At 40.7% G+C, this 230,686-nt stretch carries 196 protein-coding genes (1 of these 196 running past the window's edge); 82 read left to right on the forward strand and 114 right to left on the reverse strand.

What is annotated here, in order from left to right:
* Nucleotides 1-379 precede the first annotated feature (379 nt).
* Nucleotides 380-1,282 (reverse strand): metallophosphoesterase, encoded by a 903-nt coding sequence (locus tag EHW67_RS04380; protein ID WP_126161140.1) that lies wholly within the window; start codon nt 1,280-1,282, stop codon nt 380-382.
* Nucleotides 1,283-1,468: 186 nt separating this feature from the next.
* On the opposite strand from EHW67_RS04380, the gene EHW67_RS04385 reads away from it, so the two are divergent.
* The gene (locus tag EHW67_RS04385) at nt 1,469-3,841 is read left to right on the forward strand and encodes a GAF domain-containing protein (protein WP_126161141.1); all 2,373 of its coding nucleotides are present in this window, start codon (nt 1,469-1,471) and stop codon (nt 3,839-3,841) included.
* Here the strand turns inward: EHW67_RS04385 and EHW67_RS04390 are convergent.
* The gene (locus EHW67_RS04390; protein ID WP_126161142.1) at nt 3,838-5,040 is read right to left on the reverse strand and encodes a Pycsar system effector family protein; all 1,203 of its coding nucleotides are present in this window, start codon (nt 5,038-5,040) and stop codon (nt 3,838-3,840) included. The genes EHW67_RS04385 and EHW67_RS04390 overlap by 4 nt on opposite strands.
* Nucleotides 5,041-5,093: 53 nt before the next feature.
* Here EHW67_RS04390 and EHW67_RS04395 point away from each other — a divergent pair, with 53 nt between their 5' ends.
* On the forward strand, nt 5,094-8,801 hold the full coding sequence (locus EHW67_RS04395; protein WP_126161143.1) for a metallophosphoesterase: 3,708 nt from the start codon (nt 5,094-5,096) through the stop codon (nt 8,799-8,801).
* A 13-nt stretch (nt 8,802-8,814) separates the two neighbouring features.
* On the opposite strand, the gene EHW67_RS04400 is transcribed toward EHW67_RS04395, so the two are convergent.
* From EHW67_RS04400 to EHW67_RS04420, 5 genes are all read right to left on the reverse strand, one after another.
* Nucleotides 8,815-9,675, reverse strand: coding sequence for a hypothetical protein (locus EHW67_RS04400; RefSeq protein ID WP_126161144.1), 861 nt, complete (start codon nt 9,673-9,675; stop codon nt 8,815-8,817).
* Nucleotide 9,676: 1 nt separating this feature from the next.
* Entirely contained in the window at nt 9,677-10,573 is an 897-nt protein-coding gene (locus EHW67_RS04405) for an AraC family transcriptional regulator (protein ID WP_238389844.1), read from the reverse strand.
* A 70-nt stretch (nt 10,574-10,643) separates the two neighbouring features.
* Nucleotides 10,644-11,990 (reverse strand): vanadium-dependent haloperoxidase, encoded by a 1,347-nt coding sequence (locus tag EHW67_RS04410; RefSeq protein WP_126161146.1) that lies wholly within the window; start codon nt 11,988-11,990, stop codon nt 10,644-10,646.
* A 96-nt stretch (nt 11,991-12,086) separates the two neighbouring features.
* Complete coding sequence (locus EHW67_RS04415) at nt 12,087-15,335, reverse strand: VCBS repeat-containing protein (protein WP_126161147.1); 3,249 nt, start codon at nt 15,333-15,335, stop codon at nt 12,087-12,089.
* On the reverse strand, nt 15,328-18,681 hold the full coding sequence (locus EHW67_RS04420; protein WP_126161148.1) for a VCBS repeat-containing protein: 3,354 nt from the start codon (nt 18,679-18,681) through the stop codon (nt 15,328-15,330). The genes EHW67_RS04415 and EHW67_RS04420 overlap by 8 nt, the downstream gene beginning before the upstream one ends.
* Before the next feature lie 347 nt (nt 18,682-19,028).
* Between EHW67_RS04420 and EHW67_RS04425 the strand changes: the two genes are divergently transcribed.
* Entirely contained in the window at nt 19,029-20,681 is a 1,653-nt protein-coding gene (locus EHW67_RS04425; protein ID WP_126161149.1) for a solute:sodium symporter family transporter, read from the forward strand.
* 102 nt (nt 20,682-20,783) lie between these two features.
* Here EHW67_RS04425 and EHW67_RS04430 read toward each other — a convergent pair whose 3' ends face one another.
* Both EHW67_RS04430 and EHW67_RS04435 read right to left on the reverse strand, forming a co-directional pair.
* Complete coding sequence (locus EHW67_RS04430; protein WP_126161150.1) at nt 20,784-22,340, reverse strand: RagB/SusD family nutrient uptake outer membrane protein; 1,557 nt, start codon at nt 22,338-22,340, stop codon at nt 20,784-20,786.
* Between the two features lie 10 nt (nt 22,341-22,350).
* Nucleotides 22,351-25,473: a SusC/RagA family TonB-linked outer membrane protein gene (locus EHW67_RS04435; RefSeq protein WP_126161151.1), complete on the reverse strand. Its 3,123-nt coding sequence runs from the start codon at nt 25,471-25,473 to the stop codon at nt 22,351-22,353.
* Between the two features lie 420 nt (nt 25,474-25,893).
* Here EHW67_RS04435 and EHW67_RS04440 point away from each other — a divergent pair, with 420 nt between their 5' ends.
* The 6 genes from EHW67_RS04440 to EHW67_RS04465 all read left to right on the forward strand — a co-directional run bounded on the left by EHW67_RS04440 (nt 25,894) and on the right by EHW67_RS04465 (nt 34,188).
* Nucleotides 25,894-26,913 carry a LacI family DNA-binding transcriptional regulator gene (locus EHW67_RS04440; RefSeq protein WP_126161152.1) on the forward strand — a complete coding sequence of 340 codons (1,020 nt, stop codon included), beginning with the start codon at nt 25,894-25,896 and terminating at the stop codon, nt 26,911-26,913.
* Between the two features lie 156 nt (nt 26,914-27,069).
* Nucleotides 27,070-27,735 carry a beta-phosphoglucomutase gene (gene pgmB, locus EHW67_RS04445; RefSeq protein WP_126161153.1) on the forward strand — a complete coding sequence of 222 codons (666 nt, stop codon included), beginning with the start codon at nt 27,070-27,072 and terminating at the stop codon, nt 27,733-27,735.
* 101 nt (nt 27,736-27,836) lie between these two features.
* Nucleotides 27,837-30,152, forward strand: coding sequence for a glycoside hydrolase family 65 protein (locus tag EHW67_RS04450; RefSeq protein ID WP_126161154.1), 2,316 nt, complete (start codon nt 27,837-27,839; stop codon nt 30,150-30,152).
* A gap of 187 nt (nt 30,153-30,339) precedes the next feature.
* The gene (locus EHW67_RS04455; RefSeq protein ID WP_126161155.1) at nt 30,340-32,130 is read left to right on the forward strand and encodes an alpha-amylase family protein; all 1,791 of its coding nucleotides are present in this window, start codon (nt 30,340-30,342) and stop codon (nt 32,128-32,130) included.
* Between the two features lie 79 nt (nt 32,131-32,209).
* On the forward strand, nt 32,210-32,899 hold the full coding sequence (locus tag EHW67_RS04460) for a glycerophosphodiester phosphodiesterase (RefSeq protein ID WP_238389845.1): 690 nt from the start codon (nt 32,210-32,212) through the stop codon (nt 32,897-32,899).
* A complete protein-coding gene (locus EHW67_RS04465; protein WP_126161156.1) occupies nt 32,899-34,188 on the forward strand; it encodes a BaiN/RdsA family NAD(P)/FAD-dependent oxidoreductase in 1,290 nt (429 codons plus the stop codon). Before EHW67_RS04460 ends, EHW67_RS04465 begins: the two co-directional genes overlap by 1 nt.
* Before the next feature lie 203 nt (nt 34,189-34,391).
* Here the strand turns inward: EHW67_RS04465 and EHW67_RS04470 are convergent, their stop codons facing one another.
* The 3 genes from EHW67_RS04470 to EHW67_RS04480 form a co-directional block, all read right to left on the reverse strand.
* Complete coding sequence (locus tag EHW67_RS04470; RefSeq protein WP_126161157.1) at nt 34,392-35,120, reverse strand: MIP/aquaporin family protein; 729 nt, start codon at nt 35,118-35,120, stop codon at nt 34,392-34,394.
* An 18-nt stretch (nt 35,121-35,138) separates the two neighbouring features.
* Nucleotides 35,139-36,638 carry a glycerol kinase GlpK gene (gene glpK / locus EHW67_RS04475; protein ID WP_126161158.1) on the reverse strand — a complete coding sequence of 500 codons (1,500 nt, stop codon included), beginning with the start codon at nt 36,636-36,638 and terminating at the stop codon, nt 35,139-35,141.
* A gap of 279 nt (nt 36,639-36,917) precedes the next feature.
* On the reverse strand, nt 36,918-37,391 hold the full coding sequence (locus tag EHW67_RS04480) for a TspO/MBR family protein (protein ID WP_126161159.1): 474 nt from the start codon (nt 37,389-37,391) through the stop codon (nt 36,918-36,920).
* A 94-nt stretch (nt 37,392-37,485) separates the two neighbouring features.
* On the opposite strand from EHW67_RS04480, the gene EHW67_RS04485 reads away from it, so the two are divergent.
* The 9 genes from EHW67_RS04485 (at nt 37,486) to EHW67_RS04525 (ending at nt 47,995) form a co-directional block, all read left to right on the forward strand.
* Nucleotides 37,486-38,568, forward strand: a complete 1,083-nt coding sequence (locus EHW67_RS04485; RefSeq protein ID WP_126161160.1) for a diphosphomevalonate/mevalonate 3,5-bisphosphate decarboxylase family protein — start codon at nt 37,486-37,488, stop codon at nt 38,566-38,568.
* A 242-nt stretch (nt 38,569-38,810) separates the two neighbouring features.
* Complete coding sequence (locus EHW67_RS04490) at nt 38,811-39,749, forward strand: mevalonate kinase family protein (protein ID WP_126161161.1); 939 nt, start codon at nt 38,811-38,813, stop codon at nt 39,747-39,749.
* A 9-nt stretch (nt 39,750-39,758) separates the two neighbouring features.
* Nucleotides 39,759-40,664, forward strand: coding sequence for a geranylgeranylglycerol-phosphate geranylgeranyltransferase (locus tag EHW67_RS04495; RefSeq protein WP_126161162.1), 906 nt, complete (start codon nt 39,759-39,761; stop codon nt 40,662-40,664).
* A gap of 74 nt (nt 40,665-40,738) precedes the next feature.
* Nucleotides 40,739-41,581: a pseudouridine synthase gene (locus EHW67_RS04500; RefSeq protein ID WP_126161163.1), complete on the forward strand. Its 843-nt coding sequence runs from the start codon at nt 40,739-40,741 to the stop codon at nt 41,579-41,581.
* Between the two features lie 214 nt (nt 41,582-41,795).
* A complete protein-coding gene (locus EHW67_RS04505; protein WP_126161164.1) occupies nt 41,796-42,269 on the forward strand; it encodes a (2Fe-2S)-binding protein in 474 nt (157 codons plus the stop codon).
* Between the two features lie 33 nt (nt 42,270-42,302).
* Nucleotides 42,303-44,477: a xanthine dehydrogenase family protein molybdopterin-binding subunit gene (locus EHW67_RS04510; RefSeq protein WP_126161165.1), complete on the forward strand. Its 2,175-nt coding sequence runs from the start codon at nt 42,303-42,305 to the stop codon at nt 44,475-44,477.
* A gap of 384 nt (nt 44,478-44,861) precedes the next feature.
* A complete protein-coding gene (locus EHW67_RS04515; RefSeq protein ID WP_126161166.1) occupies nt 44,862-45,584 on the forward strand; it encodes a toxin-antitoxin system YwqK family antitoxin in 723 nt (240 codons plus the stop codon).
* A 456-nt stretch (nt 45,585-46,040) separates the two neighbouring features.
* Nucleotides 46,041-46,616: a DJ-1/PfpI family protein gene (locus EHW67_RS04520; protein ID WP_126161167.1), complete on the forward strand. Its 576-nt coding sequence runs from the start codon at nt 46,041-46,043 to the stop codon at nt 46,614-46,616.
* A 797-nt stretch (nt 46,617-47,413) separates the two neighbouring features.
* A complete protein-coding gene (locus EHW67_RS04525) occupies nt 47,414-47,995 on the forward strand; it encodes a Crp/Fnr family transcriptional regulator (RefSeq protein ID WP_126161168.1) in 582 nt (193 codons plus the stop codon).
* A 211-nt stretch (nt 47,996-48,206) separates the two neighbouring features.
* On the opposite strand, the gene argH is transcribed toward EHW67_RS04525, so the two are convergent.
* The 17 genes from argH to EHW67_RS04610 all read right to left on the reverse strand — a co-directional run bounded on the left by argH (nt 48,207) and on the right by EHW67_RS04610 (nt 67,293).
* Nucleotides 48,207-49,487, reverse strand: coding sequence for an argininosuccinate lyase (argH, locus tag EHW67_RS04530; RefSeq protein WP_126161169.1), 1,281 nt, complete (start codon nt 49,485-49,487; stop codon nt 48,207-48,209).
* A gap of 70 nt (nt 49,488-49,557) precedes the next feature.
* A complete protein-coding gene (locus EHW67_RS04535; protein ID WP_126161170.1) occupies nt 49,558-50,622 on the reverse strand; it encodes a M20 family metallo-hydrolase in 1,065 nt (354 codons plus the stop codon).
* A 2-nt stretch (nt 50,623-50,624) separates the two neighbouring features.
* Nucleotides 50,625-51,404 carry an acetylglutamate kinase gene (gene argB / locus EHW67_RS04540; RefSeq protein WP_126161171.1) on the reverse strand — a complete coding sequence of 260 codons (780 nt, stop codon included), beginning with the start codon at nt 51,402-51,404 and terminating at the stop codon, nt 50,625-50,627.
* 89 nt (nt 51,405-51,493) lie between these two features.
* Nucleotides 51,494-52,435 (reverse strand): Rossmann-fold NAD(P)-binding domain-containing protein, encoded by a 942-nt coding sequence (locus EHW67_RS04545; RefSeq protein WP_126161172.1) that lies wholly within the window; start codon nt 52,433-52,435, stop codon nt 51,494-51,496.
* Between the two features lie 4 nt (nt 52,436-52,439).
* Nucleotides 52,440-53,201: a glutamate 5-kinase gene (gene proB / locus EHW67_RS04550; RefSeq protein ID WP_126161173.1), complete on the reverse strand. Its 762-nt coding sequence runs from the start codon at nt 53,199-53,201 to the stop codon at nt 52,440-52,442.
* 113 nt (nt 53,202-53,314) lie between these two features.
* Entirely contained in the window at nt 53,315-54,442 is a 1,128-nt protein-coding gene (locus tag EHW67_RS04555) for an aspartate aminotransferase family protein (protein WP_126161174.1), read from the reverse strand.
* Between the two features lie 34 nt (nt 54,443-54,476).
* The gene (gene proC, locus EHW67_RS04560; protein ID WP_126161175.1) at nt 54,477-55,271 is read right to left on the reverse strand and encodes a pyrroline-5-carboxylate reductase; all 795 of its coding nucleotides are present in this window, start codon (nt 55,269-55,271) and stop codon (nt 54,477-54,479) included.
* Between the two features lie 102 nt (nt 55,272-55,373).
* Nucleotides 55,374-56,348 (reverse strand): N-acetyl-gamma-glutamyl-phosphate reductase, encoded by a 975-nt coding sequence (gene argC, locus EHW67_RS04565; RefSeq protein WP_126161176.1) that lies wholly within the window; start codon nt 56,346-56,348, stop codon nt 55,374-55,376.
* The gene (gene argG / locus EHW67_RS04570; protein ID WP_126161177.1) at nt 56,341-57,531 is read right to left on the reverse strand and encodes an argininosuccinate synthase; all 1,191 of its coding nucleotides are present in this window, start codon (nt 57,529-57,531) and stop codon (nt 56,341-56,343) included. Before argG ends, argC begins: the two co-directional genes overlap by 8 nt.
* 42 nt (nt 57,532-57,573) lie before the next feature.
* Nucleotides 57,574-58,203 (reverse strand): GNAT family N-acetyltransferase, encoded by a 630-nt coding sequence (locus tag EHW67_RS04575; RefSeq protein ID WP_126161178.1) that lies wholly within the window; start codon nt 58,201-58,203, stop codon nt 57,574-57,576.
* A gap of 226 nt (nt 58,204-58,429) precedes the next feature.
* The gene (locus EHW67_RS04580) at nt 58,430-59,791 is read right to left on the reverse strand and encodes a mannosyltransferase (protein ID WP_126161179.1); all 1,362 of its coding nucleotides are present in this window, start codon (nt 59,789-59,791) and stop codon (nt 58,430-58,432) included.
* A gap of 242 nt (nt 59,792-60,033) precedes the next feature.
* Nucleotides 60,034-61,518 carry a cellulose synthase family protein gene (locus EHW67_RS04585; protein ID WP_126161180.1) on the reverse strand — a complete coding sequence of 495 codons (1,485 nt, stop codon included), beginning with the start codon at nt 61,516-61,518 and terminating at the stop codon, nt 60,034-60,036.
* A gap of 1 nt (nt 61,519) precedes the next feature.
* On the reverse strand, nt 61,520-62,209 hold the full coding sequence (locus tag EHW67_RS04590) for a glycosyltransferase family 2 protein (RefSeq protein WP_126161181.1): 690 nt from the start codon (nt 62,207-62,209) through the stop codon (nt 61,520-61,522).
* 160 nt (nt 62,210-62,369) lie between these two features.
* On the reverse strand, nt 62,370-63,950 hold the full coding sequence (locus tag EHW67_RS04595; RefSeq protein ID WP_126161182.1) for a 4Fe-4S binding protein: 1,581 nt from the start codon (nt 63,948-63,950) through the stop codon (nt 62,370-62,372).
* Nucleotides 63,951-63,959: 9 nt separating this feature from the next.
* A complete protein-coding gene (locus EHW67_RS04600; RefSeq protein ID WP_126161183.1) occupies nt 63,960-65,306 on the reverse strand; it encodes an NAD(P)/FAD-dependent oxidoreductase in 1,347 nt (448 codons plus the stop codon).
* 239 nt (nt 65,307-65,545) lie between these two features.
* Nucleotides 65,546-66,607 (reverse strand): sensor histidine kinase, encoded by a 1,062-nt coding sequence (locus EHW67_RS04605; RefSeq protein ID WP_126161184.1) that lies wholly within the window; start codon nt 66,605-66,607, stop codon nt 65,546-65,548.
* Nucleotides 66,607-67,293, reverse strand: coding sequence for a response regulator transcription factor (locus EHW67_RS04610; protein WP_126161185.1), 687 nt, complete (start codon nt 67,291-67,293; stop codon nt 66,607-66,609). Before EHW67_RS04610 ends, EHW67_RS04605 begins: the two co-directional genes overlap by 1 nt.
* A gap of 323 nt (nt 67,294-67,616) precedes the next feature.
* Between EHW67_RS04610 and EHW67_RS04615 the strand changes: the two genes are divergently transcribed.
* From EHW67_RS04615 to EHW67_RS04635, 5 genes are all read left to right on the forward strand, one after another.
* The gene (locus tag EHW67_RS04615; protein ID WP_126161186.1) at nt 67,617-69,035 is read left to right on the forward strand and encodes a hypothetical protein; all 1,419 of its coding nucleotides are present in this window, start codon (nt 67,617-67,619) and stop codon (nt 69,033-69,035) included.
* Nucleotides 69,036-69,126: 91 nt separating this feature from the next.
* Entirely contained in the window at nt 69,127-71,955 is a 2,829-nt protein-coding gene (locus tag EHW67_RS04620) for a TonB-dependent receptor (protein WP_126161187.1), read from the forward strand.
* A gap of 169 nt (nt 71,956-72,124) precedes the next feature.
* Nucleotides 72,125-72,436, forward strand: a complete 312-nt coding sequence (locus EHW67_RS04625) for a T9SS type A sorting domain-containing protein (protein ID WP_126161188.1) — start codon at nt 72,125-72,127, stop codon at nt 72,434-72,436.
* 178 nt (nt 72,437-72,614) lie between these two features.
* Entirely contained in the window at nt 72,615-72,938 is a 324-nt protein-coding gene (locus EHW67_RS04630; protein ID WP_126161189.1) for a T9SS type A sorting domain-containing protein, read from the forward strand.
* Nucleotides 72,939-73,108: 170 nt separating this feature from the next.
* Complete coding sequence (locus EHW67_RS04635) at nt 73,109-74,086, forward strand: LuxE/PaaK family acyltransferase (protein WP_126161696.1); 978 nt, start codon at nt 73,109-73,111, stop codon at nt 74,084-74,086.
* Here the strand turns inward: EHW67_RS04635 and EHW67_RS04640 are convergent.
* Together EHW67_RS04640 and tyrS are read right to left on the reverse strand one after the other, a co-directional pair.
* Nucleotides 74,081-74,611, reverse strand: coding sequence for a hypothetical protein (locus EHW67_RS04640; protein ID WP_126161190.1), 531 nt, complete (start codon nt 74,609-74,611; stop codon nt 74,081-74,083). The two genes, EHW67_RS04635 and EHW67_RS04640, sit on opposite strands and share 6 nt — an antisense overlap.
* Before the next feature lie 72 nt (nt 74,612-74,683).
* Entirely contained in the window at nt 74,684-75,979 is a 1,296-nt protein-coding gene (tyrS, locus tag EHW67_RS04645) for a tyrosine--tRNA ligase (RefSeq protein WP_126161191.1), read from the reverse strand.
* Between the two features lie 105 nt (nt 75,980-76,084).
* Here tyrS and EHW67_RS04650 point away from each other — a divergent pair, with 105 nt between their 5' ends.
* Complete coding sequence (locus EHW67_RS04650) at nt 76,085-77,095, forward strand: NAD-dependent epimerase/dehydratase family protein (RefSeq protein WP_126161192.1); 1,011 nt, start codon at nt 76,085-76,087, stop codon at nt 77,093-77,095.
* Here EHW67_RS04650 and EHW67_RS04655 read toward each other — a convergent pair.
* From EHW67_RS04655 to EHW67_RS04665, 3 genes are read right to left on the reverse strand one after another with little or no spacing between them, the layout of a single operon-like run.
* Nucleotides 77,076-77,501 (reverse strand): DUF4296 domain-containing protein, encoded by a 426-nt coding sequence (locus EHW67_RS04655; RefSeq protein ID WP_126161193.1) that lies wholly within the window; start codon nt 77,499-77,501, stop codon nt 77,076-77,078. The genes EHW67_RS04650 and EHW67_RS04655 overlap by 20 nt on opposite strands.
* Nucleotides 77,502-77,503: 2 nt before the next feature.
* Nucleotides 77,504-78,841, reverse strand: coding sequence for a dihydroorotase (locus EHW67_RS04660; protein WP_126161194.1), 1,338 nt, complete (start codon nt 78,839-78,841; stop codon nt 77,504-77,506).
* Between the two features lies 1 nt (nt 78,842).
* A complete protein-coding gene (locus tag EHW67_RS04665) occupies nt 78,843-79,571 on the reverse strand; it encodes a polyprenol monophosphomannose synthase (protein ID WP_126161195.1) in 729 nt (242 codons plus the stop codon).
* Nucleotides 79,572-79,946: 375 nt separating this feature from the next.
* Here EHW67_RS04665 and EHW67_RS04670 point away from each other — a divergent pair, with 375 nt between their 5' ends.
* Together EHW67_RS04670 and EHW67_RS04675 are read left to right on the forward strand one after the other, a co-directional pair.
* The gene (locus EHW67_RS04670) at nt 79,947-80,612 is read left to right on the forward strand and encodes a DUF4271 domain-containing protein (protein WP_126161196.1); all 666 of its coding nucleotides are present in this window, start codon (nt 79,947-79,949) and stop codon (nt 80,610-80,612) included.
* Entirely contained in the window at nt 80,609-81,355 is a 747-nt protein-coding gene (locus EHW67_RS04675; RefSeq protein ID WP_126161197.1) for a uroporphyrinogen-III synthase, read from the forward strand. The genes EHW67_RS04670 and EHW67_RS04675 overlap by 4 nt, the downstream gene beginning before the upstream one ends.
* Before the next feature lie 81 nt (nt 81,356-81,436).
* Here EHW67_RS04675 and pckA read toward each other — a convergent pair whose 3' ends face one another.
* Both pckA and EHW67_RS04685 read right to left on the reverse strand, forming a co-directional pair.
* The gene (gene pckA / locus EHW67_RS04680) at nt 81,437-83,053 is read right to left on the reverse strand and encodes a phosphoenolpyruvate carboxykinase (ATP) (RefSeq protein WP_126161198.1); all 1,617 of its coding nucleotides are present in this window, start codon (nt 83,051-83,053) and stop codon (nt 81,437-81,439) included.
* Between the two features lie 61 nt (nt 83,054-83,114).
* Nucleotides 83,115-83,507 (reverse strand): DUF423 domain-containing protein, encoded by a 393-nt coding sequence (locus EHW67_RS04685; RefSeq protein ID WP_126161199.1) that lies wholly within the window; start codon nt 83,505-83,507, stop codon nt 83,115-83,117.
* A gap of 76 nt (nt 83,508-83,583) precedes the next feature.
* Here EHW67_RS04685 and EHW67_RS04690 point away from each other — a divergent pair, with 76 nt between their 5' ends.
* The 4 genes from EHW67_RS04690 to EHW67_RS04705 all read left to right on the forward strand — a co-directional run bounded on the left by EHW67_RS04690 (nt 83,584) and on the right by EHW67_RS04705 (nt 86,492).
* A complete protein-coding gene (locus EHW67_RS04690; protein ID WP_126161200.1) occupies nt 83,584-84,957 on the forward strand; it encodes a saccharopine dehydrogenase family protein in 1,374 nt (457 codons plus the stop codon).
* Nucleotides 84,958-85,005: 48 nt separating this feature from the next.
* Nucleotides 85,006-85,476 (forward strand): Lrp/AsnC ligand binding domain-containing protein, encoded by a 471-nt coding sequence (locus EHW67_RS04695; protein WP_126161201.1) that lies wholly within the window; start codon nt 85,006-85,008, stop codon nt 85,474-85,476.
* 40 nt (nt 85,477-85,516) lie between these two features.
* Entirely contained in the window at nt 85,517-85,837 is a 321-nt protein-coding gene (locus EHW67_RS04700) for a hypothetical protein (RefSeq protein ID WP_126161202.1), read from the forward strand.
* A gap of 142 nt (nt 85,838-85,979) precedes the next feature.
* The gene (locus tag EHW67_RS04705) at nt 85,980-86,492 is read left to right on the forward strand and encodes a ferritin (protein ID WP_126161203.1); all 513 of its coding nucleotides are present in this window, start codon (nt 85,980-85,982) and stop codon (nt 86,490-86,492) included.
* Between the two features lie 122 nt (nt 86,493-86,614).
* On the opposite strand, the gene EHW67_RS04710 is transcribed toward EHW67_RS04705, so the two are convergent.
* The 3 genes from EHW67_RS04710 to leuS all read right to left on the reverse strand — a co-directional run bounded on the left by EHW67_RS04710 (nt 86,615) and on the right by leuS (nt 90,880).
* Nucleotides 86,615-87,310: a zinc metallopeptidase gene (locus EHW67_RS04710; protein WP_126161204.1), complete on the reverse strand. Its 696-nt coding sequence runs from the start codon at nt 87,308-87,310 to the stop codon at nt 86,615-86,617.
* A 399-nt stretch (nt 87,311-87,709) separates the two neighbouring features.
* Nucleotides 87,710-87,964 carry a SemiSWEET family sugar transporter gene (locus tag EHW67_RS04715; RefSeq protein WP_126161205.1) on the reverse strand — a complete coding sequence of 85 codons (255 nt, stop codon included), beginning with the start codon at nt 87,962-87,964 and terminating at the stop codon, nt 87,710-87,712.
* A gap of 75 nt (nt 87,965-88,039) precedes the next feature.
* A complete protein-coding gene (gene leuS / locus EHW67_RS04720) occupies nt 88,040-90,880 on the reverse strand; it encodes a leucine--tRNA ligase (RefSeq protein ID WP_126161206.1) in 2,841 nt (946 codons plus the stop codon).
* A gap of 338 nt (nt 90,881-91,218) precedes the next feature.
* Between leuS and EHW67_RS04725 the strand changes: the two genes are divergently transcribed.
* The 5 genes from EHW67_RS04725 to EHW67_RS04745 all read left to right on the forward strand — a co-directional run bounded on the left by EHW67_RS04725 (nt 91,219) and on the right by EHW67_RS04745 (nt 94,670).
* Complete coding sequence (locus EHW67_RS04725; RefSeq protein WP_126161207.1) at nt 91,219-92,097, forward strand: cell division protein FtsX; 879 nt, start codon at nt 91,219-91,221, stop codon at nt 92,095-92,097.
* Nucleotides 92,098-92,106: 9 nt separating this feature from the next.
* Nucleotides 92,107-92,373, forward strand: coding sequence for a DUF3098 domain-containing protein (locus EHW67_RS04730; protein WP_126161208.1), 267 nt, complete (start codon nt 92,107-92,109; stop codon nt 92,371-92,373).
* 3 nt (nt 92,374-92,376) lie between these two features.
* On the forward strand, nt 92,377-93,162 hold the full coding sequence (locus EHW67_RS04735) for an undecaprenyl-diphosphate phosphatase (protein WP_126161209.1): 786 nt from the start codon (nt 92,377-92,379) through the stop codon (nt 93,160-93,162).
* Complete coding sequence (truB, locus tag EHW67_RS04740) at nt 93,159-93,857, forward strand: tRNA pseudouridine(55) synthase TruB (protein WP_126161210.1); 699 nt, start codon at nt 93,159-93,161, stop codon at nt 93,855-93,857. The genes EHW67_RS04735 and truB overlap by 4 nt, the downstream gene beginning before the upstream one ends.
* Nucleotides 93,858-93,935: 78 nt before the next feature.
* On the forward strand, nt 93,936-94,670 hold the full coding sequence (locus EHW67_RS04745; protein ID WP_126161211.1) for a hypothetical protein: 735 nt from the start codon (nt 93,936-93,938) through the stop codon (nt 94,668-94,670).
* Here the strand turns inward: EHW67_RS04745 and EHW67_RS04750 are convergent.
* Together EHW67_RS04750 and EHW67_RS04755 are read right to left on the reverse strand one after the other, a co-directional pair.
* Nucleotides 94,650-95,276, reverse strand: a complete 627-nt coding sequence (locus tag EHW67_RS04750; protein WP_126161212.1) for a thioredoxin family protein — start codon at nt 95,274-95,276, stop codon at nt 94,650-94,652. The genes EHW67_RS04745 and EHW67_RS04750 overlap by 21 nt on opposite strands.
* Nucleotides 95,277-95,398: 122 nt before the next feature.
* Nucleotides 95,399-96,334: a YitT family protein gene (locus EHW67_RS04755; protein ID WP_126161213.1), complete on the reverse strand. Its 936-nt coding sequence runs from the start codon at nt 96,332-96,334 to the stop codon at nt 95,399-95,401.
* Between the two features lie 501 nt (nt 96,335-96,835).
* Between EHW67_RS04755 and EHW67_RS04760 the strand changes: the two genes are divergently transcribed.
* Genes EHW67_RS04760 through EHW67_RS04780 form a run of 5 tightly spaced genes read left to right on the forward strand, consistent with a single transcriptional unit; the run spans nt 96,836 to nt 100,812 of the window.
* The gene (locus tag EHW67_RS04760; protein WP_126161214.1) at nt 96,836-97,459 is read left to right on the forward strand and encodes a TIGR04282 family arsenosugar biosynthesis glycosyltransferase; all 624 of its coding nucleotides are present in this window, start codon (nt 96,836-96,838) and stop codon (nt 97,457-97,459) included.
* The gene (locus EHW67_RS04765) at nt 97,456-98,271 is read left to right on the forward strand and encodes a purine-nucleoside phosphorylase (RefSeq protein WP_126161215.1); all 816 of its coding nucleotides are present in this window, start codon (nt 97,456-97,458) and stop codon (nt 98,269-98,271) included. The genes EHW67_RS04760 and EHW67_RS04765 overlap by 4 nt, the downstream gene beginning before the upstream one ends.
* A 56-nt stretch (nt 98,272-98,327) precedes the next feature.
* A complete protein-coding gene (gene arsM / locus EHW67_RS04770) occupies nt 98,328-99,293 on the forward strand; it encodes an arsenosugar biosynthesis arsenite methyltransferase ArsM (RefSeq protein WP_126161216.1) in 966 nt (321 codons plus the stop codon).
* A gap of 60 nt (nt 99,294-99,353) precedes the next feature.
* Nucleotides 99,354-100,109: a DUF547 domain-containing protein gene (locus EHW67_RS04775; protein WP_126161217.1), complete on the forward strand. Its 756-nt coding sequence runs from the start codon at nt 99,354-99,356 to the stop codon at nt 100,107-100,109.
* On the forward strand, nt 100,096-100,812 hold the full coding sequence (locus EHW67_RS04780; protein ID WP_126161218.1) for a TIGR04283 family arsenosugar biosynthesis glycosyltransferase: 717 nt from the start codon (nt 100,096-100,098) through the stop codon (nt 100,810-100,812). Before EHW67_RS04775 ends, EHW67_RS04780 begins: the two co-directional genes overlap by 14 nt.
* Here the strand turns inward: EHW67_RS04780 and EHW67_RS04785 are convergent.
* Both EHW67_RS04785 and EHW67_RS04790 read right to left on the reverse strand, forming a co-directional pair.
* Complete coding sequence (locus EHW67_RS04785) at nt 100,809-101,942, reverse strand: N-acetylmuramoyl-L-alanine amidase family protein (protein WP_317126848.1); 1,134 nt, start codon at nt 101,940-101,942, stop codon at nt 100,809-100,811. The two genes, EHW67_RS04780 and EHW67_RS04785, sit on opposite strands and share 4 nt — an antisense overlap.
* 122 nt (nt 101,943-102,064) lie before the next feature.
* Nucleotides 102,065-103,066, reverse strand: a complete 1,002-nt coding sequence (locus tag EHW67_RS04790; protein ID WP_126161219.1) for a glycoside hydrolase family 113 — start codon at nt 103,064-103,066, stop codon at nt 102,065-102,067.
* 199 nt (nt 103,067-103,265) lie between these two features.
* Here EHW67_RS04790 and trmB point away from each other — a divergent pair, with 199 nt between their 5' ends.
* From trmB to EHW67_RS04825, 7 genes are all read left to right on the forward strand, one after another.
* Nucleotides 103,266-103,937, forward strand: a complete 672-nt coding sequence (gene trmB, locus EHW67_RS04795; protein WP_126161220.1) for a tRNA (guanosine(46)-N7)-methyltransferase TrmB — start codon at nt 103,266-103,268, stop codon at nt 103,935-103,937.
* 3 nt (nt 103,938-103,940) lie between these two features.
* Complete coding sequence (locus tag EHW67_RS04800; RefSeq protein ID WP_126161221.1) at nt 103,941-104,570, forward strand: LysE family transporter; 630 nt, start codon at nt 103,941-103,943, stop codon at nt 104,568-104,570.
* A complete protein-coding gene (locus EHW67_RS04805) occupies nt 104,570-104,902 on the forward strand; it encodes an MGMT family protein (RefSeq protein ID WP_126161222.1) in 333 nt (110 codons plus the stop codon). Before EHW67_RS04800 ends, EHW67_RS04805 begins: the two co-directional genes overlap by 1 nt.
* 167 nt (nt 104,903-105,069) lie before the next feature.
* Entirely contained in the window at nt 105,070-106,215 is a 1,146-nt protein-coding gene (locus EHW67_RS04810) for an Mrp/NBP35 family ATP-binding protein (RefSeq protein WP_126161223.1), read from the forward strand.
* 2 nt (nt 106,216-106,217) lie between these two features.
* On the forward strand, nt 106,218-106,460 hold the full coding sequence (locus EHW67_RS04815) for a NifU family protein (RefSeq protein ID WP_126161224.1): 243 nt from the start codon (nt 106,218-106,220) through the stop codon (nt 106,458-106,460).
* A gap of 68 nt (nt 106,461-106,528) precedes the next feature.
* Complete coding sequence (locus EHW67_RS04820; protein WP_126161225.1) at nt 106,529-107,587, forward strand: NAD(P)/FAD-dependent oxidoreductase; 1,059 nt, start codon at nt 106,529-106,531, stop codon at nt 107,585-107,587.
* A gap of 82 nt (nt 107,588-107,669) precedes the next feature.
* A complete protein-coding gene (locus EHW67_RS04825; protein ID WP_126161226.1) occupies nt 107,670-107,999 on the forward strand; it encodes a 2Fe-2S iron-sulfur cluster-binding protein in 330 nt (109 codons plus the stop codon).
* Nucleotides 108,000-108,133: 134 nt separating this feature from the next.
* Here EHW67_RS04825 and EHW67_RS04830 read toward each other — a convergent pair whose 3' ends face one another.
* The 5 genes from EHW67_RS04830 to EHW67_RS04850 form a co-directional block, all read right to left on the reverse strand.
* On the reverse strand, nt 108,134-109,870 hold the full coding sequence (locus EHW67_RS04830) for an ABC transporter ATP-binding protein (protein ID WP_126161227.1): 1,737 nt from the start codon (nt 109,868-109,870) through the stop codon (nt 108,134-108,136).
* Between the two features lie 129 nt (nt 109,871-109,999).
* Nucleotides 110,000-110,764, reverse strand: coding sequence for an SGNH/GDSL hydrolase family protein (locus EHW67_RS04835; RefSeq protein WP_158285077.1), 765 nt, complete (start codon nt 110,762-110,764; stop codon nt 110,000-110,002).
* Nucleotides 110,765-111,042: 278 nt separating this feature from the next.
* On the reverse strand, nt 111,043-111,684 hold the full coding sequence (locus EHW67_RS04840) for a hypothetical protein (protein WP_126161229.1): 642 nt from the start codon (nt 111,682-111,684) through the stop codon (nt 111,043-111,045).
* Nucleotides 111,685-111,830: 146 nt separating this feature from the next.
* Nucleotides 111,831-112,205, reverse strand: coding sequence for a DUF779 domain-containing protein (locus EHW67_RS04845; RefSeq protein ID WP_126161230.1), 375 nt, complete (start codon nt 112,203-112,205; stop codon nt 111,831-111,833).
* Between the two features lie 11 nt (nt 112,206-112,216).
* Nucleotides 112,217-113,740, reverse strand: a complete 1,524-nt coding sequence (locus tag EHW67_RS04850) for an aldehyde dehydrogenase family protein (RefSeq protein WP_126161231.1) — start codon at nt 113,738-113,740, stop codon at nt 112,217-112,219.
* A 238-nt stretch (nt 113,741-113,978) separates the two neighbouring features.
* Here EHW67_RS04850 and EHW67_RS04855 point away from each other — a divergent pair, with 238 nt between their 5' ends.
* Entirely contained in the window at nt 113,979-114,896 is a 918-nt protein-coding gene (locus EHW67_RS04855; protein ID WP_126161232.1) for an AraC family transcriptional regulator, read from the forward strand.
* Between the two features lie 9 nt (nt 114,897-114,905).
* Here the strand turns inward: EHW67_RS04855 and EHW67_RS04860 are convergent, their stop codons facing one another.
* The 4 genes from EHW67_RS04860 to EHW67_RS04875 are packed head-to-tail and all read right to left on the reverse strand — an operon-like array spanning nt 114,906 to nt 118,953.
* Nucleotides 114,906-115,970 carry a dipeptidase gene (locus tag EHW67_RS04860; RefSeq protein WP_126161233.1) on the reverse strand — a complete coding sequence of 355 codons (1,065 nt, stop codon included), beginning with the start codon at nt 115,968-115,970 and terminating at the stop codon, nt 114,906-114,908.
* A gap of 60 nt (nt 115,971-116,030) precedes the next feature.
* Nucleotides 116,031-117,143 (reverse strand): D-TA family PLP-dependent enzyme, encoded by a 1,113-nt coding sequence (locus EHW67_RS04865; protein ID WP_126161234.1) that lies wholly within the window; start codon nt 117,141-117,143, stop codon nt 116,031-116,033.
* A gap of 16 nt (nt 117,144-117,159) precedes the next feature.
* Complete coding sequence (locus tag EHW67_RS04870; RefSeq protein ID WP_126161235.1) at nt 117,160-117,624, reverse strand: RidA family protein; 465 nt, start codon at nt 117,622-117,624, stop codon at nt 117,160-117,162.
* Nucleotides 117,625-117,636: 12 nt separating this feature from the next.
* Nucleotides 117,637-118,953, reverse strand: a complete 1,317-nt coding sequence (locus EHW67_RS04875) for a gluconate:H+ symporter (RefSeq protein ID WP_126161236.1) — start codon at nt 118,951-118,953, stop codon at nt 117,637-117,639.
* 498 nt (nt 118,954-119,451) lie between these two features.
* On the opposite strand from EHW67_RS04875, the gene EHW67_RS04880 reads away from it, so the two are divergent.
* The 3 genes from EHW67_RS04880 (at nt 119,452) to EHW67_RS04890 (ending at nt 121,521) form a co-directional block, all read left to right on the forward strand.
* Nucleotides 119,452-120,225 (forward strand): slipin family protein, encoded by a 774-nt coding sequence (locus tag EHW67_RS04880; protein WP_126161237.1) that lies wholly within the window; start codon nt 119,452-119,454, stop codon nt 120,223-120,225.
* Nucleotides 120,226-120,401: 176 nt separating this feature from the next.
* Nucleotides 120,402-120,965 (forward strand): DNA-3-methyladenine glycosylase I, encoded by a 564-nt coding sequence (locus EHW67_RS04885; RefSeq protein WP_126161238.1) that lies wholly within the window; start codon nt 120,402-120,404, stop codon nt 120,963-120,965.
* Complete coding sequence (locus EHW67_RS04890) at nt 120,955-121,521, forward strand: hypothetical protein (RefSeq protein ID WP_126161239.1); 567 nt, start codon at nt 120,955-120,957, stop codon at nt 121,519-121,521. The genes EHW67_RS04885 and EHW67_RS04890 overlap by 11 nt, the downstream gene beginning before the upstream one ends.
* Nucleotides 121,522-121,555: 34 nt before the next feature.
* Here the strand turns inward: EHW67_RS04890 and aat are convergent, their stop codons facing one another.
* The 3 genes from aat to EHW67_RS04905 form a co-directional block, all read right to left on the reverse strand.
* Nucleotides 121,556-122,191, reverse strand: coding sequence for a leucyl/phenylalanyl-tRNA--protein transferase (aat, locus tag EHW67_RS04895; RefSeq protein ID WP_126161240.1), 636 nt, complete (start codon nt 122,189-122,191; stop codon nt 121,556-121,558).
* 133 nt (nt 122,192-122,324) lie between these two features.
* The gene (locus EHW67_RS04900) at nt 122,325-122,702 is read right to left on the reverse strand and encodes a DUF3127 domain-containing protein (RefSeq protein ID WP_126161241.1); all 378 of its coding nucleotides are present in this window, start codon (nt 122,700-122,702) and stop codon (nt 122,325-122,327) included.
* A gap of 102 nt (nt 122,703-122,804) precedes the next feature.
* A complete protein-coding gene (locus tag EHW67_RS04905) occupies nt 122,805-123,695 on the reverse strand; it encodes a flavin reductase family protein (protein WP_126161242.1) in 891 nt (296 codons plus the stop codon).
* A gap of 112 nt (nt 123,696-123,807) precedes the next feature.
* Here EHW67_RS04905 and EHW67_RS04910 point away from each other — a divergent pair, with 112 nt between their 5' ends.
* Nucleotides 123,808-124,956 (forward strand): sensor histidine kinase, encoded by a 1,149-nt coding sequence (locus EHW67_RS04910; RefSeq protein WP_126161243.1) that lies wholly within the window; start codon nt 123,808-123,810, stop codon nt 124,954-124,956.
* Between the two features lie 4 nt (nt 124,957-124,960).
* Nucleotides 124,961-125,320, forward strand: a complete 360-nt coding sequence (locus tag EHW67_RS04915; RefSeq protein WP_126161244.1) for a hypothetical protein — start codon at nt 124,961-124,963, stop codon at nt 125,318-125,320.
* Here the strand turns inward: EHW67_RS04915 and EHW67_RS04920 are convergent.
* Both EHW67_RS04920 and greA read right to left on the reverse strand, forming a co-directional pair.
* Complete coding sequence (locus EHW67_RS04920) at nt 125,307-125,699, reverse strand: HIT family protein (protein WP_126161245.1); 393 nt, start codon at nt 125,697-125,699, stop codon at nt 125,307-125,309. The two genes, EHW67_RS04915 and EHW67_RS04920, sit on opposite strands and share 14 nt — an antisense overlap.
* 181 nt (nt 125,700-125,880) lie before the next feature.
* Nucleotides 125,881-126,354 (reverse strand): transcription elongation factor GreA, encoded by a 474-nt coding sequence (gene greA / locus EHW67_RS04925; RefSeq protein ID WP_126161246.1) that lies wholly within the window; start codon nt 126,352-126,354, stop codon nt 125,881-125,883.
* A 111-nt stretch (nt 126,355-126,465) separates the two neighbouring features.
* Here greA and EHW67_RS04930 point away from each other — a divergent pair, with 111 nt between their 5' ends.
* Complete coding sequence (locus EHW67_RS04930; RefSeq protein ID WP_126161247.1) at nt 126,466-126,903, forward strand: Rieske (2Fe-2S) protein; 438 nt, start codon at nt 126,466-126,468, stop codon at nt 126,901-126,903.
* 9 nt (nt 126,904-126,912) lie between these two features.
* Here EHW67_RS04930 and EHW67_RS04935 read toward each other — a convergent pair whose 3' ends face one another.
* A complete protein-coding gene (locus EHW67_RS04935) occupies nt 126,913-127,902 on the reverse strand; it encodes a Gfo/Idh/MocA family protein (RefSeq protein ID WP_126161248.1) in 990 nt (329 codons plus the stop codon).
* Between the two features lie 526 nt (nt 127,903-128,428).
* On the opposite strand from EHW67_RS04935, the gene EHW67_RS04940 reads away from it, so the two are divergent.
* Nucleotides 128,429-129,028, forward strand: a complete 600-nt coding sequence (locus EHW67_RS04940; RefSeq protein WP_126161249.1) for a 3-keto-disaccharide hydrolase — start codon at nt 128,429-128,431, stop codon at nt 129,026-129,028.
* 86 nt (nt 129,029-129,114) lie between these two features.
* Nucleotides 129,115-130,491 (forward strand): Gfo/Idh/MocA family protein, encoded by a 1,377-nt coding sequence (locus tag EHW67_RS04945; RefSeq protein WP_126161250.1) that lies wholly within the window; start codon nt 129,115-129,117, stop codon nt 130,489-130,491.
* Nucleotides 130,492-130,626: 135 nt separating this feature from the next.
* Here EHW67_RS04945 and EHW67_RS04950 read toward each other — a convergent pair whose 3' ends face one another.
* Nucleotides 130,627-132,798 (reverse strand): TonB-dependent receptor, encoded by a 2,172-nt coding sequence (locus EHW67_RS04950; RefSeq protein ID WP_126161251.1) that lies wholly within the window; start codon nt 132,796-132,798, stop codon nt 130,627-130,629.
* A 319-nt stretch (nt 132,799-133,117) separates the two neighbouring features.
* Here EHW67_RS04950 and EHW67_RS04955 point away from each other — a divergent pair, with 319 nt between their 5' ends.
* On the forward strand, nt 133,118-135,595 hold the full coding sequence (locus EHW67_RS04955) for an ATP-binding response regulator (protein WP_126161252.1): 2,478 nt from the start codon (nt 133,118-133,120) through the stop codon (nt 135,593-135,595).
* On the opposite strand, the gene EHW67_RS04960 is transcribed toward EHW67_RS04955, so the two are convergent.
* The 7 genes from EHW67_RS04960 to EHW67_RS04990 all read right to left on the reverse strand — a co-directional run bounded on the left by EHW67_RS04960 (nt 135,570) and on the right by EHW67_RS04990 (nt 142,046).
* Nucleotides 135,570-136,928, reverse strand: a complete 1,359-nt coding sequence (locus tag EHW67_RS04960) for a sigma-54-dependent transcriptional regulator (RefSeq protein ID WP_126161253.1) — start codon at nt 136,926-136,928, stop codon at nt 135,570-135,572. The two genes, EHW67_RS04955 and EHW67_RS04960, sit on opposite strands and share 26 nt — an antisense overlap.
* A gap of 149 nt (nt 136,929-137,077) precedes the next feature.
* Nucleotides 137,078-137,380 carry a hypothetical protein gene (locus tag EHW67_RS04965; RefSeq protein WP_126161254.1) on the reverse strand — a complete coding sequence of 101 codons (303 nt, stop codon included), beginning with the start codon at nt 137,378-137,380 and terminating at the stop codon, nt 137,078-137,080.
* A 412-nt stretch (nt 137,381-137,792) separates the two neighbouring features.
* Nucleotides 137,793-138,092, reverse strand: a complete 300-nt coding sequence (locus EHW67_RS04970; RefSeq protein ID WP_126161255.1) for a hypothetical protein — start codon at nt 138,090-138,092, stop codon at nt 137,793-137,795.
* 293 nt (nt 138,093-138,385) lie between these two features.
* The gene (locus EHW67_RS04975; protein WP_126161256.1) at nt 138,386-139,924 is read right to left on the reverse strand and encodes a DUF4301 family protein; all 1,539 of its coding nucleotides are present in this window, start codon (nt 139,922-139,924) and stop codon (nt 138,386-138,388) included.
* The gene (locus tag EHW67_RS04980) at nt 139,915-140,487 is read right to left on the reverse strand and encodes an AAA family ATPase (protein WP_126161257.1); all 573 of its coding nucleotides are present in this window, start codon (nt 140,485-140,487) and stop codon (nt 139,915-139,917) included. The genes EHW67_RS04975 and EHW67_RS04980 overlap by 10 nt, the downstream gene beginning before the upstream one ends.
* Nucleotides 140,442-141,080 carry a nicotinamide riboside transporter PnuC gene (pnuC, locus tag EHW67_RS04985; protein ID WP_126161258.1) on the reverse strand — a complete coding sequence of 213 codons (639 nt, stop codon included), beginning with the start codon at nt 141,078-141,080 and terminating at the stop codon, nt 140,442-140,444. Before pnuC ends, EHW67_RS04980 begins: the two co-directional genes overlap by 46 nt.
* A 333-nt stretch (nt 141,081-141,413) precedes the next feature.
* The gene (locus EHW67_RS04990; protein WP_126161259.1) at nt 141,414-142,046 is read right to left on the reverse strand and encodes a 4'-phosphopantetheinyl transferase family protein; all 633 of its coding nucleotides are present in this window, start codon (nt 142,044-142,046) and stop codon (nt 141,414-141,416) included.
* A gap of 189 nt (nt 142,047-142,235) precedes the next feature.
* Between EHW67_RS04990 and ahcY the strand changes: the two genes are divergently transcribed.
* Together ahcY and EHW67_RS05000 are read left to right on the forward strand one after the other, a co-directional pair.
* Nucleotides 142,236-143,552 (forward strand): adenosylhomocysteinase, encoded by a 1,317-nt coding sequence (gene ahcY / locus EHW67_RS04995; RefSeq protein WP_126161260.1) that lies wholly within the window; start codon nt 142,236-142,238, stop codon nt 143,550-143,552.
* Nucleotides 143,553-143,656: 104 nt separating this feature from the next.
* Nucleotides 143,657-144,760, forward strand: a complete 1,104-nt coding sequence (locus EHW67_RS05000) for an SDR family oxidoreductase (protein ID WP_126161261.1) — start codon at nt 143,657-143,659, stop codon at nt 144,758-144,760.
* 56 nt (nt 144,761-144,816) lie between these two features.
* Here the strand turns inward: EHW67_RS05000 and EHW67_RS05005 are convergent, their stop codons facing one another.
* The 4 genes from EHW67_RS05005 to EHW67_RS05020 all read right to left on the reverse strand — a co-directional run bounded on the left by EHW67_RS05005 (nt 144,817) and on the right by EHW67_RS05020 (nt 146,946).
* On the reverse strand, nt 144,817-145,401 hold the full coding sequence (locus EHW67_RS05005; protein ID WP_126161262.1) for a DUF3332 domain-containing protein: 585 nt from the start codon (nt 145,399-145,401) through the stop codon (nt 144,817-144,819).
* Nucleotides 145,402-145,584: 183 nt separating this feature from the next.
* Complete coding sequence (rpmA, locus tag EHW67_RS05010) at nt 145,585-145,845, reverse strand: 50S ribosomal protein L27 (protein ID WP_126161263.1); 261 nt, start codon at nt 145,843-145,845, stop codon at nt 145,585-145,587.
* Between the two features lie 24 nt (nt 145,846-145,869).
* Complete coding sequence (gene rplU, locus EHW67_RS05015) at nt 145,870-146,388, reverse strand: 50S ribosomal protein L21 (protein WP_126161264.1); 519 nt, start codon at nt 146,386-146,388, stop codon at nt 145,870-145,872.
* Between the two features lie 102 nt (nt 146,389-146,490).
* Nucleotides 146,491-146,946, reverse strand: a complete 456-nt coding sequence (locus tag EHW67_RS05020) for a DUF4199 domain-containing protein (RefSeq protein ID WP_126161265.1) — start codon at nt 146,944-146,946, stop codon at nt 146,491-146,493.
* Nucleotides 146,947-147,361: 415 nt separating this feature from the next.
* On the opposite strand from EHW67_RS05020, the gene EHW67_RS05025 reads away from it, so the two are divergent.
* Nucleotides 147,362-147,781, forward strand: a complete 420-nt coding sequence (locus tag EHW67_RS05025) for a hypothetical protein (RefSeq protein ID WP_126161266.1) — start codon at nt 147,362-147,364, stop codon at nt 147,779-147,781.
* Nucleotides 147,782-147,796: 15 nt separating this feature from the next.
* On the opposite strand, the gene gldD is transcribed toward EHW67_RS05025, so the two are convergent.
* Genes gldD through mutY form a run of 4 tightly spaced genes read right to left on the reverse strand, consistent with a single transcriptional unit; the run spans nt 147,797 to nt 151,221 of the window.
* Nucleotides 147,797-148,351 (reverse strand): gliding motility lipoprotein GldD, encoded by a 555-nt coding sequence (gene gldD / locus EHW67_RS05030; protein WP_126161267.1) that lies wholly within the window; start codon nt 148,349-148,351, stop codon nt 147,797-147,799.
* A complete protein-coding gene (locus EHW67_RS05035; RefSeq protein ID WP_126161268.1) occupies nt 148,341-149,669 on the reverse strand; it encodes a gliding motility-associated protein GldE in 1,329 nt (442 codons plus the stop codon). Before EHW67_RS05035 ends, gldD begins: the two co-directional genes overlap by 11 nt.
* Before the next feature lie 25 nt (nt 149,670-149,694).
* Nucleotides 149,695-150,159 carry a single-stranded DNA-binding protein gene (locus tag EHW67_RS05040; RefSeq protein WP_126161269.1) on the reverse strand — a complete coding sequence of 155 codons (465 nt, stop codon included), beginning with the start codon at nt 150,157-150,159 and terminating at the stop codon, nt 149,695-149,697.
* 24 nt (nt 150,160-150,183) lie between these two features.
* Nucleotides 150,184-151,221, reverse strand: a complete 1,038-nt coding sequence (mutY, locus tag EHW67_RS05045) for an A/G-specific adenine glycosylase (RefSeq protein ID WP_126161270.1) — start codon at nt 151,219-151,221, stop codon at nt 150,184-150,186.
* Between the two features lie 130 nt (nt 151,222-151,351).
* Here mutY and EHW67_RS05050 point away from each other — a divergent pair, with 130 nt between their 5' ends.
* On the forward strand, nt 151,352-151,642 hold the full coding sequence (locus tag EHW67_RS05050) for an HU family DNA-binding protein (RefSeq protein ID WP_126161271.1): 291 nt from the start codon (nt 151,352-151,354) through the stop codon (nt 151,640-151,642).
* Nucleotides 151,643-151,914: 272 nt separating this feature from the next.
* Entirely contained in the window at nt 151,915-153,462 is a 1,548-nt protein-coding gene (locus tag EHW67_RS05055) for an Rne/Rng family ribonuclease (protein WP_126161272.1), read from the forward strand.
* A 75-nt stretch (nt 153,463-153,537) separates the two neighbouring features.
* On the opposite strand, the gene EHW67_RS05060 is transcribed toward EHW67_RS05055, so the two are convergent.
* Complete coding sequence (locus tag EHW67_RS05060; protein WP_126161273.1) at nt 153,538-154,476, reverse strand: 3-keto-disaccharide hydrolase; 939 nt, start codon at nt 154,474-154,476, stop codon at nt 153,538-153,540.
* Nucleotides 154,477-154,871: 395 nt separating this feature from the next.
* Here EHW67_RS05060 and EHW67_RS05065 point away from each other — a divergent pair, with 395 nt between their 5' ends.
* Nucleotides 154,872-155,357, forward strand: a complete 486-nt coding sequence (locus EHW67_RS05065) for a regulatory protein RecX (RefSeq protein WP_126161274.1) — start codon at nt 154,872-154,874, stop codon at nt 155,355-155,357.
* Nucleotides 155,358-155,406: 49 nt separating this feature from the next.
* Here the strand turns inward: EHW67_RS05065 and EHW67_RS05070 are convergent, their stop codons facing one another.
* The 8 genes from EHW67_RS05070 to EHW67_RS05105 form a co-directional block, all read right to left on the reverse strand.
* Complete coding sequence (locus tag EHW67_RS05070) at nt 155,407-155,904, reverse strand: DUF6646 family protein (RefSeq protein WP_126161275.1); 498 nt, start codon at nt 155,902-155,904, stop codon at nt 155,407-155,409.
* 63 nt (nt 155,905-155,967) lie between these two features.
* Complete coding sequence (locus EHW67_RS05075; RefSeq protein WP_126161698.1) at nt 155,968-156,831, reverse strand: cupin-like domain-containing protein; 864 nt, start codon at nt 156,829-156,831, stop codon at nt 155,968-155,970.
* A gap of 239 nt (nt 156,832-157,070) precedes the next feature.
* Nucleotides 157,071-158,165, reverse strand: coding sequence for a biotin synthase BioB (bioB, locus tag EHW67_RS05080; protein ID WP_126161276.1), 1,095 nt, complete (start codon nt 158,163-158,165; stop codon nt 157,071-157,073).
* Between the two features lie 388 nt (nt 158,166-158,553).
* Nucleotides 158,554-159,720 (reverse strand): beta-ketoacyl synthase N-terminal-like domain-containing protein, encoded by a 1,167-nt coding sequence (locus EHW67_RS05085; RefSeq protein ID WP_126161277.1) that lies wholly within the window; start codon nt 159,718-159,720, stop codon nt 158,554-158,556.
* Between the two features lie 3 nt (nt 159,721-159,723).
* A complete protein-coding gene (gene bioA / locus EHW67_RS05090; RefSeq protein WP_126161278.1) occupies nt 159,724-160,992 on the reverse strand; it encodes an adenosylmethionine--8-amino-7-oxononanoate transaminase in 1,269 nt (422 codons plus the stop codon).
* Between the two features lie 138 nt (nt 160,993-161,130).
* Nucleotides 161,131-161,742: a dethiobiotin synthase gene (bioD, locus tag EHW67_RS05095; RefSeq protein WP_126161279.1), complete on the reverse strand. Its 612-nt coding sequence runs from the start codon at nt 161,740-161,742 to the stop codon at nt 161,131-161,133.
* A 1-nt stretch (nt 161,743) separates the two neighbouring features.
* Nucleotides 161,744-162,130: a putative signal transducing protein gene (locus EHW67_RS05100; RefSeq protein ID WP_126161280.1), complete on the reverse strand. Its 387-nt coding sequence runs from the start codon at nt 162,128-162,130 to the stop codon at nt 161,744-161,746.
* A 10-nt stretch (nt 162,131-162,140) separates the two neighbouring features.
* Nucleotides 162,141-163,289: an aminotransferase class I/II-fold pyridoxal phosphate-dependent enzyme gene (locus tag EHW67_RS05105; protein WP_126161281.1), complete on the reverse strand. Its 1,149-nt coding sequence runs from the start codon at nt 163,287-163,289 to the stop codon at nt 162,141-162,143.
* Nucleotides 163,290-163,407: 118 nt separating this feature from the next.
* Here EHW67_RS05105 and EHW67_RS05110 point away from each other — a divergent pair, with 118 nt between their 5' ends.
* On the forward strand, nt 163,408-165,216 hold the full coding sequence (locus EHW67_RS05110) for a M61 family metallopeptidase (RefSeq protein WP_126161282.1): 1,809 nt from the start codon (nt 163,408-163,410) through the stop codon (nt 165,214-165,216).
* Between the two features lies 1 nt (nt 165,217).
* The gene (locus EHW67_RS05115; RefSeq protein ID WP_126161283.1) at nt 165,218-165,751 is read left to right on the forward strand and encodes a GNAT family N-acetyltransferase; all 534 of its coding nucleotides are present in this window, start codon (nt 165,218-165,220) and stop codon (nt 165,749-165,751) included.
* Nucleotides 165,752-165,981: 230 nt separating this feature from the next.
* On the opposite strand, the gene EHW67_RS05120 is transcribed toward EHW67_RS05115, so the two are convergent.
* The 8 genes from EHW67_RS05120 to uvrC form a co-directional block, all read right to left on the reverse strand.
* Complete coding sequence (locus EHW67_RS05120) at nt 165,982-168,546, reverse strand: TonB-dependent receptor (RefSeq protein ID WP_126161284.1); 2,565 nt, start codon at nt 168,544-168,546, stop codon at nt 165,982-165,984.
* Between the two features lie 171 nt (nt 168,547-168,717).
* The gene (pgi, locus tag EHW67_RS05125; protein WP_126161285.1) at nt 168,718-170,355 is read right to left on the reverse strand and encodes a glucose-6-phosphate isomerase; all 1,638 of its coding nucleotides are present in this window, start codon (nt 170,353-170,355) and stop codon (nt 168,718-168,720) included.
* 4 nt (nt 170,356-170,359) lie between these two features.
* Complete coding sequence (locus EHW67_RS05130) at nt 170,360-171,625, reverse strand: peptidoglycan DD-metalloendopeptidase family protein (protein WP_126161286.1); 1,266 nt, start codon at nt 171,623-171,625, stop codon at nt 170,360-170,362.
* Between the two features lie 7 nt (nt 171,626-171,632).
* Nucleotides 171,633-172,592 (reverse strand): tryptophan 2,3-dioxygenase family protein, encoded by a 960-nt coding sequence (locus EHW67_RS05135; protein ID WP_126161287.1) that lies wholly within the window; start codon nt 172,590-172,592, stop codon nt 171,633-171,635.
* Nucleotides 172,593-172,594: 2 nt separating this feature from the next.
* The gene (locus EHW67_RS05140; RefSeq protein WP_126161288.1) at nt 172,595-173,422 is read right to left on the reverse strand and encodes a DUF3108 domain-containing protein; all 828 of its coding nucleotides are present in this window, start codon (nt 173,420-173,422) and stop codon (nt 172,595-172,597) included.
* A 419-nt stretch (nt 173,423-173,841) separates the two neighbouring features.
* Nucleotides 173,842-174,981 (reverse strand): 4-hydroxyphenylpyruvate dioxygenase, encoded by a 1,140-nt coding sequence (gene hppD / locus EHW67_RS05145; RefSeq protein ID WP_126161289.1) that lies wholly within the window; start codon nt 174,979-174,981, stop codon nt 173,842-173,844.
* A 252-nt stretch (nt 174,982-175,233) separates the two neighbouring features.
* Nucleotides 175,234-177,492 (reverse strand): patatin-like phospholipase family protein, encoded by a 2,259-nt coding sequence (locus EHW67_RS05150; protein WP_126161290.1) that lies wholly within the window; start codon nt 177,490-177,492, stop codon nt 175,234-175,236.
* A gap of 17 nt (nt 177,493-177,509) precedes the next feature.
* Nucleotides 177,510-179,297 (reverse strand): excinuclease ABC subunit UvrC, encoded by a 1,788-nt coding sequence (gene uvrC / locus EHW67_RS05155; RefSeq protein ID WP_126161291.1) that lies wholly within the window; start codon nt 179,295-179,297, stop codon nt 177,510-177,512.
* 574 nt (nt 179,298-179,871) lie between these two features.
* On the opposite strand from uvrC, the gene EHW67_RS05160 reads away from it, so the two are divergent.
* Complete coding sequence (locus tag EHW67_RS05160; RefSeq protein WP_126161292.1) at nt 179,872-180,432, forward strand: 5-formyltetrahydrofolate cyclo-ligase; 561 nt, start codon at nt 179,872-179,874, stop codon at nt 180,430-180,432.
* On the opposite strand, the gene EHW67_RS05165 is transcribed toward EHW67_RS05160, so the two are convergent.
* From EHW67_RS05165 to EHW67_RS05185, 5 genes are all read right to left on the reverse strand, one after another.
* Complete coding sequence (locus EHW67_RS05165) at nt 180,429-181,058, reverse strand: lipoprotein signal peptidase (protein ID WP_126161293.1); 630 nt, start codon at nt 181,056-181,058, stop codon at nt 180,429-180,431. The two genes, EHW67_RS05160 and EHW67_RS05165, sit on opposite strands and share 4 nt — an antisense overlap.
* A gap of 33 nt (nt 181,059-181,091) precedes the next feature.
* Nucleotides 181,092-181,712 carry a DUF4097 family beta strand repeat-containing protein gene (locus EHW67_RS05170; RefSeq protein WP_126161294.1) on the reverse strand — a complete coding sequence of 207 codons (621 nt, stop codon included), beginning with the start codon at nt 181,710-181,712 and terminating at the stop codon, nt 181,092-181,094.
* A 36-nt stretch (nt 181,713-181,748) separates the two neighbouring features.
* Nucleotides 181,749-182,132, reverse strand: coding sequence for a TraR/DksA family transcriptional regulator (locus EHW67_RS05175; protein WP_031445713.1), 384 nt, complete (start codon nt 182,130-182,132; stop codon nt 181,749-181,751).
* Between the two features lie 4 nt (nt 182,133-182,136).
* Entirely contained in the window at nt 182,137-185,538 is a 3,402-nt protein-coding gene (gene ileS / locus EHW67_RS05180) for an isoleucine--tRNA ligase (protein ID WP_126161295.1), read from the reverse strand.
* A 128-nt stretch (nt 185,539-185,666) separates the two neighbouring features.
* On the reverse strand, nt 185,667-186,614 hold the full coding sequence (locus tag EHW67_RS05185) for a DUF4382 domain-containing protein (RefSeq protein ID WP_126161296.1): 948 nt from the start codon (nt 186,612-186,614) through the stop codon (nt 185,667-185,669).
* A 292-nt stretch (nt 186,615-186,906) separates the two neighbouring features.
* On the opposite strand from EHW67_RS05185, the gene EHW67_RS05190 reads away from it, so the two are divergent.
* A complete protein-coding gene (locus tag EHW67_RS05190; protein WP_126161297.1) occupies nt 186,907-187,281 on the forward strand; it encodes a hypothetical protein in 375 nt (124 codons plus the stop codon).
* A 58-nt stretch (nt 187,282-187,339) separates the two neighbouring features.
* Here EHW67_RS05190 and EHW67_RS05195 read toward each other — a convergent pair whose 3' ends face one another.
* From EHW67_RS05195 to EHW67_RS05210, 4 genes are all read right to left on the reverse strand, one after another.
* Entirely contained in the window at nt 187,340-189,748 is a 2,409-nt protein-coding gene (locus EHW67_RS05195; RefSeq protein ID WP_126161298.1) for a TonB-dependent receptor plug domain-containing protein, read from the reverse strand.
* Between the two features lies 1 nt (nt 189,749).
* Entirely contained in the window at nt 189,750-190,469 is a 720-nt protein-coding gene (gene recO, locus EHW67_RS05200; RefSeq protein ID WP_126161299.1) for a DNA repair protein RecO, read from the reverse strand.
* 123 nt (nt 190,470-190,592) lie between these two features.
* Nucleotides 190,593-191,936 (reverse strand): NADP-specific glutamate dehydrogenase, encoded by a 1,344-nt coding sequence (gdhA, locus tag EHW67_RS05205; protein WP_126161300.1) that lies wholly within the window; start codon nt 191,934-191,936, stop codon nt 190,593-190,595.
* A gap of 101 nt (nt 191,937-192,037) precedes the next feature.
* A complete protein-coding gene (locus tag EHW67_RS05210) occupies nt 192,038-193,195 on the reverse strand; it encodes a cystathionine gamma-synthase (protein WP_126161301.1) in 1,158 nt (385 codons plus the stop codon).
* 133 nt (nt 193,196-193,328) lie between these two features.
* On the opposite strand from EHW67_RS05210, the gene EHW67_RS05215 reads away from it, so the two are divergent.
* Nucleotides 193,329-194,033 (forward strand): DUF3298 and DUF4163 domain-containing protein, encoded by a 705-nt coding sequence (locus EHW67_RS05215; protein WP_238389846.1) that lies wholly within the window; start codon nt 193,329-193,331, stop codon nt 194,031-194,033.
* Nucleotides 194,034-194,035: 2 nt separating this feature from the next.
* Here EHW67_RS05215 and EHW67_RS05220 read toward each other — a convergent pair whose 3' ends face one another.
* A complete protein-coding gene (locus EHW67_RS05220; RefSeq protein WP_126161303.1) occupies nt 194,036-194,497 on the reverse strand; it encodes a DinB family protein in 462 nt (153 codons plus the stop codon).
* A gap of 216 nt (nt 194,498-194,713) precedes the next feature.
* Between EHW67_RS05220 and EHW67_RS05225 the strand changes: the two genes are divergently transcribed.
* Both EHW67_RS05225 and EHW67_RS05230 read left to right on the forward strand, forming a co-directional pair.
* Nucleotides 194,714-195,067: an arsenate reductase family protein gene (locus EHW67_RS05225; RefSeq protein WP_126161304.1), complete on the forward strand. Its 354-nt coding sequence runs from the start codon at nt 194,714-194,716 to the stop codon at nt 195,065-195,067.
* Nucleotides 195,064-195,957, forward strand: a complete 894-nt coding sequence (locus EHW67_RS05230) for a DMT family transporter (RefSeq protein WP_126161305.1) — start codon at nt 195,064-195,066, stop codon at nt 195,955-195,957. Before EHW67_RS05225 ends, EHW67_RS05230 begins: the two co-directional genes overlap by 4 nt.
* On the opposite strand, the gene EHW67_RS05235 is transcribed toward EHW67_RS05230, so the two are convergent.
* Nucleotides 195,941-196,417, reverse strand: a complete 477-nt coding sequence (locus tag EHW67_RS05235) for an acyl-CoA thioesterase (RefSeq protein WP_126161306.1) — start codon at nt 196,415-196,417, stop codon at nt 195,941-195,943. The genes EHW67_RS05230 and EHW67_RS05235 overlap by 17 nt on opposite strands.
* A 140-nt stretch (nt 196,418-196,557) precedes the next feature.
* On the opposite strand from EHW67_RS05235, the gene EHW67_RS05240 reads away from it, so the two are divergent.
* From EHW67_RS05240 to EHW67_RS05250, 3 genes are all read left to right on the forward strand, one after another.
* A complete protein-coding gene (locus EHW67_RS05240; RefSeq protein ID WP_126161307.1) occupies nt 196,558-197,532 on the forward strand; it encodes an NAD(P)H-dependent flavin oxidoreductase in 975 nt (324 codons plus the stop codon).
* 389 nt (nt 197,533-197,921) lie between these two features.
* Complete coding sequence (locus EHW67_RS05245; RefSeq protein ID WP_126161308.1) at nt 197,922-201,008, forward strand: SusC/RagA family TonB-linked outer membrane protein; 3,087 nt, start codon at nt 197,922-197,924, stop codon at nt 201,006-201,008.
* A gap of 50 nt (nt 201,009-201,058) precedes the next feature.
* Nucleotides 201,059-202,717 carry a RagB/SusD family nutrient uptake outer membrane protein gene (locus EHW67_RS05250; RefSeq protein WP_126161309.1) on the forward strand — a complete coding sequence of 553 codons (1,659 nt, stop codon included), beginning with the start codon at nt 201,059-201,061 and terminating at the stop codon, nt 202,715-202,717.
* Nucleotides 202,718-202,850: 133 nt separating this feature from the next.
* Here EHW67_RS05250 and EHW67_RS05255 read toward each other — a convergent pair whose 3' ends face one another.
* The 5 genes from EHW67_RS05255 to EHW67_RS05275 all read right to left on the reverse strand — a co-directional run bounded on the left by EHW67_RS05255 (nt 202,851) and on the right by EHW67_RS05275 (nt 208,440).
* Complete coding sequence (locus EHW67_RS05255; RefSeq protein WP_126161310.1) at nt 202,851-203,900, reverse strand: LacI family DNA-binding transcriptional regulator; 1,050 nt, start codon at nt 203,898-203,900, stop codon at nt 202,851-202,853.
* Between the two features lie 72 nt (nt 203,901-203,972).
* On the reverse strand, nt 203,973-204,578 hold the full coding sequence (locus tag EHW67_RS05260) for a 3-keto-disaccharide hydrolase (RefSeq protein WP_126161311.1): 606 nt from the start codon (nt 204,576-204,578) through the stop codon (nt 203,973-203,975).
* Between the two features lie 11 nt (nt 204,579-204,589).
* Nucleotides 204,590-205,654, reverse strand: coding sequence for a DUF6807 domain-containing protein (locus EHW67_RS05265; RefSeq protein WP_126161312.1), 1,065 nt, complete (start codon nt 205,652-205,654; stop codon nt 204,590-204,592).
* 19 nt (nt 205,655-205,673) lie between these two features.
* Nucleotides 205,674-207,032, reverse strand: coding sequence for a Gfo/Idh/MocA family protein (locus tag EHW67_RS05270; protein ID WP_126161313.1), 1,359 nt, complete (start codon nt 207,030-207,032; stop codon nt 205,674-205,676).
* Between the two features lie 25 nt (nt 207,033-207,057).
* Nucleotides 207,058-208,440 carry a 3-keto-disaccharide hydrolase gene (locus EHW67_RS05275; RefSeq protein ID WP_126161314.1) on the reverse strand — a complete coding sequence of 461 codons (1,383 nt, stop codon included), beginning with the start codon at nt 208,438-208,440 and terminating at the stop codon, nt 207,058-207,060.
* Nucleotides 208,441-208,712: 272 nt separating this feature from the next.
* On the opposite strand from EHW67_RS05275, the gene EHW67_RS05280 reads away from it, so the two are divergent.
* Nucleotides 208,713-209,675 (forward strand): YheT family hydrolase, encoded by a 963-nt coding sequence (locus tag EHW67_RS05280; protein ID WP_126161315.1) that lies wholly within the window; start codon nt 208,713-208,715, stop codon nt 209,673-209,675.
* Nucleotides 209,676-209,717: 42 nt separating this feature from the next.
* Nucleotides 209,718-210,197: a c-type cytochrome gene (locus EHW67_RS05285; protein WP_126161316.1), complete on the forward strand. Its 480-nt coding sequence runs from the start codon at nt 209,718-209,720 to the stop codon at nt 210,195-210,197.
* Between the two features lie 423 nt (nt 210,198-210,620).
* Here the strand turns inward: EHW67_RS05285 and EHW67_RS05290 are convergent, their stop codons facing one another.
* A complete protein-coding gene (locus EHW67_RS05290; RefSeq protein ID WP_126161317.1) occupies nt 210,621-212,156 on the reverse strand; it encodes a SulP family inorganic anion transporter in 1,536 nt (511 codons plus the stop codon).
* 837 nt (nt 212,157-212,993) lie between these two features.
* Between EHW67_RS05290 and EHW67_RS05295 the strand changes: the two genes are divergently transcribed.
* Nucleotides 212,994-213,995, forward strand: coding sequence for an NAD(P)H-dependent glycerol-3-phosphate dehydrogenase (locus EHW67_RS05295; RefSeq protein WP_126161318.1), 1,002 nt, complete (start codon nt 212,994-212,996; stop codon nt 213,993-213,995).
* Nucleotides 213,996-214,052: 57 nt separating this feature from the next.
* Here EHW67_RS05295 and EHW67_RS05300 read toward each other — a convergent pair whose 3' ends face one another.
* From EHW67_RS05300 to EHW67_RS05310, 3 genes are all read right to left on the reverse strand, one after another.
* Nucleotides 214,053-215,720 (reverse strand): glycerol-3-phosphate dehydrogenase/oxidase, encoded by a 1,668-nt coding sequence (locus EHW67_RS05300; protein ID WP_126161319.1) that lies wholly within the window; start codon nt 215,718-215,720, stop codon nt 214,053-214,055.
* 96 nt (nt 215,721-215,816) lie between these two features.
* Nucleotides 215,817-218,195 carry a penicillin-binding protein 1C gene (pbpC, locus tag EHW67_RS05305; RefSeq protein ID WP_126161320.1) on the reverse strand — a complete coding sequence of 793 codons (2,379 nt, stop codon included), beginning with the start codon at nt 218,193-218,195 and terminating at the stop codon, nt 215,817-215,819.
* A 200-nt stretch (nt 218,196-218,395) separates the two neighbouring features.
* Nucleotides 218,396-218,752, reverse strand: a complete 357-nt coding sequence (locus tag EHW67_RS05310) for a hypothetical protein (RefSeq protein WP_126161321.1) — start codon at nt 218,750-218,752, stop codon at nt 218,396-218,398.
* Nucleotides 218,753-218,859: 107 nt separating this feature from the next.
* On the opposite strand from EHW67_RS05310, the gene EHW67_RS05315 reads away from it, so the two are divergent.
* On the forward strand, nt 218,860-219,399 hold the full coding sequence (locus EHW67_RS05315; RefSeq protein WP_126161322.1) for a CvpA family protein: 540 nt from the start codon (nt 218,860-218,862) through the stop codon (nt 219,397-219,399).
* 88 nt (nt 219,400-219,487) lie between these two features.
* Here the strand turns inward: EHW67_RS05315 and EHW67_RS05320 are convergent, their stop codons facing one another.
* Nucleotides 219,488-220,018 carry a DUF5004 domain-containing protein gene (locus EHW67_RS05320; RefSeq protein WP_126161323.1) on the reverse strand — a complete coding sequence of 177 codons (531 nt, stop codon included), beginning with the start codon at nt 220,016-220,018 and terminating at the stop codon, nt 219,488-219,490.
* An 83-nt stretch (nt 220,019-220,101) separates the two neighbouring features.
* Nucleotides 220,102-225,657, reverse strand: coding sequence for an alpha-2-macroglobulin family protein (locus tag EHW67_RS05325; RefSeq protein ID WP_238389847.1), 5,556 nt, complete (start codon nt 225,655-225,657; stop codon nt 220,102-220,104).
* Nucleotides 225,658-225,965: 308 nt separating this feature from the next.
* On the opposite strand from EHW67_RS05325, the gene EHW67_RS05330 reads away from it, so the two are divergent.
* The 5 genes from EHW67_RS05330 to EHW67_RS05350 all read left to right on the forward strand — a co-directional run bounded on the left by EHW67_RS05330 (nt 225,966) and on the right by EHW67_RS05350 (nt 230,223).
* Nucleotides 225,966-226,442, forward strand: a complete 477-nt coding sequence (locus EHW67_RS05330; protein ID WP_126161324.1) for a CAP domain-containing protein — start codon at nt 225,966-225,968, stop codon at nt 226,440-226,442.
* A gap of 128 nt (nt 226,443-226,570) precedes the next feature.
* Nucleotides 226,571-227,116: a 3-hydroxyanthranilate 3,4-dioxygenase gene (locus EHW67_RS05335; protein WP_126161325.1), complete on the forward strand. Its 546-nt coding sequence runs from the start codon at nt 226,571-226,573 to the stop codon at nt 227,114-227,116.
* A gap of 175 nt (nt 227,117-227,291) precedes the next feature.
* Complete coding sequence (gene amaB, locus EHW67_RS05340; protein ID WP_126161326.1) at nt 227,292-228,845, forward strand: L-piperidine-6-carboxylate dehydrogenase; 1,554 nt, start codon at nt 227,292-227,294, stop codon at nt 228,843-228,845.
* 607 nt (nt 228,846-229,452) lie between these two features.
* Nucleotides 229,453-229,650 carry a hypothetical protein gene (locus tag EHW67_RS05345; protein ID WP_126161327.1) on the forward strand — a complete coding sequence of 66 codons (198 nt, stop codon included), beginning with the start codon at nt 229,453-229,455 and terminating at the stop codon, nt 229,648-229,650.
* A 21-nt stretch (nt 229,651-229,671) separates the two neighbouring features.
* On the forward strand, nt 229,672-230,223 hold the full coding sequence (locus tag EHW67_RS05350; RefSeq protein WP_126161328.1) for a hypothetical protein: 552 nt from the start codon (nt 229,672-229,674) through the stop codon (nt 230,221-230,223).
* A gap of 141 nt (nt 230,224-230,364) precedes the next feature.
* Here EHW67_RS05350 and EHW67_RS05355 read toward each other — a convergent pair whose 3' ends face one another.
* Nucleotides 230,365-230,686: the final stretch of an acyl-ACP desaturase gene (locus EHW67_RS05355; RefSeq protein ID WP_126161329.1), read on the reverse strand. 677 nt of this gene lie beyond the right edge of the window; 322 of the gene's 999 nt are visible here — the last part of the coding sequence; its start codon lies beyond the right edge, outside the window; its stop codon occupies nt 230,365-230,367.

The following is a 230,686-nucleotide window of genomic DNA, read 5'->3' on the forward strand; positions in this document are numbered from 1 at the left end:
AAGCTTTAGGGGCAATCATTTATGCATTAGCATTAAACTTTAGGTGGTTGGGCATCCGGATCAGCCTCTTCCAACAACTATTTTACTCTCCAAACCCCTCTTTATAAAATTTTGGTTTGACCCTAAATAAATGAATAAGAAAAATAATTGTATGCCGTCCCAGCTCTCTTTACAGCTTTTATTCGTTGCCCAAAACCAAAGGCTCCCAATACGGAACCACAAAGTATAATAAAGCTCGTTGAGACGGAGGAGGAAGGTAAATGAAACAGGGAGGGAACAGAATTAATGGGTACCAAAAAGCACATTAATGTAGAGGTAGCAACACAGAGGAAAAACCCCAAATAGCAGCTTCACATATGGGAATACCATAATTTTAACTTTATCGGACCATCCTATGATAATCCGCAAGTTGCTGAGGCCCCTCCAACAGTATCCTTACAATTTGGAGCGTACCGTCATCTTTAGTGGCAATTTCCCATTTAATAAGGGCAATGGTCCCTTTTTGGATTTCTAGCCCGGTAATGCTCCGAGGATGAACGCAGCTGCCGTCATTAAAAAATGGAATTTCCCCTGGCTGTGGAAATCGTGGCCTATGGGTATGTCCTGCCACTGTGAGAATTTGATTATTTGCCAAAATCCACTTCTTTATGCGTTTTTCTATCCTAATAAGCTCCTTATAATTTCTGGCAGGACTGGTGGGGTCTGCAATACCCCACACCTGTAAGGGCTTCCATAGCACTCTGACCAGGAATCTGGCCCAACGCCAAAAGGTATAGTTCCACCAATCGGCCTGGTGTCCGTGTGTCAATAGCACTTCCTGTCCGCTATCACTGTGTTTTAGGATTATGGCCTCGTGATAGGTAATATCCTCAAATAATTCCTTATCACAATCATCAATAGGCTCAAAATAAGAGGATAGATATTTCTTGACATAATTTGGATCCTTATAAACCATATCGTGGTTCCCCCAAATCATATGCAGCCTTTTTTCCAAATGAAACTCCTTAAGAAGTTTATAGACATTTTTATGCGCCGCAAAAATTGAATCGAAGCCTATATTCTCCCAGAGTTCGTCCCCGTCTCCCAATTCACAGTAATCGTAACCCTCATTAAAGTAGTACCTCAAGGCATGAAAATATATATTGCGGTTATTGGCAAATTCGTCAGCAAAACTATTATCGCCCCTGTGGCAATCGCTGAATAGAACAATTTTTGAGCTATCGTCAAAGGGAAGAATTTTGGCTTGGGAATAGGCTCTGGATAATCTACTAAAAGAAGACATGACTTTTTTGAGCTAAAAGGTACTATTTTTTGCAGCATGCTCCCCTAACAACCATTTCCTTAATGGGGTTTTATAAAAAATCATCCCTTCCAATCCTAGCCAGACAGCCCGCCTATTGTTAATTAAAAGATAAAACTATCCATATACTTTTGTAATTTTACTGCCAAAACGCAGACTAAGGATTAGATGAAGGAACAACTGGATAACATATTGCCCCTTACCTATCATATTAGCTTTAACAAATTGTTAAGCCACTATGATGCCATGGCCCATGGTAAGGATGATTTTTTAGCCAGTAAGGCCAAGCATATTCTAAAGGCCCAAGCTCCGTATCCAGAGTTAAGAGAAGGGTTCACAGACCCTGCCCTATTGGATAAATACCAAGAGGTTATCCATATCATATTGCAAGATTTATTTTCGGCTGTATTGACCCAAAATGAAATTAAGACCGCTGCATTGCCCTTTAGGGATATAATCTTTAATGCCAGTGAACGTTTTGAACACATATTGAAGGCCGCAGGCCCCAATTTTAAACCATCAATCAACAACAAGGAAGAAGAGGTTACCTACATTATGGCCGCTGTGGTGATCCTAAATTTCTATTACGGTTTTAACCTAGACTTCAAAAGGCCGCTCTTTTATGACATCCCCGATGCAAATGGGGTAATTAGACATTACCGTATATTGTACAATGCCGATTTTATAGAAATTGTTCCAAACGGTACTCCCCCGGAAATAACACAGGAAGATGTTAATGAACTATTGGAAAATATAGACGACTTGGAAATCTGGAAGCAGAAGATCCCTCCCAATAGTTTTATCAGCAAAGGCTTTGTAATCTCCAATATGTTTGATGTAACGGCCGAACATGCCATTTCGGAAATAAAATCGAACTTGATTATCAATGACAAGAGCAAAGGGAGCAATTTTATCAAAGGGGTGGAAAACACCTTTAGATCATTGTTTGGCCTTGCCAATATGCAAATTGGGTTTTCTATTTTTAATCCAGATGAAAATCGGTTTGAAAAGGTACCTGCTTCGGGTATACGTAGCTTTATTTTACAGAATAAGAATTATGAGACCTGTTATGAAGCCCTGTGTCAAGAATCGTACCGCAAGCTTATAGATCAAAATAGCTATTTTGTTATATCGGATGTAGACAAACACTATCAATTGTCCGAAGGGATGCCGCCGTACAAAGGCCTACAAGATCAAAATTTCAAAAGTGCACTGTTTGCCCCAATAGCCAAAAAAGGGCAGCTATTAGGCGTTTTGGAGCTGGTATCGGACCAGGCCAATGACCTTAATAGCGTAAATGCCCAAAAATTGGACGATGTAATCCCGTATATTGTTTCAGCGGTGTTGCGCTCCTTGGAGGAAGAAGAAAATTTGATAGATGCCGTTATCCAGAATGAATGTACTTCTGTACACCCTTCGGTGTATTGGAAGTTTAAAGAGGAGGCCAAACGTTTTATCCTGAATGACCAGGAAGGCCTGCAGCCCTCCTTTAGGGAAATCGTCTTTAACGAGGTTTATCCGCTCTATGGACAAATAGACATTAAAGATTCTTCCCAAGCCAGAAATATGGCCATACAGCGCGATCTAATGATTCAACTTTCCGAGATTAACAATATACTTACAACAGCTTGGAAAAACAATAAATTGCCTATTTACGAAGAACTTATTTTTAGGGTAAACAACCATATAGAGGACATCAAGGAAGTTCTTCATACCAATAGCGAACAGGCTATTTTTGATTTTGTAAACGAAGAAATCAATCCCGTATTTGAGCATCTTAAAAAATCCTCAAAGTTGTACCGGGAATTACTACTGCAATATGAGTCCAAAATTGATATGGGAACGGGCTCCTATTATGACCACCGTAAAAATTATGACGAAAGTGTAACACTGATAAATGAGAAATTGGCATCGGTCATAGATAAGAGACAGGAGGAAGCCCAAGCCATGTATCCCCATTATTTTGAACGATATAAGACAGATGGTGTAGAGCATAATTTGTACATAGGAGATTCCATTACCGGAAAACGGGAATTTGACCGGCTATACCTTTACAATTTAAGGTTGTGGCAGCTTCAGGTAATGTGCGAAATGGAAAACAGGCACTACGCCCTAAAACCAAAACTACAGGTGCCACTGGATGTAGCTTCTTTGGTTTTGGTATATAATGGCTCCCTTTCTATCCGGTTTAGGATGGATGAAAAGAAGTTTGATGTAGATGGGACCTACAATGCCCGATATGAAATCATTAAAAAACGGATAGACAAGTCCTACATAAAAGGCACCAATGAGCGACTTACCCAACCCGGTAAGATATCCATAGTATATTCCCAAAAGAAGGATGAGTTGGAATACCTGCGCTACATCAAATTCCTAAAAGCGAAAGGGTACTTTCAGGACAAGGTAGAAATTGTAGAGCTAGAAGGGCTCCAAGGGATTTCTGGCCTAAAAGCTATTAGGGCGTCCGTCCTTTACAGAACGGAAAACAACAAGGACAAGACCTATTCCTACGAAGACCTTATGAACGAGCTTAAGGCCTAGGTTGGCAGCTCAATAATCTTTTCGGGGCCATAAAATTTTAAGGCTACAAAAAAGGAGATTACCGATAGTATCATCCCAATCATAAAAATGGTATAGGTCCACCGTAGCAATTTATATTTCCTATTGAGGACTAGGCCTAAAAAGTAAAGATCCTTGGTAAGCGAACTATAGACATAAGTCTGATCTTTTATCAATTCCTGGATGGCCCATTCATAATCCTGAAGCTTCATTTTATGGAAGTTGCCAAAAAACAGGAGATTTACTTTTTTCTGCTCCACATCTTTCTTTGTAAACTCGCCACTGGTTACATTAGGTCTTGTGGCCATAATAGACATGATCATGGATATTACGCTAAAGGTAACAAATATGGCTGCCGGTATAATTAAATAATCGTTACTGGGGTTGTCCAATTTTGGTATTAAATTGGCCAATACCAGTGAAATAATAATCGCATTTACAGAAAGAAGAATATTTGCCTTGGTATCTGCAATATCACTCAGCTTTAAATGGTTCCGCATGGTTACCCTAAACATGGTCTGTATCCCCCTTTCCGGACTTTCATTCTTTAATTTTACCTTGAGTTCTTCCTTTTTGGTGAGCTTTTTATATTTCTTCTTGGTCTTCACCAATTTTTTTAGATTTTTATCCTTGCCTTCCTGCCAGTTCTCCTTGGCGTAAGCTGTATAAAAACGGTGTTCTGTCCGAAACATTTTTATATTCTCGTTCCGCCATTCTTTTGGGGTATACTGTGCAATCCCCAACAAGGAAAGTTCTTCCCTTAACAGCTCCGAAGTTTCCATATAGCTATTGCTCCCCAGATGAGAAGAGTCGGCATCCTTTATTATTTCTTCGGAAAGGTTTTTGGGTTCATAGAACCGTTGGGTCGCCAATATAAGCTGCCCCACCTTATTTATCCTGGCTGTATCGTATTTTTGTTCCTTTAAAAATTGAGTTGCAATACGCTTACTTTTTACCTCATGATCTTCAACTCCTTCGGTATAACCCGTATCGTGCAGCCATGCAGCCAATTCAATTGTTTCATTTTCCTTTTCATCCAGATCAAGTGCCTCCAGTAATTCTTTCGTATTTTTAACGACTCTTTGGGTATGTCGAAGATTATGATATAAGAAATTCCCATCCAATTTGGTGGTCAGCAATTTGGTTACAAAATCTTCAGCAAGTTTAATTATGTCAGACATCCATATAATTTATAAAACCCAAATTACAAATTATATTTTCTAATTTTACCGTTATGAACAAAGTTTTTGCACCTATTGCTCTGTTATTTTTATTCTGGAATTGTGCCACATATCGTTCCAAATATGCAAATGACAAAGATGTAAGTGAAATACAGACCAACAAGGAAGTATCCCATACATTTTACTTAATAGGTGATGCCGGCCTTTCCCCCATGAAAGAAATGAACCCGGCCTTAAAAGCTTTTAAGACCACTTTGGCCAAAGCCCCTGAAAATAGTACGGCCATTTTTTTGGGAGATAATATTTATCCTGCGGGCTTACCAGACCCTAAGGACTCTACCACGGCTTATAGACTGGCGCAAAACCATTTGGATGCCCAATTAAAATCCTTGGCCCAGTACAAAGGAAAACCCATTTTCATACCCGGTAACCACGACTGGTACAACGAGGGTTTGGTTGGATTGAAACGCCAGCAGAAATACATTCAAAAAAAACTAAAAAGCAAGGAGGTCTTTTTCCCGGAAGATGGTTGTCCCCTTAAAAAAATAGATATAAATGAGCAGGTGGTGGTCATCGCCATAGATACGGAATGGTACTTGGTAAATTGGGACAAACACCCTACCATGAACGATGAATGTGAAATAAAGGACAGGGTGACATTTTTTGAGGAATTGGAGAGCCTAATCAAAAAAAATCGTGACAAAACTACCATTTTGGCCTTGCACCATCCCATGTTTACCTACGGATCCCATGGGGGGCAGTACTCCCTCAAATTACATTTAAACCCTAGGGGCACTAATTTCCCCTTTCCTGTGCTGGGTTCCTTTGTTAATCTATTGAGAAGAACAAGTGGGGCCTCTATCGAAGACATGCAGAATAAAAGGTATTTGGAGCTAAAAAACCGACTTGTAACCTTGGCACAGTATTCCGAAAAGGTAATATTAGCATCTGGCCACGAACATTCCCTACAATATATTGTGGAGAACAATACCCCACAGATAGTGAGTGGTGCCGGGGCTAAAAAAGGTGCTACCAGACTGCTAAACGGCTCTAAATTCTCCACTGGCAGAATGGGTTTTGTAATTTTGGAAGTCTACAAGGACGGCTCCTCGGTAGTAAAATATTATGGTCTGGACCGGAATAATGAAACAGAACACCTTTTCTCAACTGAGGTCTTGCCGCCCAATAGAAATCCCAATTACGTTTTTGAGGACAAAGATTTTCCCGAGGAGGTAAAGGCATCAGTGTACACCAAGAAAGAAATTGACAAAAGCAAATTTTTTAAAACTCTATGGGGAGAACGTTATAGAAAATATTACGGTATAGAAGTGACGGCCCCTACAGTACGCCTAGATACTCTATATGGAGGCTTAAAACCTGTCCGAAAAGGAGGGGGCAACCAGTCCAAATCACTGCGCTTATCAGATAATACGGATAAGGAATACGTAATGCGGGCGGTTAAAAAAAGTGCAGAAGTCTACCTACAGGCAATGGCATTCAAGGACAAGTATGTTCTTGGGGAGTTTAAGGATACCTACACGGAAGACTTTTTAATGGATTTTTATACCGGAGCCCTACCTTATGGGCTTCTTACCATAGGGACCCTTTCCGATGCCATAGACCTTTACCACACCAACCCTACTCTTTATTACATCCCCAAGCAATCTGCCTTGGAGGAATTTAACCAGGAATTTGGTGACGAACTTTATATGTTGGAAGAACATGTGGGCGATGGACATGGTGACCTAGCTTCTTTTGGTAATGCCAATAAAATTGAAAGCACTTGGGATATGCTGGACAAGCTAAGAAAGGACGAGAAATACACTTTGGATACCGACCAATATTTAAGGACCCGTTTGTTTGATATGGTACTCGGAGACTGGGACCGGCATGATGACCAATGGCGCTGGGGCGAGGTAAAAGATAAAAAAACCGGAAAAATTGTTTTCAAGGCCATTCCTAGGGATCGAGACCAGGTATATTCCATTTGGGGAGATGGCGCATTAATGGGCGTGGCAACCAGAATTGTCCCGGCCCTAAGAATGATGGAAGGGTTTACAGAGGATATAAGAAGTGTAGAAGGCTTTAACAAAAGTGCCTATGGCTTGGATATGGTCCTATTGTCCCAAACTACCAAGGACGAATGGGACGCACAGGTAAAAATTATACAAGAAAACCTAAGCCCAGCGGTTATTGATAAGGCATTTGCTGCAATGCCCGAGGAAATTATGGATGAAAAAATTATTAACCTAAAAAGTATTCTATTATCCCGGATCAAGAACCTGTCCAAAAATGCCGATGAATATTTTAACGAGCTCAATAAATTTGTAGTTGTAAAAGGCACCGATAAGGACGACTGGTTTGAAATTAATACTTTAAATGACAAAGAAATAGAAATTAAGGCCTACCGAAATATTGGGGGACAAAAGGAAAAACAATTCTTTCAGAAAAAATTCTCCAGTGATACTACCAAGGAAATTTGGGTCTATGGGCTGGATGATGACGACCTATTTAAGGTTTCTGGCAAGGGGAACAACAAAATTAAGGTAAGGTTGATAGGCGGACAAAATAACGATATTTACGATGTCTCCAAGGCCGGCAACACATGGATCTACGATTATAAATCCAAAAAAAACACCTTAAAAAATACCGATGGTGCCAAGATAAGGTTGGTCAATGATTATGAAACCAACACCTATCAGCCCTTAAAACTTAAGAACAGCACCAGACAATTATTGCCTACTGTAGGATACAATCCAGATGACGGGATGAAGATTGGTTTTGGCGCAACAAAAACCCATTACGGTTTTAGGCAAAATCCCTACACCACACAACACAGTTACAGTGCAGCCTATTATTTTGCTACCAGTGGTTTTGAATTGGGCTATAAAGGCGAATTTGCCCATATCTTCAACAAATGGAACCTTGAACTGTCCGCCCGTTTTACAAGTCCTAATTTTAGTGTCAACTTTTTTGGCATAGGTAATGAGACCGATAATTTTGACGATACCTTGGGGATGGACTACAACAGGGTAAGAACACAAAATTTTAACTTTTCCCCATCCCTGGTATGGAGGGGGCAATTGGGCGCCAAATTTAGAACAGGGCTAGCATACGAAAATCTGGAAGTGGAGGAAACTACCAATAGGTTTATAAACACCTTTTATCAGGCGAATGGAGAGGAAAGCAGAAACAGCTTTTTAGGAGTGGAAGCTGAATACTCATATGAGAATTTGGACAACGCCGCTTTTCCTACTATTGGCATGGGCACCAGCCTATTATTGGGGTATAAAACCAGCCTCAACAATAGCGGGCAGGGGTTTGGATATATTGTTCCCAGCCTATCTTTTGACCATAAATTGATACCAAGTGGCCGATTGGTCCTAGCCACCAAATGGAAAGCCCATTTTAATCTAGGGAACGATTACGAATTTTACCAATCAGCAAACATAGGGGGAATAGATGGCCTTAGAGGATTTAGAAACCAGCGATTTTCAGGCAAGACCAGTTATTATCAAAATACCGATCTACGCTACAGTATTATACAATTAAAAACAGGCCTATTGCCTGTTACGATAGGCCTCTATGGCGGCTTTGACTACGGCAGGGTTTGGAATCCCAATGAGGACTCGAACCAATGGCATAAGTCCTATGGTGGCGGATTCTTCCTTAACGGAGCTGATGTGCTAACTGCCAGGGTTGCTCTCTTTAACAGTGTGGAAGGCACTCGGTTTTCTTTCGGGCTGGGATTTGGTTTTTAAAGCACAAGTAGGTTTAGTCTACCAAACTATGCGTATATAGGTTTCTTCCGGATTTGTTGGATTCCTCATCGGATAGCAGCAGGGTATTATTGTCTGTAAAAGCAACGGATTCCAACTGGGAATAGACCCCAAGATCTATTATTTTAAGAGTGCTATTGGAAAAAAAATCATCCATCGTAAAGTTGGTAAAAACCCACAAAGTACCTCTGCCCAACAACACAATGGTTTTGCCGTCCGGAGAAATATCGGCCGAAGTTATCCGCCCCTCAACCTTGGATTTGGGTGGCACAAAAGAACCCACCAATTTGGCAGCGTGGTTTCCTTTTACCGCAGGGACCTTATATAAAAATGCTTCTCCTGTAAAAGGGTGTGTCCTATTTTTAGTGATGATATACAAATAGTTTTTAAAGTAAAAAAAAGCTTCGGCATCATAGAGCAATTTATCCTTTTTGGGAGGAAAATCTTTTTGTTCCGGATAATGGAATTCTATCTTTACCGCGTCAATCTTATCCCCGGCTTCCACATTGGGATCCGGAATTTTATAGATTACCAAATCCTTCCTATCATTGTTGTTATTTCCAAAATCACCAATAAAGACGTTCTGTTGCCCATCCATGGCCAAATCTTCCCAATCGTGGTTTTTTGCATTTTTTATCTTTAGCTCCTGCAAGAGTTCGCCTTCGTAATTTACTTTATAAATAATGTCTGGGTTGCCCTTATCGGTCACAAACCAAAGGGAAGAATCTTTGGTAGCAACCATACCCGAGTTTTCACTAAGCTTATGTGGCAACTTGGTTACATAGGTAAGTTGGCCGTAATTATTGGTGCAACTTATGACCGTGGCCAAAAGTGCCAAAGAATAAAATGTTTTCATATTATTGTTTTATCGGCATATATATTTCTGCGGTCCACTGCAGTTCATCCCCACCAAAATTGGGGTTGTTATAAAACACCTCCACTGGCGCTTCAAGCACCTCATACCCCGTTTTTTGGGCATGGCTCAATAAAGCGTACCAAGCCCGGTCAGAGGTAATGTAATTGCCATTGTAAACTGCTTTTAGGGATTTCTGCCCTTTAAATTCCTTGTATTTTATAAGTCCGTTTTGAGGTAGGCTATCACCTTTAATTATTGGAAAACAAAAATTAAAGGAAATACTGTCCTTACTTCTGTTCCAATTGGTAATTTCTAAAAATGGCCTACCGTTCAGCTCCACATTGTTATCTGCCAACATACCAGTTAAAATAGGATAATTGCGCATCATCCCCTTAGCTTTTAACAATTGGGTAGACTGTATTGGAATATAAGCGCAATAACTACTTGGTGGCTGTTGCAGGGAATCTTCCACCTGCACTTTAAAATCACTTATATGTTCTGTTATACTCCTATTAAAATCAAAGATGTTCCTTTTGGTCCGTTGCTCAAAATTATTGGAATAAAATGGCAACACCAGCTTGTTCTTAAAACTATTGGCTATATCTTTTATATAGACCTTGACTTTGGTGGTGGAATCATTTACAGGGGTAATTTTCCAATGATATTCATGAACCGAATCGTTAAACTGCCACTTTTGTTCTATATTAAAAAAGTCCTTGGACCGTAACAAGATATTATTCTTCTTGGCTTTGCTCCATGATTTAACACTTTGGTTAATGGTTCCCGCGGAGGCCCTATAGGTCATGGAAACCAAGTAATCATAGGGTTTTATAAACAGATACCAGAGAAGGAAAGCAAAGAGAAGGATACTTATTATGAAAGCAATCTTTTTTTTCAATATTTGCAATTTTCTGCAGTTATTTGAATAATTAAGGCCTTAAGAAATATCCTAGGGCCTGTCTATTATATTAATTGGAAGCTAGTTCAGCTTCTTCATGCATTCTTAATTTATCCACTACAAATTTACCTAGATTTCTTCCTTGCCCCACGCCCACTTCCACTGCGGCCCTATAGTGTATACCTCCGTACATTCTGCTGATTGCAGCTTCATCCGCAGCCTGATTAAAAGAGGTAAAACTTCTTATTGGCAGTCCAAAGGGCACTTCGGTATCATCATCAAAGGCAAAATTATCCCCAAAAATACTGGTCAAGGCCGTGGCAGCCGCACCGGATACTACGGAATGACCACTGGTATATTCCGGAAACGGAGGCGTTTGCAGAACGGGTTGCCAATTTTCATCAATATGTTGATTTATCAAGGTTTCCGGGCGTATAAGATTAGAGCGATATTTTTCGTCCCAACAACTAATAAAGGCATCCGCTATGGCCATGGAGGTCTTGGTGTAGGCAAATACCGTTCTATCAAAGTCTGCCTTTGTCATGTTACAGGCTATCTTGGTTATCCCTATCCAATGTGCTCCTGGGGTAATTTTTTTGGTAGCAAACATAAGATGACCACGGGTTACGGAAACATAGGGGTTGCAGTCCCAAAATTTTGCTATGGCAATTTCCTCGGAGGCATCGCCCTTTTCAGTAATTTCCTTACTGATGTCATATACTTCTTTTACTTCCTTATAAAAATCGGACCCTACCTCCATTGAGAAAGCCGGAGGTGGTGCCGGTACAAATTGATTTGCGGAATCAATTACAAATGGACGTATTTTGTTCCAATGTGGCTCTATACCATCCATGTATGCTGGCGGAGTAGGTTGCCAGCGGGAATTATCATCGGTATTAATAGTAAATTTGGGCATTGTCCTCGTCTGCTTATAATTGTCCTTATCTAACCAATCTGCTACATGATTGGCTACTTCAAGGCCGTATTCCTTAGAATTATGGAACAAACTACTGTTTTTACTTTCCCAATTGGCGTAAAGACTATCGCGGTGCATCTCCATTTTGTCCTCCGAAAATATAAGGCGTTTGCTCACTTCCATGTGTGCAATCAAGGCAGCCATTTGATAGTTGATAGGCTTGTCCCCTTTAGGTTTTGGGATGGGTGTTAAATCGGTAACCTGCCCTACCAGCGACTGGTATTCCTTATTGTTCAACGCTACTATTTCATAGGCAGCTACATTGGGATATGCAAATATTCTACTGGCAACAGGAGGTGAAAAAATATCGTGTATCATCACCTCGGTAACCTTATCAATAGCCTTATGCAACTCTTTGGCAGTTATTTCTACGGGCTCTTTCTTTGTCTGGCAAGATACCAACACCGTCATTAACACCAATAATCTTAAAAATACTTTCATTTTAATTAATTTATAATCCATTATTATAAGGCATTTGGCTTAATTAAAGTCCTTATCCATAAGATTACTTGCAAAGGACAGCTGTTTAGCCTTCATTTATTGTTCCAAGCCGTACACCTCCACCTCATCATCGTTATAAGTGACCATCAAAAACGGTTCTTTGCCCAAATATATCATATTGAGGCTTCTAACCGATTTATGTGCTAGGGCCAATCCTATTTTATTTGCCAAAATTACATCATTTTCATTTCTAATGAGTGCCCCTGAAAAAGAATCTAACCTACCATGGTAGGGTTTGACCCCAAAATAATTTCCAGCCGCCAATATTTCAGTTGTTCCATCCCTATCAAAATCGAATTCCAAGAATGCCCTAATAGGGGCAAGTTGCAATTCCCTATTAAAAGGAACAAAGGTATAGAGACCTCCATTATTCCTCAGAAACCCGGACTCAAGGGTATTTACCTCCAAAACAGTGCCACTTTTTAAGGCTTCGGCATCCATTACTTCACCAATGGGTTTCCCTGCAAAATCTTTATAACGCGTAAATTTCTTTCTTAAACCCACCATTTGGGCAGCCAACTCATCCAAACCTTCCAAGGGGTAATACTGCCCGTCCTTTTCTGTGGCCACTATGGTTTCTGTACTACCATTATGATCGAAATCCGAATAGTACATTTTCATGGGGTATTCCTCTGAGGCCTTAAATTTTGTATTGCTCCCCCAATTGCCCAATAAATAGTCTTTATCACCGTCCCCATCAATGTCAAATGGAATTATACACTCCCAAAGCCCATTATAACCAGCATCCAAAACACTGTCTTCAACGAGTTGGCCCTTTATATTTTTATAAAATCTGGGAGACATCCATTCCCCTACAACAATAAGGTCTATGGCACCATCACCGTCATAATCGCTCCAAACGGCATCGGTTACCATTCCTGCTTGGGACAGCTCTTGGTTTATAACCACAGAGAAAGTACCATTGTCGTTCCTTAACAGATAAGAATTGGGAATCTTCCCAAAATCGTTGGTGGTGGCATTGTTCCCTACAAACAGATCCAAATCCCCGTCATTGTCAAAATCACATTCACGGACAACCGCGGCATTTTCAAAGTAATTGGGCAATTCCTTCTTATTAAAACTACCTTCCTGTTGCAGATAATAGCTATCTGCCAGAGGGGGCATCTGGTCATAAAAGTCGCCTCCTCCATTGGCAACAAAAACATCATTGAAGCCATCATTATTTAGGTCGGCAATAAGCGCACTTACTTCCTCTTTTATAGAATCCATGGCAATATTGGGAAGTCGTTTTTCCACGTAAGCACTGTCTTTCTGGAAAAATATCCTTGAAGGATAGTATTTAGAACCTCCAAAAAATATATCCTCCCTCTTATCACCGTCCAGATCTCCTATAGCCACCGCCGGACCGCGATCTGAAATTTGATAGGGTATTAATTTTTGCCTATTGATATCCAAATAATTATCTTCTTTATGTCTAAAATTGATACCTAAATTATCCTCTTGCCTTCTAAATATTCTTTGTTCATTTTCTGTTAGGGTATTATAATCAAAAGGGTGGGTATTTTCTGGGGAAACCGTTATGGTTTGATTGGCTGCAACCTCCTTCAGAACCTGAAATGTCTTATTGGGCCAAACAATCTTGAGGGAATCAATTATTTGTCCATCCCCAAACCCAAAGTGCACCATAGGTTCCGAGGATGACTGGAAGCCACGAACGGTATACAGTTCCTTGTATTGCATTTTCCCATTACTATAGGCAAATACCTTGGTACCGATTCCCAGTTTATTGTTTGGGGAGTAGTTAAACCTTAGCTTCAAATAGCTGGCCTTACTATTGGTTTTATTGATATAAAAGGTTGCAGTACTATTTATATTATTGGTTATAAGGTCTAAATCACCGTCATTATCAAGATCCCCCACGGCAGTGGCACCTGAAATCAAGGTATCTTTTACCATCCAATTGCCAGACATGTCCCTAAACTCCAAATTGCCCCTCCCTCTAAATATATAGTTATGGGTTGCTCCAGAGGGCATAAGGTCTAGGGCTTGCTGATCTACAAGTTTGGTATTGTTCAGTTTGTTTCTAATCTTATCATCGGAGGCAAACTTGATAAAATCCAAATCGTTGGGCCTTTTGGGTATTCCGTTGGATATAAAAACATCTTGCTCTCCATCCTGGTCATAGTCTCCAAAAAGTGCACTCCAGCTCCAGTCCGTTGCAGCTATTCCACTCATTAGTGCCGTTTCTGCATAGGGGGTATTCTGTTTATTTACAAACAGCATATTCCTAGAATATTGATAGTGGTACCCAAAACGTTCTACCCTTAATTTTTGGGTCTGTGTATGGTCATCCCCTTCCGAGGATTTAAGTACCTTTTCGTCTTCTGGCAGCATATCCAAAGAGAGCAGATCGGGCCAACCATCACCATTAATGTCCGCAACATCATTTCCCATGGAAAACTTACTGATATGCCCAAAGAAACGGCGTAATTCTTCTGTAAAAGTACCATCTCCATTGTTTAGATAATAATAGTCGTCTTCATGAAAATCATTGCCCACATAGATATCCGGATATCCATCCTGGTTAAAATCGGCCACTGCAATGCCAAGTCCGTATCCATTGGCCCCACCATATATACCGGCCTCTTCACTAACATCAACAAAAAAACCACCATCATTGCGCAGCAATTTATCGCCAGATTGTTGGTCTCGCACATAGCGCACCTCTGCTTTACCGTATGATTGTTGGGTATGTACGGCGTGGTTAAGCAGATACATATCCAGGTCACCGTCCAAATCATAGTCTAAAAACGCGGCAGAACTACTATAGGTATCAAAATCGAGACCGTACTGTGCAGCACTCTCGGTAAACGTATTGTCCCCATTATTTATAAAGAGTTCGTTCTGCCCATAAAAACCATTTATTCCTACCACTGCGCAGACATATATATCCAAAAGACCATCACCATTAACATCTCCCATTACCGCTCCTGTGTTCCAGCTGCTTTCCCCAGATATCCCCGCCGTAGCGCTAATATCCTTAAATTTTAGGTTGCCTTCATTTAAATACAATCTATTTTTTACTTGATTCCCGGAAAGAAAAACGTCGGTCAGCCCATCGCCATTGATATCGCCAATAGCCACACCACCTCCGTTATAGAAATACAAATAGTCCAAGATGTTTAATTCATCCGTTTCGGTTAAGGTATTCTGAAAACTGACCCCAGTTTCATCAGAAGAGGGATTAACAAAAACCTGGCCTTCCCTATCGGCACAGCCCAAGAATAGAGCTATCAGCAAAACATATAAAGAGTACCTATTCATTCAGAGAAAATACTTTTGGTTTGTTGTTGTTAATAGCCGCAATAATAAATCGCTTGCCATTTTTATCCTTAATTTGTTCAATGTGTTTCACCTCATCTTTAATAAAGAAGCCACTCTCGTCATAGTTTTGCCATTCAAAGTCCAGGTTGTCCTTACCTAGTAATATATTTCCATAATTGGCATCTAAACGGGAATACTGAGGCTTAAACTCAAAATTATTACCTCCCATAATCAGATCCAAGTGACCGTCTTGGTCTATATCGGCACAGCTAATACCGCACACACAGGACATTTGCACCCTTCCCGGTAATTTTTTTATAGTGAATTTACCCCCTCCCTCATTGATGGCAATGACCGACTCCTGCATTACGGCTTCCTTTACAATGGATCTTTCAAAATTTTCACCTGTAAACAACTCTCCAATCGTTTTTTGGGCGTATTCAGACGCCTTTAAGTTTTGTTTTTTCAGGGCTACCATTTGGGTTGTCAATTCCTTTTTTTGATGAATGGGGTAATCTTTCCCATTAATATTTCGGGTTGTAATCTGCTCAATGGTCCCATTATTGTCAAAATCGTTCACCCACATTTTCATAGGATTTTCTTTGGAAGCAGAATAGGGGACATTGCTCCCCTGGTTACCCAAAATTAAATCATAATCCCCATCCTTGTCCAAGTCTTCGGCCTCCAATGTATTCCACCAACCCGTTAAACTGTCTAAAGAGGTATTTAATTTAGAGAGTCTTTTGCCAGTATTCCGAAAGACCATGGGGCTTCCCCAATCAGAGACCGTTATAAGGTCTTTTTTTCCATCTCCATCCACATCGGTCCATATGGCATCAGTTACCATACCTGCTTTTCTGGTATCATAGGCCAATCGTTCTGTTGCATCCACAAAAGTTCCATCTCCCTTATTTTCCAAAAAAAGATGATCTGGATCCAAGCCGTAATTCCCTACAACACTCCTAGATCCTATAAAGACGTCCACATCCCCATCCCCGTCAAAATCGTTGGGAGCAATGACCGAAATATTTTTAAAAGTACTGGGCAAAATTTCCGGTGATGCCTTAAACACCCCCTCACCATTATTGATATATAGCCTTGGGCGGTACATCTTTTCCTCGCCCACCTGATTGCCCGCATTGCCCACCATTAAATCCATATCCCCATCCATATCTACATCCAGAAAAGCCGCGGCTACATCCTCTAGACCGGAATCCTTTTCAAAAGCATCTTGTTGACTGCGGATTAGGTTTCCATTGCCCTTGTGGAGATACAGCACTCCAGCTTGTTGAGGCCCTCCTCCTATAAATACATCTTCGTTTCCATCCCCATTAACATCTGCTACTGCCATGGCCGGCCCTTCCTGTGATAGCATTTTGGATATTAAACCTTCATAATCAAAATCATTATAATTATTTTCTTTATGTGCAAGCAATTGGTTGTTGCTCAATTCCGTACTCAAGGAATTTTTAACCCCTTGTTGTACAGGACGGTACACCTCCTTGGCTTCCTTATTTTTTAGGACAAGAAATTGATTGGCCTTGATATTCTCAAATTTCTGGGTACGATCATCAGGCCAAAGGACCCGCATAGAATCTATAACCGTATTTTCACCTAGGCCAATGGTCATAACATACTCCACGGACGACTGAAACCCACGTGACGGTATTAATTCCTGCACCAGGATTTGGTCTTCAATATAAAGTCGTATACTGGCACCAATAGCAAATGTATTACTGCCACTACCTTCAAATTTTAGTTTAAGGTAATTATGATCCCTCATTTTCTCACTGTGGTTTTCGTATACAAATGATTCGGTATTCACGTTGTTCACCACAATATCCAGATCGCCATCGTTATCCAGGTCGCCGTAGGCTGCGCCATTGGACATACTGGGCAATCCCAATCCCCAATTACTGGTTTCATTGGTAAAAGTAATATCCCCATTATTTCTATATGCATAATTGGGTTGGGGCTTAATAGGCATTTTGGCAATGATGGAGTCTATGGATTCCTTTTCTCCGGTAAGTGCCATTTTTTGGATAATTTCGTTGGCAAAGAAATCTACAAAATCCAAGTCGGTTAAATCGTGATTTATACCATTGGTAATAAAGATATCCCGTAAGCCATCATTATCCATATCGAACAAAAGTCCGGCCCAACTCCAATCGGTCTTAGCCACCCCACTGTAGTAGGCTACTTCCGAAAATGAATTGTTGCCATTGTTTAATTGCAGGGTATTCTGTATATATTGTTGATAGAAATCCTTACTCTGTTTTAGTTTAAACACATTATACCCCTCAAACTCCATAACCGATTTCACCCTTTGATCCCCTTCAGGGAGCATATCGGTTATAAAAATATCCGCATGACCGTCATTATTAATATCGGCCATGTCTATTCCCATGGCAGACAAACTTAAATGCGAGGTCCAACTTTCTATTTCTTCGGCAAAGGTGCCATCCCTTTGATTAATGTATAGGTAATCCCTTTCATAAAAGTCGTTGGAGACGTAGATATCAGAATAGCCATCTCCATTTAGATCACTTACCATAACCCCTAAACCAAAACCTATCAAGCTACCGTAGATCCCGGCCTCTTCACTCACATCCACAAACTTTCCATCGTCATTTCGAAGCAACATATCGCCTACGCCCTTGAAAATATCGGGCACCCCTTCCCAATCCTGCGCCCTTACTTCGCGTTGTTCCGCGTACCCAAGACTACTCACAGGAACGTTGCTGTTGTTAAGAATATACGCATCCAAATCCCCGTCCTTGTCATAGTCGAAAAATGAGGCATGGGTAGAAAAACCAGTCTTTGCCAGATTATATTCTGCTGCCATTTCAGTAAAAGTAAGATCTCCATTATTTATATAGAGGTCGTTATCATGGTTGTTCCCTTCCATATTTCCTGCATTGCTAACATAGAGATCCAAATAACCATCCCCATTGATATCAACCATGGTTACTCCTGTAGACCATGGCTTGTTACCTCCAACAGCCGCAGTTTCGGTAATATCCTCAAATGTAAGTCCTCCTTTGTTTAAGTATAGTTTATTGGAAACCATGTTCCCGGTAAGATAAATATCCGGCAGACCATCATTATTAATATCACCAATGGCAACTCCACCACCATTATAAAAATTCCGATACTTAAAGATGTTGAAATTCTTCTGGTTCACCACCTTATTTACAAAATGGACACCGGTTTTCTCCGGTTCAAGTAAGGTGAACAAGGTTTCTTTGTCCTTGACAACCACCTCTTTTCCTTCTTTGGCGGTACATGAACCTAACAAAACCATAGCCATTAAAAAAAGGCATAAGCCCAAATTTTGTTTCCCCATATATAATTATAATTTTTTTGTATAAGCAGCTAGCAAAACCCGCACACAAACTACCTAACAAACAACCACTTACAAGCCCGTTATAAAATTAAAACTCTACAGCTTACAATAGCCCTCCCACAGCTGAAAAGCCAAGAACAATGGCTCTTAGCTTACTACAAGCAATATAATTAAAGTTAAAGAAAAAATGAGCGCTAGCCATGTTAATAATTGTTCCGATAACCAACATTAAATGGCATATAGATAATTTTTTTGATCACATTTTGTGATAAATCAAGTTTGCTTGCCCAATATTATAAATAATCCAATATATTTAGCCCCTACAACCAAAAAATAGTACATATACAATGCTTGGAATTCTATCTTTCATAGGTTTTACCTCATTAGTTGGTTTAATAGCCTATTTAGCTACTCGAAAAACAGATGAAAGCTCATCCGATGGGTATTTCTTGGGTGGCAGAAGTCTAACTGCCGGGGTAATCGCTGGCTCATTGCTGCTGACCAACCTTTCTACCGAACAAATAGTTGGCCTTAATGGCAGTGCCTATACCGATGGACTCTCGGTAATGGCATGGGAGACTTTAGCTGCCATTGCCATGGTAGTGACTGCCGTATTTTTATTGCCTAGGTATTTAAAAGGGGGGCTAACCACTATTCCCCAATTTTTAGCAAAAAGGTTTGATGTTACCACCAAGACCATAACCTCTGGACTGTTCCTAACAGGCTATGTGGTAGTACTTCTACCTGTTATCCTATATTCTGGATCGGTAGCCATAAGTGGGATGTTCAATGTACCGGAACTATTAAACGTTTCAGATTCCACAGCCTTGGTGCTTTGTATTTGGGGGATTGGAATAATAGGATCTATTTATGCCGTTTTTGGCGGGTTAAAGGCTGTAGCCGTTTCGGACAGTATCAATGCTGTTGGACTAATTATTGGAGGGATACTAATCCCCATATTTGGTTTAATGGCCATTGGGGACGGAAATGTACTTAATGGCATAGATACCTTAATAAGCACAAACCCAGAAAGATTTGACTCAACTGGCGAACCTGGGCAGGAAGTTCCGTTTTCTACCATTTTCACAGGAATGATGCTGGTTCAGCTTTTTTATTGGGGAACCAACCAACAAATAATCCAAAGGGCCTTAGGGGCCAAAAATTTGGCAGAGGGTCAAAAAGGTTTGTTACTAGCTTCTTTTTTAAAAATTTTAGGGCCATTAATCCTAGTACTCCCAGGAATGATAGCCTACCACTATTTTGAAGGCGGCTTATCTTCCAGTGATTTGGCCTACCCGGAATTGGTAAGGGCCGTATTGCCCAAGCCCTTGGTAGGTTTTTTCGCCGCAGTCCTTTTTGGGGCCATATTGAGTTCATTTAACAGTGTCCTAAACAGCTCGGTAACCTTGTTTGGAATAGATATCTACAAGCAGCATATTAATAAAGAGGCCCCTGAAAAAACAGTGGTAAAATACGGTAAGATATTTGGGATATGTTTGGCCTTGGCTGCCATGTTCATTGCTCCATTAATTGCCAATGCCGGTAGTTTGTTTAATTATTTACAGGAAATAAACGGGATATACAGCATTCCTATTTTCACCATTATAGTCGTAGGATACCTAACCAAAAGGGTTCCCGCCATAGCTGCCAAAATAGGTATTTTTTCTGGCTCCCTATTATACATTATTAGTCAGTTTATACTTAAGGGACAACTTGTGGACAATGCCTTGGAAAAGGCCAAAGCCTCGGGGATAACAGACCCTGCCGCCCTTAAACTGGTGGAAGCCGATGCTTACCCTCACTACTTACATATTATGGCAATTTTATTCCTGGCCAATGCGGCAATAATGTTACTTATTGGTAAGTTTTACCCCAGAAAAGAAGCCTTTGAGCTACAGTATACCGAACAGGTTTCCATTGAACCCTACAAATATGTAAACCAAGTAGGATTGGCCATCTGCGCCGTTGTAATATGTATTTATGTGTATTTTGCTAAATAAATGCGGTATTCAAAATATAGAAAAAGCCAGTGAAAACTAATTCACTGGCTTTTCTTTTTCTTCAGAACAGTTCCCATTTACTGGGACTATTATACTACCGCGTTAGTATCCTGGATTCTGTACCAAATTTGGATTGGACAGCAAAGCTGTTTCAGGTATGGGAAAAAGATTTAAGTTAGGATCTCCACTTATCTCCTTCAAATTCCATGGCTCGGTAAATTTATCAAAACGTACCATATCGTTCCTTCTCCAAAACTCAATATACAATTCCCTACCTCTTTCTGCCAATAGCTCATCCTCTGACACGCTTGCTAATTCTGGGGTATTTTCCCTTGAACGTCTTAACTCATTTACCATTTCTGTTGGATCACCACCCATCCGCATCATAGCTTCTGCCTTCATAAGATGTGCATCCGAATACCTAAACATAATCTGATGCTTTCTAAAAGAATTAATTTCACCCCCATCATTTGGATGGTACTTAAGAATTCTGATACCGTCAGCTTCTCCGTTTCCTACCAAGGAAGTCAGTTCTTTTTTCAATATTAAATCGCCTCCCTGTCTATTTTTCAATTTTGTACCATCTTCGTTATACTGCTGACCGATCAAAAAGCCGTATCCAAGGCCCAAATTAATATTATTGGCATTGGAGGCATCCGGAACCCAGCCTCTTCGTTCTTCCTGGCCATCCCCTACATAATTGGTATTGGGATCACCTTCAAAAGAGTCATAGAATTCGGCCAAGGTAGAAAACCCGTTCCAGCCACCACCGGTGTTGTCAGGGGAGTTCATATTGTAATGCATACTATTCCAAATCCTCGCTCCTATATCGCTATTTAAGTAGAAAATGGTCTCGTTATCATCTGAGGATTCGAATATTTGAAAATACCCCTCTTCTATTCCAAAACCCAAATCCGCTATGTCATCAACAGCGTCTATAACTTTTTGCATATTAGCGTTATCAACAGCACCTCCATTATAGATATGGGAATTTAGGTATATTTTGGCTAAAAGAAAATTTGCCGCTGCCTTAGTGGCGGTACCTGTATTAGCTGTCCCTGGGCTACCATCGGACAAACCGGACAAGGCATCCAGTAAATCGGACTCTACAAAATTAAAAGCCTCACTTCTGGTCAACACCCTAGGATTCACTTCTGGTCCTTCATCTACCTCCCTAAAGGGTACAGAACCAAAAAAGTCCATCAGAAAAAACATATTAAATGCTCTAAGAAATTTGGCTTCTGCCAGTACTGAGGCCGCTGGATTACTTTCTATAATCTCCGAAGCCCTAAATACATTCTGATTTAGGTTGTTCCAGGCATTTTTAATGAATAAATGCGCAGGGGTCCAAGTATGGGTGTGCAACTGTCTCCATATCCCATTATCGCCCCAGTCAGTTCCTCGAGTTGGTATCAACAGCTCATCTGTAGTAACCTCGGACATGGCGTACATGGTTTCTTGAGTTGCAAAATCGCCACCCACTTTATTATAAAGGTCACTAAGAGAAGATGCAGGGTTAGCCACTGGTGTAAAACCACCATCGACTGCTGTACTTATGATCGAATCCGTTTCTTCTATCTCCAGATTGGTACAGGAAACCAGACCTACCAATACAAATAGGGAGCCAAAAACGGGTTTCATATATTTTTGTATGTTCATAATGCTCTAATTAAAATGTTACGTTAAATCCTAAAGTGTATGTTCTTGGCCTTGGAAAGGCACTATAGTCGATTCCCGCTATAGGCAAACCATTTAATAGGGCGGCACTTGCCGGAGCCACACTAACCTCGGGATCTAGACCGGAATAATCTGTAATAACAAAAAGATTCTGACCGGTAAGACTAAGCCTCATAGACTTAAACAAGCCTTCCTTTAAAGGAACATCATAAGAAATTGATGCAGTTTGCAATCTTACAAAATCTCCTTTTTCCAAGAATCTGGTAGAAACCGATGCTTCGGCAAATCTACCTTCCTGTCCTGCCAATTCCACCACATTTTGTGTTACATTATTACCACTACCAATGGCACCTCCAGTAAAAAAGGCATTGGCGGTATTATTGTAGATATAGTTGCCAAATTGCCCATTGAAATAAAGGGAGGCCGACCAGTTCTTATAATTGGCCGAGGTTGAAAAACCTCCAGTGACATCTGGCAGGGCACTTTTTCCAACAAATTGTTGATTATCCACCCCTCCTTCGTGCACGGGATTACCATTTTCATCAAACCCTACAAACTCCCTTAAATAGAAAGAAAATAAAGGTTGTCCAGATGCCAGACGTTGCGCAAAGGCATTACTAAGTCCAGCTCCGCGAATGGTTCCTGCAGCTATTTCCCCGTCAAAATCTTGGATTTCATTTTTATTATAGGAAACATTAAAACCGGCAGTCCAACTATAATCATCTCCCTGCAATATATCGTAATTAAGAGAAAATTCCGCTCCTTGGTTCAACACCAAGGCATCCAAATTCTGAAAAAAGGTAGGTTGCGGGGAAGGCTGTGCAGCCTCAATATTAAGCAGTAAATCCCTCGTTTCCTTTCGATACACATCTACCGACCCACTAAAACGATCATTTGCAAACCCAAAATCCAGTCCTACATTATATTGGGTAGTTTCCTCCCACTTTAAATCAGGGTTGGCAAATTCTACAGTAGAAATACCAGGCACATTAACGTCTCCACCATCACTGATATTTGGATCTCCATTGGTGGTAGTGGAATATCGTTCCCTTCTAACGAATCTACCATATCCCAAACCGTCCTGATTACCGGTAATACCGTAGCTCAATCTAAGTTTTAAGGTAGACATGGCATCTCCTATAAAGTCTTCTTCACTTATTTTCCATGCAAAAGCTGCCGAGGGGAATATACCATACCGATTATTCTCACCAAAACGGGAAGAACCATCGGCCCTGACCGTAGCAGTAAACAAGTACTTACTGGCTATACTATAATTGGCACGGGCAAAGAAAGACTGAAGCTCATCGGTATTATCAAAGGTATCGGCAAAAATAGATTGCACTGGCAAGCTAACAGCACCAAGGCGGTCTGACACCGGCTCTGGAAACAACCGATTTACAAAAAGATCGGCATCACCTCCCGAGGCATAGCCATATTGCTGATAGGAGCCTGTTATCATGGACTCTATCTTATTGCCCGCAGCGGTCAAGTCCTCTGCCATATCGTTCAGATTGGCTGTAGAATAGCCCCATCCTTCCACATTTCTCCCTCTGGAGTTAAAATCTTGGTAAGAAAATCCACCCAAGGCCTCCAAAACCGAATTATCAAATTCCTTTTTATAATTTAATGTAAACTCCAGCAACCTGTTCTCCAGGGTAAGGTCATTTATTGTACCCCTACCATTACCACCGGCACCACGCCCCACATTAAAGGACCTGCTACCCAAAGAAGCCTCCCTGGTGGATTCGGATTTATCGTAACCAACGGTCAACTTAGCAGTAAGGTCCTCCACAATATCATATGAGGCCGAAAAATTAATCAAAAATCGATCAGTATACGTTAAACTTTGCCAGTTCTCCAACAAGTTCAAGGGGTTGATCCTATCACCTGGGTTAAAGGTACTGTTGGCGGGCCAGGTAGGATTGGCAGAATAAGCCGCTCCTAACATATCCCCTGTAGATCCGGCGCTACCACTTAATGGTGGAGCCTCATCATTTACCCTGGAAAGGGTACTCTGCAGATCTAATCTTAGTTTATCGTTCAACAACCTTTGGGCAAGGTTTAGCCTTCCTGTAATACGTTCCTGCGAAGATTTTGGGACAATCCCAAATTGATTGCCATAATTAAAGGTTGCTCTAACGTTACCAGATCCATAGTTCTGGGAATAGGCCAAGTTGTTATTGGTAGAAGAAGAGTTTCTGGTGACCAAGGACTGCCAGTCCGTATCATTGCCCAAATCTGTTGCAGTTCCTCCAAAGGCCTGTACCGCAGACAAAAACTCACTTCTATTCAACAAATCAAATTCGTTGGCCGGGGAGGAAAAACTTAAATCGGAAGAAAACTCCCAAGTACCCCCTTGGGCTCCTCCTTTACCACTTTTGGTGGTAATAATAACAACCCCATTAGCCCCTCTAGAACCATAAATAGCAGTTGAGGAAGCGTCTTTAAGGATACTCATACTCTCAATATCATTGGGATTCAAAAAACTCAAAGGGTTTCTCGCTGAACTAGACCCTACCCCAATATCGGTTCCTTCGGAAGAACTACTTCCCGATGGCAACGGAACACCATCAACCACAAATAGGGGGTCGTTATTGGACCTTACCGATGAAGTTCCCCTAATTCTAATAGCCACGCCTGATCCTGGTTCCCCACTTCCCTGGGAAATTTGAACCCCGGCCGACTTACCTTGTATTAATTGTTCCGGGGAGGAAATAACCCCTCCATTAAAATCTTCGGAGGTTACTGCCGAGACAGAACCGGTAGCATCCTTTACCGTAGTAGTACCATAACCAATAATAACCACTTCGGCCAAAGTCTCTGCATCTTCCTCCATGGTAATATTGATTGTAGTTTGATTTCCCACAACCACCTCTTGGGTCTTATAGCCAATATAACTAAAAACCAAAGTGGCATTGGGACCTACATCACTTATCGTGTAATTACCGTCAAAATCTGTTTGCGCTCCTGTGGTGGTTCCTTTCACCACAACGCTGGCTCCCGGTAAGGGACCTGTAGCATCAGATACCGTACCTGACACCTCTTGCGCCGTTACCATTCCAAAACACAATAATGTTCCGAACAGAAATAGGCTTTTGAGTAAATTAATCTTCATAAACAGTTAGTTTTAATCGAGTTAGAATAAGTTAATAAGCTGGAAAAACCAAGTTATTTACTGCCAATGTATACAATAAAATGTTAATTTTTTGCTCTATCGCTTAAATTTAAGCCTTTAAAACAACTAAATCGTTTTCGGTAGGTCATTTTTACACCTAAATATATGAATGCCACAATTACAAATTAAATTACATACATAACAAATTACAGTATATATGTGTAAATATACGCATTTTTCATTGTTAATGATATTTTGATATTTGTCTATATTTTTTTAACATTTGCACTCACAGACATCCTTATTTAAATATATTGTACCGATTAAAATGGATATACCGTCTATATTGCTACACCGAAATTACAGACCTATCCCATTTTGCTTTTTTAGTAGTATATTCACCCTGCAAAAAAACAACCCTTGAAAAGAAAAATAACGCTTAAACACATAGCCCGAGAATTAGGGGTTTCCATTTCCACAGTTTCCAAAGCTTTAAAAAATAGTGAGGAAATTGGCCGGGACACTAAAGAAAAAATACAGGCTTTTGCCAAGCTATACAATTACAAACCCAATAATATAGCCATTAGCCTAAAAAATAAACGAACCAAGAATATAGGGGTGATCATCCCCGATATTGTACATCATTTTTTCACAACGGTGTTCAGGGGTATAGAAAAATATGCCAACGCCAAAGGTTACAATGTTATTGTTTGTGTTTCTGACGAATCCTTTGACAAGGAGGTCATCAACATGGAATTGCTTGCCAACGGCAGTATAGACGGTTTTATTATGGCATTATCTGCAGGCACACAACTAAAAAACGACTACAACCACCTAAAAGAGGTTACTGCCCAGGGCATCCCCTTAGTACTATTTGACAGGGTAACTCCAGAGATCAAATGTGACAAGGTGGTTATAGACGATAAAAAGGGCGCGTACAATGCTGTAACGACCTTTATACGCGAAGGCAGAAAAAAAATAGCCCTCATTACTACCAAGGACTATTTTAGCGTAAGTAGGGACAGGGCAGCAGGCTACAGGGAAGCGCTATTGGACAATGACCTTGAAATAAATGAAGATCTCATCCTGGAATTTCCCTCAATGGAAGTGGATGAAAAGGGAATAGAGGAGTTCTTTACAAATAAAAAGGTTGACGCCGTTCTAAGTGTCAATGAAATATTTGCCATTCACAGTATGAGATTTGTACAAAGCTTGGGCATAAAAATCCCTGAGGACATCTCATTTATAGGGTTTACGGACGGTCTATTATCCAAATATTCCACTCCCGGCCTAACTGCCGTTGCACAACATGGCGAAGATATGGGAAAAATTGCTGCAGAAATGCTCATTGAAAAAGTGGAAAGTGAAGAGGAAGAGGAAACTTATACCACAAAAGTTCTTGAGCCAACCTTAATAGTACGCGGATCTACCGGAAATTAGACTATACTCGTTTAACATAGTAATCAGATTGCAGCAAAAGAACCACCTTACACCTAATACCAATATAAGATATTGGTTCAAATATGGAATAGACACTCAGGATGGCAGCCCATTTCTCTCCCTGCAAACGCTAACCCCAAAAACACTGAAAAAACCATGAGCAATAAAAAAGGATTTATATTTGATTTGGACGGAGTAATAGTAGATACTGCCAAATACCATTATCTGGCATGGAAAAAATTGGCCTCTAAATTGGGGTTTGAATTTACATTGGAACAAAATGAACTGTTTAAAGGGGTAAGTCGCAAAAGATGTTTGGAGATACTATTGGATATAGGCGGTATTAAGTGGAGCCATGAACAATTTGAAGCATGGATGACAGCAAAAAATGAGGACTACCTTGCCCAAATTGAAGAAATGGATGAATCTGAAATTTTACCCGATGTACAGAGGGTTCTACAGCACCTTAAGGCAAAAGAAATGCCTATAGCGCTGGGCTCTGCCAGTAAAAATGCCATCCCAATATTAAAAAAGGTTAAACTGTTGGATTTTTTTGATGTTGTGGTAGACGGCAACCAAGTTAGCAAGGCTAAACCAGATCCCGAAGTTTTCTTGATAGCTGCCAAAAAAATGGGCTTAACCGCCAATGATTGTGTGGTTTTTGAAGATGCCGTTGCCGGCCTTCAAGCCGCAAACAAGGCAGGAATGATCAGTATTGGTATAGGGGATGCCAAGGTCCTTTTTGACGCACAATATGTTTTCTCCAATTTTACTGAAATGGACAATAGTTTTCTTAACAGCCTCTTAATACCACAAGAGTAGTAGACCTCAGCAATAATTTGTACATTAGGACCTATTGTTTGGAACAAAATACACACCCAAACCATAGCCGTCCATTACAATAACGCTGATACTACAGAATAATGAATCAAGATTATATAAAGCCCCACAATTGGTCCATAATTGAAGAAGGATATGACAAGCTTAGGGTAAAATCTTCTGAGAGCTTATTCAGCCTGGGCAATGGCGCCATGGGACAACGCGCCAATTTTGAGGAAAAATACACTGGCCCCACTTTCCAGGGGAGCTATATTGCGGGTATTTACTACCCCGACAAAACCAAGGTTGGATGGTGGAAAAATGGCTACCCGGAATATTTTGCCAAGGTATTGAATGCGCCCAATTGGATTGGCATCAACATATTTATCAATGGTGAAGAACTGGATCTAAACAGCTGCAAAAGTGTAGATGAATTTCACAGGGAGCTCAACATGAAACAAGGCTGGTATAGCCGAAGTTTTACAGCTACCCTCTTAAACGGCACTGTTATTAAAGCCAAAATTATCCGTTTTCTAAGTCTGGACTATGATGAAGTAGGTGCCATTAAATACGAAATTACCGCAGTAAACCAAGATATGAGCATTGCCTATCACCCTTATTTGGACAGTGGGATTACCAATGAAGACAGTAATTGGGACGACCAATTTTGGAATACTACCAAAGCGGAATCCAAGGGATGTCAGGCCTTTTTGGAGGCCCACACCCTGAAGACCAACTTTTACACCTGTACTTTTATGGAATCTGGTTTGTTCCACAATGAAGAGGCCGTTTCAACAACGCCCATTGAGACAACCCAGCCCAATAAAGTAGTTCATCAATTTAAAAAGGAGATCAACAAAGGCGACCGCTTAACCTTAGTTAAATTTGGAGGATACACCGTCTCTACCAACCACAAAGTGGATGCACTTGTCCCAGCAGCCAAAAAACTATTGCAAGAGACTACGGCCATAGGCTTTGATAGCTTATTGGAACGACAAAAGGAAGCTTGGTCCCAAATATGGAATATGAGCGATATTACCATAGAAGGTGATGTAAGGGCCCAACAGGGCATTCGCTTTAATATTTTTCATTTAAACCAAACGTATTTAGGGAGGGATTCCCGACTCAACATTGGCCCCAAAGGGTTTACAGGTGAAAAATACGGAGGAAGCACCTATTGGGATACAGAGGCCTATTGCATTCCTTTTTATATGGCCACCAAAAACAATACCGTAGCGAGAAACCTTCTCACCTATAGGTACAACCATTTGGAAAAAGCTATTGAAAACGCCCAAAAACTTGGTTTCAAGGACGGGGCTGCATTGTACCCTATGGTAACCATGAACGGGGAAGAGTGCCATAACGAATGGGAAATAACCTTCGAGGAAATACATAGAAATGGCGCTATTGCCTTTGCCATTTACAATTACCAACGTTTTACCGCAGATGACTCCTATATCCCAGAAATGGGCCTGGAAGTTTTAGTTGGGATATCCCGCTTCTGGCATCAAAGAGCCACATTTTCTTCACAGAAAAACAAGTATGTAATCCTGGGAGTTACCGGCCCCAACGAATACGAAAACAACGTTAACAATAATTGGTACACAAACTATATTGCCAGATGGTGCATTCAGTATACACTTGAAGCCTTACTAAAGGTAAAAGAAGACCATCCAAATGACTACGAAAGGATTATAGAGATCACCCAATTATCGGAGCAGGAGACAGCCTTATGGGATCAAGTGGCTACCAATATGTATTTCCCTTATGATAAAAAAAACAAGGTATACCTACAACAGGACGGCTTTTTGGACAAGGAATTGATCCCAGCGAAAGACTTAATGAAAAAAGATCGCCCCATTAACCAGAAATGGAGTTGGGACCGAATTCTAAGGTCTCCCTATATCAAGCAGGCCGATACCCTACAGGGATTTTACTTCTTTGAGGACCAATTTAGCTTGGAAGAACTGGAAAGGCATTTTGATTTTTACGAACCCTTCACGGTACATGAATCCTCCCTTTCTCCCTGCGTTCACAGTATTCTAGCTGCCAAACTAAATAGAATGGAACAAGCCTATAACTTTTACCTACGTACGTCACGCTTAGATTTGGACGATTACAACAAAGAAGTGGAGGAAGGACTCCACATTACCTCCATGGCAGGCACCTGGATGAGTATAGTGGAAGGATTTGGAGGCATGAGAGTCTTGGAGAACGAACTATCTTTTTGCCCCAGGATACCAAAACAATGGGAATCCTACTCTTTTAAGGTGAATTTTAGAGGAAATATCATAAAGGTAAAGGTAAAAGATAAGGAGAGTAGTTTTGAACTGGAAGGTAGCCGGGAAATGCCCATTAAGCTAAACGGTAAGCGTTTGGTACTAAAGGCCGAAAAGAAAACATACGCAGCAATAATATAATTCTTATTGCTATAGGGCTATTTTGTAAACAGAAGAAGAGCATGCCGTCATCAAAGAATATTTTAAGAAATACAAATGGCCGTATCAATAAATTTCGAATGAATAAAGAGTTCAGCATCACAGACAGATACAATTTTGTCCAGAACTGGCAATAGGACTGGAATTACCTATGTAAAAAAATCTAGCAATGAATCAGACTGCACACCCCAACAAAACCGTTGTCTACCAAGTATTCACCAGGTTGTTTGGAAACACAAACACCCATAACAAACCTTGGGGCACCATTGAAGAAAATGGCGTGGGGAAATTCAGTGATTTTACGGAAAAGGCCTTGCGGGAAATCAAGGATTTGGGCGTAACCCATATATGGTATACCGGTATTCCCCATCATGCCGTAATCAGGGATTATACGGCCTATGGCATATCAAACGACGACCCGGACATTGTAAAAGGAAGAGCCGGGTCCCCATATGCCGTGAAGGATTATTACAGTGTAGACCCGGACCTTGCCGATGACCCAAATAAAAGAAACCAAGAGTTTAGGGAATTGGTTGAAAGGAGCCACAAAACAGGATTAAAGGTTATCATAGATATTGTTCCCAATCACATTGCAAGAAAATATGAAGGAAAAAACAACCCCGATGGGGTTGTAGACTTTGGTGCTACGGACAATACCACGCTGACCTATGACAAGGACAACAATTTTTACTATAACCTAGACGAAGCCTTTTCAGTACCGGATTGGAGAGATGGCTATTTGCCATTGGGAGGGGAGTCCTATAGGATGAGCGACAGTAAATTCACGGAATTCCCGGCCAAATGGACGGGAAATGGATCACGCTTGTCCAAACCAAATTTTGATGACTGGTACGAGACCGTAAAGATTAATTACGGCATTGCTCCCAATGGAAGGAAAGATTTTGAAACACTGCCCAATGATTTTAGCCAAAAAGACTTCTCTGAGCATTATGCATTTTGGCAAGGGAAATCCGTTCCTGATTCTTGGGCAAAGTTTAGGGATATAGCCCTTTATTGGTTAGATATGGGCATAGACGGTTTTAGATACGACATGGCCGAAATGGTTCCGGTAGAATTCTGGAGCTTTATGAATTCGTCCATAAAAATGAAAAAGGAAGATGCATTTTTAATGGCGGAAGTATACAACCCCCAACGTTACAGGGATTATATTTTTTTGGGGAAAATGGATTATTTGTACGACAAGGTAGAGTTCTACGACTCCTTAAAGCACATTATGCAGGGACACGGATGGACAGACCATATCCCCGTGGTGCAAAACGGACTTATGGATATTGAGCATCATATGCTACATTTTTTGGAAAACCATGACGAACATCGTATTGCCTGCCCTGAATTCCTGGGAAATGCAGAAAAGGCCAAGCCAGGCATGGTAGTTTCCGCCACCATTAGTACCTCCCCTACCATGATCTATTTTGGGCAGGAAGTGGGGGAACCCGCTGCAGAGCAACCAGGCTTTGGCTCCCCTGGCCGTACTTCTATTTTTGATTATATAGGGGTACCCCATTTTCAACGCTGGGTGAACAACAAAAAATTTGATGGCGGCCAGTTATCCCATAAAGAGACGGAATTACGAAACTTTTACAAAAACCTGCTAAATTTTACCATAGGTAGTACTGCTCTAATGGGGCACTACAGGGACATACATTACTACAACAGGGACCATACCCATTATTACAATTACAGAGTTTTATCATTTGTAAGATGGTCTGAAAACGAAAGGCTCATAATTATTGCTAACTTTGATGAACACCAGACCTTTGGTTTCGATTTAAAGTTGCCAGCGGAAATTATAAGGGAATGGCAACTAACCAATAAGGAATACACCATGATAGACGAACTATATAACCAAAAGAAAAATACCTTGTATGTTGAAAATGAAATTGGTCATGTTAGAATAGATATAAAACCATTGGAATCCCTAATTTTAAGTTTAAAATAGATTATTGAAAAGTATTATGACAACAAAATCTGCAATTGGAGTATTTTTCCTATCCCTTATATTTATAAGTTGTAACAATATGAACAAACCCTTGGTTATTGGCCACAGAGGTGCGATGGGGCACGAAACGGAAAACACCTTGGCATCCATACAGAAAGCTATGGATCTGGGTGTAGACATGATAGAGATCGATGTCTTTAAAATTAAAAGTGGCGAAACCGTGGTGTTCCATGATTCCGATGTTAAAAGGCTAACCGATAGCGTTGGGAGTATTGAAGCTTTTAATTTTGTGGATCTTCAGAAATTAACCCTTACCGGCAACCACAAGATCCCTACCTTACAGGACGTACTAAACCTGATAGATAAAAAAGTACAATTGAATATTGAACTTAAAGGATCCAATACGGCAGATAGGGTAAACTTTATTATGAATTACTACATTAAGGAAAAAGGCTGGTCTATAGATAAATTCCTAATTTCCAGCTTTAAATGGGATGAACTACAAACCATGCGCCAGCTAAACAGCAAAGTACCTATTGCCATCTTGGTAGGCGGTGACCCCTTACAAGCCCTGGACATAGCCAAGGAGTTGGGAGCCGTCGCCATTAATCCGTCCTATAAAGACCTAACATTGGAGAATACCCATGAAATAAAAAATGCCGGATATAAGATTTACCCTTGGACGGTAAATAAGCCAGAGGACATCAAAAAAATTGCCCAATTAGGTGTAGATGGCATTATTACCAACTTTCCTGAACGAGTAAATTAATGTTTGATATTATTGTTATTGGCGGTGGAGCCGCTGGTTATTACGGAGCCATTCATATCGCAGAATCCAATCCAAACCTTAAGGTGGCCATCTTGGAACGGGGCAAAGAGGTACTTACCAAGGTAAAAGTCTCTGGCGGTGGGCGCTGCAATGTTACAAATTCTGAGTTTAACCCCTCCGAACTGGCCAAAAATTACCCCAGGGGAGAAAGGGAACTAGTTGGTCCTTTTCACAACCATTGCTGTGGAGACACTATGGCCTTTTTTGAAAAAAGGGGCGTCCGTTTAAAAATAGAAGCCGATGGAAGGATTTTCCCCACCTCCAATTCATCACAGACCATCATAGACTGCTTTGTTTCCGAAACAGAACGTTTGGGCATTAAGGTGTTCAAAAACAGTTCGGTGGTAGACATACTCCCACTTACCAAAAAAACAGACGCCTTAGATTATGCCTGGGAAATTAAATCGATAAGAGGCACATATAAAGCCAAGAAAATATTGGTCGCTACCGGTAGTAACCCAAAAATTTGGAACATGTTAGTGCAGCTGGGCCACACTATAATCCCCGCAGTCCCGTCTCTTTTCACTTTTAACATTAAGGACGATAGAATTAGGGGCATACAAGGAGTAAGCACTAATGCCAGCATAAAAATCCTACCTTCCAAGATGAAAAATGGAAAGTTTAGTGCTGCGTTAAAAACATTTGGCATACATCCGGCAGACTTGGAGTCCGAAGGCCCCTTGCTCATCACCCACTGGGGAATGAGCGGTCCAGGTATTTTGCGATTATCTGCCTGGGGTGCGCAATTGTTGCACGAACTAAACTACAAGTTTAACATACGAGTAAATTGGCTGCCCGAATTTCATGAAGAAGGGGCGCTAAGACAATTAATGCAAATAAAGGAAATAGAAGGGAAAAAGACCGTGTTACGGACCAAATCATTTGACCTTCCAAAACGACTCTGGATAAGTTTGGTTAAGGCTTCCGATATTTCCGAAGCCGACAAATGGGCCGACATTTCTAAGGTACAATTGCAGAATTTAGCCAAACAACTTACCAATTGCAGGTTTCAAGTGGATGGCAAAAGTACCTTTAAAGAGGAATTTGTCACGGCTGGAGGAGTAGATTTAAAAGAAATAAATTTTAAGACCTTTGAAAGCAAAGTACTGCCTAACCTCTTTTTTGCAGGGGAAGTAATAAATGTAGATGCCATTACAGGCGGATTCAATTTTCAGAACGCATGGACCGGGGCTTTTATAGCTGCTAAGGCCATTGCCTCTACTACATAATGGCGCCCATAAACAGTACCCCTTAATAATTGAGATGATGCCGCGGCCCCGATATTTGTTTAAAGTTATCTTTAATTGTGTTGCAGGGTGCGCCCAAATTTAACCACTTTATTAAAGATTCCGGTTTCTTGGCCCCACTAACATTGGCGCACATTATATGTGAATATAGTAGGCACCAAGGCAACTTATGGCTGACACTTGCCTTAGGACAGCAATAGCATCAGCATCCCTGCCAAAGTAGCCCCTAGGATAGGAGCAACAACTGGCACCCAGGAATACCCCCAATCGTTGCCACCTTTATCCTTAATTGGCATTATGGCATGCATGATCCGAGGCCCTAAATCCCTTGCCGGATTAATGGCATAGCCCGTGGTACCACCCAAGGAGAGTCCAATTACCCACACCAACAGTGCTACCGGCAGTGCCCCAAGGGAGCCAAGGCCAATAACCGTTTTGGTATCGGTTATGGTAGCATCGGTAAAATAAAGCACCACAAAGACCAAGGTAAAAGTTCCTACCACCTCACTAAAAAAATTGGACGATATATTCCTAATTGCCGGGGAAGTACAGAAAACAGCCCGCTTTAACTCCTTGTTAGGGGTGGCATCAAAATAGTCTTTGTATACGAGCCAAACGATCAAAGCCCCCAACATAGCCCCTATGAACTGAGCCAATATATAAGTGGGCACCAAGGTCCAGCTAAACTTTTCTGCCACAGCGAGCCCAATGCTCACAGCGGGGTTAAGATGGGCTCCACTATACGGTGCGGCCACCGCTACCCCTACGTATACGGCAAGCCCCCAGGCCGTTGTAATGACCATCCAGCCCTGGTCGTTGGATTTGGTCTTTTCTAAAATTACATTGGCTACTACCCCGCCCCCTAAAAGGATCAGAAAAAATGTGCCGATTATTTCGGCAATAAATGGAGTCATATTTAGTTGGTTTATTATTTAAGTGTTTAATTTGGACCAGTATTCCACGGCATCTATTGCTCGGTACCAGCCTTTTATATTTTGTTCTATTTCTGTTCTTTCAGCAGTGGGCTGAAAATTTACATCACTTTGCCATATCTTTTGAATTTCTTCCAGACTATCCCAGAATCCCACTGCCAATCCGGCCAAATAGGCAGCTCCCATCACCGTAGTTTCCACTACTTTGGGACGAACTGTGGCTGTATTCAGCACATCGGCCTGAAACTGCATCAGTAAATTGTTTACCGTAGCACCCCCGTCTACCCGTAATTCCTTGATAGAGATCTTTGAATCTGCCTCCATGGCCTTTAGCACATCCATGGTCTGAAAGGCAATAGCCTCCAGAGCGGCCCTGGCAATATGGGCATCGGTACTACCCCTGGTAAGCCCAAAAATACTCCCTTGCGCATGCTGGTTCCAATAAGGGGCCCCCAAACCGGCAAAAGCCGGCACAAAATATACTCCATCTGAACTATTTACAGATCTGGCAAGCTTTTCTACCTCCTCGGACTTTTTAATAATCATTAAACTATCCCTTAACCACTGTACTACCGCCCCGGCAATGAAAATACTTCCCTCCAAGGCATATTGGGTCTTCCCATTAATCTTCCAAGCTATGGTGGTCAAGAGGTTATTTTCTGAAACAATAGGCTTTTCCCCAATGTTCATCAACATAAAACAGCCTGTGCCATAGGTATTCTTAACCATTCCCGGTTTGGTACACATTTGACCAAAAAGGGCTGCTTGTTGATCTCCAGCTATCCCTGCTATTGGTATTTTACTGGCAAAGAAATTGGGGTTGGTATGGCCGTAAACTTCACTGGACTGTTTAACTTGGGGCAGCATACTTTTGGGAATGGTAAAGAGGGACAAGAGCTCATCATCCCATTCCATGGTATTAATATTGAAGAGTAAGGTTCTACAAGCATTGGTCACATCAGTAATATGGAGCTCCCCTTTGGTCATATTCCAAATTAACCAAGAATCTATAGTCCCCATTATTAAATCCCCAGCCTCGGCCTTTTCCCGGGCCCCCTCAACATTATCCAAAATCCACTTCACCTTGGTCCCTGAAAAATACGAATCGATCACCAATCCGGTTTTCTCCCTAATCAACTTGGACTTACCTTGTTTTTTTAGTTCGTCGCAGTAGTCTGAAGTTCTTTTGTCCTGCCAAACAATAGCATTGTACACCGGCTTTCCAGAATTTCTGTCCCAAACAACCACCGTTTCACGTTGGTTGGTGATTCCTATAGCTGCAATATCGGCCCCATAAATCCCCTTCTTGGTGGTTGCTTCCGCAGCTGTTCCTGCTTGGGTAGACCATATTTCCAGGGGATCGTGTTCTACCCAACCCGGTTTGGGAAAATACTGTGTGAATTCTTTTTGGGAAACCGAAATGATATTGCCCTTTTTATCAAAAACAACAGACCGTGAACTGGTGGTACCTTGGTCCAATGCAAGTATATATTTTTCCATATTGAAGGGATAAAAATTTAAGCTGGTATCAAGATAATAAAATAAGCACACTATTATTAAAAAATTTGCACAAAGGCTACCCAAATTATACCAATACCTTAAACACCCTTAAGTTGGGAACATTGGAATTGTCAACTTTTTTCAAGACTTTATGCAATAGCCGTTGCGTAAAATTGACATCCATATTTTTTTTTGCTACAGCTTGGCACTCGTAACTATCCAGGATATAAAATAGTCTTGGCCCATAATGCATACCACCTGCCCAAGTAGACAAAGTGATTAGTTAAGTTCCCAAATTTTATAATTTAAAGCGGTAGCAAAGCACACCCATAGGAGATAAGGCAATAGGAGATAGGCGGCCGTTTTACTAACGACCTTAAACCATTTAATGGTAAATATCAACAGCACCAATAAGGTAAGGATCACCAAAAGAGCGGCAAAAGGGTTTTTAAAACCGAAAAAAATAATGCTCCAAAGCGCATTGAACAGCAATTGTATCCCAAAATGGTACAAGGCAGTTTTTACCCATATATGATATACGCCTTTTGCCCAAACGATTCCAGCAGATACACCCATCATAACATAGAGTATGGTCCATACTGGGGCGAAAATCCAATTAGGGGGGTTAAAACTGGGCTTATTAAGGCCAGCGTACCAATCGTTTACCGAAGACTGGGTAGCAAAACTAGACAAAAACCCAATGGTTAGGCATATTCCGACTGATATGGCGATATAGGTAAGTTGCTTTTTCAAAAGTTGGCTGTTAAAGCTCTAAATTAACAATTTATTTTAAGAGGGTCTACAGCAGAAGGCCTTAAAAACTATCTTTGCACAAATTGTTTCCGTTATGACTAAAAAAGACTTTATTCCTTCCTCCTATATTGTGCACAAGACTGAAGGAAAAGTTACATATAGATCGCCTAGCAATATTGCCCTGGTAAAATACTGGGGTAAAAAAGAGAACCAGATCCCTGCCAACCCCTCTATTAGCTTTACACTTGATAGCTGTGCCACCACAACCACCTTAAGCTATAGAAAACTTAAGGTCAGAGGGACCGACTTTTCCTTTGATCTACTTTTTGAAGGAAAGCCGAAACCGGATTTTAAACCTAAGATAAAAACCTTCTTTGAACGAACAGAACCCTATTTACCCTTTTTAAAAGACTATCATTTTACCATAGAAACTTCCAATACCTTCCCCCATAGCAGCGGTATTGCTTCTTCGGCCAGCGGAATGTCTGCCCTGGCACTGTGCTTAATGGAGCTGGAACGTGAACTGGCAAATGATATGGATCCTAGCCACTTTGCCAATAAAGCTTCTTTTTTGGCCCGATTAGGTTCGGGAAGTGCCTCAAGAAGTACAGAAGGGCCAATTATGCAGTGGGGACAGCACAAAGATACCCCTGAGAGTTCGGATCTTTTTGCCATTAAATACCCTTATCAGGTTCATGAGGTTTTTCATAATTTTCAGGATACCATATTATTGGTAGACCAAGGAACCAAACAGGTGAGCAGCACCCTTGGCCATAATCTGATGCACAATCATCCTTATGCCGAGCAACGTTTCGATCAAGCACATAAAAACCTGACCAATTTACAGTTGGTCTTTAAGGAAGGAAATCTTTCGGAATTTATTAAAATTGTGGAAAGTGAAGCCCTAACCTTACATGCCATGATGATGACAAGCATGCCTTATTTTATTCTGATGAAGCCCAACACCCTGGCTATCATAAACAAAATATGGGCTTTTAGGGAAGCTAGCAAAACCCATGTCTGTTTCACCTTGGATGCCGGGGCCAACGTACACCTTTTGTATCCAGAAAACGAAAAAGAAAAAATAAAGCAATTTATTAAGAATGAGTTGGTTGCATATTGCGAAAACGGGCAGTATATTTGCGACCAAATTGGGACAGGGGCCAAAAAGTTGTAATTTCGGCCCAATAAAGGAATAATTTAAGTGGGCATTTTGCGTTAGTTATACCATAGCATGTGCATTTTATATTGGTGTTAGTAAGTATTTAACAGCCCTGGATTGGCAAATAAAACAAGACCCAAGACAGGAAAAGTCAAGACGAAGGGATTACTGTTTTTGATGCCATGGTACATACGTCAAAACCATAAATCTAAGTTATTGATTATTAGTTTTTAATTATTTATCCTTATCTTAAAGAAATGAAAGGACCATTGTTTTACTCTAAAATCCTACTTTTTGGGGAATATGGGATCATTAAGGATTCCAAAGGACTTTCTATACCCTATAACTTTTTTAAGGGTGCCTTAAAATCTGACCGTAAGAATACTGAGGAAGCCAAGAAATCCAACCTAAGCTTAAAAGGCTTTGCAGAATATCTTAAAGACATACAGGAGTCAGAAAGCGACTTGGTCACCTTTGATCTAGAAGCTCTAAACGAAGATGTATCCAATGGCATGTATTTTGACAGTTCCATACCACAAGGATATGGAGTAGGGAGCAGCGGTGCTTTGGTGGCGGCTATTTACGACAAGTACGCCCTGGAAAAAATTACGGTCTTGGAAAACCTTACAAGGGAAAAATTGCTAAAACTTAAGACCATCTTTGGAAAAATGGAATCTTTTTTCCACGGAAAATCTTCCGGATTGGACCCTTTAAACAGTTATTTAAGCCTTCCCATTCTTATAAACTCCAAAGATAACATAGAATCTACCAGTATACCTTCCCAAAATTTGGAAGGCAAGGGCGCTGTTTTTTTGTTGGACAGCGGCAGTACCGGCGAAACAGCACCAATGGTTCAACTTTTCATGGAACAAATGAAACAGGAAGGGTTTAGGACCATGCTCAAAAATCAATTTATAAAACATACCGATGCCTGTGTGGAAGATTTTATTAATGGCAACGTAAAATCGCTTTTTAGAAATCTTAAACAATTATCGCATGTAGTCTTGGACAATTTTAAACCTATGATCCCTGTGCAATTCCACAAACTGTGGAAACAGGGAATTGAATCCAATGATTACTATTTAAAACTCTGCGGCTCTGGAGGTGGCGGATATATTTTAGGTTTTACAGAGGATATCCAAAAGGCACGAAAGGCATTAAAAGGCTATAATTTAGAAGTGGTATATAACTTCTAACCCAGCCCTATGCTCAGCAGAAAAAACAAGCTCTTACTACTAAAGTTCCTGAGCCTGTTTTCCGTGGTCCGCGGTTACAATATCTTAATGATTACCCTGGCCCAGTATTTGGCCTCCATTTACATTTTGGCACCAGATTTACCCCTTCGAGAGGTAGTTCTAGACCATAACCTATTTGTTATTGTACTGAGTAGCTCATTGGTAATCGCTGCCGGATACATCATCAACAATTTTTACGACGCCGAGAAAGACCTCATCAACAAACCTAGGAAAAGTATGCTAGATCGGTTGGTGAGCCAGCGCACCAAACTCACCACCTATTTTGTATTGAATTTCCTTTCCGTACTTTTTGCCAGTTATGTCTCTTTTAAGGCGGTGCTTTTCTTTGCCGCTTATATTTTTGGAATTTGGCTGTACTCACATAAATTAAAGAAAGTACCTTTCTTGGGCAATTTTGTATCGGCCACCCTGGCCATTGCCCCTTTCTTCGCGGTCTTTGTGTACTACAAAAATTTTGATACGGTTATTTTTGTCCATGCCCTCTTCTTATTTCTCTTGATTTTGGCCCGTGAAATGATCAAGGATCTAGAAAATATTGCTGGGGATATGGCCCAAAATTATAGGACCATCCCTATAATATATGGGGCCAAATTCTCTAAAACCTGTATTGCCATCTTAATGGGCTTCACCCTTCTTCCCTCATTTCTTTTAATACGTTATTTTGATGTAGGCCATATGTACCTTTATTTTATTGGCTGCATTTTTCTTCAACTGGGCTTTCTAACCCTTTTAGTAAAATCCAATCGCAAGAAACACTATGTTTGGCTACACAACATCCTAAAACTTATCATCATCATGGGCGTATTCAGTATTTTATTGATAGATGTTGATCTGGTATTGAATAGAATTCTATAAGAATTACTAATAAGCTCCACATTAGGGCATTGATACGATTTCCTTTGCTACCTTTGCATTAAATTAAAGTACATATGAGTAGGTCAAATTCGAATAGCGACAAGAAAGCATCAGGAAGACAAGGGGGCAGTTTTAGAAAGAAAAGTTATGCCAGAGGCAACGCTCCGATACGGAAGAAAAATGAAGGGCAGCAACCGTCAGATCCCAATGTAATGCGCTTAAACCGTTATGTAGCCAACTCTGGGGTTTGTTCCCGAAGGGATGCAGACATATATATTGCTGCCGGTAATGTTACTGTAAACGGAAAACCCATAACTGAAATGGGATATAAGGTTAAACTCACCGATGAGGTTAAATTTGATGGTCGGTTGTTGAACCCTGTAAAAAAAGAGTACATTCTCTTAAACAAGCCTAAGGATTTTGTTACTTCTTCCAAGAACGAACAAGGAAAAAGAACGGCTGCCTCATTGGTATCAAGTGCCACAAAAACCAAACTTTCCGTTGTGGGAAGAATGGATAAGAACACAACGGGATTATTATTGTTTACCAATGACGGGGAAATGATGAAACGTTTGACCAAGCCCAAAAACGGACTCCGTAAGATCTATCACGTAGAACTGAACAAAAACCTACGCGGTGAGGATCTGGCTAAAATAAAGGAAGGGATATCCATAGATGATAGTGTGGTTAGAGTAGATGCCATTAGTTTTATAGATAATGCCCCAAAAAGGGAAGTTGGCATAGAACTAAAAAGCACCAGAAATAAAATTGTTCGACGGATTTTTGAGGAGCTGGAATATGAGGTTATTAAATTGGATAGGGTAGTCTATGCCGGACTCACCAAAAAAGACTTGCCACGAGGGCATTGGAGACCTCTTACCGAACAGGAGATTATAAATTTGGGGATGATTAAATAAAAGGCAGAAAAGCCTTGAAGCCAATAGCTACAACCCGCACTATGCAATACAAACATTATGCATAATGCGGGTTCTTTTTGTTTAAATTTAAACGTACCATTATAGCCCAATTCCCTATTTTAGGAAAGTTATACAACGTTACAGATATTTGATAACCAGTAGTTTATCGCAATATACCCTTTTTTTGTACCTTAAGCATAAATCTTTCCATACCATGGCGAAGTATACATTGGAAATAAACAATACAAGGCATGATATTGAAGTAGGCAGCGGAACTTCCCTACTGTGGGTACTACGTGAACATTTGGGCCTTACAGGTACCAAATACGGCTGTGGCATTGCACAATGCGGCGCTTGCACCATACATATTGACAATAAACCCATGAAGGCCTGTGTTCTGCAGGTAGATGATTTTGCGGATGGGCAAAAAATTAAGACTATTGAAGGTTTGTCCAGTAAAGGAGATCATCCATTACAAAGAGCTTGGATAGAAACACAAGCTCCTCAATGTGGTTATTGCCAGTCCGGACAAATTATGCAGGCGGCAGCCCTTTTGGAAGAAAACTCCAATCCGTCAAGGGAGGAAATAAAATCATATATGAACGGTATTCTGTGTCGTTGCGGCACCTACCTAAGAATAATCAAGGCTATTGAATTGGCCACGGACGGCAAGGTTGAACAGGGCTGATGCCACCATAAATCTGGACTATAACAGCAAACAATGTCTTCAACACCCAAGATTGTAAATAGAAGGGAATTTTTAAAGGCCTCTAGTGGAGTTGCACTGTTTATTGGTGTAACGGGCATAATGCCACAGTTAATATCCTGTAAGGATACAGAGGGCATAAAAAAACAACTACAAAATTACCAGCTATCTGCCTGGGTACAAATTTCCGGAAACGGTGAGATAACCATTTATAATCCCGCTGCCGAAATGGGACAGGGATCCATGACGTCCCTACCCCTTATTTTTGCGGAGGAAATGGATGCGGATTGGTCCAAGGTAAAAGTTGCGTTTTCACCACAGGAAGTAGAAATATACGGCTCCGAAGGATGGGCCCCAGGTAGCAAGCTGATGTTCACTGTAGGGAGTAGGTCTACCAAAAGTTTTTTTCCGGTTATGCGAAAGGCCGGGGCCCAAGCAAGATATATTCTAATGCACAACGCGGCCAAATACTGGGATGTACCTATCTCCGAATTAAGCAGCAGAAAGAGTTTTGTGCTGCACCAAGCTACCAACAGGAAAATAAGTTATGGCGATTTAGCGCCTATTTTATCCATGCCCAAAACCTTGCCCAATTTTACGCTGGAGAAACTTAAACAACCAAGGGATTTCCAACTCATAGGAAAGACCATTCCCAGGACCGAAATTCCATCCAAGGTAAACGGTACGGCACAATTTGCCATAGATATTAAATTACCCAATATGGTCTATGGGGTATTGGAAAGGGGAAATCTACATGCCGCCCGCCCCACCCTAACCAATGAAAAAGACATTATGGCTATGGACGGTATTATAAAGATTGTCCCGTTTGATTATGCCATCGGAGTAATTGCCAAGACATTGGAACAGGCCTTGGAGGCAAAAAAACATTTACAAATTACCTGGAGCCATTCCCCAGCGATCGGCTACAATTCACAGGAAATCTATCCTAGCTATGAGAACATTGCCGGGCAGAAAAAAAGTGGCAAGGTCATACACCAAATAGGCCAGGTTACCACCGCTAAAAAGTTGGCATCCAAGATCTATACCGCCGATTTTAAGAACGACTATGTGTACCATGCCCAAATGGAACCTTTAAATGCGGTGGTCCAGATTTCCGAAGATTTAAAAAATGCCGAGGTATGGGTAGGTAGCCAACAGGGTGTTGATCCAAAATTGGGCGTCCCCCAGCTATTGGGAATACCTCATGAAAATGTAAAAATCAATCTACAGTATTTAGGTGGCGGATTCGGCAGAAGAAGTATGAACGATTTTGTGGTAGAGGCTACGCTACTGGCCAAGGAAGTGGCGCCACTCCCTGTGAAATTGATATGGACCAGGGAGGATGACTTGGGCTATGGTATGTTTAGACCCTTGTCCCTACAGCGGATGGCAGCTTCCATTGACAAAAGTGGAAATCTTACATCGCTTAGTCATTATGTGGTAGGGGATGGTGGAAACCTTGTTGCCAGCGGGGCAAAAAATGACCATTATGACATCCCCAATCAGCTTGTAGAATGGCGGGAGGTATCTCATGGGATTAGAGTAAAACACTGGAGGGCTGTTGGTCATGGTCCCAACAAATTTGCTATAGAGTGTATACTGGATGAAATTGCCCTAGGCCAAGGTATGGACCCCATAGATATCAGAAGAAAATTGATGATGAAGTCGCCCAAGGCCTTGGCCACCTTAGAAAAAGCAGCAGAAATGGCAAAGTGGAAAGAACCTGCCAAAGAAGGTAGGGCCAAAGGGGTTGCCTTCGTAGAACATGGGTCCCTAGGCACCGGAATCTGTGAAATTTCTGTGGATCAAAATACCGGAAAAATTAAGGTTCATAACTTCTGGATTGCCCTGGATGCCGGTATAATTGTACAACCAGACAATGTAAAGGCCCAAATGGAAGGAGGCATTATAATGGGAATGAGCAGTGTGCTATATGAACAAATCACTATTGTCAACGGAAGGGTTCAGCAGTCCAATTTCCACGACTATCAACTGCTACGGATGCAGGACATCCCGGAGCATATAGAAACCCACTTGATAGCCTCGGCCGACACCCCAGAGGGTGTTGGAGAAACCGCTACGCCGATGGTAGCCGGTGCCATAGCGAACGCTTTTTTACGCCTAACCGGCAAACCCTTAAGACATCTGCCATTTACCCCAGAAAGGGTGTTGGAAGCCTTAAATGGCTGATCATCAAATTTCACTAACATTCACAAAGTACAACTGGACCTGATCCCATACCAAGAATTATTCCCTTGATTTGTTATCTACTCGGGAACTACCCATCAGTGAAACTTTCCTCTACATGGAGAAGTATTGATCAGTTCATCGGATATTTCTGTACTATGCCGATATAGCTACCCCTCTGCCATCACTAAGGAATTAATATTTGTTACCTTAGAAACTTAACAACAAACTTCTGGTTGTAGTATTCCCCCCTCTTTGCACCAGCAAAATTATTATTTCATTATCAGTTTAATCGTACTAGAACTATATTAAAGTACCACCTATTTATGTAAGTAAATACAGTCAAATAACTTTAAACATAGGCTAGAATAAATCTTAATATTACGAATGACCAGATTGCTTGCTTTTGTTTTTTTAATTGTACTACAATCTTGTAAAACGGAAAAAAGGAAATTAGGAATTAGGCAAAAGCCCAGCAATAGGCAATATTACACCAACGGAAACATTAAATCTATAGGATCGGTTTCTGAAAATGGTCAACCCATTGGAAACTGGAGCTATTATGACTCAACTGGGGTTCTTACAAGAAAAGCCGAGTTTGTTAATATCTGTGGAGAAACATTAATTAATCAGGATTGGTATTTTGATCACAAAGGAGACACCTTAAAAAATAAAGGCAGTCATTTCTCCATATTTTTCTCAAAAGACACCATATTCCTGAATGAACCCATCCAGGCAAAGGTGGATTTATTTGAACCCCTTTTCAAAAAAAAGAGATCAGAAATTATGGTTCTTTTGCCCAACGACTATAAAAAGAACTTCAATCAGGATTTTTCCAACCTAAAAGAAATCCAACTGGATACCACGTATAATTTGAATCTTGAAGAAGAAATGAGAAAGGCTCTTTTTATAAATAGTGACTTTGGCAAAACAGCTATATTTGGGCGGTATTTTGGTTCGGCTGGAAAACAAAAATTCAGAGGTATAATCGTTGAATACTTTTATCAAGACTCTATTATCTCGGATTCCATAAAACTAAACTATTTTGAAACCAAAAAATACTTTGAAAAGGAAATATATGTTTTGGATAGCCTTAAGCCCGCCAGTTAATTGCTCCCGTAAGACATATAAACACCTTGGTTAAATGGTATAAGCCATAGACACTGTTTATACAGCTAAACACAAGCCATTCTTTCCACTCAATGCCCATCTGGCAGCAACGTCCTAATTAATTTTAAATAATAGGGATAGTTTAAAAGCCTAATAAAGTTTAAGGCTTGGACTACTGTCCGCAACCTTTCATAGTTATTCAGTATACCATTGGTTGAATATTAAAAGAAGGTTAATTTTTCAGATGCAATAATCAATAACTACCTCACTTACAAGAACTTACATATTATAAATGAGCATGAATTACAAAAAACCATTCTATACCATTCAAATATTTCATATCTTCAAGGGTATATCAACAACACAGGGACCTTTATTTTTTACTACCTAGGGTCCCTATACATATAGCGTTCAAAACTAATTACAAATAGTTTAATTAAAACAGAAATTATAAGCATGAAAAAAGTATTGTTCTTAACAGGTGATTTCACTGAAGATTATGAAACCATGGTACCATTTCAAATGTTGGAAATGGTAGGTTATGAAGTACATACCGTTTGTCCTGAAAAGAAAAAGGGGGACATTGTAAAAACTGCCATACACGACTTTGAGGGCGACCAAACCTATACAGAAAAGCCTGGCCACAATTTTACATTGAACTATAGCTTTGACGAGGTAAATGTTAATGACTACGATGGCCTGGTGATTGCAGGTGGAAGGGCACCGGAATATTTAAGGTTAAACCAAAGGTTATTGGAAATAGTACAACATTTCTTTAACGAGAACAAGCCAGTGGCTGCGATCTGCCATGGCATTCAAATTTTGACTGCTGCCAATGTGGTAAAAGGAAGAAAGCTAACTGCTTATCCGGCTGTAGGACCAGAAGTAACCCTGGCTGGTGGTGATTTTCAATCGATTCCGGTAGATGGCGCCTTTGTAGATGGCAACCTAGTTACCTCCCCCGCTTGGCCTGCCCACCCAAGCTTTATTAGAGAGTTTTTAAAAATCATGGGGGCTAAAATTGAATTATAAGACATTACTCAAAGGGTTGATAAACCCAGTAGTGCTGAATTAAAATAAACCTTGACTACCTAATAAAAACGCACATACCCTTTACCACCTCAGTTGGTTAAAGGGATGTGCTGCTTATAACAATAAGCCTTTGCCGCAAGCCAACTATAGTGTTGATAATATGCTACCAAATATCGGTATTGCTCCTTATATTTTTCAAACACATATATAACAAACGGGTTAACAGTCATATACAGACAAAAGGGCTATAGTTTATATAAAAGGAACTATAAGTTACCCCCTCCTTTTCTAAAAATATCCAACTTGCAAGACATAGTGAATTGAGAAATCTAAACCTAAAACCAGTTGACCATATGGAACCCAATTTTAGAAAAAAGGCCAATAATAAGGTAAACCGTTTAAAAATTATCATCTGCTGTATAGTCATTCATTTATTCGCCCTATTCCTTATGTCTTATGCCGCCGAAATATAGCCGAAAGAAAAGCCCAATGAGATGCTCGCAATGGTAGTTGACAATTATATGGCTCCATAACAGGCAGCACTGATTATCCATTAGAGAATAGAGGCATAAGCTGCGGAAAGGAAATTAACGAGTTAACTACCTATTTCTATATTCTCCCATTACCTGCTAGGAGGTAGTAGCGTACCGCTATGTCCAATTAATTTTCTTTTAAGACAATTCACCCTATAATACCTATTTATCAACTAGAATAAATATTAGTAAATTGCACAAAAGCTTAAACGATTAAAACATATTATCTATCTTAGCTGACGCCAACTACTGATTATCAATTCCATGCACTCCCAATTGCTCAGCATTATAGAAAAAGAAAACATCCTGAAAGAGAAAGAACAGGACCTATTCTGTCAATATTTTCACCCCATGCACCTTCGCAAAGGCGATCTATTTCAAAGAGCGGGTACCTATAATTACAGTATTGGATTTCTCAAAAGTGGATTGGTACACTATTACATGGAAAAAGACGGGCAGGAAACTACCAAGGAATTCTCTAAGGAAGGTGAATTTGTTACCGATTACCAGAGTTTTGTAAACAAGGAACCGGCCACCCAAAATATACAGGCCATTGAAAATTGCGAACTATTGGTCATTTCCCATTTCGACCTACAACAATTAATATCATGTTCTGAATTTGGCAAAAAAATTGGGGCTTATGTTTTGGAACACCGGTTTAATACCATGATCAAACATCTACTATCGTCCTATATGCATAGCCCTATGGAGCGCTACCAATATTTCCTTGACAATTATGACGCCCTTTGCAACAGGATACCTCAACGTATGATTGCTTCCTATGTAGGCGTAAAGCCCCAATCCTTATGCAGGATTAGAAAAAGAATCCTAAATAACATCTCCTAGAGAAAAACAGATTTTATAAAGTTTGTTTGAGGGATAAAACACACCAATTTTTGGCCCAAGAAAAGCTCCTTTTCCTCCCAGAGAAAAGGAGGGGATAAGGAGCCTGTTATATTTGCTAGCCTAGGGTCCTAAGCTTTTTTAGTCTTATACTTTAGCTGCGGACGGTATACATTAGGTTTATTCTTCACTATAACTGCCCACAATTTCTATATTAAGAAATTTTTTCCATCTTTTTTCTAATCTGTTCCAGACAAAGATTTCCAAAGCTCCCTTCATGGGTGTGTTTTATGTCCCTTTTGGGTGTAAAACTGCCATCGTTTATTTCCTTGCCCATTTTCTTATAGGCATCCCTAAATGGCATACCGGACAAAACCAACTCGTTCAATGTATCAACACTAAAGAGGTAATCGTACTTAGGGTCGTCCAATATATTTTCATTTACCCTTATTTCTTTTAAGCTAAAGGTAAGGATCTCCAAACAGGCCTTTAGGTCCTGAATAGCGGGTACAATCACCTCTTTCACCAACTGAAGGTCCCTATGATACCCGCTGGGCAGGTTGTTCATGATCAATATTAATTGGTTGGGAACTGTTTGTAGTTTGTTACACTTACCACGCACCAATTCAAAAACATCCGGATTTTTTTTATGTGGCATTATACTGGATCCGGTAGTAAGTTCATCCGGAAAGGAAACAAAATTAAAGTTCTGGCTCATATATAAGCAGATATCCATCGCCATTTTAGACAGGGTAGCTGCAATACTGCTCATACCAAAGGCTGCTGCCTTCTCTACCTTGCCCCGTCCCATTTGCGCTGCCACCACATTGTATTTTAAGGTCTCAAACCCCAATTCCTCTGTTGTAAAACTTCGATCTACAGGAAAGGAACTACCATAGCCTGCTGCACTACCCAAGGGGTTTTGGTCGGCTACCTTATAGGCTGCATCCACAAAATAGAGGTCGTCTACCAAGCTTTCCGCATAGGCAGAAAACCATAGTCCGAAGGAAGAGGGCATAGCCACCTGTAAATGGGTATACCCGGGCAGCAAAACGTTCTTGTGCTTATCTGCCAGATTCAATAGCAGGTGGAACAATTCCTTGGTTTGGTCCTTAATTTCCTGCAATTCATTTTTGAGGTATAAGTGCATGGCCACCAAAACCTGATCGTTCCTAGAACGGGCAGTATGAATCTTTTTACCGGCATCACCCAACCTAAGGGTCAGCAAAAATTCAATTTTGGAGTGCATGTCCTCAAAACTATCCTCTATAGTGAAGGTACCATTTTCTATGGTCTTGGCAATAGTGTCCAATTCCTGTACTAGGGATTCGGTCTCCTTTAGGGTCAACAAACCAATCTTACCCAGCATTTTGGCATGTGCCTTAGATGCAATGATGTCATACTTTGCCAAGAGCAAATCCAATTCCCTGTCATTGCCAACGGTAAAATGGTCTATTTTTTTGTCAGTGCTAAATCCTTTGTCCCAAAGTTTCATTTGTTGGTTTTTATTGTTTGTTATATGTCAGATATAATGCTGCTTTTGTTCCTTCCTGCGAAGTTGGGAATCACAACAAGAATCCCTGTAAAATTTTAATATACAAATCTATTCCTTCCTCTATTTCTGCTACATATATAAATTCGTTCGCAGAATGGGAACGGGTACTGTCCCCTGGTCCCAGTTTTAGTGATTGGCAGCTCAATGCCGCCTGATCGGACAGAGTGGGCGAGCCGTAACTTTCCCTTCCCAGGGCCAATCCTGATCTTACCAAGGCGTGATCCTTATCTATGGAAGAGGAATTCAACCGCAAAGAGCGGGGCTTTACCTCACAAGGAGCCTCTTTATCCAAAATATCGGCAATTTCCTTGTTGGAATAGCAGTCATTGACCCGTACATCAATTACCAAGTCTACGTGGCCCGGCACTACGTTATGCTGATTGCCCCCTCCTATCTGGGTCACGGTAAGTTTTACCTCCCCCAGCACCTCGGATACTTTTGGAAAACGATAATCCTTAAACCACTGCAACACCTCAATGGTATTGTAAATAGCGTTGTTATTATTGGGATGGGCCGCGTGTGAAGGCGTACCGCTAACCTTTCCATCAAAGACTACCAGGCCTTTCTCGGCAATGGCCAATTTCATCAAGGTAGGCTCACCAACTATGGCAACGGATATCTCCGGTAGTATGGGCAACATACTATTTAAGCCGTTGGGACCAGAACTTTCCTCCTCGGCCGAGGCCACGATAACCATGTTGTGCCCTAGGTTTTCCTTAGCGTAGAAATGTGTAAAGGTAGCTATAAGGGATACCAAGCATCCCCCCGCATCATTACTTCCCAATCCATATAATTTTCCATCCTCAATATGAGGGTGAAATGGGTCTTTTGTATAGGCCGAATTAGGCTTAACCGTGTCATGGTGCGAATTCAACAACAAGGTGGGCTTACTTTCGTCAAAGTGTTTATTAAAGGCGTATACATTGTTCTTCTCCCTTTTAAATGGGATATCAAAAGCGTTGAACCAATCTTCAATAGCATCTGCCGTCTTATCTTCCTCCGAGGAAAACGACTGAATGGAAATGAGTTGCTTCAGAAGTTCAATGGCCTTTTCCGTAAGTTTATCCTGATTCATAGTTATAAGGTAATGGTTGTGAACAAGGTGGCATTGGAATCTAACATTTCTATATCCCCTATGCAGACCTTCCCTACATTTTTGTGAAGCGCATGAAAGCAGTTTTCTAATTTAGGCAGCATGCCATCCGCTATGATCTTTTGTTGCAATAATTCTTTATAATTCCCGGGCTCCAGATGTTTTACAACAGAACTCTCGTCCGCAATATCCATTAAAACCCCTTTCTTTTCAAAGCAATAGTACAGAGTGGTATCATAATCCTTGCTCATCCCAATCGCCACTTCCGAGGCAATTGTATCCGCATTGGTATTTAACAGCTGTCCATCCCCATTATGTGTTATAGCACAGAAAACCGGTACAAAATTGGCTTGAAGCAATTTGTCTACAGCTTGGGCATTTACTTCCTCCACATCCCCGGCAAAACCATAATCAATTTCTTTTACAGGACGTTTCACTGCCCTAATGGCATTCCCATCGGCACCACTCAGTCCAATGGCATTGGTACCTTTGGCCTGTAATTGTGCCACTATATTCTTATTGGCCAATCCGCCATAAACCATGGTAATTACCTTAAGTCCCTCTTCATCGGTAATTCGCCTACCGCCTACCATTTTGGACTCTATACCTAGTTTTTCGGCGATTTGGGTAGCCAGTTTCCCCCCGCCGTGCACTAAGATCTTAGGACCTTCCATGGCGGCAAAGACATCCAAGAACCTGTTGAGTTCCTTCTGGTTCTCAATGACATTACCACCAATTTTTATAATCGATAATTTTTGTTTCATATCTTTTTTACCTCCTGTTGTGCAAAGTTTCTTTATATACGTACCTTATTCCCCCTGGAACAAAGGCCGCTACTTTTGATTCAATGTGACTATTTTATACTCTCCAACAACTTCTTCAGGACAATCTGTGCGGAATAAGTTCGGTTATTGGCCTGTTCTATTACCAAGGAGTCCTCGCTATCCAAAACCTCATCGGCCACCACTATATTACGTCTTACTGGCAAGCAATGCATAAACTTGGCATTGGCCAGCTTCTTTTTAGTCATGGTCCAATTTCCGTCCAGGCTTAGCACCTTTCCGTAGTCATCATAACTACTCCAATTTTTTACATATACAAAATCGGCTCCCTCCAAGGCCTTTTCTTGATCGTATTCCACTTCAATCCCCTTGGTAAGCCTTGGATTTAGGTCGTACCCCTTTGGATGGGTAATAACAAAATCGGCATCCTGCAATTTCATCATTTCCACAAAGGAATTGGCCACTGCGTGTGGCAAGGCTTTGGGGTGAGGTGCCCAGGACAAAACTACCTTTGGCCTTTTTTTGGTGTTCTGTTCAGACAAGGTAATAGCGTCTGCCAAGGCCTGTAAGGGATGTCCAACGGAACTTTCCATATTCACAACAGGAATACCGGCATACTTTTTAAATCCGTTCATAACTACCTCGGCCTCATCCTTTTTCTTGTCCGTTAGTGAGGCAAAGGCCCGTATGGCTACTATATCGGCATATTGAGCCACAACTTGGGCAGCCTCCTTAATATGTTCGGAAGTGCCTTGATCCATAACGGTCCCATCTTCATATTCCAAAGCCCATCCTTCGCTTCCAAAATTCATCACTATTACCTCCATTCCTAAATTCATAGCCGCCTTTTGCGTACTTAACCGGGTTCTTAGACTATTGTTGAAAAATAATAAACATATAGTCTTGCCCTGTCCCAAGTACTTGTGTTGACGCGGGTCTGCCTTTAGTGATTTAGCTTCTTCTACCCACTGTGGTAGGGAATCGATATCTTTTAGGGATAAATAATGTTGCATTTTTTTATTTTATAGTTGTAAAAGCTGTTTTGTTTTCTATGGCATTAATAATAAAATTATCATTGATACCGTTTACGATCCAAGTTTCTATATTGGCTTGCCTTGCAATATTGGCAGCTTCTATTTTGGATTCCATTCCTCCCGTTCCATGGGAAGATTTTGAACTGCTGACCTCCTTCTGCAAATCGTCTAGGTTGCTGGCCTCTTTAATGGTTTTTGGATCCTTGTTAATGAAAGACTCTTTGGTATAAATACCATCGGTGTTGGTAGCGATGACCAAGAGATCTACCTTCATTAGTGCCGCGGTCAAAGCAGCAAGTTTATCATTATCCCCAAACTTTATTTCATCGGTAGCCACCGTATCATTTTCATTAATTATTGGAATGAAGTCATTGGCTACAAGAACATTGATGGTATTGCAGATATTTTCTTTGGATACTTCCTTTTCAAAATCGGAATAGGACAACAAACACTGGGAGGTGAGCAACCCCAATTCCCTGAAATTTTCCTGAAAAATACGCATCAGGTGGGGCTGACCAATAGAGGCCAGAGCCTGTTTTACGGTAATTTCCTGTCCGTTATGCTCTAACTTTACAAATTGTTTGGCAGCTGCAATAGCCCCAGAGCTAACTATGATAAATTCATAACGGTCCTTTAGCTTGGCAATCTGCCGACCAATATCCTCTATCTTTCCCCTGGAAATATGATCTGTTTCCTTGGTTAGGGTGTTGGATCCAATTTTTAATAAAATTCTTTTTTTCTGCATGTTCTTAGTTTTGGGCCTATTTTTAGACCAGCCTACTTAGGGCGCTTTGATTATCCCTAGTATGACCCATTGCATTCTCCACGCCCTTCCTTAAGGATCGTAGAAATATCTGCTTACGCCAATTCCTTTTCCAAAGCCTCAAAAAATTGATCTAAATGCTCTTTGGTGATATTCAAAGCAGGCAATACCCTTAAAACGTGCTTATCACTGGCTCCTCCGGTGAACATATGCTGGTTATGGATCAATTTCTTTCGCAATTGGGCAACTTCAAAATCAAATTCCAATCCTAACATAAGTCCCATCCCCTTTACTCTTTTCACTTGTGGGATAGAAGCTACTTTTTCTTTGAAATAATCAAAAAGTTGAGCCGAATTTTCTATGAGGTTCTCTTTTTCCAGGACTTCCAATACGGCCAATCCTGCGGCACAGGCCAGGTGGTTACCTCCAAAAGTGGTTCCTAATAATCCGTAGGACGCCTTTATGCTTTCGTGAATCAAAACACCGCCAATAGGGAAACCGTTGCCCATTCCTTTGGCTACGGTAATAATATCTGGTTTAATGCCATAGTGTTGAAAGGCAAAAAACTTACCACTTCGGCCATAACCACATTGCACCTCATCGGCAATAAGCACCACCTTGTTTTCTTTGCAAAGTGCGGCGATATTACTGTAAAACTCTTGGGAAGGTTGATCCAATCCGCCTACCCCTTGAATGGTTTCTATAATAACGGCACAAACATCGCCTTTGGACAATTCACTTTTAAAGGTTTCCAAGTCCTCAAAAGGCAGTATGCTTACCTTCTGCTGCTTATTTATAGGGGCATTGATCTTTTCGTTGTCGGTTGCAGCCACAGCTGCGGAAGTTCTTCCATGAAAACCCTGTTTAAAAGAAATTACCCTAGACTTCCCAGTTTGGAAAGAAGCTAATTTCAAGGCATTTTCATTGGCTTCTGCTCCGGAATTGCACAAAAACAAATTGTAATCCACACAACCCGAAAGTTCACCCAGCTTTTGGGCCAAGTTTTTTTGGATAGGATTCTGGACCGCATTGCTATAAAAACCAATTTTGTCTAACTGTCCTTTTATTCGCTCCACATAATGAGGATGGGAATGTCCTATGGAGATTACGGCATGTCCACCATAAAAATCCATATAATCCTGACCTTTGTCATCGGTAACAACTATACCTTTGGCCGAAACCGGAGTAACGTCATATAGGGGGTATACATCAAATAATTCCATCTTATTATTTTTTATAGCTATGCTCACTGCTAAATTATCCTTTTTTAATTTCGTTTATTTTATCAAATGATGCCACTATACCGCGGATCAAGGACGAGCTCAGTCCTTGGTGCTCCATTTCGTTCAATCCGGAAATGGTACAGCCCCTTGGGGTAGTAACCTTATCTATTTCATTTTCTGGATGGCTTTTGGATTCAATAAGCAAACTGGCCGCACCATTACAGGTATGCATGGCCAATTCCTGGGCCTCCTTTGCATCGAAGCCCAATTGAATGGCCCCTTGGGTTGTAGCTCTAATGAGACGCATCCAAAAGGCAACACCACTGGCACATATAACTGTTGCCGCCTGCATTTGTCCTTCCGGGATCTGCATGCAATGCCCCATACGGTTAAAGATGGCCTTGGCCAGATCTACCTTTGAGGCACCCTTTTCATTATTACAGATACAGGTCATTGATTTTCCCACGGAAATGGCCGTATTGGGCATTGCCCGTATTATGGAATGATCCTTCCCTATGACTTCTTCCATTCGGGAGATGCTAAAACCAGTGATGGTTGAAATAACAACGTGCTCTTGGGTAAGCAGGTCTTTAACTTCCTCCAATATCTTCACAAATTGTCCGGGCTGCACGGCAAATATTAATACATCAGCTTTGGAAACTGCCTCCCTATTATTGGTGGTAGTGCTTACGTTACCGTATTTTTCCACCTCCTTTAAACCACTGAGATCTCTTTTGGTGAGGACCATGGAAGTGGCCCCGTTGGTGCCCAATATACCCTTTGCAATGGACAATCCTAAATTTCCTGCTCCAATAATGGCTATTTTCATTCCTTGATACTTATAGTTTGATCCCAACATCCCAGGATGCCGGTATTTGGTTTATATATTGGTTCACTGTCCTCATGACTTCATTACCAAAGATTCACCACACTAAAATACACCCGCTTTTAACTTTAGGCCTTCCGTTTCCCCAAATCCAAACATGAGATTCATATTCTGTACTGCCTGCCCAGAGGCCCCCTTTAAAAGGTTGTCTATGGCCGAGGTAATAAGAAGGGTATCCTTGTGCTTGTGTAAATGAATATGGCACTGATTGGTATTTACTACTTGTTTTAGATTGATGTCGGTTTCCGATATCTGGGTAAATGCGGCATCTTTATAAAAGGCCCTGTACAGCTCATAGGCATCTTCCAGGCTACCCTCATAACTTGTGTAGGCCGTAGCCAATATTCCTCTGGTAAAATTCCCCCTATTGGGCAAAAAGAATATCTCGCCGGTATTTTCCTGAAGGCTTTGCAAACTTTCTGTAATCTCTCCCAAGTGCTGATGGGTAAATGGCTTGTACCAGGAAACATTATTGTTTCGCCAGCTAAAATGTGATGTAGCGGAAAGGCTCACCCCAGCACCAGTGCTTCCGGTAACTGCATTGATATGCACAGGCTTATCCAACTTATTATCCTTTGCCAAGGGCAACAATGCCAATTGTATGGCAGTGGCAAAACAACCCGGATTGGCAATATAACTTGCCTTCTCTATTGCTTCACTACGAAGTTCCGGCAATCCGTAAACAAAGTTCTTACCATCAAGCACGGCATCGGCCGTCAACCTAAAATCATTACTTAGATCTATGATCTTAGTCTGGGCAGAGAAATCGTTTTCCTTAAGAAAAGAAGTGGAGTTTCCATGTCCAAGACATAGAAAAACAACATCTACCTCCTTATTCACCTCCCCGGTAAACGCCAGCTCGGTAACCCCTAGGAGATCTGGGTGGGCCGTTGTAATTTTTTTACCTGCCCTGGTTGTACTAAAAACAAAATCTATTGTGGTCTGCGGGTGGTTCAAAAGAATTCTGATGAGTTCACCACCAGTATACCCCGACCCCCCAATAATACCTACTTTAATCATTGTTCTGGTTTACGTGGTTATAAATTTTTCCCGAATTGGAAAGTATCTTAATAAATCCTTTGGCGTCATCAGCCGTCCAGCCTTTGTTCATCTCACCATAGCTACCAAAAGAGGCATTCATAAGGTCGTGCGGCGATGCTATGCCATCCAACTCAAATCTATATGGGTGAAGGCTAACAAACACATCACCACTAACATTCTTTTGGGTATCTGTAAGAAAGGCTTCAATATTTCTCATCACCTCATCCAAATAGTTACCTTCGTGCAACAACATACCATAGAAGTTACCTTGTTGCTCCTTTTGGTACTGCTGCCATTTGGTAAGCGTATGTTTTTCCAATAGATGGTGGGCCTTAATAATGATCAAGGAAGCAGGTGCTTCAAAGCCAACCCGTCCCTTAATGCCAATTATGGTATCCCCCACATGTATATCCCTGCCTATGGCGTATTTGGAAGCTATGGCCTCCAATTTAATTATATTGTTTACAGGAGTATCATTTTCACCGTCAATAGCAATCAACTCTCCCTTCTGGAAAGTCAATTTCAATTGTTTAGGCTCGGTTTCCTCAAGCTGGCTTGGATAAGCGTTGTCCGGCAAGGATTTGTGGGAAGTAAGAGTTTCATCACCCCCTACCGAGGTTCCCCACAGACCTCTATTAATGGAATATTTAGCCTTTTCCCATGGATAGTCTACCCCATTGCTCTTTAGGTATTCAATTTCTACCTCCCTAGCCAATTTATTATCCCGTATAGGGGTAATGATTTCAATTTCCGGGGCAATGATCTGAAAAATCATATCAAACCTAACCTGATCGTTACCTGCTCCTGTACTACCGTGGGCAATATATTTGGCCCCTACTTTTTTGGCGTAATTTACTATCTCAATGGCCTGTACGATACGCTCAGCACTAACGGACAGAGGATAGGTATTGTTCTTTAGGACATTGCCAAAAATTAGATATTTTACTACTTTCTCATAAAAAGTTTGGACCGCATCTATAGAGGTATAGGATGTTGCTCCCAATTCCAAGGCTTTCTTGTGAATACTTTCAATTTCTTCCTCAGAAAACCCTCCGGTATTTACACTTACGGCATGAACCTCAAAACCTTTGTCCTTTGATAAATACTTGGCACAATAGGAAGTATCCAATCCACCACTATATGCTAAAACTAATTTCTCCATAATAAAATTATTTTATTCTTAATTACGCAGTAGCTTATACGACTACTTTGATTTTTTACTTAGAAACAAACTTTCTTTTATACTTTTTAATCTTTTAAATGCCTTGGAATTTATTTTTTCCGCAACCGATTCCTTTTCCTTTTCTTTTTTGGTTGCCGGATCATAAAGCATCCCGGTACAAAGGCACATTTTTTGTTCGGTCCTTGTTAGGATATCAAAATTCTTACAGGTCTGACAGCCTTTCCAAAACTCGGGATCATCCGTAAGTTCTGAAAAGGTAACCGGCTTATAGCCCAGTTCATAATTCATTTTCATAACCGCAAGACCAGTGGTAATCCCAAAAATTTTTGCATCAGGGAATTTTTTTCTGGAAAGGTTGAAAATCTCCTTTTTTATTTTTTTTGCCAAACCTTGATTTCTATAGTCAGGATGTACAATGAGGCCTGAATTAGCGACAAATTTTTCATGTCCCCAAACCTCTATATAGCAGAACCCGGCAAACTTATCCCCATCCAAGGCTATAACGGCATTGCCATTATGCAGTCTCTTCTGGATATATTCCGGGGTACGCTTAGCAATCCCCGTACCACGCACCTTAGCCGACTCTGCAATAGTTTCGCAGATAACTTCGGCATATTTAAAATGGGAATCGTCAGCAATAACAATCTTCATTGAATGTTGCTTTAAAAATTAAAAATTAAGTTTTGTGTTTTTTTGAGAGGGGAAATGGACTCACCTATTTCCATAAAAGAATTGCACCCTTACGGGCGACGACGTGTACGTGTAGGCGTAAAAGAATGAGCAAGGCTAGTAGCCCTGTCAAAATCAAATATGTACGCTATATTGCTCATTGTAATATCAAAAGTACAAATAAAATTCAATTGACGTAATTAATACATTATTTTTTATGAAAAAGTTGTTTTTTGTTATATAAACGCACTAATTCATAGGTCATAAATCCATATACTGCCAAATACTCAACTGTTAGCAACAAATAATTCTCCTTAAAACCTGCAACGGAATAGGCCCAATAACTAAGGATAATGCTCAGGGACCACACAAGAGGAAATCTAAATTCTGTAAACAGGGCTAGGAAAACCAGAAAAATTATATACCAAGGGTGTACCGTGGCCGACAAAAAATAATAGACCGTTAACACCCATAACATTGCGGCAAATAAAGCTACCGTCTTTTTGTTATCCCTTAAAAAGGCAAAAAGACCTACCGTAACAATCACCACCACCGGGGTTATTTTGCCATAATCCTTGATCAATTCCCATGGCTTGGCATTAAACTGAATGCCGATATTTTTAACAAGGTTGTAAAAGCCAGCATTGAATTCAAAGTTTGAAAACCACAGGCCAACAGTATGGGTATAATTCTCCAAAAAATCCAGTGAAAAAAATGGGGATACCAATAAAAGTGAACTTAGCCCTACGATAGCATAAAAAAACAAGCTCTTTTTAAAGCCCAGGTAAGAAACAAACAAAGGAAGAAAAATCAAGGGCACCAATTTAATGGAAATGGAGAGGGCATATATAAGAGCCGCCAGCTGCCATTTTTTATTGTGCAAAAGGTAAATAGACCATATAAAAAAGAACAACATAACCCCTTCAAAATGAAGATTTCCGGTAAGTTCCAAGATCACCAAGGGATTAAGGAAATACCAAAAAATTAAATGGGTAGACCTGTTTAGTTTTTGCAACAGTTTACGCCCAAAATAAAGAATCCCCAAATCCGAAAGTATTATACTCGTCCTCATAACAAGGATAGCAACTGTAATATTTTTACCTGCAAAAAAAGTAGATAATCCAAAGATAAGCTGGTTTAAAGGGGGATAATTACTATAATTGGAAGCACTTAAATTACCCATACCGCTTACCAACTCCATGGCATTGGGCATAAATTGGTTGTTCTCTGCAATAAGATCCTTGGGCAGGTGCAAATAAGGACTCATTCCCAGATTTAGCATTTGACCGTCCCAAATAAATCTATAAAAATCCTGGGACAGATTGGGGGTAGCAAAGAATAGGCCTAGGCGAAAAATTATTCCCGCTATGGCCAAAAACTTAAAATTCCACTTTTCAAACTGAATTAGCTTATAGCACAAAAAAAAGAGGGCGAGATAGAGTATAAGCAGTTTTAGAAAATCCGTTCTTTCTAAATCATAACCAAAGGTGATATAAAATAGGGTGCTCAAAAGCGCCAATAAAACTGGAATTTTATGAAGTTTCCAATACGAAACTACCCTATGCAACATGGTATCTGTCTGGTTAATGGTTTTTGGTTTGGAACAAGATATGCAATCTCTTAAATTTAAACCAATTTTGCCAATAATTACCCCCTCAAATTTTGGATTCCCCAAAGCTTTAATTACCCCCTGGCCAAACACTACACTATTAGCCCTTAAATAGAATTATCCCGGCCAGTTGGCACCTAATTACAGAGGCAAAAGTACTTCCCCTGTAGGGAAAGCGCTACCAAGTTTTGGGCAATAGCCACTTATGCCCTTGCTGTAAGCGACTTAAAGAATACGTAACCAAAACCTAGGAACAACATAAAATGGAATGGAAAAAGACCAAAATCGTTCAAGGGAATAGCACTGTACATCCCAAAAAGAAAATAAAGCATAAGGGCCGCTTCCAGTATCATATTGGGCGACAGCTTGGTGGTTAAATATTTATTGTCTTTCCAACTGTCCTTGATGTTCTTTAGATTAAATTTTGGCGTCCTCACAAATTCACTTCTTTTCCCCATATGCCCCTCCAGCACCGCAATGGAATTATGTAAGGAAAACCCAAGTGCCACAGAGAAAAAGGTAAAGAAGATTCCTATATAATCTACAAAATTATCAAAACTGCTTCCCTGAATGCTCTTATAGGTAAACCAATAACAGATAAACAAGATTACTGTACTTAAGATAAAGAATGATGTGGCCTCAAAAACCCATCCCAATTGGCCATAGGAGCTCTTTATATACATCATGGGAATGCTCAACAAGGCCACCATAAAAACACATAGGAACATTGAGCTGTTCAATAAGTGCATAACCCCATGGAATTTGGTCTTAAAGGAAATATTCTTAGCCTTGACAACACTCAAAACGGTTTTTCTAAAATTTTCGGCCCCACCTTTGTTCCAGCGAAATTGTTGTGACCTGGCGGCACTGATCACTACTGGCAGTTCTGCAGGGGTTTCCACGTCTTCCAAATACTTAAATTTCCAGTTCTTTAATTGAGCACGGTAACTTAGATCCAGGTCTTCGGTCAAGGTATCCCCCTCCCAGTTTCCGGCATCTAGGATACACTCCTTCCTCCAGATTCCTGCGGTACCGTTAAAGTTTATGAAATGGCCTTTGGCGTTCCTCCCAACCTGCTCCAAGGTAAAATGGGCATCCAAGGCAAAAGCCTGTATACGTGTCAAAGTGGAGTATTCCCTATTAATATGCCCCCATCGGGTCTGAACCACTCCTATTTCCTTATCTTTAAAGTAAACCACCGTTTTCTTTAACCAGTCACTTGACGGCAGAAAGTCGGCATCAAAAATGGCTATAAATTCGCCCTTGGCAACATCCAGGCCTTCCTTTAAGGCACCGGCCTTAAAGCCCTGTCTATTTGATCTTCTTATATGCTTAATGTCCAACCCACTTTCCTGTAGTACCTCCACCCGTCTGGCCGTATCCAAAACGGAATCGTCCGTAGAATCGTCCAGCACTTGAATCTCCAATTTACTTTTAGGGTATTCTATTTTTGCAATATTATCCAATAAACGGGCCACTACATACTCCTCATTATATATGGGAAGCTGTATGGTAACAAAGGGGATCTCCTTGGGGTCCAATAAGTTGAATTTTGGCGCCTCCCGATTGCGTCTTTTGTTGCCCAAATAATTGACCAAAAGGTTTAATTGGGCCAAACTATAAAAGAAAATCAATAGTAAGGAAAAACTGTATAAGGCAATGATGATGTAAGAAATAGTAAGTCCCATTTTATTTTAAACTGTATTTAAATATCCAACTTAGGATTTTAACTCCTGCAAAGATAGTTCCTTTTAGTGTCCCTGATACTTTTGAAACACCAATTCTTTTTTTATAACGCACTGGCACTTCAGCATATACAAACCCCTTACGCAACACCTTTAACTGCATTTCCACAGTCCAACCATAGGTTTTATCCTCCATGTCCAAGGCCAGCAACTTATCGTATTTTATGGCTCTAAACGGACCTAAATCCGTAAAGGAAGCCCCAAGGAACCATTTCATTAAAGTAGTGGCCAATTTATTCCCAAAAACTTGTTGTGGCGTCATAGACCCTTCTTCCCTAAGGTCCTTTGTTCTGGCACCTATCACCAAATCCACATTATTTTCAATTATTGGCCTTACTACTTTGGAGAGTTCTTCAGGGTAATCTGAATAATCTCCGTCCATAAATACGATGATATCGGGTAGTTTGGATTGCTGGGAGATATAATTTATTCCTTTCAAACAAGCATACCCATAGCCCATTCTACTTTCTGTTAGGACGGTAGCCCCTGCCCCTCTTGCGTTACGGGCAGTATGATCCGTGGAATTATTGTTCACCACAACAACTTCAGATACCATTTTAGGAATATCCTTTATTACGCTGGCGATGGAATCTGCCTCATTATAGGCCGGAATTATTACTTTAATATTGGTCATTGGCACAGCTATAGGATAATTGTTTTATTCATATATTGATGTTATGTAATCCAGCCCTTTATCAAAACTCCTCCATCAGGGACAAAGGTATCAATACTTTGAACATTCCAGCCGTTTATATAGCGGTAATAACCTTCATTATTGATCCCCGCCAAACTTACTATTTCTTATTTACCAGATTCATGAGATCAACATCATTGCCCAGCAGCACTTCCGTGGGGTTTATCCTTCCTTTTAGAGGACCGTTTTCCAGTTTTAACACGCCTCTTGGACAAACAGCCGAACATATACCGCAGCCTACACAACTGGACCGAATTATATTTTCTCCTTTTTGGGCATATGCCCTAACATCTATTCCCTGTTCGCAATAGGTAGAACAATTACCACAGGAAATGCATTGCCCTCCATTGGTAGTGATTCTGAAGCGCGACTTAAAGCGTTGAACAATTCCCAAATAAGCCGCTAAGGGGCAGCCAAACCTACACCACACCCTATTACCAAAAATTGGATAGAAGCCGGTACCAATAACACCTGCAAAAAAAGCACCTATTAATAGACTATAGGCATTCTGCACGCTCTGAGTCCTAATACCCAATACCGTACCAGATTCTGTAAAAAAACTATATAAGGTCATAAGGGTCATGCCCACTGCAAAAACCAATACCCCATGTACCAGCCACCGCTCTACCTTCCAAGAAAACAAGGACTTACTGGAGTGTTGCCTATAGGGGTCTCCCAAGGTTTCGGCCAATCCCCCACATCCACATACCCATGAACAATACCATCTCTTTCCATAAAAGTAGACCATTACCGGAACAATAATCAAAGTAAGCACAATACCCCAGACCAAAATAAACAGGCCTATTGCCCCACTGCCCAACAAGGATTTTAGGTTCCATTGAAAAAAGAAATCGTAATCCAAGGGAAAGGCATTTTTAAAATCATAATAGGGCATTTGCAGACGCACCATTATTTCTGGAATCAGAAAGGCAAAAACAATTTGAAAAAACAACACTGAGGTAGTCCTAAGCGTTTGGTAGGCATTATGACGATACTTAATATACATGCGCACGGCCATGACCGTCATGACCGTACAGTACATAAACCCATATACAAACCAGTGCCCAGCAGGATTGCCACTAAGAAATTTACTGATGGGGTCTACCAGATAGGTCCAATTAACGGCATATTCTGAACGGAAGTATAAGACCAAATAGAACAACACCAAAAACACGAATACCAGCCAGGCTATCCACCCTCTATTGGTGGCGTTCTCATGATAGATCCCATTGTTCTTAATTCCTTTTTTGCCCAATAGAACTACATTGGGAACAATAAACATCAGGGCTCCAATAATCCCCAAGCCAAAGGTAAGAAACCACATTAGCCCTTTATTGGCTACGATAAAGCCATTGCCAGACTCCTTCCCTATCAAAGCAGCCATATCGTGGGGAGCTGTATATATAACTTTTTTATACTCCTTATTTGCCCTATGCTGTTTATTTGCCTTTTCCAAGGCCTGGGCAATCTTAGGTGAAAGTTCCAACATTCCATAAAACTCTTTTCCAACTACATTTTCTTCCATCTCCCCAATGAAAATCTCACTTTTTATACCCTTATCACGGACCACCTTATTAAATACAGTTTGGGACACAGCAAACTCTCCCATAAACGGAAGCATGGTAAAGATAGTTAACCCTACCAAAAAAACCACTAGACCTATTTTCTTAATTACCTGCATATTAAAGGCTTATACATTATTAAAAATTCGTTTCCAACTTTTCTTTTTTGGCCTAATATTGGTCCCAAATTCAGAATTGTACAGGGCAACAATGGACCCCTCATGATGGGTATAAAACTCAGGATCAAAATTCGCATCCTTCAAGTGTTCCATAACCTGGTCTACCGTTCTTTTTTGGGTGAGCCAGCCGTCTATGACCTCATGCCTCAGCCGGATCCCGAAGGTATTGATCCCTAAAAATTGTTTCGTTTCCCTATGAAAGGCGATGGTAACACATATTTTCTCCTTGGGGTGCCGCCAATGAAAATGTTGTTCTTCTTCCTTCTTTGATCTTTCACTAAATACCCAACCATAGGTCTGATACTCTATATCCAGAAATTTTGCCGAATTAAACCAATGTCCGGGATTGTATGGCCTTCTATTGCCACATATGGTCTGTGCCAGAACCTCCCCCATCATCCTTCCCGTATACCAAACCGCCTCCACTGGCCTACGCTGTCCTATGGCCGTGTGCTGCTCCGCACAATCGCCAATGGCATACACATCGGGCACATTGGTCTCCAAATAGGTGTTTACCTTTACTCCTTTGCCCAATTCTATTCCGGAATTTTTTAGAAAATCTATATTGGGCGTAACGCCAGCCGTTAAACCTACTAGGTTACAGTCTATTGTTTCCCCTTTATCTGTTACTACTGCCTTGGCCCGTCCGTTCTTGTCAGCCAATATTTCCTTTAGATTGGTATCTAGCAACAGTTGAATATGATGTTCCCTAATATGTTCATTGATCATAGCCGACTCCCCTTTTGGCAAGACCCCATCCCAAAAGCTCTTTTCCCGAACCAAAAAGGTGACGGGTATATCACGGCTCCTCAGCATTTCTGCCAACTCTATCCCTATTAGGCCACCTCCCACTATTACCGCACGCTTACACACTTCCTTATTGGGAGCGTTAGCCTCCAACAGTTCCAGATCCTGTTTGGAATACAACCCTTGTACTCCATCCAAATCCTGACCTGGCCATCCAAATTTATTGGATTTGGAGCCTGTGGCAATAACCAGTTTGTCATAGGTAATTTCTTGGGCACCGGTCAATTTTAAGGTTTTACTATCCGTATCCACAGAGGTAACGTAGGCATTGACAAGGTCTATTCTGTTCTTTTTCCAAAACCAATTTTCATAGGGCTGGGTATGTTTAAACTTCATATGCCCCATATACACATACATGAGTGCCGTTCTAGAAAAGAAATAATCGTTTTCTGCCGAAATAACAGTGATTTTTTTATCGGATTGTTTGCGGATATGTCGGGCCGCCGTGACCCCAGAAATACCGTTGCCAATAATAACAATGTGCTCCATAGATTTTTGGTGTTACTAAATCTGTCGGAACTAAAGGTAAAAACTTAATTTTTTAAAAAATAAAGTCGCCCCATTCTTCTAAGCAACCAAAGCAAGCCTAGATAAATCTACTAGCGCAAACCATTTAATACCTCCCAAAGAATCATTATTTTTATTGTTGGAACAGTAAGGAATAAAGTAGAAGTGTATAAAGAAAAGAAACAAACAAGATTAGAAAGGGTTTACAAGAACAGGAATTGCTAGGCCGAAGGGGTTTTGTCCGCAACTTTTTCCAAGGTAAAGGAAAATTCGGACCCTATATTTACAACACTTTCCACATAAATCTTTTCATTATGGGCCTCTACAATATGTTTTACAATGGCAAGCCCCAGTCCAGAACCTCCTTCTGCTCTGCTCCCACTCTTATCTACCCTGTAAAATCGCTCAAAAATCCGCGCCAAGTTCTGCTTGGAAATTCCTTCCCCATTATCAGTTACCCTAATAATAACCTTATTCTTTATCAAGTTTTCCACACTTACCTCAGTAGTACCATTCTGCTGCCCATATTTAATGGAATTTACTACTAAATTGGTAATCACCTGCTGTATTTTCTCCTTATCTGCCCTAACATGGATAGGGCCGTCATAATCCATATCAAAAGTTAGGGTAATATTCTTCTTGGCGGCTTTCATCTCCAAGAGATCAAAAACATTTTGAACCAGTTCTAAAATATCAAAATTTTCGAGTTCCAAATTCAGGTCTCCCACCTCCAATTTAGTAATAAGGTCCAGATCTTTTATAATATAGATAAGTCTTTCTACCCCTTTATTGGCCCGCTGCAAGTACTTTTTCCGCAAAGTCTTATCATCCATTGCCCCATCTAACAAAGTAAGTATATAGCCCTGAACGGTAAACAAAGGAGTTTTTAATTCATGGGAAACGTTACCCAAAAAATCCTTACGGTATTCCTCCCTGATTTTCAGGGTATCTATTTCAATTTTTTTATCCTTGGCAAACTTTTCAATTTCCTCGGTCAAGGCTCTCATATCAGTAGTTACGGTACGTGAGGACAGCGACCTGGACTCCAGCAGGGAGACATCGTTGTATATACGTTCTATTTTACGGTAAATAAACTTTTCTACCCGCAGTTGTATCACTAAAAAGGACGTTATACCGGATACCAGGGCAATTACCAAGAGAAGCAACCAATCCATGGACCCGTTATTCCACAAAAACACCCCCAGAAAAGCCGTTATTATAAAAGTAATAAGTATAGTGGAACGAAGGGCAAACCGATACGATTTTTTAATCCTGGTTACCATTACAAAACAAACTTATACCCTACACCTTTTACGGTTTTAAAGTGATCGTCCCCAATTTTTTCTCGTAACTTCCTAATGTGCACGTCAATGGTCCTACCTCCAACTACTACTTCATTGCCCCAAACCTTATCCAGGATAACCTCCCTTTTAAAGACTTTATTGGGCTTGGAGGTCAATAGAGCCAAAAGCTCAAATTCCTTCCTTGGAAGAATTACTTCCTCCCCTTGGTTTACGATCTTATATTCCTCCCTGTTAATAACAATCTGGCCTACCTTAAAGATATCCTCTACCTCTTGTTCATCGTTCTTAAGCCTTCTCAACAAAGCTTTTACCTTACTAACAAGCACCTTTGGTTTTATGGGTTTGGTAATATAATCGTCCGCTCCGGCATCAAATCCGGCCATTTGGGAATAATCCTCACCCCTTGCGGTTAGAAATGTAATAATGGTATTTTCCAATCCTTCGGTTCTACGAATAGCCTCACAAGCCTCTATACCGTCCATTTCTGGCATCATAACATCCAAAATTATCAGGTGTGGCTTTTTCTTTTTTGCCTTTGCCACACCTTCTACCCCATTTTTAGCCGTAAAGACCTCATATCCCTCAGAGGATAAATTATAACTCACTATTTCCAGGATATCCGGTTCATCATCAACCAAAAGTATTTTAATGTCCTTTTTTTTCATGCCTTAATTTTTCTGGTTTCTAAAACGGTCATGGAAAATCTGAATATTGCCAAACTACTATAAACAGTCTAAGCTTAACCTATTATTCATCTTTAAAACACAGCCGTTTCAACTTTATAATTATTGATTTTCGCAGCCAAAAGTAAAGATAATACTATTACACGGAACCGCTTAACACGGATTTAATATAGTAACGTTTAGGTAACATTAATGCAACAAACTATTAATCTATGGGTAACCCCACTTTTACAGTTGGATAGTTTATTTGCAGGGTTGAATAAAACAAGTAAACTCAAAAAATGAAACCAAAAAATTCTATTGAAATGAAAAAACTATTATTATCTGCATTGGCCATTGGGGCCTTGGCTTTTTCCTCGTGTAATGAAGACGACGAACCGCCGGTAGCCGAAGTAGTAGCTACCTGTAATGACGGAATTCAAAACCAAGGGGAGACCGGTGTTGATTGTGGTGGCCCTAACTGTCAGCCTTGTACTGAAGCCACAGCTACTTGTAATGACGGTATTCAAAATGGTGACGAAACCGGAGTGGACGTAGGTGGTTCTTGCGCAGAAATCATCACCGTCTCTGGTGAAATAAGTACCGACACTACCTGGTCTGCCAACAATATATATTTATTGGCCGGTAAGGTTGTTGTAGGTGTGGACAAAACCTTGACCATTGAGCCAGGTACCATTATTAAAGGTAAGCCAGGTTCTGGATCTTTAGCCTCTGCCTTGATTGTACAAAGAGGTTCTAAATTGATTGCCAAGGGTACTGCCGAAAAGCCTATTATCTTTACTGCCGAAGCCGATAACATCGCTATTGGACAGACTGCTGGCACCAACTTGGACGAAGGTGACAGGGGACTTTGGGGAGGCTTAATTGTTTTGGGGAGAGCCTCAGGTTCTTTCAAAGGCGATGTTACCGAAGTACAGATAGAAGGTATTCCTGCCGATGATACTTTTGGACTTTACGGCCCTGGAGATGCCTTGAACGACGATGACAACTCTGGTGAACTACAGTATATCTCTATCCGCCATGGTGGAGCCTTAATTGGAGAAGGAAATGAAATAAACGGTCTTACTTTGGGATCTGTAGGTAGAGGAACTTTGATTGACAATATTGAAGTTGTAGGAAACGTGGATGACGGAATTGAATTTTTCGGCGGAACTGTTAACGCTACCAATTTATTTGTATGGGCACAAGGAGATGATGCTTTGGATATAGATCAAGCATACTCCGGCACCATTGACAATGCCGTAGTTGTTTCCGGTGAGGCTTCTGACCACGCCTTTGAAATAGATGGCCCTGAAGGATCGCTTGAAGGGTCTTTCACCCTTCAGAACACAACAATTTTTGGAAGTGCCACAGCTGCTGACGGGGAGTATGCCGATTACAGAAGTAACGCCATGGGAACTACCAAGAACATCTATGCTGTTGGATTCCAAGCTGGAAAAGACGTGGAATTGGATGCCAACGATGTGGCCCAGAACTATTTGGATGGCAAGTTAAAATTTGAAGCTTGGCAAGTAGTAGGCTTTGACCACAGCATTTTTGCCGAAAAAGTTAAAAAGGACGATGATGGAAACGAAGTGGAATCAACAATAATATTAACTCCAACCTTTACGGAAAGAGCTGCAGATTGGACAACCCAAGTTGAGGCTGGTGCCCAAACTGTAGGTGCAGATCTTAGCGCATTCGCTTGGACATATGCAAACGCTAAAGCAAGTTTAGGTTTCTAGGGGAAACACAATACTTCTTTAAAACAACAACCATGCTCGCCCATACCCAGTGGCGGGCATTTGGTTTATTACGATTTAATTACTCTTACTTATGAAAATTCAATTTAGACTCTCAATTTTTGCGCTTTTCATTTTTCAATTCATTTTTTCCCAGGGCGGGGAAGTAACCGGCACCTTGATAGATGCTGATTTCCAGGATCCGGTACCTTTTGCCAACATACTTGTTAAGGGCACCACCATTGGAACCACTTCAGATTTTGACGGCAATTACAAACTTAGCCTGGAAGAAGGTACGCACACCCTGAACTTTTCCTTCCTTGGCTATAAAACAGTAGAGATCACAGATGTGGTGGTCAAGGCCAATGAGACAACCAATGTAAATGTCACCATGGAAACACTGGCCGAAGGCCTTGATGAGGTGGTAATAACCGTTAGTGTTAAAAAAAACACAGAAACGGCCGTATTGGGAATTCAAAAAAAGGCCGTGAATCTATTGGACGGACTTTCGGCGGAAGCCTTTAAGAAAACAGGATCCAGTGATGTGGCCAGCGCCATAAAATCGGTACCCGGGGTATCGGTACAAGGCGGAAAATACGTCTATGTGAGGGGGCTGGGAGATCGATATACCAAATCGATCCTCAACGGAGTGGATATCCCTGGCTTGGATCCCGACAGAAACACCATACAGCTAGATATTTTCCCTACCAACATCATTGACAATATACTGGTATTAAAATCAGCTTCGGCAGATTTACCTGCAGATTTTACAGGGGGTATCGTAAACATCGTTACCAAAGATTATCCCACCAAAAAAGAACACAGTATCTCTGTTGGCGGTAGCTACAATCCAGATATGCACTTTAATGGCAACTATCTGGACTACAAAGGTAGTGCCACTGACTTCCTAGGGTTCGACAACGGGTCCAGATCTGTACCCATCAATAGAAACCAAGATATACCCAACACATTCGAGTACAATCCGTTGTTGACAGCAATAACCAAAAAATTTAATCCCACACTATCTGCCATGAAAGAAAATAGTGCCATGGATTATAGCTTCGGGTTCACTTCCGGCAATCAATATATTGTAGGCGAAAGTGAAAACCGACTAGGGTTTTTGGCCTCTATATCCTATAAGAACAGTACCACTTTCTACGAAGGTGCCGAAAATAACTTTTACAGAAGAAATTCCGATACTTCCGTTTACGAATTGGAAACGGACAGAACCCAATCCGGGGATTACGGAAAAAACAATGTATTGGTAAGTGGCCTATTGGGAACTTCATTTAAAACCGAAAAGTCCAAATACAAACTCAACCTCCTTCACCTTCAGAATGGAGAATCTACAGCTGGATATTTTAGCCAAACGCTGAATTTTTCCGATTTTGTGAACTTTTCCAAGGACAACCTGGAATACACCCAACGCTCCATCTCCAACTTGCTACTATCAGGAATTCACAGTAGTGAAGATGCAACTTGGACCACGGAATGGGCCGTTTCACCTACCCTATCCAAAATACAGGACAAGGATATTAGAACTACTTCATTTAGGGTTGAGGACGGAGTATACTCCATACCCCAGAACAATCAACCTAAAAGAATTTGGAGGGATTTGGAGGAAATCAATGCCGTAGCCAAGCTAGACCTTACTAAAAAATACCAATTTTTGGAAAAAGATGCCAAGTTAAAATTTGGTACTTATGGCTCCTATAAAACCAGGGATTTTAGCATTCTAAATTTTGAAATAGAGAACAATGCCCAAACTACTAAGTTCAACGGTGTAGCAGACAACATCCTCTTGGAGGAAAACCTATGGACGGTGAACAACGACTCCGGTTCCTATATTGATCCGGATATCACCATTGCCGAACCTGCCAATACCTATGAAGCGGCACAACAAAACATTGCAGGCTACGTTTCCAACGAATTTAAGGTAGGTCAAAGATTGCGTACCATCCTTGGGCTAAGGCTAGAAAAATTTGAATCCAAATATACAGGGGAAGACAACAAGGACCCAAGCGATCCGGCTAAGGTAATCTACGACAACGAAACCATAATAGACAAGTTTGATCTTTTCCCTACTGCCAATTTAATTTTTGAGCTAACAGAGCAGGTAAATTTAAGGGGATCCTATGCCAGAACCACTGCCAGGCCATCTTTTAAAGAGGCTTCCATTGCGAAGATTTTTGATCCATTATCCAACAATACCTTTATAGGCAATATTGAATTGGACCCTACCTATATCAACAACTTTGACTTTAGGGTAGAATGGTTTGGGGAAAGTGCAGAGATGATTGCTTTAAGTGGCTTCTACAAAAGGTTCACCGATCCTATTGAACTTACCTATTTTGAATCTTCTTCCGACAACTTTACCCCGCAAAACCTCGGCGATGCAGACGTTATTGGAGTTGAATTCGAGTTAAGGAAAAACCTAGGTTTCTTAACCCCGGCCCTTAACAACTTTAGCTTTAATTTAAACACATCCATCATAAAATCGACCCAGGTATACAGCGAAAGCGAACGTAACCTTAGGGAATTAGGACTTAGGGATGGTGAGACTTTGGGCAATGACAGGGAATTGCAGGGACAATCCCCATTCTTGATCAATTCTGGATTAAATTATGAGGGTGCCGAAAACGGGATCCAAATGGGAATGAATTATAACGTTCAAGGCAAAACCTTGCAAGTAGTAGGTAACGGATTTGTACCAGATGTTTATACCATGCCATTCCACAATTTAAACTTTAACCTCTCCAAAAGTTTCGGCGAAAACCAAAATCAGAGCGTAAGCTTCAAAATAAGTAATCTTCTGAATGATGATGTAGAAAGCGAATACGAGTCCTATAAGGCTCAAAATCAGACTTTCTCCAAAAGAAGCCCCGGTAGAGCATTCTCTATGGGTTACACTATAAAGTTTTAGCATTAAATAAGAACCACAATTAAAAAAGAAGCCAAATTATTTGTTTTTCAACATTTAATTTGGCTTTTCTTTGCATTTCATCGATTTTTCCCGTATTAATAATGGTGGCCCTAACGTGCCGCAATTAAAATTATTACATTTACGGTATATTATTTGTTGTTAAATATTTATGAAGCAACTTTACCTTGTTATAACCTTACTTTTTATTTCTATTTCCTATGGACAAGAGCCCAAAGGAAATAGCGGGGATATAGATGGCTTTAAACTATATCCCAATCCCGTTACCAACGGAAGGGTATATATAAACACAACCTTAAAAGCTCCTAAACAAATCCTGATCTTCGATATTTTTGGCACCCAAGTCCTTAAAACCACCATTATAGGGACCGAGTTGAACGTAAGCGAATTGGATGCAGGTGTTTATATGCTTAGGGTGAACGAAAAGGATAAGGTAGCCACGAGAAAGCTAATTATTAAATAACTCCTTCATAGCCGGCTACGAGTCGCTTTTTTTTACTTCTTCTTTATACCCCCTAACAAAGATATAGGGCGCCCAAAAAGGGATTCACATACAAAAATAGATGGTTTACAACATTTAATGCTTTCGCTACACCACTTTGATTATATTTACTATGTTGATCCCAAATCAATACCAACCTATGAAAATATACTACACCCTATTATTTATGGTGTTCTGTGCGATGGTCTCGGCCCAAGAATTTGTTCAACAGCCCATTGCTCAAAATACACAGCCCTATACCTTTAAATTATATCCCAATCCAGCTTATGAGAATGTAGTGCATATTACTACCAACCATAGTGGTATAAAAGATGTAGTGGTCTATAATGTATTTGGCAGCATTGCACTAAAGGATCGCATAAGTAGACCAACACTAAATATTTCCAAATTATCACCAGGGGTATATGTACTCCAAATAACCCAAAACAGGCACAGTATGACCAGGAAACTGGTGGTAAAATAACCACGTCCTTCACGAGAGCGATATTTTATAATATTTACAAACTTTAACACATTTACCTGCCCAAGTAGCGTAACCTTTACCTACGAGAAAGGCTGCAGAAAGCCAATAAATCCATAAAATTGATTTTCTACCTTAATGATATCATTACTTTTGCAGTAGTGAAAAGCATTATGCCACAGTCGAATATCTTTAGCATTTCTACCAAAGAAGCCTTCAAGGTACAAGCCTTGCAAACCTTTAGGACCCAGTACAGGGACAATCCTGTATATAAGGAGTTTTGTGATTACCTGAAAAGAAATGAATCCAATGTCCATGATCTAGGGGATATCCCCTTTCTACCTATAGAATTTTTTAAATCCAAGAAAGTAGTCACGGGCAGCTTTAAGGAAGAAACCATATTTACCAGTAGCGGCACAACCGGCAGTGAGGTAAGCAAACACTACGTCCGCGACCTAAGAATATATGAGAACAGCTACCTAACCGCCTTTAAAGCGTATTACGGGAACATAGAGGACTATTGCGTTTTGGCGCTATTGCCTTCTTATTTGGAAAGGACAGGATCGTCCCTTATTTACATGGCCAATGACCTAATCCAAAAGAGCGGACATGCGGATAGCGGGTTTTATTTGAACAATATAGACCAACTACAAGACACTTTGATCCAACTGAATGCCTCCAACACAAAAATACTTCTCCTAGGTGTTTCCTTTGCATTAATGGATATGGCCGAAAAATTTAAAATGAGCCTCAACAATACAATTGTAATGGAAACAGGAGGTATGAAAGGCCGTAAAAAGGAATTGATAAGACAGGAACTGCACAGTGTTTTAAAAAAAGGGTTTGGAGTGCAACATATCCATTCAGAATATGGGATGACAGAACTCTTGTCCCAGGCCTACTCCAAAGGTAACGGCAAATTTCATTGTCCAAAATGGATGCGGGTAATGACCCGTGAAACCGAAGACCCGCTTACCCCACAGCAAGCTGGAAAAACGGGGGGAATAAACATCATTGATTTGGCCAATATTCACTCATGTGCGTTTATTGCTACACAAGACTTGGGCAAAGTCTACCCCGATGGAAGTTTTGAAGTCTTAGGTCGTTTTGATCATTCGGATATCCGGGGGTGCAACCTAATGGCACTATAGCCCCAATATCTTTGCATCTACAAAAAAGGTGGAAGCTACATCAATCTCATAATCGGAGGATAAAAACTCATCGGTCACCGTTTTTAACCTTAGTGTATAGCTATCTTTTTTTATATACTCCTTTAAATCTTCGGAAGTTGTATTCAATTCCAGCAACGGCCCTGCAGTAGCCGCCACCTCATTGTTCCATGCAATTTCTATCTCTGGCAAATCTTCGGCCGACATATATACCACTATAGATTCCAAAAAGCTAAAATCCTCCCCTTCTGGAGAATTAACAAAAAGGGATAATTTGGTAAGTACAATTTCCTCTATGAGATCTTTTCTGGTGTCATTTACCTCGAATTCGGAAGAAGAATTGGTTTCGGTCTCCGGTGTGTAGACATCAAAGGGCAAGTCTATCCCAGATGAAGATGGTATAACCACCCTTTGGTTAAAGTCCATTTCAAATTTGGTAAGTTCATCCAATTTATCACACGAACTAAAAAGTCCAACCAAAGCAAATAGCAATAAAAACTTCTTCATATTATACAATTTTATTAAGCTAACGGTATTACAAAATGATTATTGGCCAGCAATTGTTAAATATTAAATCCATTATTGGACAACCAACACAAAATAGTTCTTTTTCCCTCGTTGTAATAAAACATATTTATCATTGATCAGATCCTTTGCCGTAATGGTGTAATCTTCTTTTACCTTTTCCTTATTTACTGAAATGGAATTTTGCTTGAGTTCGCGCCTGGCCTCCCCATTAGATCCCAAAAACCCCGTTTTGGCGGCTAAGGCCCCAATCATATCCAAGCCATTGTCTATCTCCACCTTGGCGACCTCGGCCTGCGGCACTCCCTCAAAAATTTCTAAAAATGTCTTTTCGGTCAATTTCTTTAAATCCTCAGATACAGACTTGCCAAATAATATATTACTCGCTTTTATGGCGTTGTCCAAATCCTCTTGCGAATGGACCATAACTGTAATCTCATCGGCCAATCGCTTCTGAAGAACCCGTAAATGGGGAGCTTCCTGATGTGCCTTTACCAGGTCCATAATTTCTTCCTTGGACAAAAACGTAAAAATCTTAATATATTTTTCGGCATCCTCATCAGAGGTATTCAACCAATATTGGTAAAATTTATAAGGTGACGTCCTTTCTGGATCCAACCAAATATTCCCTCCTTCGGTCTTTCCAAATTTGGTGCCATCTGCCTTGGTAATCAAAGGACAGGTAAGAGCATATCCCTTTCCTCCACCAATTCTTCTAATTAGTTCGGTTCCGGTAGTAATATTCCCCCATTGGTCGCTCCCTCCCATTTGAAGGGTACAGTTATGTTCCCTGTAAAGATGAAGAAAATCATAGCCTTGAACAAGTTGATAGGTAAACTCGGTAAAAGACATCCCTTCCTTGGCCTCAGCAGAAAGTCGTTTTTTCACAGAGTCCTTGGCCATCATATAATTTACGGTTATATGCTTCCCTACATCACGGATAAATTCCAAAAAAGAAAAATTCTTCATCCATTCATAGTTGTTTACCAAGACTGCACTATTTTCCTGACCACTATTGAAATCCAAAAAGCGTGAAAGCTGCGCTTTTATTCCCGCTTGGTTATGTGCCAAGGTAGCTTCATCCAGTAAATTACGCTCTGCAGATTTTCCGGAGGGATCACCTATCATCCCCGTAGCACCACCTATTAAAGCATAAGGTTTATGGCCCGCCAATTGAAAATGGCGCAGCATCATTACTCCTACCAAATGACCAATATGCAGCGAGTCTGCCGTTGGATCTATTCCCACATAAGCGGATTGCATTTCACCTAACAAATGTTCCTCGGTACCGGGCATTGCATCGTGCAACATTCCCCTCCATTTTAATTCTTCTACAAAGTTTGAAGTCATGCTTTAAATGTTCAGTTTCAATAATAGCTGCAAATATAAAATAATAGCTTGCTTTACTCTCTCCAAAAACCGAATAAATTGAAGTCAATTAAGTAAATTTGCCCTATGATTCTAGTCACAGGCGGTACCGGATTGGTAGGGGCACACCTTCTTTTGCAATTATTGCAATCCGGGGCCAAGGTAAAAGCCATTTACCGTAATGAACGTAAGCTCGAGCTAGTACAAAAGGTGTTTGGTTATTACACGGACCAACACCGGACGCTCTTCCGGCAAATTGAATGGGTAAAAGCGGACCTCAACGACCTACCAGCCTTGGAATTGGCTTTTATGGGCGTTACCCATGTTTATCATTGCGCCGCCTTCATTTCATTTGACCCGTGCGATTACGAACAATTACGGACCATAAATATTGAGGGGACCAGGAACATTGTTAATTTATGCATTGCCCATAAGGTTAAAAAATTATGCTATACAAGCTCTATAGCAACTATTGGCCGAACAACGGACGCCCAGGAGGCAACAGAAGAAACCGATTGGACCACACAGGGGGCCAATGTATATGCCCTGACCAAGATGGATGCCGAATTGGAAGTCTGGCGGGCTTCACAGGAAAACGTTAATGTGATCATTATAAATCCAGGTGTAATTATAGGTCCCGGGTTTTGGAAAACCGGTACCGGCCTCTTATTTAAAACAGCTTATAAGGCAAACAAATACTACCCTCCAGGAGGAACGGGGTTCGTATCGATCAATGATGTGGTTGGTATAATGACCCAATTAATGCAATCTTCCATTGTAAATGAAAGGTTTATTGTAGTGGCCAAGCAGTTGAGCTATAAGGAAATTTTGGACAAATTAACTTCGGCTCTTCACAAACCCGCCCCCACTAGGCCTTTAAAATTTTGGGAGCTGGAGATATTGTGGCGATTGGACTGGCTTAGGAACCTTGTTATGAACAATGGACGAAAACTCACTAAAATATCAGTGCAGTCCCTTAGAAAAACACAGCGGTACAATACTGACAAAATAAAGAAACAATTAGTAGGGTTTACCTACGAAAGCTTGGACGGGATTATTAAACTATCTTGCAAAAAATTTATGGAAGAGAATCCTTAACTGCTTTCTTTTTCTTGTCAAGCCCAAGTCTTTCCCGTTCCTTGGCAGCTTTTATGGAATCCATTTTCTTATTGTGCTCCTCCATAAATTGCTCATCCTTTTCCAATTTATCTTTAACAGCGGTATAAATGGTCTCATATTCCGAAGGCTTGGAGGCATAATACAGATCACTCTTAACAAATTGTAGACTGTCTACCCCATGCTTGGAATATATATACGCCATAGGTTCTATATCGTACTCAAGCAATATATCCTGATTCATGTTCTTCGCCGCGTTTATAACGGCCATGTCATATAAGACAGAGATCATCTTTTCTGCAGGAATAAGATTCTCAGGTTTTTCCACCACTTTTTCATTGCAGGAAAACAGCAGAATCAACCCCAATAGAACACCATATTTTGCCATAACTACCTATTAAAAGTTAACCTCATCGCCTTTCTTTCCTCAGAAAACTGGCCATTTTCATATGCCAAATGGCCATTAACAAAGGTATGTGTTATTCTAGACTTAAAGGAGCTGCCTTCAAATGGCGACCAACCGCATTTGTAGGCAATATTATCTTTGGTTACCCTCCATGGGTCCTGCAGGTCCACTATTGCAAGATCGGCATAATAGCCTTCGCGAATAAATCCACGTTTTTTTATTTGAAATAGTTTTGCGGGATTGTGGCACATTTTTTCCACGATTCGCTCCAGGGCAATCTTACCGGAATGGTAATTTTCAAGCATAGCCGGCAATGCGTGCTGTACCAATGGTCCGCCCGATGGGGCTGCGGTATAGGGATTGTTTTTTTCTTCAATGGTATGTGGTGCATGGTCCGTAGCTACCACATCTATACGATCATCCAATAGGGCCTGCCAAAGCTGCTCCCGGTCCGTTGCTGTTTTTACGGCCGGATTCCATTTAATCAAAGTTCCCTTGGATTCGTAATCCTCCTCAGAAAACCAAAGATGATGAATACACACCTCTGCCGTAATTTTCTTTTCTTCCAATGGAATGTCATTTCTAAATAGCTGGGTCTCCTTTCCAGTGGATACGTGAAAAACATGTAACCTAGCGCCAGTTTTTTTCGCCAAGGCAATTGCCCGGGAAGAAGACAGATAACAAGCTTCCTCACTCCTTATCATAGGATGACAATTTATAGGGATATCATCTCCATATCTTTCCTTATAGGCAGCCATATTAGCCCTAATGGTCGCCTCATCCTCACAATGGGCAGAAATTACCATTTCGGTATTCCTAAAAATTTTTTCGATCACCTCTTCATTATCCACCAACATATTTCCTGTAGAGGACCCCAAAAAGAGTTTTACACCAGAACAGGCATTTTTATCCAACTTCTTAAGCTCTTCCAAATTATCATTGGTACCCCCAAACAAGAAAGAGTAATTGGCGAATGAAGCCCCCCTCGCCACTTCAAACTTGGCCTCTAGTGCGTCTATGGTTGTTGTTTGTGGATTGGTATTTGGCTGCTCCATATAGGTGGTAATACCGCCGGCCACAGCTGCCCTACTCTCTGTTGCTATGTTTCCTTTATGGGTTAGACCTGGCTCCCTGAAATGTACCTGATCATCTATAACGCCTGGTATAAGATACTTGCCCGCAACATCAATGACCCTAGTAGCCTGATCAGAGGGTATACTGTCATCTATCTTCAGGATTATATCATCTTCCAATAACACATCACCGGGGAATATCTTGTTCTCATTGACAATTGTAGCATTTTTAATCAGTATCCTCCCCATTTTAAAATTTCTTTTTATGAAACAAACTTCTAATTTTCATTTGTAATACCCCAAATACGGCCTCGTTAATGATAGATGCGCTCATTTTTGATTTTCCCCTGACCCTGTCCGTAAAAACAATAGGAACTTCTTCTATTTTATACCCCTCAAGGTGAGCCCTAAACTTCATTTCGATCTGAAACGCATAGCCAATAAACTTAACAGAATCCAAATTAATTGTTTCCAACACCCTCCTTTTATAACAAACAAAGCCTGCGGTGGGGTCATGAACCTTCATTCCGGTAATGCATTTAACATAGAAGGAGGCCCCGTAGGACAATAATATTCTATGCAACGGCCAATTTACAACATTTATGCCCTTTTTGTATCGGGATCCAACAGTAACATCCGCTCCGTTTACACATGCCTGGCGCAATTTCAATAGGTCTTCCGGGGCATGCGAAAAATCGGCATCCATTTCAAATATATAGTCATATTTCCTTTCTATTGCCCATTTAAACCCATGAATATAGGCTGTCCCCAATCCAAATTTCTCCTGTCTTACCTCTAAAAACAATTTATTTGAATAGTGCTGCTGCAGCTCCTTTACCAACTGACCAGTACCATCTGGAGAATTATCATCTACAACAAGGATATGGAAATCCTGTTCCAATGCAAAGACGGCATCAATAATAAGCCCAATGTTTTCAATCTCATTGAAGGTAGGAATAATGACCAAGCTATCCGCCATCTAGGTATTTCAATTTTAGCAAAAATAGTATTTTAAAATCTGTATAGAAATATCAGGGCAGATTTATGATTTTTTTAAAATATATCCCACCATAAGACAATTAACGCATCTACCTACAACAATGCCCCCCTTGATGATCATGGGCTCTACAACAGGGAAGCAGGAATATTAAAAAAAGCTAGGTTTACGACCTCTATTTTCCTTCCTTTGAAATAAGGGGCTGCGCTACAACCTCCCCACTGAAGGAAAGGCAAGCCTGCAAGAGAAATTATACAATATGTTTCTACGGGTTTTAAAAAATACAAATACGTCCAACAGACCCAAAAGAAAAGGTATATATTTAAGGCAAAAAAATAAAACAACCAGCTCAGTTCTATGGAGGCTATATTAAGAAATGAAATCACTTCAGATTGGATAACCCTTGTGCTTTTTACCAGTATTTTCTTTATGGTTCTAGCAAAGAGCTTTTTCTATGGCCGTTTTGTAAATTTTATAATCCTACCCTTCAACAACAAATATATTTTTTTACATCAGAAGAAGGATAAACTCTTTAACTGGTTCAATGTATTATTAAGTATATTTCAGCTACTTAATTTGTCCCTCTTCCTCTATTTTACGCATTACCATTTTTTTAACGCCCAAGAAACACTTCAATTTGGCCTCTATGCCATAGTATTTATTTCTCTTTTCCTTTTTTCTATCATCAAAATACTCTTACAATTGAGCAATGGCTTTATTTTTGATGCCGATAAGACCATTTCCGAAATAATTTTTAAAAAACTATCCTATCTGAACTACAGTGGTTTAGTCATGTTATTTGCCAATCTTATTCTTAACTATATCCTTATAGATTCCAAAGCGGTAATTATTGTAAGTATTTTACTAGTATTTCTTATTAATGCTATTGGCTGGACCACTACATTGAGAAATCATCAAAAATACATTGCTGGTAATTTTGTCTATTTTATTTTGTACCTTTGCGCTCTTGAAATAGCACCAATTGTAATAGTTGGAAACTATATAATAGATAGAAGCTTATGAAAGTAAAAACTATTTTGGTTTCACAGCCAGAGCCTAAGATGGAAAACTCCCCCTATTCCAAGCTTATAGATAAGGAGAAAATAAAGGTAGATTTTAGGCCTTTTATCCACGTGGAAGGTGTTGATGCGAAAATGGTAAGGCAGCAAAAAATTGATCTTAAAAATTTTACTGCCATTATTCTCACTAGTAGGAATGCGGTAGATCATTTTTTCAGAATTGCCGAGGAAATGCGTTTTAAGGTACCAGATTCGATGAAGTATTTTTGTCAGTCCGAAGCCGTCGCCTATTACCTTCAAAAATACGTGGTATACAGAAAGCGTAAGATCTACGTAGGAAAAATGAATTTTCTAGACTTAAGCGCCTTGTTCAAAAAATACAAGGATGAAAAATTCCTATTACCTTCTTCAGACGTTCTTAAACCCATTGTTCCAGAAACTTTGGATAATTTAGGAATTGATTGGACAAGGGGAATTTTCTACAAAACCGTAATAAGTGACCTTTCTGACTTAAGAAATGTCTACTATGACGTATTGGTATTCTTCAGTCCTTCCGGCATAGAGTCCTTATTAAAGAACTTCCCAGATTTTAAACAGAACGACACCAGGATAGCGGTATTTGGCAATTCTACGGTAAAAGCGGCAACGGAAGCCGGTCTTAGAATAGACATACAGGCTCCTACTCCGGAGACGCCATCCATGACAATGGCACTTCAGCGATACATCACTACTGTCAACAAAAAGTAATCCAAGCATAGCTATTGCAAAACCTAATAGGCCTGCAATTGACAAACTTAAAAAAACCCGGGGCCAGCCTCGGGTTTTCTTTTAAAAAGCATAGCGCTGGGGCCCTCCCCTTCTTATTTCTTCGTTGGCATATGATTCAAATTTCTTAAAATTCTCCCTGAAGGCATTGGTCAGCTTAAAGGCTGTCTTATAATATGCTTCGTCATTGTTCCATGTTGCCCTGGGACTCAACACACTGGTAGGTACGCCTGGGCACTCCCTAGGCTGGGCAACCCCAAAAACAGAATGGATATGGTATGTATCATAGGTATACAATCCCAATTCACCACTCAGTGCAGCATGAATCATGGCGCGGGTATACTTTAATTTCATCCTGGTTCCTACCCCGTAAGGCCCACCTGTCCAACCTGTATTTACCAACCAAACATTTACTCCTGCCTCCAACATCTTCTTGCTCAACATTTCCGCATATACCGTTGGATGCAATGGCATAAAGGGCGCACCAAAACAGGCCGAAAAACTGGGAACCGGCTCCACCACCCCTGCTTCCGTACCGGCCACCTTTGCCGTATATCCGGATATAAAATGATATGCAGCCTGACTGGGTGTTAATTTGGAAATTGGAGGCAATACCCCAAATGCATCGGCCGTTAAAAAGAATATATTCTTAGGATTTTTACCCACGGAAGGAACCTGAATATTGTCTATATTATAAATTGGATAACTAACCCTGGTATTTTGGGTTATGGAGGTATCTGAAAAGTCTACCACCCCATTGGAGTCCAACACCACATTTTCCAATAGCGCCCCCTCTTTAATGGCCCCATAAATCTCTGGCTCACTTTCTTGGGAAAGGTTTATAACCTTGGCATAGCAGCCCCCTTCAAAATTAAATACCGTATTATCCTTGGTCCACCCGTGTTCATCATCCCCTATCAACTTTCTATATGGATCCGCTGACAAGGTTGTTTTACCCGTGCCTGACAGCCCAAAAAAGATGGCCGTATCCCCTTCTTCCCCTACATTTGCGGAACAGTGCATAGGCAGGCAGTTCTTGTAGACCGGCAAAATAAAATTAAGCGCAGAAAATATTCCTTTTTTAATTTCCCCAGTATACCCTGTACCCCCTATCAGGGCTATTTTACGGGTAAAATTTAATATAGCAAAATTGTGTTGCCGTGTACCATCCTCCTCGGCATTGGCCATAAATCCCGGAGCATTGACCACCGTCCATTCCGGATCAAAATCCTGCAACTCCTCTTCAGCGGGCCTAATAAACATATTATAGGCAAACATGTTGGACCATGGATACTCATTAATCACCCTAATATTCATTTTATAACTATCATCCGCGCAGGCGAAACAATCCCTCACATATAAATCCTTATCATTTAAATATGTGATTACCTTATCATATAAGGCATCAAATTGCTCACTCTCAAAAGGAATATTTACATTACCCCACCATACTTTGTCCGTCGTAATTTGGTCTTTTACTATAAATCTATCCATGGGCGACCTCCCGGTAAACTCACCAGTATTTACAGCTAGGGCCCCTGTAGCAGCGGTAACCCCCATGCCTTTTTGAACAGTAATTTTATGCAATTCGGAAGGCGATAGTTGATAGTGGACCTTTTTACCTTCTAGACCATATTCTTTTAACGAAATCGATTTCGTGGATGGAGTTGATGAATTCATAATAATTGCGTTTTGTTAGTTAAATATTTAAAAGTACTGATTATAGGTGCAACTGTTGTAATTATTGGGATTGCTTTTGGTTAAGGTATCTTACTCCCAAAAGCATCCAACCACAAATCATTAACACACCACCCAGTGGGGTTAAAAGTGCTATACGTTTAAAATCAAAACCGGTCAACGAATTGGTCGCCAATAAGTATATAGAAAAAGAAAAGCAGAAAACCCCGATCATCACAAAATAGTACACAAGTTTTTTGCGCTCTTCGGGCAATACATTAAAACCACCTAAAATCAATAGAAACAAAGCATGGTACATCTGATATTTAATTCCGGTCTCGAACGTTTGCAAAGCCTGGGCATTTAGCACCCCCTCTAAACCATGGGCTCCAAAAGCCCCTAAAAGTATGGCCGTTACACCGAAAAATATTCCAGTACCAAAAATTGTTTTGTTCATAACTTGTAAGCTCTAATTTCTTACAAATATAACAATTTGATACCTTAGTAAGCCTTAACAATAAAGTAAAAAACGAATGCGAAGAAAAATACTTATAGTAGGGGCTGGAAAATCTACTTCTTACCTGTTGGATTATTTGGCACAGAGAACGGAAGTAGAAAATCTTCACCTCACCATCTGCGACCTTAAGCCAGAATCCCTTCCTACAAAGATAAAAGAACACCCGGCATGCAGCACAGTTAAATTGGATATTTTTAATACTACAGACAGATCCAAGGTCATACAGGAATCGGATATAGTTGTTTCCATGCTTCCTGCCCGCTTTCATATTGAGGTAGCGCGTGATTGCATCCGTTATGGCAAGCATTTGGTAACCGCCTCCTATATCACTGATGAACTTATGGAGCTAGACCAACCAGCCAAGGATAAAGGTCTTGTTCTAATGAATGAAATTGGACTGGACCCTGGCATAGATCATATGAGCGCCATGCAAGTAATTGATAAGATCAGGGATAAAGGGGGCAGGATTATACTGTTCGAATCCTTTACGGGTGGCTTGGTAGCTCCACAAAGTGATACCAACCTATGGAATTATAAATTTACATGGAACCCCAGAAATGTTGTATTGGCCGGACAGGGCGGTGTGGCAAAATTTATTCAGGAGGGCACATATAAATATATTCCCTACCATAAACTTTTTAGAAGAACAGAATTTTTGGAAGTTGAGGGGTTCGGAAAATTTGAAGTCTACCCCAACAGGGATTCCTTAAAATACCGCAAAGTCTACGGTTTGGAGGACGCCCTTACCCTATATAGAGGAACCATGCGCAGAGTAGGCTTTTCCAAGGCCTGGAATATGTTCGTACAACTGGGCATGACAGACGACAGTTATACCATAGAAAACTCTGAAGGCATGTCTTATAGGGAATTTGCCAATCTCTTTCTTCCGTATTCCCCAACCGATTCAGTTGAATTAAAAATGAGGCACTACCTAAAAATAGACCAGGATGACATTATGTGGGAGAAACTAACTGAGCTGAATATTTTTGACAACCAAAAGAAGTTTACCATAAAAAAAGCAACGCCGGCCCAGATGTTACAGCGTATTTTAGAGGACAGTTGGACCTTGGGCAGCAAAGACCAGGATATGATTGTTATGTACCATAAGTTTGGCTATGAGCTAGATGGCAACAAAGCACAGATAGATTCCAATATGGTGGTTTTGGGCGAGGACAGGACCTTTACGGCCATGGCCAAAACAGTTGGCCTACCCGTTGCAATGGCCACCTTGCTGATCCTTAACGGCAAAATTACCTCCCCCGGGGTACAACTCCCTATTAAAAGAGAAGTTTATGAACCAATATTAAAGGAATTAAAAAGTGTTGGCATCAACTTTAAGGAATACCATATGCCCTACACTGGATACAATCCCAACACAACAATGAGTTAGAATGTAAAAGCGTTTTGATATCTTTATAGTTAAATTGAAATAGAAACCATGAAATCTAATAATGAAAACATAAAAATTGACGGAATTGACAAAAAAATCCTAAGATTTCTAATGTCCGATGCCCGTAAGCCCGTTTTGGAAATTGCGAGAAAAATTGGGATTTCAGGTGCCGCCATTCATCAAAGGTTGAGAAAATTGGAAGCCTCTGGCTTAATAGCCGGATCCAAGTTTATTATTAATCCCAAAGTCTTGGGGTACACGACTATGGCCTATATTGGTATCTATTTGGACAAGGCTATGAGCAACCCATTGGCCGTTAAGGAACTGGAAAAAATCCCGGAAGTACTGGAGTGTCACTACACCACAGGGAACTGGTCTATCCTAATAAAAGTACTCTGTAGGGACAACGAGCATTTAATGAATGTCCTAAACAGGGACATACAACAGATTGAAGGGGTATCCAGAACAGAAACCTTTATTTCCCTTGACCAACAAATAGACCGTCAAATTACAATTTAATATTTGGATTGAATCTAAATAAGTTTTAATTTTGCCGACTATGACCACGGTTTACAGCTCAAAATTCTACACCTTTTACCAGTCCGATGCAGACCGTTGCTATTTTATAGATTTCGGACAAAAATTGGTTAAGCTTTCCTTTTGCCAGCTGTTGGCCCTGCGCCAAAGAATCCAAACCATTTCCATTGAAGACCATTTTGATTCCGACCTGAACAAGCACGGTTTTGAAATCCTTATGCTTTGTAACAAGGAACACTTATTTCTCTTAAATACTTTTGAAATTCTAGACCTAATGGAACTCTTAGGAAACGCTTTGGGCGTCCTGGGCATTGCTAACCAAATAGGCCTGACATCCTCCTGATTCTATTATTATTTTTAATTGGTCTAAGTCTAATTAAAAATTACGATTGTCATTATTTATTGCCCCAAACATTCAATATCTTTATACAGTTGACCTTCCATTTTTTGGGACATTTAACACCTTAACCATTAAATTGACACAAATGAAAGATATAGCAAGACAAAGAATGAGCATTAAAATAAGTACAATGGACTTGCTCAACAATCAAATAAAAATGGAAGCACATGCTTCTGCCTCCTACTTGGCCATGGCCTCTTGGTGCGAACAGAATGCGTTTCCGAGCAGTGCTGATTTTTTCTATCACCAAGCATCAGAAGAAAGGGAGCACATGATGAAAATATTTAAATTTGTTGCAGACTGTGGTGGAAATCCAATTTCCCCAAGCGTGGAGAATTTAAATCATGATTTCTCAACCTTGGAAGAGGTATTTGAAACCGCTTTGGACCAAGAAATAACGGTAACCAAATCTATATACAATATTCAATCGGCAGCGAGAAAGGAACAAGATTTTCTTGTGGAGAATTTCTTGCAGTGGTTTATCACTGAACAGCTAGAGGAAGAGAAAACCTTTAGGGACATCCTGGATCTTTTTGAGGTAATGGGACGTGAAGGCATAGCCCTTAAGTTTATAGATGAGCGCATTAAACCCGAATAATTTCAAGATTACTCTACCCTGCGATAGTCTTAATCAAATTACAATTGGCAGCGGTAGATACCATAAAAAAAGGGAGCTGTTTACACAGCTCCCTTTTTTTTTAGGGTAATTCCTCTGGTATACTAGTCCCTACCTCCCATAATTTGCATGGCCCAATAGACCAAGGTAGCCAAGGAACCAATAGCTGCTACCAAATACGTCCTTGCAGCCCACTTTAGGGCATCTTCAGATCCTTTGTATTCATCAGGTGTAACCACATTTTTGTTCTTTAACCAGGCCAAAGCTCTATTACTGGCGTCGTATTCAACCGGCAAGGTCACAAAACTAAAAAGTGTAGCAAACCCCATCATTACAAGTCCGGCCACGGCCACCCAATATCCAAATCCTACTCCGGCAGCCGCTCCTAACATAATACCTCCGAATACCACCCAAGTAGACATCCCAGAGGTAACACTAACAATAGGCACCAGTTTAGAGCGAAGCGTAAGCCAATCATAGGCCGTTGCATGCTGTACGGCGTGCCCACATTCATGGGCCGCTACAGCTGCCGCCGAAGCATTGCGCTGGTTGTATACCCCTTCACTTAAATTTACAGTTTTATTTACCGGGTTATAGTGGTCTGTCAGCATCCCGGGAGTAGAAATCACCTTCACATCCCTTATACCATGGTCTGCCAACATTTTTTCTGCGATTTCCGCACCACTCATACCATTGCGCAAATGCACTTTGGAATAATGCTTAAACTTACTTTTTAGCTTATTACTAACCAACCAGCTTACCAAAGCAATGGCTCCTAGCAATATATAATACATCATCATAATTATGTCTTTTAAACGTTAAATATACTAAAGATTACACTTCTATTATTAAGTAATTCTTCTATTTATATCATCAAAAACCCCGCCAAATCGGTACAGGGATACAGGAGTGACAAAATGTACCTTCCCTGCTTCCTAAGGCTAGCTAGTAAACTTAATTACAATCTTGGGAAACAGCCAGTTTCACCCTAAAACAAATAGCCCATTCTCCATAAAATCAAAGTATTCCTGGTCTCAATTTTAGTGTTTTACCTTGGAAATATTAACCCTTTTGTAAACACAGCAACCTAAAAACGCCCCCTATACCTTTAGTGCACCGCGCTATAGACAAACGAGATTACAACATTACTGCCATTTTTACAGATTGCACCAAAGCCAATGTAGCTACGTTCTACTGTGTCATTTGTATTTTAGCTTAAGAACAATCATAACAAGAAGTAGTACGGCGGTAATAAAATTGGCCAATATCATAGGAACGCTTTCGTAATAGATGCCGTAGATTAACCACAAAACCACTCCTAGAAACATGGCCAAATACATGGTCAAGGATATATCCTTGGTAGATTTTTCTATCCAGGTCTTTCGCACTTGGGGCACAAACGATGCCGTAGTCAGTACCGCTGCCACCATGCCCATAATTTCTATATGTTCCATATTACGCAAAAATTACGGCCAAATTCCAAATAGCCAAAGGGTTTCTTCTACTGCAAGATCTGTAATACCAATGCCTTAGCCTACTATATTTACAATTTTTCCCGGCACAACTATGACCTTTTTGGGCGTACGCCCCTGCAATTGCTCCTGGGTCTTGGCATGGGCCATTACAGCAGCTTCTATTTCCTCTTTAGTAATATCTACCGGCAACTCCATTTTAAAACGCATTTTCCCATTGAAAGAGATAGGGTATTCCTTACTGCTTTCTATCAGGTATTTAGCTTCAAACTTAGGGAATGGCGCAGTGGATATAGAAGTCCTATGCCCCAATTTAGCCCATAGTTCTTCCGCAATATGCGGTGCGTAGGGTGACACCAAAATAGCCAGCGGCTCCAACACCTCCCTGCTATTGCATTTTTGGGCTGCAAGTTCGTTTACACATATCATAAAGGTTGCCACGGAGGTATTAAAAGAGAAGTTCTCTATATCCTCTGCCACTTTTTTTATGGTCTTGTGAAGGGTTTTTAGATTATCTGCCGTGGGCACCGTACCGGAAACGGCAAAAACCCCATCGGGTCCATTGTGGTACAATCGCCACATTTTCTTAAGAAAACTGTGCACTCCGCTAATACCGGCAGTATTCCAAGGCTTTGATTGCTCCAAAGGACCAAGGAACATTTCATACAAGCGCAGGGAATCTGCCCCATACTCTTCACAAATACTATCTGGACTAACCACATTGTATTTAGATTTGGACATTTTCTCTACTTCGCGCCCCACCACATACCCTCCGTCTTCCAATATAAATTGGGCATCCTTGAAGTCGGCATAAAGAGGATTTTCCTTAAACCCATCCAGATCCAATTCATCGGATGGGTTCACCAATGCTACATCCACATGAAGTGGCTGTACAGATTTATCTCCTATCAAATTCTTTGACACCAAAGTGTTTTCACCTTCAATTCTATATACAAAGGCACTGGTCCCAGTGATCATACCCTGATTGATCAATTTTTTGGCAAACTCGGGTTTTGGCACCAATCCCTTGTCAAACAAAAACTTTTGCCAAAATCTGGAATACAGCAAATGCCCTGTAGCGTGCTCACTACCCCCAATATACAGGTCTACGTCCTGCCAATAATTAATGGCTTCCTGGGAAAAAACCTCTTCCGTATTTTTGGGATCCATATAACGGTTAAAATAGTAAGAGCTGCCAGCCCATCCCGGCATGGTATTCAACTCCAACGGAAATACGTTTTTGTTATCTATGGCGCTATTGGGCACCACCTCTGCCTTTTGTACGTCCCATGCCCACACTGTGGCGTTTCCCAATGGGGGCTCACCGGTTTCGGTAGGCAGGTATTTCTCTACTTCTGGCAATACTATAGGCAAATGTTCTGCCGCAATCATCTGGGGCATTCCGTCTACATAATAAACCGGAAATGGCTCCCCCCAATAACGCTGGCGACTAAAAACGGCATCGCGCAACCTATAGTTTATTTTTCCTTTGCCCTGTCCCAGTTTTTCCAATTCAAAAATAACGCGTTTAACAGCTTTCTTATAGGGCAGGCCATTTAAGAAATCTGAATTGGTTATAACGGTCTTTTCCTTATCCGCAAAAGCCTCTTCCGAGATATCCACACCTTCAAATATATTGGGAATAGGGATATTAAAGTGTTTTGCAAAGTCGTAATCCCGCTGGTCCCCACAGGGTACGGACATTACGGCACCTGTACCATAGCCGGCCAATACATAGTCGCCAATCCAAATAGGGATAGGCTCCTTACTAAAAGGATGTATTGCATGGGCACCGGTAAAGGCTCCTGTTATAGTCTTTACGTCGGCCAAACGGTCTCGCTCACTCCGCTTTGCGGTAGCCTCTATATAGGCTTCTACCTCGGCCTTCTGTTCTGGGGTGGTTATTTTGGAAACCAGTTCGTGTTCTGGGGCTAGGACCATAAAGCTAACTCCAAAAATGGTATCGGGCCTAGTGGTAAAAACTTCAATTGGAAAAGCTTCCCCAGTCCCATTTAAACTGCTGGTGTAAAAAGTAACACTGGCCCCTTCCGATCTTCCTATCCAATTGGTTTGCGAATCCTTTAAAGGCTGCGGCCAATCCACCATGGACAAATCATCCAACAAACGCTGTGAATAGGCAGATATCCGCATACTCCATTGTGTCATTTTCTTTCTAACCACAGGATGTCCGCCTCTTTCAGAAACCCCATTCACAATCTCATCATTGGCCAATACAGTACCTAAGGCCGGACACCAATTAACTTCCGTTTCGGCCAAATAGGTTAGTCGGTATTGCAGTAATAGCTGCTGTTGTTTTTTAGGTGAAAATGCCTTCCATTCATCGGCCGTAAACAATTCTACTTCCTCATCGCAAACGGCGTTTACTGTCCCATTTCCTTCATTTTCAAAAAGTGATATTAGGCTTGTAATATCCTCTGCCCTATCGGCATCCTTATTATACCAGGAATTAAACAACTGAATAAAGATCCACTGTGTCCATTTGTAATAACCGGGATCGGAGGTACGTACCTCACGACTCCAATCGAAAGAGAAACCAATTTTATCCAATTGCTCTCTATACCTTTTTATATTGGCCTCGGTAGTAATGGCCGGATGCTGACCTGTCTGTATGGCATATTGTTCCGCAGGCAATCCAAAAGAATCATACCCCATAGGATGCAATACATTAAACCCCTTATGTCTTTTGTATCGCGCATAGATGTCACTGGCTATGTATCCAAGGGGGTGCCCAACATGCAATCCGGCCCCGGAAGGATATGGAAACATATCCAATACATAAAACTTTTCCTTTTGGGAGTCATTTTCTGCATTAAAAGTCTGGTTTTCCGCCCAATATTTCTGCCATTTCTCTTCAATCTTCCTGAAATCGTAAGTCATCCTAATCTATTGTATGTGTTTAAAACTAGTATACCTAAGGCTACTACCCTTTTTTTCTATTTATGCTGGGCAAAAATAAGTTTAATCTATGAAAGCAAAAAGATATTATCCACTTACCTACTACAGCAAGGAATCTACCCCCTGCAACCAAGGTAAACAAGTCAACTCCATGGCTTAGGGTTAACCAAACCGCTCCTATAACAACTACCAACTGCTCCCTTTTTGCAACGATGCCCCAAGCACTGTACAAAACGTAGCCATTTAAAAACAAAAGGAAACCTATTGCAATTATCCCAAATTCAATTTACTTTTCTATTTTTACATATTGATTTTCTACTATGAGCACATCTTTTGAACGTTTTCAAAAAAGAAAGCTAATTTCCTCTTATTTCTCGGTAGTCCTGAGCATTGGACTGGTGCTTTTTTTATTGGGCATCTTGGGACTTTTGGTCTTGAACACCAAAAAGCTTGCCGATCATTTTAAGGAGCAGATTACCATTTCGGTCTTTCTCAAAGACAACGCCAAAGAGGTAGAAGTGGACCAATTGCAAAAAAGTTTGGCCATGGCCGAATATACCAAGAACGCCACCTATGTCTCCAAAGAGGAGGCTGCCGAACAGCACAGTGAGGAAATTGGGGAAAACTTTTTGGATTTTTTAGGATATAACCCCCTTAAAAATTCCATCGATATTCAACTTAAGGCGGACTATGTTTCGCCGGAAAAAATTACCGAAATAGCTGAAGAAATTGCCACCAAGGACTATATAGAGGAAGTAAGTTACGACAAACCATTGATTACCCTTTTAAACGACAATGTAAAGAAACTAAGTTTTTGGATTTTGGTAGCCAGTGGTATTTTCACCTTTATTGCCGTACTACTGATCAACAGTTCTATTAGACTTTCTATATATTCCAAAAGATTCATTATAAAAACAATGCAAATGGTGGGAGCCACCAAGGCATTTATACGAAGACCCTTTATCTATACCAATATAAAACTAGGGATACTTGGTTCCATTTTGGCCTTGATTGCCCTTGGGGCTGTCCTGTACTATGTAAACAACAATTTTCCAGAGCTAAACTTGTTTCAGGATCCAACAGTTTTAATTGTACTTTTTGCAGGGGTCTTTATCTTAGGAGTATTGATTTCACTTATAAGTACATTTTTTGCAACACAACGTTTCCTAAACCTTAGAACAGACGATTTATATTATTAAATTTGCAGCATGAGCAAAAAACAGAGCAATAGTCCACAGCAAAAACCCAGACCGGAGTTTATATTCCAGAAAAAAAACTACCAGTTCATGTTCATTGGACTGGCCTTTATAGCCTTGGGCTTTATCCTTATGAGCGGTGGCGGCAGCGATGACCCCAATGTTTTTAACCCAGAAATATATAATTTTAGAAGAATACGCTTGGCCCCTACTTTAGTTTTAATCGGACTTGGGATAGAGGTCTATGCTATATTGTTGAATCCGCATAAGAAAAAATAAATTTTGGATATACTAAAGGCCGTTATTCTTGCCATCATAGAAGGTATTACCGAATACTTACCGGTTTCTTCAACAGGACATATGATTATTGCATCTTCCTTTTTTGGCATTGCACAGGAAGATTTCACCAAATTATTTACCATTGTCATTCAATTAGGGACCATACTGTCTGTGGTGGTACTATATTTTAAGCGATTTTTTCAAAGTGTCGATTTTTATTTTAAGCTTTTAGTGGCTTTTTTACCTGCCGTATTTTTTGGACTACTGTTAAGTGACTTTATAGATTCTTTATTGGAGAACCCCATAACCGTTGCTGTTTCCTTGGTCATTGGAGGGTTTATACTGCTAAAGGTAGATGATTGGTTTGGCAATTCGGAAAATACCGATATTTCATACGGAACAGCGTTTAAGATAGGGCTCTTTCAATGTTTGGCAATGATCCCGGGTGTTTCCAGAAGTGGCGCCAGTATTGTAGGGGGCATGACCCAAAAATTATCTAGGACCGCGGCCGCAGAATTTTCTTTTTTCCTTGCCCTGCCCACTATGATGGGAGCTACCCTAAAAAAGAGTTATGACTATTACGCCGCTGGCTTTACCCTTACTTCTGAACAGGTTAACCTATTAATAATAGGTAATGTTGTAGGCTTCATTGTGGCGCTTTTTGCCATTAAAACCTTTATAGGATATTTAAGCAAACACGGTTTTAAGATTTTTGGCTATTACAGGATAGTGGTTGGAATCGCCCTTTTGATCATACATTATTTTATTAGCCCACTTACCGTACTATGATGACCAAAGAAGACTTTTTACAAGGACAGGTATTGCTCATAGACAAACCCTTGGGCTGGTCTTCGTTTCAGGCGGTGAATTCCTTAAAATGGAGTATCAGGAAAAAATTTGATCTAAAAAAAATCAAAATAGGTCATGCCGGTACATTGGATCCTTTGGCCACTGGTTTATTATTGATCTGCACCGGAAAGGCTACCAAGACCATCAACGAGCTTCAAGGCCAGGTAAAAGAATACACAGGAACCATTACCCTGGGAGGCACCACTCCCTCATATGACCTGGAAACAGAAGTAGACAAAAAGTACCCTACAGACCATATTAGCGAGGAAATGATACACAATACCACCTCCTTATTTATAGGGGATATAGAACAGATACCTCCTGTCTTTTCTGCCTTAAAGAAAGATGGGAAACGCCTTTACGAATATGCTAGGGAAGGCAAAGAGGTTGAAATAAAAAAAAGAGCGGTAAGCATTTCCGAGTTTGAAATTACCCAGATCCAATTACCAGAGATTGAGTTTAGGGTGGTATGCAGCAAAGGAACATATATCCGATCGTTGGCCCACGATTTTGGAAAAGAATTGAATTCCGGGGCACATCTATCCAAACTAAAAAGAACCAAAATAGGGGATTACAACGTAGATAAAGCCATAACCCCTGAGGAATTCGGCAAATTACTACAAGAGGAGCGTTAAGACTTCAAAATAAAAAGTGGTAAGCTGCCCGTTCGTCGAATATTTAAAATATTTTTGATAAAATGCGGTTATATCACTATGAATCTAAACCGAAAACAACTTTCTTTTTTAATAACCTTCTTCTCCATGTCTTTGATAGTGCTCTGTTTATACAACATTCACCTAGGGCAACAGGAAAAAGATGAGTACCTTATTGAATTGAGTTTGCTGGAGGAAGAGGAGCTTGAAAAAAGCATTGAAGAAGAAATAAAAGCCTTGGAAGAAATGGCCAAAACAGAACCTGTAAAAAGCCATATGGCCTATAACGAAGCCCATAAGGCCAGTTTTGGAAACCCAGAGCCCCTTAAGACATTGGAAGAAATAATGGAGGAACAAGAAATGAGTTCCGATACAGATGAGCCCTCAGAACTATTTAGTTCCAATTCCGAATATGCTGCAAGAGTTAGGGAATTGGCAAAAAGGAGAAGGGAAAAACAAGAACTCTTGGGAGAAAAAGAAGCCAGTAAAGAGGTAATGACCAATAATCTGGCAAAAAGAAGAACCTCTGTTTCCTATTCACTGGTCAACAGAAGCCATATAGACCTGCCCATCCCCATATACACTTGTATTGAAGGGGGCAAAGTGGTCATCAACATAAAGGTTGACTCTTCAGGAAATGTGTTTGAGGCAGATGTAAACAAAAAAAGCTCCAACACCTTAAATGGCTGTTTAGTGGACAATGCTATATCCTACGCCCTAAAATCAAAATTTAACAGCGCATCCAAGCAAGGACAAATTGGCACCATTACCTACTTATTTCAGGAAAAGCATTGATAAAAGGTCTTTTATGGTATTTTGCCCTTTATCCTTATTGTACCACTGCTGCAAGGTCTGTTTAAACTCAGGTCTAAGTCTTCCAAAATTCGCTTTTTCCTCCATTACCATTTTAGCTGCGGCAGTTGGCCTTGATCCCCATTCTCCAATTACTTCGGTCGTATCCCCATCAACCGCAATCAATTTGGGAATGGCCTTGGCCCCATTCGATAAAAAGCGCTGCATTAATTCCACGTTCTCATCCCTTAGAAGTAATTTTAAGGAAATATGATCATTTAAAACCGCCAACTTATTCATCACCGGAATAGTTTGGGCCGCGTCCCCACACCAGCTTTCGGTAAGCACTAGCCAAGTAACCTTTTTATCAAAATCCTTAATTTTTGTTTCAGTATCGGCATCAACCTTAATCGTTTTGTCCAATCGTTTCATTCTGCGCTCATTCAGCAGCGTATAATTGGCCAGCTCTTCATTCTGATTTTTTCCGGTAGATTTTCCTTCCAAGGCCAATGTTGCCATCAGGCTCCTGTAGTCATTATACCCCATGGCCTTCTCCAACCCCTCCTCTATAAGCGCAGTAGTCTCCTTTTGTAATGTTTCCTGTTCCATTAATGCAATACAATTATCCTGCTCCAAAATTAATCCAATTCATGATTTCTTGAGGTAACCACGGTTACATTGGTAGCAGAGCTCAAGAAAACCTTACACCCGCGCAGAAAAACCTTAATCATTTAATGGTTAAGGGCCCGTTTTTTAATCATTCCTCCCTTGGTATCGTTAATACTGTTCATGATGACAAAGGCGTTGGGGTCTATTTTTTCAATCTCGGTATTTAGTTTACTTATTTCCAATCTGGTAATTACCGAATAGATAATATCATATTCATTATGCACTCCATTCTTGCCATAACCACCTTTTCCCTTGTAAATTGTTAGCCCCCTACCCAATTTCTCCGTAATCATAAGCCTTATTTCCTCACTGCGTACCGATATAATGGTCACTCCTGTATATTCCTCTATACCGTCTACTACAAAATCCAATGTTTTAGAGGCCGATAAATAGGTCAACATAGAATAAAGTGCGGTCTCCAAGGAGAGAAAATATGCAGCCGCCAAAAAAATCAAGACATTGATTGCAATAATATTATCGCCTATTTTGGTTCTTATCTTTCTACTGAGATATATGGCCAACACTTCAGTTCCATCCAATACGCCACCTCCCCTTATAGAGAGGCCAATTCCCGCCCCAAGGAAAAAGCCACCAAAAACTGCCACTAAGAGCTTGTCATCGGTAACCTCCGGAAAACTCACCGTGGCCAATACCACGGCAAGACCAATAATGGCCAGAGATGCTTTAATGGCAAACTGCTTACCAACGACCTTAAACCCCAGCAAAATAAATGGAATGTTCACAAGAATGATCAAGAAATATAAGGGTACCGAAAATATTTCGGAAATCAATAGGGAAATTCCTGTGGCCCCACCGTCTATAAAACTGTTGGGCAAGAGAAAACTCTCCAAACCAAAGGCAGCGGAAAAAATACCTGCGATGATAAATAGCACATCATGAACAATAGAAAATATCCCAACCCTGAACCGTCGTGATTTTTTCCAATAAAAACCTAAATTGGATGCAAAGTCATGACCCTTTTTCTTTCTTTCTGGCATAATTTCCTATTAACACATATTTTGTTTTACCACCACGTACACTAGTGAAACGCTTTCTTTTCACAATATTAGTCACCCTTACAAAACCCAATTAGGATGTTCATTGGCCGTGAAATTAAATAATCTGATTTTAAAAAGAGGTATTCTGTGTCCTTAAATAAATCTATAACACTGTTGGTTGTCTCAAAAAACAGGGCCAGCCTCATAAAACAATAACCTCAATAAAGTACCCAATCCGGCGCATTTATAATGTTGTTCTTAATTAATCTTAACTTTACCCAACATTCAACCTAAATATCACTAAACCAAACAAATAACCCCTATAACGCACATTAACAACAAAACCAAGGTTTCAACACTTAGTAAAAATTAGTCAGCATCACCCCCTTAAAATAGTAATGAAAGTACTATTTTGACGACCATTATACATATATACGCAGTATTGATAAAACAAATGCAGAACGTTAATACACTTACCAGGACATTATTGATGAAGCCCTTATGATGAGCCACTCAAAAGAACTACTATTAATTTTTACCCGCAACCCTGAATTGGGCAAATGCAAGACCCGTTTGGCCGCGACCGTTGGGGACGAAACCGCCTTGGAGATCTATAAATTTCTGCTAGAACACACCCATAGGATATCGCAGGGTTTACATACCGATAAATGGATATGCTATTCTCAAGAAATTTGGGAAAATGATATATGGGAACGCTCTGTCTATCAAAAAAAACTGCAGTCGGGAGAAGACCTTGGTGAGCGCATGAGCAACGCTTTTAAAAATGGATTTGAGGCTGGTCACCAAAAAATTATTATTATTGGTAGCGATATATACGATTTAAGCAAAAAGGATATACAAGAGGCATTCCGTAAGTTGGAGGAACATGATTATGTAATTGGCCCCGCTATTGACGGAGGATATTACCTATTGGGCATGACCCATTACAACCCTTCCATTTTTGAGGACAAACCTTGGGGTACAGACCGCGTTTTGGAATTGACCTTAGAAGATTTAAAAGATAAAAACTATACCCTATTGCCGCCAAAGAATGACATTGATTATTTTGAGGACATAAAGGACAACAAAACCTTTCACCCTTTTTTTACAAATAAAAACATATGACTAGCAAACAATTAAAAGAATCAACGGACTACCTTATAAGTAAGGGATTTGAAGCACCGGAAATTGGTGTGGTACTGGGCACGGGCCTTGGAAGGTTGGTGGACGACATTGAGAATCCCATTGAAGCCCATTACAACCATATTCCCTATTTTCCTTTGGCGACGGTAGAATTCCATTCCGGAAAATTAATTTATGGTCTTTTAGAGGGCAAAAAGGTTGTGGTGATGCAGGGTCGATTCCATTTTTATGAAGGGTACGACCTAATTGACGTCACCTACCCAATAAGGGTCATGCATATGTTAGGGATAAAAAAATTATTAATATCCAATGCCGCAGGAGCCATTAACTCCAATTTTAAGAAAGGCAATATGATGCTGATTGAAGATCATATCAACCTACAAGGCGGATCACCTTTGGCATTTAAGAATGTAGGTGCTTTTGGTGACCGTTTCACCGATATGAGCGAACCCTATGACCTTGATATGCGCAGCAAACTGGAAACCATAGCCAAAAATGAAAACATCACCCTTCAAAAAGGAGTTTATGTTTCCGTTGTAGGCCCACAACTGGAAACCAAGGCCGAATATCGCATGCTAAAAATGCTTGGGGCAGATGCCGTTGGAATGAGTACGGTGCCCGAGGTCATCGTGGCCAACCATTTAAAACTTCCCATAGTGGCCGTATCCGTTCTAACAGACGAGTGCGACCCGGACAACCTAAAGCCTGTAAATATTGAAGAAATTATTGAAGTAGCCGGCAAAACCGAACCGAAAATGATCAAATTATTTAGGGAATTGATCAAGATCATCTAATTTGGGAAAACCAACAGCCCCATTGGGAATAACAGACATACATAATAAAAATAAACATGAGCTATTTAGAAGCTACCAACGAATTATATAAAAATGCAGCGCAAACACCTGATGTTGGACTTTGTTGCACCACTAACCCTATTTGGCAATTCCCCGGACTATCCATACCTAAGATAATGCAGGAGATGAACTATGGTTGTGGGAGCACTGTTTCGGCCCAAGACCTTATCAACAATCCCAAAGTGCTGTACGTAGGCGTTGGCGGCGGCATGGAATTGTTACAATTCTCCTATTTTTCCAGGCAAAAGGGAGGGGTTACCGGGGTAGATGTGGTAGATGAGATGTTAAAAGCTTCCGAAGAGAATTTTAAGATTGCCGAAAAGGAAAACCCTTGGTTTAAAAGTGATTTTATACAGCTGGTAAAAGGGGATGCCCTAAACCTCCCTATTGCAGATAACAGTATGGACGTGGCGGCCCAAAACTGCCTGTTCAATATATTCAAAGCCGAAGATCTGAAAAAAGCGGTTGGGGAAATGTACAGGGTACTTAAACCTCATGGCAAATTGGTAATGAGCGACCCCATCTGTGAACAGCCCATGAACGCCACCTTGCGCAATGATGACCGACTAAGAGCGCTTTGCCTTAGCGGAAGTATCCCATTGCAAGACTATATAAAAGTATTGACCGATGCTGGGTTTGGAACCATTGAAATTAGGGCCAGAAAGTCGTACCGGGTACTTTCTCCAAACCATTATCCAACAGATGAACTGATCTTTATAGAGTCTATTGAGATTGCCGCTATCAAAGATCCAATGCCCAAGGATGGTCCGTGTATATTTACCGGTAAAACTGCTATTTATTATGGAAATGAAGAGTACTATGACGATAACAAGGGTCATGTTTTAATGCAAAACCAACCTTTGGCCGTCTGCGACAAGACCGCTTTGGCCCTACAAAAATGCAATGCCGAGATCCACATAAGCAATAGTACCTGGCACTATAATGGGGGAGGTTGCTGTTAAAAGTTGAACAGGCGTAAGGTTTTCCCAACAAGGCATACTAATTAAGGGAAAAGCAATCCTATGTTACGTATCATCTACTTATTGCCAGCTGTATTTCTCCTTTATTGCAATTTTGGAAACACGGCTATACGGGTATCAATTGAAAACGAACCTTCAAGTACTACGGCAACCTTGGATCATTCCATCTGGGACAAGCTCCTTAAGAAACATGTGGACCATAATGGCAATGTAGATTACAAAAGTTTTGCCATGGATATAAAGCCTCTTGGGGAATATTTAAAATATTTAGCCCAAAACCCTCCACACCAGGCGTCTGCCAAGGCCAAAAAACTTGCCTATTATATAAACTTTTACAACGCGGCTACCGTTAAGCTAATAATAGACCACTATCCCCTAAAAAGCATAAAGGATTTAAGAAACCCATGGGGACGAAACATTGCACAAATGGGCGACACAAAAATTTCTTTAGGTGACTTGGAGCACAAAATATTGCGTAAGATGGACGAACCACGAATTCATTTTGCCATCAATTGTGCGTCTTATTCCTGTCCAAAATTGATAAACCGTGCCTTTACCGAAAACAATACGGAAAGTCTTTTGGAGCAGGCCGCCATGGACTTTATCAATGATCCCAAAAGAAATATTCTTACGGCCGAAAAGGCCTCTTTGTCCCAAATCTTTAATTGGTACAAAAAAGACTTTACAGAAAACGGTTCCTTGGAAGACTATATCAACCAATATGCATCCCAACAACTAACCTCCAAAACAAAAATTAATTATCTAAGTTATAATTGGGCCTTGAATGAAACCAAATAACCACCATACCATAAGCATTATTATCCCGGTTCTTAACGAAGCTAACCATATTTCCGGCCTATTGGAACACCTACAATCAGAGGCCCAACCTAAGAACCTCAAGGAAATAATAGTGGTAGATGGAGGAAGCACAGACACTACATTGGAACTTGCCAAAACAAAAGGGGCAATAGTAACCCGCACCGAGAAAGGGCGTGCCAAGCAAATGAATACAGGGGCCAAGTTGGCAAAGGGATCGGTACTATACTTTTTACATGCGGATACCTATCCCCCAAAAAATTATGACCAACTTATACTCCAAGCAATAAACAGCCAAATATCTGCCGGATGTTTTAGAATGAAGTTCGACACCAACAAAAGGTTTTTACACTTTTTTGCCTGGTTTAGCAGAATCAACCATAAACTTTGTAGAGGGGGTGACCAGTCGCTATTCGTTCTGAAGGAACTCTTCCATAAAACCAATGGCTATAATGAAGATTACATCATCTATGAAGACTCTGAATTTATAGGCCGACTTTACAAAAATGCCAGGTTTAAGGTGCTGCCACAACATGTAATGACTTCTGCTAGAAAATATGAGCAAAACGGCACTATAAGGCTACAATATCATTTTGGAGTAATACACCTAAAAAACCTACTTGGTTTTGGCCCGGAGAAACTATATCGGTATTACAAAGAAAATATTTCTTCCCAAAGCTCTTAATTACTGTTTTCAAAATCCAACAAAACCCCTTCTGAAATCCATTTGGCCAAGGCCTGTCTATTGTCTGGCTCTAAAATACGTCGCTGATCCTTTTTGTTTTTTATGTTTCCTACCTCAATATAAGCCATGGCCGGCAAGGTGTTTTTTACCAAATACAAGCCACTTCTATCCATGAAAGTACCTTCATATTTCCGGTACGGTTGATACTTTTTGTATTTCTTGGAAAAAGTCTCATGGATACTTTCTGCCAAACGCTTTCCATTCTTACTCTTTTCATGGTGATAAAAGAACACATCAATATTTTGGCCCCTACTACGGCTATCCACATGGGTTACGATCAAGCGTTGGTACTTGCCCTTATTTTCCAAATACAATTTATTTACTACCTCTACCCGTTGTTTTAGCCTCTTTACCTGATTTAATGGAATTTCCTTGTTGGGCAACACTACTTCATCCCTATCCAATTCCAGAATGCGTTGATCCCTGATCCCATCATTTAAATCGCGAACTATAATGTAGGTCTTGGCCCCGTGCGAAATAAGCTCCCTCGCCAAACGCAGGGTAATATCATATGCGTACTCGTCTTCGGCTATAATTTTCCCCTTATATTTTTCCACGGCACCAGGATCTGGTCCGCCATGCCCGGATATCAGATAGTAAATGTTTCCCTTTAACCTTTCACTTTTCATCTCTACCGTGGCGTAATCCTTGCCAAAAATATCTTCATCCCAGGTATTGGGCAACTCTTCAATCTCCTTTTCTTTGGTCTTCACAAGGTCTAGACTATCTACGCCCACAGGAGGAATAAAGTACTCCCTTCCTTCATATAGATGCATACTATCTCTTAGGTTGTCTTTGTTAAGGTCTACAAAATGTCCATAATGTCTAATGGGATTCATCCCATTCTTTCTTAGTATGGAATATATACCATCCCCTTTTTCCGCAACAACGGTTTTTACCGAAGTTTGGGAAAAAATAGCCATGGACCACAAGCCCAGCAAAAAGAACAAATAAGACGTTTTTATATAAGACACAATATCTATTTTTACACAAATATTATCAAAAATCCTGCCCAATTCCAAAAACAACCCCAAGTTGCCATTATAGTGTCTTTCCCCATCTTGTTTCATTGAATTTTCCCTGCTACACAGACCCTTATGAGCTTCATGGTAGTCAAAATCCTGATTAAGGACTATATCTAAAAAGGCAAAGTTGATTGGTAACGAAATAAAACCGAAGGGGCGTAGAGCTCCTAATACGCCTTGTAATATTCCTTGATAACCTCTTGGGCAGGCTTATTCTGGGGTGTAAATCTGTTATCGTATGCACCGCCAGCCTTTTCATGATCTACAAACCACTTCCAAACAAATCCTCCTGCGAACCAATCCTCACTCCAAAATTCTTCAAAAATGGCCTTGGTGGCATTGGCTTGGGCTTCTAGGTTAACATCATCTTGGCTCCTATCTACCAACCAAGGTTTCTTGGCCGAATAATTATTGCTCCTATAACCGTATTCTGTAAACAATACCGGTCTGTCCTTGGCCTTGGAAAGCGATCTTATTTTTTCTTTATGGGCCTGCCACCCCTCCCTTAATTGTTCTACCGTAGGTGTTTTTTCGTCGCTTAGGGGGAAGTAGGCATCTATTCCAATATAATCCAGACTTTCCCAAAAGGGAGTTCTTCCGTATTCATCCCAATTGGCGGCATAGGTAAGCTTCCCTTGGTATATTTCCCTGATCTTTTTTATCAGCCCATGCCAATAATCAGGTCTGTGTTTTACAAATTGTCCCAACTCCGTTCCAATACAAAATGTATCGGCCTTGGTTTCTTGGGCCAAGGTAGCGTATGCCAAAATAAATTTGGTATAGGAATTTTCCAAGGCCAGCCAATCTTCTTCAGAATTCATTTTCAGCCCCCCCGTAAAAGCACCCCGGGATATCCATATTTGGGGCTTTAACATAACCTTTAAACCGTTCTGGTGCAAAATGTCTATATATTGTCTGGCTCCTGTCCTAGTTTCTCCAAACCATTGTCTGGAGGTGTCAAAGACTATCTCCGAAGCATTCTTATCACGGATAAACCCAAATGGCATTACAGCCGCACATTTGGCATGTACGCTCCTCACGGCATCTATATGTTCTTGGGCCACCCTATCGCGTGAAGCAACAAAACTTACCCCATTTAACTTCTCCATGGCCCTGCCACTGCAACCCAACTGCAACACAAGCAATAAAAAAAGCCCAAATACCCTCATGCGATTTAATTTTAATACTAAGTTAGCTTATTTATTGATTCCATAGAAAATGAATCGGCCCACAATAGTTAGCCCAAAAAGAGTTCGGGATAATAATTTAGGGCAGAAAGCACCTCAACATTTGGTAAAGAATGACTACTACATTAAAAAGCAGGCGAGATTTCCTTAGCTTTGTCAAATAATTTAATTTTTAGTGCCGGTGGGAAGCAAGAATAAGCTAAAAAGATTCAAGGAAAATGAAACTTTTAAAAATGTAATCCAACCCAGTAGGGAGGAAATACTTAACGGAACCTTTTCCCTAAAAGGAAAGTGGAGTACTTTTTTTGGCAACGACAACCCCATCATATTGGAATTGGGCTGTGGCAAAGGCGAATATACCATAGGAATGGCCAAGCAGGACGATTCCAAAAATTATATTGGTATAGACATCAAGGGGGCCAGATTTTGGCGCGGTGCAAAAACGGCTATCGAAGAAAACTTAGCCAATGTAGCATTTTTAAGGACCCAAATAGAACTGGTAGACCAGTTATTTGCGAATAATGAAGTTTCTGAAATTTGGATAACCTTTCCAGACCCGCAAATAAAGTATAAACGCACCAAGCACAGACTTACCAATGAAGTTTTTCTGAAAAAATACAAGGCTATTCTAAAAAAGGAAGGGGTGGTAAATTTAAAAACCGACAGTGAATTTATGCACGGTTATACTTTGGGACTGCTGCACGGCAAGGGGCTAGAGGTTTTATATGCCAACCACGATGTTTATAAAAATGAAGGCAGTCCAAAAGAGGTCTTGGAAATTCAGACTTTTTATGAAAAGCAGTATCTTGAAAAGGGAAAGCCCATCACGTACATTAAGTTTAGAATAACCTAGACCATGGAGCACTTACTCATTCTATTTTTTGCCACATTTTCAGCAGCTTTCATGGCCACCGTCCCTCCAGGGCTGTTGAACATGAATGCTGCCAAGATAAGTGTTGAAAAAGGTAAGACCAACGGAATTATTTTTAGCCTAGGGGTTTCTACCATGATAATCATCCAGGCCTATATTGCGGTAATGATCTCCAAATTTCTTTTTAACAATCCGGAAGTCATTGATATGCTTTTAAAAATTGCCCTTCTGGTTTTTGCTTTTTTTGCCATATACTTCTTTGTGAAAGCCAAAAGCAAAAAAATTGAACGAACCAAAATTGTAAAGGTCAGTAAAAAGAACAGTTTTTTCAAAGGGATACTATTGGCCGCCCTTAACCTGCTCACCATTCCATATTACAGTGGCTTAAATGCTATGTGGAATGCTTCTGGCTGGATAAAATTTCAATTCAGGGACATAGCAACCTTTATACTAGCTGCCGGTTGTGGTACTTTTACGGTGCTCTATCTATACACCGTATACTTCAACAAATTGGAAACCAAAACCAATAGATTTTCAAAAAACTCCAATTACATACTTAGTGTACTAATGCTATTGTTGCTGGTTATCACTTTAATACGTATTTTTTATACTTGATGAAGCCCGAAAATCAGAATTTCTTTCATAAGGTATACGATGTGGCACGGCAAATACCCTACGGCAGGGTCACCTCCTACGGTGCCATTGCCAAATATTTGGGCATGGCCAGAAGTGCCAGAATGGTGGGCTGGGCCATGAACGGTTCGCACGGTATGGAAGATATTCCAGCTCATAGGGTAGTGAATCGTAAGGGGCTTTTAACTGGAAAGCATCACTTTGATGGTTCCAATCTAATGCAGCAATTGTTGGAAAGTGAAGGAATAAAAGTAGAGGACAACCAGATTATAGGTTTTGATGACTACTTCTGGGACCCAGCAAAGGAATTATAAATCCGTACTCCCTACAAACAGGACACTTGCCACCCTTGATCAGTAATTTTGTACCATCCAGAATACCATATTTATTTTCAATTCCCTTCCTTCCTTATCTCGCTCCTAAGCCCTATCTTTGTAATTTAGAATCAGTTTTAATAATGACTGGATAAGAATGATTTAGGATGAAATTAGACAAGAAAGACATATTAAAAGCACTTGAAAACATAACCGTTCCCGGAGAGGGTCAAAATATGGTTGAAAGTGGTGCTGTAAAGAATATCATGATTTTTGGAGATGAGGTAGTGGTAGACCTTACCATTTCCAATCCAAGTTTACAGGCCCGTAAAAAAACCGAAGTAGAAATTTTAAAGATAATCCATGAGCAGGTATACAACAAGGCAAAAATTACGGTTAACGTAAAAGTAGACGCCCCGGCCAAGCCCAAGACCAAAGCCAATGAAATTAAAGGGAAACCCATTCCCGGCATTAACAATATTATTGCTGTAGCTTCAGGAAAAGGAGGGGTAGGAAAATCTACGGTGACGGCCAACCTTGCCGTTACCTTGGCAAAGATGGGGTTTAAAGTAGGTTTATTGGATGCTGATATTTACGGTCCTTCTATGCCAATTATGTTTGATGTTGCCTTGGAAAAACCCCTGGCGGTCAACATAGAAGGAAAATCCAAAATGAAGCCTATAGAAAGTTATGGGGTAAAAATGCTTTCCATAGGATTTTTCACCCAACCCAATCAGGCGGTGATATGGCGTGGGCCTATGGCGGCCAAAGCACTTAACCAGATGATATTTGATGCCCATTGGGGGGAGTTGGACTTCTTGTTGTTAGATCTACCACCCGGCACCGGGGACATCCACCTAAGTATAATGCAGTCCTTGCCCATCACCGGAGCAGTGGTAGTGAGCACCCCACAGGAAGTTGCTTTGGCAGATGCCCGGAAAGGAGTAGCCATGTTTCAGCAAGACTCCATAAACGTTCCTGTATTGGGAATCGTCGAAAATATGGCGTATTTTACACCGGAGGAATTACCCAACAATAAATACTACATTTTTGGAAAGGAAGGTGCCAAACATTTATCAGAAGACCTTAAAGTGCCATTCCTAGGGCAAATACCCTTGGTACAAAGTATAAGGGAAGCCGGAGACGTAGGAAGGCCTGCGGCGCTTCAAACAGCAACCCCAATAGAAAGTGCTTTTGAAGAACTTACAAAGAATGTGGTACAGGAAGTGGTAGGAAGAAATAAGAGCCTACCGCCAACAGAGGCTATAAAAATAACAACAATGGCAGGTTGTTCGGCTGTTAAAAAGAAATAACTATGACATCGATAGAAATAAAAAACAACGTAGAAAAGGCGCTCGAGGAAATCCGTCCCTTTTTGCAAAGTGATGGTGGGGATATCTCCCTGATTTCCATTGACAACGATACTTCCGTAAAGGTTAAATTGGAAGGGGCATGTGTAGGCTGTTCCGTTAATCAAATGACCCTTAAAAGCGGAGTGGAAATGACGATAAAAAAATATGCCCCGCAAATTCAGGAGGTAATCAATGTAGGCCCATAATCTGATATATATCATAAACCCTTATCCATTACGTTTATAGCTTTGTAGCTATACTAAGTTTTTTTTCCATGATCAAAACAGATATATTAATTATTGGTGCTGGTCCAACAGGTCTTTTTACAGTTTTTGAGGCAGGCTTATTGCAGCTCAAGTGCCATCTGATAGACGCCTTGCCACAACCAGGCGGACAGTGTTCCGAAATTTACCCCAAAAAACCCATTTATGATATCCCCGGATTTCCCGAGGTGTTGGCGGGCGATCTGGTAAACAACCTTATGGAGCAGATAAAGGCCTTCCAACCAGGATTTACCCTTGGGGAACGGGCCAATACCATTGAAAAATTGGAAGACGGTACATTTTTGGTGACCACCAATAAGGGAACGCAACACAATGCCCCAATAGTAGCCATAGCTGGTGGACTTGGAAGTTTTGAACCTAGAAAACCCCTTATCAACAACCTCAAGGCCTTTGAAGATAAAGGTGTGGCCTATTTTATTAAAAACCCTGAAATTTATCGCGACAAAAAGGTGCTAATAGCAGGTGGCGGCGATTCTGCCCTGGACTGGAGTATTTTTTTGGCCGATGTAGCATCGGAAGTAACATTGGTCCATAGAAGAAATGAATTTAGAGGTGCCTTGGATTCCGTAGAAAAGGTCCAGGCCCTAAAGGACTTAGGAAAAATAAATCTGATTACTCCTGCCGAAGTAACGGAATTAAAAGGTACGGACAAACTACACGCTGTGCTAATACAAAAATCCGGCGATAAGGAAGAGCAAATTATCAAGGAGGTAGATGAGTTTATTCCATTATTCGGATTATCGCCCAAACTAGGTCCTATAGCCGACTGGGGATTGGAAATTGAGAAAAATGCCATAAAGGTAAATACATTTGATTATCAGACCAATATACCCGGAATCTATGCTATTGGAGATGTAAACACCTACCCCGGCAAGTTAAAATTGATTCTTTGTGGCTTTCACGAAGCCACTCTAATGTGCCAAAGTGCCTACCAACGTATTTACCCGGATAAAAAATACGTTATGAAATACACTACTGTAGGCGGCGTTTCTGGATTTGACGGCAGTAAAAAACAAGCTCCCAAGGCCGTTGTAAAAACGATAGAATAAAATCAAATTAAAAAAAATAACCAAACCCAAAGGCAAAACACTTAAATTTGCTGCCAATTTGCATATTTAGAATAATCTTGGCATGAGCGATATTAAAATAAAAATCACAGACAGGGATGGGGTTCTACACGAAATAGACGCCCCTACAGATATGAATATGAACCTTATGGAAATAGTACGCTCCTACGAGCTTGCGCCAGAAGGGACCATTGGAATATGTGGCGGTATGGCCATGTGTGCATCTTGCCAATGCTATGTAGTATCGGATCACCAATTGCCAGAAATGTCCGATGATGAGGACGCCATGCTTGCAGAAGCTTTCCATGTAAAGGATAATAGCCGTTTAGGCTGCCAAATCCAAATGACAGAGGATTTGGAAGGATTGGAAGTGGAGTTGGCTCCCGAAAGTTGATATTTTAATAGGACTTAGGGCCTCATTTGTATTTTTTTTTGGTCATAACAACTGGACCCTATCCGGTTTCACTGGAAGGGGATATAGTGATTTGCTTGCAACACCCCTCCAGTCCATAATATAAATAGATAAAATTATATCCTTGCCTGATAGGTAAACAAGTTATAGTACCGTCCTTGTTCAGCAATAAGTTGGTCATGGGTACCCTTCTCTGCAATACGCCCCTTCTCTATCACCAAAATTTGGTTTGCCTTTCTGATGGTACTTAATCTATGGGCAATCACAAAGGTTGTTCGCCCTTCGGTCAAGGCTTCCAGACTCTTTTGGATCAAGGCTTCGCTTTCAGTATCCAAATTGGAAGTGGCCTCATCCAATATCAATATTTTGGGGTCTGCCAAAACCGCCCTGGCAATGGCAATACGTTGCCGTTGCCCTCCAGATAACTTTATGCCACGTTCCCCAATCAAGGTATCCAATCCTTTTTCAAACCTATCGGTAAATTCATCAACATATGCAGCCTTGACAGCTGCCAAAACCTCCTCCTCCGAGGCATTGGGCCTTGGAAACATTATATTCTCCCTAATGCTTCCTTCAAACAAAAACTCGTCCTGCAGCACTACCCCCAAATGTTGGCGATAACTATTCAAGTTTACCTTGGAAATATCTATACCGTCCAAGGTAATGGTGCCCGACTGAGGATTTAAAAAAGTGGCTACCAAGCCGGCAATAGTGGATTTCCCGGAACCGGAACTACCTACCAGAGCCACAACATCACCTGATTTTACGTTAAAACTAACACTGTGCAAAACATCCTTATCTTCCTCATAAGCAAAGGAAACATCCTTAAAGGCTATATCCCCTTTTATACTATCCAGGACAATGGTTCTTTCCCCTTCATCGGCTTCCTCTTCCATATTCATCAATTCTTCGGTACGATCAAGACCTGCAAGTGCTTCGGTAAGTTGACTCCCTATATTGCTCATCTGTACAATAGGAGCTATCATAATGCCCAAGACAAAGGTAAAGGACAAAAAATCCCCAATGCTCAACCCCTGACACATAATTTTATAGCCTCCAATTCCCATGATACCTGTGGTGGCAATTCCCACTAAGAAAGTGGATGAACTGGTCATAAAAGCGGTAGCCGTAAGGCTCTTTTTCACATTCTGGAACAACAGATCCACACCTTTTTCAAACACCTCGGTTTCCTGTTGTTCCGCGTTAAATCCTTTAATTACACGAATACCACCAAGGGTTTCTGTTAACCTACCGGTAACCTCGGCATTGATCTTACCCCTGTTCCTAAAAATAGGACGTATAACCTTAAAAGCCTTGAGTGCAATAAATGCAAATATGGCCAAGGGAATAAAAGTAAAAAAGGTCATGGACGGACTAATCCACATCATATATACCAATGCCCCTATGGCCGTAAGGCTTCCACCTACCAACTGTACCAATCCCGTACCAATAAGATTTCTAACACCTTGCACATCGGTCATAATTCGGGAAACCAAAGCCCCTGATTTAGCATTGTCGAAGAAACGAATAGGGAGGGAGAGTACTTTCCGCTGTACCTGTGCCCTTAGTTCAGAAATAAGATATTGGGCCTGAACGCTCAATATCTTAGTAAGCATAAATGAAGTCACTGCCCTGACCAAAATAGATAGGATTACCACCCCAACCAACAATTTAAGCATATCCATATCCTTGTTGGGAATAACCTCATCCATAAAATATTTTAAGGATATAGGACCTACAAAATTGGCTGCGTTGCTTATAACTATCAGAAACAGCCCTATAAAAACCAAATTACGTCTGGGCCAAATTATAGTTTTAAAGGCGGTAAGAATACTAACTTTTTTATTGGACATTATGGATACTATTTTGAGCCATGGGATTTATAAGGTGTAAATGTAGTTAAAGTTATTCTTTGCGGTACAATGAATGCCTTTCCTATCCCTAACCAAACCCACTGCCTTACATTGAAAAATAAAGCGTAGCTATTCAAAAATTGGGAGGATCATTGGATACAGTACATCCACAAATGCCCTATAAGCCTCAGCTGAGGGGTGTAATCCGTCTATGGCTACCAACTCTGGGTTGGACAATCCGTTTCTGGTAATGTTAGTTATGTTAAGGAATGGCACTCCTTTTTGCAAGGCAACAGACTTGGCGTGCGCATTATATTCATCTATTTCCTCTGAAATCCTGCTCCTATCCCTGCCCTCCGCAAAAGGAGTATAGGCGTAATCGGGAATGGATATAACAACCACATTTTTTGGATTTCCATAAGCCAAGGCAACAGCTCTGTCCAATAATTGAGAAAACTCCCTGGTGTATATATTGTATGACTTTCCCTGATATTGATTGTTTACCCCTATCAATAAGGTGACCAGATCATAAGCTGTCCGGTTGGTTCCGTTATTAAGCGCATCCAACAAATTAGAGGTGGTCCAACCTGTCTGGGCCAAAACTTCTGTTTTGATCTCTACTTTTGGCCCCTGTTCCAATTTGCCTGCCAATTGAAACGGAAAGCTCTTGGCCCTTTCCACACTTTCTCCTTTGGTATAACTATCGCCCAAGGCCAAATAATAATAGGTCCCAGAGTCATTAAGGTGGGGGCCATCCAATTCCTCAACAATGGAAGGAAGAGGAACCGGGTTGGCAGGACTGTCCAAGGTGGGGTCATAGTCAAGCGTCTCATTCTCTTGCGAACAACCCACAAAAGCAGCAAACAACAGAAGCAAGATAGACAAGTGGTTCATAATTATACTTATTAATGCAGAAAATAAATACCTAAGACATCTAGCGCAACCAGGCCACCATTTGCCAAGACTGTCCATATACCCCAATCCCATTAAAAAAAACCTATGTTAGCCCCAATTGGCCTATCGCCATAAAAGGTCTCTTAGCTGCTCCCATTTTTGTTCTTCCTGGAATTCCGGAAGATCTTAATAGAATAAGGTATAAATAAAAACACACAGTTAATAATAAGCAAATAGTAATAGCCCTTCATCTTGGTCAGTGTTAGTGTCTCCTCTAATTATTCTTTTATGATAATGATGGTTGCTTTAGAACCTGTAGAAAGGTTCCACATATTGGAGTGGATCATCTTACCCTCATCATCATAAACATTAACCTGAGCCGTATTGGGCCCAGAAGTACCTTGGTTAAGCGCCTCAAAATCTATCCTATTAAAACCTTTTTTTAGATCTAGGTTAATACCTTTAAAGGAACCGGTGAGAAAAACATTAGGTTCTACCACTACATCATTGAGCAATATCCTAACCCTATCTCCATCTACATATTCATGATCACGACATACTATTCCAACAAATTTACCATTGCTCTTGACATCACCCAAATACATATTTCCAAAAAAACCAGAATCCCCTTCCTTTTCTTTGGGCTTAATTTTGGGGTCAATTTTTAAGTCGTGCCCTGCTTGCACCAATTCCCTATCGGGCAACATCTTAATATTTCTGGCTGTAAGGGAGTCCCTAAGGTTGGTCGTAGGCTTCAACGTAATTATGGACGGCATTTTTAAGGCTGTTCCCTGATCTTGATTATTCTTGGCCCCTCTGTCTCCTTCTATTTTTAATGGATTGGTCGTAGGCAGGTCTGTTTGGGCCCTACCTATCCCAGAAAACAAAAACAGAATGCAGATTAAAAGAATGATTCTCATAGGCATACTTAAGGTACTAATGTGATACAAAAATATCAAATACCTTGCCATGTGGCACTAAAAAGCTGTTAAATATCCTCAGATTATAAAAAAACCGACTCAAATATAAATTTGAGTCGGTTTAAATATTCGGGGGGAAGAGCCCATTAACTCCCAACAATCTCTACAGGGTCTAATTGGGTTAGCTCGCCTTCCGTAAATAATTGCGACTTAATAACAAAACGCACCCCTAGAGGTATTTCCAAGGAAAAACTAGATCCGCGTCCTTTAGTGACGTCCAAGGTTAACTGGGTGTGTTTCCAATATTCAAATTGGTCTTTGGACATATAAAAAGGACAGCCTTCCAGTTCTCCCAAGCAAACATCGGTCTCATTGAGCATTAATTCTCCTTTTTGAAAACACATGGGCGACGACCCGTCACAACAGCCACCACTCTGATGAAACATTAGCTCTCCATGTTCCGTTTTCAATTGCTCCAATACTTGCTTTGCTCCTTCTGAAATTAAGACCCTTCTTACCATGTTGTTGCTAATTAAAAGAATCCCATTGCCTTTTTATCGTAGGAAATTAGCATGTTCTTGGTTTGCCTATAGTGATTCAACATCATTTTATGGGTCTCCCTGCCAATTCCAGATTTTTTATATCCTCCAAAGGGGGCATGTGCAGGATAGGTATGATAGGAATTGACCCAAACACGACCTGCTTTTATAGCCCTGGCAACCTTATACGCCTGGTGTGTATCCCTGGTCCAAACCCCAGCTCCCAGACCATACAATGTGTCATTGGCAATAGCTATTGCCTCGGCCTCATCTTTAAATGTGGTAAGGCACACCACTGGCCCAAAGATCTCTTCTTGAAAGACTCTCATTTTATTATTGCCCTTTAAGATGGTGGGTTGTATATAATAGCCCTTTTCCAAGCCCTCATTATAGGCTGCATCACCACCGGTAAGAACTTCGCAACCTTCCTCTTTTCCGATATTGATATAGTTTAGGATTTTTTCATATTGATCATTGGATGCCTGTGCCCCCATCATAGTTTCCGGATCCAAAGGATGGCCCAATTTTATCTTATTGGTACGTTCCACGACCCTCTCTATAAATTTTTCGTAAATACTTTCCTGTACCAAAATTCGCGATGGCGAGGTACAAACTTCCCCTTGATTAAAGGCAAACATGGCGGCCCCTTCCAAACACTTATCAAAAAATTCATCGTCGGCCTCCATTATACTTTCAAAAAACACATTGGGCGACTTGCCCCCCAATTCCAAAGTAACGGGAATAATGTTCTTGGAAGCATACTGCATAATCAACTGCCCTGTAGTGGTCTCCCCGGTAAAGGCTATCTTATTAATCCTAGGATTGGAAGCCAAAGGTTTCCCAGCTTCTATTCCAAATCCGTTTACCACATTGAGTACTCCGGCAGGCAACACATTTTCTATAAGTTCCATTAGGACCATTATTCCAACTGGAGTCTGTTCCGCTGGTTTTAAAACCACGCAGTTTCCTGCTGCCAGGGCTGGTGCTACCTTCCATGCGGCCATAAGCAGCGGAAAATTCCATGGGATAATCTGTCCTACCACACCCAAGGGCTCTGGAATATTAATAGATACCGTATTGGCATCCAATTCACTTGCCGAGCCCTCCTCCGCCCTGATTACCCCTGCAAAATAGCGAAAATGGTCAACAGCCAAAGGTAAATCTGCAGCTCGTGTTTCACGTATAGGTTTTCCATTATCCCAGGTTTCGGCGCGCGCCAAAACATCCAGGTTCTGTTCCATAATATCGGCAATCCGCAACAATAGATTACTTCTGCTGGCAGCGGAGGAATTATTCCATTCCGGAGCGGCAGCCCAAGCAGCGTCCAATGCCAATTCTATATCCTCCGCGGTAGAGCGTGCAATTTTGGTGAAACTGTTGCCGTCTACGGGAGAAATATTTTCAAAGTACTCCCCTTTAGTGGGCGATACCCATTTACCCCCAATAAAATTTTCGTATTGGCTCTTAAAGACAGGTTTTTCAACCCTATTCCTTGCTGTGGTCTCTACATTTCCCATGATCGTATTTTTTTAAATTATTATTTTTTTAGCCAAACCCAATTGGCAACACAATGAGCGGTAAGTCGCTCGTTTCCAAATGTATGAAGTGTTTTTTCCAAAACCCTGACCCATTCTATCAATAACATGAACAATACTATCAAAAATTATTAATGTCATAATTTGACTTAATTAAATTTGTATTTTTGATAAAACAGAGTGCCAATAAATATGTAATATCAATTTAAACCCCATTTGGATGCAGCTATCCAATAAATACTTTAACAATCGGAAATTGGAGACCATGGTGGAGAACCAGACCACCTATACCCTAAACAATGCGGCAATGCACGTTTTTGAAACCCATAAACAGGCAGAGCAGGTGTTGTTGCAATTTAACCAGCCGGTTTTGGCTAGTATGCTTAGTGGTAAAAAAATTATGCATCTTAGGGATCACGAGTCTTTTAATTTTTTACCTGGGGAATCGCTCATCCTTCCCTCTAAGGAAATAATGTGTATCGACTTCCCCGAGGCCAAGGAAACTAATCCGACCCGCTGTATAGCCATGGCCATATCCGAAGAAAAAATTAAACAAATGCTAATGGTAATGAACGAGTCCATGCCCAAATTGAATGGAGAGGAATGGGCCTTGATGGATTACAATTTTCACTTTACCAATGACATTGGTCTGTATCAAATTTTACAACGATTGCTTTTTCTTTTTACAGAAAACCACCCCTCCAAGGACCTCTTTGTGGACAATATGCTAAGCGAATTGATTGTAAGGATCTTACAGAGCAATGAGCGAAAGATATATACAGAACAAACCTTGGAGGTGAGCAACACAAGTAGACTGGGTTTTATAGTCTCGTTTATTAGGGAAAACATCTATAAGCCTCTAAATATTGAAACCTTGAGTAAAAAAGCACATATGAGCGAGTCGCATTTTTATAGGGTATTTAAGAGCGAACTGGGTATATCTCCCATTGAATTTATCAATAACGAACGTATTAAACTTGCCGTTAGTTTATTGCAGGATCCCAAGCGCAGTATTAAAGAGGTCTTTATGGAATGTGGTTTTGAAAGCAGGTCTTATTTTAATCGGGTTTTCAAAAGAAAGAAAAAGGTATCCCCTGGAGAATTTCAGGCCAATGCGTTGCGAGACAAGAGGTATTGACCCCAATTTCTATCCCCACGCTTTTTTTAGAAACCTTATAAAATTTCTACTCATAATGTTTTCGATATCCTCTTGGGTATATCCTTTAGCCGCTAGCAACTGAGGCACCTTTTGCAGGTCTGCTATAGTATCCAGATCAGCCGGACACTGCTCTGTTCCAAACCCGCCATCCAGATCGGTTCCAATTCCTACCTGCTCTGAATTTCCGGACAATTGGCAAATATGGTCTATATTTTGAACCATATGGGCCAAACCAACGCCCATGCCCGTTGGGGTGGATACGCCCCTGACCCAATTGGGGACCATCATCCACGCGTCCAATGCCATTCCAATAACGGCATCGCGTCCCAGCAATTCTTTTAATTGTTCATCTGAAAATTGCCGGTTATGATCTACAAATTTCCTACAGTTATTATGGCTTGCCCATACCGGGCCATTGTATAGCTTCATGGTTTCCCAAAAACTAACATCGCACAAATGGGTAGCATCCAAAATTAGGTTTAAACGCTCTATCTCCTTTAACAGGGCTTTCCCTTTTTGTCCTATGCCCCCAACCGCATCTGTACCGTGTGCATAGGTACCGGGACCGTAATGAGCGGGGCCAATGGCCCTTAATCCCTGTTCATAGGAACGTTCCAAATGGTCTATGGTAACAATAGAATCGGCCCCCTCCAAACTAAGGATATAGCCAATAGGTTTTTTAGCTTTAGAAGTGGTCCACAAATTTAAATGGGCCTCCAATTCCGGCAGATCCTTAATTTGCACCATTTCCCCTATTTCCTCCATGGTCCTATACCAAGCTAACTGACCTTGGGTCTGAGCCCAGGCCTGATGCGGGGAATTCCAACCCGGTAAGGGGTTATCCCTTTTTACATATCTCGCTATTTGCGTGGCCACGCATAGACCGATATTCCCATTTCGCATGGCATCAAAGGAGACGGTATTCTTGCCCCTATCCGGCTTGTCCGTCATCCCTGATTCACTATCACGGATATCTTGCACGGTCCATGTTAAATCCCTATTCCATTCCATGGCGTTCATAGCCAAATCCAAATGGGCATCAAATATGAACATATTCTTAATTTATTGTGTTATTGGCTCCATCTTCATTAATTACCTTATAAAAAAAGAGGGCTATATATTTATTTTTAGGTTTCTCGCGGCTACCTTCCAAGTGTCTCCCAGACTCCCATCAACTACTGTTAAAACTTCATTATATTTAGCCACTGTAGGGCAAATATGCATTGGAAGGGCATAGGCCAGATCCCCTACAATATATGTTTTATCGTTTTTACATTTCACAACCAAATGCTCCTCACTCTGTCCTATTTGGGTGCAGTCTTCCCCGTCCAATAACAATAACCTGGGAAAATTCATCTCCGAGGCCAAATGTTTATGCCCCAGATCAAAACAAACCAGATTTTTGTTGGGCTTGCTCACCACCCTTGTCACTAGAACGGCGGCGGTCAAAAAATCCATATCGGGATAATTGTGTGCATACCCGGCATCCCACAATAGTGTTGTCCCCGGGCTGGTTTCAACACCCTTGCGCCTAGCATGAATGGGAAAGGTAGGAGAGCCACCCACCACCACGGACGGCACTATAAACCCCAGTTTTTCCAATGCTTTTTTTAAATCCAATACCGCATTGAAATCTGCATTACACTTCTTCTCTCTTTCCAAGAGATCTTTGTTATGGATGTGTCCGTCATATACATGTAGTCCGCCAGCAATTAAATTAGGGTCTTCGCAAATCTTCCTATAACAATCTACGGCCTGTGCATTGGGCACCACACCTGTCCTGTTCATCCCATTATTGATATCTAGCCATAGCGTGACCCGTTTATCTTTCTCTTGGGCCATTGCCGCTATTTCCCCTATAAGCATTTGATTGTCTACAATTGTAGAAAAATTACTTTTGGGAAATTCGGCCATCAGCCTAAAAAAACGGTCAATATTGGGACCTACCGGTTGCATGGCCAGTAAAATATCCATCGCGCTGCAACGCCCTAGCAATTCAGCTTCGGCAATAGTGGCACACTTAAATTTTTGTATGCCAAACCGCTGTTGTAACTGTACTATTTCTGCCGTCTTATGTGTTTTTATATGCGGCCTAAGGTTTGTGACATCTCCGGCAATGGCTATCATGGACTTAATGTTTTGGACAATCCGATCCGGATAAACCAAGAGGGCGGGTGTCACCATATCCTTGGGGTTGGCAACTCTGTACCATTCATTATGCTCCATAATACCTAATTTTGAATCAATATAACTCAAACACTGCCTCCACCTCAACCGGAATATTATCGGGTAGCATCATCCCTACGGCACTACGCACCCCTATCCCGTTTTCCTTTCCAAAAACATCTGCCATTAATTCACTAAATCCGTTTATAACCAAGGGTTGTTTTCCAAAATCTGGGGTAGAGTTTACCATGCCCAGTACTTTTACGAGCCGTTTTATCTTATCCAAGCTTCCAAAATGCGTCTGAATGGTAGATAGCATGGTAAGGCCTACCTGCCTTGCTGCCGTTTTAGCCTCCTCCGCATTCATATCATAACCCGCTATGCCAACCATTAATGAGCCGTCATTTTTTACGGGACCCTGACCCGAAACGTATAAAAAATTGTCTACGACCAAAATAGGTCTATAGACCCCGGCAGGTTTGGGGGCGGGAGGAAAAACCAGCCCTAATTCCTTTACTCTTTCTGACGGTGAATTACCCATAATACTATATTTTTAAATAAACATACTTAATACCATTACACCTATCAGCCCCATAACCCCAACCGTGGTCTCCATTACAGTCCACGTTTTCAGGGTATCTTTTATAGATAGGTTAAAATATTCCTTAAACAACCAAAATCCTCCATCGTTCACATGACTAAGCATAAGACTTCCAGATCCTATTGCGAGTACCATTAGCTCAGGATTGGCGCCATTTGCACCCACCATTGGTAAAACTATACCGGCCGTAGTAAGTCCGGCCACCGTAGCCGAACCAATGCAGACCCTAATAACGGTAGCTACTAACCAAGCCAAGATCAATGGCGAAAAACTGGAGCCCTTTAGCATATCTGCCAAATATTGGCTTACACCACTGTCCACCAATACTTCCTTTAAGGCGCCTGCACCTGCTATGATAAGCAATACCATAGTTATTCCCGAAATGGAATTTCCAACAGACACCATAAGATCGTTCATCTTCTTTCCCTGGGCCAGTCCCAAAGTGTAAATGGCCGTCAAAACGGAGACCAACATAGCTATGACAGGATTACCAAAAAAATTAATTATGGGCAATACAGCAGCATCCTTAGGCAAAAATAGCTGGGCAACAGTAGCCAACATAATTAGGATAACGGGTAAGAGAGCTGTGAAAATACTGACATTGACCCCTGGCATTTCATCCTCCTTTAATACGGTGGGGTTAACAAATTCTTTTATAGGGGTAGCCTCTATATTCTTTATAGTTCTAGAGAAAAAGGGTCCTGCAAGGGTAATTGCAGGTATGGCTATAATAGTTCCGTAAAGTAATGTCTTTCCTATATCTGCATTAAACATGGTTGCAATAGCGGTGGGAGCAGGGTGTGGAGGCAGAAAACCATGTGTTACCGAAAGGGAAGCTATCATAGGAAGGCCCACGTATAATAGCGGTAAGCCTGTTGAAGCTGCAATGGTAAAAATAAGCGGAATCACTATTACGAACCCCACGGAATAGAACATGGGAATTCCTACAATAAAACCCGTAAGTACCAAGGCCCATTGTATGTTCTTTATCCCAAATTTATCTACCAACTTGGTTGTTATTTGCTGTGCCGCACCACTATCGGCCACAAGCTTGCCCAGCATGGCACCAAGCCCTAAAATCATTACCAAAAACCCAAGGGTGTTCCCTATTCCGTTTTGTATAGAGACAATGACTTTATCCAGTTCCATCCCCTCGGCAATACCTACACCCAATGAAACGATAATAAAAGAAACAAATACATTTAATTTAAATTTGGCAATGAGCAAGAATAGGAGAATTAACCCTAGTACAACAATAAGTAATGGCATGATTTTGGTTTGGTGTTTAATTTAACTCAAGCCCTAAATATACTACATCATCTAAAAAATTAATATTCTTTTTAATGATAATTTATAATTAAAGTCTTTTTGTTAGATAATTGATACGACAATACTAAAGGATTGTGTACCACACCTCCTTTTGACACTTATTTATATTTAAAGAAACAGAGTCCATAAACAGCGTAATACACCTTAGAACTGCTATGCTATATGGATTATACTGACTTAAAGAAATAGCAGATCCATTTCATTTTGCCCCAGAAGATCAAAGCCACTCATAGGTAATTGGGAATAAAGCTTTTATAGAGCATATTATTTTTATCCGAATGTCTTTTTTTGTAACTTTAAAAGAATTGCCCTTTACAGAATCTAGAGTTATCCGCTTTCTTTTCTGATGCCCTCTTTTGGACGCTCATCTTGAACAACAAAGCAAGAAGGTCCATTTACACTTAATTGATTATTTTATAACAACCCAAGCTAACAGTCATGACTCCTCCTTTCATGTTCAGTATCCTAATAGTATTGTTTTTGCTAGCCGGAATACGTGTTATTTTTGAATACAAAAGAGCTTTAAAATTTAGATTCGGAAAATATATAAAGACATTACAACCGGGATTCAGGTGGATTATCCCCATTGTAGAGACCATACAAATTGTAGATATCCGGGTAATTACCATCAATATTATTTCACAGGAAGTAATGACAGAGGACAACGTTCCCTGTAGTATAGATGGTGTTGTTTTCTTTAAGATAAATGATCCGGAAAAGGCAGTTTTGGAAGTGGAAGAATACCGTTTTGCCATTACCCAATTATCCCAAGCCGCACTAAGGGATGTTTGCGGAAAGGTAGAACTGGACACCATTTTGTCCAAGAGGGAGGAAATGGGAAAAAACATTAAGGCTATTGTGGAACTGGAAACCGTGGAATGGGGCATTGAGATCATTGATGTTAAGATAAAAGATATCCAATTACCTGAAAACATGAAGCGAATGATGGCCAATCAAGCCGAAGCTGAAAGGTCTAGAAGGGCAAGAATCATCCTTGCGGTAGCAGAAGAGCAAGCTGCAGGTAAATTACTGGAAGCCGGTAAGTTAATAGACCAATCTCCATCGGCCATAAAATTGCGACTCTATCAAACCCTTTCCAATATCGCAGCGGAAAAGAATTCTACCATTTTATTTCCCTTCCCGGAAGAGGTATTACCCAAAAAAACGGCAAACACAGCAAAAACAAATAAGAAGAAGACTAAGAACAAGTAAAAGCAGCCATACCTCCCATGGCTGTGCTTAGGAAATTTACATAGCAGTTAAAAGGACAATATCCAAGTATCTTTACCTAGAATACCTTTATATTTCTACATCTATTTACCCACTACTTTAAAAACACAAATAATTTAATTTATCTTTATCTACCAACACCATTTGGAACATTAGACATGGAAAAACAAAGATGCGGTTGGTGCCAGGGAGATGCACTCTATGAAAGGTACCATGATGAAGAATGGGGCGTTCCCCTCAGGGACGACGCACGATTATTTGAGTTTTTAATTCTAGAGACATTTCAGGCGGGCCTAAGTTGGATTACCATACTCCGAAAACGGGAAAATTTCAGGCGGGCCTTGGATAATTTTGACTACCATAAAATAGCCCAATATGAAGAAACCAAAATACAATCCTTGTTGCAGGACCCTGGTATTATAAGAAACAAACTCAAGATCAGGGCAACGGTGAGCAATGCCCAAGCGTTTTTAAACATACAAAAGGAATTTGGAAGCTTTAGCCAATATATTTGGAACTTTGTAGACGGTAAACCTATACGAAACAGACATAAACACTACAAGGATGCCCCTGCGAACACCCCTTTGTCCGACACCATTAGCAAGGATTTAAAAAAGCGGGGATTTAAGTTTGTAGGCAGTACGGTGGTCTATGCCCATATGCAGGCAACGGGAATGGTAAACGATCATGAGATAAATTGTTTTAGATATAATGAAGTATAATCTTAGTTTTTTCTTGCTATTATTAAGCATTGGCAGCCAGTGTTTTTCCCAAGCACAATTAGAACGGGAACACCGTATTAAGAAATCAGAATTCCCAACGTACGAGTTAAACCCAATGTTATTGCTCCAGGCTAAAAAAATAAGGTATTACAGGGAGGTAGACACTTCTGCTACAATCTATTCCCTTAAGTTCAAGAAAAATAAAATGGATTACCATATGGATTTCAATGAAAAGGGCGTCTTACTGGATATGGGCTTTTTGGTCAAGGAGATCGACATTCCTTCCGATTCCTATTCCACCATTACTACCTATTTGAACAACAATTTTAATAGAGTAAAGATAAAACGTATTCACCAGCGGTATACGGCAACGGATGAAAATGCCATTCGGAATACGTTTCAAAATTTAATCTTACCCACCATCACTTACAGAATACAATTTAGGGCAAAGAAAAAACAGCCTATGGAAGATTTTATTGCCACTTTTGATGCGGAGGGCAAAGTATTACAAGTAAAAAGGGCATTGCCGGCTAATTTTGACCGTATACTGTATTAAGAACAATTGTGACCAACTTTTTCTACGGCGCCCACTAGTTTTTTAGTATTTCAACAAAATCCTTTCTTGGTATTTCCTCTGCCCCAAGACTTTTCAAATGCGCAGTGTACACTTGGCAGTCTATAAGTTTATAATTTTGTTCTTCCAATGTTTTAGCCAAGTGAATAAAGGCAAACTTGGAGGCATTGCTGGATCTACTAAACATACTTTCACCACAAAAAACATGACCCAGATCTATCCCATATAATCCTCCCACCAACAGCTCGCCCTCCCAAACCTCAACAGATTTAGCAAACCCTTGTTGATGTAGCCTTATATAGGCTTTTTTCATTTCCGGTGTAATCCATGTTCCTCCTTGGTCCTTTCGTTTAATGACAGCGCAGGCATCAATAACCTTTTCAAATTGGGTATTCCAGCTGAGCCTAAATTTACCGGATCTTAAGACCTTTTGCATACTGGAGGAGATTTTCACTTTTTCAGGAAAAAGAACCATTCTAGGATCTGGGCTCCACCATAATATTAGGGAATCTTCATTAAACCAAGGGAATATCCCGTTGCGATAGGCCAACATAAGTCGCTCTGGAGACAAATCACCCCCTACGGCCAGCAACCCATCCTTATCGGCCTCTTCAACATTGGGAAATTGCAAGCGATGGTTTAAAAGGAACATTCCATATTTTTTTATAATCCCAAAAATAAGAAAACCTATCCGGTCATGGACCAAACAGGTTTTCGTAATATTAATCACGTTTCCCAAGGCAACTGTTTATAGATGCCCCAGTGGGATTGGGTATACCTTTAGCTTAGAAAGGCAAGTCGTCGTGGTCTTCCTCCTTTACGTCATCGGCCGGTTCAAAGGCATCCATAGGGGGTACTGGCGGCATTCCGGCAGCACTGGTTTCTTGCTGTAAACTCTCTATACGCCATCCTTGAATAGAATTAAAATATTTGGTCTCCCCCTGTGGGTTTACCCATTCCCTACCTCTAAGGTTAATGCTAATTTTTACAGGTTGGCCAACTCCAAAATTATTCAAGAGATCACATTTATCCTGCACAAATTCAACCATAATATGTTGCGGGTATTGCTCCTCAGTAGTAACCACTACTTCTCTCTTTCTAAATCCGTTATTCCCAAAAGTTTGGGTCTCGCCTACCATTTTAATTTTCCCTTGTACTTCCATTTTGCTATTTATAAAATTCTACTTTCAATTCTTTTTTATCAATATTAAGCAATTTGCCTTTGAACACCTAAAACAAAAGCTACCATATTTTAATTATACTTTTTATTTCTGAACCGTCGCCAAAAGCATTTTCCAGGCAGACTGTACATCCCTGTCTTTCAGGAGTTCCTGTGCCTTTTTGTGCACTACGGCCCTATCGCCTTTTGCAAGCAACTCTTGCAAGACCAAGTTCTTTTTTACATACGTATCCACTTCTTCCTTGGACGGTAGTTTTTCTATATTTCCCAACATCCCCAAATCATTACCTGTCAACACCTGGCTAGAACGTATTGGTTCTGGAATTTGATCTATCCCAATTCCCAATGTGGATATGGGCTTTGGCACTTGAAACATTCCCTTATTGGCCCTACTATACCAGTTGCCTCCCATCCTGGCCACTTGATCTATCTTAAACTGATCTATAGCCCCATTTTCATCCAAAACATCAGCATCCAAATGTATTCTTAGCACTTCTGAAAAAACAAGGTTCCCGGCACCCCCATCTTTCCCCAAGGGCTCCACTTTTAACACCTTGCATTCAAACTGTACAGGGGATTCGGCTACCCTAAATGGCGCTACCAAGTCCGACTCCAACATAGTGAGGCCAGCTTTCACAAATTCGTTCTCCCCTTCCTTGTACTCTGTACTGGCAAGGGAAACCTGCTGCACCATCGCATAGTTCACCACATTTATCACCACCTCCTTATGCTGTAATACGTTTTCCAAACTGTGTTTTGTGGTATTATCGCGCACTCTACGGGCCGGCGAAAATATTAAAATTGGCGGATTGGCACTAAAAACATTGAAAAAACTAAATGGGGATAAATTGGGTCTTCCCTGCCCATCAATGGTACTGGCCAAGGCTATAGGCCTTGGGCCAACGGCCCCCAATAAATACCCATGTAATTTGGATATTGGCAGCTCTGACACCTCAATAGAAATCCTTTTCCCCATAACGGGCAAAGGTACATAAATTGTAGGCAAAATGAAATAATGCCATAGCCATCTAAATAGAATATCTTTGTTGAAATTACGTTATCTTTAAGGATAGCAATATTATTAATGGATGGATTTTAATCCTAAAAAGAAAACTTCCAACTTTTTACTTTTAATAGCTTCTTTTGCTATTGTAAGTTTAATACTGTGGAACACTAACAGTTTTTTCAAGAAATTTAAGGAAGAGGAGCGCCATAAAATGGAAATCTGGGCTACTGCGCAGTCCGAGTTTTTATCCCTTCCGGTGGATGCCGATCCTGGAAACCTGCATATTAAGATTTTTCAGAACAACACCTCCACCCCCATGATACTGGTGAACAAGGACAGTACTATTAAGGTGAACAATATGCCTGGGATCCAGAACATAGACACCGCTTTCCTACAAGGGAAAATCAAAAAATTTAAGGAGGAAAACAAGCCAATTTCCATTGAGTACAAAGGAGAGAAATTAGCTACTTTATATTATGGCAATTCCGAGGTCCTCAACAAATTAAAATATTACCCCATTGCCCTATTATTGATAATCTTCCTTTTTGGCGCGGTAATATATTTCCTGTTCAAAACCAATAAAACAGCTGAGCAGAACAAATTATGGGCGGGGATGGCCAAAGAAACAGCCCATCAGATAGGGACACCGCTTTCTTCACTTCTGGGTTGGAACCAATTGTTGAAAACTGAGGACATCAATCCGGAAATTACCATGGAAATTGAAAAGGATATAAGTCGACTAGAAACCATTACAGAGCGTTTTTCAAAAATAGGATCCCTACCCATACTCAAGGAATACGACATTGTTGAAGAAACCAAAAATGCCTTTGACTACCTTAAACTAAGGAGCTCCAAGCTGATCCATTTTTCCTTTGACTCTAAAGCCGAACGGCTTCCGGTACTCCTAAATAAGGCCCTGTACAATTGGACCATAGAAAACCTTGTTAAAAATGGCATTGACGCCATGAGAGGCAAAGGCAGCATCTCCATTGAAATTATCCCAAGTGGGAATACGGTACGCATCCTTATATCGGACACGGGTACCGGGATACCCAAAAAGAATTTTCAGTCTATCTTCAATCCAGGGGTTACCACTAAAAAAAGAGGCTGGGGCTTAGGACTATCCTTGGTAAAGAGGATTGTTGAGGAATACCATAAAGGAAAAATAAAAGTGCTTTCTTCCACTAAGGAAGGGACAATTATGCAAATTACGTTTAAAGTGAATAATTAATGCCATGGCAAAGGAAAAGTTAGTTGTAATAAAGGAGGCAGATTTAACAAACAATTGTCCCGAGTGTTTTAATCAGGAAATAAAATTGACCTTTTATCAGAGACACACCTATGGTCGACTTTATGATAGGACTACCAAGGACATCACCCACGAAATCAAATGCAAAAAATGTGATTCTATCATATATCCCGTTTCTTGGACCGAGGATATAGAGCGCGTATTTGACTATTACCAAAAAATGTTGGCCCCTGACCGCCCCGTCATAAGGTTCACTAGTTTATTTTATATTTTAACCTTACTCCTTGTTGTTGTTGTTGTGGCCGCCGGAGTCTATATTTTTCTGGAAGGCATTATTGAATTTTAGCCCTAATCTTTTCGGCTATAGCGGTAAACTCCTCAGGAGAAAGTGATACCTTGTGTTGGAAGGTTGCATCCTGCATGCCGTTCAATGGAATTAAATGAACGTGCACATGTGGCACTTCCAAGCCTATTACAGTCATCCCCACCCTATTACAGGATATGGCTGCTTCTATGGCCAAACCAACTTTTCTGGAAAATGCCATAAGCCCTTGATAGGTCTCTTCATCCAGGTCTAGGAGTCGGTCTACCTCCTTTTTAGGAACACAAAGAGTATGTCCCACGGCATTGGGGTTAATATCCAAAAAAGCATAAAAATCATCGTCTTCCGCTATTTTATATGACGGAATCTCTCCATTTATAATTTTTGTAAAGATTGTAGACATCATTATCAATTTTAAGTACTTCTAAAAGATACTATAATTATTTGTAAAAGGTGACCCTACCTGTCTTATAACGACCATTATCAACCTAGGACCGGAATAGCCAAACAACTGTTACTCCATTAAATGTAAAAACCTCAAATGACATATTCACTTGAGGTTTATAGCTTATAGAAAAGCAGTATTATCTCGAAATCTCCAAAATTTCAAACTTCAATGTCCCGTTGGGCACATTGATCTCTGCCGTATCACCTACTTCCTTACCCAAGAGGCCCTTTCCTATGGGAGAGCTAACAGAAATTTTAGCCGATTTTAGGTCCGCCTCACTTTCTGCCACCAAGGTATATTTCATCTCCATTCCATTATTCAAATTCTTGAGTTTCACGGTAGACAGTACCAAAACCTTGGAGGTATCTAGCTGGGATTCATCTATCAATCTGGCGTTGGCCAAGGTCTCCTCCATTTTGGAAATTTTCATCTCCAAAAGTCCCTGAGCCTCTTTGGCCGCATCATACTCAGCATTTTCAGACAAATCTCCCTTGTCCCTCGCCTCGGCGATGGCTTCGGAAGCTTTGGGACGCTCCACATCCTTAAGGTGGTTTAATTCCTCTCTCAATTTTTTTAACCCTTCTGCTGTATAATAAGATACCTTACTCATAAGTCTATATTAAATAAATAGGAAAATCCCCTTTTTTTAAAGAGGATTTAAGACAAATATACATAATTTTTGTTCAAATTTGCTTAAGTTTTCTTAAATAGGCATGGTCATATGAAAGGTGTATTCGGGATTTTGGTTTTCTTTTTTTTAATGGGTTGTGATAATAACTCTACTAATAGAAACCCCTATTTACAGGAAGTTAGCTTTAGGTTCGACCTCAATTTAAACCTCCCGTTATACAGTCCGTTGACCAATACCGGTAGTGCCGTTTATGTTGGAAACGCCGGGGTTGGCACCAGAGGTGCATTTGTTATTAACACGGGGTTTAATTCCTTTATGGCCTGGGAGGCCAGCTGCCCCAATCATGCCCCCAACGATTGCTCTACCATGAGCTTGGACGGACAAGTGGTTAGCTGCTCTTGCGAGGGTTATGAATACAATTTATTTACCGGGCAGTTAATGAACAAGCCCGAAGACGGCAAAACGTATCACGATCTACTTTTTTACCGTTCTACCTTTAGCGGTAATACAGTTGTAATCTCCAATTAGACCTCCATACTAAATTTGCCCCAAGATCTTATCCATCACCCAACCGGTATGCATTCCAGATTTGCCCAATGAAGGATGTTCCTTATTGTCAAATAGGTGTTCTGCCATACTTTTTACATGAAATTCCTGAACATGTTCAGGGTGTTCAATAAATAGGCTTTCAGTACCATTTAGATTATGTAATACCACCTCATCCTCACCAAATATAGAAAATACAATCTTTCCGCTACTACCTAGAATTTCCACTACATCTTCACGATCCGAAGTGCCAAAATTCCAACTTCCGGTGCCGGTAATACCATTGCCATGCACCCAACATGCAGCAATAGCATCTTTAGAGGTATATAGTTTTTGTTGGTTAACGCTCACTCCAAAGGCATTCTCTATATCCCCCAGAAGAAATGAAAACAAATCCAATCCGTGACTGGCCAAATCATCAAAATACCCCCCTGGGGCCACATCCTTGTCCGTTCGCCAATTATGGGTCTTATCCAGATCCCATTCGCTAGGGGGCTTGCTAAGGTTCCATCCTATATGCCTTACTTCCCCAATTTCATTGTTATCCAACCATTCCTTCACCTTTAAAAATCGTGGCAAGGACCTTCTGTAGTAGGCCACAAAAAGCGGCAGATCTTTGCTGTAAAAAGCATTATAAATCTCCAAGCTTTCCGCATAACTGGGAGCCAAAGGTTTCTCTACGCAGCAGGGCTTGCCTGCTTCGGCTACCATTAAAGCATACTGTTTATGGGTGTCCGGTGGGGTGGCAATGTAAACGGCATCTATCTCCGGATCCTGAATTAAATCCTTGGCATTGCCATAAAATTTAGGAACCTTATGTCTTTTGGCATAATCTTCCGCCTTCTCCACATCCCTGCGCATAACGGCCATTAATTTAAATCCTTCAGTTAACTGATAAGGCGGACCGCTTTTTACTTCGGTCACTGCCCCACAACCAATTATACCCCATCGCACGGGCTTGTTATATTTTATAGTTTTCATTATTTGGTTTGTTTAGGTTTAGTCTTTTAGCCTGCCGGACAAAAATAACAGTTAAAAAATGAATAGTGCCGCCCAAATATTATCATTTTCAAGAACATAAGAACAAATTAGCTTTCATATTTATACCATTGATCTTTAAAAAGGCTTTTGGCAGTCACAAGTAAATAGACCAACCCTCACTATACTTTATAGCCTATAACAATAGCCTTAAATTACCTCCAACACCTGCTTTGCACAAGACCTAACTACCTATAGGGCAGTATAAATAGGATGTTCTTTTTCTGTTGGAGCAGGTCTAACTACACAATTATTGCCTAAACGTAATGGTATTTTACCTATCCCCAATTTTTAGCTGTTTTTATGCGGAAATATTTGGAAAGTCATATTTTTTTTGGATAGTTTTATAGATAAGCACAATAATATTAAAAGATTATCAACGAACAATTTAGTCATTAAAGTCTTGAATAAATATTTGCTGTCTGTAATTTAAATATAGTTTAACCCTCAAATTAATCTATCACTTGATATGAATGCAAAACTTGTATGCGCCATTTTAGCCTTTTGTTCTATTAGCTTCAATTCATTTGCTCAGAAAGCAGTTCTAAAAAAGGTCTTCAATGGTAGGAATCTAAAGGGGTGGGTGGTTCCAGAAAACAATATCTGGTGGACCGTGGCCGATGGAATATTAAAAACGAAAAGCGGCCCCAATAAGAAAGGCTCTATTTTATGGACTGAAAAGGAATACACGGATTTTGTCTTGGAAACCGACTTTAAATATGATGAAGGCACCGTAGATACGGGAATTTTTATCAGGACAGACACACAACAGATACAAATGGGCATATCCGGTTCTTTGAAGCGAGATATGACCGCCTCTCCCTATATTGCCGGAAAAGGCTATCCTGTAGAAGCACAGAACGTAAAGGATATTCTAAAACCCAGGGATTGGAATACCATAAAAGTGATTGCCATTGGCGGCTACTATGAAGTATGGCTAAACAACAAGCATGTAATGAGCTATACTTCGGACAATTATGTAAAAACAGGCCCTATAGGCTTACAATTACACCCCAACACCGATATGGCAGCAAGTTTTAGGAATATTAGAATTGGCAAATTAAAATAACATCCGCCGCTTGGGGTTGTTTGCAATCCGCTACAAATACATTTTCAACTAATAATAATTTATACCAATACTATTAAATAAGAATTATGGACAACAGAAGAGATTTTATCAAAAAAACTACCCTTGCCAGCACCGGGATTGTGGTAGGCGCATCCGCATTTTCCGCAAAATCCTATGGTAATATCGTTGGGGCCAATGAACGGGTTACCCTAGCATCAATTGGTGTACGCGGCCGCGGTAGTGGATTATTGGATAATTTTTCCAAAATGTACAGTGATGGGGTTCGTATAAAAACAGTTTGTGACGTAGATTCTGAGGTACTTGCCGAAAATGTTAAAAAGGCCGCAAAAAACCAGAAGGGCAACAAACCGGGGACCGAGGTAGATATGCGACGTGTTTATGAGGATAAAGAAATAGATGCCGTAGTCATAGCCGTACCCAACCACTGGCATGCACTATCTACCATCTGGGCTTGTCAGGCCGGCAAAAATGTATACGTTGAAAAACCCAGCTCCCACAATGTATGGGAAGGACGAAAAATGGTAGAAGCCGCAAGAAAATACAATAGGGTTGTACAGGTAGGTTTCCAAAACCGATCTATAAGCAACGTAATGCAGGCCATGCAATTTCTGCATAGTGGTGGTATTGGGGAGGTATTCATGGCCAGGGGAACCTGTTTTAAGCCAAGGGATTCCTTTGGTATTGCACCTGATAGTGTATCCCCATCCAACTTAAATTATGATTTATGGCTGGGTCCTGCTACTTACCGACCATACAATGAGAAAAAAGGACATTACAATTGGCATTGGCATTGGGATACCGGAAATGGCGATACGGGCAATCAAGGCCCGCATCAATTTGATGTTGCCCGCTGGGGGCTGAACAAAAAAGTTCACCCGGTAAAGGTACAGTCCATGGGTGGCATCTTTGGGATATCTCCCAAAGAGTGTTCACAAGAAACACCCAATACCCAAACATCGGTATTTGAATATGAGGATGGAAAAATATTGGAATTTGAAACCCGAGGCCGTTATACCAACCACGAAGCCAATTTAGGTATTAAAATTGGAAATACATTTTTTGGTACTGAAGGATGGATGGAAGTAAACGGCTCTACTTGGAAAGCCTACAAAGGCAAGGAAACCGAACCTTTTGCCGGTTCGGGAATGGCCGGAAGTGCCGCTATTGGAGGGGATTCTTCCTTTCTTACCGCCCCAGATAGCAAAGGTCATTTTGGCAATTTCATTGATGCCGTTCGCTCTGGCAACCATATGGACCTAAATTGTGATATTGAAACCGGACATATGTCTACCGTACTTCCATTGATCGCCAATATTGCATACAGAACTGGAGACACCTTAAGGTTTAATGGGGAGTTTGAGAAGTTTATTGATAACGAGGAAGCCGATTTAATGCTTACCAGAAAATACAGGTACCCTTATATAGTACCGGAAAATGTATAAACACGGGCATCTATTAGAATAAAACTGGCCAACAACAACAATCCCCCTTGCCAACTAGTAAAATTGACAAGGGGGATTTCACTAATAAATAACTCTGAGATTCCCGTTCCAATACAGGAAGTACAAAGAGGTTAATTAAAAATTGAAGCTGGCTCCTAATAAAAAGTTTATACCTGCTTGTGGATAATATCCAGCACCTTCAATGGTGGTAACCGTACCGGGTACGGAGTAATCATCATCATAGGTGTAAAAATAGCCGTTGGACTCATATAGGTTATCAAAGATATTATTCACCAAACCGGATAAGACAATACTCTTCATAAATCCGTTGGTATTAATTTGATACTGCACATTAAAATCCGTTTGGGAATAGGCGTCCAGAACAGAACTCTTTGCGTCTATATTCCCCATATATTGTTTCCCAACAAACTTGGTCAATAAATTTAATTGAATATTCTCCTGGGGCATATAAGTAAATATATTGCCCGCAATAATACTGGGTGAAAAAGAAATATGGGTATCTCCCAGTTCTTCCAATTCACCGTCTCGTTGGAATACAAAATTCTTGTTCTTATTATCGCTCAAAGCCAGATTGGGACGGATCTTAAAATATTCTCCTAAGGCAATATTGGCATCAATTTCTATTCCTACCCTATAACTATCCCCTACATTGGCCCTGAGCGCACCACCAACATCGTTTAATTCACCTGTTAGCACCAATTGATCTTTATAGCGCATATAGTATATGTTGGTGTTCAACTGTATATCCGGGGAAATATATCGCCATCCCAATTCATAATCGTTCAGTTTTTCGGGTTTTGGACTCCCATTTTCATAATCGTTTCTATTGGGCTCCCTATTGGCCCTAGCATAGGAAAGGTAGAAATTATTATTGGAATTAAGGTCAAAGGTTATCCCTGCCTTGGGATTAAAAAAGTTAAAGGTATCATCTACCAGACCCGTTTCTTCGCCATTGGCTTTATAACCTATGGTCCTATATTGCAGATCTCCATATACACTCCATTGGTCACTAAAATTATAATTCGCCTTCGCAAAAACATTTAGATCGGTCTTAGTGGAGCTGTTATCATAATACCTGTCCTCATAATCCCTATTATTTGAAAATCGGGCCCAGATTATTTCTCCAAAGTGACCTCCTTCGTATTTGTTCCAGCCACCACCAAGTATTAGATTTAGGTTGCCCTGATCATGGGTTACGGAAAAAGTTGTCCCATAAAAATCATTGTCCAACCAACGCCTTCTAATTAGGTCGGTCTTATCTACTTCTTCCCCATCAACTGTAATAGGATCTATTCCATAGGTACTAAAATCATCGTCTTCCCTATACTGTTCAAAATACCCTCTTCCTTTTGTGTAGTGAAAGGCCAAATTGGTGTTCCAATTGTTGGCTATCTGCTCATTCCAGTGCAGTTGAAAATGATCTTGTCTGTAATTATCCTCCTCCTTATCATAATATTGGGTAAGGCCGTTTTCATCGGTATAGATACCAGCAGAATTGAAGGTTCTATCGGTTTTCAGGGTTTCTGCATCTATGCCGTTCCAAGCTTGATAGGTAATCTCATGACCTCCAAAGAGTAAAGCCTTTATCAGGGTATTGTCATCTACATAGGATCCTTGTAAAAAATAGGATTCCAGTTCAGAGGAAGCCCTGTCAATATACCCATCAGAGGTTATCCGGGACAAACGGCCCGAAATTTCTACTTGGTCATTCAAGAGACCGGTGCTAAATTTTAAATTGTTTCTCAAGGTGCCAAAGCTTCCTATAGAGGACGAAATCTGTGCATACCCTTCTTCGGACACAGCATCGGTCAACAAGTTTAAACTAGCACCAAAAGCAGCACTACCATTTGTTGATGTCCCTACACCTCTCTGCAATTGCAGACTCTCCGTTGAAGATGCAAAATCGGGCATATTGACCCAAAAAGAACCGTGCGATTCCGAATCGTTGTAAGGAATACCATTGATGGTTACGTTTACCCTTGTACCAGAGCTCCCACGAACACGAATACCGGTATAGCCCACACCTGCCCCAGCGTCCGAAGTGGTTACCACCGCAGGTAAAAAGTTCATCAAAACCGGAATGTCCTGTCCCAGGTTCCTAGGTTTAATTTGTTCTTTGGTTAAATTGGTGAAGGTTACTGGCGATTGTTTGGTTACCCTAACGGCGGATACCAATACCTCATCCAAGGTAATTTCTTTTCCCTCCAGAGAATCTTTGGGTTTCTCTTGGCCAATGGCCGTAAGTGTTGCCGCTAATACAGCAGCTGTTGTGAACATAGTTTTCATCCGTAATACATTTGTTACGAATAAAAGGGGCTATTATTCTTGTTAAAAATTCATTTTTGTTTTATCCCAACCCTATTTTAAAGGTCAGAACTAAAACGATGGAAATTCCAAAACGCGATTTTCGCATCCCTTGGCAGCATTACCTGCCCAGGTTCCTTGGGTATAATCTCAGCCTGATTGAACAAGCACCCCTTTGAGACGGCGGCAAATTTACATAGGCCGGTTATAATATCATAATAAATAATTAACTTTTATTTGTAAACCACATGACTCTATATTACGTATTTTAATATACCACCTATAAACTACTTCTGCCTTTATGAATAAGAGCAAGAACAAATTTACGATCAAAATAATGTTCAGCTACCTTATATTAGGTGTACTGGCTTTGGTAGTTGCCTACTATATATTTACGGAAATAAGGGTTTTTGTTTCTACGGACACCGTTGTGGAGAACGATGTTAAGCTTATAAAAACAGGTTCCCTACTCACGGAACTCTATGAGGCCGAAAGTCTTTCCAAACTGGCCCTTCAGAAAAAGACCAATAAGAGTTTTACACTATATGCCCAAAAAATAGATTCCATTTTTATAAGTATAGACTCCCTTAAGCTCCTAACGGATAGCGACAATCAAAAGGGCATGTTGGACAGTGTACAGGATTTACTTAAAAAAAAGGTATATAACAGCAATCAACTTTTACGGTTAAAAAGAAAAAATGAAACCAATAGCTCTATAGACAACGCCATAAGGGAATTTAGCAAAATTGAGGAATCCATGGGCAAAATATCCCCTGAGAGCCTCAACCCCAATTACTCCAATTTGCCTCCAGATGTACAAAGTACCCTAGAAAAATGGGCCGATTATTTAAGTGAGAATGTCCCCAAGGACTCCTCTAACCTTAATACTTCGATACGGGTAGATTCGGTCTTAACGGCATCCAAAACCCTTTTGGCCGAAGCCAAACAAAACAACAGTAGGACGCTGCGTTCCGTAGCGCAAAAGGAATTGGAACTAGGTAGGGCAGACTTGTACATCTCCCAGCAATTGCGCCGTATCATTTCTGCTTTTGAACAGGAGATGTTGCTAAAAACATACAACGAAAACCTTAACAAACAAGCTGCCTTAAAAAGAAGTATCAGGTTGGCCGGTTTTGCCTCCCTACTGGGATTTGCCATTGTAGGATTGTTTACTTTCCTAATTACCAAAGACTACTGGAAGGTACAATTGTACAGACAAAAATTAGAAAAGGAAAAGAAATTTTCAGAATCGCTTCTAAAAAGTAGGGAACAACTAATTTCTACCGTAAGCCATGACCTCCGTACTCCCTTGAACACCATTACCGGGTATTCCGAGCTTATAGAAAACTCCGGTCTCAACAACAAACAACTCAGCTATCTAAAAAATGTTAAATCGGCATCCCTATATGTAGATAGTTTGGTAAACGACCTATTGGACTTTTCCAAATTGGAAGCGGGAAAAATAAAAGTTGAAAAGACCCCATTTATACTGTCGGACCTCATCACAGAAACAGCCGAAAACCTGAGGGAAATACATTCCAAAAAGCTTATAGAGCTTATTTTAAAAATTGATGACCGTTTAGAGAATCCCGTTTTGGGCGATCCCTTTAGAGTAAGACAGATCCTTACCAACCTTATTGGGAACGCCTATAAATTTACCAAGCAAGGATTTATTAGGGTAGATGCCAAAGTAGTACAAGAGCACAACAATGCCTACCAAATCAAAATCAATGTAACGGATTCTGGAATTGGCATTAAAAAAGAAAAGCAAGGGCATATTTTTAAAGAATTTACACAGGCCGAAGAGTATACAGATAAAAAATATGGCGGTTATGGTCTGGGACTTACCATATCCAAAAAGCTTACAGAACTATTGGGCGGGGGAATAAGTCTGGAAAGCGAAGAAAACAAGGGTAGTACTTTTTCCGTAGAATTACCTTTGGAAATATCACAAAAAGCAATGCCCATTGCTCCTAAAATTGAAATTAACCCCAAGTCAGAACTCTCATTGTTAATTATTGATGACGACCCTTCCATGGTAAAGCTCTTAAAAGAAGTATGCATTACCTTAAACATAAATGCACACACCTATAACAACTTTAATAATATTGGAAAAAAGGATGAGATTGGGTATGATATGGTGCTAACCGATATACAAATGCCAAACTTCAGCGGTTTTGATGTTTTATCCAATTTGCGAAACAATGGATACTTACACTATTATGGGCAGCCTATTGTGGCCATGACAGGCAGAAAGGACATTGAAAAAGAACTATATATGAAAGCAGGCTTTTCGGATATCCTACAAAAGCCATTTACAAAAGAAATGCTCCTAGATGTATTGGTGGTCTTGTTCCCTAATACTAGATATGAGGACCCAACTGATGAAACAGAGCGGATACCTGCAACAACTACAGACTCCTCTCTTTTTAATCTACAGCTCATAACCTCCTTTTTAGGAAATGACCAAGAAGGGATAGCCCAAATATTAGAGACCTTTATAAACGATACTTCGTCTAATATGAAGCAATTGGGAACGGCGATTGAAGCCACCGAAATAGAAAAAATTAATACCATTGCACATAGAATGCTACCCATGTTCCGACAACTAGATGCCAAGGATATAATTCCATTATTGGAAGAACTGGAATTGGTGAAAAATAAGGAATTATCAGCCAAGGTCCTGAAACAAAACTACCTTCAAATAAAGAATAAGACTACCGCTTTGGTACTGGCCATTAAATCACACCTTCTTACAAGTCCAAATTATAGTGATTAATTTTATTGTATAAGGTTTTACGTGTAATCTGTAGTAATTTGGCTGCTTTGGATTTATTAAAATTCGCTTGCTTCAACGCCCTAAATATCTGTTCTTTTTCATATTCGGCCTTTGAGAAACTGTCTACCGGCAAATTCACTTCTTTGGTTTTATATACCTCTTTGGGAAGGGCTTCTTTTTCTACATACTGGCCCGTAGTAAGCAAAACAGCCCTTTTTATGATATTCTGTAATTCCCTAAGGTTCCCAGGCCAATGATATTGCTTAAATATCTCCTGAACATCCTTAGAAAAGCCAACTACCTCCTTCCCTAAAGAGCTATTGGCCTTTTTTAAAAAGTAATCGGCAAAAAGCGGTAAATCCTCCAAACGTTCGGACAGGGATGGTATTTCTACCGAAAATTCATTGATCCTATGAAACAGATCCTCCCTAAAAGTACCTTTCTCCACTGCCTCCGTTAAATCTTCATTGGTTGCCGTAACAATACGCACATCTACCGGAATCTCTTTGGTGCTTCCCACCTTTTTAATTTTCCTTTCCTGCAGTGCCCTCAATAATTGAATTTGATTCCCATATGTTAGATTGCCAATCTCATCCAAAAACAGAGTCCCGTGATTGGCAGCCTCAAAATGACCAATTTTATCTTCCACCGCCCCGGTAAAACTCCCCTTAATATGTCCAAAAAATTCACTGGAAGCAATTTCTTTGGGGATTGCACCACAGTCTACCGCTATAAAACTATGGTCCTTGCGCTTACTATTGTCATGTATGGCCCTGGCCGTAACCTCCTTGCCGGTCCCACTTTCGCCGGTTATTAAAACCGACATATCTGTGGGAGCCACCAACTTAACATATTCGTTTAATTTTTTTGAGGCCTCACTTAAACCAGCCACCACCTGTTTACCTACATCATTCCCAGGGGTATTCTTTTGATCGTTACCATCGCTGGAACCAACTGCAATTTCCTTCTTATGTTCTTGGCGCAAAGCACCTTTTATCTGCATTAATATCTCTTCTGGGGTAAAAGGTTTGGAAATATAATCGTATGCTCCTTTTTTCATGGCCTCCACAGCAGAACCAACCTCAGCGTAGCCGGTCATGACTATTACCTGTGTCTGGGAATCTGCCTCCTTGATATGGGCCAATAATTGCACCCCATCATAATCAGGAAGGCGCAAATCGGTCAACACCAAATTATAGGTATTCCGTTCCAACATGGACTTGGCTTCCCTTGCCGTAAAACTTGTGTCCACATCATATTCGTTTCTTATCAGAAACTTCTGCAGCATCTGGCAAAATGCAGCGTCATCTTCAATTATAAGTATTTTAGGCATACATTTTTATTACCTGTTAGAATATTAGTAAAAATACCACATGTATAGCAGTTGCCCTTTAAATTTTTCATAAAAAAAGAAGGGGATTGCAGATTGCAATCCCCTTCTTACCAAACCAACTTGATACAAAACAAATAACTCAAGCTAAATTAAATTTCTATCCAGTTGCCTTCTTTATCGGCATACAAAGTACCTTTTGTACCATCTTCAAGCGCCACTTCCAACTTATACTGTTCCTTTTCATTGGAATAAGCCTTGTTGATGGTTGCCGAAGGGTAATTTATTGACAAAGCTTCGGTCACCGCTTCGGGCACATTATTGGTTTCTATTTCGGTGAAGTCTTCCTGTACAACGGCTTCCTCTGCAGCTGCTGACACTGCGGTCTCAGCTTCCTGGGCAAAAGCAGTTAAACTTCCAAATGACAATACGGCTACAAAAAATAATTTTTTCATGATTTCCATTTTAATAATTAAACTTGCCATATACTATGAAAAGATAATACCAAGTACAGTTTTCAGCCTTTATAATTCACAAATAACTACCTGTCAGAGTGTTACACGTTTTCCTCCTAATTGGTCACTGTGTATTTTTGGGTAATCAAGTTAAAAAGTGGGTAAGCAGTATACACACCTAGACAGTGCTACCTTTCAGTTATCCCCAATACATTCCACTTGGATGTAGGTATTGGAATATTGGGAACAACAGTATTCTCCATTATAGATAAAAAAGGAGCACGGCTGCTCCCTATAAAACAGAATATTAGCACTAAAGCTTATTATACCTATAGGTGTACGGAGTATATAAGACAAAAAAAGGGCCGCGAAATGCGGCCCTGCCAATTCAATAAAATTCCAAATGTACAGCCTACATATCTATCCAGTTTCCTTCTGCATCTGCGTACAGTTCAGAATTGGTACCGTCAGAAAAAGTAACTTCCAGCTTATACTCTTCTTCATCGTTAACATAAGCTGTGGTAATCTCGGCTCCCGCGTGATCTTTTTCCAATGCCTTTGTTACTGCTTCAGGTAAGTCGTCCACACTAATTTCAGTGAAATCCTGCGCAATTATGACCTCCATGATACCATCATGGAAGATTGGAGGAGCTGCCAATACAGGGCTTAAACTTCCCATTGCCATTGCTGTAGCAAATACTAAACTTTTCATATCATTTTTCATGTCTCTTAAATTTTAGATGAATTCTCATTTGTTTCTCACGTAGAATAAAAGGAAAACCGTGCCAATTAACAGTTTAACAGAATAAAGAGTTTAAACAATTGAAATACAGACTATTACGATTTACAAATTAATTATCAAGGGTGTGTAAAACTGTGTAAGGCGCTTAAAAGTGTGTAATAATTACACACTTTTAAGCGCCTTAACTATGAGCTGTAATTACCTTTTACAGCAACTTTTTTTAAATGTCCAAATTTGAAACAGCAACCATTAATAAGACCAGGCTATTTCACCTGATGGGCAGGTTTTAGCAGGTCGTTCACTGTTTTAACAGGGTTAAAGGTTACTAGAGGAACTTCTACAAAAATAGTATTCCAAAATGCCATGGCACCGTTCCATAGCCCGGGCAACTCTAACGCCTTAAGGTCCTTACCTTCCTTGGTCTTTTGAGTAATAAAGCCCTGTTTGGTATCTACGAAATTAAGTAAATTGTATTTCTCCCCCTTATAATTTTTCACCCCGCAGACCAGGTCTACAGGATTAAAATGGGTAGCATTCTTTAAAATATCTACCTGGCTAGGATTCTCCATATCTATTTGTGCCGATTCAATAATCTGAAGTGATATATGCTGTTGTGCATCCTTTATCCAAAAAGGGCCACCACCCGGTTCTCCCTCATTTTTAACCATTCCACAAATACGAATAGGCCTATTAATCTTATCCTTTAGGATTTCTATTTGCTGACCTATGCTGTAGCTGTTGAACTTGTCTATGAAACGAACATTTAATTCCTTCTCCAAAAACAGCTTAATCTTTTGCAGCTGTTCGGTAGAGAGGTTATTGGCGTCCAAGGCCTCGGCATATTCAAAGGCCTTGGCCTGTAACTCCAATAGTAATCCCGCCAAAACCTTTTTGCTTTTGGCTACCTCCGAAGAAAATCTTGGCACCACTACATTATCAATATTCTTTATAAAAATAATATCTGCATCCTGCTCGTTCAGATTCTCTATAAGCGAACCATGACCTGCAGGTCTCAGCAGCAGGGTACCATCAGTATTTCGGAAAGGCTTATTGTCCAAAGTTACCGCAATAGTGTCGGTAGAAGGTTTCTGATAGGAATAGTTTACCGTAAAGGAGGTTGAAGTATCTTTGGACACTCGCTGTCCTGCAGTACTAAATTCATTATTGAACAGTTCACCGTGCTGTTCCGAAATGGTGAAATGCAGATTGGCCTTATTATTAACCTGCGCATATGCCACAGCTTCCTTTAGATGCTCCTCAAAAGGCGTAGCATTATAGGTGCCATAATTATGGAAAGGTAACAACCCTTTAGGATAGAATCCGAAATTTAGCCCTTCCGGTAGAAGCATTTCCTTTACAAAAAGATATTTTTCTTCGTCCTTGGAAGTGGCTTTTCCAGCTATTCTTTTCCGTATTAGGTCATAAAAAGCAAAATTCTCCATGCCATCAAAAAAGCTTTTTACAGCCGTGTCCTTTGTTCTATCCAAATAGCTCTCCAAAGTTTCTTCCTTATGGTCATAGGTATCCAAAAAGTTGAACATGGCCTTAAACATACGCGAAGCAGCCCCGGAGGCAGGAACAAATTTTAGTAGCGAAATGCTATCCTTGGCATTCTCAAAGTTTTGAACCAGCTTTTCCTCCTCATCTTCCGAGAATTTGGAGATTCCGTTGGATATTACCGCAGCACTTTCCAAGCGCACAAATGGAATTCCTTCTTTAAAGGTCTCTATTTGATCTATTATTTTATCCTTGGAAATTCCTTTTTTTTCTAATTGTTTTTTATCCGCTTCTGTTAATTCCATTCTTTTTTTAATAGTTGGTTAATATGGTTCAAGGCCTTGTTAAGCCTTGTTTGCTTAGATCCTTTTAAGATAATAAAATTCCTATTATATTTTTCCAAAGTTTCCTTGAAATATAAAAACATTCGTTCACGGTCATCTGGCTTATCCCTGAGATCATCTTTTTCCCATGGGACGTCTATGTAAGTAAGTAAATAAAGATCGTATTGGTTTTGCAAAGCATACTTTTCCAAGGTGGGGTCACAATAGCCCAAATAGTAGGCTTCAGAATAGACCTTGGTCTCCAATAGGTCCGTATCACAAATTAAAACATCCTTGGCCCTTTTGGTTAACTCATTTTCCAATTTCATTTGTCCTATTGCAATAGGCAACAAATCTTGGGGCTCACAAATCTTTCTTTCATTATCCCATTTTAGCTGAAGATAGTCCCGTGCATATTCCGGGACCCATTGCGTATCATAATGTTCGGCCAAGTCTTGGGAAAGTGTTGTTTTACCGGTAGATTCCGGACCAAACAAAACTACTTTAACAATATCTGAGGGCTCTTGTTTAAACTCTTCTTCCATGCCAGGTATCCAAAAATTGCGATAATGGTAAATAAAAAATACTGTATTGAAGTAAAGATAAGTCCTTTGTATAAATAAAGTGGTACGGATATAATATCACCTATGATCCAGTACACCCAGTTCTCCAATTTTTTCCTGGCCATCAACCACATGCCCACAAAAAAAATGGCAGTTGTCATAGCATCCAAATAGGCGGTCCAACTATCAAACTTATCAAAAATCAGATACACCAATACCACAAATAAGACCGTAGCCACAAATAGGGCCAAAGACCATTTCTTCTCCTTTAATGAAGTAGTGGTTATGGGAATAAAATGGGTCTCATCTACCTTTCGCGTCCATACATACCAACCGTAAACGCTCATGGCAAAATAGTAAGCATTGATCAACATATCTCCCAAAAGTCCAAAGACCAACAAAATATATACAAAAATTCCAGTGCTAATTATACCGGTTGGGAAGACCAAAATATTCTCTCGCATAGAATACCAAACACTTAAAAACCCAAATACCACCCCTATCATCTCCAAAACAATCAAATACGTAGGCGTACCTTGGTACTGGACAAAAATCCAATCAAAAATGTGACTCATAATAGCTTTTCTCAGGTTTTACAATTTGCTTTAAAATGAATAGTAACTCCTTATTCCAGAACATATAAAATTCCTTATTTATACTTTTTATTGAAACCATCCAATTGCTATAGGCCTAATTCCCAATTTTCCATAACGGTTTTCACAGAAATTCTCGGAGCAAAAAAGCCAAATCAAAAGGAATTGGAATGCCTTAAAGATTTCCAATTGCACAATCCAACCAATAAATGACCCTGATATATTAGCTTGGAAAATTAGAGAAACAAACCCATCAATACACAAATAACCCAGTTATAATCTGCTATTTTTATTTAAGTGCTTCTTAAGTTGCCACTAATTCTTAATAGCATATACACAGGTATACCCTTCAAATTCCAAAAAATGTACATCGTAATGGGAAGTTTTTCCTTTATGGAGAATAGTACCCTTTGTCCCAGAATCGGACAGGGAAAAGTCGGTAATATTTATGTGGTGCAAGAAACTTAGCCCATGTTGGGCATAAATCTTATAGAGGGACTCCTTGGCTCCCCAAACAATAGTCAGTTTTCTTATCAAGGCATCGGAATTGGCCACGGTCTTATACTCCTCTAATGGGGTATATTTATTGGCAATGCTCAAAATCTTGTCGCGCTGCATTTCAATATCGATTCCCACCTCTTTGGAATCGCAAATTATTATTCCTGTAAACTCGTGCGAATGGGTAATGGAAATAAACTTACCATCCTTTAAATGCGGTTTGCCGGCATCGTCATAAAACAAATCATGATCTACATAACCCTCGGCAGCCAATAAATGCCTAATACTTAAAAAGCCCCTCCTGTGCAGTTCAGATTTCATTTTTGTCATACGATTATGGCAATGTGGGGTTAACACAATACCCTCCGCAAGTTGGGATTCTGTTTCCTGAACTTTCCAAATCAATACTTTAGCATTTTGATCTGCCGTAAATGTTTTATAAAGAGGCATTGGTTTATTTAAGTTATTACTACCTTTGCAAATGCAAAAAATAAGATAATTGTTCTCTTACTAAAATAAAATAAAAAAGGTGAAGAACTAAGCGAATCGCAGAAATTCTTTGATTAAAATATTTTTTACATTCCACACCTTAATAAATTTAGCTTAAGCAGAGCCATTAACCATAACAAAGATAAATAAATGAGCACTAAAACTATTCCTTACGTACCCTACAAAGTAAAAGATATTAGCTTGGCCAGTTGGGGAAGAAAAGAAATTGAACTTGCAGAAGCCGAAATGCCCGGCCTAATGTCCTTAAGGGAGGAATATGGCGAGGAACAGCCTCTAAAAGGAGCACGTATTGCAGGTTGCTTACACATGACCATACAGACAGCTGTATTAATTGAGACCTTGGTGGCCCTCGGCGCCGATGTAACTTGGAGTTCATGCAACATATTCTCTACACAGGATCAGGCGGCAGCTGCCATTGCAGCAGCTGGTATACCGGTATATGCTTGGAAGGGAATGACCGAAGAGGAGTTTAACTGGGCCATTGAACAAACCTTGTTCTTTGGGGAAGATCGACAACCTCTAAACATGATATTGGATGATGGTGGCGACCTTACCAATATGGTACTGGATACCTATCCAGAATTGGCAAGTGGCATAAAAGGACTTTCCGAAGAAACCACTACCGGTGTTCACAGGTTGTACGAACGGGTTAAAAAAGGAACCTTGCCTATGCCTGCGATCAATGTAAACGACTCTGTTACCAAATCCAAATTCGATAACAAGTACGGATGTAGGGAAAGTGCGGTAGATGCTATCCGTAGGGCTACCGATACCATGCTAGCAGGAAAAAGAGTTGTTGTTGCCGGATACGGTGATGTAGGTAAGGGTACCGCAGCATCTTTTAAAGGGGCAGGTGCTATAGTTACCGTAACAGAAATAGATCCTATTTGCGCCCTTCAGGCTGCCATGGACGGCTTTGAGGTTAAAAAAATGGATACCGTGATTGGTAATGCCGACATTGTGATTACCACAACCGGAAACAAGGATATTATACAGTCCCAACATTTCAAAGCAATGAAAGACAAGATCATTGTTTGTAATATTGGCCATTTTGACAATGAAATAGATATGACTTGGCTAAACAATAACTACGGCCACACCAAGGATGAAATTAAGCCACAGGTAGACAAATACACCATTGATGGCAAGGACATTATTGTATTGGCGGAAGGTAGATTGGTAAACTTGGGATGTGCCACAGGACACCCTAGTTTTGTAATGAGTAACTCCTTTACAAACCAAACCTTGGCACAGATAGAACTCTGGAACCACAGTGACAAATACAAAAATGAGGTGTATATGCTGCCAAAACATTTGGACGAAAAAGTAGCTGCCCTGCATTTGGCCCGACTAGGAGTTGAATTGGAGACCCTAAGACCGGAACAGGCAGAATATATTGGCGTAACAGTTGAAGGCCCTTTTAAACCGGACTATTACAGATACTAAGCCCTAGACTTTAGCTAAAGTTTCAGGACACTTTTACAAGAAATCAAAATCCTTATCGACCTATATGATAAGGGTTTTGATTTTTTTAATTCAGCACTACCCTTATGAACATACTCTTAACAGGAGCCACGGGAACCTTGGGTTCCAGGGTGCTATTTTCATTAATGGAACAAAGGTTCAACAGCCTTAACACCATTTACCTCCCTGTTCGAAAAAAATCTCACCAGACTCCCAAGACAAGGATTTTAAACATTGTAAATAGTGAATTTGCAACGGATTTTATCAAAGAAAACCTAGCTGCGGTAGTAAAAAAGATTAAGGTGGTGGACGCCGAGCAATTATTGGATCCCGATTCTTTTCTTGGGAACCACAAATTGGATTATTTTATACACTCGGCAGGATTTGTAAACCTCTCTACCCACCCCGAGGCAGAACAAGAAGTGTTTAGTCAAAACCTTCAGTTTACCAAGAACATTTTTAACAGCTATTCCAACTACATTGGAAAGTTCGTTTACATCAGTACAGCCTTTGCCTCTGGAAATGTAGGTGGACTAATTGGGGACGATTATTCCCTTTTGGATAACCGGGACTATCGCAATCATTATGAAGCCTCAAAACACGCTGCCGAAAAATTCCTAATAAAAACTGGAAAAGAGAAGAATATTCCAGTTCAAATCCTAAGGCCCAGTGTTCTTGGAGGAAATATTAACGAGCCTCCCAATTATTTTATTTCCAAGTATATGGTGTTCTATCTTTTTGCAAAATTTTTCCACAACCATAATTCCAAGGACAGCATACGCCTTACCATAGAGCAAAGTGCAGGATTGAATATTATTCCCACAGATTATGTCGCACAGGTGATTGCCAAGGTTATTTCCCATGATATAGGGCAATTGAACATTGTGAACTCCACAGAGACCAATATGATAAAAGGAATATCAAGGATTTTAGATGTTGTAGGCTTTTCCAATTTTAGTTTTACCGAAGACCCTATCAATACCACAACGGGCTTTGCCTCCAAAACAGAGGAATTCTATTACCAGACCATTGGAATGCATTTGCTTCCCTATATGACCTCCAAGCCTAACAAATGGGACACACGTCTCCTGGAAAGCATTTTACCCATTCCCTCCTATAATTTAGAGGACTACCTTTCCAAAACCGTGGCCTTTGCCATGTTGCACAATTTCCGCAATCAAAAGTGGTAGTGTCCCATCGTCCAATTTACCAGTTCAGACACTGGACAGAAGCTTAAAAACCTTTCTTAGTACGCCTTGGCCACTCTACTATTCTGATCAAAACAAAGGGCATGTTCCTTAACCAACGCCAAACCTTCTTCCTTGGTCTGCATTGGATCTATCTTTATACCTTCACCATCGGGGGTATGGACCAAATAGAACCCATCTTCAAAAGAGGATAGTTTAATAATCTCACCACTGGGCCTAATTGCGTTCCAAGACTTTTCATGTGGCTTATAGAGCAAATCCAGCTTTTCTCCTTTTTTAGGACCCTGAAGCACCTTTATTTCCAATCTGTTCTTTGTGGCCAGCATTCTAATGGTATTTCCATCGTGCTCTACGATCTGCATTTCAGAATCGCCCTCCTCCATAGCAATTGGGTTGGAGCCGGACCAGAATTCGATTACATTAAAAATAACCGCGTCCCCAACAAAGAAAATACCATAAACGGGAATAATATTAAGTCCCCAGAAAATTAAATTATTCACAAACTTACTATTAGAGACATTTTGATTCCAATCTTTTAGGTTATTAAAGGCTCCAAAAGAACCCAAACAACTGGAAAACAACAAAGAAAGAGACAAAAAACTACAGGCTAGCATTTTTTTCATGACATTTATTTTTAGGATTTCCCCTAAAATATAAAAGCCTCAATTATCTACTGTCCCCATTTAAATTTATTGCTAACCCAAACGCATATGTAAAGGGATGTAAAAGCCAGAAAAAAGTATTAAAACAAAAAAACCCTTCCCATTTCTGGAAAGAGTTTTTATAAATTTTAAAGCTAGTATATACTAAGCCTCAAATGGCTCTACGGAAACAAACGATTTTCCGCCAGCTTTCTTTTGAAATTTAACAAGACCATCTACTCTTGCATGCAAAGTATGATCTTTTCCAGCATAAACATTTTCACCTGGATTGTGTTTTGTACCACGCTGTCTTACAATGATGTTTCCAGCGACGGCAGCTTGGCCACCATAAATCTTAACCCCTAAGCGTTTCGATTCTGATTCCCTACCGTTTTTAGAACTACCTACACCTTTCTTATGTGCCATGATATATTGTTTTAATACTTGTTATTAACTTAAAGCGGCAATCAATTCTGCTTTTTTCATTGAAGAATACCCTTCAACTCCTTTAGCTTTTGCCATTTCCCTTAGCTCAGCAACCGTATTTTTACTTAAATCGTCGGTAGCTTTTGCTTCTGCCTTTTTAGGCGCTTCAGCTTTTGCCTCTGCTTTTTTTGCAGCTGGCTTAGCATCTTTCTTTGCGGCTTTTTTGGCTCCAGAGGCAGTAATACCTTCAATTACCAATTCCGTCAAATACTGACGATGACCGTTTTTCTTCTTGTAACCTTTACGTCTTTTCTTCTTAAAGACAATTACCTTATCACCCTTTAGGTGCTTAATGACTTTAGCCTCAACAGCGGCTCCGTCTATAGCTGGGGCGCCAATTGTAATGTTACTACCATCTTCCAACAAAAGAACATTGTCAAAGGTTACTTTGCTACCTTCTTCGTCCTGTAAACGGTGAACATACACTTTTTGGTCTTTCGCAACTTTAAATTGCTGCCCTGCTATCTCTACAATTGCGTACATAGCTTATGTGTTATTTATAAAATTAAGAACTAGCCCAACATCTGGTCAAGCGGGTGCAAATATACTCCTAAATCCTTAATCTACAAGTGTTTTTTTGGATTTTTAAACTGATTTTCGCTTCAGGTTGTTAGAAGACTTGAACAATTGCATAAACGACAGGGTCAGAACAAGGGTAGTGGCAAACCCCATAATGGCTACGGTAAAGAAAACTATGCCTTCGGAAGTATTGTAATCTTTGAACCACACCTCAGAGAGTTCTCCCAAAAACCCAACGTTTATCTCTGTGGAATAAAAAGCAAAGAAAAGTGTAAATATCAAAGTTCCCACAAAGCCCGTCACTATTCCGGCAGTAAATCCACTTCCATAATTAAAAGCTACCCCCTGCTTGAGCCTAAAATATTTTATGGCCTCATATATACCAAATCCTGTTATAACCCCATTGAACAAACTATAATAGATATTGGTATGCAAGTTAAAAAGAGACAACAATAAAAAGTAGGCAATCAAAGAGCCGCTTACGGCTATGCCAAACCTAATGGGAAGAGCGAACTGTTTCATAGTAAGTATTGTTTTTAGGTTATGCATTTAATTTACAGAATTTTAATGATTTATGCACGCAAATTAACATAGAATTGCCACTGATACCCCTGAGCCCTTTAAATACAACCACCCCGCAAATAAAGCTCCTTACTTTTTTTTAGGATTTTTCATCCAATGCCCCACAAAACCGCCATTTCCCAAAACAATCAAGCAGCCCCCAATACACATTTAGACCCTGGAATTAGGGCATACACAATATCCCATGTCCTAGTAGACAAAAAAAATGGAACAAAAACAGATCGGACAACAACCCTAAATTAGTATCTTTATACCCTTAAAAAGCGCAAGGCCCACTAAGCTTATCCTATAGGTGTATTTCCTATAAACACACCAAAAGCAAACGGGTTACGCCCGGCACAATAAATCTGTACTGATGACTAAAAAACACTTAATCCTATTTCTTGCGACACTAATCACCATTACCCACTCCTGTAAGGAAGAGAACAAGGAGAATTCCCAAATGAAGCAGGTAATGGCCATCCATGACGAGGTTATGCCAAAAATGGGAACCATAGGTAAACTGGTGTCCCAATTGGATGAAAAAATAACCAATGACACCACTTCAGATTCAATGGCGGCTGCCAGAGAGGATTTAAAGGCCGCACATAAGGCAATGATGGATTGGATGAAAGGATTTGGGGAACGCTTCGATGGTGATGAGATATTAAAAGGCAAGGCTCTGACCCCAGAAAAACAAAAATGGTTAGACGAAGAGGAGTCCAAAGTGAAGGCACTACGGGATCAGATAAACACCAGCATCAGCAGGGCACAAGAATTACTTAAGAACCACTAATTGGGAGATTAACCATTATTCCTTCCAACGCAGGGAAGTAATGATATTTCTAATATCCTGCTGCAGATATACAGCCGCTGGCAAGATGGAGTCATAGTTGGGCTTGGCATAAAAATAAAGGGAACCCGTAACAAAATGACGGGTACTGTCCGTTACGTAAAACTGGGACTGGGAAGCAGCATCTCCCTTTACCTCATAATACATACCATACACATCATTGGGCCGGTTCACCACCGGCTCCTCGTAAATACCGTCGGCTTTTACAACATGCTCATAACTCAGTTTTTGTGCATCGGAGAGCAGCTTGTCCAAATTACCGTCCACCTTCTTGTAATTCACAAATATGGAACCCCTCATCAAGGGGTAATCCAAAACAAAGGAAGTACCGGATTGGGATTTTAACCTGGCCATTTCATTGTACCTAAGCACAAAATGATCGGTTTCCAAGACCTTTTCCTTACCCGCAGGGTATTCCAGACGTAGCATAGCCTTGGGCTTGGGCAGCACATCATCCTTACAGGCCGACATGGCAATTATCGCAAAACATAAAATTCCCCAACTATACTTCATGTGGCAATGTAATTTTTATTTGTTTTAACCGCTTTTTATCCAAGCTCTCCACAACAAACTGATACTCTTTAAAACGGACCACCTCACCCCTCTTGGGAAAACTACCCGCAATCTCCAGGACAAAGCCCGCTACGGTTTCAGATTCACCTTTTTGCTCTTCAAAATCTTCTTCATCCCCTATTTTGGCCACCCTATAAAAATCCTTTAAGGTGGTTTTGCCGTCAAATACATAGTTAAAATCGTCCAACTTGGAAAATATCAAATCCTCATCATCAAATTCATCGCTAATATCCCCCACAATTTCCTCAATAATATCCTCCAATGTCACTATTCCGGAAGTCCCCCCGTACTCATCCACCACTATTGCCAGGTGGTTCTTTTTGGTTTGAAAGTCCAATAACAGATTATCGAGTTTTTTATTTTCAGGAACAAAGTATGGCTCCCTGATCAAGGACATCCAATTAAAAGCCTTACGGTCTATATACGGCAGCAGATCCTTTACATACAAGACCCCCAAGACATTATCCATATTTTCTGAAAAAACAGGAATCCTGGAATATCCATGTGTCTTTATTTCCTCCAAAACCTCTGGGAATTTCATTTCCTCGTTCAGTGCAAAAATATCTATCCTTGGTCGCATTACCTGTTTGGTATCTGTATTGCCAAAAGACACTATACCCTCCAAAATTTTCTGTTCCTCAACAGTGGTATCGCCCTCAGAGGTAAGCTCTAAAGCCTGGGACAAATGCCCCACACTAAGGCTACTCTTCTGCTTACCAAATTTGTTGTACATATAGATGGTTGCCGAGCGCATAGGCATACTTAAAGGACTAAAAATTAGATCCAACATCTTTAGGGGATACGCCATAAAAAAAGCAAAGGTAAACCTGTTCCTGTTGGCATACACCTTGGGCAGGATCTCCCCGAACATCAAGATTAAAAAGGTAACCACCACCACCTCTAAAAGAAAACGCACGGGAACAACCCCCAATACCAAATAGGTAATATCAGAAAATATGGTATTGCCTATTTCATTGAACAACAGCACCACACCAATATTAATGGTGTTATTGGCAATTAGAATAGTGGCCAGCAGTTTTTTGGGGCGGTCCAAAAGCTGGACAATAACTTTGCCTTTGGCAGTCTTTTTTTCCTCAATTTGGTTTACATCGGTTGGCGACAGACCAAAAAAAGCAACTTCGGCCCCAGAAATAAGGGCAGAACAAAACAAAAGAATAATTAGTATTGCGATTTTTATGGTAAAACCGCTCTCGATCGCGACAAAATTCAACAATAAACTAAGGGGGTCTGGGTCCAATAGTCAGATTTTAAATTTAATTAGATTAGAATGGCAGATCGTCCTCCTGTTCAGCTTCACTTCCCCCTAAGGGTTCGCTTGCCTTATTTGTTGTTGGAGACGGACTCTGCTGTGGCTTTTGATTTGCCGATTGCGCATTGGCATTGCTATCACTTTTTGTGCTTAAAAAGGTAAAGTCATGAACATGAACCTCTGTAGTATACCGGGTATTGCCATCTTCCCCTTGCCACTGACGGTTTTTTAATCGCCCCTCAACATATATTTTATCGCCCTTACCCAGGTATTTTTCACAAATTTCCGCCGCCTTGTTCCTTACAACAACATTATGCCAATCTGTATTGGTAACCCTCTCACCTGTTTGCTTATTGGTATAGGTCTCGTTGGTTGCCAAGGGAAACCTCCCTATACAGTTGCCACCATCAAAATAGTGGATTTTGACCTCATCTCCCAAATGCCCTATCAGCATTACCTTGTTTAGTGTTCCGCTCATAACTTCTTTATTAGTTCAAAAGTACTAAATTTTAAGCGTTTTAATGAAATCTGCGATTAAAACTGGAACGGGATACTTGTGCAATTCCCCAATTGGTATTCCCTCCTCTAGATTAGCGCTGGGCGTTACGATCCAAAACCTGGTATGCAAGTGCTGATGGGAAAGCTTGTGAACTATTTTATCCTCATTATGAAGATACACCTCTGACGGTTCTTCCAACCCTTCATAATTTGCTAAATTTTCGGTAAGATCACCAACCTCTATATCCTTCCCTGTTTCCAGTAGCGGAAATTCATATAAATTTTGCCATATCCCCTTCCCTCTACGTTGCCGTAGCATTGTTTTTTTATTTCCGTCTATGGGCACCAAATAATTAAAAAAGCGATGGCGAACCTTGTTCTTTTTTAATTTAACCGGCAAACTACCAACGCTATTTGTTGAAAAGGCAACACAGCTATCTTGAAGGGGACATTCCCTGCAATTGGGATTCTGGGGCGTACATTGCAAGGCCCCAAATTCCATAATCCCTTGATTGTAATAACGTATATTGGCCGTATCCATGACTTTCGTGGCCTTTTCCTTAAAATAATGCACACCTTCCCTACTATTTATAGGTAAGTCTATCCCGTAGTAGCGGGCCAAGACCCTGTAGACATTACCATCTACAACAGCTTTTGGCAAATTAAAGCAGATAGAGGCAATGGCACTGGCCGTGTAATCGCCCACTCCCTTAAGACTTAAAAGCTCCTTATAGCTACTGGGGAACTTCCCGTTATATTCTTCGGTAATTATTTTTGCTGTTGCGTGTAAATTTCTTGCCCTGGAATAGTACCCCAACCCCTGCCAAAGTTTTAGTACCTCCTCCTCTTTGGCCCTGGCTAAATCTTGAACTTGGGGATAAGCCTTTACAAACTTCAGATAATAGGGGATTCCCTGTGCCACCCGAGTCTGTTGCAACATTATTTCCGAAAGCCAAATACGGTATGGATCATTTGTTTCCCGCCACGGCAAAAGCCTCTTATTTTCCTTGTACCACTGTAAAATTAATCTAGAAAAATTCATCTACTAAGGGATAATTTACAAAAGTAATCGTTTACTAACTTAAAATTAAGTTCCTTAGCGATGAAAGATAGAATTTAATTCATATATTTGCATCCCGAAAAAAAAATACTAAGAAATCTATTTAGTTAAAATGACGAAAGCGGAAATTGTAACGAGAATCTCAGAAAAACTGGGAATTGAAAAAGGAGATGTACAAGCAACTGTGGAATCTTTCATGGATGAAGTTAAAACATCTTTAGAGAGTGGCGACAACGTATACCTAAGAGGTTTCGGCAGTTTTATTATTAAAACAAGAGCTGAAAAAACTGGTAGGAACATTTCAAAGAACACTACTATAAAAATTCCTGCGCACAATATCCCCGCATTTAAGCCTGCAAAAGTTTTTGTAGAAGGAGTTAAGAGTAATGTACAAGTTAAATAAAATAGTATTAATCTAAAAAAGTAGACCTCTATGCCTAGTGGTAAAAAAAGAAAAAGACATAAGGTAGCTACCCACAAGCGCAAGAAGCGCCGGAGAGCTAACCGACACAAGAAAAAGTAGTTGTTACAACTACTTTTTCGTTTTATACGTTCCTTGACATAGAAATTCACAAAAGAATTTCGACGGGTTTATACAACCTGTAAAATTATTGTTTAATCATTTGTCCCCACTTGATAGCTATTAAGTACTGGGATGAATATAAATTAATTCAGGTGAATAGAGAATTAATCGTAAGATCTAGTTCCAATGCCGTCGATTTTGCCTTGCTAAAGGATGGAAAACTCACTGAATTACACAAAGAAGAGGACAGTAACGACTTTGCCGTTGGCGATATTTTAATTGCCAAGGTCAGAAAGCCCGTTACCGGTCTTAATGCTGCCTTCGTAAATGTGGGGTATGAGAAAGATGCCTTTCTACATTACCACGATTTAGGGCCGCAACTAGCTTCTATGTTGAAATTCATAAAAAAAGTTAGCACTGGAAAACTTAAGGATTACTCTTTAAGTAATTTTCAGTTTGAAGAAGATATTGACAAAAATGGTAGCATCAATGATGTTATCAAAGCCAATCAATCCTTATTGGTACAAATAGTAAAGGAACCCATTTCCACCAAAGGACCTAGAATAAGCTCTGAACTTTCCATAGCTGGCCGTTACTTGGTCATGGTCCCTTTTTCCGATCGCGTATCCGTTTCGCAAAAAATAGAGAGCAAAGAAGAAAAAGATAGGTTAAAAAGACTCGTAAAGAGTATTAAACCTAAAGGGTTTGGCGTTATTATCCGAACAGTAGCAGAAGGCAAAAAAGTAGCAGAACTAGACAAAGATTTGCAAAATTTACTGAACAAATGGACAGTAATGTGCAATAAAATTCAAAGAGCACCGCATCCATCCAAAGTTTTGGTAGAGCTCAACAGGGCTTCCTCCATTCTTAGGGATGTCTTTAATGATTCCTTTACCGGAATTCATGTAGATGACGAAACGCTATTTGAACAAGTAAAAGATTATGTGCACGAAATTGCACCTCAGAAAGAATCTATTGTAAAGTTGTATACGTCCAATGTCCCTATTTTTGAAAAATTTGGGATAGAAAGACAAATCAAAACTTCCTTTGGCCGAACGGCCTCCATGAGTAAGGGCGCCTATTTGATCATTGAACATACAGAGGCCCTTCACGTTATAGACGTTAACAGTGGTAACCGCTCCAATAAGGCCAAAAATCAGGAAGATACTGCCCTGGAAGTAAACTTATTGGCCGCATCGGAAATAGCAAGACAATTGCGCCTACGCGATATGGGAGGAATTATCGTAGTAGATTTCATAGATATGGGCAAGGGCGAACACAGGAGGCGACTTTTTGATCATCTTAGGGATGAGATGAAAGACGATAGAGCCAAACACAAGATACTGCCTCCCAGTAAGTTTGGACTTATACAAATTACAAGACAACGGGTAAGACCCGAAATGAATATCAAAACAAGTGAGGAAAACCCCAATGGCACTGGCCAGGAGGTAGAAGCCCCAATTGTACTGATAGACAAGATAAACGCAGACCTAGAAAAGTTGTTAAAAGGCCCGGCAAAAGATAATAGTATTATATTAAATATACATCCATTTATTGCCGCGTATTTAACCAAAGGATTCCCCTCTATACGCTCCAAATGGTTTTTGGAACACAAAAGATGGATTAGGATTCAACCTAGGGATGCATATACGTATCTTGAATACCGATTTAAGAATAAAGACGGTAAAACCATATACTAACAAAAAGCGACTTCCAATACGGAGTCGCTTTTTTTGTTAAAACACTTTTCTACTATCCTGGATTTCCATGGATAATTAGTCTATCCTTGGGGTCACCACAATATTTCTAAATTCTATTGGACCGTGATCCCCCTGAAAATATATTGGTCCCGGCTCACCTTCATAGCTATCCAACGCTCCACCAGTAATACCGGGAATTATCTGGTCACAGATGACCTTGGTTCCATTGGCTACCACTGTTACCCTTCTACCAATAAGGGTTATATCATACTCCTGCCATTCCCCAGCAGCCTTGGCCACCACCTCACTGGGTGTTAAAAAGCCATATACCCCACTGTATTCCACGTCCGAAGGCTCGGCCCCCTTACTATCGGTAATCTGTACTTCATAACGCCCACGTAGGTAAACACCGCTATTACTTCCTTTTGGATACTTAAACTCCAAATGCAGTTTAAAATCCTTAAATTTTTCATCGGATACCAGGTTAGAACCAGATTTTGGACTTTTCAATACTCCAGATTCCACCATCCATTGGTTTTCTCCCATTGCATGCCACCCCTTAAGGTTCTTGCCATTGAACAATTTAATTGGCTTACCCCATTTAGGGTTTTTGGTATACGCAAGTTTAGGTGCTCTTACAGCCTCCCAAGTATAAGTCTTACCATTGGTATATAACATGGTTCCACTTAATTTATCACCATTCATAGTGCCTTCAAATTCCATATCCCTATTCCCACTTTCCCATTGTGGTGGAATGGCAAAGCTAAATTTTCCATCCTTCATTTTTACCTCGGAAATTGGTCGCGCACTACCCATGGCGTACACAAACCTACCAACCAAAGTACGACTTCCGGAATGACGGATCTCCAACCATGATGGCAGTTCCTTACCTTCTTGAGAAATTACCATATCCCAGCGTCCTTCAATAGAATTAATTTTTTGTCCATAGGAAAAAGTCACCAATGCCACCAGCAAGTTCATCGCAAGGAAGCTCACTTTTAATTTGTTATTCATTTTGAAAAATAGTTTTTTTGTGAGGCATAAATATAATTACATTATAACTAGTTCACCAATTTAAGTCCCAAAATTAACCACACTAATCCCTTCTCTTTTTTAGGGTTTTGAACAAAATAAACCAGTAGATTTATCAATACCACAAACCAACATATATTTACAGTCTTACCAACTAGAAGAAATGGTAGGTTTACTAATGTTAATGAGGTCATTGGACCAATACTCACCACTACGGAGCTGTTACGTCTTCCTTATAATGAGTTAATTTTTCATTCCTCATCCAGTCTCAAGCAAACACCTTCCTAAAATAATCCCTTAGAGGTATGAAATAATAATTAAACCACTTTAACACATCGGCAAAAAAAACATTACCCAATCATATACCCAACAATACCATGAAATCCCCTAAAAACTCCTTTTCCGTAGATGAAGCCACCAAAAAATTGGAGGGATATTGTGCCTATCAGGACCGCTGCCACAAAGAGGTGATAGACAAGCTTAGGGAAATGCGCATGATTCCCCAAGCAATAGATCAAATCCTTGGACATCTGATTCAGGAAAATTATCTGAACGAAGAGCGATTTGCAAGAAGTTTTGCCAGAGGGAAATTCAACATAAAGAAATGGGGCAAAAAAAGAATCACAAAAGAGCTAAAACACCGGGATATATCCAAATACAACGTACAATTGGCCCTACAGGAAATAGATCAGCAGGACTATTTAAATGTTTTTGATGAGCTAGCCAGGAAGAGACTGGCAGAGATAAAGGACAAGGAGCTGCACAAAAGGCGAAAGAAATTGGCAGACTACCTGTTGTACCGCGGTTGGGAAAGTGAACTAGTATATGGTAAAGTATTTGAACTCCTCCCCACAACAAAATAGAAACTCCCGCCAATTTGCCATAAAAAGGGCGGGAGCCTATAATTCTTTATTAATTTAGGCTAAACGAAGCCCCTATACTAAAAACAAATTGATTGTTAAGTTCCTCGGCCAAGGTTAAAGTATCGGTGTTGTACTTTGCCAAAGGCGCGGAAATTTCGCTAAACAAACCAAATCCGTCCGTAAAAAAGTAGCGCACTCCCAAATGCCCGCCAAAATTTTTAAGACCTAGGTCCAATCCAGGGTAGATATCGGCCTTGCCCCCTAATTGAAAAACAGAACCCAAATTGGCATTGAATCGCGCCCTTAGGTCAATTCGGTCCCCAAAATCGGCATTGATACTTTCCTCCACATCAAGAACATAGGAAGAGGAGAGGCCAATAGAGAAATTTTCACCCAGACCATAGTCATAAATAGCTACAATACCGGTACCATTATCCTGAAAATTGGCCCCTATCTGGAATTTCATATCTTCCCTACCTTCAAAGGCCTGTGCGTTAACAGAAGTAACGGCCAATACAAACACAAATACAAAAAGTAATTTTTTCATTTTTTCCTAATAATATTATATTGATTAAAGGGCACAAAGGTATTCCTTTCCTACAAAATACGCTTAATACACCTGCTTATTTGTTCTCTCAATAGCCTGTTCATTTTTCCAATCTATCCACTCCTGACCTTTTAGCTTACGCATAATATTATCATAATACCGCATCACCAAGACATTGTAAAAAGCTTTTCCCAAATTCAGCGGATTCCTTGCCAAGGCTCTTAAGCTCATGGAAAATCCAGGAGTTATATATTTCATATAATGCCAATACCCCTCTGGCATATAAAGCACTTCGCCGTGTTCCAAATGTGCCTTATATCCGGAGGCATTCTTCAGGGCCGGCCATTTTTCATAATCTGGATTGGAAAAATCTATGCTTTCATGCGTAATTAAAGAATGTGGCACCTTGTACAGATACTTATTCTCGGACTGAGGAAACAGTATTACCTCTTTTTTTCCCGCAAAATGAAAATGAAAAATATTGGCCAAATCAATGTCGTAATGCATAAAAGTGTGCGAATTGGCACCACCAAAAAACAACATGGGCAGCCCTTTCATAAGGCTAAGACCAAAATCAGGGAAGGTAAAATCTTTCTGCAATTCCGGCACTTCTTTAAGTATGTTCCAAAGAAAGATACGATACTTGGTAGGTTGGTTTTGCAACAGGTCCAAATACTGTGACATTTTCATGGTAGCATGTGGCTCATTAAAGCCATCCTCATGGTGTACGGGCCTATCATCATATAAGGGCACCGTTTTATGCCCGGCCACTTGCCGCATATACTCAAAATTCCATTTGGTATAGGCGGGCCAGCCCTCAATGCACTTTTCTATGACCACAGGTTTCTGGGGCCTAAAATAGTTTTTGAGAAACTCTTCTTTGGCAATACTCCTTACCCTCGGAATTTCTTTTAAGTTCAAAGCAATATGGTTGTTTATTATATTATCCCCCGTTTTTGGACCTGCCACAAATGACCGAATATTTGGATGACGCCTCTTATCACGGCCATACTAATCCAATACCCTAAACCATTCTACAAAATCGCTTAGCGGCATCAAAATTAACCCTAGCAACGACCCCATGGTAATACGGGCAATACCCCAATAGGCATCAGCAAAGTTAAAAAACCTATATCAATTCTCTTGAAATGTTGTACAGCCGTGTTTTACTCCGCTAGATTGGCCTTCTTTTTTGCCGCCTCGTTACGATCAATGGTATGTCCGGGCCTTGTCCATTTTGGTTTTTCACCTTTCGCCTGGAATTGGGACTCTTCGGCCTCCACGGTTTTAGGTTGCGATACCTTAGTAAAGGGTTTCTGGGGATTAAGCCCCAAAAGCTTAAACATCTCCATATCCTCATTTACATCCGGGTTGGGCGTGGTAAGCAATTTGTCACCGGCAAAAATAGAATTGGCTCCGGCAAAGAAGCACATGGCCTGTCCTTCCCTGCTCATTTGGGTTCTACCGGCAGATAATCGTACTTGTGTCTGCGGCATAATAATCCTGGTAGTGGCCACCATACGCACCATATCCCAGATAGGTATAGGAGGTAGGTCGGCCATTGGTGTACCTTCAACGGCTACCAAGGCATTGATGGGAACGGATTCCGGTTGCGGATCCAAGGTAGAAAGGGCCACTAACATTCCTGCCCTGTCCTCCAAAGCCTCGCCCATACCTATAATACCCCCGCTACAAACGGTAACATTACTCTTACGTACATTATCTATAGTATCCAAACGATCTTTAAAGGCACGGGTAGAGATTACATCCTTATAATAGTCCTCGGAGGTGTCCAAATTGTGGTTGTAGGCGTATAATCCGGCCTCGGCCAAACGCTGGGCCTGATTTTCTGTAATCATTCCCAGGGTACAACATACTTCCATGTCCAACTTGTTAATGGTACGTACCATCTCCAACACCTGATCAAACTCAGGTCCGTCCTTAACATTTCTCCAAGCGGCACCCATACACACCCTGGAACTACCAGAGGATTTAGCGCGCAAAGCCTGTGCCTTTACCTGTGAAACCGACATAAGGTCATTGCCCTCCACATTGGTATGGTAGCGAGCAGCCTGTGGACAATAGCCGCAATCCTCGGGACATCCGCCAGTTTTTATAGACAACAAAGTAGACACCTGCACCGTATTGGGATCGTGATACTCCCTATGTACTGTTGCCGCCTCATAGAGCAGCTCCATAAACGGTTTATTGTAAATATCCAGTATTTCCTGTTTGGTCCAATTATGTCTTACTTCGCTCATACTTTTTAGTTCTTATCTGGGGCTTCCCCCGGCTTCCTTGCCTTTCTCCTGCAAGGTGTAGACCTACAAGGTCTTCAAGACCTTGCAGGTCCTACTTGTAGGTGTTTGACGAGCAAGGAAGCCGGGGTCGGGCTAACCGCTATATCTTTTTGTAATTACTTCGCCATGGCTCCATAATCCCAAAAAGGATGTCGCTATTATCCCTAAGCCAACATTGGTTTAGGGGTCAAAAATAACCTATAATCCGCAAAAATTGCAATAAACCATTCCTTAAATTAGTGGATTACACTTTTAAAAGGCCTCAAAATACGTTTCCTCTTATGGGAATCAACACTTCGGAAAAGAAACTTAACGCTTGGAGAGTTATCTATGGATAATACATATTCCGCTATTTGCTTAGCAGAACACTCACCGCATTCCCGCCAAAACCAACTGCATTCACCAATACTTTGTTAATCTGTTTTGGAACGGCATCATAGGTTACAAAAGGTACGCCTACAAACTCTTGGTGCCGCAACATTAAAACTGCCAATTCCAAACTTAACATCCCGGAGGTCCCAAATGAATGCCCCACCTTCCATTTATTGGTTGTCAAAGCCGGTACAACTTCTCCAAATACTTTTTTTATGGCCCTAACTTCGGACAGATCCCCTTTAATGGTACCTGGAGCGTGCAACACTACAACATCTACCTCTTTAGGATCTATCCCTTCCAAGGCCATTTTCATGGATCGCTGAAAACAAACGGCATCAGAGGATATGCTAATATTGTGTTTTAGAATCTCGGTAGCATACCCCAATCCTTCAATACGGGCAAGGGCATCCTTAACATTACCTCTTTCCAAACACGCCATGGAGGCCGCTTCGCCCAAAACCATGGTATTTTGTTTTTTATCCAAATCCAATGCCCTACAAGGGTAACCTCCGGGGTCGTTGGACGCAAACCGGGAATAAACTTTTAAAGCCTTCATCTGTGCAATGGTAAAGGGCGTTAAGGGTGCCTCGCTACCCCCTACCAGAAATTTATTGGCCATACCACTTTTAAGCCAAGCTACCCCGTTCAAGAGGGAATGCAAGGCGGTGGAACAGGTAATGGAATGCGATATTTCCGGGCCTTGGGTCTGTAGGTCATGGGCCACCCAAGAAGAGATATTCCCCAAAGTGGTAGTAGGGGAAGACAAGGTAGAGGCCTCGCCATTTTCTACAAATTCGGCATGATACTTCTCAAAAAGCCCTGTAGCCCCTCTGGAAGAGCCTATATTTACTCCAAAGTCGGCATCTTGCCAACCAGCTTCCGCAATAGCCTTCCTGGAGGCATGGAGCGCGTAAATCACCGTCTCGTCCAGATTTTGGTATTTGGGATCGGAATCCCTTACCGCTTTAACCTCTTTCATACATGATGCGGTCAAAGGGGCTACCCAAGCCATATGGGCACCAAAAGTTTTCTCCTGCAAACAATGTCCAGACTGCTTATAATTTTTCCAAGCCCCCTCTAGGGTTGTACCCAATGGGGATACGGAAGACAAAGCGGTAATATAAATAGGTTGGTTCTCCATGGATTAAAAATTAGCCAGCACTTCCTTTATGCTACTGTAAATCTTTTGCATTTGCTCCTTGGTCGTGATATAGGGCGCCAAAATATAAATGGTATTCCCAAGAGGCCTAAGAAAAACCCCTGAGTCCATAAAATGCTTGAACAGTTTATCCCTAACATTTCCATAACGCTCCATGGCAATATTAAGATCCAAAGCGTAGATAACCCCAATTTGCCTAGTGGCCGCTACTTTTGGATGGTCCTTTATTTCGGCATCAAACTCCTGGTGCCACTGTATTATTCGACTTATATTTTTTTGAATTGCCTCCGATTTTAGCAATTCTATTCCCGCCAAAGCCGCAGAACAGGCCAAGGGATTTGCCGTATAGGTATGCCCGTGAAAAAGCCCCTTTGCAATATCATCGCTATAAAAAGCATCGTAAACCTCTTGAGTACAGCTGGTCACCGCCATGGGGAGCATCCCTGCCGTAAGGGCCTTGGACATACATATAATATCGGGCTTCACCTCCATATAATCGGAAGCAAAGTGCTTTCCGGTTTTTCCAAATCCCGTCATCACCTCATCGGCTATGGCCAATACGCCATGGGACTTTATGAGCTTCAAAATTTTCTCCAAATGTTCCGCCCGGTGCATTTTCATGGCTGCTGCACCCTGCACTAATGGCTCGTAGATAAACCCGGCTATAAAACCAAGATCTATATTGTTTTCCAAATCATGCAAGAGGCTGCCAATATTGTCATCCGTGGGAACAGGAATCCTCTTTACCTCGATAAAATAATCCTCGAACGGACCATTATATACGGACAGGCTGGAGACCGACATAGCGCCAAAGGTATCACCGTGAAAACCATCTTCAAAAGCCAATAGAACAGAACGCTTTTTCCCTTTATTGTGGTGATACTGCAAAGCCATCTTTATCCCAATCTCGGTAGAGGTGGAACCATTATCCGAAAAAAACAATTTTTCCTGATTGGCTGGCAAGAGCGGAATCAATGCTTCGGACAACGCTACGGCCGGTTCATGGGTAAATCCACTAAAGACAACTTGGTCCAATCGTTGCATTTGTTGATATACCCGATCAATAATCGCTTCATTGCAATGACCGTACATGGCGGTATACCAAGAAGAAATACCATCTATATACTCCTTTCCATTTTCATCGTACAATACGGCCCCCTTTGCCTTGCTGATCCCAAGCATTTTAGGGTGCAGTTTGTGCTGGGTAAGCGGATGCCAAAGATGCTTCTCATCCCTTTCCGATAGACTTTTCAATTGACTAAGCTTTTTAAATTGCGGTGCAAAGATGGGGAATAATGACTTAAAACACTACCCCTATCCGGTTTCATTTTAGGATATCATACAAACCCATTCCCGTTAAAACACTAGGAGTGGCACCGGCAACCTAAGGTTTTACAAAGCCAACAATGCAGGACGTAGTTCTGCTGCGTATTTCTTTATCACCTCCTTGTTCAGGGTATCCTCATGGCCAATTCTGCCCAAAACCGGAACCCCTGTTGTCTTGGTTATAATTTCTTCAGAAGTAGGATTAGGCTCCCCATTATATAGAACGGCCACATCATAACCCTTTAATAATAACCATTTTATTGTCAGTAGCGAATGATTGATACTTCCCAAATAATGCTTTACCACTACAATTACTTGATATGTAGGCATAATAATATCCAGAATAGTATCTGTATTATTTAAGGGAACCAATATACCGCCAGCCCCTTCAATAACCATATGATTTTCACTTTTGGGCTCCTGTATTTTATTATGGTCTATATATACACCTTCTAAATCGGCTGCCGCATGTGGACTCATGGGAGCTTTCAAGGAATAACTACTCTTATGCAAAACGGTTTTGGAGTTGGAAATTAATTCGGATATCGTTTCACTATCGGAATCATCCCCTGTTTGTACTGGTTTCCAATAATCTGCCTCCAAAGCTTCGACCATTACAGCCGAGGTAATGGTTTTACCTACGTCTGTAGATATTCCGGTCACAAAAAAATGTTTCATTCTAATCTGGTTCTGTTATGAATTCACAATTTAGACATTTATACTTTCTTTTTTCAAAAAAAGGAAAAAGTTTATAAAAAAGTCCTTTCCTGTTATAATAAATCTCCATTCTCCTTGCCTTGCAATTGGGGCAGACCCTAAGGTTACCTTGGTCATCCACAGCATAGGCCCGGACCTCATTGTAGATATCGGTGGCCCTCCCCCTATCTGAATAATACACCTGTAGTTTAACTCCTCCTATGGCATTGCTGATCATCGGGTCCGAGTTAAGGGTATTCTCGTCCCTTAAAAATACTGGGATACCGTCCGACTCCAGTTGGCCCTTTAATATTTGCACATCGGCTACATATTCAAAGGTAGCCAGGGTATAAAATTCCGGTATCGACATAAATAAGAGTTTATAATAATTTGGACAGGGCTAAAAGCACCTCTTTTATTTCTTTTTCGGTATTAAAACCATGCAGGCAAAACCGCAAACGCTCCTTGCCCTGGGGAACCGTGGGAGACATTATAGGTCTCACATCAAATCCCTTCTCTTGCAATTGCGAGGCGCAAGCCTTTACCTTTTCATTGCCCGCTACCACGCAACAGTGTACGGCAGAATTACTAGGTATAAAATGGGCCTCTAGATCCAATGCCCTAAGTTGATCCTTAAAAAAAGTAATATTTTCTACTAACGACTGTTGTTCTGTTTGGGAACTCGACAAAAATTCAAAGGCCGCCTGTATAGTTGCCAAGGAATGCGGTGGCATGGCTGTTGTATAAATAAAACTACGGGCAAAATTTACCAAAAAACGTTTTAGTGCCTCATTACCCAATACAGCCGCTCCATGACATCCCATGGCCTTTCCAAAGGTGACTACAGTGGCAAATACCCTGTCTTCCAAATTCAATTCATTTAGTAGACCTGTCCCCTTTTTACCAAAAACCCCAATGGCATGTGCCTCGTCCAAGACCAGATAAACTCCCTTGTTCTCACACAGTACCACCAAAGCTTCCAAATCCGGGGAATCCCCGTCCATGGAAAAAACCGATTCGGTTACCACATAGATATCACTATCAACTTTAGACTGCTGCACCCGATCTATCTGCTTACTTAAATGTTCCAATTTGTTATGCCTAAACTTAAAGCTTTGGGCACGCCCCATGGCAATACCATCCCTTATACTGGCGTGGCACAACTCATCATAAAAAACTACATCAGTGCGTTGGGGAACAGCACTGAAGAACCCTATATTGGCATCATATCCAGAGTTGAACAGAAGTGCTGCCGGATTGCCAAAATAGTCTGCCAAAAAAGACTCCAACTCCACGTGCAATGCCTTGTTGCCTGTTAACAGACGGGAACCAGTAGCCCCGTTGAAAACACCATTCCCGGTTTCCATAACCCTAATGGCTTCTTCAAGAATACCCCTCTTTCTGGCAAAGCCCAGATAGTCATTGGAAGAAAAATCTACCAGCCCATTGGGCACGGACAATTTTCGCAATGCATTGCCTGCCTCCCTAGCGGAGAGTTTTGCCATCAATTTTTTTGGAAATTCGGTCATATTACAAATGTAGCATATCCTGTATTTAAATAGTATATTCGTTTTTAAAAGCTAATAAAATGGGAAGCAATTTTTGCTTACCGCTACATTATTTTTCAGAACCACTGTTTACAACAAAATGAAAACCACAGTCCTTAGCCTGCTACTCCTTGCCTTGGCAATAAACGTATATGGCCAAACCAACCGTTATACCATTTCCTTTGATAATGCCGTACATCATGAGGCAGAGATCACCGCCACCTTTCCCGATTTGGATCCAGGTCCCCTATCGGTTCGTATGGGCCGCTCCTCCCCTGGACGCTACGCCCTGCACGAGTTTGCAAAAAACGTTTATAATTTTAAGGCTACGGATAGCAAGGGAAAGGTCTTGGAAATCCTCAGGCCAAACCCTTATCAATGGGACATTAAAGACCATGATGGAGAAGTTAATATCAGCTACACCCTTTTTGCCAATCGCGGGGATGGAACCTATTCACAAATTGATGAGACCCATGCACACTTAAATATTCCGGCCACCTTTATGTATGTCAACGAGCTGGGCAATCGGCAGATTGAAGTAGATTTTAATCCACGGGAAGACCTCAACTGGAAAGTAGCCACCCAGATGCCAAAGGTTACAGGCCACACCTATACAGCACCCAATTTGCAATATTTTATGGACAGCCCCACGGAAATTAGCGACTTTGGACAACGGGAATTTGTGGTAGACAACAACGGAAGTCCACAGACTATAGAATTTGTTCTGCACCATAATGGTACCCAAGCTGAACTGGACACCTATTTTGAACAGGTAAAAAAAGTGGTATTGGCCGAAAAGGACGTTTTTTCCCAATTGCCACAGTACGATTATGGCAAGTACACCTTCTTGGCATGCTATATGCCCAATGTCTCAGGCGATGGGATGGAACACCGGAATTCCACCATCCTTACCGATAGGGAGGGGCTGGCAGAAGGGGGCATGAAAAATAACATTGGAACCGTTGCCCATGAATTTTTCCACGGATGGAACGTGGAAAGAATACGCCCTAAATCCCTAGAGCCCTTTAATTTCGATCAGGCCAATATGAGTGGGGAACTATGGTTTGCCGAAGGTTTTACCAGTTACTACACCAACCTTACCCTATGCAGGGCCGGCATCATAAGCCCCAAAGATTACATAGAGGGCCTTAAGGGCACTTTCAATTATGTGTGGAATTCCCCAGCCCTACAGTTCTTTAACCCCATAGAAATGAGTTATCAGGCACCCTTTGTGGACGCGGCAACCTCCGTAGATCCCGTAAATAGAGACAATACCTTTGTTTCCTACTATTCCTATGGCAGTGTATTGGGATTGGCCCTAGACCTATCGTTGCGACAAAACAAACTGGATTTGGATGATTTCATGAAATTGGTATGGAAGACCTATGGCAAACAAGAAATACCTTATACCCTTAGGGATTTACGTGAAACCCTGATACAATATGCCGGTAAGGAATTTGGAAATCATTTTTTTGATCGTTATATCCATAACAGTGATATGCCCAATTATGAGGAGTTGTTCAAATCTGTTGGCGTAGTCCTAAAACGCCAGACCCACCAACCCTATTTTGGGGCCAGTGTTGGCATCAACCAATTTGGGTCAGGTACCATACAAAAGAACACCCCAATTGGAGGACCTGCTTACCAGGCAGGTCTGGAAAATGGGGATGTTATCACCGCCATTAACAACATCCCTCTGACAGCAAATCAAAATTTTAAGGAGCTTATAGGGCAGTTTAAGGTAGGTGAAAGTATAAAAATAGCTTATACCCGCTTTGGTATGCCCAAAAACACCACCGTTACATTAACGTCAGATCCAACTTACACCATAGAATTAATGGAAAAGCACGGAAACAAACCGAGCAAAAAAATGCTTAAAAACAGAAAGGATTGGTTAAAGGTGGAATAATATGGCGATAATATACAGCGGTAGCACCAAACTTAGCCAGTTACAACAAATTCTGGACCTACAACAACAGAACCTTATCACTAATGTAACTGACAACGAAAAGGAAAAGGAAGGCTTTGTTACGGTAGCCCATACCCTGGAACAGTTGACGGCAATGAATGCAGCTTGCCCACATATTATAGCCCAAGACCAAGGGAAAGTGGTTGGTTACGCCCTATGTATGCACCCCCAATTTGGGAGCGACATTAAAGTATTAAAACCCATGTTCAATGAAATATCAAAAGTAATACCTAGGGAAGCTTCGTACATAGTTATGGGGCAGATTTGCATAGACAAGACCTACCGGCGGCAGGGCATCTTCAGAAAACTGTATGAAGCTATGAAAAGTGCGGTTCAGCCTAGATTTAAGCAAATTATTACGGAGGTAGACGCTAGCAACCAACGTTCTTTAAATGCCCATTACGCAGTAGGGTTTAGGGATTTAAAAACCTATAGTGCCGGCGGACAGGATTGGAAATTAATTGTTTTGGACTAAAGCATTTATAGGAAGGTCAGCACCAAGGCTTGAAGAGACAGCCTTTAATGTCATTTGCATAGCTACCCATAAACAAAGTAAAAGGGACCAAACAGAAGTAAAAAAAACAAAAGCGATCCAATAAAACTAAGTTTATCGGATCGCTTTTTATAAATTACAACTAAAAATGATTTAGTTTTTCAGAGTCTGGTCAAAATACAGAGACTTTAATTTCTTTGCCCCATTCCTAATTAGAAAGTATAACGCAGACTAAAGTTCCAGGTTCTACCATAACCAAATCTAACACGGTTCTCGGTATTTACACCGTTCCAAACGTCATCACCAGCCTCGGCGTGTATATTGTCTCTAGAACTTTCCAAATACACCTCATCAAAGACATTGTTAATGTTTAAGCGGAATTGAATGGATTTGTTGTCTTCCGCACCTACTAACATACGATATGACAGTCCGGCGTCCATAGTGTCATAAGAAGGTAATTTAATGGCTCCTTTATTGTCTTGGGTAGAGAATTCAGAATCCCCAAAGTCTGTAGTACCGTACAGGTTATCATAAAGATTCCAGTTGGCATCTACCTTAAATCTGGGCCATATTTCATAATCTCCACTTAGACCGGCGGTGAACTGTGCAGCCTGACCCACTTTTACCCCATCAATATAGCTGGGGTCTCCAGTAGAGAGTATGTTACCATTTTCATCAGAAGTAGTTGTGGTTACGTTACCATCGTACTCCCAATTACCAATTGAGACAAATCCCTGAAAATTCAATCCGTCCGCAGGGCGTGTAAACACTTCCAATTCCACTCCGGAATGCACCTGTTTCAACGGACTGGTTTGTGTAAACTCGTCCACAATATTATCATCATTGGTATCGTCAGAGCTATACTGTATCCTGTTGTCCCAAATGGTGTAATACACATTTAGGTTAGCTGATACTATATCACCCATAAACTTATACCCACCTTCCAATCCGGTAATTTTCTGATTTTCGGTAGCAAGTGGATTTAAATCATTTGAATTTCTATCATCTATATACAAATCACTGTGATAGGGCTGGCGAGAGTAGTAACCTCCATTCGCAAATAGTACGTTTTGCTCGGATAATTTATATGCAAGTCCGGCCTTAACGTTAAAACCAGGGTTATTTACTTTTTCCGATTTTTCGGATTGTCCCTCGTTGGCCGCGTTCAAGAATTCTTCCCTAATATGTGATTGTGTGGAAGCCGCCCCCTGGAAGAAGGTAGAAAAAGAACCCTTACTATACTCCAGTTGCCCAAACACCCCTGCGTAGTTGATCTTTTCCTCATAATCATATCCAAATCTTTGGGAGTGATCATCATTGGGGTTAAATGTTATATTCCACGGATTAATGCCGCCATAGGCATTGGTAAGCTCGTAAGCGCCCCCGTTGTAATTGCTTGAAGCGGAGACAGCATCGACTGAAATAAACTCACGTACATCCCTAAAATGGATTCCGTTGTACAAGCGAATATCGGCACCCATATTAAAGTTCAGGTTTTCGTTGATCTCCTTATTAAAATTGGTCACCAATCCACCCCAATTGTGGTTGTTGTTGGATCCCCTGGCATAAAGAGCCTCCCCAGAACTAGTTATTAACTGCGCAAAGCTCCCTCTTCCTATTGAACCGTACAAAACGGTAGACAGGGAAGCAGTTTCGTCAAAAGTCAAATCCCAACTAAGGTTGGCTACCGGTTTGTGGTAGATATTTCTGCCGCCCGGATAAGCCCCTCCATTTAGGGTATTGGGACTATTTACATTATCGGTGTTCCAAGAATTGTACTTTCTTCCGTTGTCCAAAAATGTTCTAAGATCATCAGTACCTGCCACCGCATGCCACTGTGGAGCACCGGTCAATATAAAGTTGAACACATTATTCTCATTTGGAACATAACCAAAGGACAAGAAATACGTCTGACCTTGGCCGTCTGTATTGTCTACATATCCATCACCTTGCCAGTGTCCCAACATGGCAGCAACAGACAGGCCATTATCCATTATTCCTGTAGAATAATACCCCATGGTTTTAATGTAGTTATCGTTCCCTAGCATTGTTTGAAAAAAACCGCCTTCACGCTTGTCCAAGGTCTTGGTTACGATGTTTACGGTACCTCCAACAGAGGAAATAGCCAATTTGGAAGACCCCAATCCACGCTGCACCTGAATAGCATTGGCAATATCCATTACCCCAGACCAGTTAGACCAGTACATTTTTCCATCTTCCATTCCGTTGATTGGCTGTCCGTTTAATAAAAAAGCCGTATTGGTCTGATCAAATCCCCTTAGGAACATTTGACCGTCACCAAACGCACCACCCTTTACGTTCTGAACAGAAGGAGTAGACTTTAAGACCTCTGGCAAATCCCAGTTACCGGCTTTCTCCCTAATTTCCTTAGCCTTAACCGTAGAAACCGCGATGGGTGTTTCTCTATCCTCGGCCAAATCTATAATCCCGGAACCTACTACTACCACACCTTCCAACTCTTGGGCGTCTGGCATTAAGGAAATAGCTCCTATACTTCCTGTTTGGGTAAAGTTTACTTTTTTAGGAATAAAACCAATATAGGATATAACCAAGGTTCCAGCACTTTGGGGAACCTCTATGGTGAATTTTCCGTCAAAATCTGCTGCCACGCCAATAGCTGTGCCCTGCAGACTAACATTTGCCCCTGGCAATGGCCCGCCAATGTCACCATCAACTACGGTACCTGTAATAGTTCCTTGTGAAAATCCAATGGCCGCACATAAGAATACGGCAAAAGCGAAGTACATTTTTTTCATTTGTCTTGAGTTAATTAGTTCTTAATAATCGCTGCAAAAATGTAGTATTTTTTATAACAATATATTAAGGTAATGTTAAATTAATGGTGGCAAATTTAACATAAAAAACTCAACTATACACTGAAAAACAACACGTTAGACCATATACCGAGAAATACTCAAAATTTTAATCTATTCCTTGAAGATATTTAATAGATTTAACGTAGATGAATCATGCTCCGCAATATTACCCCCCTCAATATCGCCTAGAATAGCGGTTGCCAATTGTTTTCCCAATTCCACTCCCCATTGGTCATAACTAAAAATATTCCATATTACACCCTGAACAAATATTTTATGTTCGTAAAGGGCTATTAGGGAACCAAGACTGGCAGGGGTCAATTTATTGATCAGAATGGTATTGGTGGGCTTATTCCCTTCAAAAACCTTAAATGGCAATATTTCCGCCATTTGGGCTTCGGACAAGTCTTTACCGGCTAATTCCTCTTTTACTTCTCCCGCTGTCTTCCCGTTCATAAGGGCTTCTGTTTGGGCAAAGAAATTGGCCATTAATTTGTTGTGGTGATCTTCATCCCCGTGCAACGATTCCTTATAACCAATAAAATCGGCAGGAATCAATTTTGTACCTTGATGGATTAATTGAAAAAAGGCGTGTTGGGAATTTGTTCCGGGTTCTCCCCAAATGATAGTGCCGGTCTGGTAACCAACCCTATGTCCGTTCCTATCCACACTCTTTCCATTACTTTCCATAATACCTTGTTGTAAATAAGCAGAAAACCTGCTCAAATATTGAGTGTATGGAATTATCGCTTCGGTCTCTGCACCATAAAAATTATTGTACCAAATACTGATCAACGCCAAAACTACCGGGATGTTCTCGGAAAAACTCGCAGCTTTAAAATGTTCATCCATTTCATTGGCACCCGCCAACATATCATCAAAATTCTTGTACCCAACGGCCAAGGCTATGGAAAGACCAACCGCACTCCAGAGGGAAAATCTTCCTCCGACCCAGTCCCACATAGGGAATACGTTGTCCGAATCTATTCCAAATTCTGCTATCTTATCAGTATTGGTAGACACCGCAGCAAAATGCTTTGCCACGTCCTGTTGGGACGCATTTTTTAAAAACCATTTCTTAATGGTCATGGCATTGCTCAGGGTCTCTTGGGTTGTAAACGTCTTGGATACTACCACAAATAAGGTAGTCTCTGGATCTAACCCTTTTAGGGTTTCATAAACATGGTCCCCATCTACATTGCTTACAAAATGCATTTTTAAATGGTTGCCATAAAATTTTAAAGCCTCGGCCACCATGGCAGGCCCCAGATCCGAACCACCAATACCTATATTCACCACATCGGTAAACGCTTTTCCCGTATATCCTTTTTTAGAACCGGAAATAACCGCTTCTGTGAAGGTTTGGATCTTGCGTTTAACCTCATAAACCTCAGGAACAATATTAACCCCATCTACCTTTATGACATCCGATTCCTTAGCCCTCAACGCCGTATGAAGAACTGCCCTGCCCTCTGTTTTATTGATAAGGCCACCCTCAAACTGTTTTTGAATAGCATCTTTTAACCCCACTTCATTCGCCAAATCCACCAATAAATCCAAGGTCTCTTGAGTAATTCTATTTTTAGAATAATCTACTAAAAAATCGTTCCATTGTATGCTAAGCTGTTTTGCCCTATTGGATTCTTGGCCAAATAACTCCTTTAAGGACGTATTATAGCTTTCCTCAAAATGCAGTGCTAGTTTTTTCCAGGCTTTGGTCGTGGTAGGGTTGGTATTTTGTAATGCCATTATATCAATTAAGTGTTAATAAGTCCTCTTTGGGAAAATCAGTGAATTCAATACAGTCCAATTGCACTTTTGTAGGTGCTATATGATCTAAAAATTTGGTTTTAAGACTGTCTGCTATGGGTTCTGCTGCAGGCAACTTTTCCCTGAGTGGGTCTACCTGCACCCCGTTCTTCCAAAAACGGTAGCAAACATGCGGACCTCCCGTATTACCGGTCATCCCAATCCAGCCTATTACATCTCCCTGTTTTACAAAATCGCCTTTCTTCACATTCTGGTCCTTCATGTGAAGATATTGGGTGCTATAGGTAGAATTGTGTTTTATTTTTACGTATTTGCCATTACCGCCCCTTCTGGTAGACTCAACTACCGTTCCATTGGCCGTGGCCAAAATTGGAGTGCCTATGGGAGCCGCATAATCAGTTCCCCTGTGGGGTTTAAGTTTGTATCCGTAATAGGCTATCCTTCGCTTTAGATTGTAACGTGATGAAATTCTGCTAAACTGCACTGGCATACGCAAAAATGCCCTTCTTAGGTTATTCGCTGATTCATCGTAGTAATCCACTATACCTTTTGTGGAATCGGACATAAAATTAAAGGCATAAAACGGCTCTTTATTATGCTCAAAATAAGCTGCTTTAATTCCTCCGATACCGGCATAGATGGTATCGTTAATATATTTCTCCTTGTAAATTACCTTAAACCTATCCCCCTTCTGAAGTCGGTTAAAATCTATGGTCCAGGCATATATATCGGCCATACTATTGGTAACATTATAATCTATCCCCTGGTCCAATATAGCCTCTGACAGGGATGATTCTATAACCCCGGAAACCTCTCTCTCTACAAATTTCACCTCTTTACTGTTCTTATAGGCAACCACACTGTCCCTGAAATCGATCACCGTATAGTTAATAGGGTCATTTTCATAAATAAAGACCTGAGCATCCTTCACGGTGTCTCTGGACTTTAATATCAGATATGGTTTCCCTACTACTATTTTACGAACATCAAAAGTATCCCTGAACTGCTCGGACACTTTAGCTATCTTTGGATAATCTACCCTATTCTTCAACATTAGCTCTCCAAAGCTATCTCCGTTTTTAACGGTATCCCGAAGTACTTCAAAATCGTCCAGATTAAATCCGAACTGCTTTACTACAACAGGTTTTTCTATAGTTACCACCTCCGCCAACTCGTCCTTATTAGGCTTCTCATCCTTACAGGCAACGATAAAAATCAAACTTAAAACTAGCCCCAAATATTTTCGCATTCTACTTCTAAACTTTTTCTGGGTTAAAGATATGGTCTACCCATTGTTTACCCCAATTATTTAACTCTTCTTTCGTATACAGTTCCGGAAAAAATACAATCTTTTGGAAACTAGGAGGCAAATACTCCTTCCAATTGGTTCCTCCGGTGGCATCAATTTGCTCGTTATCCTTGGTAAGATAACGGTATGCCGACCCCATATGCATTAATGGCCAATTTATATTGGCATTTACATCTAAAGCCTTTAACGCTTCAACCAGTGTTTTATTACCCTTGCTCTTTTGGGGCAATTGCTGGTATTTATGATATATAGTACTGCCCTTCACCTCGTTGGCTATCCGTATTAGCCTTGGGGTGTATCTATACTCAAACTGTTTTAAGGTCAGTGTTTTTTCTCCTGTAACCACATCGGTCGCCCCTTTTTTCCAATATATATGTTCGTATAATTCCTCAATTGAGTTTTTGGAGGAAAAGTCAAGTCTTTCCGAAAAATGCACCAGGTTCTCCATGGGAGTGGCATATAGTTCAATCATTCTATATTGGGCAGACTGGAAACCACTGGCCGGCAAAAGGGCCATTCTATACTGCATAAACTGCTCCCGCTGCATCCCCTTGATCATTACGCTAAATGAGGAAATCAACACCTTGTAATAGCTATTTATCCTATCTGCCTTTTCTATAAAAAAATCAACGTCCTGAGTCTTGTCGTCCACAAGCTGCTTTTGTTCGTGCAGGATTAGCTTAAAATATAGCTCGGTGATCTGATGGTACATGATAAAAATCTCCTCGTCCGGGAAATGCGTCCTGGGCACTTGGATACTTAGTAGGGTATCTAGGTGGATATAATCCCAATAGGTAAGATAACGCTGATAGAGGAGTCCGTCCAAATAAGAGCTTAGGTCTTGCCCAGAATCCTTGTATTTTTCTTGGAGTTTGGAAATCTGGGAATCAATATGCTCTTTGTTCATTTTTAATCCATTATAATTTTAAATTGATGCTTAAGGCCATTGTATCCGTCCAAATCTGCTTTGATAGACCCAACACTCAAATCTGCCTGTATACGGATAGGGATTCTATTCTTGTCATTGGAGACCCATAAGGACAGACTTTCCTGCTCCTTAAACACCCTTCCAGATTGCACGTAAGGTCTAAATTTTAGGCATTCTACCTTACCGTATTTTGTCCTTAACACCTCTTTGCCCAAGTATTTGAGCTTAAACCTAAACACCCCATCATCATCATATAGGAGGTTTAATTCAATAGACTTTCCCACAACCAAATCCTCAACCTCATAATTGTTGCGGAGGAAATAAAAAGCGGAAACCAAATCCTGAATACCCTCTTGGATGGTAAAATTAAACTTTTTATCCTTTTTTTTGTCGTTTAGAACAGCAATATCCTTGGTATAATCAAAATTTACCTCAATATCCTTGGTATAACCTCCTTCATTGATCTTCCTGATAAATTTATACGGACGGCCATCCTTTTTATCAAAATAACTTTCATAGGTATCATCTACCTTGAAAAAAATACTGGCAAATCCGGTTGTTTTCCCATTTCCCACTACATGATATACCGGCACCCCATTTAAATTGGCCGAATTAACCTGTAAGGTAGCATAGCTGGCATTGAGAAACCCGTAATGTATCCGAAACTTTAACCATTCTCCCGGTTTGAAGGTGGATTTATTATCCTTATCTTCCAATAAATCAAATTCCCCTCCATGCCCCAATTGATTGACTTGGGAATTTATGGTGAATCCAAATATCAAAATAAGTATTAAGCAAATCTTTCTCATATGTTTAAAATTATCTGTCTTTATTAAGTCAGATGTACTTGCTGCCCATTATCACAAAACAGGCATTAAACATGCAGTGGCATCCATAATCAGCTATGGCACAAACCTTTTACTGTTGTAAAATTAATAAAAACGATTATACTATTCTTTTATTTGATAATACTTAAACAATATTTGTTCCAAAATAAAACTCACAAAAAAAGCCCAGTCGTAAAACTGGGCTTTTCCTAAATAACCAACCAAACTTTAAATTATGAAAAACCAATACTTAAAGTTGTAAGGGAACCACCCCTTACTGAGGACAAATTTAATACAAGATCTTTTTAAAAAATAGGATTTAACTTACTTTAACGATTCTATTAACACTATTTAATAATTAGAAACCCAAAATTGGCAAAAAGTTAAGAAAAAGCACTATTTTACAGCGTTCCCCTCGATGCTTGTTCCCTCTCAATAGCTTCGAACAAGGCTTTAAAATTCCCCTTGCCAAAGGACTTGGCACCCTTCCTTTGAATGATCTCTATAAACATGGTAGGCCTATCCAAAATGGGTTTGGTAAAAATTTGTAATAAATACCCTTCATCATCGCGGTCTATTAAAATCCCCAGATCACTCAGCGGCAACAAATCCTCATCTATAGACCCCACCCTGTCCAACACATTTTCATAATAACTTGCTGGTACGCTAAGAAATTCCACACCCCTATTTTTCAGTGCCGTTACCGTTTCAATGATATTATCGGTTGCCAAGGCCATGTGCTGCACTCCTGCTCCATTGTAAAATTCTATATACTCCTCTATTTGGGATTTCTTTCTACCGTCTGCCGGTTCGTTTATGGGGAATTTAATCCTGCCGTTACCATTGCTCATCACCTTGCTCATCAAGGCCGTGTATTCTGTAGATATATCCTTATCATCAAAGGAAACCAACTGCGCAAAACCCATTACCTTGGCGTAGAACTGACACCATTTGTCCATCTCGTTCCAGCCAACATTTCCCACCATATGATCTATATATTTTAGACCTACGTCAGATGGTTTATAAAACGGATTCCACTCCTTAAAACCGGGCATAAACACCCCACTATATTTTTTACGTTCCACAAAAACATGCACTGTCTCCCCATAGGTATGAATACCAGACAAAACCACCTCCCCATTATCATCCTTTAGGGCCCTTGGCTCCATATAGCTCTCAGCCCCCCGTTTCATGGTCTCTACATAACTATCCCGGGCATCATCTACCCATAATGCAATTACCTTCACCCCATCGCCATGGGCATCTATATGTTTGTTAATGTCGCCCCCGGATTTAAGGGGGGATGTTAACACCAGTCTTATCTTGTCTTGCTGAACCACATAGGAAACCTTATCCTTGAGCCCTGTTTCCAGACCTGCATAGGCCAAAGGCTGAAAGCCCCAGGCCGACATATAATAGTGGGCGGCCTGCTTGGCGTTTCCCACATAAAGCTCCACATAATCGGTCCCAAGGAGGGGAAGAAAATCTGCAGCCTCCGTATTTTCCTTTGGTAGTTTTAAAGATGTCTTGTCTCTTGCCATAGATGTACTAATTTTTGAATTGATTGAAATGTTAAGCCCCCAAGGAATGGCCGAAGTGCTGCCCTCCTTCCTTGTATCTGACCTGTAAGACAGCAAAATGTCCGGTAGATTACCACATTGCCCTAAGCTGGGAGGAAATATCAATTCTTGATCGTAGCATGCAATAAATCCTGTATATCAAATATCGGAATAAATTTTGGCTTGTAGTGTTAAGATCAACACTTTTAGCCGACAATAAAAATTATATGGCACTTAAAACCAATATCCTATACTAAAAAAGAAGTGGTTTTCCTTAATTTCCGGCGAATAGGAATAGAGCACCTGAATAGGTCCTATAAAAGATTCGAACCCGTAGCCCAATGCAAATCCTGAATACTCGGGGGCCACAAACCAATCTGCCGTTCTAAAAAGGTCATCGCCCACATTGGCGAAATTTGCTGCAAACAACAGATGGTTCTTGGGATAAAACTCAAAATCCAATCTGCCATATGCCTTTACGTAACTATTCCCCACCAAACTTAAAAAATCGTACCCATAGAAAGGTATAAAATTATTGACCAGATTGGTGCCGAATCCGCCCAACACAAAATCCAAAGAAGTTACAGGTGAGATTCCCCATTTAAAACCTCCTTCCGTCTCCAAATTCAAGTACAGATTTCTAGCTAACGGAAACGCCCCTCCCATCCTTGCCTTCCCTATAGAAAACTCCTTAAAGTTGTTGTTAAAATCGGACGACACCAGATATAGATGAAAATCACCATCGAAAAACAGGCCTTTTGTAGGAAAGAACACATCGTCATATGTATCAAAGGTCAATTGCCCATAGGCACTATAAAAATTGCTTTTTTCAAAATAGGTCCTTTTTTTGGGAATACTGGAGGCGTTGGAGACCGTATCTACCTGAGCTAGGGTCTTGGTACTGAATTTTAGCAATTTGTGCTCCAATCCAAGGGTAAAGGCAAATTCCTCCTGTAAAACCGTCTGCAAATACACCTGGTTGGTTAGGTCGGTAGCACTAAGAGTAATAGTGCTAATATTGGAGCTATTCCCTACATCAAAATTAGACCTTATCAGGTCAAAATTAATTTCTTTATTAAAATCGTCCAATCTGGAATTTATGCCAAAACTCCAATAAAAACCCTTATCCACATAGTACTCCAAATTATACCGCAGATTATCGCCAATTATAAAGTCCAGGGAAGCTACATCATCATCCATTAAAAAGTTCTTCTTGGTAAAATTCACCATGCCTGCACTTTTGTACAGATCATCAAAATGAACCCCCAGCCTAATGAAGGTCTTATTAGGATTCTCCTTTACGTTCAGAAGCAAACCTACCCCGTCCCCGTTGTGAAGAAGCTCATACTTAATGGCGCTAAAATTACCTGTAGCGGACAGATTGTTTATCCCCTCCTGCAGTTTTTCAAAAGTTATTTTATCCTCAACATTAAACCTCAACTTACCCCTAATATAGGCTCGGGAATAGTTGTAATTACCTTGGATCATCAATTCATTGATCATCAGTGTATCCCTTACCATTGCCGCCCTGATCACGGGCCTATTGTCTTGCGCTTCTGTAGATATTTTGGTCAGCTCTGTTAATTTGGACCTTGCCGCCACCTCTCCCCTATCTATTATTTGCGCTCCCAGGTCAAAATCGATCACAGAAAAAGATTTTATGTCCGGGGTGATATAGATATCGGTTTCCACCGATTTTTTTTCCATATCCTTAACAGTCCTATAATTGTTGATCTGCAGTAATATTTCTGTAGCACTGAGCAAAGCCTCCCTGTCCGATAGTCCATGCTGCACATCGACCCCAATTACGATATCGGCCCCCATTCTTTTCACCTCCTTAATGGGATAGTTATTTACCACGCCCCCATCTATTAAGATCCTACCATTTATTTCCACCGGTCTAAAAAGTGATGGGAAGGTACCACTGGCCAAGATGGCCTCTGGCAAGTAACCTTTATTCAGTAGCACCTCGTCCCCGGTTTCCACATCTGTTGCAATACAGGCAAAGGGAATCTGCAACTTATTAAAGTCGTTGATATCCTTTACATGGTACAACAACCTTACAAACTCATTATAGATACTTTGCCCACCGGATAGGGCCTGGGGAATGGAGATCTTGAAATTGTTAAAGGGCAGGGTCAATGCATATCTTTCAGAGTCTTCCTTCTCGTAAAATGTTTTGGCGCTCCTAGGCACATTGTCCTGAATTAAGTTCTCAAAATCCGTGTTTTTAAAAATAGAGTCCAATTGCGCAGCAGTATAGCCAGAAGCGTATAATGCCCCAACAATGGCCCCCATACTTGTACCGGTTATATAATCGATCTCAACCCCAGCCTCCTCTATTACCTTTAGGGCGCCTATATGGGCCAAACCCTTTGCTCCACCTCCGCTGAGCACCAACCCCACCTTGAGATCCTTTTTCTCTGTCAGCTGCTGGGCCCGGGACAAATGGCAGGTAAAAATCAGACAAAATATGACAACCGATCTAAGCATTGAGTTAAGTTAGGACTTTAATGGAAAGTTTCATAAATTTTCTTTGCTTTGGACATTCCAATGGTTTGGGCCAGACTGTCTATTGAGGCCTCTTTGATACGCTTAACCGACTTATACGTTTTCAGCAACTCTTCCACGGTTTTTTTTCCAATGCCCTCTATAGCTTCCAATTCCGAATTAATGGCGGCCTTGCTGCGTTTATTTCGATGAAAAGTAATCCCAAACCTATGGGCCTCGTTTCTCAATTGCTGTATAATCTTTAAGGTCTCGGACTTCTTGTCCAAATATAGGGGTATTGGGTCCTGTGGAAAATATATCTCCTCCAATCTTTTGGCTATCCCCACTATCGCAATTTTGCCCCTAAGCCCCAAGGCATCCAAACTTTTCAATGCCGAGGATAGCTGCCCCTTTCCCCCATCTATGACGATAAGCTGGGGCAAGGGCTCCTCTTCTTGCAAAAGTCGCTTATAACGCCTAAAAACCACCTCTTCCATAGAAGCAAAGTCATCTGGCCCCTCTACAGTCTTAATATTAAAATGCCTGTATTCCTTTTTGGAAGGCTTGGCATCCCTGAACACAACACAGGCTGCCACAGGATTGCTTCCTTGTATATTGGAATTATCAAAGCACTCTATATGCCTAGGCTCTCTGGAAAGTCGCAGATCTGCCTTCATTTGAGCCATTATTCTGTTGGTGTGCCTATCCGGATCAATTATCTTAATCTGCTTAAATCTATCCTGTCTGAAAAACTTGGCATTGCGCTCCGATAGATCCAATATTTTCTTCTTATCCCCCAGCTTGGGAACAACCACTTTAATATCCGGCTCCAAGGCCACTTCAAAAGGAAGATAAACCTCTTTGGACAATGAATTAAAGCGCTGCCTAATCTCTATTATGGCCAATTGCAGCAATTCTTCATCAGTTTCCTCCAATTTTTTCTTGATCTCCATGGTATGGGAACGAATAATGGAACCATGTGAAAGTTGCAGAAAATTAACGTAGGCAAAGGAATCATCCGAAATTATGGAAAACACATCCACATTATTGATTTTAGGGTTTACTATAGTGGTCTTTACCTGATAGTTTTCCAAAACCTCTATCTTATCCTTGATCAGCTGGGCCTCCTCAAATTTCATCTCTTGGGCCAGGGCCTTCATCTGACTTCTAAAATAATGAAGGGAGGATTTAAAGTTTCCTTTAACAATTTCCCTTATCTCTTGTATCTGCCGGTGATAATCCTGTTGGGTCTGGTAGCCCTCGCAAGGCCCCTTACAATTTTCTAAATGATATTCCAGACATACTTTAAATTTTCCTGCGGCAACCTTTTCTGGTGCCAAGTCATAAGTACAGGTACGCAAGGGATAAACACTTCTAATTAAGTCCAATAGTGTATGTACAGTTTTCATACTAGTATAGGGCCCAAAATATTCGGATCCATCCTTGATCAGCTTCCGGGTGGGAAATATTCTTGGAAACCTTTCATTCTTAATACATATCCACGGATAGGTCTTGTCGTCCTTTAGCAATACATTGTACCTGGGCCGGTATTTCTTAATCAGATTATTCTCCAATAACAGTGCGTCCGACTCGGTAGGCACTACTATATGTTTAATAGACCGTATTTTTTTAACCAAAACACGGGTCTTTCCGTGATCATGCTTCTTGGTAAAATAGGACGAGACCCTTTTTTTGAGATTTTTGGCCTTTCCTACATAAAGTATCTTTTCTTCCTGATCATAAAACTGATATACCCCGGGAGTGGTTGGAAGCGTACTCAACTGTACTTCAATGGGTATAGTGGACATGTACTACCGTGAATTTTCTGAATTAATTAGCAATGGAAAATTACTATGTTTTTATCAAAGGACACAAAAAATATCACTTTTTAACTTCCTGTTCAAGCACAGGAATTTGGGAGATTCAAAGTTAGCAGACAGAGCACTAACATTAAAATGAGCTAATAATTGGATGCAATAGTCGTGCTCTGAACCTATAAGACTCCACCAGACGAAAATACAATCGATAACATACCTATATCCTACAACGTACCACAACGCATAAAAATAGTAATACTCTGAATTTCACTACTTTACAGTTAACAATTTCCTAAAATAGGCCTCAAAAAAATACTATACCAAAAAAAATTGTTAAAAAAGTGGTATTTCATCGATAAAACGCTACCCTTTGTGGATGAAATACCATTTTTTTATTTATATTTAGAAAAATTAAAACATTTAACGCATGGACAACTATATAATAACCTTGGGAACATATTTAATTCTGATGCTTTTTTTCAAAATTTATGTTGCCGTGGCTTCTAAGGAGTAATTGTATCAACTAATTGTACAGTTCTTCAACTTCCCCGTATAACCAACTGCTATGTTGAAAAAAGATTTGCGCCTTACCTATACAAAGCGCCGTGAAGATCTTTCCCCGCAAACCGTTTCCGATTTAAGCCTAGAAATAGCAAACCTGCTACTTAAATTACCTATTTGGGACCATTCTTTTTACCACTTGTTCCTCCCTATTACCCAAAAAAAAGAAGTAGACACCAGTTATATACTTTCCATATTACAAGGCAAGGACAAAAATATTGTTCTGCCAAAAATGCTCAACGATCAAGACCTTATCAATTATTTACTTACCGATAGTACCGTAATAAAACTCAATCAATGGAAGGTACCAGAACCCTTGGACGGGATTGAAATTCCAACCGAGAAGATAGACGTGGTAATATTACCACTATTGGCATTTGATTTAAACGGAAATAGAATAGGATACGGAAAGGGCTATTATGACGTCCTATTAAGCAAGTGTAGACCCGATGTAATTAAGGTTGGTCTTTCCCTATTTGAAGCAGAAAAAAAAATATCAGATGTTTCTCCCCTAGACGTGCCCTTGGACTATTGTGTTAGCCCGAAACAAATTTATAAGTTCTAGTTGGTTTCGCTTGCCTTATCTCCAAACGCCTTTTTGTTAAATACTATAAGGATTCCTACTCCAGTACTTATTGCCATATCCGCAATATTAAAAACAGGCTCAAAAAAGCGAAATGTATTGCCCCCCACTACCGGCACCCATTCTGGCCAAATGGTATCTATCATTGGAAAATAAAGCATATCCACTACTTTTCCATGAAATATACTCCCATATGGATCGGAAGAAAAGGCTGTAGCCACTTGTGAGTAGCTATCATTAAAGATCATCCCGTAAAAAACCGAGTCCAGTATATTTCCCAAGGCCCCGGCAAATATTAGGGAAACCGATAGTATTAAGGTACGGGACGAGTTCTTTTTAATGGTGTCATATAACCAATAACCAATACCTATAATGGCAAACAACCTAAAAATGGTCAGTATCAATTTTCCAATCTCGTCCGAAATAGGAAGTATATCGCTCAATTTGGTTCCCCAAGCAGCCCCTTCGTTTTCTATAAATAATATTTTAAACCAGTTAAAAACATCTACGGACTCACCTAGAACAAAGTTTGTCTTAATGTAGATTTTACTTATTTGGTCAATGGCCAAAATTGCAATTATAATAATCAGGGATTTTTTTAAACTCATTTCTTACAAATAGATGCGGTAAAAATAAACATATTATTCGGTTTTTCTTATGCGGATATTTCCGGTAATGGTGTTAAGGGAAAATTGATTATCTCCATGTGGAATAAACTCCCTATCCACTTTCCCATATTTGCTGGAGGCCTGTATTTCCGCCCCCGAGGTCAAAAGGGCAATATTACCACTTTGGCTGCTAACGGTAATATTTTCGCCTACTCTTTCCAATGAACAAGTGCCGTCTGTTAAGGCAATTTTTAAATTGTCATAAACACCCGTAGCGCTAACATTACTGTTGGTTCCGCTAACGGAAACATCAAGGTATTGGGGGATAGAAATTTTTAGGGAGATGGAAACCACTTTATGCGCACTTAATTTATCGTTGGGATCCCTAAAATTAGGCTGAAAACCCGCCCCAATCCAAACGGTATTCCCTTCCCGAAGAACATTTAGCAATAAACTCTGCATATATTCCCCATCCATGTCAGATTCCACGTTTATACGTTTATCCGCTACGGTGCTCAATTCTACTTTAAAGCAATTTTCGGAATCGATCTGGACAAATGAGACCCCCTGGGCTTCCATGTTTTTATTTACCCTTTTTTGCGCACCCACAACAGATACACCCAATAAAAAGATAATAACTAGAAGTTGTCTCATTCCATAAAAAAACGCCTATTTAGGCGTTTTTATGTTTTAGGATTGCATATTCTTAGCCTCAATACTTAGGGTGGCATGAGGCACCAATTTAAGTCTTTCCTTACTGATAAGCTTTCCTGTAACACGACATATACCATAGGTCTTGTTTTCTATACGCAGCAAAGCATTCTTTAAGTCACGAATAAATTTCTCTTGTCTAATGGCCAATTGTGTATTGGCTTCTTTACTCATAGTTTCCGAGCCCTCCTCGAAAGCCTTGAACGTTGGCGAGGTATCATCCGTACCATTATTACCGTCATTCATATAGGAGCTTTTCAGTAGTTCAAGGTGACTTTTTGCTTTCTCAATTTTTTCTTCGATCAAGACTTTAAACTCGTTCAAGTCTTTGTCCGCGTACCTTACTTTTAATTCTTCGGCCATAATCTTAATGTTTTACAATAAACAATCTGGTATTAACTTCGTCGAAAGCTATTTCTATTCCGTTATCCAAGCTTTCCTCGAAATTAAGTTCGGCTGCCAAGGTCTCGGTTTTTATGTAAGCAACGTTACTTTCTACCGCCTCCTCAACTAAGCCATTTTTCAATAATTTAATATCTATCTTATCTGTCACTTCAAAACCGGATTCCTTTCTTAGGTTTTGAATTCTATTTACCAACTCCCTCGCAATACCCTCTTTTCTGAGGTCGTCATTTATGGAGATATCCAAAGCTACGGTTATAGGACCGGAACTGGCCACCAACCAACCTTCTATATCTTGAGAAGAGATCGCTACATCCTGTAACTGTAAAGTAATACTTTTATTATTAAAATGCAGCACAATTTCGCCTTCTTGTTCAATTTTTTGGATATCATCCTGATTTAATTGGGCTACAGCTCTGGCAATCAACTTCATATCCTTACCATACTTTGGTCCCAAAGTTTTGAAATTTGGCTTTATTTGTTTAACCAAAATACCGGAAGCATCGTCCAACAGTTCTATTTCCTTTACGTTCACCTCAGATTTGATAAGTTCAGCTACCGCTTCTATCTCTGAACGTTGCTTATTGTCCAGAACTGGTATCATAATCTTCTGCAAAGGCTGTCTTACTTTTATCTTTTCCTTTTGACGAATAGACAATACCAAAGAGGAAATGGTCTGCGCCTTGGCCATTTTGCTTTCCAATTCCTTATTTACCATGGCACTGTCATATTTGGGAAAATCGGCCAAATGCACGCTCTCAAAAGGCTCTTTCTTAGTGGTAGCGGCTAAATCCTTATACAGCCTATCCATATAAAACGGCGCTACCGGGGCAGAGAGTTTTGCTACCGTGCTTAAACAGGTATACAATGTTTGGTAAGCCGATATCTTATCCTGCTGATAATCCCCTTTCCAGAAGCGCCTCCTACTTAACCTAACATACCAATTACTCAAATTTTCCTGCACATAATCCGAAATGGCCCTAGTGGCCCTAGTGGGTTCGTAATCATCATAAGCCTCATCCACAACTTTGATCAGGGAATGAAGTTCGGAAAGGATCCACTGGTCTATTTCCGGTCTTTCATTGAGCGGTATGTTGGCCTCACTATAATTAAAGCCATCAATGTTGGTATACAGCGCAAAAAAGGAATAGGTATTATACAATGTACCAAAGAACTTACGCTTAACCTCGGCAATACCCTCAACATCAAACTTAAGGTTGTCCCAAGGATTGGCATTGGAGATCATATACCACCTAGTGGCATCGGCCCCATGTTCTTCCATGGTTTCAAATGGGTCTACCGCATTACCCAATCGCTTGGACATTTTCTTGCCTTCCTTATCTAACACAAGTCCATTGGACACCACGTTCTTATAGGCAACAGAGTCGAATACCATGGTAGCAATAGCATGTAAGGTATAGAACCATCCACGTGTCTGATCCACTCCTTCTGCAATAAAATCTGCAGGAAAAGTCTTCCCTTCATCTATGAGCTCCTTATTCTCAAAGGGGTAGTGCCACTGGGCATAAGGCATGGAACCACTATCAAACCATACATCAATTAGGTCGCTCTCCCGTCTCATGGGCTTTCCTGAAGCGGAGACCAATACTATTTGATCAACAATATTTTTATGAAGGTCAATTTTTTCATAATTATCCTCGCTCATATCCCCTACGATAAAATCAGAAAAAATATCGTTCTCCATCACCCCAGCAGCAACAGACTTTGTAATTTCTTCTTTTAGTTCCGCAACGGAGCCTATAATAATTTCCTCCTTACCATCTTCCGTTCGCCATATAGGCAGTGGTATTCCCCAATAGCGGGAACGCGAGAGATTCCAGTCATTGGCATTTGCCAACCAGTTACCAAATCTTCCTTCCCCTGTAGCCTTCGGCTTCCAATTTATGGTTTGGTTCAAACCGAACATCCTTTCCTTGATATCGGTAACTTTTATAAACCATGAATCCAAGGGGTAGTAAAGGATAGGTTTATCGGTACGCCAGCAGTTAGGATAACTGTGGACATACTTTTCTACCTTAAAGGCCCTATTCTCTTCTTTTAGTTTAATAGCTATTTCTACATCTACAGAGCGCTCAGGAGCTTTTCCCTCGTCATAGTATTCATTTTTAACATATTTCCCGCCCAATTCCTTCATTTCAGGACGAAATCTACCCTGTAAATCCACTAAAGGAACCGGGTTTTTATTTTCATCCAGTACCAACATTGGAGGCACCTCTGGCTGGGCCAACTTGGCTACCAAGGCATCATCCGCCCCAAAAGTAGGCGCCGTGTGTACAATTCCCGTACCGTCCTCAGTGGTTACAAAATCCCCACTAATGACCCTAAAAGCATTTTCAGGGTTTTGATATGGCAATGCATAATCCAACAATTGCTCATACCTAGCACCTACAAGATCTACACCCTTGGCAGCAGCAACTATTTGAAATGGAATTTTCTTGTCCTTGGATGAATATTTTTCAAAATCCTCAATACTTTCGGCTTCGTAATACTTACCGCTAAATTGTTTCCCCACCAATGATTTGGCTACAACCACATGCATGGGCTCAAAAGTATACTGGTTGTACGTTTTCACCAGTACGTAATCTATTTTTGGCCCTACGGTCAAAGCCGTATTGGAGGGCAAGGTCCATGGAGTGGTGGTCCATGCCAAAAAGAAAACATCGCCCAAAACCTCTTGAAAAGTTTGTGGAAGTGTCTCTTTAAGGGTTTTAAATTGTGCTACTATAGTAGTATCCGTAACATCCTGATAGGTCCCGGGCTGATTTAATTCATGGGAGCTTAGCCCCGTCCCGGCCTTAGGGGAATAAGGTTGTATGGTATACCCCTTATAAATAAGTCCCTTACTGTATATCTGCTTTAGCAACCACCAAACAGACTCCATATATTTGGACTTGTAGGTAATGTAAGGGTCATCCATATCTACCCAATACCCTACTTTTTCGGTCATGGCATTCCAGACATCCGTATACCTCATCACCGCCTTCTTACAGGCCGCATTGTAATCCTCCACCGATATCTTGGTGCCAATATCTTCCTTGGTAATCCCCAATTCCTTCTCTACCCCCAACTCTATGGGCAAGCCATGGGTATCCCAACCCGCTTTTCGCTTAACCTGATATCCCTTCATGGTCTTATAGCGGGGAAATATATCCTTAATGGTCCGGGCCATAACGTGGTGAATTCCCGGTAATCCATTGGCGGACGGCGGTCCTTCATAAAAAACAAAACTATTTTTGCCCTCCCTACTACTTACACTTTTTTCAAAAACATCATGCTCTTTCCAATAGCGCAATATCTCCTCAGCTACTTTTGGCAAATCTAAACCCTTGTATTCTGCAAACTTCATAATAACAGCTTCTAATGCTACATTTTAAGTTTGCAAAACTAGTGATTTTTAGCGTAAAAATGATTTAGATAAATACAAAAAGCCCCTTTGAAAAGGGGCTTTTATACTTTTTAATAAATAGATTCAGTTTATTTGGTCCCAGTTATGGTTACATTGGCACTAATTTGAAGGGTCGAGCCAACCTCTACAGCTCCAAGATTTAATCCCGTAGTAGACTCAACGTTCAACAATGCATTGAAGGAGAACCCATTATCCTCTGCCTCATTGTAGGAAGCAAAAATTAACTCATACTCTCCCTCTTCCAAGAAATCAAGGCTATAAGAGCCACTTAAACCTGTAACTTCAGCACTGGTTACCGCATTGGCAAAAGTAACGCCACTTTCTCCTTTTCCCTGTGTTTCAACATCCGCATCAAAACTTCCTTTCTCGTATGCATAGACAATTATCTTGTCCGATGTATCATTGGCATCGTTAACATTACCAGAAATTTTTCCTGTCAATTCTGCGTTTACCGTTCTAATTCCGGCAGATAATTCGCTCATCGTTACAAAGTCAAAATCGCTAGACGCACCTTCTTTCTCTTCTTTGATTGTTTTCCTTAGGTCAAAATCAATCACAATTACGTTGGTAGCATTTGCCAGAACCTCAAATTTGTCAGAGATGGTAATTTTGTTGGATGTGGCAACCAAAGCATCTTTTTCCCCATTGGCGCGCTCTACATAACATCCCGGAGCATTACCGTCTACATCTTGGTCAAAATCCAATTCAAAAACAATATTTGAATACGATTTTGCCTGTAGGTCCAAATTACCCAATGCCTCGGTCTTTCCATTGACCAAAGCTGCCAAATTTACTGTTGTTGCACTGAATCCTTCTAAAGACTTTCCGTCAACCGAAACATCGGCAATGGTAACAAATACCGCCTCTACATCAGCATTATCTATAGGCGCATCAGTAACTTCAAAGGAGGTATTGTAGGTTTCGGCCTCCATGGCAGAATCATCGTCTTTATTACATGACATCATCCCTACTAAAGCTATTAAAGCCAATCCTGAAATCTTTAAATAATTCTTCATAATAATTTAATTTTAGACATTTGCCTATATAACAATCAAGACCCTTCCTACCCTACCAAAAAAAACATCAAAAAAATTAAATTATATCATATAATACTGATTCACAGCATCATAAACGATTAATTTTCTTACATTTTTTTTAGGGACTGCACATCATTCTTCCAACCACATAAGTACCCATTGTTAAAATAAGCCCTTAGTTTCCCATTTATTACCCCTTAAAAAAATCCGTAAAGTCCTATACAACGTATTTTATTATAGCAGTCACTAAATAAACCTTAAAATTAAAAACATGAAAAAAGTAATCTTTAGCGCTATCTTATTATTAACCATAGGTATTTCGCTTACATCTTGCCGGGATGCAAAAGACAAGGCCGAAGACGCTATGGAAAAGACCAATAAAGCCATAAAAGAGGTAGAAGAGGATTTAAACAATGTTGGGGAAGAGGTTAAAAATGCCGCAGACGAGGCCCTTGAAGAGGCCAAAGAAATTGGGGACGATATGAAAAAAGCTGGCACCGAAGCATGGGGCAAAGCTGGAGCCACAATGGATAGCGTTAAGGACGCCGCCAAAAAGCTTGGCACAGATGTGGAGAAAGCTACCCAGACGGCGGTAGACCAGACCAGAGAAGCTGCCAAGAAGGTAGAAGAGGAAATTGAAGAATAAAAATCCTTAAGCACATAAATTATTAAGGGCCGGGATACAATACCTGGCCCTTATCTTTTTAAAACAAATAGCCTACTCCCAAAATTAGATTAATACCGGGGGCCACAATACCCGAAGAATAAGAACGGTATCTTTGATCTGTAATATTCTCCAAATTAAGGGATAGCTTTAAGGTATTGCTGAGCTGATATTGGGAACGAAAGTTCAACGTATACCAGGATGGCGAGTAGGGATTACCCTCTGCGTTCAATGCATAGATATAGTCTTTTGTTATTTCGGACATCGACATATCATCATAGTCAATCTCTCCGTTAAAATTCAAAAACAGGTCGGTTTTTAGTTTCTGATTTTTCCAAATAAGATGAAAATCCCCAAAGGTAGGTGCTACGTGCCTTCCCGGACTATTGGTACCATCATCCTCTTCCTCTATACCTTCTGTAAGGGTAAGGTTGGCATTGACCGATACGCTTTCCGTAAGAAAGGCATCCAAGCCAAATTCAAAACCATAGACATAGGCTTTGGCCGCATTTTGAATGGCCTGTACATTGCTCAGCTCCCCATTGTATTCCATTTCAGAACTTCCATTGAACTGAAAATCACGGCGCACCAAGGCATCTACCAAATAAGTATAAAAAGCAGCGCCCTTTAGCATGAGCTTATCATTAAAATTTTTCTGGACGCCGATCTCCAGATTATAGGCGTACTCCGGTTCCAACTCTGGATTGGGCACTACTACGGAGCCCGGTTCCGAATCAAATATTTTCCCTACATCATCTATATTGGGGGCCCTAAATCCTGTAGAGCCATTAAAGGTCAGCTGCAGATCCACCTTGGGAAACCAACTAAACCCTATACTCCCAGTTAATGCCCCAGTACTTAAATCTGCATTCTTAAAGGGAAAAGAATAGTAGGTCTGATCAAAAACAGCATCTATCCACACGTGACTATAACGCAAACCTGACAAAAAGGTAAAGTTGGGCTTTGCCTTTAGCTCACTGTTTATATAGCCTGCCAGTGTTTGCCAAGTAGCATCGTCGGGATAACGGGAAGCCGAACCTAACTGCTCCGTAGTCTCTATATTTAATTCTGTTCCCTTAGAACCAATTTTATTAAAAACGTATTCGCCCCCATAATACAACCGCAGGTTGCCTATACGTTTGTTTTCAAAATCAACATTGGCAGAAATAGCATCTACCTTCTCTTTGGTCATATATTTTATGGGATCTTGAAAACTCCTATCGTTTCTACTTTCTTCAAATTTTTGATAGGCCGTGGTAATTTTTAAGCCGTCATAAAACTTACTTTTTCCATTTTTATAAAATTGAAGATTGGCCATAAACCATTTTTGCGGCCCATAATACCATTCGGCAGACCGCAGGCCCGTACCGTCCTTGGAAGGCCTTATCAATCTATCATATCTGGCGTAATCCGAGGTCTCCGAATAATAGGTACTTAAATTGGCATTCCAATTATTATTGGGCTTAAACGCCACTTTCTGCATTAGATTTATTTGGTTGTATCCTGTTGGAGTTTGCTCTTTGGGCGACGGGTTCTGCACCAGTCTATCCTCCCCTTCCACTATGGTTACAAAATGGTCTCTTAAATAAGATGTGGGACCATGGGAGCCCATTTTTAGATCGTCAAAATCGTTATAGGTTATATTAGTTAAAAATGCCCAATTTTTCTTGCCCAGATTAAAATCTACATGAACTGTATTCTCCATATTGGCTGTGGAAAACCTATAATTTCCCTTACCAAAGAAGTTTATACTGTCTGTTTTTGAGAATTGTGCGTCCTTGGTATAAAAGTTCATTACCCCACCTATAGCGTCCGAACCATAGATTACAGAGCCCGGACCAAAGATTATTTCGGTACTCCTTATAGCATAGGGATCAATAGAAATAACATTCTGAATATTCCCCCCCCTAAAAATGGCATTGTTCATTCGCACACCATCTACCGTAAGCAACAGTCTATTGGTAGCAAAGCCCCTTATCATGGGACTACCTCCCCCTAACTGACTTTTCTGCACAAATACTTTTCCACTATTCTGCAGCAAGTCCGCAGAAGTCTGAGGGGCGGTAAAATCTACCGTTTTGGCATTGATCACAGCAATTTTCTGAGGAATATCTTTTCTTTGTTGCTCCCATTTAGAGATGGACATCACCACCTCATCTAGCTGCTCTGCCGTTAATTCCAGATACAATCTACCCTTCTTTAGCAGTGCCCCTTTGGTTGCCCTAACCGTTTGATACCCTATATGCATAAGGGCTATTCGCTCTCCTTGGCCAAATTTGGACAGATCACATTTACCGTCCAAGTCGGATAGTGAGGTTTTGGACTTATCGGTATTGTACGCAATAACATTTGGAATGGGCCGGTGGTTATCCCCGTCCAAAACAACAATCACCTGCCCCATACCTACCTGAAATACCAGGAAAATGATTATGAAAGTAATTTTCTGCATATTAGCTAAACACTTCATTTAACACGGCCAAGGACCTTGGTTTTCTAAAACCCTGCAAATGTAATTCAAAATACAGAACAAGGGTTTTTAGGAGGTCCTGACGGTTCTTTTTATTGAACTTAATCGTTGGTAAGGCATCAAAATTTATGCCTAAAAGCGATTTAAACAATTTTAAATCATCCCCTGTAAGACCAGGGTTTAATGAAGGAATCTCCAAGAACTCGCCTTCCAAAAGATCAAAGTAGGGTAAATGGGAATAGGTGGTATCTGGATAGAACCCCAAATACTTGGTCAAAGAAATCAGAAAGAAAAGGTGGAAATTGGCAAATTTCCCATGGGTATCCAACCATTGTAGGGAAGCCTCCAGAAAATTGAACAGTCCCTCATTGGGCTCTTCCTCGTGGATACTATTGGCCAACATTTCGGCCAAAAAAAACGCTATGGCATTTTTGGCAATATCAGTATGCAGGGTCTGGTAGTGATAACAGACCTTAACATCTGTAATAGATTCCAAGGTACCTTTATTCTTATGGGAGGCAACCATTTCCAATTGGGAAAGCGGCTGAAAATAGGCCGGTTTCAACTTCCTCTTTTTTGAGGAAAGCACCCCCTTCAACATATAGGTCTTTATTCCATCAGTCAATGTATAAATTTTGACGATTAAACTGGTGTCCCCATATTTTAGCGAGGTAAGAACAATGGCCCTTGTAGTTAGCTGCATAGGAATTTATATCTAGGTACAAAGATAACACAAAGAGACCCGTAGGTTTCACAGAAACGTACGGGTCCCACAAATTATAAAAAAGAACTTTGGCAATCTTCTTGTCCGAAGATTTATAGAGACTTAAATAACCCCTTGTGCCAGCATGGCGTCCGCAACTTTTACAAACCCGGCAATATTTGCCCCCTTCACATAATTGCAGTACCCATCTTCTTCTTGCCCGTATTCTACACAAGCGTCGTGTATATCCTTCATTATTTTTTGCAGTCGCTCATCCACCTCCTCACGTGTCCAACTTATACGCAGCGAGTTCTGTGACATTTCCAAGCCTGAGGTAGCTACACCGCCCGCATTGGAAGCCTTACCGGGCGCGAACAAAATTTTTGCATCGTGAAAGGCGTGTATCGCCTCTGGGGTAGAGGGCATGTTGGCCCCTTCCGCCACACATATACATCCATTTTCCAACAAGGTTTTGGCATCGTTGCCATCCAATTCATTTTGGGTGGCACATGGCAGGGCCATTTCACATTTAACGTCCCAGGGTGTTTTCCCCTCATGAAATACTGCGGAGCTATATGTTTTGACATATTCCGAAATTCTGCCACGTTTATTGTTCTTCAAATCCATCACAAATTCCAATTTCTCTTCAGTGATACCCTCCTTGTCATAAATATACCCCCCGGAATCGGAAAGGGTAACTACCTTTCCACCTAGCCTAATTACCTTTTCTGCAGCATACTGGGCCACGTTTCCAGATCCGGAGATCACCACTGTCTTACCCTTAATCTGGTCATTTTTGGATTGCAACATACTCTGTGCAAAATACACAGTCCCGTATCCTGTTGCCTCTGGCCTAATTTTAGATCCTCCCCAAGAAAGCCCCTTACCTGTTAAAACACCGGTAAATTCATTTCTAATCTTTTTGTACATCCCGAACAAAAATCCAATTTCCCGGGCACCAACCCCAATATCCCCGGCAGGTACATCGGTGTTAGGCCCTATGTGCCTACACAATTCCGTCATAAAAGCATGACAAAAACGCATAATCTCATCATTGGATTTCCCTTTTGGATCAAAGTCAGAACCCCCTTTACCACCTCCCATGGGCAATGTGGTTAGGCTATTTTTAAAAACTTGTTCGAAGGCCAAAAATTTTAGGACGCTGGCGTTTACAGTAGGGTGAAACCTTAATCCTCCTTTATATGGACCTATGGCGGAATTCATCTGAACCCTATACCCTCTATTTACATGGATTTCTCCTTGGTCATCTACCCATGACACCCTAAAGGAAATCAACCTTTCTGGCTCTACCATCCTTAACAAAATGTTCTTACCACTGTAAATTTCATTATTGAGGATATACGGAATCACAGTTTCTGCCACTTCTTGAACAGCTTGGATGAATTCCGGTTCATGGCTATTACGACCCTTCACCTCCTCCATAAATGCATTTATTTTATCTTCCATAATAACTTGCTAATTGCTGATTATTGATAAATTTTGAGTTTAACGGCAAAATTATAGCTTTTATATAATTTAAACCCTCTTTTTTTTAAAATTTGATAAAATTAGTGTTCTATAGCCCTCCTAAGGTCTGCTATTAAATCATCACTATCCTCTATCCCTACACTAAGCCGAATCATTGCATCTACCACCCCACTTTTTTCGCGCTCTTCCTTGGGAATTCCAGAATGGCTCATACTTGCGGGATGCCCTGCCAGGCTCTCCACGCCTCCTAAGGACTCTGCCAAGGTAAATAGCTGTAGTCTTTCTACTATTTTTATGGCATCCTGGTAGTCTCCCCCTTTTGGCACAAAGGATATCATGGCCCCAAAATCTTTCATTTGTTCTTTGGCCACCTCATGGTTGGGGTGGTCCGGGAAACCTGGCCAATACACTTTGTCAATTTTAGGATGATCTGCCAGAAACTGGGCCACAGCCCGTCCGTTCTCACAGTGACGCTGCATTCTTACATGCAAGGTCTTTATACCCCTAAGCACCAAAAAACTGTCCATAGGGCCACATATGGCACCACTTGCATTTTGTATAAAATATAATTGGTCTGCAAGGTCTTTATCCTTAACCACCAATGCTCCCAAAACAACATCACTATGTCCTCCCAAGTATTTTGTGGCAGAGTGCATTACTATGTCGGCCCCCAGGTCCAAAGGTAACTGCAAATATGGGGTTGCAAAGGTATTGTCTACGGCAAAAAGGATATGGTGCTTTTTTGCCAATTGGGAGACCCTCTTAATATCAACAATATTCATCATGGGATTGGTGGGCGTTTCTACCCATATAAGCTTTGTGTTAGAGTTGACCTTGGCTTTTATTTCCTCCAAATCCTGCATCCCAACAAAATGAAAAACAACACCGTATTTTTCGTATATCTTCCTAAAGATTCTGTAGCTACCCCCGTAGATATCACTGGTAGCGATTACCTCGTCTCCAGGATTCATCAGTTTCATTACAGCATCTATGGCCGCTATTCCGCTTCCAAAAGCCATACCAAAAGTTCCATTTTCAATACTGGCCAACGAATCCTCCAAAGCCGTCCTAGTTGGGTTGGCACTTCTGGAATACATATAACCCATATGACCTCCTGGGGTAGTTTGGGCATAGGTGGAGGTTTGGTAAATAGGTGGCATTACCGCCCCATAAGCCTTGTCCGGAGCTTGCCCACCATGAATTGCTTTGCTATTGAATTTTAATTGTCTTTTGTCCATGTAAAAATATCTATACACAAATGTACCTTTATCTTTTGGGGATTACAATGATATTGTAGCTTTACAGCTTACTAATACCTATGCGTTTATGAAGTCTACATTGGCCTGTTGTATATTATTAACTCTTCTAATTTTGAATTGCAAAAGCAATGGGGATATGCTTACTTTTGAGCCCACGGAATATGTTGCAGAAAGCTGTGGAAATTGTCCCAAAACAGTTATTAATATTCCCAAGGTACTGGACAAAAAGTCCATTGGCAGCACCATAAACAATGCCATTAGGGAAGAGGTCATTTCCCTGCTCATCTATGACGACGAAACTGAGGCTGCCACTATAGAAGAGGCGATGGACTCCTTTAAAAACGGGTATTTAGAACTTAAAAAATTATATCCGGATGAACCTGTAGGCTGGGAAGCCAATATTGAAGCAAGCGTTACCTATGAGGATAAAAATATAATATCAATTCAGATAAACTCCTATTCCTTTACAGGAGGTGCCCATGGGTTTTCATCTACCCGATTCCTGAATTTTGACAAGAAAAAAAATAAGGAACTAGAGACCATGGAGTTGTTCAAAGACCCTTTGGGTTTTGAAAATTTTGTAGAAGATAAATTTAGGAAACAGGAAAACATACCGGCAACATCATCTATAAATGCTACCGGATTTATGTTTGAGAACGATCAGTTTTACCTCCCTCTTAACATTGGTTTTACAGCGGAGGGGCTGAAGCTTTTCTATGAACAATACGAGGTAACCTCCTATGCTGAAGGACCCATTACCTTAACGCTCCCCTTTGCGGAAATAAGGCACTTTCTAAATGTTAAATTGGAGATTTAATACTACTTGTCCAAGACCTTTAGTAGCGAAATAATGGTGCCAAGATGCAAGCCCTGATGGTACACATTGAACATAATGGCATCCTCTACAGATTTTAAGGTAACATTGGCACTGGTTGTATACTCATTATACCCATTAAAAATACCTTTTCCATAATCTTCCCGCATCCAGTCTACTGTAGACAACAACAGCTCTGCCACTTCTTGAAGTTCTTCTTCTGTTGGGGCTCCGCCAGGCTGCGTTCCCTTTTTATACTTATCTACAAGGGTCCCATCCAAGCGCATGGGCTGCCCGCCAAGTTTGTAAACCAAGAGTTGCTCGGTTACAAGCACATGGGCTATATTCCACCAAATATTGTTTCGGAAGCCATCAGGCACTGCCAGAAGTTGTTCCTTTGGGGTATCCTTTAGTATCTGGTAGAGTTTTTTTCTATTCTGAAGGGTAATTTCAAATGCGTGTTCCAAGGTCTATGAATTTTCTATTATTAATTATTTACAAACGGCCTTAAAAATAGTACAATTCAATTGAAATGGGTTTCTTTGCATGGCAAATATTATCTTGGGAATAGATTTACAAAAAAAAAAATCGATACGATTAAAATAACCCTCACCTTAAAAAGGCAACCGTTATCTTAATCCCCAAATGTTAGATGACACCTGTTAAAGCAACAAAAAACAGCTATGAAAAAGATATTTTATCTCAGTACTTGTGACACCTGCAAAAGAATTTTAAAGGAATTGGCCCCGTCCAGTGATTTTATACTTCAAGACATTAAACAAGAGGCCATCACCCCTGAGGATCTAAAAATTATGGCAGATTTGTCCGGTAGTTATGAAAGCTTATTTAGCAAGCGTGCACGGCTCTATAAAGAACGTAATCTAAAAGAGCAAAACCTAAGTGAGGCCGATTACAAACAATTGATCCTGGAACACTATACATTCTTAAAAAGGCCGGTAATCCTTATGGACAACCAAATTTTTGTAGGAAATAGCAAGGCGGTAGTTGCCAAGGCCAAAGCCAGCATTAACCCGTGAGCAAACGAACCCTAGCTATCTTGGCCGCCTTGGGGGCCACCACTATCTATGGCATTAACCATACCATTGCCAAAGGCGTTATGCCCAACTATGTAAGGCCATTTGGATTTATATTCCTAAGACTCTTTGGCGCCACCCTACTATTTTGGGCCATTTCATTTTTTGGTCCCAAGGAAAAATTGGAAAAACGGGATTGGAGCCGGATTTTTGTTTGCGCCATATTTGGAATGGGCATAAACATGCTTTCCTTTTTTAAAGGGCTGGAACTTTCAACTCCCATCAATAGCGCCGTGCTAATTACCATTACCCCAATCCTGGTAGTTATATTATCCGCATTATTTATAAAGGAAAAAGTCTCCCTACAGCGAGGAATTGGCGTTTTTCTAGGCTTGATAGGTGCCTTGGGATTGGTACTTTTTGGAGCAGAAGTACGGCAAGATGCAACTAATATCCCCTTTGGCAATCTACTCTTTATTGTCAATGCCACGTCCTATGGCCTATATCTTATCCTAGTGAAAAAACTACTGGAAAAATACCATCCTTTTACCCTTATGAAATGGCTGTTCGGTATTGGACTTATACTGACCTTACCGGTTACCTATTCGGATTTTATGAAAATAGAATGGCAACAAATGCCTATGGAGGCGTTAGGGGCCGTTGCCTTTGTGGTGATAGGAACAACCTTTTTAACCTATTTGTTCAACGTTTTCGCTCTAACCCAATTAAAGGCCTCAACAGTGGGTGTTTTTATGTACTTACAACCCTTGATAGGTATCGTATTTGCTATATTATCCGGTAAGGACCACCTGAATTTCATAAAATTCACAGCAATAGTATTGGTGTTGATGGGCGTATATCTAGTAAGCAAAAAAGCTAGACCAAATCCATAGGACGTACCTCAAACTTACGCGTGTCCGCTTTGGTTAGGACCTTAAACCCCTGAGGTCGAGGAATACTATTAAAGGCCTCCAACAACTCTCCACCTAAAGAGGTTAAGCTTCTTGTACGAAGATTGATCCAAGCCCCCATTACTTGACAGTGTGCAAAGTTGCGACCATTATGATCGTAAAAATTGTGATGAAATTCAAAGAACGTACCATCCTCACTTAACCCCATTAATTCCAAAGAAACCTGTATGGGTTTCCCCAGAAATGCCTCCTTAAAATAATACACATGTTCATGGAACACTACGGGGCCTATATTATGATCGGCCATTGTATTTTGATTAAACCCAAGTTCCAATAAAAATGACATACGGGTATGGCTCATAAAATTTATATACGCCGAATTGGCCATATGCCGATTGGCATCAACATCGCTCCAACGAATCTCGAAATCTTTTAAAAACATGCTTTATTATTTAGTATATTTGAAAATATTATGCGTGCATAGCAAATTCCAAATATACTATAGTTATATGGAATAGATAACTAATTAGATTACATTGTTCGCTATCACCAGTTATTTTTAATTCAGTAAACCCAAATGCCATGAGCCTAAAGCCATCATTTTTCAAAGAGTTATCACTGCCCGCCATAGCTGCGCCCATGTTTCTAATATCCGGCCCGGAATTGGTCATTGAATGCTGTAAAAATGGGATTGTTGGAACATTCCCGGCCTTGAACCAACGCACTACGGAGGGTTTTGAGGAGTGGCTGGTAACGATTAAGACCGCCTTGGAGAAATTTGAAAAGGAAACGGGAAAAAAGGCTGCCCCATTTGGGGTAAATCTCGTAGTACACCCTACCAACCCCAGATTGGAAGAAGATGTTAGGGTGTGTATAAAACATAAGGTCCCTTTGGTAATTACTTCTCTTGGCGCTGTTGCAAAAGTAGTTGATGCCATTCATAGCTATGGGGGATTGGTATTCCATGACATCATAAAAAAAAGACATGCTGAGAAAGCGGCCGAGGCCGGGGTAGATGGTTTAATTCTTGTGTCCGCAGGGGCCGGTGGCCATGCCGGGACCTTAAACCCTATGTCATTGATAGCAGAGGTAAAGAAATTCTATCATAAAACCATAATACTTTCCGGTTGTATCAGTACAGGCCAAGATATTGCGGCTGCCCTTCAAATGGGGGCAGACATAGCCTATATGGGCACACGGTTTATCAATACCAAGGAAAGCCAGGCACCGGAAGAGTACAGAAAAATGATTATCGACTCAGGAGCGAGTGACGTGGTGTATACCGCCGCCATATCCGGGGTACACGCCAATTTTCTGGGCGCCAGTTTAAAAGCGGCCGGAATCAGCGAGGAAGATCTAAAAAAGGATACCAAAATAGATTTTGGCAAGGAGCTTGATACCGAGGCCAAGGCATGGAAGACCATTTGGTCTGCCGGACAAGGGGTAGCTACCATTGAAAATGTACCAGCTGTTTCGGAATTGGTGGCCGATTTAAAATCTGAATTCACCGCTGCTGTAGAAAAACAAATAAAAGTATTGGATACTTACCCCAAATAAGTCTGACTTTAAGCTGTTTTCCTAAATTTGAAATTAAGCTAGTCCTTATATTGCATAACCTTCCTTCATCTGACCTGAGAATTAAACCTTAATGGATTCTAGGGCCAATCCTTTAATATACCAAACCATAAAAGATCCTTCTCACTGATAGTCTGGCATTTAGATAAAACTACCCATCATATGTCTACCCGCCGCAATGTTTTAAGTTAAATTAGGTTAAAATTCCATTATATGTCAATGAAACTGCCAAAATATTGACAATCCCAATTGACAATGCCTACATAATTATTAAATTTCTTTTTTTTATTAAAAATGAATATCTATATTCGTTAACGTTAACGATGACTCTTGGAGTTAACAAAATCAACTAACAAATTAAAACTCTAATTATGAAAAAAAGATTTAAGGAGCTATTTCAAGTGCAGGGTAGTATTCCTGTATGGAAGAACATCTTCCTGAAAATATCCCTTGTGGCATGCTTGGGTATTTTCAACACATCCTATGCTTTTGAGGATGTTGACCCACCTTTTCAGAAACAGGTAAGTGGTGTGGTAACCGATACGGAGGACATTCCTCTAGCAGGAGTTAGTGTGGTAATAGTTGGAACTGTTACCGGAACCGTTACGGATTTTGACGGTAAATATAGCATTACCGCAGAAGAAGGACAGACATTGGAATTCTCGTATATTGGAATGAGCTCTAAAAGTGTAGTCGTTGGTAGTAGTAGTATCATCAACGTTACAATGGAAGAGGATTTACAATCTTTGGACGAGGTAATCATTACCGGATACGGTACACAGAAGAAAGGTGAAGTTACCGCGGCCATCTCCTCGGTAGACGCCTCAGCTATTGAAAAAATAGCAACTTCCAGTAGTATTGACGCCATTAAAGGACAAGTGGCCGGTGTGGATATTCAGGCCGATGGCGGAAGACCAGGTGAAAACTCAACGGTCCGCATCAGGGGTAGACGCTCTATAGGGGCTTCCAATGATCCGCTGTATGTAATTGATGGAATTCCACAGATAAGTGGAACCGAGTCCGTATCGGACATCAATCCACAGGACATCCAATCCATGCAAATATTGAAAGATGCTGCCGCAACGGCCATTTATGGATCTAGAGGTGCAAACGGGGTGATCTTAATAACCACAAAAAGAGGTAGGGTAGGAAAGACCAAAGTTACCTACAGCAGCCATATAGGTACTACTTCGGCATCGCGATTGGTAGACATGATGGACGGAGAGGAATTTGCCGATTTAAAAAGGGAGTCTAGACGTACCTCTTGGAACGGGACCATCCCCACCGATGATCAAGTATTTCTTGACCCCATTGAACTGGAATCTATTGAACAAGGTCGTTCTACAGATTGGCTAGACCTGGTACTGGACAACGGATGGCAGACAAATCACCAGTTCGGAGTAAGTGGCGGTTCGGAAAAGACCACCTTTAATGCTTCCCTAGGCTATTTTAATGAGCAGGGTATTATTAGCAATATGGACTTTGAGCGCTTTACCGGTAGGATTAATTTAGACCATAGGATTAACGACATATTTAAGGTAGGGGTATCTTTCTCTATATCCAACTCTATACAAAACTGGGGTTCATCGGCAACCATGGGAGAAGCCTTGGCCAACAACCCATTAGGTGTTCCTTATGATGAGGCAGGCGAACTTCTATTCTTGCCTACCAATGACGGTATACGAACCAATCCATTGAACGAACTTGTGGACGGCGCCTATATTGATGAGCGCAAAACCACCAGAATATTTGCCCCAGTCTATCTGGACATCAATATTAATCCAGAATTAAAATGGACCACTACTTTTGGACCGGATATACGATACAGAAGACGTGGACAGTTTAGGGGAAGTTTAACCAATGATAATAGGGGAGGCCCAGGAGATGCTTCCATAGAGCACAATGACAACTTTGGGTACACTTTGGAGAACCTATTGACCTTTAACAAAGCGGTTACCGACAATCAAAACCTTAAAGTAACCCTATTACAGAGTATCCAGAAATCAAGACAGGAAAACTCCTATACCGCAGTGGCGAATATTCCTTATGAATCACAGCAGTTCTATAATATGGGGTCGGCCTCTGTTAAGGGGGATATCTCCTCTGGACTAGTAGAATGGACCTTGTCTTCCTTCATGGGTAGGGTAAATTACGACATAGACGGCAAATATCTGTTCCAAGGATCCCTTAGGGCAGATGGTTCATCCAGATTGGCCGAAGAAAACAAATGGAATTATTTCCCTGGATTTTCTGCCGGTTGGAGAATTTCCGAAGAGGATTTTATGATCGACAGCAGTACTATTTCCGAGCTTAAGTTAAGGGCTTCCTACGGTGAGGTAGGTAACACTTCAGTTGATCCGTATCAAACCGCTGGTAGATTGGAAGGAACTGCCTATGCATACGGAGAATCCACAGCACTTGGCTTTGGCTTAAACGAAATACCTAACTCTGATTTGGGATGGGAAGTATCAAAAACCATCGACATTGGATTAGACTATGGATTATTCAACGGACGTATTAGTGGTGCTTTGGACTATTATAGCACCAAGACAACCGATATCCTTTTGAACAGAAGTTTACCTTACACCTCAGGGTATCAGAGTATTCTACAGAATATTGGAGCCACCGCATCCTCAGGTCTGGAATTTAATGTAAATGCATACATTTTAGATAACCCAGATGGACTTAGCTGGGACATTGGCTTTAACATAGCCGGATTAAAAGAGGAAATCACAGAGTTGGCACTAAAAGATGAAAATGGAAACTCTATAGATGATGTAGGTAACCAATGGTTTATTGGTCAACCAATCAATGTATTCTATGATTATGAGAAAATTGGAATTTATCAAACTTCAGAGGAAGCCTTGGCCAATTCTGCAGAAGGTAAGGTACCTGGAGAAATAAAACTTAAGGACCAAGATGGAGACGGAGTCATAACTCCGGACGATAGGATTATATTAGGTTCCGACGTACCCGATTTTTACGGAGGTATTACCAACAACTTTTCCTATAAGGGCTTTGATTTTAGCTTCTTCTTCTACTTCCGCCAAGGACAGATGATCAGATCGCGTTTTCACGATAGCAACAACTCCCTGTTTGGAAGGTACAACAATTTAGATGTGGATTATTGGACGGTGGACAATCCTACCAATGCCTATCCTAGACCAAACGAAAATCAGGAAAGTGCCAAAAATGCTTCCACCATGTCCTATTTTGACGGTAGCTATGTTAAATTAAGGAACGTTAGCCTGGGGTATAATTTCCCAAAATCTATTACGGAGAAGTTAAAATTGTCTAATTTAAGACTTTATGTTGCAGGGCAGAATTTGTTTTCCATAACGGACTATGACACCTTTGACCCTGAATCATCAGAAACCGATCAAGAAGATGGTGGTCTGTCCTCCAGTACCGTACCCAGCAACAAAATGTTCTCACTGGGGTTGAACGTAACTTTCTAATTTGATACAAGTTAAATACGTTACACTGTAAAATGTCTAAACAAAATATTATGAAAAGAATAACATATAAAATCTTGGCTTTATCACTGATCGTCTCCATGGTATCATGTGATAAGTTTTTAGAGGAAGAGCTGGTTACCGATGTATCGGCTGCCTCCTATTACACTACCGAAAAAGGTTTCGGTGATGCCGTCAACGCAACCTATGCCCAATTAAAACCCTTTTACGGACAAGAAAGAGGTTTTGCCATGACAACCATGGGTTCGGATATCTGGACCAATGGCTCAGATGGTGGACATAAGGTATTTAACACCTATGATGTAGGTCTGAACAGTGCCGAAAGCTATGTCCGTGATGCCTGGAGGGACTGGTACAAAGGTATTAACCAAGCTAATGCCGTTATTGCCAGATCTGAAGGATTGGAAATGGATGAAGAAATAAAAACTATACGTTTGGCGGAGGTACGTTTTCTTAGGGCCTTATTTTATTTTGATCTCACCAACACTTATGGTGATGTTCACCTTAGTCTGGAAGAAACCGTTGGAATTGAAATTGAAGCCAACCAAACATCTAGGGCCGATATTTATAGTCAGGCTATTGTACCAGATCTGGAATATGCAATTGCCAATCTTCCCGAGACACAATCGCCTTATGGCCGTGCTACAAAAGCCGCCGCAGAATTCTTATTGGGGAAAGCTTTATTGACTAGAAGCTATACTTCTTGGGCTGAGTCTACAGATGCCTCTAGGGCAGAAACCTTGTTCTCCAATGTAATTAACAATTATGGCTTTTCTCTTTTGGACAACTACGCCGACTTATGGGACATTGACAACCAAGAGAATAGCGAAATTGTCTGGAACATTACCAATTCCAAGACTCAGGTAGATGACGGCACGGATGGTTATGGTCATCGAGGGCATCTATACTTCCTTATGGAATACGATGTACAACGTGGAATGACCCGTGATGTTACCAATGGCCGTCCTTGGAAAAGACATCGCCCAACAGAATTCATGCTTACCCTTTGGGACCGTAGTCTAGATATCAGGTACGATGCCTCGTTTAAGCATGTTTGGTATGCCAACAAAGATGAACCTGCCACGGAAGCCAGTGCCAGTGAACCAGCTAGGGCAGCCCTTTCTATAGGTGACACCGCCATTTACATTCCTGGACCTGGAAAGGATATAGAATGGCCACAAAGCAGACAGGATACCAAAGCCTATATGACCATCACAAATGATGAATATACGGAACGATTGTTCCCGTCAATGAACAAATGGATAGACCCTACACGTCCAGATCGCCAAAAGACCCAAGGACAGCGCGATTTTGTTTTAATGAGATTGGCAGATGCCTACCTTCTTAGAGCAGAAGCCAGATTACAGCAAAGCGATGCAATTGGTGCTGCCGAAGACATCAATGAGGTAAGGGTTAGGGCTGCTCTTCCCGGTATGGAAAGTGCTATGGAAATTACCCCTGCAGAGGTTGATTTAGACTTTTTATTGGATGAAAGGGCCAGGGAGCTCGCAGGAGAAGGACATAGATGGTGGGATTTGGCCAGAACTGGGAAACTTGTTGAAAGAACAAGACTGTACAACCCGGTTGCTGCTCCAAACATTCAAGATTACCACATAGTTAGACCTATACCACAAGATCAAATTGATAGGACCTTGGGAGGATATCCTCAAAATGATGGTTATCCGCAATAGCCCATATTCATAGAATACAAAATGTTTCAAGGCCTCGACTTTATCAAAGTCGAGGCCTTGCTCTTTTTGAACAACTATGATTTCAATAAAAGATATGACTGCTTAAAGTGCGGTAAGTAGTAGGTAAAAAAAACTATAAGGCTTGGCAGTTTTCCTTAACAATGATTTCCACGGGGATATCTATATTTAAATCAGAAGAATCATCCTCCGTTAGATATTTAAACATACTCTTAATTGCTGTATATCCCTGAAACTCTGGCTTTTGATTGATAAGGAAATGAATTTCATTATTCCTAAGACATTCCAAATTGTCCTTATGTAGGTCAAAGCCAACTACCGATACATTGGATACCTTATGGGCCTCAAGAATCTTGGGAATAAGATAAGATCGGGCATTTGTTACAAATATCCCTTTTGGCCGCTTGTCCTTAAACCACTTTTCCAATTCATCGTTTATTCCCAACGCCCCTCCTATTGGGTGGTTTATGGTTATAATGGTTATGGGGGTGTCCTTAAAATTAGTTTTAAAAAATTCCCTAAAACCATTTTCACGTTGCTCGTTGTTTACGTGCATTCCCCTATCGGTAATAATATTGAAAACAAAATACAGGCCCTCTTCCCCAACGAGGCCGTGCAAGAGTCTTCCAGCCACCCTTCCCGCATCATAGGAGTTCTGACGAATAAAAAAAGCAGGGTCATCCAATTGAATCTCCGTATCCAAAAACAGTACGGGAATCTTGTTTTTCTTGGCATTGCCCAACAGACAATTACTTTCCTCCTTAAAAAAAGGCACGGTTATAATACCATCAATATCTTTTTTCAAGACCAATTTAGCCTGACTTTCAAAAGAATCCGGTCCGGTAAAATAAAAGTAAGTAACCAAAATTCCCAAATCGCTCAGCTCCTCTACTGCGTCATCTATTCCTTTTTTGGGTACCTCCCAATAGCTCCAATTACTAGTGGCCTCAGGTATCAGCACCGCTATTTTCACCTTTTTCCTCGCTGCCAAATTCAGCCTACTGGCCACTGCATTTTTTTTATAGCCGGTTTCCTTTATGATGGCTAGAATTTTTTCGCGTGTAGTTTTGGAAACACCTGGCCTATCATGCAATACCCTGTCTACGGTACCAATGGACACCTTGGCCAGTTTGGCTATCTGTTTTATTCCTATAAGCTCATTCATATCAGGTCTTCCCTATATTCTCCAATAACTCATCACTGCAAAAAGCGGCAAAATTACGATTAAGCAATGATACTATAGCACTGCCAATCGTATTTTTCTAAATTGTATTTCCATTTCCCTGTTTGGGTGCAATTGAATCCCAACGGGGCCTTCTAGATTGGCATTCGGCATAGTGTAATTCATTACCTCCTCACCGTTTAACCAAACGGTATAGGAGTTTCCTATGGCTCGAGCCGTTATGGTATTCCATCCTTTTAAACGAAGTAGTTTTTTTACGTTACTGGCCTCTACGGGGTAACCCAAACCAGGCACATAGGGAGACCCGGTCATATCCCGCTTTAAGGATCCGGAAATACCTATTTGAATCTGTGGGCTCTTCTTATCATCGCCCCTCATAAATATTCCCGAATCTATATTTCCTTCTATAAGCTTAAAATCCAGTTGGACTATAAAGTCCTTGTAAGTATCTTGGGTCCATAAAATGGAACCTTTCTTTTCCGCGTTATTCTTGGCTGTAATCTTCCCTTTCTTTATAGACCATTCGTTGCCATCAGGCACCTTCCAATTCTCCCAAGTCTTTCCATTAAAAATAGTATTCAGTTTGGTTTGCTCGTATCCTTGGGCTACACAGCTGGTACCAATAAACAACAGAATGGACAACAAAGAAATACATCTCATATTAGCTTATATTAGTTTTTAGCAAAATCAGAAAAATAATTTTCGAACGCATTTTTATCCAAAGGATCGCCACTATGTACCAATACGGCATATTTAAAAGCAACCGTTTCCCCTTTGGCCAAGGAAAAGTTTAATTTCTCCTTCCCGTCCGAAAACACTTCCTGCCCCAATGGATTGGCCGCAAACAGACCATAACCACGGGCGTGCCAATAGGTAGGATAGCCTACGTTTTTTGGGTGATCCATTATGGTCACCGAAACGGGTTCCTGATCTACTTCACCATATAATGTTGTCCATTTGGCACGGGTGCCCCAGGCATCTTCACCTGTTTTTCCCTCACTTGTTAAATAATCGCCCTTAACACCTTCATTGTTCAAGGCTTTAACCTCTGTAGGAATACCGTTAGCATCCGTAAAGATAGATGGCTTGTCTGAAGGCAGCTCCAGTCCCCTAGTTACCCGAATGGCTATCATCCCTTCTTTATTGTCCTTAAAAGAAACGTCCTCCAAGGCTTTTAAAGTGGTATTCCTAATAATTTTTCTCATAGATCCTTCCTGACCAAAAGTAAAGGTGGTGGTTTCTTCCAGTAGCGTATTATTATCTGGACCATTCCAGTTTGCCTTTATGGTCAGGGTACCCTCGTCCGCATTCGTATCCAAGATTTCCTGATGCTCAATAGTACCAAACTTATGCTTTTCCTCATCTGGAATGGCATAAGAATTGTTCCAAAAATCCAATCCGTTAACATCCCCATAGTTAAACCAAATACCAACATGATGCGGATGGTCTACCCTTTCTCCAGGCGTTGGTTCCAACGGAAAGCCCCTTGTTATTTTTTTACCACTATTGGTAATAACCGGATAGAGTACAGGTTTAGGGGTAGTACCGTCATATAAATAACTGGTAAACAATTTACCATCCATAAGCACATCTACCTTTTGGTTTTCTTCATCGTTTATAAAGCTTATGGCATTCGTCTTAGGTTCCACATTGGCAACTACGTCCTTTTTTGCTTTCTCCTTACAGGAGCATAGTACTACAAGAACAAGAATAATACTGGGTTTAATTATAGACATTGGAATACAATTTAAGAGGTTAGTATTTAAAAACAGTGTTGCCCGCCAGAACATCCTGTGCCTTTTCATCAAAGGTAGATTTGAGTCCGGTCCTTAGGGCTGCTGTTGTCATTATATTGGCTATGGAATGATTATATGCCGCATCAATAGGCCCATTGGTTTCCTTTCTACTCCTAACACATTCCATCCAGTTCAACATATGCAAAGAAGTCATATTATCGGCACCTGTATTGGCCGAAGTAACCACCTTGGTAGCCGACTCCGAAAGGTCAAATTCTTCCAATTGATTGGCCTGCATCCCCATTTTATTGGCATGGGAAGCTTTTAAGCCTCCATTGGGACTTACCTTATTGGTATCAAGATTTAATTCGCCTCCATTGGAATAATAAATTTCCTTGGTTCCCCCTGCAGAATTGGTGAATCTTGATGAATAAACAACCTGAAAACCTTTGGAAAGGTCATCCAAGGGGCCATAATCAAACACCGCGGTCATGGTATCATAATTCTTTCTACCGTCTTTCCAGAGGTATATTCCGCCGTTTGCCGCTACACTTCTGGGGTGGTTTAAACCCGTAAACCAATGCACGGTATCAATCTGATGGGACATCCATTGTCCGGGAATTCCTGAGGAAAAAGGCCAGAATAACCTATATTCCAAATATTTGCGTGGATCCCAAGCTTCATAAGGCCTGTTCATAAGATAGCGTTTCCAATCGGTATCCGACTCCTTTATTTCACTGGTCAGTTTTGGTAAGCGCCATCTATCAGGTTGGTTTACGTTCCAACTCATTTCAACCATCACAATATCTCCGAATTTCCCGGATTTTATATAATCGTTGGCTGCGTGATAATTCTTGCCACTTCGCCTCTGGGACCCAATCTGAAAAACTATTCCGGATTCCTCAACGGCTTTTTTCCCCACTCTGGCATCTTCCATTGTTTCCGCAAAGGGTTTTTCTACATACACATCTTTCTTGGCATTGGCCGCCTGTACCGTATGAAGGGCATGTTGAAAATCTGGGGTGGAAATGATAACCGCATCAATTTTATTTTCCTCGTACATTTCATCGTGATTCCTCCAGGCCTTCACCTTGTTTCCGGTTTTGTCCTTTAAGAAAGCTGCCCCTTCGTCCCTTCGCCTGTTCCAGATATCAGAAACACCTACTATTTCAAAATTCTGTTTCTTATGATGACCTAGGAACGCAGGTATCAAGGCCCCTTTGGCCCTATTGGAAAAGCCGGCTATACCTACCCTTACCCTGTCATTGGCACCCAGGATCCGTCCATAACTCTTGGCGCTCATCGTATGCATGCCCAATGCAATACCTCCGCTTGCCAAGGCCGTATTCTTGATAAAAATTCTACGTCCCTTACTCATAATATGTCCTTTTAATTAATACTATTTAAAACTCACGCACTTTAATACTTCTAAAAAACACCTGATCACCGTGGTCCTGTAGTAGTATCCTTCCTTCTGGAATAACGCCGAAGTCTTTCCATTTTTCGTATTTACTTTTTTCTACCAAAGCTTTAAACGCTTGACTCCAACGGTCGTACTCCACTACTTTTACATTGTTTAGCCAATGTTCTACATGCCCATCTTTTACCACAATTCTAGCATTGTTCCACTTTCCAATTCCATTAAAATTCTTTCCTCTGGAATTTTCAAAGTTTTCGGCTCTTATAAGATCGTATAATGAACCTACCGTCCTATTTCCGTTTTTACCCTTCTTGGCGTCTGGATGTTTTTTATCGTCCAAAATTTGGAACTCCAAACCAATGGCAGAGCCTGCTCCCTTATTTAGGCTTGGGTCTACAAAATACTTGATGCCGCTATTACCCCCTTCGGTCAATTTAAAATCTACACTTAGTTCAAAATCACTAAAGGCCTGGGTAGTAACTATATCACCACCATTTGTAGATTCCCCGCCATCCGAGGCAGAAACACTCAGTATTCCATCTTCTATATTCCATCCTTTTTGTGGAAAGCCATCCAGTTTGGCCCCGCGCCATCCTTTGGTGGTCTTACCATCCCATAATAAACGCCAGCCTTTCCTAATCTCATTAGGCGTCAATTCATTTTGAAGATAGCTTATCTCAGGGGCATGATCGGCCACCCTATTTCGCTCATTTTCTAAATCAGAGGTCTTTATTTTAATATTTTTCCATTTAACAATTTTACCCTCTAAAGCCTCATCGTGGATAGAGTGTACCTGAAATGCTATAAAACCTTCAGAGGTAAGGTCATCTACCAGATTGGCACATTGTACCCCATTGATATAGGTTCTTATAGTATTGCCAATAGCCTCTATCCTATAATGGTTCCATTCCCCAGGTTTAAAGGCATTTCTACCTTCTTCATTTCTGGACAATGGGTATAGCCAGCCCCTACGGGCCTCATCATAAATGCCTCCGGCCCATTTCCTATCACTGGTTTCAATCTCACATTGATAGCCATGAACCCTTCCATCCCTATAAGATGGCAGACTTAAACTCCTAAACTGAACACCGGAATTCAATCCGTTTTCCACATATACTTCAAACTCCAAAATAAAATCACCATACTTTTTTTTGGTTGCCATAAAACTATTGGGCGTATTCAAGCGGGAAGTGCCGACCATTTCCCCGTTTTCAACTTTATACTTGGCATTGCCGTTCAATTGCTCAAAATTGGAAAAGTCTTTTCCGTTAAAAAGCATTTCCCAACCGTCTTGGGCGAATGATGAAGAAATAGTTCCACATAGAAGTAATGCCAGAAACCATTTTGTTGATTTGATAAATCCCATAATTTATTGTACTTATTAATTTTCGTTAACGTTAACGAAAGTAAAAAAATATCTTGAAACCCCAAGCAAAAGATTAGCATTTTAACAACCTTGCGCTCTAAAAGCCATGTATTTTATATTAAAAGGCAAAATACAATGACATATTAGGAATAAATCTTCCTATTCCTTTTACTTTAAGCATAAGCTCCCTAGTACTAATTAAATTTTAAATATAGTATCTTAGTGAAGTAATTCTTTTACATACCTAGACACCCCTTTTTTAACTGTTGCCCATGCCCATAATTCCATCCTTATACAAGCCTCCTATTCTTTTTAGGAACGCTCATGTTGCAACGATATATTCTGGGGTTCTTAGAAAGGTTAACTCACTACTGCAGCAACGTGAAAGATTGGAATTGGCAGATGGGGATTTTTTGGATTTGGATTGGAGTTTTGCCACTATCCCAACTACACAGGTAGCCATACTTATACATGGTCTTGAAGGTAATGCCCAACGGCCTTATATAACCGGAAGTGCAAAGCAGTTTATTGCCCATGGCATAGATGTCTGTGCCATAAATCTTAGAGGGTGCAGTGGGGAAACCAATAGATTGTTCAGATCTTATCATTCCGGGGCCACTGAAGATTTGGAGGCCGTAATAAACCTTATTTTAACGAAAAAAAGCTATAGTCATATCTATTTAAAAGGCTTTAGCCTAGGTGGCAATTTAATCCTGAAATACCTGGGCGAAGCAAGAACGGTTCCCAGACAGGTTAAAGCCGCAGTCGCCATATCTGTTCCCTGCAACCTATACAATTCTTTGGTAGAACTCTTAAAGCCCAAGAACATTGTGTACTCCCAACGTTTTAAGAAACATTTGAAAGAAAAGCTGAGATTAAAACAGCTAGTTTTCCCAAACAGAATAACAGATAAGGATATAGCCAATATTAATACCTTAAAAGATTTTGATGACATCTATACTAGCAGAGCACACGGATTTAAGGATGCTCTTGACTATTATCAAAAATGTAGTTCCCTACAGTTTTTAACCAATATTACTGTACCTACCCTAATTATAAATGCAAAAAATGATTCCTTTTTAGGGAAGCAGTGTTACCCCTATAAGGAAGCCCAATTAAATAAGGCCATCCATTTCGAAGTTCCAAACTACGGCGGCCACGTTGGATTCTATGGTCAGAAAAATATAACTTATACCGAAAAAAGAGCATTAAAGTTCATTGAAGAACTACATTAAAATAATCTATTTACTATATTAGTACCATAATTAAAAAAAACGATGAAAAAAGTACTTATCCCTTTGGCCTTGGCTGGATTGATTATTGGCTGTGGCGAGAAAAAAGAAGAAAAGAAGGATGGTTTTGAAATGAACCGCACCAAAAAGGAAGTGAAGGCAGAACCTGTAAGTGAAGGGGTTCCCGTGGATATGGACAATAAAGGTGTTGGCCCTATTAAATCCGTGACCTTTGCAGATGAAATAGATACTGAATTGGCTGCTAAAGGTCAAAAAACATTCAGCACTATTTGTGTTGCCTGCCATATGGCGGAACAACGTTTGATAGGACCTGCTTTAAAGGGCGTTTTTGATAGAAGAAGTCCAGAGTGGGTAATGAATATGATTTTAAACCCTGATGGAATGCTTAAGGAGGATCCTATTGCAAAAGCCTTGCTTAAAGAATACAATAACGCCGTAATGCTTAATCAAAATCTTTCTGAGGAAGATGCGCGAGCGGTAGCTGAATATTTACGTACTTTATAATAAGGTAGACCCTTAGCATATATCAATAAAGCGTATATATCAACACTATAGTTGTTGTTATATACGCTTTTTTAGTACGCTACTTTCTATGGCAAATAAATACAGCAGGTAAACAACGCTTTATACTTCAATACGCGGCTCCCATTTTGTAAATACACAACTATAACAATGATAGCACTATTACAAGTACTTGGAAGGGGGCTACATATGGCCTATGACACATTACACAATCCAAACAGGAACTTCAAACCTATTCTGTTCCATATCTAATTTAAGACGGATCATTAGTTAAAGAGGACTGAACAATATTGCAAAGCACACTACAATAGTCCATTTTCACAGGGCTTGTACCACTTAAACACTTTAAATACTATTTGTGCTTTAGGGATTGGTTCTCCAACTAAGGCTCAGGTTTCCTAATGCCTATTTATTGAGCATAACCCTATAAGTGGGGTCTTCAATAATATTTACCTCAATAACACTTTCGGCGTTGGTCAACAACTTTAAACAGTCTGGACTCAAATATCTAAGGTGCAGTGTTTTGCCTTCGTTCTGATATCTAGCCGTAATTTTATTCAAGGCATCTATGGCCGACATGTCTACCACCTTACTTTCCTTAAAATCTATTACAACTTCATCCGGGTCGTTTTCAACATCGAACTTTTCAATAAAGGTGGTGGTGGACCCAAAGAAAAGTGGCCCATATATTTCATAATGTTTAACTCCGTTTTCATCAATATGCTTTCTTGCCCTAATACGTTTTGCACTTTCCCAAGCGAAAACCAGCGATGACACAATAACGCCGATTAACACCGCTAGAGCTAAATTATGTAATACTACGGTAACTACCGCAACCAATATCAAAACAAAAATATCGTGTTTTGGCATCTTATTGATTACCCTAAAACTAACCCACTCAAAGGTTCCTATGGCCACAACCATCATTACCCCCACCAAAGCAGCCATCGGGATTTGTTCTATAACGGGACCTCCAACTAAAATAATAAGCAAAATAGTCATCGCACCAATTATGGCCGATAGTCGGGCTCTTGCTCCCGAACCCACATTTACCAAAGTTTGGGCTACCATGGCACATCCTCCCATACCACCAAAGAATCCGTTGGCAATATTCGCTATACCCTGTGCAGCGGCTTCTCTATTGGATTGACCTCTTGTTCTGGTAATTTCGTCCACCATATTTAGGGTTAAAAGAGTCTCAATAAGTCCCACACCCGCCATTACCAAGGAATATGGAAAAATAACTTTAAGTGTATCCCAACCAAAAGGAACATCCGGTATATGAAATGAGGGCAAAGAACCACTTACCGAAGCAATGTCCATCACCTTTTTGGTATCTATATTAAAGAAATAAACAATTCCAAATACAACCAATATGGCCACTAAGGAAGCTGGAAGCGCCTTGGTTATTTTAGGAAATAAAGCCACTATAGCAATGGTCAAAAGGGTAAGTCCTGCCATTATATATAGTGCGGGACCTTGCATCCACACCTCAGCACCGTTATCCAAAATCTTAAATTGGGCAACCTGGGCCATAAATATAATCACTGCCAGTCCATTTAAAAAACCATACATTACCGGTTGCGGAATAAGACGAACAAATTTTCCCAATTTAAAGATACCAACCAAAAATTGTAGCACTCCGGCTAAAGCAACAGCTGCAAATAGGTATTCCACACCATGGGACGAAGCCAGAGCAATTAAAACCACAACTGTAGCTCCAGCACCACCAGAAACCATTCCAGGCCTTCCTCCTAAAATAGCTGTAACAATCCCCATCAGAAAGGCGGCATAAAGTCCCGTTAAAGGTGACAACCCTGCTAAAATAGCGAATGATAGCGACTCTGGGATCATAGTCATGGCTACCGTGAGCCCAGCCAACACTTCATTCTTGTAGTTTATCTTTTGTTTAAAATCAAACAGATTTAAATACTTCTTCACGTCGTAGATTTAAGGCGGCAAAAGTAGTGGATTTTCTTGTTTTTATGGCTATGATATACGTAAATGTGATATATACAACAAATTACCACCAGAAAATTTCGCTAAATATATTTGAGCGGATCAAAAATGAAGTGGTAATGAGATGCATCCCATCCAATTTCTAGCAGTTACTTCCAACCCTTACATTACGGCCAACATATAAAAAAACCGCCTCGGTCAATTATCCCAAGGCGGCCTTTAACTAATTAACCAACCAAAAACATTTTTTATTGTGTAGTGGGATTGCTCCCGTATAAACATAATTTTTATTTCTCCGCTAAACCCTTTATAGGCCCATATAGCAGCATCTATTGGACTATTCAAAGGATAATCCATTATAAAAAGTCCAAATGGCCTTTTCCTCAAAGGCGTAGGACTTACCATCACCTGAATGTACCTGCTTCATTGTACTATCATTATTAACGCACAACCTTAGGCATTCATTGTCCTACCAATCACAAGCCAATGTTAAAGTTTTGAGCATTTTATCGTTAATTATAACCTATACCCATTGCCCCCATCCCAATGCCATGTAATTTCCTGTTTTAATTGAATTCCAGGGCACTATAAAAATTATTTATTGTACATGCTTTAAATAAAAAAGTAACCTGAGTTTTTACTACCTATACCTAACCCTACGCGGCAAGACCTTGTGTTCTAGTTTTGAATCTCCGAAAAACAATCCTACATTGCCAAGGATTTTAAAATCTATGTACATTCCGTAGTACCTAAGCATAATATATAGGATCCCATTGTAAAGGCTATTGTACATAGAGAGGAAAAACAGAAAGTTTAAACATGAAAAACAATGTAAAATTTGCCGTGTTGGGTGGAGGCAGTTGGGCAACTGCGATTGTAAAGATGATGACAGAGAATGCCGACATCGTAAATTGGTATATGCGAAATACCGATGCCATTGACCACATAAAGAAGCAAAGGCACAATCCAAATTACCTTAGTTCTGTTGAGTTTCACACAGAACAACTTAACCTAACAAATAATATAAACGAGGCCGTTGCTGCGGCCGATGTACTTATTTTCGCAATACCCTCCGCTTTTTTGGAAGGTGAATTAAAGCAATTGACCGTTGATATAAAGGATAAAATCATCTTTTCGGCCATAAAGGGAATTGTTCCGGAATCCGGTTTGATAGTAGGCGAACATTTTCATGATAATTACAATATACCCTTTAAGAATATTGGTGTTATTACGGGACCTTGTCATGCTGAAGAGGTTGCCTTGGAGCGCCTGTCCTATTTAACCATCGCCTGTGCGGATATGGAAAAGGCCGAATTGGTAGCCAAGCACCTTAGTAGCGATTATATAAAAACAAAGATTTCCGATGATATCATTGGTACGGAATATGCCGCCATGCTGAAGAATATTTATGCAATTGCCGCTGGTATAGCCCATGGTCTTGGGTACGGGGACAACTTTCAATCTGTTCTGATGAGCAATTCCATCAGAGAAATGAAACGCTTTATAAAGCATGTACACCGTATGAAACGCAATATAAACGACTCTGCTTATTTGGGGGATTTATTGGTAACCGGATACTCTGTTTTTAGCCGCAACCGGATGTTTGGTAACATGATAGGTAAAGGATATACCGTAAAAAGCGCCATGATGGAAATGAAAATGGTTGCCGAAGGCTATTACGCCACCAAAAGTGCCCATATTATAATTTCCAAACTCAATAAAAAATCCAAAACACCTATCCTAAAAGCCGTTTATGCCGTATTGTACGAACATAAAAACCCTAAAAAGGTATTTAAGGCACTGACCGAAAAATTGGATTAGGGGTAAGCCGCAGTTCTCCTAATAGAAATTCCATTAAATCTCAAGAAATGGGGGGGCTTACACTCTATCCATGGAAAAATTGGAGTGTTCCTCCATTTCGGATTCAAGTATGCCCCTATAAGCGTCTACGGCAGCCTTATCTAATCCATATGTGGTCTGGAACATTTCCAACAGCGGATCCATCAATTTACGAATACTGTCGATATCAAAATACAGTCTTCCCGTTCTCCTAATAAAAAAATCCATAGGGCTCTGTACCATTTCATGATCAATACAGAACTGTAATTCGGCCTTTGCCAAACCTATCTGACGATCTTCATCATTTTGTTTTGCATACAATTCTAAAATGGTCTCGGTCTGTTTTCCATAATTGGTCACCAAGTACCAAGCATCGTATTTGGCAAAACCATCTGGGGACAACCTCTCATGCACCTCTGCCATATATTTTTTTACACTCTTGTATTTCTTAAACTCATTACCGCAAAGTGGTATTTGGTCTGTAACACATGGTTTTACCTCCATTTCATGATCTTCCTCCATTTTTTTTGCTACCCTATTCACCACCCGCTCTGCCATTTTACGATAACCCGTCAGTTTTCCTCCGGCAATACTAATAAGTCCGGTATCAGAGGTGAATATCTCATCCTTTCGGGATAATTCGGAGGCAGACTTCCCCTCCTCATGGATAAGTGGACGCAATCCTGCCCAAGACGAAATAATATCTTCCATTTCCAAATTTATCTTGGGAAACATATTATTAACTGCGGAAATAAGATAAATGGCATCGGCTACATCAGTTCTTACCTTATCCTTATTTTCATTATAATTGGTATCTGTTGTTCCTACGTAGGTGATCTTGCCCCTTGGAATGGCAAACATCATACGCCCATCGGGTATGTCAAAATATACCGATTGCTTAATGGGCAATTTCTCGTACGGAAAAACCAAATGAACCCCTTTGGTAAGGTGCAAACGCTTTCCTTTTTTGGAATTATTAATTCCCCTAAGTTCATCTACCCATGGTCCGGCTGCACTTATCACATATTTGGAGTCAACGGTAAACTCCTTGTCCATAATAGTATCCTTCACCTTTACTCCTCTTACTGTATTATCCTCATAGACAAAGTCCGTTACCTCAGCATAGTTAACGGCCGTTGCCCCGTAATGCAGACTGGTTTTAATGGTCTCCATGGTGAGTCTGGCATCATCAGTCCTATATTCGGCATAGTAGCCCGCACCTTTCAAAATCTTTTTAGGCAATAAGGGCTCCAACTTTAGAGCCTCTTTTTTCTCCAACATTTGGCGTTTATCATCTCCACTAACCTGTGCCAAAATATCATAGACCTTTAGCCCAATGGAAGTGAGCCATTTCCCATAAGATCCATTTTCTATTAAGGGCAGCAGCATTTTCTCTGGCAACACCAAATGGGGTGCCAGTTTATGAACTATTGCCCGTTCGGACCCCACTTCCTTTACCAGCCAAAAATCAAATTGTTTTAAGTAGCGCAAGCCCCCATGAATCAATTTGGTAGATTTACTACTGGTTCCTGAAGCAAAATCATTTTTTTCCAATAGTGCCACTTTCAAGCCTCTGGAAGCTGCGTCTAGAGCTATCCCTCCACCAGTAATACCTCCGCCAATAACCACAAGGTCAAAAGTCTCTTTGGACAGTTGGGCTATGGTTTTCTTCCTATCTACGTTAGAAAATCGTATGTTTTTTCTCATCTGTATAAAATATTGGTAAGGAAAGAATTACTCTATTTCACCTCCATTACTGCAATTAAAGGTAACGGATTAAACGTGGATATCAAAGTATAAATTTTAATTGATTCTTAACCTAATAGCAGCTTCCTGCCCTAAGGCATCCACGGCTGTAATTCGATGCCAACCGGGCCCTGGAAGTAATCCCAGCTCATGGAAATCCGTGGTTTCCCCTATAAACTCGCCATCCATGTACCAATAAACTGCAGTCTCTGGTTTTGTATGTGCCAACTTCACTACCAATTGGTTTAACTTTCCCTCAAAATTCTTGGTGAGCGTTATACTACTGCCGTTCCTAGGGTATATAAACTCCATGCCCGTATTAACATCCTTACTACAGCTAGGCAGAAACGGGGGCAGGGTCTTATAACTGGGGTGAATTCTTTTAAAATAATATTCCATTAATGGTGGCAAAACAAACCAAGACTCCCTAAGGGATTGGGAAAGATCTGCACAGGACGAGTTAATCCTAAATTGGCCATTGGTAGTTAAATGTACATATTGATGATAGGAGCAGGCCCTCACAAAATTCTCTTTATTGGGAACGGCAATCACTTTAGCCGGGCATTTATCTGTGACCAAATAACCACTATCCGAACACACCTTTACCTCTACGAATTCATCCTCGGGTTTTTGGAACCAAGAAGATTTGGGCAATATATCGTAAATATCGAACAATATTGGGGCCGCAGTTAACAATCCGCTTACATTTGGTCTACCTTCACCATCGGCATTACCGGCCCAAACCCCAACCACAAAATCTTGAGTAACCCCAATGGCCCAGGCATCCTTATTGCCATAACTAGTACCCGTCTTCCAGGCTATTTGTTTGGCCGAGTCAAAAAACTCCCAAGATTCACTCCCTTCCGGTCTATTTACCTTTTTCATGGCTTCCAAAGTGAGATAGATACTGGCGGCATCAAAAACAGTTTTTGAGGTGGACCTCCCCCCAAAATCAACTTTGGTATCAACAGATAAGATGGGTTCTGTAAATTCCTTGGCAAAATATTCACTGGAAGTTTTGTTGAAATGGTTTACAGTAGATGCCAAAGAAGCGTAGGTCTTACACAGGTCCCAAAGGTTGGTTTCCGCCCCTCCTAAAATTAGGGTCAGCCCATAGTGGTCGGCCGGCTTGTCCAGACCTTTTAAATTAAATAGGTCTAGTTGACCACGAAATTTTTCCAAGCCATAAGATTGCAATAATCGCACAGCCGGAATATTCAGGGATTTTGCCAAGGCCTTATCGGCCTGCACCGCTCCGCTATACCGTTCATTAAAATTTTCGGGAGTATACCCCGCAATCCGCGTAGGCACATCGGGCACCAACATTTGGGGAAGCAGCTCACCGGCATCCATCATGGCAGCATATAAAAGGGGCTTAAGAATACTACCGGTACTACGGTTGGCCCGTACCATATCAACATCCTTTTCATGTTCCTTATCAGTAGGTGCGTTGCCCACATAAGCAAGTACCTTCCTGGTTTTCACCTCCATCACCAATACAGCCGCATTATGCAGCTGTTGCTGTCTCAATGAGCTGTGATGCCTTTCTACAATGGTATTTATTCTATTCTGAAGTTCTTTGTTTATTGGTGTCACAATTTTCTTCCCCTTATCTTTTTTTGCTAAATACTGAACCAAATGTGGCGCCACATTGGGCAATGGGAAAGGCTTTCTGGGTAGTTCCTCCAGTAGGGAAAGTTTATAGACAGTACTATCAATATAATTGTTCCTCAACAATTTCTTTAGCAATCTATTTCTTTTATCCAATAGTTTTTGTTGATTTTTTCCTGGGTATATCAAACCGGGAGCATTGGGCAGTACGGCCAATGTAGCGGCCTCGGCCCATGACAATTGATGGGGTTGCAACCCAAAATAACGCCAGGCCGCAGCCTCCAAACCAACAACATTACCCCCATAGGGGGCATGACTGGCATAAAGTTTTAGAATATCTTCCTTGGACAAGCGCAGTTCCAACCTTGTTGCCAAGATCAATTCTTTTGCCTTTTCCCAATAGGAACGTTTTTTATGATTGCGTGACAACCTCACCAATTGCTGGGTTAGGGTACTGCCACCCCTCACGGTTCTTCCTGCAACAATATTGGCCATAAATGCCTTGGCAATAGAAACCGGGTTAAAACCAGGATGCCAATAAAAATAAGCATCCTCAAAATTCAACGTACAGATTTTAAGCTTTTGGGGCAGGCTGTCCAAAACAGGAAATCGCCATTGTCCGTCATCCGCAATTACCGCGCCCAAAAGTTGTCCAGACCTACTTTCTACAACCGTTGCATGGGGAGAGGTAAACAGCTGTTTTGGCAAACAGCAATAATAAGTCACCGCCAACACCAAAAAAACAAGTATCTTTTTAGGGTGCTCCCTTAGCTTTCTGCCCCAATTTGAAAAAGTCGACTTGTGTTTTTTTGAGCCCTTATCCATTCTCAAATTTATAATTTCTGCTGTGGAACATCCAAAAGCCTTTACACCATTATTTTACCAATAGGCTGCAAGAATGGAAAAGCCCATACCTAATTATTTACAGAACAGCCTTGAATAGCAGCGGACCACCTCGTAAATTCCACACGCCTTTAATAAGCCTCCGAGAACAGGAAGTTACCCCAAATGGGATGGTAACACCCTTAGCCTATATACTCTTTTTCCAAAAAATAGCTTACTAGGGCCTCTTTCATTAGAACGGATTGCTCTCCTGCCTTCAGGGGTGGCAATTCTTCTTTAATGGTATAATGTGGCCACCCATCCTCATCAAAAAAATCAAATTCATAATACCCATAGGGTTCCAACAACCTACATATTGCAATATGCATGAGATTTAATTTCTCATCCTTCTTAAAGGTTCTGTGGAGTTGTCCTAATTCCTGTACGCCCACTAAATAGATTATGGCATCCAGTTCCATGGGGTCGTTATCCGCAAATTGTGAAGACAGTTTAGCAACCAGTTCTTCCCATCTCTCCTTTAATTGTGTATCTCTCGACATAGTAGTTTAAGCTAAATTAGTTCTGATGCCCCACTCGTTTAATGAAGCTTTCCAGAATTGTTCAAAGGTACAAATCAAAGTTTTATATTTGTCAAAAGACTTTTGTTATGGGCGTATTGGATACTATATTGGGATTAATGTTGATTTACGGTCTGTACAAGGGGATTAGAAATGGTCTTTTTGTAGAATTGGCATCCCTTGTGGCCTTGATTGCCGGACTCTATGGGGCCATTCATTGTTCGTACATAGTAGGTGAATATCTTTCTGAAAATATGGATTGGAACGAAAGGTATATGAACACTATTTCTTTTATTACCACCTTTATCCTAATAGTCTTGATTGTTACCATGGCGGGGAAATTATTGACCAAAATAGCTGATTTTGCCATGCTGGGATTGCTAAACAGAATAGCTGGAGGGGTGTTTGGCGCACTCAAAGTTGCCGTGATCTTCGGTGCCTTTTTGGTGTTCTTTGAAAAGAGCAACAACCAACTGGGTTTTGTAAAACAGGAGTCTATAGATGAATCCATATTATACTCCCCGGTCAAGGAAATTGGCGCCTTTATTTTTAATAAGGTACTAAAGGAGAGCAATGGTACGGAAGGTGATTTGCCCCCTAATACGGACATACACCTTCCTGTAATTTAGCTATCCCCACCTTTTCTCCCTAATCTTTAAACTACCCTCTATGGCTTTAAATCCCATAGGAGAACCCATCAAATAGGCACAACAGTAATTATGGCGTTGGTTCCAGCTTACTGTAGGTAAAAGTGACATCTGTCTGCACGGACACCCCGTTCACATCTGTAATAGTATAATTAGAGGTTACCGAAAAGGCCGATTTATCGTCATTAAATACCACGTTCAAATTTTGTACGCTACAATTACCTACCAAGCCCAATGACCCATTGGCAAGTTTCCAGGTTCCGGTAATGGTTACCATATTACTGCAGTTAGACTCATTAGTTGCCTGTGAGTATACATAGGCACGATCTGACCCAAAGGTATACTCTGTATCTTTTTCACAGGCCGTATATTGCACATATATATCGGTGTCTGGATTCTCCTCATTATCATCTGTTAGGTCTACTTCCTCCCCCGCTACTATGGCCGATAACTGCCAAGTACCCAATAAATTATTTTCTTCGTCTACCAACGATCCGGTAAAATCCTCAGGGCATTCAATACTATTATCCGTGCTGCACCCGGTAAGTAAGCTTCCCAATAGTACTGTTCCAAAAATCATAAATTGAATTCCTTTTTTCATGTGTTTTCTTATTTTTATATAAGAATGCAAAAAGTATAAAATGGTTGCGCCCAATTAATCCATTTTTTTCAAGATTTTTCCTTCTATTTTTGTACCACTTCTACCCATTGGCCTTTTGTGCGAACGGCATAGTCATTGTCATACATGGCTTCGGCCTGTATCCCCGGTAAATAATATTTCCCTAAGTAGGATGCATTTAACAATACCCTAAAGGTCCTAGTTTCGTTCTTTTTTAAATCAAAATAAAAATTGGCCCTATCATCCCTAAGGTCGGTATAGGTAACATCATTTTCCTCAAAGTCTCCAAAATCCGTAAAACGGGTATTTACTATTTCCCAACCACTGGGAAAAACCTCGGACAAGGCCACATTTTTTACGCTTTCGGCCTTGGTATTGGTCAGGGATACTTCTGCTACAAAATTAGTGCCCTGTACAATAGAAGCCGGGTCTATTTTGGATCCGTCCCTACCTTTATATACCACCTTTGCCAGCAAATTGCGCTGCAGTACCCTTTCTTCCCCTACAGCTAGTACTCCGCTGTTCAGCACACTTGCATACACCACATTGGCAGTACGGTTGGTAAGACGAATTTTGTTGTCCCCATATTGTATACCTAGGTCCATTGAAGCCAGGGTTTTTTGGGTTGCCATGGAATTAATATCCCCGTTTACAGCTACCTCAACCTCAATACCTCTTCCCCCTACCATTTTTGCAAACTTGGCCATCGCCAATAAGCAATAGGAGGTACTTTGGGTGCTCATCCATTGATTGTTGCTCAGGCGCTCTGCCAATATTTTGGCCATTTCCTGAGCCCTTACCTTATCATTTAACAGTACAAAGGTCTCCAGAGCCATAGCCCTGTTACGATCTACAGAGCCATAGGTATGGTACCTGGACGGACTATTGTCTACATCGTAGTTTGAAGCATTCATCAATTGTTGCGCCACGGTCTCCTGCCCAATAAGGGCGTAAGTGGCTGCCAATCGGAATTTACCCTCATTGGAAAGGCCAGAGGTTTCGCGCAACCTGTTCATGGAAGCTATATCGGCATTCCCGGACAAGGCCAAGGTATACAGCCTATATGCCTGCAATAGATCGGGGTTTTGGCTTCCGCCCCTCCATTGCTTTGCCATATTACGCTGATAGGCTATCCAGGAAGATTTGAAACCTATGGGCAATACATAGCCCTTTTTCTCTGCCTCCAACAGGAAATGACCCACATAGGATGAGCTCCAATCATCGGCATAATTTTGCCCAGGCCAATAAGAGAAACCTCCGCCGGGCAGCTGAAAAGATCCCACTTTTTTTATGGCCCTTTCCAAGTTATCCTGGATCTGGTTCTTCTTATTTACTTCTATATCAAATATATCAACAAGGTATAGCTGAGGAAAAGCACTGGATGTTGTCTGTTCCAAACAACCATGTGGATACCTAATCAGATATTGCATCCGCCCGTTAAAATTCATAGGGGGCAGGGTAGAACACTCTATTTGCGAGGTATTGCTCCCCCTTATTCCAAAGGTGGCCAAGTCTATAGTTTTTTCGGTTTGGGGTTCCAATATTATGTCTTCAACCAAGGTTGTTGGAGGGTTGGGGTTGATCACGTCTATGGGAATCTCAAAAGAAGCCCTTTCCCCGTTTCCTGATGCCTCAACCACCACTTTTCCAACACCTTTATAATCTGCCACCTTTAATTTAAAATAGGCCATTTTCTCATCGGGCTCAGAGAAGGATAGGGTTTGGCTAGTATTTCCCTGGACCGTGAAGGACGGGTCTGGCTTAATTTTTAAGGTCACTTTCCTAACCTTCTGTTCCATAGCAAAAATGGTAACCGGTAAAGTCACTATTTCTCCAGGGGTAATTTTCCTTGGCAAAGACGCCAAAACCATTAAGGGCTTTCGCACGGGAGTGGTTTTATCGGCCATCCCGTAAGCTGCCTTTTCCGGATTTCCGGCGACTACCATAGTCCTCACAGACCCGATGTATTTTGGCAGCATTATGTTATGGGATTTTTCCTCCCCCTTTTTCAGGGAAAATGGGCCTAAATACACTACCATAGGCTTAAATCGGTTGGCTTTTTTGTTTTTGGCACCCGCCAATTCCGCATCACCACCAATGGCAAAAACCTGATCTATCCTTCCTCCAAAAGCTCCAATTACCTCGTCATAGACATCCCAACTTTTAACCCCCAAGGCTTCCCGGGCATAGAATGCAGACCATGGGTCAGGGGTCTTGAAACCTGTTAGATCCAACAAGCCCTCATCAACAATGGCAATGCTGTAAGTCATATCCCTACCCTGCTTTTCCTTGACTTTAAGGACCATATTCTCTTCCGGTGCAAGAACGCTGGGCATGGAAATTTCTGGTTGCAGTTTGGTGGAAGGGTCTTCTACTAAAATGGGAACTACTCCATACATCCTAATAGGGGAATCATTTACCGTATTGGCATGTGGCTGCAATAAGCTTATATTGATATACACGTTGGGGGCATACAATTTGGTAATGGGGAGTTGAAATTTAGTTTCCCCTTTTTTTGATTCTACCCAAAGGGCATGCAACACTTCATTGCCATTTTCCACCGTCACCAAGGCCCTGCCCCCTTCGGATCCGGGAAAGGTTATGGTAGCGGTCTCCCCTACCTTGTACACCTCCTTATCTGTAGAAAATACCAGCATGGTGGCAGCTGTAGGGTCGTTTTTCATGGACTTTCCGGCCCACCCAGGCCAATCCAAGTATATAGGCTTGGCGGTGGCATGTCCTCCTTTTGTATCCTCGACCCTCACCATGTACCGGCCCCATTCAGGATATTTCAATTCAAAATTAAAGGAGGCCTTCCCCTCAGAATTGGTACTTATGATCTTTTCCAATACCTTTTCCTGATACTCACTACTGCTAAAACTGGAAAGGTTATCGGCAGAAGTTTCCCACCACCATCTCCAATTAATTTTATAAACACTAACCTTCAAATCCTTGGTTGGTTTGGCAATGCCATTTTCGTCAACGGTGACTACCTCAAATGTATGGCTTTCATCAGTAAGCAACATGCCCCTTGCCGTATCTCCTTTTGGCACATTTAATCCCACATAGGTGTTAAAAGGAGAAAAGCGCTTTGTAAATACATCCGTACTAAAATCACCACCACTTTCATACACCTTGGTCATAAATGCAGCCGTTAGCATTCCTGGAGCCCTTCCTTTTATCTGCGGGTTCATAGAAAATTCGGCCTTGCCCAAATCATTAACCCTACTATTAAAAACCAATTGCTCCTCCGTTTCAAAAGCACGGGTAGGATCATCAAATACATAGGCCGGGTACTTTTCAAAAGTGGTTGTTCCGGCATTGAATTTGGCCGTAACATCCGCTTTTAAATTCTTTGCTACGGCCCCGTGCAACCAAGCCACTTCCAATGTTCCTTTTATTGGTTCCTTACTGGACAAGACCTCTTTAGAAAAGGCTGTTTTGATCTTTAACCTATTTGGTTTTATGGTCTCTAATTGGATAGTTTTGGCAAAACTTGCCCCACCAACACTAACCTTTGCCAACCAACGGCCCGTAGGCGCATTGTCATCGGTCTGTACAACAAAATTATAATGATTGTTTAGAGCGTACGTCTTTATTACACGGTGCACCACTTTATTATAAGGATCTATCAATTCCAATTTCACCGGATGCCCTTCAGGTAGGCGATTGCCTCTATCGTTGAGCATAAAATTTAGAAACAACTTATCTCCCGGGCGCCAAACACCTCTTTCCGCAAAAATAAAACCTTTGATCCCCTTTTGAACAGCTTCCCCATCTACATTGAATTTACTTACAGATAGCGCATTTCCATCACTTAGCTTAACATAGGTTTTCTGCCCATTGCTCTCCGCCAGGGCAAAATATGCATGTTGATCGGCGTCAAAAATAGAGGTGCCATCAACCTCCGTAAGCACATGGCCAATAGGCTGTTGTTGGTAATTGTAAAAGGTTACTTTAGCGCCCGCTACGGGCCTAGTACTTATAAGATCATTGACCGCAATAAAATAGCTTTTATTGACCCCCATTTTTACCGTAATCCCAAGATCTGAAGTCAAGATATTGGCCCCTACCGTTTTGTTGTAATAATAGGAAGTATGACAGGGATTTTCCCTTTCGTTCCAGTTATAATTACTATAGTACCCCCCGTAATAGGACTCTGGCCCATCCCACATACTGCTTTCCGATTCTTGGTCAAAATCGGTTTCTTGTTCGTTTTCCGGCTCAAAATTGGTAGCATCACATTTATAAAGGCTATAGGAGGGATTAAAACTAAATTCTACCCTGTACATTGCTCCGGGTTGCGGACTGATCAAAGACCTTAAGTCCAATGCATGTGCGGACCATTTTCCATTATTGGCAGTGAGGTTGGTCACCAAATCCAATTTTTTGGTCGCAATGGGCCGGGCCACTGTTTTTAAGTTATAATTCCCGTTAAGATTGTTCCCTTGTAAAAATTGTAGAATATTGCTTTCGAACAATCTAAGCACGGTTACCTTGACCGATTTTAAATTTACCGTTTCAAAATTAATTTTAAGATTATGGGAAGATGGCAAAATGGTACCGTTGGACAAAAGCCGTACTTCAGGTTTTATTTGCTCAAAAGCTATGCGCTCCGTGCGCGTGGTACTTAACCTTATACCATCAATACTTTGGATGCCTTCAAATATTTCGAGTCGCCTGGTTCCTTCAATTTCTTTGGAAGGGTACACTTTTAGGGTATTGCCCACTATGTCATATTTGGGATCGCCATCGCCTTCCAGAACAACCAAACCCTTTACATTTTGTCCTTTCTTTAAGGGATCCGAAAAATTGATGTACACCACCTGACTTTCGGCAGATTCCACCTCTACACCCAAAATAGTAAAATTGCCCTTACCCGGAATTTTAATGGTATTACTACCAGAATTTGAAATACCTATAGCTGTTCCGTCCCAGGCAACTTCCAATTCGCTATCTTCCGTAAAACGGGGGATACTGTCTATTTTAAAATGAAATTGAGTGCCTTGGGCAATGGCTGCATTAAACTTTAATGGAATATCCTTCCCCCTTAGACTTACGCTAACTAAACTACGGGCATCATCTAAGCTTAACTGATCTGCGGTTTTTAATTGGCCTTCAATATATTGAAAGTCCTTGGAATAGGATTGCAGGGCATTGGTATACACATTGAATTGCTGTTTTAAGGTTTTAATACTGAAACGAAATACGTTCAATTCCTCTGGAACCTCATCTACTATTTTATCTAGTTGCAATGCAAAACGATAAGTCTTATCCTGTTCAAAACCATTTTCTGGTATAAAGGCCAGTGTTCTACTGTTCAATACCACCACCTTGCCTTTGGTCTGGGGAAACACCTCTATTAATCCCCTATCCAATTCCTGGCCAGCCTCCCACGACGGTAGAGGCCGGTTCAAAACTACCCTTACTTCTGACTTTGTGGAAATAATTCCATGACTTACCTCGGTTATATACTCCTTGTACAGATTTAGATTATCAACTTCTATTTTTTCTGTTTCTTTTCTTTGGTTACAGGCAATTACCAAAAGGAATAGTAGGGTACGGGCCAATATCTTCATAAAACGAACAATTTTATAAAGTAAAGATAAAAGGATTTCCATTGGGGAGATGTTTTTGAAAGCATAAAAAATTAGACTATCACCATCCAAATTATGCTGCTGTCTTTGTATCCAAAAAGGACTGCCCCCTAGGCAACACAGTATGAAATAGGCGAACTATCTTCGCAGTTCGTACTACTTGGATTACAACACAGGATGCCCTTTGTGCATTTCATCGAATATTTTCCCTATCCCAACTTTACCTCCAACATTTTTATTTAATATTACGGTGTTGGTCATTGAGAAGCCAACTTTGAGAACACAAGAATTCCCCATTCTTCCTTTTCTCCTACTTACAAATAGAACATTATATGAAAATGAAAATGCATTCTGCAGTAATGCTTTTGTTCGCATTTGTAATACTCTCATGTAGCAAGGAGTCAACTGAACCGGAAAGTTCTGGCGAGGCCGAAAATGCAGTTGAAATTGAACAGGAATTGCTAACTATTGTTAACTCCCATAGATATACAATGGGCTTCGGCAAACTGGACTATAGTGCCATTGCCTATGAATATGCCAATAAACATACAGACCATATGATAGCTACGGGGTCTATAAACCACGATAATTTTAGTGACCGTGCATCCAACATCTCTGCCGAGGTAAACGCTTCCTATGTTTCAGAAAATGTAGCTAAAGATTATGAATCAGCTCTTGAGGCATTTGAAAAGTGGATTGCCAGTGCCAACCATAGAAAAACTATAGAGGGAGAATTTACCCATACGGCCGTGAGTGTCAAAAGAAATTCGGAAGGCAAGTTGTATTTCACCCAACTCTTCTATCGCTAGTTCCCCTTTATGAGCATTAGATTTCTTATTTTTGATATTATACCATATTAAGTTTATAGTCTTGGTCTGGGCCAATTACCTATACTTGTAGAAATATGGTTTATTATTAACTACTATAAGAAACCTATATGTCTGTTAAAAAGCCCTTTAACCTAACCAAGTGGATTTCCGAAAATAGGGATTCCCTTAAGCCTCCCGTTGGAAATAAAAATCTATATAAGGAATCGGGGGATTACATTGTTATGATCGTTGCAGGCCCTAATGCCAGAAAGGATTATCACTATAACGAAACCGAAGAACTTTTTTATCAGCTAGAAGGAAATATCGAGGTCCATATACAAGAAGATGGCCAAAAAAAAACCATGAATCTAGGCCCTGGCGATATGTACCTTCATCCTGCCAAGATACCTCACTCCCCTGTGCGTCATGCCGGATCTATAGGATTGGTAATTGAACGGAAGCGGGCAGACCTGGAGGTAAAGGACGGACTACTTTGGTTTTGTGACAACTGCAACCATAAGCTGTACGAAGCTTATTTTACCCTTAATGACATAGAAAAGGATTTTTTGGCACACTTTAAAACCTTCTATAGCTCCAAAGAACTTCGCAGCTGTGACCAGTGTGGAACCGTTATGCCGGTAGATGAGCGGTTTTTTGCCAAGGAAGACCAATAAGGGGGCACCTGTCTACTTTTAATAAAGTCCATAAGCTACCGGGCAGTTCCCATAGGTTTCAAAAAACCTACCTATGAGCAGTACATATTTATATAAATAAGGTGCTGTTGCCAATGACTATATATTAATTTGTAGATTTGAAAAAATATAACAATAACAGATTAAAAAGTTACATATGTCAGACATCGCACAGAAATTTGGCATCCAGGAAGCTTTAGAGCTTCTAGGGATCCACGATATAAATGACGGAACCTCAACGGGCTCCAAACACTTTTCATCAGGAGAATTAATAGAGTCCTACTCCCCTGTTGATGGAGCCTTGATAGCCAAGGTAAGAACAACCTCCGCAAAAGATTACAGCCAGGTAATGGACACGGCCACCGCTGCCTTTAAGGCCTGGCGAACCAAACCGGCACCACAACGGGGTGAAATTGTTCGGCAATTTGGACAAAAGCTAAGGGAACTGAAAGAGCCACTGGGAAAATTGGTTTCCTACGAAATGGGAAAATCTTACCAAGAAGGATTGGGAGAGGTTCAGGAGATGATAGATATATGCGATTTTGCTGTAGGCCTATCCAGACAACTCCATGGTCTTACCATGCATTCCGAAAGGCCCGGACACAGGATGTACGAACAATATCATCCGCTGGGGGTAGTGGGCATTATTTCTGCCTTTAATTTTCCCGTGGCGGTATGGGCCTGGAATACAGCCTTGGCATGGGTGGCCGGTGATGTTTGCGTGTGGAAACCTAGTGAAAAAACTCCTCTTTGCGGAATAGCATGCCAGAATATTGCGGCCGAGGTCTTTAAGGCCAATAATCTACCAGAGGGAATCTCCTGTTTAATAAATGGTGATTATAAGGTAGGGGTATTTATGACCCACGACAAACGGATACCTTTGGTTTCCGCTACCGGCTCTATACGCATGGGGAAAATTGTTGCCCAGGCGGTAGCATCACGATTGGGAAAATCCCTACTGGAACTAGGCGGCAACAACGCCATTATAGTTAGTCCGGACGCCGATATTAAAATGACAGTCATTGGCGCCGTTTTTGGAGCTGTAGGTACGGCCGGCCAACGCTGCACTTCTACTCGAAGACTAATTATCCACGAATCTATATACGACAGGGTTAAGGAGGCCATTGTAACCGCCTATAAACAATTGCGGATTGGCAATCCCTTGGATGAGAAGAACCATGTAGGCCCTTTAATTGACACTGATGCCGTTAAAAATTACCAGAACGCCTTATCAAAAGTGGTAGAAGAAGGAGGCAAGCTTATTGTGGAAGGCGGCCTTTTGGAAGGCAAAGGATATGAAAGCGGTTGTTACGTTAGGCCAGCTATTGCAGAGGCCAAAAACAGCTTTGAAATAGTACAACACGAGACGTTTGCCCCAGTTCTATATCTTTTAAAGTACTCAGGAGAGGTTGAAAACGCCATTGAGATCCAAAACGGTGTGGTCCAAGGGCTATCTTCTGCCATAATGACCAATAACCTCCGGGAGGCAGAACGGTTTTTATCTGCCCAGGGCAGTGATTGCGGTATTGCCAATGTAAACATAGGTACCTCAGGAGCCGAAATTGGTGGAGCCTTTGGAGGAGAGAAAGAAACAGGCGGAGGAAGGGAATCTGGTTCTGATGCTTGGAAGGTATATATGCGCAGACAAACAAACACCATTAATTACACTACCCAATTACCTTTGGCCCAAGGTATTAAATTTGATATTTAAAAATCAACCACAAAAAAATGCCACTAGGTATAAGGAGCAAAGCCCAAATTCCACCTAGTGGCATTAAATAACCAACCAAACTAATTTAAAATATAATTGTAAAGCTTGAAAGCTATAAACCCGTAGCCACTTAACAATTTCCCCTCCCCCCGAATAGGTAAATTAGAAATAGCTACGGATTTAACCTAACCAACTCAAATATCTATTAAAAAAAGCCTTATTCCAATGCCGGAACTTTGTCGGGAGAAACAAGGCTATATAGTTTTAATATTTGCGCTAAACTCCAAATTAAATACGGAGCATAAAAGCCAAATTATGTAGATGGTAAGAAAATTTGTATAATTGGTAAATTACTCCCAATTTACATGCAAATGTTTGAAATTAAACCACTTGCATTTCTTTTTACGAAACATAGGTATGCAGGCAATCTCAAAATAAAAACCAAGCAAGAAATTATTCTTCACATTTGCTACAAGTAGCACGCTTATCCTATTTCCTCAACACCCCCAAAACATAACACATTGACTCCTAATATTTAAGAGCGTTTTTCTTTAACATTTAAGCAATTTTTTAATACATTTAGACTAAACTCCTAACAATCGCCAAAATGTCCAAAAAAACCACCAATTTGCTGGGTATTATTATCGCCATTATTGCGGGAACCTATTTTTATATTGCACTTTGCAGTGAATGTTCTTCAAAGCAAGCAAACACTTCTACCGCCACCATGATCCCCAATACAGGGAAACAGGAGCTTATAAAGAAAGTAAAAGAAAAACCGGAATTAACTTTATCAACTAAATAACAACCTTTAAACCTTACATTTATGGAAAACATTAATATCTGGTGTTGGCTAATTCCTGCCTTAGTAGGAATAGTATGCGCCTATTTTGGCTATCTACTGGGAAAAGGAAAAAACTCGGGATCCGATAATTCACAAGAGTTAAAGTCCTTAAAAGACAAAAATAGCCAATTGGAAGCCGCATTACTGGAATGCAACAAGAGCTTATCCCAAAAGGACAATCCAATAGTTGCAAGCCAAGCTATAACCTCAGCACCTAAAACAGAAACCAAACCAAGCTTTGATGCTACCGCCGCAAAAGCAGTATTTGGAAAAGCCATAAAGCAGGACGACTTAAAATTGGTGGAAGGTATAGGCCCCAAAATACAGGAATTGTTCTATTCCTTTAATATAAAAACCTGGAAAGACCTTTCCGAAACACCTGTAGACAAATGTCAGGAGGTCCTACTTTCCGGGGGAGCAAGGTACAAAATGCACGATCCAGCCTCTTGGCCCATGCAGGCAAAAATGGCTTATGAAGGCAAATGGAAAGAATTAAACAAATGGCAGGAAGAGCATAAAAGAGGCAAGCTATAATAGTCTTTACCGCTTACAAGAAAGACAAAAAGATATAAAATAAAAAAGGGCAGAAATAAATCCTGCCCTTTCTTATTTACTCTTTGTAGCCATACTTTTAGAGAATTACCCTATCAAATTAGCTATGGCACTGTTTATATATTAAACCATTCTTCCATTGGCTTCCACCCACTTAAACCTATATTCCTCTTCGGGGAATTTCATCCTACTGGCAATGCGTTGCAACCTGTCTGGCAATTTCATTAGGTAGTCCCTAGCTCTTTCCGCATCATCGTTAAGTCCACGAACATTGTCCAACTCCCAATAGGCATTCAATTTCTTTAAAATATCTATATAATCTTGGGCCGTATAGACTCCTAATCTTTGGGCGCAATTGGAAAAAGTTTCAAAAGCCGTTCCTATACTACCTCCAGATTCCCTTAGGAAATGGGCCGGCATTACAATTTTCTTTTTCATCATATCG

The organism is Arenibacter aquaticus (assembly GCF_003957295.1).
Taxonomy (GTDB): Bacteria; Bacteroidota; Bacteroidia; order Flavobacteriales; family Flavobacteriaceae; genus Arenibacter; species Arenibacter aquaticus.

Coding starts and splice junctions, on each gene's coding strand:
- EHW67_RS04380 (WP_126161140.1), bottom strand. CDS start 1,282: ATGTCTTCTTTTAGTAGATTATCCAGAGCCTATTCCCAAGCCAAAATT.
- EHW67_RS04385 (WP_126161141.1), top strand. CDS start 1,469: ATGAAGGAACAACTGGATAACATATTGCCCCTTACCTATCATATTAGC.
- EHW67_RS04390 (WP_126161142.1), bottom strand. CDS start 5,040: ATGTCTGACATAATTAAACTTGCTGAAGATTTTGTAACCAAATTGCTG.
- EHW67_RS04395 (WP_126161143.1), top strand. CDS start 5,094: ATGAACAAAGTTTTTGCACCTATTGCTCTGTTATTTTTATTCTGGAAT.
- EHW67_RS04400 (WP_126161144.1), bottom strand. CDS start 9,675: ATGAAAACATTTTATTCTTTGGCACTTTTGGCCACGGTCATAAGTTGC.
- EHW67_RS04410 (WP_126161146.1), bottom strand. CDS start 11,990: ATGAAAGTATTTTTAAGATTATTGGTGTTAATGACGGTGTTGGTATCT.
- EHW67_RS04415 (WP_126161147.1), bottom strand. CDS start 15,335: ATGAATAGGTACTCTTTATATGTTTTGCTGATAGCTCTATTCTTGGGC.
- EHW67_RS04420 (WP_126161148.1), bottom strand. CDS start 18,681: ATGGGGAAACAAAATTTGGGCTTATGCCTTTTTTTAATGGCTATGGTT.
- EHW67_RS04425 (WP_126161149.1), top strand. CDS start 19,029: ATGCTTGGAATTCTATCTTTCATAGGTTTTACCTCATTAGTTGGTTTA.
- EHW67_RS04430 (WP_126161150.1), bottom strand. CDS start 22,340: ATGAACATACAAAAATATATGAAACCCGTTTTTGGCTCCCTATTTGTA.
- EHW67_RS04435 (WP_126161151.1), bottom strand. CDS start 25,473: ATGAAGATTAATTTACTCAAAAGCCTATTTCTGTTCGGAACATTATTG.
- pgmB (WP_126161153.1), top strand. CDS start 27,070: ATGAGCAATAAAAAAGGATTTATATTTGATTTGGACGGAGTAATAGTA.
- EHW67_RS04450 (WP_126161154.1), top strand. CDS start 27,837: ATGAATCAAGATTATATAAAGCCCCACAATTGGTCCATAATTGAAGAA.
- EHW67_RS04455 (WP_126161155.1), top strand. CDS start 30,340: ATGAATCAGACTGCACACCCCAACAAAACCGTTGTCTACCAAGTATTC.
- EHW67_RS04460 (WP_238389845.1), top strand. CDS start 32,210: ATGAACAAACCCTTGGTTATTGGCCACAGAGGTGCGATGGGGCACGAA.
- EHW67_RS04465 (WP_126161156.1), top strand. CDS start 32,899: ATGTTTGATATTATTGTTATTGGCGGTGGAGCCGCTGGTTATTACGGA.
- EHW67_RS04470 (WP_126161157.1), bottom strand. CDS start 35,120: ATGACTCCATTTATTGCCGAAATAATCGGCACATTTTTTCTGATCCTT.
- glpK (WP_126161158.1), bottom strand. CDS start 36,638: ATGGAAAAATATATACTTGCATTGGACCAAGGTACCACCAGTTCACGG.
- EHW67_RS04485 (WP_126161160.1), top strand. CDS start 37,486: ATGACTAAAAAAGACTTTATTCCTTCCTCCTATATTGTGCACAAGACT.
- EHW67_RS04490 (WP_126161161.1), top strand. CDS start 38,811: ATGAAAGGACCATTGTTTTACTCTAAAATCCTACTTTTTGGGGAATAT.
- EHW67_RS04495 (WP_126161162.1), top strand. CDS start 39,759: ATGCTCAGCAGAAAAAACAAGCTCTTACTACTAAAGTTCCTGAGCCTG.
- EHW67_RS04500 (WP_126161163.1), top strand. CDS start 40,739: ATGAGTAGGTCAAATTCGAATAGCGACAAGAAAGCATCAGGAAGACAA.
- EHW67_RS04505 (WP_126161164.1), top strand. CDS start 41,796: ATGGCGAAGTATACATTGGAAATAAACAATACAAGGCATGATATTGAA.
- EHW67_RS04510 (WP_126161165.1), top strand. CDS start 42,303: ATGTCTTCAACACCCAAGATTGTAAATAGAAGGGAATTTTTAAAGGCC.
- EHW67_RS04515 (WP_126161166.1), top strand. CDS start 44,862: ATGACCAGATTGCTTGCTTTTGTTTTTTTAATTGTACTACAATCTTGT.
- EHW67_RS04520 (WP_126161167.1), top strand. CDS start 46,041: ATGAAAAAAGTATTGTTCTTAACAGGTGATTTCACTGAAGATTATGAA.
- EHW67_RS04525 (WP_126161168.1), top strand. CDS start 47,414: ATGCACTCCCAATTGCTCAGCATTATAGAAAAAGAAAACATCCTGAAA.
- argH (WP_126161169.1), bottom strand. CDS start 49,487: ATGAAACTTTGGGACAAAGGATTTAGCACTGACAAAAAAATAGACCAT.
- EHW67_RS04535 (WP_126161170.1), bottom strand. CDS start 50,622: ATGAATCAGGATAAACTTACGGAAAAGGCCATTGAACTTCTGAAGCAA.
- argB (WP_126161171.1), bottom strand. CDS start 51,404: ATGAAACAAAAATTATCGATTATAAAAATTGGTGGTAATGTCATTGAG.
- EHW67_RS04545 (WP_126161172.1), bottom strand. CDS start 52,435: ATGCAACATTATTTATCCCTAAAAGATATCGATTCCCTACCACAGTGG.
- proB (WP_126161173.1), bottom strand. CDS start 53,201: ATGCAGAAAAAAAGAATTTTATTAAAAATTGGATCCAACACCCTAACC.
- EHW67_RS04555 (WP_126161174.1), bottom strand. CDS start 54,442: ATGGAATTATTTGATGTATACCCCCTATATGACGTTACTCCGGTTTCG.
- proC (WP_126161175.1), bottom strand. CDS start 55,271: ATGAAAATAGCCATTATTGGAGCAGGAAATTTAGGATTGTCCATTGCA.
- argC (WP_126161176.1), bottom strand. CDS start 56,348: ATGATTAAAGTAGGTATTATTGGGGGGTCGGGGTATACTGGTGGTGAA.
- argG (WP_126161177.1), bottom strand. CDS start 57,531: ATGGAGAAATTAGTTTTAGCATATAGTGGTGGATTGGATACTTCCTAT.
- EHW67_RS04575 (WP_126161178.1), bottom strand. CDS start 58,203: ATGAAGATTGTTATTGCTGACGATTCCCATTTTAAATATGCCGAAGTT.
- EHW67_RS04580 (WP_126161179.1), bottom strand. CDS start 59,791: ATGTTGCATAGGGTAGTTTCGTATTGGAAACTTCATAAAATTCCAGTT.
- EHW67_RS04585 (WP_126161180.1), bottom strand. CDS start 61,518: ATGGGACTTACTATTTCTTACATCATCATTGCCTTATACAGTTTTTCC.
- EHW67_RS04590 (WP_126161181.1), bottom strand. CDS start 62,209: ATGACCAATATTAAAGTAATAATTCCGGCCTATAATGAGGCAGATTCC.
- EHW67_RS04595 (WP_126161182.1), bottom strand. CDS start 63,950: ATGCAGGTAATTAAGAAAATAGGTCTAGTGGTTTTTTTGGTAGGGTTA.
- EHW67_RS04600 (WP_126161183.1), bottom strand. CDS start 65,306: ATGGAGCACATTGTTATTATTGGCAACGGTATTTCTGGGGTCACGGCG.
- EHW67_RS04605 (WP_126161184.1), bottom strand. CDS start 66,607: ATGGTAACCAGGATTAAAAAATCGTATCGGTTTGCCCTTCGTTCCACT.
- EHW67_RS04610 (WP_126161185.1), bottom strand. CDS start 67,293: ATGAAAAAAAAGGACATTAAAATACTTTTGGTTGATGATGAACCGGAT.
- EHW67_RS04615 (WP_126161186.1), top strand. CDS start 67,617: ATGAAAAAACTATTATTATCTGCATTGGCCATTGGGGCCTTGGCTTTT.
- EHW67_RS04620 (WP_126161187.1), top strand. CDS start 69,127: ATGAAAATTCAATTTAGACTCTCAATTTTTGCGCTTTTCATTTTTCAA.
- EHW67_RS04625 (WP_126161188.1), top strand. CDS start 72,125: ATGAAGCAACTTTACCTTGTTATAACCTTACTTTTTATTTCTATTTCC.
- EHW67_RS04630 (WP_126161189.1), top strand. CDS start 72,615: ATGAAAATATACTACACCCTATTATTTATGGTGTTCTGTGCGATGGTC.
- EHW67_RS04635 (WP_126161696.1), top strand. CDS start 73,109: ATGCCACAGTCGAATATCTTTAGCATTTCTACCAAAGAAGCCTTCAAG.
- EHW67_RS04640 (WP_126161190.1), bottom strand. CDS start 74,611: ATGAAGAAGTTTTTATTGCTATTTGCTTTGGTTGGACTTTTTAGTTCG.
- tyrS (WP_126161191.1), bottom strand. CDS start 75,979: ATGACTTCAAACTTTGTAGAAGAATTAAAATGGAGGGGAATGTTGCAC.
- EHW67_RS04650 (WP_126161192.1), top strand. CDS start 76,085: ATGATTCTAGTCACAGGCGGTACCGGATTGGTAGGGGCACACCTTCTT.
- EHW67_RS04655 (WP_126161193.1), bottom strand. CDS start 77,501: ATGGCAAAATATGGTGTTCTATTGGGGTTGATTCTGCTGTTTTCCTGC.
- EHW67_RS04660 (WP_126161194.1), bottom strand. CDS start 78,841: ATGGGGAGGATACTGATTAAAAATGCTACAATTGTCAATGAGAACAAG.
- EHW67_RS04665 (WP_126161195.1), bottom strand. CDS start 79,571: ATGGCGGATAGCTTGGTCATTATTCCTACCTTCAATGAGATTGAAAAC.
- EHW67_RS04670 (WP_126161196.1), top strand. CDS start 79,947: ATGGAGGCTATATTAAGAAATGAAATCACTTCAGATTGGATAACCCTT.
- EHW67_RS04675 (WP_126161197.1), top strand. CDS start 80,609: ATGAAAGTAAAAACTATTTTGGTTTCACAGCCAGAGCCTAAGATGGAA.
- pckA (WP_126161198.1), bottom strand. CDS start 83,053: ATGAATTCATCAACTCCATCCACGAAATCGATTTCGTTAAAAGAATAT.
- EHW67_RS04685 (WP_126161199.1), bottom strand. CDS start 83,507: ATGAACAAAACAATTTTTGGTACTGGAATATTTTTCGGTGTAACGGCC.
- EHW67_RS04690 (WP_126161200.1), top strand. CDS start 83,584: ATGCGAAGAAAAATACTTATAGTAGGGGCTGGAAAATCTACTTCTTAC.
- EHW67_RS04695 (WP_126161201.1), top strand. CDS start 85,006: ATGAAATCTAATAATGAAAACATAAAAATTGACGGAATTGACAAAAAA.
- EHW67_RS04700 (WP_126161202.1), top strand. CDS start 85,517: ATGACCACGGTTTACAGCTCAAAATTCTACACCTTTTACCAGTCCGAT.
- EHW67_RS04705 (WP_126161203.1), top strand. CDS start 85,980: ATGAAAGATATAGCAAGACAAAGAATGAGCATTAAAATAAGTACAATG.
- EHW67_RS04710 (WP_126161204.1), bottom strand. CDS start 87,310: ATGATGATGTATTATATATTGCTAGGAGCCATTGCTTTGGTAAGCTGG.
- EHW67_RS04715 (WP_126161205.1), bottom strand. CDS start 87,964: ATGGAACATATAGAAATTATGGGCATGGTGGCAGCGGTACTGACTACG.
- leuS (WP_126161206.1), bottom strand. CDS start 90,880: ATGACTTACGATTTCAGGAAGATTGAAGAGAAATGGCAGAAATATTGG.
- EHW67_RS04725 (WP_126161207.1), top strand. CDS start 91,219: ATGAGCACATCTTTTGAACGTTTTCAAAAAAGAAAGCTAATTTCCTCT.
- EHW67_RS04730 (WP_126161208.1), top strand. CDS start 92,107: ATGAGCAAAAAACAGAGCAATAGTCCACAGCAAAAACCCAGACCGGAG.
- truB (WP_126161210.1), top strand. CDS start 93,159: ATGATGACCAAAGAAGACTTTTTACAAGGACAGGTATTGCTCATAGAC.
- EHW67_RS04745 (WP_126161211.1), top strand. CDS start 93,936: ATGAATCTAAACCGAAAACAACTTTCTTTTTTAATAACCTTCTTCTCC.
- EHW67_RS04750 (WP_126161212.1), bottom strand. CDS start 95,276: ATGGAACAGGAAACATTACAAAAGGAGACTACTGCGCTTATAGAGGAG.
- EHW67_RS04755 (WP_126161213.1), bottom strand. CDS start 96,334: ATGCCAGAAAGAAAGAAAAAGGGTCATGACTTTGCATCCAATTTAGGT.
- EHW67_RS04760 (WP_126161214.1), top strand. CDS start 96,836: ATGATGAGCCACTCAAAAGAACTACTATTAATTTTTACCCGCAACCCT.
- EHW67_RS04765 (WP_126161215.1), top strand. CDS start 97,456: ATGACTAGCAAACAATTAAAAGAATCAACGGACTACCTTATAAGTAAG.
- arsM (WP_126161216.1), top strand. CDS start 98,328: ATGAGCTATTTAGAAGCTACCAACGAATTATATAAAAATGCAGCGCAA.
- EHW67_RS04775 (WP_126161217.1), top strand. CDS start 99,354: ATGTTACGTATCATCTACTTATTGCCAGCTGTATTTCTCCTTTATTGC.
- EHW67_RS04780 (WP_126161218.1), top strand. CDS start 100,096: ATGAAACCAAATAACCACCATACCATAAGCATTATTATCCCGGTTCTT.
- EHW67_RS04785 (WP_317126848.1), bottom strand. CDS start 101,942: ATGAAACAAGATGGGGAAAGACACTATAATGGCAACTTGGGGTTGTTT.
- EHW67_RS04790 (WP_126161219.1), bottom strand. CDS start 103,066: ATGAGGGTATTTGGGCTTTTTTTATTGCTTGTGTTGCAGTTGGGTTGC.
- EHW67_RS04800 (WP_126161221.1), top strand. CDS start 103,941: ATGGAGCACTTACTCATTCTATTTTTTGCCACATTTTCAGCAGCTTTC.
- EHW67_RS04805 (WP_126161222.1), top strand. CDS start 104,570: ATGAAGCCCGAAAATCAGAATTTCTTTCATAAGGTATACGATGTGGCA.
- EHW67_RS04810 (WP_126161223.1), top strand. CDS start 105,070: ATGAAATTAGACAAGAAAGACATATTAAAAGCACTTGAAAACATAACC.
- EHW67_RS04815 (WP_126161224.1), top strand. CDS start 106,218: ATGACATCGATAGAAATAAAAAACAACGTAGAAAAGGCGCTCGAGGAA.
- EHW67_RS04820 (WP_126161225.1), top strand. CDS start 106,529: ATGATCAAAACAGATATATTAATTATTGGTGCTGGTCCAACAGGTCTT.
- EHW67_RS04825 (WP_126161226.1), top strand. CDS start 107,670: ATGAGCGATATTAAAATAAAAATCACAGACAGGGATGGGGTTCTACAC.
- EHW67_RS04830 (WP_126161227.1), bottom strand. CDS start 109,870: ATGTCCAATAAAAAAGTTAGTATTCTTACCGCCTTTAAAACTATAATT.
- EHW67_RS04835 (WP_158285077.1), bottom strand. CDS start 110,764: ATGAACCACTTGTCTATCTTGCTTCTGTTGTTTGCTGCTTTTGTGGGT.
- EHW67_RS04840 (WP_126161229.1), bottom strand. CDS start 111,684: ATGAGAATCATTCTTTTAATCTGCATTCTGTTTTTGTTTTCTGGGATA.
- EHW67_RS04845 (WP_126161230.1), bottom strand. CDS start 112,205: ATGGTAAGAAGGGTCTTAATTTCAGAAGGAGCAAAGCAAGTATTGGAG.
- EHW67_RS04850 (WP_126161231.1), bottom strand. CDS start 113,740: ATGGGAAATGTAGAGACCACAGCAAGGAATAGGGTTGAAAAACCTGTC.
- EHW67_RS04855 (WP_126161232.1), top strand. CDS start 113,979: ATGCAGCTATCCAATAAATACTTTAACAATCGGAAATTGGAGACCATG.
- EHW67_RS04860 (WP_126161233.1), bottom strand. CDS start 115,970: ATGTTCATATTTGATGCCCATTTGGATTTGGCTATGAACGCCATGGAA.
- EHW67_RS04865 (WP_126161234.1), bottom strand. CDS start 117,143: ATGGAGCATAATGAATGGTACAGAGTTGCCAACCCCAAGGATATGGTG.
- EHW67_RS04870 (WP_126161235.1), bottom strand. CDS start 117,624: ATGGGTAATTCACCGTCAGAAAGAGTAAAGGAATTAGGGCTGGTTTTT.
- EHW67_RS04875 (WP_126161236.1), bottom strand. CDS start 118,953: ATGCCATTACTTATTGTTGTACTAGGGTTAATTCTCCTATTCTTGCTC.
- EHW67_RS04880 (WP_126161237.1), top strand. CDS start 119,452: ATGACTCCTCCTTTCATGTTCAGTATCCTAATAGTATTGTTTTTGCTA.
- EHW67_RS04885 (WP_126161238.1), top strand. CDS start 120,402: ATGGAAAAACAAAGATGCGGTTGGTGCCAGGGAGATGCACTCTATGAA.
- EHW67_RS04890 (WP_126161239.1), top strand. CDS start 120,955: ATGAAGTATAATCTTAGTTTTTTCTTGCTATTATTAAGCATTGGCAGC.
- aat (WP_126161240.1), bottom strand. CDS start 122,191: ATGTTCCTTTTAAACCATCGCTTGCAATTTCCCAATGTTGAAGAGGCC.
- EHW67_RS04900 (WP_126161241.1), bottom strand. CDS start 122,702: ATGGAAGTACAAGGGAAAATTAAAATGGTAGGCGAGACCCAAACTTTT.
- EHW67_RS04905 (WP_126161242.1), bottom strand. CDS start 123,695: ATGGGGAAAAGGATTTCTATTGAGGTGTCAGAGCTGCCAATATCCAAA.
- EHW67_RS04910 (WP_126161243.1), top strand. CDS start 123,808: ATGGATTTTAATCCTAAAAAGAAAACTTCCAACTTTTTACTTTTAATA.
- EHW67_RS04915 (WP_126161244.1), top strand. CDS start 124,961: ATGGCAAAGGAAAAGTTAGTTGTAATAAAGGAGGCAGATTTAACAAAC.
- EHW67_RS04920 (WP_126161245.1), bottom strand. CDS start 125,699: ATGTCTACAATCTTTACAAAAATTATAAATGGAGAGATTCCGTCATAT.
- greA (WP_126161246.1), bottom strand. CDS start 126,354: ATGAGTAAGGTATCTTATTATACAGCAGAAGGGTTAAAAAAATTGAGA.
- EHW67_RS04930 (WP_126161247.1), top strand. CDS start 126,466: ATGAAAGGTGTATTCGGGATTTTGGTTTTCTTTTTTTTAATGGGTTGT.
- EHW67_RS04935 (WP_126161248.1), bottom strand. CDS start 127,902: ATGAAAACTATAAAATATAACAAGCCCGTGCGATGGGGTATAATTGGT.
- EHW67_RS04940 (WP_126161249.1), top strand. CDS start 128,429: ATGAATGCAAAACTTGTATGCGCCATTTTAGCCTTTTGTTCTATTAGC.
- EHW67_RS04945 (WP_126161250.1), top strand. CDS start 129,115: ATGGACAACAGAAGAGATTTTATCAAAAAAACTACCCTTGCCAGCACC.
- EHW67_RS04950 (WP_126161251.1), bottom strand. CDS start 132,798: ATGAAAACTATGTTCACAACAGCTGCTGTATTAGCGGCAACACTTACG.
- EHW67_RS04955 (WP_126161252.1), top strand. CDS start 133,118: ATGAATAAGAGCAAGAACAAATTTACGATCAAAATAATGTTCAGCTAC.
- EHW67_RS04960 (WP_126161253.1), bottom strand. CDS start 136,928: ATGCCTAAAATACTTATAATTGAAGATGACGCTGCATTTTGCCAGATG.
- EHW67_RS04965 (WP_126161254.1), bottom strand. CDS start 137,380: ATGAAAAAATTATTTTTTGTAGCCGTATTGTCATTTGGAAGTTTAACT.
- EHW67_RS04970 (WP_126161255.1), bottom strand. CDS start 138,092: ATGAAAAGTTTAGTATTTGCTACAGCAATGGCAATGGGAAGTTTAAGC.
- EHW67_RS04975 (WP_126161256.1), bottom strand. CDS start 139,924: ATGGAATTAACAGAAGCGGATAAAAAACAATTAGAAAAAAAAGGAATT.
- EHW67_RS04980 (WP_126161257.1), bottom strand. CDS start 140,487: ATGGAAGAAGAGTTTAAACAAGAGCCCTCAGATATTGTTAAAGTAGTT.
- pnuC (WP_126161258.1), bottom strand. CDS start 141,080: ATGAGTCACATTTTTGATTGGATTTTTGTCCAGTACCAAGGTACGCCT.
- EHW67_RS04990 (WP_126161259.1), bottom strand. CDS start 142,046: ATGCCTCTTTATAAAACATTTACGGCAGATCAAAATGCTAAAGTATTG.
- ahcY (WP_126161260.1), top strand. CDS start 142,236: ATGAGCACTAAAACTATTCCTTACGTACCCTACAAAGTAAAAGATATT.
- EHW67_RS05000 (WP_126161261.1), top strand. CDS start 143,657: ATGAACATACTCTTAACAGGAGCCACGGGAACCTTGGGTTCCAGGGTG.
- EHW67_RS05005 (WP_126161262.1), bottom strand. CDS start 145,401: ATGAAAAAAATGCTAGCCTGTAGTTTTTTGTCTCTTTCTTTGTTGTTT.
- rpmA (WP_126161263.1), bottom strand. CDS start 145,845: ATGGCACATAAGAAAGGTGTAGGTAGTTCTAAAAACGGTAGGGAATCA.
- rplU (WP_126161264.1), bottom strand. CDS start 146,388: ATGTACGCAATTGTAGAGATAGCAGGGCAGCAATTTAAAGTTGCGAAA.
- EHW67_RS05020 (WP_126161265.1), bottom strand. CDS start 146,946: ATGAAACAGTTCGCTCTTCCCATTAGGTTTGGCATAGCCGTAAGCGGC.
- EHW67_RS05025 (WP_126161266.1), top strand. CDS start 147,362: ATGACTAAAAAACACTTAATCCTATTTCTTGCGACACTAATCACCATT.
- gldD (WP_126161267.1), bottom strand. CDS start 148,351: ATGAAGTATAGTTGGGGAATTTTATGTTTTGCGATAATTGCCATGTCG.
- EHW67_RS05040 (WP_126161269.1), bottom strand. CDS start 150,159: ATGAGCGGAACACTAAACAAGGTAATGCTGATAGGGCATTTGGGAGAT.
- mutY (WP_126161270.1), bottom strand. CDS start 151,221: ATGAATTTTTCTAGATTAATTTTACAGTGGTACAAGGAAAATAAGAGG.
- EHW67_RS05050 (WP_126161271.1), top strand. CDS start 151,352: ATGACGAAAGCGGAAATTGTAACGAGAATCTCAGAAAAACTGGGAATT.
- EHW67_RS05060 (WP_126161273.1), bottom strand. CDS start 154,476: ATGAATAACAAATTAAAAGTGAGCTTCCTTGCGATGAACTTGCTGGTG.
- EHW67_RS05065 (WP_126161274.1), top strand. CDS start 154,872: ATGAAATCCCCTAAAAACTCCTTTTCCGTAGATGAAGCCACCAAAAAA.
- EHW67_RS05070 (WP_126161275.1), bottom strand. CDS start 155,904: ATGAAAAAATTACTTTTTGTATTTGTGTTTGTATTGGCCGTTACTTCT.
- bioB (WP_126161276.1), bottom strand. CDS start 158,165: ATGAGCGAAGTAAGACATAATTGGACCAAACAGGAAATACTGGATATT.
- EHW67_RS05085 (WP_126161277.1), bottom strand. CDS start 159,720: ATGGAGAACCAACCTATTTATATTACCGCTTTGTCTTCCGTATCCCCA.
- bioD (WP_126161279.1), bottom strand. CDS start 161,742: ATGAAACATTTTTTTGTGACCGGAATATCTACAGACGTAGGTAAAACC.
- EHW67_RS05100 (WP_126161280.1), bottom strand. CDS start 162,130: ATGTCGATACCGGAATTTTATACCCTGGCTACCTTTGAATATGTAGCC.
- EHW67_RS05105 (WP_126161281.1), bottom strand. CDS start 163,289: ATGACCGAATTTCCAAAAAAATTGATGGCAAAACTCTCCGCTAGGGAG.
- EHW67_RS05110 (WP_126161282.1), top strand. CDS start 163,408: ATGAAAACCACAGTCCTTAGCCTGCTACTCCTTGCCTTGGCAATAAAC.
- EHW67_RS05115 (WP_126161283.1), top strand. CDS start 165,218: ATGGCGATAATATACAGCGGTAGCACCAAACTTAGCCAGTTACAACAA.
- EHW67_RS05120 (WP_126161284.1), bottom strand. CDS start 168,546: ATGAAAAAAATGTACTTCGCTTTTGCCGTATTCTTATGTGCGGCCATT.
- pgi (WP_126161285.1), bottom strand. CDS start 170,355: ATGGCATTACAAAATACCAACCCTACCACGACCAAAGCCTGGAAAAAA.
- EHW67_RS05130 (WP_126161286.1), bottom strand. CDS start 171,625: ATGCGAAAATATTTGGGGCTAGTTTTAAGTTTGATTTTTATCGTTGCC.
- EHW67_RS05135 (WP_126161287.1), bottom strand. CDS start 172,592: ATGAACAAAGAGCATATTGATTCCCAGATTTCCAAACTCCAAGAAAAA.
- EHW67_RS05140 (WP_126161288.1), bottom strand. CDS start 173,422: ATGAGAAAGATTTGCTTAATACTTATTTTGATATTTGGATTCACCATA.
- hppD (WP_126161289.1), bottom strand. CDS start 174,981: ATGGCAAGAGACAAGACATCTTTAAAACTACCAAAGGAAAATACGGAG.
- EHW67_RS05150 (WP_126161290.1), bottom strand. CDS start 177,492: ATGCTTAGATCGGTTGTCATATTTTGTCTGATTTTTACCTGCCATTTG.
- uvrC (WP_126161291.1), bottom strand. CDS start 179,297: ATGTCCACTATACCCATTGAAGTACAGTTGAGTACGCTTCCAACCACT.
- EHW67_RS05160 (WP_126161292.1), top strand. CDS start 179,872: ATGTTGAAAAAAGATTTGCGCCTTACCTATACAAAGCGCCGTGAAGAT.
- EHW67_RS05165 (WP_126161293.1), bottom strand. CDS start 181,058: ATGAGTTTAAAAAAATCCCTGATTATTATAATTGCAATTTTGGCCATT.
- EHW67_RS05170 (WP_126161294.1), bottom strand. CDS start 181,712: ATGAGACAACTTCTAGTTATTATCTTTTTATTGGGTGTATCTGTTGTG.
- EHW67_RS05175 (WP_031445713.1), bottom strand. CDS start 182,132: ATGGCCGAAGAATTAAAAGTAAGGTACGCGGACAAAGACTTGAACGAG.
- ileS (WP_126161295.1), bottom strand. CDS start 185,538: ATGAAGTTTGCAGAATACAAGGGTTTAGATTTGCCAAAAGTAGCTGAG.
- EHW67_RS05185 (WP_126161296.1), bottom strand. CDS start 186,614: ATGAAGAATTATTTAAAGATTTCAGGATTGGCTTTAATAGCTTTAGTA.
- EHW67_RS05190 (WP_126161297.1), top strand. CDS start 186,907: ATGAAAAAAGTAATCTTTAGCGCTATCTTATTATTAACCATAGGTATT.
- EHW67_RS05195 (WP_126161298.1), bottom strand. CDS start 189,748: ATGCAGAAAATTACTTTCATAATCATTTTCCTGGTATTTCAGGTAGGT.
- recO (WP_126161299.1), bottom strand. CDS start 190,469: ATGCAGCTAACTACAAGGGCCATTGTTCTTACCTCGCTAAAATATGGG.
- gdhA (WP_126161300.1), bottom strand. CDS start 191,936: ATGGAAGATAAAATAAATGCATTTATGGAGGAGGTGAAGGGTCGTAAT.
- EHW67_RS05210 (WP_126161301.1), bottom strand. CDS start 193,195: ATGGACAAAAGACAATTAAAATTCAATAGCAAAGCAATTCATGGTGGG.
- EHW67_RS05225 (WP_126161304.1), top strand. CDS start 194,714: ATGAAAAAGATATTTTATCTCAGTACTTGTGACACCTGCAAAAGAATT.
- EHW67_RS05235 (WP_126161306.1), bottom strand. CDS start 196,417: ATGTTTTTAAAAGATTTCGAGATTCGTTGGAGCGATGTTGATGCCAAT.
- EHW67_RS05240 (WP_126161307.1), top strand. CDS start 196,558: ATGAGCCTAAAGCCATCATTTTTCAAAGAGTTATCACTGCCCGCCATA.
- EHW67_RS05245 (WP_126161308.1), top strand. CDS start 197,922: ATGAAAAAAAGATTTAAGGAGCTATTTCAAGTGCAGGGTAGTATTCCT.
- EHW67_RS05250 (WP_126161309.1), top strand. CDS start 201,059: ATGAAAAGAATAACATATAAAATCTTGGCTTTATCACTGATCGTCTCC.
- EHW67_RS05255 (WP_126161310.1), bottom strand. CDS start 203,900: ATGAATGAGCTTATAGGAATAAAACAGATAGCCAAACTGGCCAAGGTG.
- EHW67_RS05260 (WP_126161311.1), bottom strand. CDS start 204,578: ATGAGATGTATTTCTTTGTTGTCCATTCTGTTGTTTATTGGTACCAGC.
- EHW67_RS05265 (WP_126161312.1), bottom strand. CDS start 205,654: ATGTCTATAATTAAACCCAGTATTATTCTTGTTCTTGTAGTACTATGC.
- EHW67_RS05270 (WP_126161313.1), bottom strand. CDS start 207,032: ATGAGTAAGGGACGTAGAATTTTTATCAAGAATACGGCCTTGGCAAGC.
- EHW67_RS05275 (WP_126161314.1), bottom strand. CDS start 208,440: ATGGGATTTATCAAATCAACAAAATGGTTTCTGGCATTACTTCTATGT.
- EHW67_RS05280 (WP_126161315.1), top strand. CDS start 208,713: ATGCCCATAATTCCATCCTTATACAAGCCTCCTATTCTTTTTAGGAAC.
- EHW67_RS05285 (WP_126161316.1), top strand. CDS start 209,718: ATGAAAAAAGTACTTATCCCTTTGGCCTTGGCTGGATTGATTATTGGC.
- EHW67_RS05295 (WP_126161318.1), top strand. CDS start 212,994: ATGAAAAACAATGTAAAATTTGCCGTGTTGGGTGGAGGCAGTTGGGCA.
- EHW67_RS05300 (WP_126161319.1), bottom strand. CDS start 215,720: ATGAGAAAAAACATACGATTTTCTAACGTAGATAGGAAGAAAACCATA.
- pbpC (WP_126161320.1), bottom strand. CDS start 218,195: ATGGATAAGGGCTCAAAAAAACACAAGTCGACTTTTTCAAATTGGGGC.
- EHW67_RS05310 (WP_126161321.1), bottom strand. CDS start 218,752: ATGTCGAGAGATACACAATTAAAGGAGAGATGGGAAGAACTGGTTGCT.
- EHW67_RS05315 (WP_126161322.1), top strand. CDS start 218,860: ATGGGCGTATTGGATACTATATTGGGATTAATGTTGATTTACGGTCTG.
- EHW67_RS05320 (WP_126161323.1), bottom strand. CDS start 220,018: ATGAAAAAAGGAATTCAATTTATGATTTTTGGAACAGTACTATTGGGA.
- EHW67_RS05325 (WP_238389847.1), bottom strand. CDS start 225,657: ATGGAAATCCTTTTATCTTTACTTTATAAAATTGTTCGTTTTATGAAG.
- EHW67_RS05330 (WP_126161324.1), top strand. CDS start 225,966: ATGAAAATGAAAATGCATTCTGCAGTAATGCTTTTGTTCGCATTTGTA.
- EHW67_RS05335 (WP_126161325.1), top strand. CDS start 226,571: ATGTCTGTTAAAAAGCCCTTTAACCTAACCAAGTGGATTTCCGAAAAT.
- amaB (WP_126161326.1), top strand. CDS start 227,292: ATGTCAGACATCGCACAGAAATTTGGCATCCAGGAAGCTTTAGAGCTT.
- EHW67_RS05345 (WP_126161327.1), top strand. CDS start 229,453: ATGTCCAAAAAAACCACCAATTTGCTGGGTATTATTATCGCCATTATT.
- EHW67_RS05350 (WP_126161328.1), top strand. CDS start 229,672: ATGGAAAACATTAATATCTGGTGTTGGCTAATTCCTGCCTTAGTAGGA.